The 230,686-nt window shown below is 39.3% G+C and carries 211 protein-coding genes, 2 tRNA genes, 1 other RNA gene and 1 riboswitch (2 of these 215 only partly in view); of the genes, 86 read left to right on the forward strand and 128 right to left on the reverse strand.

What is annotated here, in order from left to right; genetic code table 11:
• The 13 genes from eno to BMY21_RS08680 all read right to left on the reverse strand — a co-directional run.
• Nucleotides 1–62 carry the 5' end (the start) of a phosphopyruvate hydratase gene (gene eno, locus BMY21_RS08620; protein ID WP_074642914.1) on the reverse strand. Its footprint begins 1,258 nt before the window's first position, so the window shows 62 of its 1,320 coding nt (coding positions 1–62); its start codon is at nt 60–62; its stop codon lies beyond the left edge, outside the window.
• A gap of 54 nt (nt 63–116) precedes the next feature.
• The gene (gpmA, locus tag BMY21_RS08625; RefSeq protein WP_074643541.1) at nt 117–860 is read right to left on the reverse strand and encodes a 2,3-diphosphoglycerate-dependent phosphoglycerate mutase; all 744 of its coding nucleotides are present in this window, start codon (nt 858–860) and stop codon (nt 117–119) included.
• Nucleotides 861–873: 13 nt separating this feature from the next.
• Nucleotides 874–1,164, reverse strand: coding sequence for an Lrp/AsnC family transcriptional regulator (locus BMY21_RS08630; protein WP_074642916.1), 291 nt, complete (start codon nt 1,162–1,164; stop codon nt 874–876).
• Between the two features lie 7 nt (nt 1,165–1,171).
• Complete coding sequence (feoB, locus tag BMY21_RS08635; protein ID WP_074642919.1) at nt 1,172–3,217, reverse strand: ferrous iron transport protein B; 2,046 nt, start codon at nt 3,215–3,217, stop codon at nt 1,172–1,174.
• Nucleotides 3,214–3,438 (reverse strand): FeoA family protein, encoded by a 225-nt coding sequence (locus BMY21_RS08640; protein ID WP_074642922.1) that lies wholly within the window; start codon nt 3,436–3,438, stop codon nt 3,214–3,216. Before BMY21_RS08640 ends, feoB begins: the two co-directional genes overlap by 4 nt.
• Nucleotides 3,438–3,833, reverse strand: coding sequence for a heavy-metal-associated domain-containing protein (locus BMY21_RS08645; RefSeq protein ID WP_074642924.1), 396 nt, complete (start codon nt 3,831–3,833; stop codon nt 3,438–3,440). The genes BMY21_RS08640 and BMY21_RS08645 overlap by 1 nt, the downstream gene beginning before the upstream one ends.
• The gene (locus BMY21_RS08650) at nt 3,815–5,299 is read right to left on the reverse strand and encodes an ABC transporter ATP-binding protein (RefSeq protein WP_074642926.1); all 1,485 of its coding nucleotides are present in this window, start codon (nt 5,297–5,299) and stop codon (nt 3,815–3,817) included. The genes BMY21_RS08645 and BMY21_RS08650 overlap by 19 nt, the downstream gene beginning before the upstream one ends.
• Entirely contained in the window at nt 5,300–6,025 is a 726-nt protein-coding gene (locus tag BMY21_RS08655; protein WP_074642929.1) for an energy-coupling factor transporter transmembrane component T, read from the reverse strand.
• Nucleotides 6,025–6,609, reverse strand: coding sequence for an MptD family putative ECF transporter S component (locus tag BMY21_RS08660; RefSeq protein WP_074642931.1), 585 nt, complete (start codon nt 6,607–6,609; stop codon nt 6,025–6,027). Before BMY21_RS08660 ends, BMY21_RS08655 begins: the two co-directional genes overlap by 1 nt.
• Before the next feature lie 271 nt (nt 6,610–6,880).
• Nucleotides 6,881–6,953 (reverse strand) — tRNA-Lys (locus tag BMY21_RS08665).
• Between the two features lie 72 nt (nt 6,954–7,025).
• A complete protein-coding gene (locus BMY21_RS08670) occupies nt 7,026–7,865 on the reverse strand; it encodes a phosphatase PAP2 family protein (protein WP_074642934.1) in 840 nt (279 codons plus the stop codon).
• Nucleotide 7,866: 1 nt separating this feature from the next.
• Nucleotides 7,867–8,238, reverse strand: coding sequence for a metal-dependent transcriptional regulator (locus tag BMY21_RS08675; protein WP_074642937.1), 372 nt, complete (start codon nt 8,236–8,238; stop codon nt 7,867–7,869).
• Nucleotides 8,228–10,192: an EAL domain-containing protein gene (locus BMY21_RS08680; RefSeq protein WP_074642939.1), complete on the reverse strand. Its 1,965-nt coding sequence runs from the start codon at nt 10,190–10,192 to the stop codon at nt 8,228–8,230. The genes BMY21_RS08675 and BMY21_RS08680 overlap by 11 nt, the downstream gene beginning before the upstream one ends.
• Nucleotides 10,193–10,288: 96 nt before the next feature.
• Between BMY21_RS08680 and argC the strand changes: the two genes are divergently transcribed.
• The 5 genes from argC (at nt 10,289) to BMY21_RS08705 (ending at nt 14,936) form a co-directional block, all read left to right on the forward strand.
• Nucleotides 10,289–11,233 (forward strand): N-acetyl-gamma-glutamyl-phosphate reductase, encoded by a 945-nt coding sequence (argC, locus tag BMY21_RS08685; protein WP_074642942.1) that lies wholly within the window; start codon nt 10,289–10,291, stop codon nt 11,231–11,233.
• Between the two features lie 19 nt (nt 11,234–11,252).
• Complete coding sequence (locus BMY21_RS08690; RefSeq protein ID WP_074642945.1) at nt 11,253–11,879, forward strand: polysaccharide deacetylase family protein; 627 nt, start codon at nt 11,253–11,255, stop codon at nt 11,877–11,879.
• A gap of 97 nt (nt 11,880–11,976) precedes the next feature.
• On the forward strand, nt 11,977–13,257 hold the full coding sequence (gene argJ / locus BMY21_RS08695) for a bifunctional glutamate N-acetyltransferase/amino-acid acetyltransferase ArgJ (RefSeq protein ID WP_074642947.1): 1,281 nt from the start codon (nt 11,977–11,979) through the stop codon (nt 13,255–13,257).
• A 9-nt stretch (nt 13,258–13,266) separates the two neighbouring features.
• Entirely contained in the window at nt 13,267–14,139 is an 873-nt protein-coding gene (argB, locus tag BMY21_RS08700; protein WP_074642950.1) for an acetylglutamate kinase, read from the forward strand.
• A gap of 29 nt (nt 14,140–14,168) precedes the next feature.
• Nucleotides 14,169–14,936, forward strand: a complete 768-nt coding sequence (locus tag BMY21_RS08705; RefSeq protein ID WP_074642951.1) for a GNAT family N-acetyltransferase — start codon at nt 14,169–14,171, stop codon at nt 14,934–14,936.
• A gap of 22 nt (nt 14,937–14,958) precedes the next feature.
• On the opposite strand, the gene BMY21_RS08710 is transcribed toward BMY21_RS08705, so the two are convergent.
• The 4 genes from BMY21_RS08710 to thrH form a co-directional block, all read right to left on the reverse strand.
• On the reverse strand, nt 14,959–15,597 hold the full coding sequence (locus BMY21_RS08710) for an ABC transporter ATP-binding protein (protein ID WP_074642954.1): 639 nt from the start codon (nt 15,595–15,597) through the stop codon (nt 14,959–14,961).
• Nucleotides 15,594–16,979 carry an ABC transporter permease gene (locus BMY21_RS08715; RefSeq protein ID WP_074642957.1) on the reverse strand — a complete coding sequence of 462 codons (1,386 nt, stop codon included), beginning with the start codon at nt 16,977–16,979 and terminating at the stop codon, nt 15,594–15,596. Before BMY21_RS08715 ends, BMY21_RS08710 begins: the two co-directional genes overlap by 4 nt.
• Nucleotides 16,979–17,956, reverse strand: coding sequence for a thiamine ABC transporter substrate-binding protein (locus tag BMY21_RS08720; RefSeq protein ID WP_083379802.1), 978 nt, complete (start codon nt 17,954–17,956; stop codon nt 16,979–16,981). Before BMY21_RS08720 ends, BMY21_RS08715 begins: the two co-directional genes overlap by 1 nt.
• Nucleotides 17,943–18,057: riboswitch (TPP riboswitch) on the reverse strand. (Overlaps the previous gene by 14 nt.)
• Nucleotides 18,058–18,124: 67 nt before the next feature.
• Entirely contained in the window at nt 18,125–18,724 is a 600-nt protein-coding gene (thrH, locus tag BMY21_RS08725) for a bifunctional phosphoserine phosphatase/homoserine phosphotransferase ThrH (RefSeq protein ID WP_074642962.1), read from the reverse strand.
• Between the two features lie 135 nt (nt 18,725–18,859).
• Between thrH and BMY21_RS08730 the strand changes: the two genes are divergently transcribed.
• The 8 genes from BMY21_RS08730 (at nt 18,860) to BMY21_RS08765 (ending at nt 26,995) form a co-directional block, all read left to right on the forward strand.
• The gene (locus BMY21_RS08730) at nt 18,860–20,122 is read left to right on the forward strand and encodes a divergent polysaccharide deacetylase family protein (protein WP_074642965.1); all 1,263 of its coding nucleotides are present in this window, start codon (nt 18,860–18,862) and stop codon (nt 20,120–20,122) included.
• A 9-nt stretch (nt 20,123–20,131) separates the two neighbouring features.
• Nucleotides 20,132–21,163 (forward strand): tRNA (adenosine(37)-N6)-threonylcarbamoyltransferase complex transferase subunit TsaD, encoded by a 1,032-nt coding sequence (gene tsaD, locus BMY21_RS08735; RefSeq protein WP_074642968.1) that lies wholly within the window; start codon nt 20,132–20,134, stop codon nt 21,161–21,163.
• A 6-nt stretch (nt 21,164–21,169) separates the two neighbouring features.
• The gene (locus BMY21_RS08740) at nt 21,170–22,054 is read left to right on the forward strand and encodes an FRG domain-containing protein (protein WP_074642970.1); all 885 of its coding nucleotides are present in this window, start codon (nt 21,170–21,172) and stop codon (nt 22,052–22,054) included.
• A gap of 145 nt (nt 22,055–22,199) precedes the next feature.
• Complete coding sequence (gene aroF, locus BMY21_RS08745) at nt 22,200–23,210, forward strand: 3-deoxy-7-phosphoheptulonate synthase (protein ID WP_074642973.1); 1,011 nt, start codon at nt 22,200–22,202, stop codon at nt 23,208–23,210.
• On the forward strand, nt 23,207–24,064 hold the full coding sequence (locus tag BMY21_RS08750) for a prephenate dehydrogenase (RefSeq protein WP_074642975.1): 858 nt from the start codon (nt 23,207–23,209) through the stop codon (nt 24,062–24,064). Before aroF ends, BMY21_RS08750 begins: the two co-directional genes overlap by 4 nt.
• 33 nt (nt 24,065–24,097) lie before the next feature.
• Nucleotides 24,098–24,676, forward strand: a complete 579-nt coding sequence (locus BMY21_RS08755; protein ID WP_074642978.1) for an O-methyltransferase — start codon at nt 24,098–24,100, stop codon at nt 24,674–24,676.
• A gap of 84 nt (nt 24,677–24,760) precedes the next feature.
• Nucleotides 24,761–25,102 carry a hypothetical protein gene (locus BMY21_RS08760; protein ID WP_074642980.1) on the forward strand — a complete coding sequence of 114 codons (342 nt, stop codon included), beginning with the start codon at nt 24,761–24,763 and terminating at the stop codon, nt 25,100–25,102.
• A gap of 264 nt (nt 25,103–25,366) precedes the next feature.
• Nucleotides 25,367–26,995, forward strand: a complete 1,629-nt coding sequence (locus BMY21_RS08765) for a methyl-accepting chemotaxis protein (protein WP_256210345.1) — start codon at nt 25,367–25,369, stop codon at nt 26,993–26,995.
• Here BMY21_RS08765 and BMY21_RS08770 read toward each other — a convergent pair.
• The 3 genes from BMY21_RS08770 to BMY21_RS08780 are packed head-to-tail and all read right to left on the reverse strand — an operon-like array spanning nt 26,964 to nt 29,073.
• The gene (locus BMY21_RS08770) at nt 26,964–27,755 is read right to left on the reverse strand and encodes a TPM domain-containing protein (RefSeq protein WP_074642985.1); all 792 of its coding nucleotides are present in this window, start codon (nt 27,753–27,755) and stop codon (nt 26,964–26,966) included. The two genes, BMY21_RS08765 and BMY21_RS08770, sit on opposite strands and share 32 nt — an antisense overlap.
• Nucleotides 27,749–28,453, reverse strand: coding sequence for a TPM domain-containing protein (locus BMY21_RS08775; protein WP_074642988.1), 705 nt, complete (start codon nt 28,451–28,453; stop codon nt 27,749–27,751). Before BMY21_RS08775 ends, BMY21_RS08770 begins: the two co-directional genes overlap by 7 nt.
• A 14-nt stretch (nt 28,454–28,467) precedes the next feature.
• Nucleotides 28,468–29,073 carry a LemA family protein gene (locus BMY21_RS08780; protein WP_074642990.1) on the reverse strand — a complete coding sequence of 202 codons (606 nt, stop codon included), beginning with the start codon at nt 29,071–29,073 and terminating at the stop codon, nt 28,468–28,470.
• Between the two features lie 254 nt (nt 29,074–29,327).
• Here BMY21_RS08780 and BMY21_RS08785 point away from each other — a divergent pair, with 254 nt between their 5' ends.
• Nucleotides 29,328–29,954: an adenylate kinase gene (locus tag BMY21_RS08785; RefSeq protein ID WP_074642993.1), complete on the forward strand. Its 627-nt coding sequence runs from the start codon at nt 29,328–29,330 to the stop codon at nt 29,952–29,954.
• Nucleotides 29,955–30,072: 118 nt separating this feature from the next.
• On the opposite strand, the gene BMY21_RS08790 is transcribed toward BMY21_RS08785, so the two are convergent.
• Nucleotides 30,073–31,971 (reverse strand): methyl-accepting chemotaxis protein, encoded by a 1,899-nt coding sequence (locus BMY21_RS08790; protein ID WP_083379803.1) that lies wholly within the window; start codon nt 31,969–31,971, stop codon nt 30,073–30,075.
• Between the two features lie 125 nt (nt 31,972–32,096).
• On the opposite strand from BMY21_RS08790, the gene BMY21_RS08795 reads away from it, so the two are divergent.
• The 3 genes from BMY21_RS08795 to BMY21_RS08805 all read left to right on the forward strand — a co-directional run bounded on the left by BMY21_RS08795 (nt 32,097) and on the right by BMY21_RS08805 (nt 34,203).
• On the forward strand, nt 32,097–32,783 hold the full coding sequence (locus BMY21_RS08795; RefSeq protein WP_074642998.1) for a metal ABC transporter ATP-binding protein: 687 nt from the start codon (nt 32,097–32,099) through the stop codon (nt 32,781–32,783).
• Nucleotides 32,755–33,600 carry a metal ABC transporter permease gene (locus BMY21_RS08800; RefSeq protein ID WP_074643000.1) on the forward strand — a complete coding sequence of 282 codons (846 nt, stop codon included), beginning with the start codon at nt 32,755–32,757 and terminating at the stop codon, nt 33,598–33,600. Before BMY21_RS08795 ends, BMY21_RS08800 begins: the two co-directional genes overlap by 29 nt.
• Before the next feature lie 204 nt (nt 33,601–33,804).
• The gene (locus BMY21_RS08805; protein ID WP_143064199.1) at nt 33,805–34,203 is read left to right on the forward strand and encodes a hypothetical protein; all 399 of its coding nucleotides are present in this window, start codon (nt 33,805–33,807) and stop codon (nt 34,201–34,203) included.
• Nucleotides 34,204–34,300: 97 nt separating this feature from the next.
• On the opposite strand, the gene BMY21_RS08810 is transcribed toward BMY21_RS08805, so the two are convergent.
• Together BMY21_RS08810 and BMY21_RS08815 are read right to left on the reverse strand one after the other, a co-directional pair.
• Nucleotides 34,301–36,610, reverse strand: a complete 2,310-nt coding sequence (locus BMY21_RS08810) for a putative glycoside hydrolase (protein ID WP_074643005.1) — start codon at nt 36,608–36,610, stop codon at nt 34,301–34,303.
• Nucleotides 36,611–36,665: 55 nt separating this feature from the next.
• Nucleotides 36,666–38,261, reverse strand: a complete 1,596-nt coding sequence (locus BMY21_RS08815) for a DUF4832 domain-containing protein (RefSeq protein WP_083379804.1) — start codon at nt 38,259–38,261, stop codon at nt 36,666–36,668.
• Between the two features lie 194 nt (nt 38,262–38,455).
• Here BMY21_RS08815 and leuS point away from each other — a divergent pair, with 194 nt between their 5' ends.
• Complete coding sequence (gene leuS, locus BMY21_RS08820) at nt 38,456–41,008, forward strand: leucine--tRNA ligase (RefSeq protein ID WP_074643010.1); 2,553 nt, start codon at nt 38,456–38,458, stop codon at nt 41,006–41,008.
• A 204-nt stretch (nt 41,009–41,212) separates the two neighbouring features.
• Here the strand turns inward: leuS and BMY21_RS08825 are convergent, their stop codons facing one another.
• From BMY21_RS08825 to BMY21_RS08880, 12 genes are all read right to left on the reverse strand, one after another.
• A complete protein-coding gene (locus BMY21_RS08825) occupies nt 41,213–41,539 on the reverse strand; it encodes an STAS domain-containing protein (RefSeq protein WP_074643013.1) in 327 nt (108 codons plus the stop codon).
• Nucleotide 41,540: 1 nt separating this feature from the next.
• Entirely contained in the window at nt 41,541–44,045 is a 2,505-nt protein-coding gene (locus BMY21_RS08830; protein ID WP_074643016.1) for a PP2C family protein-serine/threonine phosphatase, read from the reverse strand.
• Nucleotide 44,046: 1 nt separating this feature from the next.
• Nucleotides 44,047–45,396 (reverse strand): PP2C family protein-serine/threonine phosphatase, encoded by a 1,350-nt coding sequence (locus tag BMY21_RS08835; RefSeq protein WP_256210348.1) that lies wholly within the window; start codon nt 45,394–45,396, stop codon nt 44,047–44,049.
• Between the two features lie 140 nt (nt 45,397–45,536).
• Nucleotides 45,537–46,688, reverse strand: coding sequence for a molecular chaperone DnaJ (dnaJ, locus tag BMY21_RS08840; protein ID WP_074643020.1), 1,152 nt, complete (start codon nt 46,686–46,688; stop codon nt 45,537–45,539).
• Between the two features lie 125 nt (nt 46,689–46,813).
• Complete coding sequence (gene dnaK, locus BMY21_RS08845) at nt 46,814–48,778, reverse strand: molecular chaperone DnaK (protein WP_074643022.1); 1,965 nt, start codon at nt 48,776–48,778, stop codon at nt 46,814–46,816.
• Nucleotides 48,779–48,892: 114 nt separating this feature from the next.
• A complete protein-coding gene (locus tag BMY21_RS08850; protein WP_074643025.1) occupies nt 48,893–49,492 on the reverse strand; it encodes a nucleotide exchange factor GrpE in 600 nt (199 codons plus the stop codon).
• An 84-nt stretch (nt 49,493–49,576) separates the two neighbouring features.
• Complete coding sequence (locus BMY21_RS08855) at nt 49,577–50,506, reverse strand: RluA family pseudouridine synthase (protein WP_074643028.1); 930 nt, start codon at nt 50,504–50,506, stop codon at nt 49,577–49,579.
• Nucleotides 50,487–52,421, reverse strand: coding sequence for a diguanylate cyclase (locus BMY21_RS08860; protein ID WP_074643030.1), 1,935 nt, complete (start codon nt 52,419–52,421; stop codon nt 50,487–50,489). The genes BMY21_RS08855 and BMY21_RS08860 overlap by 20 nt, the downstream gene beginning before the upstream one ends.
• A gap of 17 nt (nt 52,422–52,438) precedes the next feature.
• Nucleotides 52,439–53,419, reverse strand: a complete 981-nt coding sequence (locus tag BMY21_RS08865) for a hypothetical protein (protein WP_074643033.1) — start codon at nt 53,417–53,419, stop codon at nt 52,439–52,441.
• Between the two features lie 8 nt (nt 53,420–53,427).
• Nucleotides 53,428–54,459: an aspartate--ammonia ligase gene (asnA, locus tag BMY21_RS08870; protein ID WP_074643036.1), complete on the reverse strand. Its 1,032-nt coding sequence runs from the start codon at nt 54,457–54,459 to the stop codon at nt 53,428–53,430.
• A 24-nt stretch (nt 54,460–54,483) separates the two neighbouring features.
• A complete protein-coding gene (locus BMY21_RS08875; RefSeq protein WP_022931078.1) occupies nt 54,484–55,014 on the reverse strand; it encodes an adenine phosphoribosyltransferase in 531 nt (176 codons plus the stop codon).
• Nucleotides 55,015–55,083: 69 nt separating this feature from the next.
• Nucleotides 55,084–57,468 carry an SNF7 family protein gene (locus tag BMY21_RS08880; protein ID WP_143064200.1) on the reverse strand — a complete coding sequence of 795 codons (2,385 nt, stop codon included), beginning with the start codon at nt 57,466–57,468 and terminating at the stop codon, nt 55,084–55,086.
• 97 nt (nt 57,469–57,565) lie between these two features.
• Between BMY21_RS08880 and hflX the strand changes: the two genes are divergently transcribed.
• The 7 genes from hflX (at nt 57,566) to BMY21_RS08915 (ending at nt 66,844) form a co-directional block, all read left to right on the forward strand.
• Nucleotides 57,566–58,807, forward strand: coding sequence for a GTPase HflX (hflX, locus tag BMY21_RS08885; RefSeq protein ID WP_074643041.1), 1,242 nt, complete (start codon nt 57,566–57,568; stop codon nt 58,805–58,807).
• Nucleotides 58,808–58,831: 24 nt separating this feature from the next.
• Nucleotides 58,832–59,326, forward strand: coding sequence for a flagellar basal body-associated FliL family protein (locus BMY21_RS08890; RefSeq protein ID WP_074643043.1), 495 nt, complete (start codon nt 58,832–58,834; stop codon nt 59,324–59,326).
• 72 nt (nt 59,327–59,398) lie between these two features.
• Complete coding sequence (pepF, locus tag BMY21_RS08895; RefSeq protein WP_074643045.1) at nt 59,399–61,213, forward strand: oligoendopeptidase F; 1,815 nt, start codon at nt 59,399–59,401, stop codon at nt 61,211–61,213.
• 8 nt (nt 61,214–61,221) lie between these two features.
• Nucleotides 61,222–63,198, forward strand: coding sequence for a substrate-binding and GGDEF domain-containing protein (locus tag BMY21_RS08900; RefSeq protein ID WP_143064201.1), 1,977 nt, complete (start codon nt 61,222–61,224; stop codon nt 63,196–63,198).
• A gap of 112 nt (nt 63,199–63,310) precedes the next feature.
• Nucleotides 63,311–64,327 carry an adenosine deaminase gene (gene add / locus BMY21_RS08905; RefSeq protein ID WP_074643051.1) on the forward strand — a complete coding sequence of 339 codons (1,017 nt, stop codon included), beginning with the start codon at nt 63,311–63,313 and terminating at the stop codon, nt 64,325–64,327.
• Nucleotides 64,315–65,097 carry a class I SAM-dependent methyltransferase gene (locus BMY21_RS08910; RefSeq protein ID WP_074643053.1) on the forward strand — a complete coding sequence of 261 codons (783 nt, stop codon included), beginning with the start codon at nt 64,315–64,317 and terminating at the stop codon, nt 65,095–65,097. The genes add and BMY21_RS08910 overlap by 13 nt, the downstream gene beginning before the upstream one ends.
• 31 nt (nt 65,098–65,128) lie before the next feature.
• Entirely contained in the window at nt 65,129–66,844 is a 1,716-nt protein-coding gene (locus BMY21_RS08915; RefSeq protein ID WP_074643054.1) for an HD domain-containing phosphohydrolase, read from the forward strand.
• Nucleotides 66,845–66,848: 4 nt separating this feature from the next.
• Here the strand turns inward: BMY21_RS08915 and BMY21_RS08920 are convergent, their stop codons facing one another.
• Nucleotides 66,849–68,912, reverse strand: a complete 2,064-nt coding sequence (locus BMY21_RS08920; protein ID WP_074643057.1) for a tRNA uridine-5-carboxymethylaminomethyl modification enzyme MnmG/GidA — start codon at nt 68,910–68,912, stop codon at nt 66,849–66,851.
• Between the two features lie 95 nt (nt 68,913–69,007).
• Between BMY21_RS08920 and BMY21_RS08925 the strand changes: the two genes are divergently transcribed.
• Complete coding sequence (locus BMY21_RS08925) at nt 69,008–69,697, forward strand: HAD family hydrolase (protein ID WP_074643059.1); 690 nt, start codon at nt 69,008–69,010, stop codon at nt 69,695–69,697.
• A gap of 27 nt (nt 69,698–69,724) precedes the next feature.
• On the forward strand, nt 69,725–74,503 hold the full coding sequence (locus BMY21_RS08930) for a SpiroCoCo family coiled-coil protein (protein WP_074643061.1): 4,779 nt from the start codon (nt 69,725–69,727) through the stop codon (nt 74,501–74,503).
• A gap of 104 nt (nt 74,504–74,607) precedes the next feature.
• Here the strand turns inward: BMY21_RS08930 and ispF are convergent, their stop codons facing one another.
• Genes ispF through BMY21_RS08945 form a run of 3 tightly spaced genes read right to left on the reverse strand, consistent with a single transcriptional unit; the run spans nt 74,608 to nt 76,457 of the window.
• Entirely contained in the window at nt 74,608–75,081 is a 474-nt protein-coding gene (gene ispF, locus BMY21_RS08935; protein ID WP_074643064.1) for a 2-C-methyl-D-erythritol 2,4-cyclodiphosphate synthase, read from the reverse strand.
• Nucleotides 75,056–75,814, reverse strand: coding sequence for a 2-C-methyl-D-erythritol 4-phosphate cytidylyltransferase (ispD, locus tag BMY21_RS08940; protein ID WP_074643066.1), 759 nt, complete (start codon nt 75,812–75,814; stop codon nt 75,056–75,058). Before ispD ends, ispF begins: the two co-directional genes overlap by 26 nt.
• Complete coding sequence (locus BMY21_RS08945; protein WP_074643068.1) at nt 75,789–76,457, reverse strand: CarD family transcriptional regulator; 669 nt, start codon at nt 76,455–76,457, stop codon at nt 75,789–75,791. The genes ispD and BMY21_RS08945 overlap by 26 nt, the downstream gene beginning before the upstream one ends.
• 374 nt (nt 76,458–76,831) lie before the next feature.
• Between BMY21_RS08945 and BMY21_RS08950 the strand changes: the two genes are divergently transcribed.
• On the forward strand, nt 76,832–78,844 hold the full coding sequence (locus BMY21_RS08950; RefSeq protein ID WP_083379806.1) for a DEAD/DEAH box helicase: 2,013 nt from the start codon (nt 76,832–76,834) through the stop codon (nt 78,842–78,844).
• Between the two features lie 45 nt (nt 78,845–78,889).
• On the forward strand, nt 78,890–80,995 hold the full coding sequence (locus BMY21_RS08955; protein WP_074643074.1) for a SpoIIE family protein phosphatase: 2,106 nt from the start codon (nt 78,890–78,892) through the stop codon (nt 80,993–80,995).
• 5 nt (nt 80,996–81,000) lie between these two features.
• Here BMY21_RS08955 and BMY21_RS08960 read toward each other — a convergent pair whose 3' ends face one another.
• A complete protein-coding gene (locus BMY21_RS08960; protein WP_074643077.1) occupies nt 81,001–82,833 on the reverse strand; it encodes a hypothetical protein in 1,833 nt (610 codons plus the stop codon).
• A gap of 63 nt (nt 82,834–82,896) precedes the next feature.
• Here BMY21_RS08960 and BMY21_RS08965 point away from each other — a divergent pair, with 63 nt between their 5' ends.
• The 6 genes from BMY21_RS08965 (at nt 82,897) to BMY21_RS08990 (ending at nt 90,006) form a co-directional block, all read left to right on the forward strand.
• Complete coding sequence (locus BMY21_RS08965; protein ID WP_074643090.1) at nt 82,897–84,342, forward strand: tetratricopeptide repeat protein; 1,446 nt, start codon at nt 82,897–82,899, stop codon at nt 84,340–84,342.
• The gene (locus BMY21_RS08970) at nt 84,339–85,523 is read left to right on the forward strand and encodes a TraB/GumN family protein (RefSeq protein ID WP_074643548.1); all 1,185 of its coding nucleotides are present in this window, start codon (nt 84,339–84,341) and stop codon (nt 85,521–85,523) included. Before BMY21_RS08965 ends, BMY21_RS08970 begins: the two co-directional genes overlap by 4 nt.
• A 99-nt stretch (nt 85,524–85,622) precedes the next feature.
• Complete coding sequence (locus BMY21_RS08975) at nt 85,623–87,068, forward strand: hypothetical protein (protein WP_074643091.1); 1,446 nt, start codon at nt 85,623–85,625, stop codon at nt 87,066–87,068.
• The gene (locus BMY21_RS08980) at nt 87,065–88,123 is read left to right on the forward strand and encodes an efflux RND transporter periplasmic adaptor subunit (protein WP_074643092.1); all 1,059 of its coding nucleotides are present in this window, start codon (nt 87,065–87,067) and stop codon (nt 88,121–88,123) included. The genes BMY21_RS08975 and BMY21_RS08980 overlap by 4 nt, the downstream gene beginning before the upstream one ends.
• 14 nt (nt 88,124–88,137) lie before the next feature.
• Nucleotides 88,138–88,815: an ABC transporter ATP-binding protein gene (locus BMY21_RS08985; protein WP_177177732.1), complete on the forward strand. Its 678-nt coding sequence runs from the start codon at nt 88,138–88,140 to the stop codon at nt 88,813–88,815.
• 3 nt (nt 88,816–88,818) lie between these two features.
• The gene (locus BMY21_RS08990; RefSeq protein WP_074643100.1) at nt 88,819–90,006 is read left to right on the forward strand and encodes an ABC transporter permease; all 1,188 of its coding nucleotides are present in this window, start codon (nt 88,819–88,821) and stop codon (nt 90,004–90,006) included.
• A gap of 7 nt (nt 90,007–90,013) precedes the next feature.
• Here BMY21_RS08990 and BMY21_RS08995 read toward each other — a convergent pair whose 3' ends face one another.
• Nucleotides 90,014–91,723 carry a DUF8510 domain-containing protein gene (locus tag BMY21_RS08995; protein WP_074643101.1) on the reverse strand — a complete coding sequence of 570 codons (1,710 nt, stop codon included), beginning with the start codon at nt 91,721–91,723 and terminating at the stop codon, nt 90,014–90,016.
• Nucleotides 91,724–91,845: 122 nt separating this feature from the next.
• Between BMY21_RS08995 and BMY21_RS09000 the strand changes: the two genes are divergently transcribed.
• The 15 genes from BMY21_RS09000 to BMY21_RS09065 all read left to right on the forward strand — a co-directional run bounded on the left by BMY21_RS09000 (nt 91,846) and on the right by BMY21_RS09065 (nt 105,870).
• Nucleotides 91,846–91,919: transfer RNA gene (locus BMY21_RS09000), tRNA-Ala, on the forward strand.
• Nucleotides 91,920–92,039: 120 nt separating this feature from the next.
• On the forward strand, nt 92,040–93,695 hold the full coding sequence (gene gpmI, locus BMY21_RS09005; protein ID WP_074643102.1) for a 2,3-bisphosphoglycerate-independent phosphoglycerate mutase: 1,656 nt from the start codon (nt 92,040–92,042) through the stop codon (nt 93,693–93,695).
• Between the two features lie 253 nt (nt 93,696–93,948).
• Nucleotides 93,949–96,057, forward strand: a complete 2,109-nt coding sequence (locus BMY21_RS09010; protein WP_074643103.1) for a TIM-barrel domain-containing protein — start codon at nt 93,949–93,951, stop codon at nt 96,055–96,057.
• Between the two features lie 166 nt (nt 96,058–96,223).
• Complete coding sequence (locus tag BMY21_RS09015; protein WP_074643104.1) at nt 96,224–97,336, forward strand: radical SAM/SPASM domain-containing protein; 1,113 nt, start codon at nt 96,224–96,226, stop codon at nt 97,334–97,336.
• 2 nt (nt 97,337–97,338) lie between these two features.
• On the forward strand, nt 97,339–98,232 hold the full coding sequence (locus tag BMY21_RS09020) for a radical SAM protein (protein WP_074643105.1): 894 nt from the start codon (nt 97,339–97,341) through the stop codon (nt 98,230–98,232).
• A gap of 40 nt (nt 98,233–98,272) precedes the next feature.
• Nucleotides 98,273–99,283 (forward strand): radical SAM/SPASM domain-containing protein, encoded by a 1,011-nt coding sequence (locus BMY21_RS09025; protein WP_074643106.1) that lies wholly within the window; start codon nt 98,273–98,275, stop codon nt 99,281–99,283.
• Entirely contained in the window at nt 99,284–100,345 is a 1,062-nt protein-coding gene (locus BMY21_RS09030) for a nucleoside-diphosphate kinase (protein ID WP_074643108.1), read from the forward strand.
• Nucleotides 100,346–100,353: 8 nt separating this feature from the next.
• A complete protein-coding gene (locus BMY21_RS09035; RefSeq protein WP_074643109.1) occupies nt 100,354–101,499 on the forward strand; it encodes an MFS transporter in 1,146 nt (381 codons plus the stop codon).
• Nucleotides 101,496–103,301: an alpha-amylase family glycosyl hydrolase gene (locus BMY21_RS09040; RefSeq protein WP_074643111.1), complete on the forward strand. Its 1,806-nt coding sequence runs from the start codon at nt 101,496–101,498 to the stop codon at nt 103,299–103,301. The genes BMY21_RS09035 and BMY21_RS09040 overlap by 4 nt, the downstream gene beginning before the upstream one ends.
• Nucleotides 103,279–104,361, forward strand: a complete 1,083-nt coding sequence (locus BMY21_RS09045) for a glycosyltransferase family 2 protein (RefSeq protein WP_177177733.1) — start codon at nt 103,279–103,281, stop codon at nt 104,359–104,361. The genes BMY21_RS09040 and BMY21_RS09045 overlap by 23 nt, the downstream gene beginning before the upstream one ends.
• A gap of 183 nt (nt 104,362–104,544) precedes the next feature.
• Nucleotides 104,545–104,685: a hypothetical protein gene (locus BMY21_RS15830; RefSeq protein WP_177177734.1), complete on the forward strand. Its 141-nt coding sequence runs from the start codon at nt 104,545–104,547 to the stop codon at nt 104,683–104,685.
• A gap of 12 nt (nt 104,686–104,697) precedes the next feature.
• Entirely contained in the window at nt 104,698–104,889 is a 192-nt protein-coding gene (locus BMY21_RS16130) for a NusG domain II-containing protein (protein ID WP_083379820.1), read from the forward strand.
• On the forward strand, nt 104,870–105,295 hold the full coding sequence (locus tag BMY21_RS09055) for a Gx transporter family protein (RefSeq protein ID WP_074643116.1): 426 nt from the start codon (nt 104,870–104,872) through the stop codon (nt 105,293–105,295). Before BMY21_RS16130 ends, BMY21_RS09055 begins: the two co-directional genes overlap by 20 nt.
• Nucleotides 105,296–105,395: 100 nt before the next feature.
• On the forward strand, nt 105,396–105,623 hold the full coding sequence (locus tag BMY21_RS09060) for a hypothetical protein (RefSeq protein ID WP_074643118.1): 228 nt from the start codon (nt 105,396–105,398) through the stop codon (nt 105,621–105,623).
• Nucleotides 105,624–105,672: 49 nt separating this feature from the next.
• Nucleotides 105,673–105,870 (forward strand): hypothetical protein, encoded by a 198-nt coding sequence (locus tag BMY21_RS09065; RefSeq protein ID WP_074643120.1) that lies wholly within the window; start codon nt 105,673–105,675, stop codon nt 105,868–105,870.
• Here BMY21_RS09065 and BMY21_RS09070 read toward each other — a convergent pair.
• Nucleotides 105,820–106,845, reverse strand: coding sequence for an FAD:protein FMN transferase (locus BMY21_RS09070; protein ID WP_074643121.1), 1,026 nt, complete (start codon nt 106,843–106,845; stop codon nt 105,820–105,822). The genes BMY21_RS09065 and BMY21_RS09070 overlap by 51 nt on opposite strands.
• Before the next feature lie 159 nt (nt 106,846–107,004).
• Between BMY21_RS09070 and BMY21_RS09075 the strand changes: the two genes are divergently transcribed.
• Nucleotides 107,005–108,042 (forward strand): hypothetical protein, encoded by a 1,038-nt coding sequence (locus BMY21_RS09075; protein WP_074643125.1) that lies wholly within the window; start codon nt 107,005–107,007, stop codon nt 108,040–108,042.
• 56 nt (nt 108,043–108,098) lie between these two features.
• On the opposite strand, the gene BMY21_RS09080 is transcribed toward BMY21_RS09075, so the two are convergent.
• Nucleotides 108,099–109,520, reverse strand: a complete 1,422-nt coding sequence (locus tag BMY21_RS09080; RefSeq protein WP_074643127.1) for a lyase family protein — start codon at nt 109,518–109,520, stop codon at nt 108,099–108,101.
• Between the two features lie 128 nt (nt 109,521–109,648).
• Between BMY21_RS09080 and BMY21_RS09085 the strand changes: the two genes are divergently transcribed.
• On the forward strand, nt 109,649–110,209 hold the full coding sequence (locus BMY21_RS09085; protein WP_074643131.1) for a GNAT family N-acetyltransferase: 561 nt from the start codon (nt 109,649–109,651) through the stop codon (nt 110,207–110,209).
• Here the strand turns inward: BMY21_RS09085 and BMY21_RS09090 are convergent.
• The 6 genes from BMY21_RS09090 to BMY21_RS09115 all read right to left on the reverse strand — a co-directional run bounded on the left by BMY21_RS09090 (nt 110,206) and on the right by BMY21_RS09115 (nt 117,407).
• On the reverse strand, nt 110,206–111,378 hold the full coding sequence (locus tag BMY21_RS09090) for a peptidoglycan DD-metalloendopeptidase family protein (RefSeq protein WP_256210350.1): 1,173 nt from the start codon (nt 111,376–111,378) through the stop codon (nt 110,206–110,208). The genes BMY21_RS09085 and BMY21_RS09090 overlap by 4 nt on opposite strands.
• A complete protein-coding gene (locus tag BMY21_RS09095; protein WP_074643132.1) occupies nt 111,375–111,971 on the reverse strand; it encodes an SAM-dependent methyltransferase in 597 nt (198 codons plus the stop codon). The genes BMY21_RS09090 and BMY21_RS09095 overlap by 4 nt, the downstream gene beginning before the upstream one ends.
• A 99-nt stretch (nt 111,972–112,070) precedes the next feature.
• Nucleotides 112,071–112,730, reverse strand: coding sequence for an MBL fold metallo-hydrolase (locus tag BMY21_RS09100; RefSeq protein ID WP_074643134.1), 660 nt, complete (start codon nt 112,728–112,730; stop codon nt 112,071–112,073).
• Nucleotides 112,731–112,735: 5 nt separating this feature from the next.
• Complete coding sequence (locus BMY21_RS09105; RefSeq protein WP_074643138.1) at nt 112,736–113,830, reverse strand: 30S ribosomal protein S1; 1,095 nt, start codon at nt 113,828–113,830, stop codon at nt 112,736–112,738.
• A 65-nt stretch (nt 113,831–113,895) separates the two neighbouring features.
• Nucleotides 113,896–115,494, reverse strand: coding sequence for a putative outer membrane beta-barrel protein (locus tag BMY21_RS09110; protein ID WP_074643141.1), 1,599 nt, complete (start codon nt 115,492–115,494; stop codon nt 113,896–113,898).
• Nucleotides 115,495–115,517: 23 nt separating this feature from the next.
• Nucleotides 115,518–117,407: a tetratricopeptide repeat protein gene (locus BMY21_RS09115; protein WP_074643143.1), complete on the reverse strand. Its 1,890-nt coding sequence runs from the start codon at nt 117,405–117,407 to the stop codon at nt 115,518–115,520.
• Between the two features lie 225 nt (nt 117,408–117,632).
• Here BMY21_RS09115 and BMY21_RS09120 point away from each other — a divergent pair, with 225 nt between their 5' ends.
• Nucleotides 117,633–119,939, forward strand: a complete 2,307-nt coding sequence (locus tag BMY21_RS09120; protein WP_074643144.1) for an adenylate/guanylate cyclase domain-containing protein — start codon at nt 117,633–117,635, stop codon at nt 119,937–119,939.
• A gap of 74 nt (nt 119,940–120,013) precedes the next feature.
• Here the strand turns inward: BMY21_RS09120 and gatA are convergent, their stop codons facing one another.
• A complete protein-coding gene (gatA, locus tag BMY21_RS09125; RefSeq protein WP_074643145.1) occupies nt 120,014–121,516 on the reverse strand; it encodes an Asp-tRNA(Asn)/Glu-tRNA(Gln) amidotransferase subunit GatA in 1,503 nt (500 codons plus the stop codon).
• 2 nt (nt 121,517–121,518) lie between these two features.
• Nucleotides 121,519–121,830 (reverse strand): Asp-tRNA(Asn)/Glu-tRNA(Gln) amidotransferase subunit GatC, encoded by a 312-nt coding sequence (gatC, locus tag BMY21_RS09130; RefSeq protein WP_074643146.1) that lies wholly within the window; start codon nt 121,828–121,830, stop codon nt 121,519–121,521.
• 57 nt (nt 121,831–121,887) lie between these two features.
• Between gatC and BMY21_RS09135 the strand changes: the two genes are divergently transcribed.
• Nucleotides 121,888–122,499: a YgjV family protein gene (locus BMY21_RS09135; RefSeq protein WP_074643147.1), complete on the forward strand. Its 612-nt coding sequence runs from the start codon at nt 121,888–121,890 to the stop codon at nt 122,497–122,499.
• Here the strand turns inward: BMY21_RS09135 and BMY21_RS09140 are convergent.
• Complete coding sequence (locus BMY21_RS09140) at nt 122,496–124,568, reverse strand: methyl-accepting chemotaxis protein (RefSeq protein WP_074643150.1); 2,073 nt, start codon at nt 124,566–124,568, stop codon at nt 122,496–122,498. The two genes, BMY21_RS09135 and BMY21_RS09140, sit on opposite strands and share 4 nt — an antisense overlap.
• Nucleotides 124,569–124,743: 175 nt before the next feature.
• Here BMY21_RS09140 and BMY21_RS09145 point away from each other — a divergent pair, with 175 nt between their 5' ends.
• A complete protein-coding gene (locus tag BMY21_RS09145) occupies nt 124,744–126,435 on the forward strand; it encodes a sialate O-acetylesterase (protein WP_074643153.1) in 1,692 nt (563 codons plus the stop codon).
• Complete coding sequence (locus tag BMY21_RS09150) at nt 126,432–127,046, forward strand: hypothetical protein (protein WP_074643154.1); 615 nt, start codon at nt 126,432–126,434, stop codon at nt 127,044–127,046. The genes BMY21_RS09145 and BMY21_RS09150 overlap by 4 nt, the downstream gene beginning before the upstream one ends.
• On the opposite strand, the gene BMY21_RS09155 is transcribed toward BMY21_RS09150, so the two are convergent.
• The 5 genes from BMY21_RS09155 to BMY21_RS09175 form a co-directional block, all read right to left on the reverse strand.
• On the reverse strand, nt 127,047–127,277 hold the full coding sequence (locus tag BMY21_RS09155; RefSeq protein ID WP_074643156.1) for a tautomerase family protein: 231 nt from the start codon (nt 127,275–127,277) through the stop codon (nt 127,047–127,049).
• Between the two features lie 20 nt (nt 127,278–127,297).
• Nucleotides 127,298–127,693, reverse strand: a complete 396-nt coding sequence (locus tag BMY21_RS09160) for a GNAT family N-acetyltransferase (RefSeq protein ID WP_074643159.1) — start codon at nt 127,691–127,693, stop codon at nt 127,298–127,300.
• A 25-nt stretch (nt 127,694–127,718) separates the two neighbouring features.
• The gene (locus BMY21_RS09165; protein WP_074643554.1) at nt 127,719–128,216 is read right to left on the reverse strand and encodes a GNAT family N-acetyltransferase; all 498 of its coding nucleotides are present in this window, start codon (nt 128,214–128,216) and stop codon (nt 127,719–127,721) included.
• 231 nt (nt 128,217–128,447) lie between these two features.
• Nucleotides 128,448–130,211 carry an ABC transporter ATP-binding protein gene (locus BMY21_RS09170; RefSeq protein WP_143064202.1) on the reverse strand — a complete coding sequence of 588 codons (1,764 nt, stop codon included), beginning with the start codon at nt 130,209–130,211 and terminating at the stop codon, nt 128,448–128,450.
• Nucleotides 130,212–130,373: 162 nt separating this feature from the next.
• On the reverse strand, nt 130,374–132,149 hold the full coding sequence (locus BMY21_RS09175) for an ABC transporter ATP-binding protein (RefSeq protein ID WP_074643165.1): 1,776 nt from the start codon (nt 132,147–132,149) through the stop codon (nt 130,374–130,376).
• A gap of 488 nt (nt 132,150–132,637) precedes the next feature.
• On the opposite strand from BMY21_RS09175, the gene BMY21_RS09180 reads away from it, so the two are divergent.
• The gene (locus BMY21_RS09180) at nt 132,638–133,072 is read left to right on the forward strand and encodes a hypothetical protein (RefSeq protein ID WP_074643167.1); all 435 of its coding nucleotides are present in this window, start codon (nt 132,638–132,640) and stop codon (nt 133,070–133,072) included.
• Nucleotides 133,073–133,133: 61 nt separating this feature from the next.
• Here BMY21_RS09180 and BMY21_RS09185 read toward each other — a convergent pair whose 3' ends face one another.
• Nucleotides 133,134–133,547, reverse strand: a complete 414-nt coding sequence (locus tag BMY21_RS09185) for a hypothetical protein (protein WP_074643169.1) — start codon at nt 133,545–133,547, stop codon at nt 133,134–133,136.
• Nucleotides 133,548–133,606: 59 nt separating this feature from the next.
• On the opposite strand from BMY21_RS09185, the gene cdd reads away from it, so the two are divergent.
• Complete coding sequence (gene cdd / locus BMY21_RS09190) at nt 133,607–134,017, forward strand: cytidine deaminase (protein ID WP_074643170.1); 411 nt, start codon at nt 133,607–133,609, stop codon at nt 134,015–134,017.
• Here cdd and BMY21_RS09195 read toward each other — a convergent pair.
• A complete protein-coding gene (locus BMY21_RS09195) occupies nt 134,007–134,603 on the reverse strand; it encodes an NUDIX hydrolase (protein WP_074643173.1) in 597 nt (198 codons plus the stop codon). The genes cdd and BMY21_RS09195 overlap by 11 nt on opposite strands.
• Before the next feature lie 73 nt (nt 134,604–134,676).
• Here BMY21_RS09195 and BMY21_RS09200 point away from each other — a divergent pair, with 73 nt between their 5' ends.
• Nucleotides 134,677–135,597, forward strand: coding sequence for an alpha/beta hydrolase (locus tag BMY21_RS09200; protein WP_074643176.1), 921 nt, complete (start codon nt 134,677–134,679; stop codon nt 135,595–135,597).
• Here the strand turns inward: BMY21_RS09200 and BMY21_RS09205 are convergent.
• The 5 genes from BMY21_RS09205 to BMY21_RS09225 form a co-directional block, all read right to left on the reverse strand.
• Nucleotides 135,591–135,956, reverse strand: coding sequence for a GntR family transcriptional regulator (locus tag BMY21_RS09205; protein ID WP_074643179.1), 366 nt, complete (start codon nt 135,954–135,956; stop codon nt 135,591–135,593). The two genes, BMY21_RS09200 and BMY21_RS09205, sit on opposite strands and share 7 nt — an antisense overlap.
• Nucleotide 135,957: 1 nt before the next feature.
• On the reverse strand, nt 135,958–136,644 hold the full coding sequence (locus BMY21_RS09210) for an ABC-2 transporter permease (RefSeq protein WP_074643182.1): 687 nt from the start codon (nt 136,642–136,644) through the stop codon (nt 135,958–135,960).
• Nucleotides 136,645–136,653: 9 nt separating this feature from the next.
• Nucleotides 136,654–137,502: an ABC transporter ATP-binding protein gene (locus BMY21_RS09215; RefSeq protein WP_074643187.1), complete on the reverse strand. Its 849-nt coding sequence runs from the start codon at nt 137,500–137,502 to the stop codon at nt 136,654–136,656.
• Between the two features lie 119 nt (nt 137,503–137,621).
• Nucleotides 137,622–138,551 (reverse strand): DMT family transporter, encoded by a 930-nt coding sequence (locus tag BMY21_RS09220; protein ID WP_074643189.1) that lies wholly within the window; start codon nt 138,549–138,551, stop codon nt 137,622–137,624.
• An 11-nt stretch (nt 138,552–138,562) separates the two neighbouring features.
• Nucleotides 138,563–139,747, reverse strand: a complete 1,185-nt coding sequence (locus tag BMY21_RS09225) for an iron-containing alcohol dehydrogenase (protein ID WP_074643192.1) — start codon at nt 139,745–139,747, stop codon at nt 138,563–138,565.
• Nucleotides 139,748–139,845: 98 nt separating this feature from the next.
• Between BMY21_RS09225 and BMY21_RS09230 the strand changes: the two genes are divergently transcribed.
• Nucleotides 139,846–140,748 carry a helix-turn-helix domain-containing protein gene (locus BMY21_RS09230; protein WP_218141045.1) on the forward strand — a complete coding sequence of 301 codons (903 nt, stop codon included), beginning with the start codon at nt 139,846–139,848 and terminating at the stop codon, nt 140,746–140,748.
• A 9-nt stretch (nt 140,749–140,757) separates the two neighbouring features.
• Here the strand turns inward: BMY21_RS09230 and BMY21_RS09235 are convergent, their stop codons facing one another.
• On the reverse strand, nt 140,758–141,351 hold the full coding sequence (locus BMY21_RS09235) for a helix-turn-helix domain-containing protein (RefSeq protein ID WP_074643199.1): 594 nt from the start codon (nt 141,349–141,351) through the stop codon (nt 140,758–140,760).
• 141 nt (nt 141,352–141,492) lie between these two features.
• Between BMY21_RS09235 and BMY21_RS09240 the strand changes: the two genes are divergently transcribed.
• A complete protein-coding gene (locus tag BMY21_RS09240; protein WP_074643203.1) occupies nt 141,493–142,281 on the forward strand; it encodes a transglutaminase-like domain-containing protein in 789 nt (262 codons plus the stop codon).
• Complete coding sequence (locus tag BMY21_RS09245; protein WP_074643208.1) at nt 142,278–142,766, forward strand: GNAT family N-acetyltransferase; 489 nt, start codon at nt 142,278–142,280, stop codon at nt 142,764–142,766. Before BMY21_RS09240 ends, BMY21_RS09245 begins: the two co-directional genes overlap by 4 nt.
• Here the strand turns inward: BMY21_RS09245 and BMY21_RS09250 are convergent.
• The 7 genes from BMY21_RS09250 to BMY21_RS09280 all read right to left on the reverse strand — a co-directional run bounded on the left by BMY21_RS09250 (nt 142,763) and on the right by BMY21_RS09280 (nt 150,998).
• On the reverse strand, nt 142,763–143,719 hold the full coding sequence (locus BMY21_RS09250) for a glycosyl hydrolase (protein WP_177177735.1): 957 nt from the start codon (nt 143,717–143,719) through the stop codon (nt 142,763–142,765). The two genes, BMY21_RS09245 and BMY21_RS09250, sit on opposite strands and share 4 nt — an antisense overlap.
• 207 nt (nt 143,720–143,926) lie before the next feature.
• Complete coding sequence (locus BMY21_RS09255) at nt 143,927–145,564, reverse strand: sigma factor-like helix-turn-helix DNA-binding protein (RefSeq protein ID WP_074643212.1); 1,638 nt, start codon at nt 145,562–145,564, stop codon at nt 143,927–143,929.
• A gap of 90 nt (nt 145,565–145,654) precedes the next feature.
• Nucleotides 145,655–146,836 (reverse strand): alkaline phosphatase family protein, encoded by a 1,182-nt coding sequence (locus BMY21_RS09260; protein ID WP_074643216.1) that lies wholly within the window; start codon nt 146,834–146,836, stop codon nt 145,655–145,657.
• Nucleotides 146,837–146,854: 18 nt separating this feature from the next.
• Nucleotides 146,855–147,535 carry an HAD family hydrolase gene (locus BMY21_RS09265; protein ID WP_074643220.1) on the reverse strand — a complete coding sequence of 227 codons (681 nt, stop codon included), beginning with the start codon at nt 147,533–147,535 and terminating at the stop codon, nt 146,855–146,857.
• A gap of 152 nt (nt 147,536–147,687) precedes the next feature.
• On the reverse strand, nt 147,688–149,013 hold the full coding sequence (locus BMY21_RS09270) for an MATE family efflux transporter (protein ID WP_074643223.1): 1,326 nt from the start codon (nt 149,011–149,013) through the stop codon (nt 147,688–147,690).
• Nucleotides 149,014–149,026: 13 nt separating this feature from the next.
• A complete protein-coding gene (locus tag BMY21_RS09275; RefSeq protein ID WP_074643226.1) occupies nt 149,027–150,034 on the reverse strand; it encodes a glycoside hydrolase family 43 protein in 1,008 nt (335 codons plus the stop codon).
• Nucleotides 150,035–150,038: 4 nt separating this feature from the next.
• Nucleotides 150,039–150,998, reverse strand: coding sequence for a D-2-hydroxyacid dehydrogenase (locus BMY21_RS09280; protein WP_074643229.1), 960 nt, complete (start codon nt 150,996–150,998; stop codon nt 150,039–150,041).
• 101 nt (nt 150,999–151,099) lie between these two features.
• Here BMY21_RS09280 and galT point away from each other — a divergent pair, with 101 nt between their 5' ends.
• Nucleotides 151,100–152,620: a UDP-glucose--hexose-1-phosphate uridylyltransferase gene (gene galT / locus BMY21_RS09285; protein WP_074643232.1), complete on the forward strand. Its 1,521-nt coding sequence runs from the start codon at nt 151,100–151,102 to the stop codon at nt 152,618–152,620.
• Between the two features lie 36 nt (nt 152,621–152,656).
• Here galT and BMY21_RS09290 read toward each other — a convergent pair whose 3' ends face one another.
• The 18 genes from BMY21_RS09290 to BMY21_RS09370 form a co-directional block, all read right to left on the reverse strand.
• Nucleotides 152,657–153,142, reverse strand: coding sequence for a dihydrofolate reductase (locus BMY21_RS09290; RefSeq protein WP_074643235.1), 486 nt, complete (start codon nt 153,140–153,142; stop codon nt 152,657–152,659).
• Nucleotides 153,139–153,696, reverse strand: a complete 558-nt coding sequence (locus BMY21_RS09295) for a glycosyl-4,4'-diaponeurosporenoate acyltransferase CrtO family protein (RefSeq protein WP_074643237.1) — start codon at nt 153,694–153,696, stop codon at nt 153,139–153,141. The genes BMY21_RS09290 and BMY21_RS09295 overlap by 4 nt, the downstream gene beginning before the upstream one ends.
• An 8-nt stretch (nt 153,697–153,704) precedes the next feature.
• Nucleotides 153,705–154,205: a DUF2147 domain-containing protein gene (locus BMY21_RS09300; protein ID WP_074643240.1), complete on the reverse strand. Its 501-nt coding sequence runs from the start codon at nt 154,203–154,205 to the stop codon at nt 153,705–153,707.
• An 81-nt stretch (nt 154,206–154,286) separates the two neighbouring features.
• Nucleotides 154,287–154,928, reverse strand: coding sequence for a phosphoribosylglycinamide formyltransferase (gene purN, locus BMY21_RS09305; RefSeq protein ID WP_074643243.1), 642 nt, complete (start codon nt 154,926–154,928; stop codon nt 154,287–154,289).
• A 111-nt stretch (nt 154,929–155,039) separates the two neighbouring features.
• Nucleotides 155,040–156,134 carry a phosphoribosylformylglycinamidine cyclo-ligase gene (gene purM / locus BMY21_RS09310; RefSeq protein ID WP_074643247.1) on the reverse strand — a complete coding sequence of 365 codons (1,095 nt, stop codon included), beginning with the start codon at nt 156,132–156,134 and terminating at the stop codon, nt 155,040–155,042.
• A gap of 46 nt (nt 156,135–156,180) precedes the next feature.
• Nucleotides 156,181–156,426 carry a four helix bundle protein gene (locus tag BMY21_RS09315; RefSeq protein WP_218141046.1) on the reverse strand — a complete coding sequence of 82 codons (246 nt, stop codon included), beginning with the start codon at nt 156,424–156,426 and terminating at the stop codon, nt 156,181–156,183.
• Nucleotides 156,427–156,546, reverse strand: coding sequence for a four helix bundle protein (locus BMY21_RS16155; protein ID WP_218141047.1), 120 nt, complete (start codon nt 156,544–156,546; stop codon nt 156,427–156,429).
• Nucleotides 156,547–156,576: 30 nt separating this feature from the next.
• Nucleotides 156,577–157,071 carry a 5-(carboxyamino)imidazole ribonucleotide mutase gene (purE, locus tag BMY21_RS09320; RefSeq protein ID WP_074643249.1) on the reverse strand — a complete coding sequence of 165 codons (495 nt, stop codon included), beginning with the start codon at nt 157,069–157,071 and terminating at the stop codon, nt 156,577–156,579.
• A 45-nt stretch (nt 157,072–157,116) separates the two neighbouring features.
• Nucleotides 157,117–157,884: a helix-turn-helix transcriptional regulator gene (locus BMY21_RS09325; RefSeq protein WP_074643251.1), complete on the reverse strand. Its 768-nt coding sequence runs from the start codon at nt 157,882–157,884 to the stop codon at nt 157,117–157,119.
• A 66-nt stretch (nt 157,885–157,950) separates the two neighbouring features.
• Nucleotides 157,951–159,591: an NAD(P)/FAD-dependent oxidoreductase gene (locus BMY21_RS09330; RefSeq protein ID WP_074643254.1), complete on the reverse strand. Its 1,641-nt coding sequence runs from the start codon at nt 159,589–159,591 to the stop codon at nt 157,951–157,953.
• Nucleotides 159,592–159,966: 375 nt separating this feature from the next.
• The gene (locus BMY21_RS09335; RefSeq protein ID WP_074643256.1) at nt 159,967–160,689 is read right to left on the reverse strand and encodes an amino acid ABC transporter ATP-binding protein; all 723 of its coding nucleotides are present in this window, start codon (nt 160,687–160,689) and stop codon (nt 159,967–159,969) included.
• Nucleotides 160,676–161,299, reverse strand: coding sequence for an amino acid ABC transporter permease (locus BMY21_RS09340; protein ID WP_256210357.1), 624 nt, complete (start codon nt 161,297–161,299; stop codon nt 160,676–160,678). Before BMY21_RS09340 ends, BMY21_RS09335 begins: the two co-directional genes overlap by 14 nt.
• Nucleotides 161,300–161,520: 221 nt before the next feature.
• Nucleotides 161,521–162,300: a transporter substrate-binding domain-containing protein gene (locus tag BMY21_RS09345; RefSeq protein WP_074643259.1), complete on the reverse strand. Its 780-nt coding sequence runs from the start codon at nt 162,298–162,300 to the stop codon at nt 161,521–161,523.
• Between the two features lie 51 nt (nt 162,301–162,351).
• The gene (locus tag BMY21_RS09350; RefSeq protein WP_074643261.1) at nt 162,352–163,149 is read right to left on the reverse strand and encodes a competence protein CoiA; all 798 of its coding nucleotides are present in this window, start codon (nt 163,147–163,149) and stop codon (nt 162,352–162,354) included.
• A 31-nt stretch (nt 163,150–163,180) separates the two neighbouring features.
• Nucleotides 163,181–164,089: a DMT family transporter gene (locus BMY21_RS09355; RefSeq protein ID WP_074643263.1), complete on the reverse strand. Its 909-nt coding sequence runs from the start codon at nt 164,087–164,089 to the stop codon at nt 163,181–163,183.
• Nucleotides 164,090–164,217: 128 nt separating this feature from the next.
• Nucleotides 164,218–166,665 (reverse strand): glycogen/starch/alpha-glucan phosphorylase, encoded by a 2,448-nt coding sequence (locus BMY21_RS09360; RefSeq protein ID WP_074643265.1) that lies wholly within the window; start codon nt 166,663–166,665, stop codon nt 164,218–164,220.
• Nucleotides 166,666–166,686: 21 nt separating this feature from the next.
• Nucleotides 166,687–168,822 carry a glycogen debranching protein GlgX gene (glgX, locus tag BMY21_RS09365; protein WP_074643267.1) on the reverse strand — a complete coding sequence of 712 codons (2,136 nt, stop codon included), beginning with the start codon at nt 168,820–168,822 and terminating at the stop codon, nt 166,687–166,689.
• 48 nt (nt 168,823–168,870) lie between these two features.
• Nucleotides 168,871–169,929, reverse strand: a complete 1,059-nt coding sequence (locus BMY21_RS09370; protein WP_074643271.1) for an alpha/beta hydrolase — start codon at nt 169,927–169,929, stop codon at nt 168,871–168,873.
• A 217-nt stretch (nt 169,930–170,146) separates the two neighbouring features.
• On the opposite strand from BMY21_RS09370, the gene era reads away from it, so the two are divergent.
• From era to BMY21_RS09405, 7 genes are all read left to right on the forward strand, one after another.
• Entirely contained in the window at nt 170,147–171,031 is an 885-nt protein-coding gene (era, locus tag BMY21_RS09375) for a GTPase Era (protein WP_074643560.1), read from the forward strand.
• A 38-nt stretch (nt 171,032–171,069) separates the two neighbouring features.
• Nucleotides 171,070–172,467 carry an HD-GYP domain-containing protein gene (locus tag BMY21_RS09380; protein WP_074643274.1) on the forward strand — a complete coding sequence of 466 codons (1,398 nt, stop codon included), beginning with the start codon at nt 171,070–171,072 and terminating at the stop codon, nt 172,465–172,467.
• Nucleotides 172,468–172,555: 88 nt separating this feature from the next.
• Entirely contained in the window at nt 172,556–172,798 is a 243-nt protein-coding gene (locus BMY21_RS09385) for a TIGR03905 family TSCPD domain-containing protein (protein WP_074643277.1), read from the forward strand.
• A gap of 27 nt (nt 172,799–172,825) precedes the next feature.
• On the forward strand, nt 172,826–173,956 hold the full coding sequence (gene ychF, locus BMY21_RS09390; RefSeq protein WP_074643280.1) for a redox-regulated ATPase YchF: 1,131 nt from the start codon (nt 172,826–172,828) through the stop codon (nt 173,954–173,956).
• Nucleotides 173,957–174,050: 94 nt separating this feature from the next.
• Complete coding sequence (locus tag BMY21_RS09395) at nt 174,051–175,385, forward strand: ArsB/NhaD family transporter (protein WP_074643282.1); 1,335 nt, start codon at nt 174,051–174,053, stop codon at nt 175,383–175,385.
• Nucleotides 175,386–175,446: 61 nt separating this feature from the next.
• Entirely contained in the window at nt 175,447–175,824 is a 378-nt protein-coding gene (locus BMY21_RS09400; RefSeq protein WP_074643285.1) for a hypothetical protein, read from the forward strand.
• A gap of 69 nt (nt 175,825–175,893) precedes the next feature.
• Nucleotides 175,894–177,309 carry an amidophosphoribosyltransferase gene (locus tag BMY21_RS09405; RefSeq protein WP_074643288.1) on the forward strand — a complete coding sequence of 472 codons (1,416 nt, stop codon included), beginning with the start codon at nt 175,894–175,896 and terminating at the stop codon, nt 177,307–177,309.
• Between the two features lie 119 nt (nt 177,310–177,428).
• Here BMY21_RS09405 and BMY21_RS09410 read toward each other — a convergent pair whose 3' ends face one another.
• Together BMY21_RS09410 and BMY21_RS09415 are read right to left on the reverse strand one after the other, a co-directional pair.
• Nucleotides 177,429–179,516: a sialate O-acetylesterase gene (locus tag BMY21_RS09410; RefSeq protein ID WP_074643290.1), complete on the reverse strand. Its 2,088-nt coding sequence runs from the start codon at nt 179,514–179,516 to the stop codon at nt 177,429–177,431.
• A 24-nt stretch (nt 179,517–179,540) separates the two neighbouring features.
• On the reverse strand, nt 179,541–181,151 hold the full coding sequence (locus BMY21_RS09415) for a glycoside hydrolase family 43 protein (protein WP_074643293.1): 1,611 nt from the start codon (nt 181,149–181,151) through the stop codon (nt 179,541–179,543).
• A gap of 457 nt (nt 181,152–181,608) precedes the next feature.
• Here BMY21_RS09415 and BMY21_RS09425 point away from each other — a divergent pair, with 457 nt between their 5' ends.
• The 4 genes from BMY21_RS09425 to BMY21_RS15835 all read left to right on the forward strand — a co-directional run bounded on the left by BMY21_RS09425 (nt 181,609) and on the right by BMY21_RS15835 (nt 194,443).
• On the forward strand, nt 181,609–192,765 hold the full coding sequence (locus BMY21_RS09425; protein WP_074643297.1) for a FlgD immunoglobulin-like domain containing protein: 11,157 nt from the start codon (nt 181,609–181,611) through the stop codon (nt 192,763–192,765).
• Nucleotides 192,766–192,833: 68 nt separating this feature from the next.
• Nucleotides 192,834–193,190, forward strand: a complete 357-nt coding sequence (locus tag BMY21_RS09430) for a hypothetical protein (RefSeq protein ID WP_074643299.1) — start codon at nt 192,834–192,836, stop codon at nt 193,188–193,190.
• Between the two features lie 2 nt (nt 193,191–193,192).
• Complete coding sequence (locus BMY21_RS09435) at nt 193,193–194,155, forward strand: SAM-dependent methyltransferase (protein ID WP_074643302.1); 963 nt, start codon at nt 193,193–193,195, stop codon at nt 194,153–194,155.
• A 120-nt stretch (nt 194,156–194,275) separates the two neighbouring features.
• A complete protein-coding gene (locus BMY21_RS15835) occupies nt 194,276–194,443 on the forward strand; it encodes a hypothetical protein (RefSeq protein ID WP_177177736.1) in 168 nt (55 codons plus the stop codon).
• Between the two features lie 64 nt (nt 194,444–194,507).
• Here BMY21_RS15835 and BMY21_RS09440 read toward each other — a convergent pair whose 3' ends face one another.
• The 4 genes from BMY21_RS09440 to BMY21_RS09455 all read right to left on the reverse strand — a co-directional run bounded on the left by BMY21_RS09440 (nt 194,508) and on the right by BMY21_RS09455 (nt 199,926).
• Entirely contained in the window at nt 194,508–195,989 is a 1,482-nt protein-coding gene (locus tag BMY21_RS09440) for an SLBB domain-containing protein (RefSeq protein WP_074643305.1), read from the reverse strand.
• Between the two features lie 14 nt (nt 195,990–196,003).
• Complete coding sequence (locus BMY21_RS09445; RefSeq protein ID WP_074643307.1) at nt 196,004–197,035, reverse strand: GumC domain-containing protein; 1,032 nt, start codon at nt 197,033–197,035, stop codon at nt 196,004–196,006.
• Between the two features lie 63 nt (nt 197,036–197,098).
• Nucleotides 197,099–198,010: a phosphodiester glycosidase family protein gene (locus BMY21_RS09450; protein ID WP_074643309.1), complete on the reverse strand. Its 912-nt coding sequence runs from the start codon at nt 198,008–198,010 to the stop codon at nt 197,099–197,101.
• 65 nt (nt 198,011–198,075) lie between these two features.
• Complete coding sequence (locus tag BMY21_RS09455; RefSeq protein WP_074643312.1) at nt 198,076–199,926, reverse strand: phosphoenolpyruvate carboxykinase (GTP); 1,851 nt, start codon at nt 199,924–199,926, stop codon at nt 198,076–198,078.
• A gap of 742 nt (nt 199,927–200,668) precedes the next feature.
• Between BMY21_RS09455 and BMY21_RS09460 the strand changes: the two genes are divergently transcribed.
• Nucleotides 200,669–201,487, forward strand: a complete 819-nt coding sequence (locus BMY21_RS09460; protein ID WP_074643314.1) for a PDDEXK family nuclease — start codon at nt 200,669–200,671, stop codon at nt 201,485–201,487.
• A 5-nt stretch (nt 201,488–201,492) separates the two neighbouring features.
• Here BMY21_RS09460 and ffs read toward each other — a convergent pair.
• An RNA gene (gene ffs / locus BMY21_RS09465) (signal recognition particle sRNA small type) lies at nt 201,493–201,590 on the reverse strand.
• Nucleotides 201,591–201,741: 151 nt separating this feature from the next.
• On the opposite strand from ffs, the gene BMY21_RS09470 reads away from it, so the two are divergent.
• A complete protein-coding gene (locus tag BMY21_RS09470; RefSeq protein ID WP_074643317.1) occupies nt 201,742–202,032 on the forward strand; it encodes a type II toxin-antitoxin system Phd/YefM family antitoxin in 291 nt (96 codons plus the stop codon).
• Nucleotides 202,032–202,457: a type II toxin-antitoxin system VapC family toxin gene (locus tag BMY21_RS09475; protein ID WP_074643321.1), complete on the forward strand. Its 426-nt coding sequence runs from the start codon at nt 202,032–202,034 to the stop codon at nt 202,455–202,457. The genes BMY21_RS09470 and BMY21_RS09475 overlap by 1 nt, the downstream gene beginning before the upstream one ends.
• Before the next feature lie 15 nt (nt 202,458–202,472).
• Here the strand turns inward: BMY21_RS09475 and BMY21_RS09480 are convergent, their stop codons facing one another.
• From BMY21_RS09480 to BMY21_RS09620, 31 genes are all read right to left on the reverse strand, one after another.
• Nucleotides 202,473–203,180, reverse strand: coding sequence for an SAM-dependent methyltransferase (locus BMY21_RS09480; protein WP_074643324.1), 708 nt, complete (start codon nt 203,178–203,180; stop codon nt 202,473–202,475).
• A gap of 12 nt (nt 203,181–203,192) precedes the next feature.
• Nucleotides 203,193–205,205 carry an ABC-F family ATP-binding cassette domain-containing protein gene (locus tag BMY21_RS09485; RefSeq protein ID WP_074643327.1) on the reverse strand — a complete coding sequence of 671 codons (2,013 nt, stop codon included), beginning with the start codon at nt 205,203–205,205 and terminating at the stop codon, nt 203,193–203,195.
• Between the two features lies 1 nt (nt 205,206).
• Nucleotides 205,207–206,505 (reverse strand): SH3 domain-containing protein, encoded by a 1,299-nt coding sequence (locus BMY21_RS09490; protein WP_083379812.1) that lies wholly within the window; start codon nt 206,503–206,505, stop codon nt 205,207–205,209.
• A gap of 52 nt (nt 206,506–206,557) precedes the next feature.
• Nucleotides 206,558–207,394: an FAD-dependent thymidylate synthase gene (gene thyX / locus BMY21_RS09495; RefSeq protein ID WP_074643332.1), complete on the reverse strand. Its 837-nt coding sequence runs from the start codon at nt 207,392–207,394 to the stop codon at nt 206,558–206,560.
• Nucleotides 207,395–207,659: 265 nt separating this feature from the next.
• On the reverse strand, nt 207,660–208,280 hold the full coding sequence (locus BMY21_RS09500; protein WP_074643335.1) for a DUF308 domain-containing protein: 621 nt from the start codon (nt 208,278–208,280) through the stop codon (nt 207,660–207,662).
• Between the two features lie 103 nt (nt 208,281–208,383).
• On the reverse strand, nt 208,384–209,742 hold the full coding sequence (locus tag BMY21_RS09505) for a hypothetical protein (RefSeq protein WP_074643337.1): 1,359 nt from the start codon (nt 209,740–209,742) through the stop codon (nt 208,384–208,386).
• A 237-nt stretch (nt 209,743–209,979) separates the two neighbouring features.
• Entirely contained in the window at nt 209,980–211,137 is a 1,158-nt protein-coding gene (locus tag BMY21_RS09510) for a hypothetical protein (protein WP_177177737.1), read from the reverse strand.
• Nucleotides 211,100–211,642 (reverse strand): TIR domain-containing protein, encoded by a 543-nt coding sequence (locus BMY21_RS09515; protein WP_074643342.1) that lies wholly within the window; start codon nt 211,640–211,642, stop codon nt 211,100–211,102. Before BMY21_RS09515 ends, BMY21_RS09510 begins: the two co-directional genes overlap by 38 nt.
• 96 nt (nt 211,643–211,738) lie before the next feature.
• Entirely contained in the window at nt 211,739–212,569 is an 831-nt protein-coding gene (locus tag BMY21_RS09520; RefSeq protein WP_074643344.1) for a hypothetical protein, read from the reverse strand.
• Nucleotides 212,570–212,916: 347 nt separating this feature from the next.
• Nucleotides 212,917–213,162 (reverse strand): hypothetical protein, encoded by a 246-nt coding sequence (locus BMY21_RS09525; protein WP_218141048.1) that lies wholly within the window; start codon nt 213,160–213,162, stop codon nt 212,917–212,919.
• 372 nt (nt 213,163–213,534) lie between these two features.
• The gene (locus tag BMY21_RS09530; protein ID WP_074643349.1) at nt 213,535–214,608 is read right to left on the reverse strand and encodes an acyltransferase; all 1,074 of its coding nucleotides are present in this window, start codon (nt 214,606–214,608) and stop codon (nt 213,535–213,537) included.
• Between the two features lie 65 nt (nt 214,609–214,673).
• Nucleotides 214,674–215,411, reverse strand: coding sequence for a WecB/TagA/CpsF family glycosyltransferase (locus BMY21_RS09535; protein ID WP_074643350.1), 738 nt, complete (start codon nt 215,409–215,411; stop codon nt 214,674–214,676).
• A 21-nt stretch (nt 215,412–215,432) separates the two neighbouring features.
• A complete protein-coding gene (locus BMY21_RS09540) occupies nt 215,433–215,969 on the reverse strand; it encodes an acyltransferase (RefSeq protein WP_074643353.1) in 537 nt (178 codons plus the stop codon).
• Nucleotides 215,970–216,011: 42 nt separating this feature from the next.
• The gene (locus tag BMY21_RS09545; protein ID WP_074643355.1) at nt 216,012–216,410 is read right to left on the reverse strand and encodes a hypothetical protein; all 399 of its coding nucleotides are present in this window, start codon (nt 216,408–216,410) and stop codon (nt 216,012–216,014) included.
• Between the two features lie 145 nt (nt 216,411–216,555).
• Entirely contained in the window at nt 216,556–216,819 is a 264-nt protein-coding gene (locus tag BMY21_RS09550) for a helix-turn-helix domain-containing protein (protein WP_074643357.1), read from the reverse strand.
• 31 nt (nt 216,820–216,850) lie between these two features.
• A complete protein-coding gene (locus BMY21_RS09555; RefSeq protein ID WP_074643360.1) occupies nt 216,851–217,033 on the reverse strand; it encodes a hypothetical protein in 183 nt (60 codons plus the stop codon).
• Nucleotides 217,030–217,203 (reverse strand): hypothetical protein, encoded by a 174-nt coding sequence (locus BMY21_RS15840; protein ID WP_177177738.1) that lies wholly within the window; start codon nt 217,201–217,203, stop codon nt 217,030–217,032. Before BMY21_RS15840 ends, BMY21_RS09555 begins: the two co-directional genes overlap by 4 nt.
• The gene (locus tag BMY21_RS09560; protein ID WP_074643362.1) at nt 217,200–217,409 is read right to left on the reverse strand and encodes a hypothetical protein; all 210 of its coding nucleotides are present in this window, start codon (nt 217,407–217,409) and stop codon (nt 217,200–217,202) included. Before BMY21_RS09560 ends, BMY21_RS15840 begins: the two co-directional genes overlap by 4 nt.
• Nucleotides 217,410–217,697 (reverse strand): hypothetical protein, encoded by a 288-nt coding sequence (locus BMY21_RS09565; RefSeq protein WP_074643364.1) that lies wholly within the window; start codon nt 217,695–217,697, stop codon nt 217,410–217,412.
• Nucleotides 217,697–217,846 carry a hypothetical protein gene (locus BMY21_RS15845; RefSeq protein WP_177177739.1) on the reverse strand — a complete coding sequence of 50 codons (150 nt, stop codon included), beginning with the start codon at nt 217,844–217,846 and terminating at the stop codon, nt 217,697–217,699. The genes BMY21_RS09565 and BMY21_RS15845 overlap by 1 nt, the downstream gene beginning before the upstream one ends.
• Nucleotides 217,843–218,448 carry an HNH endonuclease signature motif containing protein gene (locus BMY21_RS09570; protein WP_074643367.1) on the reverse strand — a complete coding sequence of 202 codons (606 nt, stop codon included), beginning with the start codon at nt 218,446–218,448 and terminating at the stop codon, nt 217,843–217,845. Before BMY21_RS09570 ends, BMY21_RS15845 begins: the two co-directional genes overlap by 4 nt.
• Nucleotides 218,445–218,735, reverse strand: coding sequence for a hypothetical protein (locus BMY21_RS09575; RefSeq protein WP_074643370.1), 291 nt, complete (start codon nt 218,733–218,735; stop codon nt 218,445–218,447). The genes BMY21_RS09570 and BMY21_RS09575 overlap by 4 nt, the downstream gene beginning before the upstream one ends.
• A 16-nt stretch (nt 218,736–218,751) precedes the next feature.
• On the reverse strand, nt 218,752–219,222 hold the full coding sequence (locus BMY21_RS09580) for a hypothetical protein (protein WP_074643373.1): 471 nt from the start codon (nt 219,220–219,222) through the stop codon (nt 218,752–218,754).
• The gene (locus BMY21_RS09585) at nt 219,219–219,635 is read right to left on the reverse strand and encodes a phage protein GemA/Gp16 family protein (RefSeq protein WP_074643375.1); all 417 of its coding nucleotides are present in this window, start codon (nt 219,633–219,635) and stop codon (nt 219,219–219,221) included. The genes BMY21_RS09580 and BMY21_RS09585 overlap by 4 nt, the downstream gene beginning before the upstream one ends.
• 9 nt (nt 219,636–219,644) lie before the next feature.
• Entirely contained in the window at nt 219,645–220,532 is an 888-nt protein-coding gene (locus BMY21_RS09590) for an AAA family ATPase (protein ID WP_177177740.1), read from the reverse strand.
• Nucleotides 220,533–220,543: 11 nt separating this feature from the next.
• Nucleotides 220,544–222,616: a Mu transposase C-terminal domain-containing protein gene (locus tag BMY21_RS09595; protein ID WP_074643378.1), complete on the reverse strand. Its 2,073-nt coding sequence runs from the start codon at nt 222,614–222,616 to the stop codon at nt 220,544–220,546.
• On the reverse strand, nt 222,613–223,407 hold the full coding sequence (locus BMY21_RS09600) for a hypothetical protein (RefSeq protein WP_074643380.1): 795 nt from the start codon (nt 223,405–223,407) through the stop codon (nt 222,613–222,615). Before BMY21_RS09600 ends, BMY21_RS09595 begins: the two co-directional genes overlap by 4 nt.
• 55 nt (nt 223,408–223,462) lie before the next feature.
• Nucleotides 223,463–223,945 (reverse strand): host-nuclease inhibitor Gam family protein, encoded by a 483-nt coding sequence (locus tag BMY21_RS09605; RefSeq protein WP_074643383.1) that lies wholly within the window; start codon nt 223,943–223,945, stop codon nt 223,463–223,465.
• A 57-nt stretch (nt 223,946–224,002) separates the two neighbouring features.
• Complete coding sequence (locus BMY21_RS09610; protein WP_074643386.1) at nt 224,003–224,236, reverse strand: hypothetical protein; 234 nt, start codon at nt 224,234–224,236, stop codon at nt 224,003–224,005.
• 152 nt (nt 224,237–224,388) lie between these two features.
• Nucleotides 224,389–224,859 (reverse strand): hypothetical protein, encoded by a 471-nt coding sequence (locus tag BMY21_RS09615; protein WP_074643388.1) that lies wholly within the window; start codon nt 224,857–224,859, stop codon nt 224,389–224,391.
• On the reverse strand, nt 224,856–225,176 hold the full coding sequence (locus BMY21_RS09620) for a hypothetical protein (RefSeq protein WP_074643391.1): 321 nt from the start codon (nt 225,174–225,176) through the stop codon (nt 224,856–224,858). The genes BMY21_RS09615 and BMY21_RS09620 overlap by 4 nt, the downstream gene beginning before the upstream one ends.
• A gap of 186 nt (nt 225,177–225,362) precedes the next feature.
• On the opposite strand from BMY21_RS09620, the gene BMY21_RS09625 reads away from it, so the two are divergent.
• From BMY21_RS09625 to BMY21_RS09665, 9 genes are all read left to right on the forward strand, one after another.
• A complete protein-coding gene (locus BMY21_RS09625; RefSeq protein WP_074643394.1) occupies nt 225,363–226,037 on the forward strand; it encodes a S24 family peptidase in 675 nt (224 codons plus the stop codon).
• 36 nt (nt 226,038–226,073) lie between these two features.
• Nucleotides 226,074–226,346, forward strand: coding sequence for a hypothetical protein (locus BMY21_RS09630; RefSeq protein WP_074643396.1), 273 nt, complete (start codon nt 226,074–226,076; stop codon nt 226,344–226,346).
• 174 nt (nt 226,347–226,520) lie between these two features.
• Nucleotides 226,521–227,504, forward strand: coding sequence for a DUF2953 domain-containing protein (locus BMY21_RS09635; protein WP_074643399.1), 984 nt, complete (start codon nt 226,521–226,523; stop codon nt 227,502–227,504).
• A gap of 65 nt (nt 227,505–227,569) precedes the next feature.
• Nucleotides 227,570–228,217, forward strand: coding sequence for a C39 family peptidase (locus BMY21_RS09640; protein ID WP_074643403.1), 648 nt, complete (start codon nt 227,570–227,572; stop codon nt 228,215–228,217).
• On the forward strand, nt 228,214–228,471 hold the full coding sequence (locus BMY21_RS09645) for a hypothetical protein (RefSeq protein WP_074643405.1): 258 nt from the start codon (nt 228,214–228,216) through the stop codon (nt 228,469–228,471). Before BMY21_RS09640 ends, BMY21_RS09645 begins: the two co-directional genes overlap by 4 nt.
• Nucleotides 228,468–228,899: a hypothetical protein gene (locus BMY21_RS09650; RefSeq protein ID WP_074643408.1), complete on the forward strand. Its 432-nt coding sequence runs from the start codon at nt 228,468–228,470 to the stop codon at nt 228,897–228,899. Before BMY21_RS09645 ends, BMY21_RS09650 begins: the two co-directional genes overlap by 4 nt.
• Nucleotides 228,900–228,938: 39 nt before the next feature.
• The gene (locus BMY21_RS09655) at nt 228,939–229,241 is read left to right on the forward strand and encodes a hypothetical protein (protein WP_074643411.1); all 303 of its coding nucleotides are present in this window, start codon (nt 228,939–228,941) and stop codon (nt 229,239–229,241) included.
• The gene (locus tag BMY21_RS09660; RefSeq protein ID WP_074643413.1) at nt 229,234–229,785 is read left to right on the forward strand and encodes a phage protein Gp27 family protein; all 552 of its coding nucleotides are present in this window, start codon (nt 229,234–229,236) and stop codon (nt 229,783–229,785) included. The genes BMY21_RS09655 and BMY21_RS09660 overlap by 8 nt, the downstream gene beginning before the upstream one ends.
• Nucleotides 229,760–230,686: the 5' portion of a hypothetical protein gene (locus BMY21_RS09665; protein WP_074643416.1), read on the forward strand. It continues 570 nt past the right edge of the window; only the first 927 of its 1,497 coding nucleotides appear in the window; the start codon lies at nt 229,760–229,762; the stop codon falls past the right edge of the window. Before BMY21_RS09660 ends, BMY21_RS09665 begins: the two co-directional genes overlap by 26 nt.

Genomic DNA, 230,686 nt, shown 5'->3' on the forward strand with positions numbered 1-230,686 from the left:
TTACCACGTGAATCAATTATTTCACGTCCGATTACATTGCTGATTGCAACTTTGTTTAACATATTTTTCTCCTTGTCATGCTGATTCTGAAACAAGTTCAGAATAACATTTTTGTTTTATTTTTTCTTTCCCTGATTTGCTACGGCTTCCATTTTTGCTTTGAGTGCTTCCTGGTCGCCAAGATAATAATGTTTGATTACCTTAAAATTATCGTCGAACTCATAAACGAGTGGAGTACCTGTCGGAATATTTACTTCGAGGATTTCTTCCGGTGTAAGGTTGTCCAGATATTTTACGAGAGCGCGAAGGCTGTTTCCGTGAGCCGCAATTATTACGCGTTTACCAGCCTTCATCTGAGATTTAATCTCTTCGAGGAAGTATGGAATAACACGGGCAATTGTTGTCTCAAGGCTTTCATTCTGAGGAAGAAAGCTTGAATCAACATCACGATACATAGGCTGATTTTTAGCTGAACGCTCGTCGTTGTCTGCAAGAGCAGGAGGTTTTACATCAAAAGAACGGCGCCAGATTTTAACCTGATCTTCTCCAAACTTCTCTGCAGCCTCTGCTTTATTCTTTCCCTGCAAGTCGCCATAATGACGCTCATTGAGCTTCCAGGTTTTGATTACAGGAAGCCACTCGCGATCCATTTCGCAGAGAATTCCATTTAATGTATGGATTGCACGCTTAAGATAAGATGTAAAGCAGATATCAAAATCATAACCTTCATCCTTCAAAAGCTTACCGGCAAGTTTAGCTTCTTCGCGGCCCTTGTCACTAAGTTCAACATCCGTCCAGCCGGTAAAAAGATTCAGCTTATTCCATTCACTTTCGCCGTGACGAACTAAAACTAACTTTATCATAATAAACTCCTTATACTACTTCCCACATTTCGCCCATATTTTTGAAGCCACCTTCGGGCAGGCAGCCTTTACAAGGGGAACTGTCAGACTTTCCGGCATGCGCCTTACAGCCCGGACAGTGGCCACCATTGCAGCCATGTGAGCAGTCATTTTTGATATTCAGTACTCGACGAATTATACCGGCACGCTCGAGAAACTCGATGCGACGATTGATATCATCGGTACTTGTATTTAGCTCTTCGGCAAGCATTTCGATTGATCGTGAATGCCCGTCGCGGAGCAGATTTAAAAGTTCTTCCATGTTCCTTTTACCAGATAAGCAATCCGATATGATAAGCAACACACGCAATCAAAAGCGCTCCCACTGTATAGTAAAGAGCAATAATTGCAGTCCACTTAGCCGAATGAGTTTCCTGGTAAGTTGCAGCAAGTGCAACAATACAAGGCATATTGAAGGTAATCGCAAATATGAATGCAAGAGCTTCAGGTTTTGCAACGTTAGCAACAAGCAGTTCATTGATATTAGCCGCTGCACCCCCGGCTACAGTTGAACCTACAGTAATCATATTGTGGTCTGTGAAGATTGAACTTAGAACACCAATTGCCCCTTCCTTACCAAGAGAAGAAACAATAAAGGCCATAAAGTTTTTCCACCCAAGTCCAAAAATCTTTGTAACAGGCTCTATAAACTGACCAACCTTGTACAAAATTGAGTTATCCATAGAACCGGATTTTGTAAATGTCAGCAGCCAGAATATAAAAGATACAAGAAGAATGATTTTAAGAACGCGGAAGAAGGTATCCTTTGTGCGTCCAAGAACATAACGGAAAAGTGCACCCCACTTTGGTTTATGATAAGGAGGAAGTTCCATAATCATTCCGCAGCGGTCTTCTTTTTTTACAAGCTTGCGTCCAAATACTTTTGATGTAACCCACATATGAAGAATCATCACAGCGAGAATTGCAACAATGATAAGAGGAGCAGCCCCTCCGAACCATACTGTTGAAAGCATTGGAACAACTGCCCAGGCAGCACCACAAGGAACGGCCCATGCGAGTGCGATTGTGAGAACCTTCTGTCCCCAGTTATCGATAACGCGCGCACCTGCAGCGCCACCCATTGTACATCCAAAGCTTACAAGGAAAGGCATAACTGATTTTCCCTGAAGACCGAGTTTTGCCATTGTGTTGTCGAATACATATGAGATACGTGCCATAACGCCGACTTCTTCAAGAAGACCAAATACTAAAGTTACACCAAATACGAAGCCAAGCATTTTGAAAATAAAGCTGAGAGAGTTAATTACAACATCACAGATGATAGCTATGATAAAGGCTGGACAACCGATTGCAGTAAGCCCATTTGTTACAGGATTAATCAGAGCCCCGATTGCACTACCTACTCCCATAAAAGGAAGGGCTGGTATAAATGAAGCAATAAGACCGAATAGGACTGTAAGAATTACCACAGGCTTTCCCCAAACACGGTGAGTAATCATACGGTCAAACTTTCCAAGCTTACGTGTCTGTGTTTTTGATGCAACAGAACCTTCGAGAAGCTCATCTATCCAGGCAAACTTTGCTTCTCCCGTCAGGAGCACACCTTTATTTGTTTCTTTTGAATTCAAGAGATTTTTTGCAACCTCTTCATCAAATTGCTTTTTCTTTTCTCCCTCCAATGCAGCTTTGATTTTTGCTGTAACCGGCAAGTCTCCTTCTACAACCTTGGCAGCAAGCCAGACTGAAGAATAGCCGAGAATCACATTTTCAGGCACAAGAGGTTTAATTTCTTTATAAGCTTCAATTGAATTATATTTTGTCTCAAGAGCTGTAGAATCAAGAATTGTCTTTTTTCTGATTGCAGTTTCAAGAGCTGCATAAAATCCATCATAATTCTTTTTATCCTGAGCAGAAAAAAGAACAACTGGAATTCCCAGTTTTTTAGAAATTGCAGCAAAATCAATCTGCTTACCCTGCTCAGCAGCAACATCACTCATGTTCAAAATCAGAAAAGCTGGAACTTTAATTCCTGCATAATCAGCAAGCATATAAAGGCTTCTCTGAAGCTGAGAACTGTCTGCAAGAATACAGACAACATCTGCTTTACCACCTGCAATATAATCTCTGGTAATTATTTCTTCATCTGAATTTGCAGAAAGACTGTAAGTTCCAGGAAGGTCTGCTACAAGATATTTTGTTCCCTTGTATTCAAAATTTCCTTCTTTTTTCTCTACAGTTTTTCCAGGCCAGTTTCCGACATGCTGTTTAAGACCTGTAAGCGCATTGAAAAGTGTGGATTTTCCAGAGTTAGGCTGACCGAGCAATGCAATTACTGTTTCATTCTTGTCTGTCATGCAACGACCTCCACTGTGATGTTCTCACATTCATTACGGTTCAAAGCAATCATAGTGTCGCGCGAATAAACTAAAAGCGGACGATGCTTTTCGTTTTTTACGATTGTAATCTTGCATCCCGGTGTAAGTCCGATAGATGTAATCCTGCTTACAAAACGTGCATCGCCGTTTACCGAGGCGATTACTGCGCTTTGATCTTTTTTCAATTCAGAAATTGCCATTATATATCTCCTTGTGTAATAATCTGATTTTTTGTAACAGAAAGAACCGTGTAGCCTGCATCCCGTACTTCACATTCCAAATCAGCAGCCTCAAGCTCCATTTTCGAAAGTACTGTTACGGACTTCTTTTCAAGACTCGCAGTAGCCCATATTCCGTCAATCGAGTTCAAAGCATTTTCCACATGGCGTGTACAATTTGAACAATGCATGCCGTCAACCGAAAGAACATATTTAAAAGGATAGTGTGATTTATTTTTATCCTGAACTTTTACTTTTTTCTCCGGTGCATCTCGTTCACCACAGCAGGCCGAACCGTGCTGTATCCTATTGAGAGTACTTTTTACAGCAAAAAGAATAATTATTAAAAGAATCAAAATTAAGATGACTGTTCCCATAAGTTAAACTCCTTTAATGGTATTTCAAAATCGCAGCATTCTTTGATAAGTTCACGATCGTGCGTTACTACGATTACAGTTTTTCCAAGGTTTTTAAGATTACGCAGGATTTGTCCGATTTGAAGCATATGTGTGTAGTCGAGACCGCTTGTTGGTTCATCAAAAAGAAGAATCTCTCGCCCACTTGCAATTGCACAGGCTACGGCAAGTCGCTGCTTCTGGCCGCCAGAAAGCGACTGCGGATGACGGTTTGCAAAATCATCTAGGTCCAGGCTTTTCAATATGAGATGTGCATCATCTTCATTCTCTTCTTTTTGACTGATAATAACTTCATCCAGAACGCTTTCTGTAAACAGCTGATGATTTACATCCTGCATTACAAGAAAGATTTTCTTTTGACGGGCATGCCGTTTATAAGTTTTCCCATTAAACTCTATAATTCCTTTTGAATGTTTTCCTAATCCGCAAAGACAATTAAGGAAGGTTGTTTTACCTTCGCCGTTATTACCGGTAATTGCAGTGATTTTTCCAACCGGGATTTCCATATGTGGAATATTTAGGGCAACAAGACCATTGCGGTATTTGTAGCGGAAGTTATGAATTATGATATTTTCAATACCATCTTGAAGTGACACGTCATGCTGAACTTGTTTCAGCATCTTTTGACTATGCGATTCCGAAACAAGTTCAGCATGACAGTTTGAACGTAGACCCAGCTTATGCAATTCTTCTTCCGAAATCCTATCCATTTCTTCTCGAGACATTTCGCGGATAATTTTTCCATCTTTTAAAACTACCGTTCGGTCGGCAAGTTCCCAAAGATAAGATATACGGTGTTCTGCAACTACAATAGTTTTCCCTTCACTCTTCCATTTCTTAAGCAGCTCACGAAGTCCTTCGATTGTTTTCAAATCAAGATTCGCACTTGGTTCATCCAGAAGAATGATCTTATTTCCTGTAACCGCAACTGACGCACAGGCAATTTTCTGCTTTTGTCCGCCAGAGAGCTGAAAAAGACTCCTTCCCATAAGAGGTTCAAGCTGAAGATCCTTTACTGTTTTGTCGATTCTCCGTAAAATCTCATTTTCTTCCATTCCCTGATTTTCACATGCAAAAGCAAGCTCACTAGTTGTATCAACATTAAAAAACTGAGAACGCGGATTTTGAAATACAGTGCTTACAATTTTTGCAGTATCATATAATTCTACCTGTGAAACATCATTGCCATTAACAAAAACATGTCCTTGTAACTCACCTTCAAAAAAGTTTGGAATAAGTCCATTAATAAGACGAAGAATAGTAGTCTTACCGCAGCCGGATCCTCCGGTTAGTAAAACAAATTCGCCTTCTTCTATTTTTAGATTAATGTTACAGAGACTGCCATTTGAAGATCTTTCTCCAGCAGCTCCACGTTCAATCCCCTCTCCACTGCTATATGTAAAACTGACATTATTAAGTTCAATCATCTAAATCACCTTGAAGCCACGTAGAATGGTTATAGCAAGCCCTGCTCCTAAAGCAATAAAAGTAAAATAATCCCAGAATCCAAAACCTATCTTGCAAATATTTGTTCGTTTTCCTGGTCCGCCAAGACCGCGTGTAAGTGAAGCTGCCGACAATTCCTGCCCGATTTTTACGGAACAGGTCATCATCGGAATAAGGCGATATTCAATCATCTGAAAAGCTTTTGTTCCACCACATCTGATATCCCTCATAGCCATAGCCTTGTTTATGCTTGAAGCTTCTTCCATAACTGTAGGAAAAAATCTGAACATAACGGAAAGTGGAATAGTGATTTGACTTGGCATATGAATTCTTTCCATGGCACTCATGAACTCGCTGACAGTTGTTGTAGAAACGAGATACATCCCGGTAAAAACACCCGGCATAAATCTCAAGACAATTCCACACATTGCAAGAATCAGAAAATTCAGAAAACCAGTACAATGTGGCATAACAAGCATTGCAAAGACATACGCAAAGGTATAAAAAAAGACACCAAATAAAAATGGCTTAAAACGTCGGGCACTTAGCAGTAGAAAAAGCGGCAGATAATTCAGTGCAACACGAAACTCAGCCGCCCAGTCTCCGCCTGCATTTCCCAGCACAAACACTGAAACAAATACAAGCAGAATTAGTTTAGTGCGCGGATCCAAAACTGATTTTTTTGAAGTAGCGCTTAAGATTTCCATTATGCAATTCCAGCCTTGGCAAAGTGCTTTTTAAGAATCTTACGGCCAAGAAGTCCGCCAAGGATACCAAAGCAAAAGCATAAAGCGATATGAACCGGGAACATCCATTTAGGAAATAACTTTGTAAGTGCATCAATGTATTCCTGACCAAAATTCTGTCTTGTAGACCAGTATTTATCAGCAAAGAAGAATAATGGAATGTAATTACTTACGATCCAGAAACAGAAAATTGCATGAACAATAACCGCTCTTTTTGCACTTTTGTATTCGCCGCCTTTAAGAACAAACTCTGCAATCAACCCTGTAATACTACCAATAACCAGAGCATAATAAGACATACCTGTGAGCCACATAAGCAGTCCCATAAGAATGCTCATAATCCAGACCATTCCAAACTTGCGGACTTTAGTCAGAAAAAGCATAAAGGGAATACCGCCAAATAAAGGCATAAGCACAGAATAAGTTGGCATAAAAATCGGAATAAAGCCGAGCATTGCAAGAGCCATAATCACTACAAAATAAATTGCAGTAAAAATTCCGATGTTGATTAAATCTTTACCATTGAGTTTGTTTGAACTTTTCATAAAAACCTCGTTTTTTCATCGTTAGTACTAGCTAACATATAATTTTAGTATATATATCAGAATAGTTAGTGTCAACTAACCCTTAATGTCTAATGGATTAAAAAGATTACAAAAGCCCCAATGATAAACGCTTAACTTCATAAGAAAAGATATAATTCCAGTAGTGTATTTTTATAGACAAATAATTCAGGAATATAAGAAAAAAAGACTAATACAGCGTAATTCTGTTTAGAATAAAAAAAAAGGACTTCTGAAACCAGAAGTCCTTTACTGAGCTACACTGGATTCGAACCAGTGACCCACGCCTTAAAAGGGCGTTGCTCTACCTACTGAGCTAGTAGCCCATCCATCCTTGCGAATGTTTTAATAATATAGAGATTTTTCTAAAGTTTGTCAATAGACAAAACCTAAATTTATTAGAAATTATAAGAAAAAGTTAAGCCTGCAGGAGTTAAATTAGCATTTGCTCTGCCGCTTTTCTTTTCAAATTTTCCGTAAAAGTTTTTTGTATGCATGTATGGAACTATAAAACCACAGGCAGTTCCTATAACGGCACCTACAAGGACATCTGTAAAGAAATGTTTTCCACATGCCATTCTGAAAATACCTGTCGTAGCTGCAAGACCAAAGGCTCCTCCCGCAACAGCATATTTCCATTTTGAATCAGGGAAGCACTGACAGAATACCATAGTTGAGAATGCAGCCGCAGCAAATGCAAGTGTTGTATGTCCAGAAGGGAATGAACAGTTCCAGTCTCCATCTTCTACCATATCCTGCGGGTAATCATCAAAATACATATAAGGTCGGGTTCGATAAACCAGAAGCTTCATCCATTCCTTAATTCCATTAGCGAGCAGCATAGTTTCCAGATACATTGTTCCGATTGTAAGCCACTCTTTAGCTGGTAACACAGCAAAAACAGCTGGAGTTGCCAGAGCGAGTGCCATAGTACCAGTTCCAACAATATGAAGAGGCTTGCTGTATGGTTTCATTAATATCTGTTCAAGTGTAGAAATTTCTGACAGGTTTAAATCTTCTGCATTAAAATCATTATTTTTGATATGAAGAATTTTATCGCAGACAAGTGCAGAACCGGAAAGCAGCCCACCCACCCCAAGCTGAATACTTTCATTTACAGGATTAAGTGAGAAAGGCTGTTCATAATCAAAAGTAGCGGCAGAAAGCCCTGCTCCACTGAATATTAAAAGAAAGAACAAGGCTGTAAGTCTTGTTCTGATTTTCCTAAGATTAGTCATGTTATTTTTTGCCCATTTTTTTGATTGCTTTTTTAACGCACTCAAAAGTTTCTACGCTGAGATCATGTTCGATTTTACAGGCATCTTCTGCAGCTGTTTTTTCAGAAACTCCGATTGCAATAAGAAGATCTGTAAGAACTGTATGACGTTCATAAATACGTTCTGCAATTTCACGACCAGCAGGCTCAAGAGAAATTGTTCCGTTTTCATTTATCTTTATATAATGTTCTTTTTCAAGATTATGTACTGTAACACTTACAGAAGGACGTGAAAAATCCATAGCACGTGCAATATCAATAGAACGCACGTCACCCTTTTTTGAAAGCACAAGTATTGTTTCAAGATACATCTCTGCTGATTCTCTAATCTGCATTTGCATCCCCCTTTTTATTATCTAACATTATACTTAAAAACTCTTTTTTTGGAATAGGCCGGGAATAATAAAAGCCCTGCAGATAATCACAGCCGGAAGTTGTAAGCCATTCAGCCTGCTCCGGAGTTTCAACACCTTCTGCCAGAACAGTCATTCCAATTTCCTTAATCATTTTGATAGTAGCAGCAAGTGCCTTTTCTGCCCTCTTATCTGTAAAGGCAGCCCAGACAATATACTTATCAATCTTAATCATTTTGAATGGAAGGTTCAGCATATAACTCATATTCGAGTATCCAGAACCATAATCATCAAGAGAAAGCTCAAAACCGGCATCTGCAAGATCCTGCATGTTTTTCAAGAGGATTTCCGGTGTATGGGCAGCCGCCGTTTCTGTAATTTCAAGATTAATAATTGAAGGCGGAATTTTATAGATACTGTTGATTTTCAAAATCTGCTCGGCAAGGATTTCCTGCATACACTGAGCAACCGAAAGATTTATATCAATTTTTTTGATACCGTATGCTTCCACATCAATCTGAGAAAGAGCCAGACAAACAGACTCAAACACATATTCTCCAATACGAAGAATTGCACCAGTTTTTTCTGCAATCGGAATAAAATCCTCCGGCGAAATAAAATGTCCAGTTTCATCCTTCAGACGAATCAAAGCCTCAGCTCCAATCAGTTTTTTCTCTGCTGTAGACCAGATAGGCTGATAGAAAACATCAAAACGATTTTCTGTAAGACCATTTCGTAAACAATGTTCTATATATATAGTACGACGGCGGTATTTCAAATCAATTTCACTGGCAAAAACAACGCTCTGACGATATCGCTCATCCGAAGAAATCATATTTATGATATCCATAATTTCTTCCGGACTTTCAGCATCCTTTGGACAGTCAATAATACACAGGCGGATGTAAAGCTTTAATTCTACATTTTCACGAACCCAGGCCTTCTGAAAACGATTGTTAAGCAGAGTTATAACTCTATTCAGAGCTTCTTCATCACTTTCCCGCAAAAGAATACAGAAACAGCCCTGCTGACGGCTAAAAACATTTGCATAAGAAAAATTCTGCTTCAAAAAGTTACCGGCATCAGTAAGGAAAGCATTCAGTTTTGGAATACCAAAGGTATTGGCAATAAACATTGTGTCATCAATAAAAACTGCAACACAATAAAACCTTCGTCCAACTGCCAGATTATATCTGAGCATGCGCTGTAACGCAGACTGATTCAAAGTATCGGTTGAAGAATCTACCATCTCTTCCGGTTTTTGAATAAAGAAAAAGTAGACCAGTGTAACAAGCGACATTCCAAAAGACTCAATCAAAAGACCATAATTAAAAAGCTGCATAAGTGAAGTAACAGACATAGTCACAATGAAAAAGTACATAATCTGCATCTTCGATCTGGCAATATATCGATTGAAACAAAGAATGATAGCAAAAGAAAAAATTATAAAGAAAGCTTTTGTTGAACAAAGACCATAAAACCAGAAATTTCTTCCGCGCTGATATCCGTTGACATAATCAAAAGTAAAAACAAGATTGATATAATTATGTAGAAGCGGAGTAAGCCATACGGAAATCAAAAAAAAACAATACGGAAAAAGAATAACCGACTGAACAATCCTTATTGATTTTTTGTTAAGCCTGCCGTAAATATCAAAGGCAGAAAGGTTATATATAGTAAAAAGAACACCAAATGTCAGGTTAAATGTAAAATAGAGACATTCTATAATATAAGCTGTCCCTATAGAAAATGAAGACAGATGCTCTTCCATATAGCCGGCACCGAGCTCTGCAACTGTATTAAGAGTAACAACAGAGAGAATTACGAAAAAGACTATATTCTGGAAGGTTGGCAGACTTCTTTTCTGAAAGTAGAAAAAGATGATTACTGCATCAATAAAGAGAGCCGCAACTGCATACTGATAAATCTGTGCCAAATGTAAGATTTCCTTAACAAAATATTATAATCTACAAAATCACTACGGTCAAACTTTTATATTGTGAAAACAATTGCATTCTTCTATAATAACCGCATGGCTTACAAAGTATTTATTGATGGAAAAGAAGGCACTACCGGCCTTAAGATTTTTGAGCGTTTTGAAAAGCGCAATGATATTGAAATCATTACTATTGATGATGATAAGAGAAAAGATCCTGCTGAAAAGGCAAAAATGATCAATGCATCGGATTTTACATTCCTGTGTCTGCCAGATGCCGCCGCAATTGAATCTGCTGCTCTGTGCACAAATCCTAAAACACGCATTATCGATGCTTCTACAGCTCACCGTACAAATCCAGACTGGGCATACGGATTTCCAGAGCTTGGAGCTGATTTCAGAAAGAAAATTGAGACTTCAAACCGTGTAGCCGTACCTGGTTGTTACGCATCAGGCTCAATTGCCATCTGCTACCCTCTTGTTAAGTCAGGAATTATGCCAGCTGATTATCCTGTTGTGATTCACGCAGTCAGCGGATATTCCGGAGCAGGAAAAAAAGCCATTGCACAGTATGAAGCAGAAGGCCGTGATCCAGGACTTGATTCTCCACGTCTTTATGCTTTGACACAGCAGCACAAACATTTACCGGAAATCAAAAAAATATCAGGCCTCGACTTTGAACCTGTTTTCAATCCTTACGTTTGTGATTACTTCCAGGGAATGACTGTTACAGTTGGTCTTCACAGTCGCCTTCTTTCAAAAAAGGTAACTGCAAAAGATGTACAGGAAATGTTTGCTGCTCATTATGAAGGCAGCCGTTTTGTTCAGGTTGCTCCGCTTATGGGTGAAGGTGTTTTACCAGAGCAGTTCATTCCAGCAAATACCCTTGCCGGAACAAACAATATGCAGGTATTTGTATACGGAAATGATGATAGAATTATGATTACAACACGTTTCGACAACCTTGGAAAAGGTGCCAGCGGAGCTGCTGTTCAGTGTATGAATATTATGATGGGAATTGATGAGGCTACCTGTCTCTAAGCCCATTTGGAGAAAAAAAATGAAAAAAAAGTACTGTAGTTTAACATTTGATGACGGTCCAAATTTTGAGGGCAACGACACAATGGATAAAATGCTCGATGTTCTCGAAAAGCACGGTGTTGTAGCTTCTTTCTTTCTGATTGGTAATAAAATCACACCTGAAAACATAAAGGTAATAGAGCGTGCCGTAAAAATGGGCTGCGACATTGAAAACCATACCTGGACACATCCTGATATGACAAAACTCACAAAAGAGCAGATGATTGAAGAATACGACAAATGTGATGAAGCAATCATCAAAATTACAGGCAAAAAACCGGTACTTTTCCGCCCTCCTTACATCTGCGTAAACGACCTTATGCATGAAGTAATTCACGTTCCATTCATCTGTGGCCATGGCTGCGATGACTGGATTCCAGACTGTCCTGCCGATGTACGCTATCAGAAGATGATGGAAAACACACAGGACGGCGTTATGTACCTCCTGCACGTAAATGAAGGTAACGACGCAACCCGTGAGGTTGTCGACCGTGCAATTCCAGCCCTTAAAGAGATGGGCTTTGAGTTCGTGACAGCCCCAGAGTTGTACAGACTTAAAAATGTTCCGATGGTAGACAACGGCGACAACTGGTCTGTAGTACAATAAACCTGAAACGGTCCCTGAACAAAGTTGAAGGGACCGTTTTTTTTAGTTGAACAATCTTTTCAAAAACAGTATAAATATACAAAAGGAATGAATATTTATGCAGAATGATATTAAATTTATAGAAGGCGGTGTATGTGCTCCCCAGGGCTTCACCGCAAACGGTATGCTCTGCCACATTAAGGCAAGCAGAACAAAGAATGATACAGCCCTCATTTATTCTGAGGTACCATGTAATGCAGCCGGTGTTTTTACACAGAACCGCGTAAAGGCAGAAAGCGTAAAGCTTACTCAGAAGCACCTCGCAGACGGTAAGGCACAGGCTCTCATCGCAATTTCTGGAAACGCTAACTGCTGTACAGGCGCTCAGGGTGCAGAAAACGCACTCCGTATGGCAAAAGCTGCAGCAAATCAGCTCAACATCAAACCGGAAGATGTAATTGTTTACTCAACCGGCGTTATCGGCGCTCAACTGGACGTAACAAAAGTTGAAAACAATGCAGAAACTCTCGCAAAGGGACTTTCACGCGAAGGAAATAAAGAAGCCCGCATCGCAATCATGACAACTGATACCCAGTTCAAGGAATGCGCTGTTGAGTTCACTGTTGGTGGAAAACTCTGCCGCATGGGAACAATGTGTAAGGGCTCTGGCATGATTCACATCAACATGGGAACAATGCTCAGTGTTATTACAACAGACTGTGCAATCAGCTCAGAAATGCTCAGCAAGGCACTCCACGAATCAATTCTTGGAACTTATAACTGTGTATCTGTAGACGGAGACACTTCTACTAACGACTCACTCACAATCCTTGCAAACGGAAAAGCAGGCAATGCAGAAATTACTGCTGCCGGCGCAGATTACGATGCATTCCTTGCAGCACTCAATAAAATGAATACAGTAATGGCAAAGAAGATTGCTGCCGACGGTGAAGGAGCTTCCCGCCTCGTTGAATGTAATGTAAAGGGTGCCGCTACAATTGAAGCTGCACGCGGACTTGCAAAGGAAATCATCTGCTCAAGCCTCGTAAAAGCTGCTATGTTCGGAAGCGATGCAAACTTTGGACGATTCCTCTGTGCAATGGGCTACAGTGGAATTCCTTTTGATCCAGACAAAACAAGTATCTGGTTCACAAGCCGTCCAGACGCTAAACGATATTTTGAAAATTATGATGATTTTGAAGTTCATGGAGAAGAATCTGTTCAGGTTTATAAGGACGGAGTTCCTACAAACTTCGACGAAGATCTTGCTAAGAAAATCATGAGCCGTGAAGCCGTAGAAATTCTTGTTCAGTGCCATGACGGAGACGCAGAAGGTACTGCATGGGGCTGCGACCTTACTTATGATTATGTAAAAATCAACGGCGACTACCGCACCTAGGAGATAACGATGGCTAACGAAACAAACAATATTGCAACAGAACAGTGGTCAGAAGTACTTGTTCAGGCACTTCCATATTTTAAGCAGTGGTGCGGCAAGGTTGTCGTAGTAAAATACGGCGGAAATGCCATGCTCAACGAAGAACTCAAGCAGGCTGTAATGGAAGACATCGTTCTTCTTAATACAATCGGAATTAAGGTTGTACTCGTTCACGGCGGCGGACCAGAAATCAACCACATGCTCGAACGCGTTGGTAAGGAAAGCAAATTCGTTGACGGACTCCGCTACACAGACGAAGAGACAATGGAAATTGTTCAGATGGTTCTTACAGGAAAACTGAACAAAGACATCGTTGGTATTCTTTTGCAGAAAGGCGGTAAAGCTGTTGGACTTTCTGGTGTTGATTCAGGTCTTCTTCGCGCTGTAAAAACAGAAAAAGATCTCGGTTTTGTAGGTGAAGTTACAGAAGTAAATCCAGAAATCATCTCTTCACTTCTCGATAAAGGATTTATTCCTGTAGTATCTACAGTTGCTCTTGGAGAAGACGGGGACACAGCACGTTACAACATCAATGCTGATACAGCCGCTGCTAAAATTGCAGTTGCTCTTCACGCTGAAAAGTTCGTACAGCTCACAAACGTTCCTGGTATCCTCCGCAACATTGACGATCCTACAACACTCATAAAGAGAATTGAACGCACTGCAATCGGTTCTCTCAAAGCCACTGGAGTTATTGCCGGTGGTATGATTCCAAAAATCGACTGCTGTGAAACTGCCCTTAAAGGCGGAGTTCCACGCACACATATTATCGACGGTCGCGTTCCACACTCACTTTTGATCGAGATGTTCTCTGACCGTGGTATTGGAACAATGATTTATTAGTCGCAAGTCAATTCTAAAGGAGAGCTTCTATGGGGGATACATACATGAATGAACAGATACAAAAATTCGAAGAAATGTGTCTGAACGGCCATGTTGCCTTAAACACTCTTCTTTACGATGGCTGGATTCTTAAATTTTCTGAAGGATACACTGGCCGTGCAAATTCGATCACTGTACTCTACCCTTCTTCTAAATCTTTTGAAGAAAAAGTTCCTTTCTGTGAACAAGCTTACAAAAAGCAGGGACTTCCCTGTCTGTTTAAAATCACTGAAATAGATTCAGAATTAAATGATTTTCTTGCAAAGCGTGGATACGAACCTGTAACTCCAACAGATCTGATGATTTGTGATCTGACAACAAGTCCTGTTACATCTGAAAAAGACTCATCAATTGAATACATTTTTTCATCTGTGCCGGATGAATGGCTGCCCGTCTTTCTTAAAGTTCATGAAATAAATGATTTACATGATCAGGATGTTTTCCGCAGAATGATTTCGAAAGTTCTGGTTGATACAATATATTGCACTCTTATATATGAAGGAAAACCTGCTGCATGCGCTTCTGCTGCAATTGAAAATGGATATATGCTGCTTCAGAATGTTGTTGTTTCACCAGAACTTCGCGGCCATGGACTTGGTAAAAAAGTATGTTCTGCACTTCTTGAAAAATCACAAAAAGAAAGTGCTCATCATTCTTTCCTGCAAGTAGTTCAAACTAATGATATTGCAGTAAACCTTTATAAAAAACTTGGTTTTGAAAAACTTTATTCATACTGGTATATGAAAAAGAATCAATAACATATTCTTTTATCAGCCAGTATTATTTGGAAAATCTTACAATCTTATCTGCAATAGCTTCAGCTTCATTAACATCATGAGTTACCATGATTGCTGTAAAGCCGATTTTTTTCTGCCATTCACGGATTTGTGCTGCAAGACGGCGACGAAGATCAGCATCAAGAGCAGACAAAGGCTCATCAAGTAGAACAAGTTTTGGCTCTGTAATCAAAGTACGAGCAAGTGCCACACGCTGGCGCTCTCCGCCACTTAAAGTCTGAGGCATACGCTTATCAAAATCAGTAAGTCCAAATTCCGGTAAATATGCAGAAGCCTTTATCAGAGCTTCCTTTTTTCTCATTCCCTGGGAAATCAATCCGTAAGCGACATTATTTACTACATTCATGTGATTAAAAAGAGCACCGCTCTGAAATACCATTCCAACCCCACGCTGACGAGGAGGAAGTTTTTCAATACGCTGACCGTCGAGCTCTATTTCAAGTTTTGTTTCGTATTCCGGGTCGTTTTTTTCAAGCCCACTGATTATATTCAGCACAGTTGATTTTCCACAGCCACTTGGACCGAGCAGACAAGTCATACTACCCTTTTCACATTCAAGAGAAAAATCAACTGTAACTGTTTCCCATGTTTTATGAATATTTTTTACGCTAAAGTAACTCATTTTTTTCCAAGCGAGAAAATCAACATACTAAGGGCGGCAACAATACCACCACAGGCACAAGCCTGGCTGAAACGATATGCACCGGCAAGTTTATAAGTGTACAGTGCAAGAGTATCAAAATTACGGATTGAGAGTACCAGAGGCATAGTAGCATCTCCTAGGCTTATTGCAAAGCAGTAAGCAAAGGCTGATAACAGAACCGGTCGGCATGCTGGCAGATATACTCGCACCACGCTGTCAAACCATCCGCGGGATAAAAGCCTTGCCGCAGCATCCGTCTCATAAGATATCCGGTTAATTCCGTTCTGAATCTGCCGGTAAGCGATTGGCCAGTACAGCGCCGTCTGCAGCGCCACAAGCAAAGCCGGAGTTCCGCGATGAAAAATCATCGTGGCGCTCCACGAAATCACGACCGATGAAATCGCCATAGGAAGCACCGGCACCGTCTGCAAAATCACGCTGGCCTGCCGCCTCTTCAATTTCACCGCCACCGAATAAGCAAAGCCCAGCAAAGTACACGCCGCGCCGGTCGCCACCCCGCACTTCACCGAGTTCGCACAAGCTTTCCAGAAGCCCCGGCTCCTAAGTACTTTACCGAGTTCCCCCGCTCCGTTCACAAAAACAGCTCCCAGCGGAAAAATCAAAAAAATCAAAATCAGAAAAACAAGCGGAACAAATATAACCGCTGATCCGCGGATCCGTCTTCTCACAACCGGCACATAATCCACGCCGCTCGAGGTTGTCTGACTGCGGCGTGCCACGTAACTGTAAGCCAGCACAATTCCAAAAGCCGTTACAGTTTCCAGAAGCGCAAGTTTAGCACCGGCACTTACATCAAGAGTTGTCCTGATTGAATGATAAATTTCAACTTCAAGAGTAGAACGTCCAACCGGAGAAAAAAGCAGGACAATCATAAAACTAAAATAACAGAAAAGAAAAACCGGAATACAGGCTGCACCGATTGCTCCCGAAAGCTGACGGAGAGTTACGGTACGAAGAATGCGGGTTTCACCGGCGCCTAATAAGCGTGCGGCGTTTTCCTGTTCTCGTGGCAGACGTTCCCAGGCCTCACTTACAATCCCCGTTATAAACGGAACATTGTAAAAGCCCTGAGCAATTACAATTCCTGCTGTACTATATAGAAAGGAAAAATGTGTTCCGAAAAAACGGTTTACAGTGCCGTTCATTCCCCAGAAGCTAACATAGCCTAGTGCAACAATAAGGGAAGGAACGCACAGTGAAACCGCAGAAAACGATAGAAGTATCCTGCGTCCGGGAAAACGCCGGCGCGCAGTGAAGTATGCAGCAGGAATACCAGCCGCTGCTGCAATTAAAGTTGAGAGAAGCGCAATTTCTAAAGTGTAGAAATAAATCTTAAACACTATTTCAAAATCTTTGGCATCTCAATTGTATCGTAGCTTGCTGGAAGCACTACGTTTTTATTAGAAGGGAACATCCACTGAGTTCCTGGAATTACATTCTGAGCACTTTCGCTGATAAGGAACTCAATAAACTTCTTAGCTCCACCAGGATTCTTTGCACCCTTTACAAGACCAGCACCTTCAACCTGCATAACATGACCATCAGAGAATGTAAGGGCTTTATACTGATCCCCTTCACCATACTCAATATGATAAGCGGGACTAGTTGTATAACTGATTACAAGAGGTGCCTCGCCATCAGTAAACATTCCATAACCTACACTCCATCCAGGAGCCATAGTCAGAATAGAAGATTCAAGTCTCTTCATATAATCAGCTGCTTTATCACCGTAAACTTTATTTACCCAGGTTTCAAAACCAAGGCCAGGAGTACTTGTGCGGGCATCCATCAAAATCAGCTTTTTCTTATAAATATCTTTTGTAAGGTCTTCAAGACAAGCAGGAGCTGGAATTCCAGAAAGTGAATTCCAGATGATTGCAAACGGACTGTAATCATAAGGAGTCATAATCCAGTTTCCACCGAGTTCTTCTTCAAGACCATCTGCAAGAACTGATGCATTTGAAGGCTTAAATTTTTCAAATACTCCGCTTTCACCAGCTTTTTCTGTAAGATTATTATCTAGACCAAGAAGAACGTCTGCATAAGGATCATTTTTTTCAATGAGAGCCTTTGAAAGAATCTGAACCCCATCACCACAGTCAATGAAAGTTACTTTGATACCAGTTTTTGCTTCGAAAAGACGTGCAATTTCAGGACCACTTCCCCATTCGCCACAGAAAGAATCGTAAGTGTAAACGATAACCTCGTTGAGTCGAGCAGCGTCAACTTTAGATGATTTTTTGCAGCCCATAAGCATGGGGCAAACCAATGTAAAAATGAAGATTGATAAAACGATGAGAGTATGACTTTTTTTCATACCTACCTCCGCCGGTATTATCCGGATCAGGTTCGAAGGGTATAATCTCAGGCGGAAATGAAACGACGTCTCATTATGCTCCGCCACCCCCGGTTATAAACTAAATAAATATTTTAAGTGTGCTTGTCAAGTCGGCAAGCACAGCTTGCCTCTGAGCCGTTTTTTCGATTATAGGCTTTTCTTAATCGCGTCAAGCAGTTCCGAGTATTCTGTAAATGCAGGATACTGTGGATAATCCTTGATGATTTTTTCTGTAGAACGGAAAAGGAAACCTGCCTTTGAAGCTTCAATCATTCCAAGATCGTTGAAGCTGTCGCCCGAAGCGATTGTTTCAAATCCGATTGACTGAAGAGCCTTTACAGTTGTGAGCTTACTCTTGTCGCAGCGCATCTTGTAGCCTGTAATTTCTCCTGAATCAGAAACAATCAGTTCATTACAGAAAATTGTAGGCTGTCCGAGCTTTTCCATGAGAGGAGCTGCAAACTGGCTGAAAGTATCACTCAAGATGATTGTCTGGCAGCATGAGCGGAGTTCGTCGAGGAACTTCTTAGCTCCAGGAAGAGGATCAATCTTTTTGATTGTTTCCTGAATCTCCTTAAGACCAAGTCCATGCTCCTTAAGGATTCCGATTCTATATTTCATCAGTTTGTCATAATCCGGCTCATCGCGGGTAGTTCTTCTAAGCTCTGGAATTCCAACAGTATCAGCAAAAGCAATCCAGATTTCCGGTACAAGTACGCCTTCAAGATCAAGACAAGTGATAATCATTTTTTTACCTCAATAAAACATCTGTCATTGTCGGGTTTGACCCGACAATCTTACTAAGAAAATACAGTATTTATTAAAATATATCAAGGAATCCCCCTAACTGACAAAATCTTTCCAAAGTGATACTATCATCTTATGCCTCAGAAAAAGACAGCGCGAAAAACTTCCAGCAAAACAACAAGAAAAACCGGATCAAAACGAACTACCCGCACAACCCGCCGCTCATCAAAAAAGCCTAAGGTATATATTCCGGCTTATAAGGCAATTATTTTCTGCTGTGCTATTATCACAATCTGTATGGGCTTACTGCTCGTTACAACACTTCATGAACCGAACAAAAAGCTTCCAGACAGTATAATAGAAAGATATAAAGAAGAAATTATTGATTCAAAGAATAATAAAGAAACTGAAGCCGAGTCTGCTAAAAAGAAAAAGGATGAAAACAAGCCTAAAACTGAAAACAAAACAAAGGCAGATACTAAGCCAAAAACAGAAAGTCAGCCAAAAACAGAAACAAAAAAGCCAGAGACTCCTAAAAAGCCGCAGTCTTCAAATAAAACAGAGCCTGCAAAAACAGATAAATCAGTAAAAATCGAAACACCTCAGGCAAAAGATAAAACTCCTGAAAAGGATTCACAGAATACTCAGAAAACTCAGGACACAACTACAGTCCCTGCGCCTGTAACACCATCATCAAAATACAACTTTCCAAAAGCAAAAAATAATGCCCAGCTGATTTTTGTTTTTGATGACGGCGGACAAAATCTTTCGCACCTTACACCATTCTTAAAGCTGCCCTTCCCTATAACAGTTGCGGTTCTTCCTCAATTGGCACATTCAAAAGAGACTGCAGCACAGGTTCGTAAGGCTGGCTTTGAAGTTATGCTTCATCAGCCGATGCAGGCTGTAAATGCATCTGTAAATCCGGGACCAGGTGCCATTAAACCTGAAATGAGTGAAAGTGAAATAAAGTCTGTGCTTTTTCAGAACATCACAGAAATCGGCCCGATTTCCGGAATGAATAATCATGAAGGATCTGCCATTACAGCCGATGCAGAAAAAATGGCCACGGTGATGCAGTTCTGCTCTCAGGAAGGTATTTACTTCCTCGATAGCCGCACTAACGTAGAAACCAAGGTGCCGTATGTTGCGGGCGAACTCGGTTATTCATACTACGAACGAAACATCTTCCTTGATAACGAGAAAACAAACGAAAACGCTCTTAAAGAACTTAAAAAAGGCCTTGACCTTGCAAATAAAAATGGAAGCGTTATAATGATAGGCCATATCTGGAGTGCAGATTTTCTGCCGGCCTTTTTACAGGATGCGTACCCTGAACTTAAGGCACAAGGATACACTTTCAGTACAGTAAGCAAGAGCCGCGCCAGAAAGAACTAGAGGAACCAAATGAAAGTATTAGGTATAGAAAGCAGCTGCGATGAAACAGCCTGCGCAATCGTAGAAGACGGAAAAACAATTCTCAGCAACGTAGTTGCAACACAGATCCCTTTCCACAAAATCTATAAGGGTGTTGTACCAGAAATTGCAAGCCGTAAACATGCAGAATGGATTCTTCCTGTAGTTCGCCAGGCACTCAAAGAAGCAAACATGACCTTAGATGAGGTTGATGCCATTGCCTCAACAAACCGCCCTGGTCTTATGGGTTCACTTCTTGTTGGCTTTACTTTTGGAAAAACTCTTGCATGGGCTACAAACAAACCTTTTATCGCAATTAACCATATGCTAGGTCACCTTTATGCAGCACAACTCCAGTCAGATGTTGAATATCCGTTTTTGGGACTTCTCGTAAGTGGCGGCCACTCAATTATCTGTAAAGTAAACGGATTTGATGATCTTGAGATTTTAGGAACTACGGTTGATGACTCTGTAGGAGAAGCTTTTGATAAAGTTGCTAAGTTCTATGGCCTCGGCTACCCTGGAGGAGTTATCATCGATAACCTTGCTAAAAAAGGCGATCCGAAAGCTGCCCGCTTCCCGGTTCCAAAACTTGATGAAAAAGACCACCGCTACGACGTTTCCTTCAGCGGTTTGAAAACTGCTGTAATTCACCAGTGTGATATGTTCTGGCAGCCAGGCTACGAGCACAGCACAGAAAATATGTGCGCCGCCTTCCAGGAAACCGCAATCAAAACTCTGGTTGGAAAACTCCTGAAAGCCGCCGACGATACCGGCCTCAAAACAGTAGTCTGCGGCGGCGGTGTTGCAGCCAATTCCCGCCTCCGCGCCATGCTCGCAGAACGTACAGACATCAACTGCATCTTCCCGCCTCTCAAGCTCTGTGGAGATAACGGAGCCATGATAGCCGGAGTTGCCTATCACTTCCTCCAGCGCGGCGACCGCAGCGATATGAATACAGTGACATGTGCACGTATTCCGCAGTTTAAGCGTGGATTGGATCAGGTAAGACATAACAAGTAAAGAAATATGGAAATAACAGTTACTTCAATTGAAGAATATCTGCAGGCAATTAAAAAGATAAAGATTTCAGAAAATGTACCTTTGCTGTGGTTCAGAGGACAAAATCGATCAGAATACAGACTGCTAACTCCCGAAGCTCGACTGTCATTTAAAACAACTGAATCATTGCTTATAATTCCAGGATTTCTGAAACATTTGAATGATTTTAAAGACTTTTGTAAGAAGCAATGTCGAAAGCAATTAAAAGTCCTTGGAAATCCAAAAGATGATTTAGAATGGTCATTTTTAGCACAACACTGTGGTGCGCCAACACTTTTGCTAGACTGGACAGAAGATCCAATGATAGCGCTTTTTTTTGCTATAAATAAACTGGATCCATCAGATACAGGAGTAAATGTATTTGTCTGCTCACCAGAGAATCTGAATCATTCCGTAAGCGATAATACACCAGTCCAAAATTATCACGGTCCCGTTCCTGTTACAGAAGAAACCCGTGACTATTTACTGAGATATATTCATTTTGAGAATAACCCTTCTCTGCCCCTATGCATAAAACCATCAATCCAGAATTACAGACTGACAAGACAATCTGGAAATTTTATCATTCAGGGAAAAGATTTTACACCATTTGATTTACAAGACTGTGGAAAGTTTTTCCATAAAATCATTATTCCACGAGAAAGATTTTCCTATTTCAAAGAGCTGCTGGATCTCCTTCAGTTAAATGAACAAACAATCTATGGTCCACAAACTCCAGCAGATGAATATGCCAGAGAGCTTCGAAAATTAGTAGAAGAAAAATTCATAGACACAAAAAGATATTTTGTAAACTCGCAGAAGAATCTCCCCCTTGACAAAGTTTCTACGCAACAGTACAGTAAGAACAAATGAAAAACATCACTTACGCATACTATTATTACTGGTATTCTCACAACGCTTGCAGAGTTCTGGCAAAGTAGATGCTGATGTATATAAATCGGTAATTTCAAGGAACTCTGAAAAAGAGTTCCTTTTTTTTTGCCAAGAGAGGATTTTTATGATTATTACACTTAAACACGGAACATCTGATCAGCAGATGAATGAGTTCATTGACTCATGGAAGCAGAAGGGCTTTGGAGTTCATGTATCAAAAGGTGAAAACCTTACAATTCTCGGACTCCTCGGCGACACAAGTTCGCTCGACACAGAAATGGTCAGCGCCAATCCTTTTGTTGATACAGTACAGCGCGTTTCTGCTCCTTACAAAATGGCAAGCCGCACTTTCCATCCAGAAAACTCTGTAATCAAAGTTGGAAACACAAGCTTTGGTAACGGTGAGATTCCTGTAATCGCAGGACCTTGTTCAGTAGAAACAGAAGAACAGGTTATTTCAATTGCAAAAGACGTAAAGGCTGCCGGTGCAAAACTTCTTCGTGGCGGTGCTTTCAAACCTCGTACTTCTCCTTACAGCTTCCAGGGACTTGGTGAAAAAGGACTTCAGTTCCTCGTATCTGCTAAAAAAGAAACAGGACTTCCAATCGTAACAGAGCTTATGGATATCCGCCAGCTCAAATACTTTGACGATGTAGATGTAATTCAGATTGGTGCACGCAACATGCAGAACTTTGACCTTCTTAAAGAGATGGGAAAAACAGGAAAGCCAATCCTTTTGAAGCGCGGTATGGCAGCAACTGTAAAAGAACTCCTTATGTCTGCTGAATACATTATGGCAAGCGGAAATGAAAACGTAATTTTGTGTGAACGCGGTGTTCGCACTTTCGATAACTACACACGTAACTGTCTGGATGTAAGCATTGTTCCTTACCTCCACAAGGTAAGCCACCTTCCAATCATCATCGATCCAAGCCATGCCTGTGGTCAGCGCTGGATGGTACCGGAACTCGCAAAAGCAGCAGTTGCATGTAACACAGATGGACTTATCATCGAAGTCCACAACAATCCTGAAAAGGCTCTCTGTGATGGTGAGCAGTCTCTCCACCCAACAGAGTTTGCACAGCTTATGAAAGTTCTTCCACAGATTGCAGCTATTAACGGACGTAACGTATGATTTTTGCAATTGTAGGACTTGGAATTATGGGCGGATCAATTGCAAAGGCAATCCGCTCTTCTGCTGACGCGAACGATAAAATCTACGCGCTTGATAAAAACAATGAGTCGCTTTACGCAGCGCTCACCTCTGGTATTATTGATAAAGCGTTTACTCCTTCGGAAACAGACAAAATGCTTTCTGAAGCCGACATGCTTTTTGTCTGTCTCTACCCTGCTGCAACTCTTGAGTTCTTAAAGCAGCATAAGAATGATTATAAAGACGGCGCAATCATCACTGATATCAGCGGTGTAAAACACGAGCTTTCAGTCAGCATGGAAGAAATCCGTCCTGCAAATGCACATCTTATTTTAGGTCATCCTATGGCCGGTGGTGAAAAGGAAGGCTTTGCAGCCTCTAAAGGCGAATACTTTTTGAATCACAACTACATCCTCATAAAACCAAAAGAAGGTTATGAAGATGAAGCCGCAGTCAAAAAGCTCCGCACCATCATCAAAAAAATGGGCTTTACCCGCATTACCGAAGTTGATGCCGACACTCACGACAACAAGATCGGCTTTACCTCTCAGCTGTGTCACGTTGTTGCGAGTGCCATGGTAGAAAGTGCCGGCGACCCGGAAATCACAAGCTTCGGTGGCGGTTCGTTCGAGGACCTCACCCGCATTGCGATGATTAACGCACCGCTTTGGACAGAGCTCTTCCTCGCTAACCGCGAAAAGCTCGTTGCTCACATAGAAAATTTTGAAGCCCAGCTTAATAATCTTAAAAACCTGATTGAAACCCAGGACGCAAATGGTTTACAATCACTTCTTGCAGATGTACGCTCTAAGCGCATTCAGATGCAGAAGAACTAGATCCTGAATCGAGTTCAGGATGACAGAGGATTTATGGACGATTTACTTTCTATAAAAGCATACGCAAGCCGAGAGGCAGTTCCTATCATGCAGGATGAAGGTTGTGATTTTATCTGTGAATATATAAAGGAACACAACTGTAAAAACATTCTGGAAATCGGTACTGCCATCGGCTATTCTTCAATCCGCTTTGCAAAACTTTCGGATGATATTCATGTTACTACTATAGAACTCGACATAGACCGCCATATCAAAGCCGTAGAAAACTTTAAAGCCTGCGGCCTTGAAAACCGCATCACAGCCATTCACGACGATGCACTCACCTGCCCGCTTGAAGGCAAATTCGACCTCATTTTCATCGATGCTGCAAAAGCCCAGTACATTAAGTTTTTTGAAAAGTACAAGGCAAACCTTGCTCCAGACGGAGTTATGATAAGCGATAACCTTTCATTCCACGGCATGGTAGATGACCTCTCCCTCACACATAACTACAGCACAAAAAAACTCGTAAAAAAGATTCAGAAGTATGCAGAATTCCTTCGCACAAATGAAGAATTCGAAACTACTTTTTACGAAATCGGTGACAGAATCACAGTAAGCAAAAGAAAATAGCAGCTTTTTCTTTCCTTAAAATTTTTCTATGTTATCTCACTTTCCATGTTATAATAGTTATACATTTTAACTGGGGGAGACAAGATGAGAAATTTTACAAGAGCTTTATTTTCACTTTTTATTATTTTAATCATTTTTACATCCTGCTCATTTAAAAACAAACATAGCGAACCAATATATGATAACTGGAAAATCAAATTCAGTGATAATCAGAGTTTTGCAGCTCCATCTTTTAACGACAATTCCTGGGACACCATAAACACAGGTAAAATTATTTCCGTTCAGAATAACAATCATTATTTCTGGCTTCGAAAATCAGTAAATGTTCCAGGCAGTCTTAAAGATACTAATATATGGCTTGGCTTCCAGAAGACAAACTGTGCCATTCAGGTATATGCAGATGGAGTTTATGTCGGTTCACGATGAAATTTCCCTCCAAATCTTAGTATTAAAATCGAACAAAATACAGATATTTTAATTCCTTCAAATTGTATTAAAAACGGAACTATAGATATTGCCTTAAGGGTCTATGCTCCTGGCTCAACTGCAAAAGACATCTGTCCTTCTCTCGATAATGATACACAAGGCTATTTCATGAATAAAATCAAAAATATTTTTAATCAGAAAATATTTTTATGTATTGGCGTTTTGTGTGCATTCATTCTGTTCTATGCCTTACTGCAATACTGTATGGATAGAACAAATACAGCCTTCTTATATTTTGTCGGCTGCTTATTCTTTATCATCCTTTATTTTTATGATATGGGATCTGAGAACACTCTCATCAATTACAACATACAGCGTTCATTTACAAGAGCCTGTTTACCTGCAAGTATGATGTTTTTGATGCTTTTCTTACATAAATTTTATAACAGAAAAAGATCAAAACTCGCCTTTGCCATAGCGATTTCTGTTACCGTAATTTTCTTTGCAGCCTTTTTAATAAGTACAGGAAATGATGTTGCAGTTGATAATTTATTCTTGATTGCAATGCTTCCAACAGTCGGTGTAATTGTCTATGGTTTCATAGTTACAGTTCAGGGAATTAAAGGTAAACAGTATGATTCTATTCCGGTCTTTATTGGATTCTTTGCAGGTTCCTGCTGTGCAATTCATGATATTGTCTGTCAGGTAACAGGCGTAGTACCTTTTATGTGGACACAGGGCTTTGCATTCTTCTGCGTTGACCTTTCTGTCTTCATCACACTTGCCATAAGAGAATCAAACATAAAGAAAGAAGTTCAGAGACTTGCCAAAGAAACACAAAGTCAGAAAGACAAACTTTCCAGCGTTATTGAAAAAGCACAGATAATGGCAGAAGATTCAAATGTAGTTGCACAAAGACTTAACGAATCTGTAGACGCTATGATTAACTCTTCTTCTCAAACTCAAAACAAAGTTACTGATATCAATAATGCAATTAACGAACAGAACCGCATCCGCGAAGAAACGGCCGTAGCCATTGATAATCTTACTAACTTCTTAAAGGACATTTCTGTTGAATTTGAAAACGAAACAATTATGATTCAGCATACAACAAAGGGTACTCAGGATATTATCAACGGTATCACAACTGTTGGTGAAGGTATTTCAACTGCAGCTCAATTTACATCATCACTTTCCCAGCTTACACAAACTGGAAGTGAAGATATGAAAAAACTTATGGCCGTAATGAAAGAAATCCAGAGTTCTTCAACTGAAATTCTGGGTGTTGCAAGTACGCTTAGTACCTTTGCTCATAAGATTGACTTACTTTCTATGAATGCAAGTATCGAAGCCGCTCACTCCGGAGAAGCAGGAAAAGGATTTGCTGTAATTGCTCATGAAATTAAAGAGCTTGCAGCTCAGACTTCTCAGTGGTCAAATAAAATTGCCGAAATCATTACTTCTATAATCAGCTCTATTGATAGTAGTGCGGAACTTACTTCTAAGGTAAATCAGGCTCTTACAGAAATTGATGATGGTTCTGTAAAGAGTGCTGAACGTGTAAATGCTGCCTGGGAAGGAATGAAATCTCAGCAGAGTGCCGGAAATGAAATAGCAAAAGATGCTTCGAGTCTTGCAACGAGCGCTGCCCACATGAAAACAGAAATTGCAAGTCAGGATAAGTTTGCTACAAGTGTAATGAATAACATGCAGGATTTGTGTCAGGCATCACAGGCTGTAAATGATGCCAGTAGTGAAATTTCTGCCTTTACAGAAACCTTAAGTAAGGAAGCTCAGAACCTTGCTGCGCTTGCAGAAAACACAGCAAAGGTTGCTCATGAGCTTATGGAAATAATGAAAACTACCAGTGAGCCGATGCACCACCGCCACTAAAGTGACCGCCGCCTCCAGAGAAGCCTCCAAAGCCACCGGATGAATGAGAATGTCCGCTGCCAGAGCCTCTCATCATACTGCGGAGAGCTGCATCTGCTGCAATCCAGGCAATTGTATTTCCATTATGATAGTAGCGTCCGCGTCTTCTTCCTCTTCTTGTACCCGCAGAAATTGCACTCATGAAAAGGAATAACCAGATTACACAGATAAATGCAGGTATTAAATCTGATGAAGAGCCTGAACTTTCGCCTTCACGTACAGAACGGCTTACGGCGCTTTCATCACCACTTACAATTCCACCCATATTCATAACACCTTTTTTGATACCGGCAGAATAGTTTCCGTTCTTAAACTCAGGTACAATTACATTGCGAAGAATCAGACCGCATTTTGCATCAGTCAAAGAACCTTCAAGTCCATCACCTACTTCAATGCGCAAATCATGTTCAGCATAAGCAACAAGCAGGAGAGCCCCGTTGTCTTTTTCTTTATCGCCAAGCTGCCATTTATCGGCAACCTTAATTCCAAACGAAGCAATATCCTCACCGTCAAGAGAAGGCATTGTCAGAACTGCAATCTGAATGCCAGTACTCTGTTCAAGACCGGCAAGGTATTCTTCAATCTCACGCTCATCACTATCACGGATAATTTTTGCATAATCGTTTACACGGCCCTTAAGAGCTGGAACAGAAACTGCAAAAAGCGGAGTAAAAATCAAAATGGCTGTAAGGACAAGGCTCATCAAAAATCTCTTTACCATTCTGCGTCCTCCAGAATTACAAGTCCATCAGGAAGTTCATTTGGATTTTTCTCATGAGGCGGGAAGTTCTCGGCAAGAAGCTGACCACATTTTTCAATTGCAGTAACAAAAGCCTTTGATGCTTCACCTTTTCGAAGATTTTCAGCCAGTTCATCAGCAATCAGATTCCATAAATCCTGCGAAATATGTTTAGAAATTCCCGAATCTGCAACAATACGAACCTGACGTTCCATATAAGAAACGAAAATCAGAATACCAGAATGCTCTGCTGTATCATAAACTCCAGACTCTGTAAAATAACGGAAGGCTCGGTTTGTAACACAGGTCTTTCGTACAGAGCGTGGAATTATAAGTCGGTCAATTACCGGAATATTTGCAATATAAAAAGCAATCAGAACTGCAGCAAGACAGCTTACGATAAAGAATACCGGAAGAATCCAGCTTGGTTCATTCTGCCAGTAAAGTCTGCGGTAAAGCTCAAGAATCTTCTGTGAAAAAGGAATCATACACAGAAGAACCAGCATGCCGACACAGTCTGCCGCAAGCAGTTCCCAGAAACAGTAACGTGCGCTTTCAGGAGTTACTGCAACAGCAATTTCGCCGGTAGTCTTGGTTTCAGCATCGGCTACTGCTTTTTTTATTGCAGCAAAATCTTCATCCTTAAGCTTAAGTTTTTTTATAAGTGTTTTATATTTCATAAGACGTCCAATTATTAGAATTCGACCTTAGGAGCACTCTGTGCTTCTGCACTTGCTGTGAAATAAGGGCGTTTTTCAAAACCGCTCATATTTGCAATTATATTTGCAGGGAACTGACGAACCTTTTTATTGTAGACCTTTGCTGTATCATTAAAGCGGTTACGAGCCACTGTAATACGGTTTTCTGTTCCTTCAAGTTGATCCTGCAAAGCAAGGAAGTTCTGATCTGCCTTAAGAGCAGGATACTGTTCTGTTACCATCAAAAGTCTCTGCAGGCTTGCACCAAGATTATCCTGAATCTGCTGATAGCGAGCAAAAGCTTCCGGATCATTAAGGATTTCATCACTTATATTGATCTGACCACCGGCCTTAGAACGTGCCTCAGAAACCTGAGTAAATACATCACTTTCATGTTTAGCATAGCCCTTCACTGTAGAAACAAGGTTTGGAATCAGATCCAGACGGCGCTGATACTGGTTCTGAACTTCAGCCCAGCTTGCCGAAACCTCTTCATCCATTGAAACAAGTGAATTGTAAGTATTCTTATAGAAAGAAAAAACTCCAAGTACACAAACAAGCACAATAATCAAAGCAATAAGCCCTTTCGAAATCTTTTTCATTAAAATCCTCCAATGTATGTCATCCTGAACTTATTTCAGGATTGGTGTCTTAGTTTAAATTTATAAACGAATGGTGATATAGTCAACAAAATTTTATCCCTCACAGAGCACACGAAGGACACAGTGCTTATAATATATAAATTTCTTCCGTGGCCTCTGTGTTCTCTGTGAGAAATTCTTTTTTTTCCCTTGCCCGAATTCGACTTTCATAATAAAATATAAAAATCAGATTTTTTAATACAAAGAGGTTAATAATGAACAATTTCGTATTTTTGGGACCACCGGGAGCTGGAAAAGGATCTCTCGCAGTTAAGGTAGCAGAAGACTACAAAATCCCACACATTTCTACAGGTGATATTTTCCGTGCCAATATTAAGGCTCAGACTCCTCTTGGAGTAAAAGTAAAGGCAATTATTGATTCAGGTTCTCTCGTAAGCGATGAACTCACATTTGAACTTGTAAAAGACCGCCTTGCACAGGATGACTGCAAGAACGGATACATTCTTGACGGATTCCCTCGTACAATTCCTCAGGCAGAAATGCTTGATGGTCTTGTTGCTGACCTCAAAGTAGTAAACTTCCAGATTTCAGATGATATCGTAATCGGCCGTCTTTCTACTCGCCGTGTTTGTAAGGCTTGTGGAGCTAACTACAATATCAAAACTCTTCCACCAAAAGTAGAAGGCGTTTGCGACAAGTGTGGTGGCGAACTCTATCAGCGCGATGACGACAAGCAGGAATCTATCCTTCACCGTATGGATGTTTACCGCGAACAGACAGAACCACTCATCAACTACTACAAGAACAAGGGCAAGATTACTGATCTTGATGCATCAATTGAGACAGACATTTTGCTTGGTGAGTTTAAAAGGCTATTCTAGCAGAACCGTTAAAAAACGAGCTGCGACAGCGGGTCGTTTTAGGTTCTACCACTAAATGCCTCAGAGGCGAGACTATGCGAGCCGACTCATTAGTATGAGCCGGCTCTTTTTTTTAGGCTTAAACTATAAACTGTTCCACATGATTATGAATCTTTTCAACAGATTCTTTATTGCCGGTTGCTGAAGTATCAACCTTTTCAACCGTATCCTTCATATTTGCTGTAGCTTCAAGACTTTCCTGAACGGCAGCCATAGTAGACTTAGAGGCCGCAACAACCGCATCCATAGATTCACGGAGCTTAAGGGCACCTTCAGTTTCTTCCTCAGCCAAATCACGAATAGCATGAATAGCCTCTACAAGATCATCCGCAGCCTTCTTTGTTTCTGCAGCTCCTTCATTCTGAGCAAGCATTGCATCATAAATATTTTTAACAAGAGTTGCATTTTCAACTACATTGTCACGAATTCCCTGGAATGCAACACCGGCAGAAGTAATTGCTTCTACACCGGCAGTTGTCTTTTCCATCATCTCTTTAATCTTGCTCTGAATATCACGGGCACTAGAAGATGAAGAAGAAGCCAGAGAGCGAACTTCGTCAGCAACGACCGCAAATCCGGCACCAAACTCACCTGCATGAGCCGCCTCAATTGCAGCATTCATAGAAAGAAGGTTTGTCTGAGCGGCAATACCCTGAATAACCTTCAAAAGTTTACGAACCTCTTCAGATACAGTCTGAATCTCTTTCATAGTAGTTACCGCATGTTCAACAGCAGTATTTCCTACATCACTACGTTCAGAAAGTCCCTGAGATACTTCCTGTGCCTGCTTTGCAGTATCAGCTACACTTGAGATACTATCCGTCATTCTTGAAATGGCCGAAGAAATACTCTGAACAGCTTCAGTCTGCTGAGTTACATGCAGCTTAACTGTTTCAATACTGTCTGCAAGCATAACAATATTATCACCGGTAATTTCAACAAGTTCATCCTGCTTCTTACTGTTTTCATCAATATGCTGAAGCGAATGATTCATAACACCAATAGCACCAGTTGCATATCTTGCAGATTTTGAAATGATTCCTGCAGATTCTGTAACAGCATTTGTTTCGGCCTTAAAGTCTTTAATCATAGAAGAAAGTTTTGCCATCAATGTATTTACAGAAGAGATAAGAAGACCAAAGTCATCCATCATATTAATATTGATTCGGCAGGTTAAATCACCGTTATTTGTAATTTCATCCAGAAGATGAGATGTAAGTTTAATTCGCTTAGAAAGACCTCGCAAAACAGTAAGGAAAGGAACAGCCGCAAGTACAGCAGAAAGTGAAATACAGATTGCACCCTTTTTAAAGAAAGCAGTAAGCAGATCTCCTTGGAAAGTTCCGTTATGAGAAGCAAGAAGAATTCCATATGGAACTGTTAGCATGTTTATTCCAAGAAAGTACAGGGAAATAAAGAATACAAGACCAATGGATATAGAGATTTTTGAAGAACGGCTTTTAAAATCTACAATAGAACCAATTTCAAGCATTTCCCGCTTTTTAATAAGAAGATAATCTACCAGTTTAATTGAAGTAATGGCAGATATACCACCAAAAGCCATAGCCTGTGCAATTACAAGGAACACGCGGGAAAAGTAGTAAACATTACTTCCGTTTGCAATTCCAATGTAAACAATAATAATCTGACCAATAAAGAATCCAATTACATTAGCAATGATAATAAGAAGAATTATACCTCTGTAGCTTTTGAGACAAAGTCCGATTTCTTCCTGTGTTGCCTTACGGCCTTCTTCCTTGATTTTTTTGATTATCTGATCAAAAGGTTTTGCTATAAAATATCCGATTGCTACGGCTACAAAAAGCAGAAGAGATGCAACCATAATGTTAGGCAGAGTACCACTCCACATAACTTCAATTTCATCGTAAATAAACTCTAGAGCAAACCATCTCAACATCAGTACACTTGCATAAGTGACTGCAAATAAAACTATTACAAATGTCGCAAATACTGTCATAACTTATAATTATATAATATAAATGGCAAATTGTAACCAAAAAAAATACACCATTGTATAAATGTAAAAAATATGTCATAGTCATCATACTTTCAATTTAAGAATGATTATCAAATTGGAGTACCATGGCACAACTAATTTGCAAAGACCTTACCCTCGGGTATGGCAACAAAACAGTTATTGAAAACCTCTCTTTTGAAGTAAACAAAGGTGATTACCTTTGCATTGTAGGAGATAATGGTTCTGGAAAAACCACACTGATGAAAACCATTCTCCACCTGCTTAAACCTCAGTCCGGTTCAATCACAACAGGAGACGGTCTGCTTGCAGATGAAATCAGTTACCTTCCGCAGCAGACAGAAGTCCAGAGAGACTTTCCTGCCAGTGTCCGCGAAATCGTACTTTCCGGCTGTCAGTCACGCTGCGGTAAACGCCCTTTCTATAATAAAGCAGAAAAACAGCTTGCCGTTGCAGCAATGGAAAAACTTGGTATAACTCATCTTGCTAAAAAATGCTACCGGGAACTTTCTGGTGGACAGCAGCAGAGAACCCTTCTCGCCCGTGCTCTTTGTGCCGCACAGAAAATGCTTCTTCTCGACGAACCTGTAACAGGCCTTGATCCTGCAGCTACAGAAGAAATGTATACCTTAATAGAACAACTCAATAAAACCGGAATCACAATCATAATGATTTCTCATGATATTGAAGCAGCCCTAAAACACGCAACACACGTACTGCACATAGGAAGTGGTGGCGCAACATTCTTTGGAGACGTAAAAGAATATGATAGACACATTAATTCAATACTTTAGTTTTGCATTTGTCCGCTATGCTTTTATTGTTGGCGTGTTGATTTCACTCTGTTCTTCACTGCTTGGAGTTACCCTTGTTCTCAAACGCTTTTCATTTATTGGAGACGGACTTTCACATGTAGCCTTTGGCGGAATCTGTATTGCAACAGTTCTTGGAACCTTCATCAGCATTCCTAATGACATGTACATAGTTCTGCCGGTAACCATCATAAGTGCAATTTTATTACTTCGTTCAGGCCAGAACAAAAAGATTCAGGGAGATGCAGCAGTTGCAATGATTTCTGTAGCGTCCCTTGCAATCGGTTATCTTTTAATGAATATTTTTTCTACTTCATCAAATCTTACTGGAGATGTCTGCAGTACCCTCTTTGGCTCGACTTCAATCCTTACCCTCACCTCCGGCGAAGTATGGCTTTGTGCAGGTCTTTCAATTGCAGTAATCATAGCTTACATAATCTTCTATAATAAGATCTTCTGCGTAACCTTTGATGAAAACTTTGCAACCGCAGTTGGTACACATGCACAGGCTTATAATCTTGTAATTGCAATCATCATAGCAGTAATCATCGTACTTGCAATGAACCTCGTAGGCTCGCTTTTAATTTCTGCCCTCGTAATCTTCCCAGCCCTTTCTGCAATGCGTGTATTCAAAAGTTTCCGTTCTGTAACTATTTGCTCAGCCATTGTTTCTGTAGTATGTTCTGTGGCAGGTCTTTTGATTTCAATACTCGCCGGCACTCCAGTAGGAAGCACTATCGTAGCAGCAGACCTTACCGCATTTCTCATATTTACAATTGCAGGAGTTTTTATAAAATAGAAAGTGATGATTAAGAATATTTTCAGGGCGTTCCCCCGGCTGCGCCAGGGTCGGGCTTTAGCTCGACAGTCCTCGGCCCTTCTGGCCTGCGGTCTGCTCGCGACAATCCCTAACGCTTTCCTATCATGTAAAGGAAAAGACACAACAAATAACTCAGGTCTTCAGGCCGCTTCCGCCGCAAAGAACACAGAAGCTGTCGCAGACATGAATACCAGCTCACAGCCGTTAGTTTCGCCAGGCTCAAATACCGGCAATTCAAAAGTCGACCTCGATCTTACAAAAATGTCCGCAACAATGATATACACTACAATCTTTGATATGCTTGTAATGCCGGAAGACTATGTAGAAAAAAACATCAAAGTAAAAGGCTGGTTCGAAACCTACACTGATCCGTACACAGGCGAAATATACTACGCTGTAGTTGTCCCTGATGCAACAGCCTGCTGTCAGCAGGGCCTCGAGTTCATATGGCCCGGCAACCACACCTATCCGGATGATTTCCCTAAACCAGGAGAAGACATCACAATCACAGGACTCTACAAAATCACAGAAATCGATGGCGTAACCTACAACTACCTCGAAGCCACCAGTGTTGATTTTTAATTCACAGGACTTTTAAACACACAAAAAAAATCCCCCTTCTGGCGTGACAATGCGGAAGAGGGATTTTTGCTACTTATTATAATTTCATTCTGAAAAATTACTTATTAAAGAAGTTTGCAAGCAGTTCAACTTCAGTATTAAGGTAACTTGGTAATCCTCCCCAAACATTTGATTCACCATAGATACCGTAATCTCTGTCAGTTACATAAACATGAGTATATCCATATTTTTCAGCATTCATAAGTGCATCTACAAGCTGGGCATTATAAGCCTCATCAGAAATACCTAATGACTTATATTCGTTTATAACTTCATTTCGGAAATCTTCATAATTAAAAGCCTGATAGTATGCTGTACTTGCTGCCTGACGGAAATCTTCACCTGCTACAACTGATTTATCAAGAATAGAACTCTCAGTGATATCAGATTCATTATAAATTTTATTATTTTTTGAATCTTGAATTCTGAGCAGCTGCCAGCGGATAGCTTCATATCTGGTATTATTCTTAAGTACTTTCTGGCGGAAATCAGGAGAATCAATTACATCAAAATCATAAGCACCATGAATCAATGCAAGTTTATGAGCTACTTCTGAATTAACAGTACAAGAATCTGCAAGTCTCTTCCATTCAGGAGCAGATGCATCATAACTACTGTCTCGAGGATCTCCATATTTTGCGATAGAATATTTTTGCTCAAAACATACAAGAATATCTACAAGCTTTCCATATGCCATCTGATTACTCCAGAACATACCGCCTGCATTTCCAATTTTTATAAATTCAGGATGGACTTTCATTATTTCAGTAAAAAGCTGCCAGTAATATCCACCTTCTGGATTTATATTCAAATTATTTATCTCGTCAGCAAGATTTGTTCCCTTCGGATATTTAAGAAGTTCAGTCGGTGCAAATTCTTTTCCATTAGGAAATGTAAGAGTTGAATCATAATTTCCTGCAATCTCATATCTTGGATAGAATTCATCAATCCAGATACCATCAAGATTACAACCGTAAATATTACAATTAGCAATCCAGTTTTCAATATCACCGATTACAGAATCTTCTATTCCATTTATAGAACGATATTTGAAGCTGCCGTTTTCATTGGCAAATTCGGCAGTACATGTATGTACATAACCAATGAGTTTACAGTTCTGCTTAATTGTTCCAAGATAATCTTTAGCTGTTTCCCAGTCAAAACCACTAGGTCCATTCACTCCATTCAATACTACAAAAATATCCTTATCCGGATTATTTGCTTTAAATGATGCTACAGTTTTTTCAATCTGTTCCCAATTAGAAGCGCCTGTGATATATGCAGGAATTATTATACCATTGTTATACTCTATCTTGTTGCCTTCAGAATCTTTTGCTGCAAAATCTACAACTGTAATATTAGCTCCATTATTTGAAACAAAGCTTTTATTCTTTTCAGGTAATACAGTAGCTGATTGCCAGCCATCACCTTCTGAAGAAAATGATACATAACCAAATGCAAAGCTGTTGATTTTTTCTGCTACAAATGCTGAGTTTTCATCAAAAGGAATTTTTACAAATACCTCATGATTTTCTACAGTACAATCTAAAGTACATATAGCAGTTCCCCAGTTACTACCATTATATTTATACAACGATGTAACAAAAGTACCATCCGATTGCTTTGTTCTCTCAACTAAGAAATCTGCGCCACTTTCTGTCCAAAGCCATGATTTGAAACCAGTATCTGCATTTTCATCAGTATTTATATATAAATCAAAATTTGCGATACTTTCTGGTTCTTTAATTGAGGCATAAAGATAATTATTATCATAGATAAAATTAAAATCTTCGATCTCAAGATTCAGTTTCTTAGTTCCATAAGCAAAATTGTTATTCTGGGCAGGTAATATAGTTGCTATCTCCCAGCCATCACCTTCTGCAGAATATGAAACATAACCAAATGTGTATTTAGCAAAGTTGTCATAAATAAGATTTGATTCTGGATCAAAAGGGATTTTCAAAGTCACTTTATTGTTTTCAACAGAAGCTTCAACTTCAAATTTTGCATCTCCCCAAACAGAACCATCAAATGCATTATAGAAAGAAGTTTTAAAACTACCATCTGTCTGCTTTACTCTCTGAACTAAGATATCAGCACCACTTTCTTTCCAAAGCCATGATTTAAAACCAGACTCAGAATTTCCATCAACATTAATATAGAAACTAAGATTTGCTATATTAGCCGGTTCATCAATTGTTGCAAAGATATACTTGTCATTATAAGTAATATCCATTGTGCTATCCTGAGAAGTCGGATTAGAAGCTCTGGATGTTACACCGTCTCTATTCTTATAATTTGTTAGTCCCATTTGACAGCTTACAAAAGATAAGCCCAAAAGAACCGCAGGTAAAATTTTCTTAATCATAAAAATTCTCCATTTTAGTAAAAAGTTTTTTTGTCACGCTTACTTTTTTAATTTTTTATTTTGAAATTTCTCCAATTTTTGTTGCTTTCAGATCGGAATTCCAAAGATCTTTATTTGCAAGTTGAATTGGATAGTTTCCGTCAAAATCAGAAATTTTGAGGTATATTGTATAACTACCTTCCGGTAGTTTTGATGTATTCAAAACAAAACTTTTATCTTTTCCATCAAACACAAGGTTTGGATCTTTCTTTTCAAGAACAATGTTGCCATCTTTTTCAAAAAGCACAGTCATCACCTTCTTTCTGTGATAAGGAAGATTTGCAAAACCATTATTTATAAATGTCAGATTTATATCCATTTCAGAAAGATTTTCAGGATATTCTAAAAGCACGTCTGTTAAGACATAGCGATAGCCCATATGCTTAATCAGATATTTAAAGGCCGGTTCATTTTTATAATTAAACTTATTTAATTCACGGAAAACAGATTCTTTATAACCTATATTCAAAATTGAAAGATGATTTGTAAACATTTCAACCATTGAATTACAATTACCAGATTTCAAGTTATAGTTTCCGATCAATTCACCGCCATAAGGAGTATGATTTGTAAAGGCCTCCATAAAAGCAGTTTCCTGAGCACGATTTATGGTAAAAGTTCCAGAATCAGACTCTGAGCCAAGATAACCGTCATTATAAAGTCCCAGTCTGTAAAATTCTTTTTCAGAAGAAACAGGGGTAAATGATTCAGGAACATTTTCACAATCAAAATCAAAATCTGAATTTCTTCGTTTGATATAATCATAAATAAATCGTGGCTGACGAACTAACAATGGAACATCACAATTATTTGCTTCAAGTTCTTTTGTAAACTTTCGCATAACCAGAACAAGATATCCATTTTCAATATATTCATCATTTTTATCAGGTGTTGAATCAAGCTCTAATTCGAAATCATAATCATACTTTTCAAAATCAGCTTTTTTCATTTTTTTAGAATAAGTAGTAAAGTTCATTTCACCCCAAGGGCCAATCATTCCACACTGAATACCTGTCAACACTGATGCATAATCCTTAACTGCTTCGCAGATATCTTCAACATGAGTGAGAATTAAACCAAAATCTTCAGGCTCAACATCACGAGTTTTTCCATCACCTTCAAAATTTGGATCGTATGCAAAACGAATTAAAGCTGTTTTTCCTGCAGCTTTTACACGATTTAAAACATCTTTAATTTCATCTACCGGCAGATGAACCTTTTCTCCATTAAGACTTTCAGTTCCATCATTTCTTGTTGAAAAAGAACTTATATCAAACTCTATAAGCAGCTGATCAAATCTTGCAGTATTCAGAACTTCATTATCTTCAGGGTAAACTCCATCAGTACAAATCGGATTATGATTCTCAAGTCGATTTTTATAACTACTTTTTATTGTAATATTATCTTTTGTAACAATTGCCTTTACGACACTATAGAATCCCATATCAGGATTAAAAATAATCTTTTCGGAATCCTTAAACTCTAAATCAGGGTGAACACTTCTAATTTGTTCTTCCCCTCTTTCAGGATCCCTTTCCTTTTGTAGTGAAGCACTACAGCCAAATAGCACTGATGAGCACAATAATAAGACAGAAATAGTTCTTTTAAGCATATATAACCTCGCTATTGTTTTTATAACTGCTGTAATTCTGCAGTTATATTAAATAATAGGTAAAATCCCCTAAGGTTACAAAATTTATTATTTTTTATTTTATATTTTCACGAATTCATTTTTTTTATATAATAGATGCATTATTCCAAATGGGAGCCTGGATTTGAGACTCCCCCAAAAAATGTGAGGCGTGTATGAGTAAGTATCCATTTGAGTCCATCGAGCCTAAATGGCAGAAGTATTGGGACGAACACAAAACTTTTAAGGCAACTGAGGATGAAAAATTTCCACCAGAGAAACGCATGTATGTACTGGACATGTTCCCGTATCCAAGTGCTGCTGGTCTACATGTTGGACATCCTGAAGGTTATACCGCAACTGATATTTACTGCCGCTACCTACGTATGAACGGTTACAACGTTCTTCACCCTATGGGATATGACGCTTTCGGTCTTCCTGCAGAAAACTATGCTATTAAGACTGGAACACATCCAAAGACAACAACTAACGCAAATATTGAACACTTTACACAGCAGATTAAGTCGCTTGGTTTCTCTTATGACTGGGACCGCTGTGTTTCTACCTGTGAGCCAGATTACTACAAATGGACACAGTGGATTTTCCTCCAGCTCTACAAAAAAGGATTGGCATACGAAGCACAGACTCCAATCAACTGGTGTCCTTCTTGTATGACAGGTCTCGCTAACGAGGAAGTAAAAGATGGAAAGTGTGACCGCTGTGGTGCAGAAGTAACTCACAAAACAATCCGTCAGTGGATTTTGAAGATTACTGATTATGCAGACCGCCTTGATGCAGATCTCGAAGGTCTCGACTGGCCGGAAAGCGTAAAGGCAATGCAGCACAACTGGATTGGTAAATCAACAGGTGCTGAAGTTACTTTCACTGTAGCTGACAAAGACGGAAAACCAACTGATAATAAACTTACAGTTTATACAACTCGCTGCGATACATTGTTCGGAGCTACTTATATGGTAGTAAGTCCTGAGCACAAAATTATTCCTGAAATCACAACTGCTGAACAGGCTGATGCAGTTAAGGCTTATCAGGAAGCAGCTGCAAAGAAGTCAGATCTCGAACGTACAGACCTTGCAAAAGACAAGACCGGTGTATTCTCAGGAAGCTATGCAATTAACCCAGTAAACGGAAAACTCATTCCAATCTGGATTGCAGACTACGTATTGATTTCTTACGGTACTGGTGCAATTATGGCCGTACCTGCTCACGATGACCGCGACTGGGAATTCGCAAAGAAGTTCAATCTTCCTATCATCGAAGTTTTGAAGAGCGAAGTTGATGTACAGACTCAGGCTTGGACACAGGACGGAATCCACGTAAACTCTGAGTTCCTCGACGGTCTTAACAAGGCAGACGCTATTGCCAAGATGCTGGAATTCCTCGAAGAAAAGAAAATCGGCCGCAAGGCTATCAACTATAAACTCCGCGACTGGGTTTACAGCCGCCAGCGCTACTGGGGTGAACCAATTCCTCTGGTACACTGTCCAGACTGTGGAACAGTGCCGGTTCCGGAAGAAGAGCTCCCATTAAAGCTTCCTGAGGTAAAATCATATCAGCCAACAGGAACAGGAGAATCTCCACTTGCTGCAATTGATGAATGGGTAAACTGCAAGTGTCCAAAGTGCGGTAAACCTGCTAAGCGTGAAACAAACACAATGCCTCAGTGGGGTGGAAGCTGCTGGTACTACCTCCGCTACCTTGACCCACACAATGACAAGCAGTTCTGTGCAGCAGACAAAGAAAAATACTGGATGCCGGTAGACCTCTATATTGGTGGTGCTGAGCATGCCGTTCTCCACCTTCTCTATGCCCGCTTCTGGCACAAGGTACTTTATGATATCGGAGTTGTTTCTACAAAAGAACCATTCCAGCGCCTCGTAAACCAGGGTATGATCACTTCATTTGCTTTCCAGAGAAAGAACAAGACTCTGGTTCCTGTTGATGAAGTTGAACAGCGCGAAGACGGAAAATACTACGAGAAAGCAACAAACGAAGAACTCGAGCAGATTGTTGCAAAGATGTCTAAGTCTTTAAAGAACGTAGTAAATCCTGATGATGAAATTAAAGCATACGGTGCTGACTCAGTACGTATGTACGAAATGTTCATGGGACCTCTTACAATGTCTAAGCCATGGGCAACACAGGGTATTGTTGGTATTCACCGCTTCCTCGAAAAGGTATGGTCAGTATCTGAAAAGCCAATGGCTGATATCGATATCACTGGCAAGCTCGAAGACAAGGCACTCATCAGCGCCCGAAAGACTTTTGCTCAGACAATCAAAAAAGTAACTGATGATACAGCTACTTTAAACTTCAACACAGCAATCAGCCAGATGATGATTTTCATCAACGAACTCTCAAAGCTTCCAGAAGTTCCAAAGGCAATGTGGAGCGACTTCGTAAAGGTACTTTCACCTTACGCTCCACACCTCGGTGAAGAACTCTGGGAAAAACTTGGAAACAAGGAATCTATTGCATACGTTGCATGGCCAACAGTAAACGCAGACTTTGCTAAAGATGATACAAAGCAGATTGTTGTTATGGTAAACGGCAAAAAACGCGACACCTTCGAAGCAGCCCCAGGAACCGCAGATGACGTTCTCAAAGAAACAGCATTTGCCCGTGACGGTGTAAAGAAGTTTACAGACGGACATGAAGTTGTAAAAGTAATTATCGTTAAGGATAAGCTTGTTAATATTGTAGTTAAATAATTATTCCCCGGCAAAACCGGGGAATTGATAAGATTTCTGGATTTATAAAAAAATCCGCCTGTGGGACGTAGGAAAAAGAAAGCAAGGGGGAACCATCAGCGGCCACGCGAGCGAAGCAAGCGTGGGTAAGCGAATGATGGGGGATACCTTGCTTTTTTTTCCGTCGCTGGGACCCGCAGACGGATTTCTTTTTATATGAGCCGACTAATTAACCTCAGTCACCGAATTTATAAGGTTGAATAAGTATTTAAACCCCGTCGCAGAAATCGCCTTCTCTGCCTCATTCGACATCGACATAAAATACAGTTTATGACCAACATCTTCACTATCGTTGAAAGCAGCCATAAGGAAGCCTATTCCTGCAGGATCAAGTTCAACAAGTTTTGACATATCAAGAACGATATTATTTTTGTGAACAGCGTCATAAAGCATGTTCTGGAATTCACCGATAGTATAGGCATTCAAAGCGCCTTCGAGTTCGTATAAGTGGTAGTTAGCACCGTCTTTTTCTACAATTGATAACTGTTCCATATTATAAACCAGCCTCCTTCATCATTGCATCAAGATCGCTTAAATCCGGCATTTCAAAGCCTTCCGGCATTGTCATATCATCAACTGGGATTGCAGGCTTTTTCTCTGCAGGCTCTTCAACAGCAGCTGCTTCTGCCACAGCGGCCATTTCTGCAGCTACAGATTCTGGAGTTACAGTTTCATCTGCGACTGCATCCATCTGTGTATCTACTGGCTCTTCAGCCGGGGTTTCTTCTGCAGGAGCCTCGACAGTCTCTGTAGTTTCAGCAGCAGCCTCAGTTGCTTCAACAGCCTCACCTTCTGCCGGTGCTTCAACAGTTTCCTTCTTCTCTTCTGGAAGTCCCTCATATTTAATTACGAGGATAGATACGTCATCTTCCATTTCCTTAGACATAAACTTAAGAAGACCTTCAAAAGTAAACTGAGCCATACGCTGTGCAGGATAAGTTGAATTATCAAGTACAGCCTGCTGAACACGCTCTTTACCAAACTGTTCACCACGAAGTGAGTGTGACTGAATCAAACCATCAGTACAAGCCATGATGATATCACCATGATTAAGCTTTGTAGTTTTTACAGAAACATAAGGGGTAAGATCCTTTACGAATCCAAGAACGTGTCCACTACCCTGAATTTCAATTACGTTATTATAAACCTGAGTATACATCATCAATGCAGGAATACCACAGTTGATGTAATACATCGTATCAGTTTCAAAATCAATAAGTGCAAACAAACCAGCGAAGATAGTTCCCTTTGGAAGCGAATCTCTTACGAAGGTATTGAGCTTAACAACAAGCTGCTTAAAGTCATGAACTTCGGCTAGATAAGAACGGATGATGGACTTTAAGATGACCATGTTCATGGAAGCTGCAATACCCTTTCCAGAAAGGTCACCTACTACAAAGAGGTGTCGCTTTTCTGTGAGACGGATCATATCAATGAACTCACCACCAATGTTGTGAGCAGGAACCATCATGTATCCTATATCAACCTTTGGAGTCTTTACATGATCAATGTTTTCCTGGATGGAAGTAATGATCTGTGAAGACATCTTAATTTCACGGTTTACGACACCTAATACATCTTTATTTGAAATGTTACGCATGTAGTAACCGAATACGAAGAAGTATGAGTAAAGCTTTACAAATACGTTGTAGTCATATTCCTTATAGTGGTCACCACTGGCCTTCTTACCAAGAGTGATGATACCAAAGATGTTATGACCTTCGTTCAAAATAAACAGAGCATCTGATTTTGTATGAGCAAAGAAAGCTTCAAGTTCTTTCTGAGCAACGGCAAGATCATGCTGCTTTTCAATCTGACTCTTTACAACAATACTTTTGTTGATATTAAGAAGTGCATCAAACATAGGATTGTTTAACGGAATCTTAATATTCATATTATTTGAAGAATAAGCAACATCAAGTTCGTTCTGGCCAGAAAGAATGTATACGGTCATCGATGAAGATTCAACGTTTCTTCGCATGATTTCAAACATCTTTGCTGTAATCTGGTCCATTTCACTCTCTTTATAGTCAATCTTAGCAAGTTCCTTTTCAAGAGAAGCTTCGTAATCTGCTGTATAAAGTCTTGACGATGAAGAAAGTACAGAACTAATCCACAGAGAGAACAAAACAGCAACTGTAGAATAAGCAATAAACTGTGCAATAAAGACTTTTGTATATTCGCCGGTTGCAGGCTGTAAAAACATAGAAAGAACACCTACAGCAACTGCAGGAAGAATATATGAAACCAAAGATTTGAACAATGTAACAAACATTGCCTTTCCAGAAGGAACCGAAATCTTTGTAAGAGCCATATAGAATACAACATACATGAACAGGTATGAGTACATATACAGCAATGAGAAGGCTGGAGCTGATGTAGATACAAACTTAATTGCAAGGTTAATTGCCCACATCAAAAGAATACCTTCTGCCATTACTGAGGTCTGATATTTTTCAAGCTGAGTAGCATTCTTATCTTCCTGAAGAATTACAAGGAAGAGCATTCCTGTGATAGGAATTACATAACGATATAAATTAGTAAACAAAGATGTCCAGGTCAGAGGGAAAAACTCTCTGGCAGGAGCAGGAATCAGATACTCTGATGCAATAACAATTCCATGTTCAAAGGAAACATCAATTGTTGTAAATTGAAAGAATGAAATAATTACTGCAAATAAAACAAGAGCATATTTTATCAATGATATAATCAGATATTTTCTTGGTCTTCCAATTTCAAAAATACCAAAACTGACAATTACAAAGGCAATTCCATCCAATGCCAGACAAATACGCATAACAGGAACTATAAGAGCTTCAAAGTTCGTATAGCGCATTATAAGTACGAGAACAAACAGAATTGATTCTATTGCAGTAACAAGCATGGCAACAGAAAAAGAAGAAACTCCAAGGTTATCTGACTTTGTCTTAGTATCTATAAGATGTGTAAAGAAAATTATGAAAAGTGCACAAACAATATTAAGAATAATATAAATCATATTAGTAACCTACCTTGGCAATCATCATTGTAACGTCATCATGAAGTTTTTTATCGCCATTGTATTTCATGATAAGGTCTACAATATCATCAACCATCTGCTGAGGCTCTTTTGCAGCACCAGCCATAAGGGTCTTTTTATAGATATCTGTATCACCGAGCTCTACACCACTTTCATCCATTACTTCCGATACACCGTCGGTTGCCATCAGAATGGTATCTCCACGGAAAAGACGTTTTTCTGCAACATTAACATCACCAACATCAAGAATACCGATGAGCGAAGCATTTGAAGTAAGAGGCTTGATTCGGTAACCATCTGGCGAAGGTGAAAGAATAATAGGATCAGACATGGAAGCGTTGATATAACGGATACGCATCTTTTCAGTATCAATAATACTAAGGAACAATACAGTATATTTATCCTGAAGGTGCATTCCCTTAATCGCTTTATCGATTGCATGAAGCACACCAACAAGATCTTCCTTGTCTTCGATAATCTTTACAGTGTTCATCACCAAACCCATGATGAGGGCAGCAGGAAGTCCCTTACCAGATACGTCTCCAAGCATGAGAAGTGTCTTTGAAGCATCAATTGGAAGAATTGAGAAGTAGTCTCCCGATACGTTTACGAGAGGACGGTAGTAAGTTGCAATTTTGAGCTTTGGAATGTTTGGAATCTTCTGAGGAAGGAATGACTGCTGTGTTTCAGCCAGCTGTTCCCATTCCTTTGTTGTTGCAGAAATTTCAGAAAGTGTTGTAATTGTACGGGAACGGCTTACAAAACGCTTGTACTCTTCCAGAAGTCTCTTATATACATCGAGGTCAAAAAGTCTTGTATAACGGCAGAAAACATAAAGGTGATATCCGTCGCAGCACATAAAGAAACCGCGTGCCTTGCGGTAATTTGTAGTTACACCAATATGGCGGTCGAAAAAGTAGAAACCATCCGGCCACTGTTCAGTAAAGTGCTGATCAAGCTTATTTCTTACAGTATCAGAAGTTGAAGTTCTGTTTGGACTGTTGTAAAGAATGTAGTTTTTAGTACGATCAATAAGAAGTACAGAACAGTCACCCTGCTTTTCAAGAACATCACCAATTACAACGTAAAAGTCATCAAGGGAATAACAGAAACGCAGACGGTTAATGAAATCGTTAAGAATAACAGTTTCACCTGTTTCAAGAGTATCTTTCCTAACCTTTGCGAGAAGGAATGAACGGAATCTATTGCCCCAGAACACCGTAGCAAAGAAAACAATAAACGCAACCAAAAGCGTTATCCAAGAAAAACCTTCTGTTGTTTTTTGCGGCAAAAGCATAAGACATGACGCAACAAAACATATTATAGTCAAAACATTTATAGAGATAAGGACAGCTCTTTTCCTGGTTTTATACATGATTACCCCTGATTTTCTAACTGTATATTTTAAATAGAATGATACTATTCTATCATATTATCGGAGGAATTTGGAAAAAAGTTCAATAAATACGGTTAATCACCGAGTTTTGAAAGATTAAGGAGATTTGGTTCCTTAGGAGGATTTTCCAGATCCATATACTGCTTCAACAGATCCTTCTGTTTAGAAGAAAGATGAGTTGGAACCTGAACCATAATCTTAACGTACAAATCACCCTTACGAGAAGAGCCGCTCATTGGAACACCTTCACCCTTAATGCGGAGAAGTTTGCCGTTTGCAGTGCCATCTGGGATTTTAATTGCTAATTTCTTGCCATCAAGGGCTGTAATAGTGATTTCACAGCCAAGAGCAGCCTGAGCAATGCTGATTGGTACAGCACAGTAGAGGTCTGCACCGTCTCTTTCAAAGAATGGATGCTGTTCTACGTGTAATACAACTACGAGGTCTCCTGCTGGTCCACCGTTTTCTCCGGCATCCCCCATTCCGCGGATTACGATACGTTTTCCGTTATCAACTCCGGCTGGAATCTTAAGAGACATCTGCTTAGATTTTTCCTGAATACCTTTTCCACGGCAGCTTGGACAAGGTTTGTCAATTATAGTACCTTTACCGCCACACTTAGGACATGTCTGCTGAATAGTAAAGAAACCATTGCCCTGGCGTACCTGACCCATACCATTACAGGTAGGACAAGTCTTTTTAGAAGCACCGGCAGCAGCACCACTACCCTTACAAGCCTCACAAGGCTCATTGTGCTTAAAATGAATATCAGCTGTTGTACCGTATACGGCATCCTTAAACTGAATATGAAGATCATAGCGGAGACTTGCACCGGCTGCTGGACCACTGCTTCTTGAACTGCGTGAACCACCGCCAAAGCCACCGCCGAAAATACTGTCAAAAATATCAGAGAAGCCGCCACCAGCTCCTCCAAAGAGGTCTGAGAAGTCGTGGAAGGCATGTGAATACTGTGCTCCACCACCGCCACCAGCTCCCATTCCGTCAAGACCGGCAAAACCGTACTGATCGTAAATAGGTCTTTTTTCTGCATCAGAAAGAACTTCGTATGCTTCTGTTGCTTCGCGGAATTTTTCCTCGGCAGATTTATCTCCTGGATTTCGGTCCGGATGATATTTTACAGCAAGCTTGCGGTATGCCTTTTTAATTGCATCCTGATCAGCTGATTTATCAACACCTAATACTTCGTAATAATCGCGTTTTGCCATGATAATTTATCCAATAATAAAAAAATTGCGGCTCGCATAGTCTCGCCGCTTGAGCCATTCTTTCGATAATCCTAAACCGGCCCGCTGTCGCAGCCCGGTTTTTAACGGATTTTCGATTTTAGGCTTTATTTTTCATCCTTTACTTCGTACTCAACGTCGTCTGCTGAGCCTTTGTTGAAGCCAGATGATTTGTTTTCTGCGCCTGCATCTGAAGCACCAGCTCCAGCGTCTGCACCAGCGGCACCGTCAGCACCTGGCTGAGCTCCGCCTGCTGCTGCCTGCTGCTTGTAGAGTTCTTCAGCGATCTTGTAAGAAGCCTGCTTCAAAGCTTCTGTCTTAGACTTAATATCTTCTACATTGTCGCCCTGTATAGCCTGCTTAAGAGCTGCAACTGCATCTTCAATCTTCTGCTTTTCGCCACCATCAACCTTGTCTCCAAGATCCTTAAGTGTCTTTTCTGTAGCATAGATCAAGCTGTCTGCTTCGTTGCGGGCATCAACGCCTTCGCGCTTAGCCTTATCTGCAGCTGCGTTTGCTTCTGCATCTTTAACCATCTTCTCGATTTCTTCATCAGAAAGTCCAGAAGAAGAAGTAATCTGAATGTGCTGTTCCTTACCAGTGCCCAAATCCTTAGCAGATACGTGAACAATACCGTTAGCATCGATATCGAAGGTAACTTCAATCTGTGGAACACCACGAGGAGCTGCTGGAATACCTACGAGGTCAAAACGTCCGAGTGTACGGTTCTGGTCAGCCATTTCACGTTCACCCTGGAGTACGTGAATTGATACTGCAGTCTGTCCATCAGCAGCTGTAGAGAAAATCTGGCTCTTCTTTGTAGGAATTGTTGTATTTCTTGGGATAAGCTTTGTGAATACGCCACCCATTGTTTCAATACCAAGTGAAAGTGGAGTTACATCAAGAAGAAGAACGTCCTTTACATCACCCTGGAGTACACCACCCTGAATTGCTGCACCAACTGCAACTGCTTCATCTGGGTTTACAGCACGGCTACCCTCTTTTCCAAATATTGCCTTAACAACTTCCTGTACCTTTGGCATACGAGAAGAACCACCAACAAGGAGAACCTCGTCAATCTTGTCTGCTGTAATACCAGCATCCTGGAGAGCCTTGCGGCAAGGTTCCTTTGTTCTTTCGTAAAGGTCATCTGTCATCTGTTCAAACTGAGCACGAGTCAAAGACTTCTGAAGGTGCTTTGGACCTGTTGCATCAGCAGTAATAAATGGAAGGTTGATATCTGTAGAAGTCTGAGAAGAAAGCTGAATCTTTGCATTTTCAGCTGCTTCACGGAGACGCTGCATAGCCATTGGATCTTTAGAAAGGTCAATGCCTGTGTCAGCCTTAAAGCCGTCGATCAGCCAGTTTACGATAACACGGTCCCAGTCATCACCACCAAGGTGTGTATCACCGTTTGTAGATTTTACTTCGAATACGCCGTCTGCAAGTTCGAGAATAGAAATATCGAATGTACCACCACCAAGGTCGTATACAGCAATTGTCTTTTCCTTGTCCTGATCCTGTTTGAAACCGAATGCAAGAGAAGCAGCTGTAGGTTCGTTGATAATACGCTGAACATTGAGACCAGCGATCTTACCAGCGTCCTTAGTAGCCTGGCGCTGAGAGTCGTTGAAGTAAGCAGGAACTGTAATTACTGCGTCTGTTACTTCTGTTCCGAGGTAGTCCTCAGCGGTTTTCTTCATCTTCTGAAGAATGAAAGCAGAAATTTCCTGTGGAGAATACTTTTTCTTCTGTCCACCCTCTTCTACTTCTACACGGCAGTCTGAACCGTTATCAATAATTGTATATGGAAGCTTTGTTGCTTCACCCTGAAGTTCACTGAAGCGATGTCCGATAAGACGCTTTACAGAGTAAACTGTGTTTTTAGGATTTGTTACCATCTGGTTTTTAGCAGGTGCACCAACAATGCGGTCTCCCTTAGCTGTGAAACCTACGATAGAAGGAGTTGTACGTCCACCTTCTGAGTTCTGAATTACTACTGGTTCACCGTTTTCCATTACGGCAACACAAGAGTTTGTTGTTCCTAAGTCAATACCAATGATTTTTCCCATTTTTATTTACCTCGCTTTGTAATTTACAATTCTTTTGTCATTGCGAGGAGCGTAGCGACGTGGCAATCTATAAATGGATTGCTTCACCTTCGGCTCGCAATGACGAGCTTTATTTTACGCCTTTGGTACTTTAACCATTACCTTAGCGTGACGAATTACTTTATCCTTGAGCTTGTAGCCCTTGAGATAAACCTGAGCCAATGTTTCCTTCTTGGCTTTTTCATCTTCCATACGGCCAATTGCTTCGTGCTCGTCAGGATTGAATTCATCTCCTTCCTTGCCGTAACCAACAAGACCATATTTGTCTTCAAGCATTTTAACAAGAGCCTTGTTAATCATTTTGATTCCGTCTGCGATTGATTTTGCATCTTTTGCGTCCTTTGCAGCATCAATTGTACGATCAAAATTATCAAGACTGTCAAGCAGGTCGCCCAAAAGTCCGGCGTTTGCGTAGTCGTAAGTGTCCTGCTTTTCTTTCATCATGCGCTTGCGGTAGTTATCAAAGTCTGCAGCGCGGCGCAAGAGCTGATCCTTAAGATCAGCATTTTCTTTTTCAAGGGCAGCAATGCGCTCTTCTGGAGTCTGTTCTTTCTTTTCTTCTGCTTTATCCGACTCTGGAGCAGCATCCGCAGTCTGTGAATCAGCAGCAGCTTCCTGAGAAGTTGCTTTTTCTTCAGTCTGATTTTCAGCTTGTTCTGTTTTCTCTTCAGCCATTAGTTTTCCACCGTGAAAAATGATTTCTATATTATAAATTACTAATTTTATGTTTAAAACGTCAATAAATTTTTAAGATTTTTTTTATATTTTTATAGAGGATTCTACATAATATTGCTTATTATTCAATGAAAACGTAAGCTTTTCAGAGTGTAAATACAGTCTTTTTGCAGGTGTACCACCATATAATGTATCGCCGAGGATGGGAAGACCGCGGCTTGCGAGATGAACGCGAATCTGGTGAGTATGGCCAGTGTGGAGACTGCATTCTATAAGAAGGCACGGGCGGCCTTCTACGGTAATTTTGCGAAGGTTTCGGAAGTCTGTTTTTGAATACTGACCTCCGCGGCTTTCAGGCACTTCACCCCATTTGCCCTGCCGGGATTTTCCGGTGATTCGGCCCATATACATTTCTACAGTGAAAGATTTTTCTACATTCTTTTTATCTTCTACTATGGCGAGGTACTGCTTTGTCAGGTCATGACTTTGGAAAAGTTCTGAAACTGCACCGTTTACAGCTCTTGTTTTAGTAAACAGAATAACTCCGCTGGTTGTGCGGTCCAGACGGTGCATGATTCCCACATACGGCGGATTACGCAGAGAAGGATTTCTCTTCCATAAATAATCTACAACTGCATCATGAAGATTTGCACGGTTTCCGGTAATTGTCTGTTCAACAGGATAATTATAAGGTTTATCAACAAAAATCAGATTTTCATCTTCGTGTAATATAGAAGAATCTGTCATTTCAAAAGCAACATCATCAGGCTGCTTTTCGTAAAAAAAACGTTCAGCATCAAAGCGGACTTCAATACTGGATTTACCCCTTAACTCAAAGGCCGGACGGTTCACTACCTTGCCATTAACCTGAATTGTGCCCGCCATTATAAGCCGGCGGATTTTTGAATTGGAAAAATCTCCTTCAATCTTCGCTGCGAGCGGTAACTCACGACGAAGAAAAGTATCAAGCCGTTCTCCACCGTTTGATTCTAATTTAATTCTTGATTCTTGCATGGTGTATTTTCTTCTGTTCGTACAGATCCTGATCTGCCATCATCAGAAGCTCATTTAAATCTTTATATTCTGGACTAAAACGTGCTGCTCCGATACTCATAGAAAGCTTAAAGATTAAATTATTTCTTTCACTGATTTCTACGCAGATATTATCGATTTTTTCACGGAGTTTATCAAGAAAGGCAATGTCCATTCCAGAAGCAATAACACCAAATTCATCACCACCTAAGCGGCCTATTATATCAATCTTTCTGAAGGTTTTTCTTAATACTTCCGCAGCAGCAATAATTGCTTTATCTCCATTTTCATGACCATATTTGTCGTTTATAGTTTTCAAGCAGTCTAAATCTGCAAAGAACACAATACCATTCGTATCAACATCATCAGAAAAGAAAATCAGTTTCTGACCATATTCCATAAAACCACGGCGATTTAACAGATGTGTTAACTCATCTGTTTTTGAACTGATGCTAAGGTCATAATTACGTTCCTTAAGTTCCTTATTCATTGTTTCCAGAAGACGCTTTTGATTCACTGTCATTGTATAATCGTAAGCCTGAACAATAACACTGGTAATTACCTTAAGGAGAATACTGTTCATTCCAAAATCAGTTCTCTCTGCCTTACAGAAAAGATAACCATACTGAACTGTTCCCATAATTACCGGCTGAAAAATATAGCATCCTGGATTTGACTGCATTCTCTCACGATTAAAAAGAGATTCTTTTATATTGATATATTCGCTTTCTTCAAAATAATCAGCATCTCCATTTTTAGTATCTACCCGCAAAAGGAGTCTTGCTTCATCCGGCATATTAAAAGTACCTTCGCGCATTACTGTTACCGGTTCACGTAATACAAATACAACCAGTTTAGAAAAACCTGAAGTATCTACAATAGATTTAAAAGATTCTGCAAAATCACTCAAACTTGAAGTACCTTTTATTACATCAAAAAGATTTCCAACACGGCGAACTTCCTCATAATGACTAACAGCCGCATTAAAGACATCTCTTTTCTTCTGCTCCAGAAAATCTTCACAACCACAGGAACGGCGGTAAACAGACTTTAGTTCTGTGTTAACAAATTTTGGAAAATCAGTACCTTCTTCTTTTAGCAACCGCATTCCGAATTCTGCAGCAGCATAACCCTGTTCTTCAATTGACTGATCAACTGTGGCTAGTGTTGGTACACAGAGAATTGAATGGGAAGTATTATCAAAACCAAATACCTTCATTTCAGAAGGAATCTTTATTCCCAGTTCTGAAAAATAATCCAGAACGGCCATTCCCATAAGATCATTTGCACAGATTATTGCTTCATATTCGATATCTTCTTTTTTGTGATATTTTGATTCAAGTTCTGCTCTGGCAGAGGATCTTGTAAAGGCACCGTTGAGCACCCACTCTTCATGGAATTCCAGATTATGTTTTTTCAGGGCATTTTTAAAAGCCTTAAATCTTTCTTCGGCTTCCTGCGACTGTATTTTATTTGCTGAAAAGAAAGCTATTTTTGTACAGCCATGTTCATTTTTCAAATGTCCGACAATTTCGTCGTAAACAGAATCACAATAAGCAGTTGTATAATAAACGCCAGGCTCATCAAAATCCATTCCAATCGAAATAACCTTTTTGGAAAAGAATGGTCTAAAGAGCTCTTTCAGTTCATCACGGCTTCTGTAAAGACAATATGTATTAGAAACAATTATTACTTCATCAATAACTTTTGATGTAAGATATTCAACAGATGCCCAGCACTGGTAATCGTAAAGGCCATCAATAATATGAGGAGTTCTAGTCTGCGCAAAGAAAACGCGGACATCTTTTTTATCAGAGAAATAACGGTATATTCCATGCAGGATTTGATCTGCATATTCAACCGCAAAATTATGAACCAGAACTGCTACGTTATACAAAACCCTCTCCTTAGGTTCTATTTTATCTCATAATCCGGATATTCGCCATTAGAAAATATTTTTACCCTGCATTGTTCCATACAGACATCTTCTGCAAAGGCGGTAAGGTCACAAGCCTCTGGCCCAAGAAGATCATCAGGATGATAGGAAGTTTCTATCTCTGATTCTTCTCCTTCTCCGGCAAGACGGGACATCGCACCGTTAATCACAACAATATCATGCATTAAGGTTATAAGATTATGGCAGTGCTTTTCTTCATATTTTTCATCAAGAAAAAGCAGCTGCATTTTTTCTATGGATTTATGATTTTCTGCTTCAGGAACAAAACCACTCTTATAACTGCAATTGTTTACACGCTGCCATTCTGCAAAATCTGAAAAGAAGCGTGACGGGTATATACGAAGTGGCTTTAATATAGAAAGAAACCACGGAACTGCACGGCCCGCAGTATAGAATGTTCTGCATGCAAATGCAGTGTCGCGGCAGTAACGGATATCGGCAGCCGAAAAAGTTCCGCTCACCTTAGCTTCTACTTCTTCATTTTCTGTCTGCGGAAAATCTATATGGTTCGGATACTGTTGAACTGCAAAATCAAGACGTTCCATAAACAGTTTCTGCGAATCACCAGGAACTGTCGCATAAGTAAGATGGAAACCAAATACAAGGCCAGCTTCATTAAGAAGTCTAGCTTTATTTGCGTAGAATTTTTTATCAAAAAGAAGATGTCCGCCTTTTTCCGTGCAGACAAGAGGTATATCAAAAGAACAGAAAATATTAGAGGCCGCTGCAATAACCTCGCGGTCAATTACAGAAGCCTCAGTTAAAAAAGAAACAAAAACCTGTGGCGCATGCTGTGCCACAAGTTTCATAAGGCGGAGGAGTTTATTTTTATCACGGGAAACCTTTTCATCGGTTACGGAAAGCTCAGTAATGCCCTTTTCTGTAAGGTGCGAAATCTGAGCTTCCAGTTCCTCTGCCTTAAATTTATATTCTTTCATTTCTTCAACTAGAGCAGTTCTATTCCGTGTTTTTTACAGTCAGCTTTGATTTCGTCTGTCCAAACGCTTACCTGAGTTTCACCAATGTGAGCCTTGCGGAGCAGGAACATACAAAGACGAGACTGGCCGATACCGCCACCGAGAGTCTGTGTAAGTTCTCCGTTGAGAAGACGTGAATGGAATTCAAACTTAGCACGTTCAGGACATCCGCGTTCTTCAAGCTGAGCCTTAAGACTTTCTGGACTTACACGAATACCCATTGAAGAAAGCTCGAATGCTCTTTCAAGAACAGGGTTCCATACAAGGATATCTCCATTAAGTCCGCGGTGTCCGTCTCCACATTCAGTAATCCAGTCATCATAGTCTGGAGCACGTCCATCGTGAATAGTTCCATCATCAAGTTTACCGCCTATACCTGTAATAAATACAGCACCGTACTCTTTTGCAACCTTATCCTCGCGCTCTTTTGGAGTCAGCTTTGGATAGAGTCTCTGCAAATCATCTGCATAAAGAATCTTGATATCCTTTGGAAGTATTGGCTTGAGCTGTGGATAGCGGTCATAAAGGAAGAATTCTGTACGCTGAATACAGCGGTAAACCTTCTTTACAATTTCATGAAGATAGAAAACGGTACGGTCTTTTGGATCGATTGCCATTTCCCAGTCCCACTGGTCTACATATATAGAATGAATTGCATCAAGTTCTTCATCAGGGCGGAGGGCATTCATATCAGTATAGATACCAAAGCCTGGTTCAAGTCCGAGTGAAGTTATCTTCAGTCTCTTCCATTTTGCAAGTGACTGAACGATTTCCATTTTTGCATCGCCGAGATCTTTTACAGGGAAGCTTACCGGGCGCTCAACACCGTTGAGGTCATCGTTAATTCCTTTTCCAGCATCTACAAAAAGAGGTGCAGTAACACGTGTAAGGTTGAGTTCTGTACTCAAAGCCAGCTGGAAGAAATCTTTTATTGCAACAATTGCATGCTCGGTTTCACGAGTTCCGAGAATTGCTTTATATTTACTTGGTAATTTAATCATAAGTCAGTTCCTGAAAAATTAAGTTTACTCACCATCATAGTTAATGAGTGTTGTTACATTACAAGGTGCAAGAACAGACTTATAATTTAATGCGGGAAGACCGATAACGCCAAAGAAATCAGTTACTTCCCCGCCTCCCTGCTCAATCAGGTTCTTGGCAGCTGCGAGCGTGCCGCCAGTAGCAATTAAATCATCTACAACAAGATAGCGTCCGCCTTTTTTAATGTCGGCTTTGTGAACTTCTATTGTTGCAGTACCATATTCAAGAGAATAGCTGCACTGGTATGTTTCTCCAGGGAGCTTTCCTTTTTTGCGAATCAATACGAGAGGAATTCCGAGCTTTTCTGCAAATGGAGCTGCGAAAATAAAACCACGGCTTTCTACACCTGCAACTGCATCGAATTTAACATCCTTATATTTTTCAATCATCTGCTCAATACAAAATTTAAGAGCATCAGGATTTACAAGAACTCCTGTAATATCATAGAAAAGAATTCCTGGTTTTGGGAAATCAGGTACACGGCGCACAGCCTTATCAAGCATCTCCAATGTCATAAGAAACCTTCCGTTAAAAAAAATAACGAAATTATTATAATTCTATGCGGGATTTAGTACAAGTAGGTATTATAGAATAGAATCTACCAGTTTTTTAAAATCAGCATCCTGAACAACATCTGAATACTCAAGTCCTTCTGAAATGCTGAATACTCCATCATTTTCAACAATTACTTCTTTAGTTTTATTTAATTCTGTAGAAGCGTCTTCGAGTTCTGGAATTTCCTGATCAATATTTTCACCAAAAGATATCATTGAGAAATCTGGTTCCGGAAGATAATCTGGAATTTCTTCGGTAAGTTCTTCTACCGGAGTTTCCTGGTTTTCCTGTGGGGATGTCTCCGGCTGTGCAGTTTCTGCCACTTCCGGCTGATTATATTCAGGAATTGGATAGAGTTTTATATCAATAGTATCTGAGCCAGATACAAAATATGGGCTGAAATCGCCAAGTTTGAGCTCTTCTGCATAGAGATTTTCTACTGTTGGGAATTTTTCTGATGCGAAGAATGTTTCATTTGATGTTCTATATTTTCTTTCTGGAGCAACGAGAGATTTTAAGTATGCTTCAAGTTTAATTCTTTCTGATTTTTCTTCCTGCTCTTCTTCATCAAGAGCCTCGAGTTCCTCATCAACTTCGTCGAGTTCATCGAGTTCTTCTACCTCGTCCAGTTCTTCTACTTCGTCTGCATCTTCGAGTTCTTCTTCGACCTCTTCAGAAACATCTTCGACTTCCTCAGTTACATCGCTGTCTTCTGCGAGCTCTTCGACATCGTCAGTTACCTCGGCTTCTTCTGAAAGCTCCTCGACGTCTTCGGCAAGCTCTTCGACCTCATCAATCTCATCAACGTCTTCTGCAAGATCTTCTACTTCATCAATCTCATCGACATCTTCTGCGAGGTCTTCTACATCGTCAGTAAGTTCCTCAACTTCATCAAGTTCTTCAGCGTCATCTAGCTCATCAACATCATCTAATTCTTCAACTTCATCTGCCTGTACTGGAGTTTTAACAGCTTTTACCGCACTCACTGCAGCCCCTGCAACGACACCTGCTCCGGCTGCAGCAACAGGCATAACAATATTTCTGTTCTGAAGAACTTCTTCAAGCATACGGCGGATTTCTGCAATTGATACACCAGTTAATTCAGCTGTTCCAGAAGCATTTGCAGCTGCCGGTGTACCAGCAGCTCCAGTACTTTCCCCTGCTTTACTCTCAAAAATTGCAAAAATATCTTCCCAATTCTTATCAAGATAATCAGAAAGCTCTTTTCGGCGTTTCTTTGAATGAACAGGGAGACTCTTTATAATTTCATCACTTAAATCATTTCTGCGCTGACGGAGATGACGTGCTATATCATTCCACTCGCGTTTTTCTTTTCCATCAATATAGTTTTCAACAATTTCCAGCTGGATTTTTTTAATCCGATTCTGAAGGGTAACCATAGGATCACGAATAAAACTGAAAAGCAAGAATACTACAAGCAGAATCGAAATAAAAATACAGATATAAATGAGGATTCTGATTTCTGCAGAGAGCTCAAAAATATCACTTGTATATACAGAACTTATGCGAATTTTTCCAATTCTGTTACTTGAAAGGCTCACATAATAACGGCCGTCCGGCATTGCAAGAAGCTTCTGCGGCTGCTGAACTGCATCTCCGCCACGTAAAACTTCACTTCTGGCCTTCCAGTAGCTGATAAACGGAGAACGTAACTCATTTTTAGTTCCACGAGGAATATCAAGGACAAATCCGCCGTTATAATCATCATCAGAATAAAGAGTGAGTCCCCTACCCATCGAAACTACATCCCGACGGATAAGTTCATTTTCAACTTCATTCAGATTCAGATAGAAAAGAGCAATTCCAGAATAAATACCGTCTACCCAGCAGAATGGAACGCTGATAATAAGACGTGAACGGCTTTCATCACAAAGGAGAACAGTTTTTGTTTCACTTGTGATTTTCTGAAGCTGCTCAAACGGTATTTCACCTGCGTCTTTGATAATGTCGTTGTAATTCTTGTAGATTTTGGATATTCCGCTTTGTTTCAGTAAATCCGTATCATCATAAGAACTGTAATGAACGTTTCGCCCGTTCTTATCAACAATTCTGATACCACTGAGGGCTGGAATATCTGAAAAAAGTGTTTCCGTAAGCTTTCGGCGTGTATTTACGTCACTTTCCGAAGGATTCTGGACATAATATGAGCGCACCGAGGCATTTTTTGTCCAGGCATTGTCACCTTTTTCAACTAAAGAGAGAATTTCCGAAATGTATGAATCACAGCTCTCCGAAATCTTATCTAGCTGACCCGTGTTTTCTTCGATTTTTGACTGAGCATAAAATCTGGTTTCCAGCGTTTTAAACAATCTGGAATTTAAACTCAAGACAAAAACCGCAAACAGCGCGAGCGCCGCTAGCAGACTGAAAGCAATCTTCTGGCCAGAAGTCATTTCTACTTATACATTATCGGCATAAAAGGCCGATTTCTGCATGTCAAAAACTCGAAAATATTTGCGGAATAATCATAAATGAGGTAAACTTAACGCGATGATTGATGTAGAGAAAGAACAGCAGGCTGTTCCACGTGCATTACTGGTGGGAGAGCCCGGAAACAATTTACAGGAACTCAAGGGTCTGGTGCTCACTCTGGGCATGGATGTAATTCAACGTCTCACTCTTAACCGAATGGAAGTTCATCCGGCTTATGGCATTGGCAAAGGTAAGGCTCAGGAAATTGCAGAACTTGCAAAACAGATTGAGGCAGACTGTATTATTTTTGACTTTAATCTTGAACCACGAAAGCAGAGAAACTGGGAAGAACTTTCCGGTATTTCATGCTTTGACCGGCAGGAAGTTATCATACGTATTTTTGGGCAGCGTGCTCAGACAAAAGAAGCCGTTCTTCAGGTAGAACTTGCACGGCTTTCCTACTCGCTTCCACGACTTGCCCATATGAACAAGGACTTTTCACGACAGCGCGGTGGAGCATTTGGTGCAAAAGGTTCGGGAGAAACTCAGCTTGAGCTGGATCAGCGCCAGGTTCGCGACAAAATAAGCGCAATCAAAAAAGAACTGGCAGAAATTGAATTAAACCGCAAAACACAGCGTAAACAGAGAGATAAAATGCCTTCCTGTGCGCTTGTTGGTTATACAAATGCCGGAAAATCTTCCCTTTTGAATGCACTTACAGGTGCCGACGCATACGTAGAAAACAAACTTTTTGCAACCCTGGATCCGCTGACCCGAAAACTTCCGCTTAATGAAAGTGCCGGAGTTCTTATAACAGATACAGTTGGATTCATAAGCAATCTTCCACATCACCTTATAGACGCATTTAAGTCTACGCTGGAAGAAGCAGTTTATGCAGATTTACTCCTTCTCGTTCTTGATTCTTCAGATCCGGATGCAGAATTCCAGTATGATACAGTATGTAATGTTCTTGAAGATATTGGGGCAGATAAAAATCCGCGCCTTATACTTTTGAACAAGATTGATAAGGGTGATGATGAAAATCATACTCTTCAGAAACTCCGCCTAAAATTCCCTGATGCAATTCTGATTAGTGCAAAAGAAGAAATCGGCTTCCTTGATTTGAAATCAAAGATATACGAGTTGCTTTATGGAGATGTTGCAAATTATATTCTTCCGCCAACACAGACAGTTCTCATAAACGAACTGAAAAAAGCCGGCTGTATTGAAAAAGAAGAATGGCTTGATGATGGAGTTCATCTGACAGCCCGTGCAACTGGAAGACTGGCAGCACTTCTTTCGCCATACATCACAGAATAAAATCTATTTTATAGAAGGAAATCTATGTCACGAATAAATGACGAACTTCTCAATAAAATTCTTCTCACAATAATTGCTTTTATTCTGTTCATAATTCTTGTGGGAACCATTTACGCCCTGGCTGTAAGGAAAAAAAATACACCTCAAAATCTTATAGCCCAGGGAAAAGCAGTAAGTCTTATGAGCCCTTCAGACACTGATGAAGTTTCTTATTATGAACTTGGAACAATCCGTGTTTCAACAGCAAAGGCAGATTCAGAAGAAGGCGGCTCTATAATGATTCTTTCGCCATGGTTAGCCTACCCTGCAGGCGATACGGTTTTCTTTGAAGAGATTTCCCGAAAAAGCGGAACTATAAAAGGAATATTTCAGGCTTATTTTTCTGCAAGAACAAAAAATCAGCTTCTTACCGAAACCGAAGAAAAAATCGTAAATGTTATAATGGATGAAATAAATGCCGACATGGCACTTGGAAAAATCAGCAGCATTTATTTTACCGATTATCTGTTCCTCGAATGACACTCTTCTTAAAAAGTTATATACTCACTGTTGTTATACAACACAAACAAATAATTAACAAAAGGAATAATTATGTGCGCTAAAACTATACCAGCCAGAAAAGATGTACCTTCTAAGGATAAATGGGATTTATCTTCTATATATAAATCAGATGATGAATGGGAAGCTGCCCTTAAATCGCTTCCAGAACTTACTAAAAAAGCAGCAGCTTTTAAAGGTCGCCTCGGCGAATCAGCTGAAACTCTGCTTTCTGCACTCAAGGAACTTGAAAAAGTAAATCTTGTAATGGAAACTGTTTATCACTATGCATCACTTCAGCATGAAGCAGATGAAGATGATACTCAGGCTACAGACCGTGACGGTCGTGCAATGATGGCTTATACCCAGATGCAGGCAGAATTAAGCTTTGTTGATCCTGAAATTCAGGAAATTGAAGAAGAAAAGCTCCGTACATGGATTAGCCAGCCGGATTTTGCAGATTATCGTATTTTTATAGAAAAACTTTTACATTTTAAGCAATATATTTTGAGTGAAAAAGAAGAAAGAATTCTTTCTCTTGCCATGCAACCTGGTCAGACAGCAGAAACAGCATTCAGCGTACTTACAAATGTTGATATGAATAAGACTTTCGGTACAGTCACCGAAAACGGCGAAGAAAAACAGCTTACAGAAACTACCTGGAGTCTTTTCATGCATTCTCAGAACCGCGCCGTTCGTGAAGAAGCTTATAAAAAATTCTATGCAAAGTTTGAAGAACATCAGAATACTATTGCAGCACTTTATGCAGGTTCTGTAAATCAGGATGTTTTCAGCATGCGTGCCCGCGGATATAAGAGTTCTCTTGAACAGGCACTTTACGGAAACAAGGTTCCAACTTCTGTATATCATAACTTAATTGACTGTGTTCACAAGAATCTTCCATCCCTCCACGACTATTACAAGCTTCGCCGCGAAATGCTCGGCCTTGCAGAGGGAGAACTCCGCCATTACGACGTATACGTTCCTCTTGTAAAATCAGTTGAAACAAAGACAACTTACGAAGAAGCAGTAGAAATCTGCCGCAACGCCCTTGCCCCACTTGGAAAAGAATACACAGACCGTCTTTGTAACGGCTTACTCAATGGCTGGGCAGACCGTTATGAAAACATCGGTAAAAGAAGCGGTGCTTTCAGTTCAGGATGTTATATTGGAGATCCATATATTCTTCTCAACTATAATGAAGAAAATATACGTGATGTATTCACAATGGCACACGAAGGTGGACACAGTATGCACAGCTGGTATGCCGTACACAATAATCCGTTTATGTGCTATGACTACACTATTTTTGAAGCAGAAGTTGCCTCAACTTTCAATGAAGAACTCGTATTTGAATATCTCTATAAGAATGCTAAAGACGAAGATATGAAAAAATATCTTCTTGCAATGCGTGCAGATGATATTCTTGCAACCCTCTACCGACAGACAATGTTTGCAGAGTTTGAACTTAAGGCTCACGAACTGGTCGAAAAAGGAACTCCTCTTACTCCAGAACTGCTCCGCAAGATTTACCGTGAACTTCTTGAATTGTACTTTGGTCCAGAAATGCATTTTGAATCTAACAGCGATATGGAAGGACTCCGTATACCTCATTTCTACAGCGCATTCTACGTTTACAAGTATGCTACAGGTGTTTCTGCAGCTCTTGCTCTTTCAAAACGCGTTACAAACGGTGGAGAAGCTGAACGAGAAGACTATTTTAAGTTCCTTAAGAGCGGTGGTTCACGTTATCCTATTGAAGCACTTAAAGTTGCTGGCGTAGATATGTCTCAGACAGGTCCAGTTCAGGATGCATGTGACGAATTCAAAAAAATAATTGCGGAATTGCGAAATCTGATACATAATTGATTATTGCAATGAAAAAGGTAGCATTATTTGTTCATAATCTGACAGTAGAATATGCCCTTACCGTAGCTCAGGGAGCAGCCGCTTATTATACAAAAGATAAGGATGTGCAGTTGATTCTTGCTCAGACAAATCAGCCGCACTACCCTTATGGACTTTATGAATATCAGTACTGGGCTTCTGCCGAAATTCTGAATTCTGATGATATTGACCTGATCATGCTGGTCTCAAGCACCTACGAGACCTATATCAAAGAAGAAGAACTGCGCAAATTTATAGAGCCTTTTACAAAGAAACCGATTGTTTCAATTGCCGTAGATTTACCGTTCAAAGATGTTCATTATACCAGCTGCGACTGCGACAAAGCCTTTGATCAGATTGTAAGCCATCTTAAAAATGTTCACGGCTGTACAAAAATCGGTTTTGTTTCAGCAAATGCTACAAATTCCAGTGAAGCTCTGGTACGTTTTGATGCCTTCAAAAAAGCCCTGAAGAAAAATGGTTTGAAATACAACCCGGACTGGACAATAGAAGGCTATTTTATAAGAGAAGCTGCAAAAAACATCACCTTAGACAGATTTAAATCAAAAAATGAAATAGAATTTGATGCTCTTGTTGCTGCAAATGACCTCATGGCAGAAGGCTGCATGGAAGCCCTTGAAGAACTTAGAGTAAAAGTTCCAAAGCAGGTAAAAGTCATTGGTTTTGATGATTCTACCAGAGCTTCCTTTACAACTCCTTCACTTTCTACTATAAATCAGAATATTTTTGAGCAGGGATACAAGGCATCAGAACTTGCACATAAACTGCTTACCGGCGCAACAATTCCACGAGAGACAAAAACTTCCGCCTCTCCTATTTACAGACAATCCTGCAGCTGTATTACACAGAGTAATACAACCTTTGCAAGTAAAAATCAGGAAGGAAAAAACATTCAGAATCAGCACTTAAATTCAGAAACTCTGGAAAAATATACACAACACTTTTCTGATACAGTAGCAATCTACACACTGATTGATACCTTCCATACCACTCATACCTTAAAAGAACTTTTCGGAACCCTTTCTCAAATTACAGTACAGCTTAATTTCAGCTCAATGGCAGTTGTTCTTTATGAAAAACCAGTAAGCTTTAAGAAAGAAGAGACCATTGTTATTCCAGATAAGGCATATTTGCGCAGTTATATTGATAATAACAAGCAGATTATTCCTTATGATGATAAAGGAATTGAAATCAATCCTCATAAAAAGCTTTTGCCGGATACTTATTTTGCACAGATGTCAGGAGTTTATATTCTTCATGCTATTTTTGCAGGTGAAAAGCAGTATGGATATCTGATAATTCAGGTTCCAAACACAAAATTTGAAATGCATCATATATATCTGAAGCTGATTATAAACGCCATTGCACATGCCTATGAATTTAATCAGACTCTGGATATAAACGAAGTGCTTTCTAACCGTAACGAACGGCTTTTAAAGAATAATCACGAACTAAATATCCAGTCTATCGAAGATGAACTGACAAAGGTTCTTAATCGCCGTGGCTTTATTGACCATGCAGAAAAAGAACTCAAACGTGCCGCCAAAAACGGAAAAAGCGGTATTGTTTTCTTTGCAGATATGGATGGCCTCAAAAAAATCAACGATACCTGGGGTCATAAAGTAGGCGACATAGCAATTCAGACAGAAGCAAAGATTCTTGTAGAAGCATTCCGTGAATCAGATATAGTCGGACGTCTCAGCGGCGATGAATTTGCAATTGTATCAACCGGACTTACAAAAGGCTATATATCTGCAATAAGACAACGTTTGGATCAGCTGAACAGGCTTTATTCTGAAAAAGCAGAACTTCCGCTTACCCTTTCCATCAGTCTTGGCTATGTTGAGTTTACTCCTGAAAACTGTGAACTTGATGAACTGCTTTCAAAAGCAGACCAGGTACTCTATAAAGAAAAAGAGATAAAACACGCATCCAGAAATTCCTAAAGATTCGTAACTTTTCGTCCGATAATTGTTAAGTATAACTATACAGCATTTGCAATATACACAGAACCGTGATAAAATTGTCTTTGTTGTTAAAAGTTAGGAGACGATTAAATTGGACAAGTCAGAGTTTAAAACATTTTTATCAGCCATTCCAAAAGCAGAACTTCATATTCATCTTGAAGCAGTAATTTCATTAAACGGAATTAAAAAGCTCTACAAGAATAACTTCGGCAAAGAAATGACAAAAGAAGAGCAGAAAGAGCTCTTTTCATATAATGATTTGAACGGCTTCATTCAGTCGTTCCTTAAAATTCAGGGAATGTATTCTTCTGTTGAAGACTTCCGTATAGTTTTTGATGAACTTAAAGACTATCTTGTTAAAAACGGCATTACTTATACAGAAGTTTTCTTTGCGCCTACAGCATTCCTTAAACTTGGATTTAAATACGAAGACATGGTTCGTGTTTTCCACGAAAAAATCACAGAAATCAAAAAAGAAACCGGTATTACAATTAAGCTTTTGATGGATGTAAGCCGTACTTTTGGTTGTGATAACGCAATGCATAACTATGAGCTCTTAAAGCAGTATCCATGTGAAGACATAATTGGAATTGGTCTTGGTGGAGCAGAAGCAAAAGGCCCTGCAAAAGACTTTGCTCCAGTTTACGAACGTGCTATTAAGGAAGGCTGGCATGCAGTAGTACATGCCGGTGAAGATGTAGGTCCTGAAAGCATCTGGGATTCCATCAATTATCTTCATACAGAACGTGTTGGTCACGGAATTACTGCCATTCAGGATGAAAAACTGATGGAAGAACTCAAAAAATCACAACTTCCAATCGAAATCTGTATTACATCAAATACATTTACAAAGAAGATTGTTCAGAAAGCTAAGGATCATCCGATTCGTGCCTTCTACGACAAGGGAATTGCCGTAAACATAAACACTGATGACCCTGTATTCTTTAAGACTACCCTTCTCGATGAGTTCTGGATCTGTCACAATGATTTGAACTTTACGATGGATGAAATTAAGGAACTCGTTAAAAACAGTTTCCGTCAGTCATTTATGAGCGACAACGAGAAGAAAGAAGCAGTAAAATCTGTCGACGCAGCATGGCAGATTTAGAAAAATACTATAACAAATTCCACGAAGAACACCGTCTCACAACCCGCCATGGGCAGGTAGAATTCCGTACCACCATGCATTTCATTGAAGAAGCACTTCAGAACTTCGACGCTGATACTGCAAAAATCGCCGACCTCGGAGCAGGCACAGGACGTTATTCAGTTGAACTCTGCCACCGTGGATATGATGTAACTGCCGTAGAACTTGTAAAGCATAATCTGGAAGTGCTCCGCGCCAAGCATGAAAACATCAAAACCTGGCAGGGAGATGCCCGTAACCTTCACTTTCTGGATGACGAAACCTTTGACGTTACCCTACTCTTCGGACCACTTTATCATCTTCATGGCGACAAGGAAAAACTCAAGGCACTTAATGAAGCAAAGAGAATCACAAAAAAAGGCGGAATAATTCTTGTTGCCTATGTAATGAATGAATACAGTGTGATTTCCTACTGTTTTAAGGAACATAAATGGAATGAAGTCGCAGCTAAGGGCGGACTCAGTCCAGATTTCCACACCATCTGTGATGAAAGCGAACTATATGACTACGTTCGTCTTGAAGATATCAACAGACTAAACGCCGCGGCCGGAGGTCTTAAACGAATCAAAATTATTTCTGCAGATGGACCTGCAGATTATATGCGCCGCGAACTCAACGAAATGAGTCCGGAAGAATTTGAAGCCTTCTGTCAATTCCAGCTTTCAATCTGTGAACAGCCGGAACTGACAGGAGCAGGAAGCCATTGTGTAGACATACTCCAAAAAAACTAGTGAAAACAAAGAAGAGGGTTTATAATAAATTATGATGGATTTACGAATCATTTATTTAATAGCGTTATTCATCTCACTTGTTGCACTTTACATCTACTACGAATTCAATTCAAATAATCTTAACAAAAACTACCTTACACTATTTCTGACAACCTTTGTATCAAATTTCGGATATGCAATGTCTGTACATGCAGACACTCTGGAAGGAGCTCTTTCGGGAAATCTTCTTTCGTATATCGGAAGTATTTTTACAATTCTATTTGGACTTGTTGTTGTCATAGACATGTGTCATAAACGTTTTTATTTTATTCTTCGCTTTGGACTTGTAATCACAGCAACTGTAATCAGCATTCTTTTAGCTACAACAAAAGAAACAGGCTTTTTCTTTAGTGACCCATATATTATAAAACAGTATGGCTTAACACTCATAAAATTTAAAATGGGTCCTGCAATGATTTTATACATAGGGTTTCTTGCACTAATAAACCTTAGCGCAATACTCACCGTTATTCATTCAATTTTTACAAAGAAGAATGTTTCCAAAAAATCCCTGCAGATTCTTTTATGCATGCTGATATTCGGCACAATGGCTTATATTATTCCGATTTCACTTGGCACCAGAATAAACTTAATGCCATATACCTATATTATTATGGAAGCTTTCTTCCTGTATTTTTCGGCAAAAACAAATACTTATGATCTTCAATTGAATCTGCTTAATGTATATAAAAACCGTACAGGCTATGGTTATATTGCTTTTGATAATAAAAAACGTTTTTTAGGCTGTGATACTTTTGCTCTCACCTTTTTTCCGAAATTAGGAGACCTCTCTCTCGATTCTTATATTCCAAAATCCTATTCAAACATTATTGAAAATCTTCATTACAAAGATCCAAAATGGGAGTGGAATGAACATTGTAACGAAGATTTCAGAATTCAATATGGAAATAAAGCCGGTATCTGCACAATTCACAGAATTTCTACAAGCAGAATGAAGATGGGATATTTTCTGGAACTTAGAGATGATACAGAACAGCAGAATTATATAAAAGGACTCAATTCCTTCAACAAAGAGCTTTCTCATCTTGTTAAAGAAAAAACCGAACAGGTTACTGACATGCAGGATTCCATCATCAGGGGAATTGCGACTATGGTTGAGAGCCGCGATAACTCTACGGGTGGACATATTCTGCGTACCAGCGACTGTATTCAGATTTTTGCAGAAGAACTTTTAAAACATAAAGAGATTACAATAATCTCTCCAGAGTTCTGTAAGCTGCTGGTAAAAGCAGCTCCTATGCATGATCTTGGAAAAATTGCCGTAGATGATTCCATTCTCCGAAAACCTGGAAAGTTTACTCCAGAAGAATATGAAAAGATGAAGGAACATCCTGCAAAAGGTGCAGTAATCGTAGAAAAGGTTCTTACAGGAATTGATAACGAAGATTTCCGGAAGATTGCTGTAAACGTTGCTCATTATCATCATGAAAAATGGGATGGAACTGGGTATCCGGAAAAGCTTAGCGGAGAAGCAATTCCTCTTGAAGCACGTATAATGGCGCTTGCAGATGTTTTTGATGCACTTGTAAGTAAACGCTGCTACAAGGAAGCTAAGTCTTTTGATGAAGCTTTTGAAATTATCAGAAATGATTTAGGAAAACACTTTGACCCAGTTATGGGCGCAATCTTTATAGACTGCCGCCCACAACTGGAAACCTACTACAGTTCAACAATCAACGAGATATAACACCCTAGCGTTTCAGGTAAACCATTAACAGCATAATGTCACTGTTTCTGATTCCGCTGATACGGTTTGCCTGTCCAAGAGTTACCGGACGGATTGCTTCGAGTTTATTGCGGCTTTCTGCCGAAAGCGACGGAATACTGCCGTAATCAAAGTCTGCAGGAATGCGGGCATTCTCCATTTTGTGAAGTTTTTCCACGCGCTTATCCTGCTTTTCTATATAATACTTATATTTTGCGTCAATTTTTGCCATTTCCCAGTCTGCTTCAGGGTAGCCGGGGTTTTCCATATCAGGCTTTTTAAGAAGCAGTGCTTCAATTTCTGAAAGACGGGCATATTTTTCGTTTACAGCATCAAACTGAGCCTGAGTTTTAAGGCCGCAGCGAAAAGCGTATTTTGCAAGGCGGCGGTCTGCTGTATCGTGACGGAGCTTTAAGCGGTATTCTGCGCGGGCAGTAAACATACGGTAAGGCTCTTTTGTTCCGAGAGTTACAAGGTCATCAATAAGTACGCCGATGTAAGCCTCGTCGCGACCAAGAATTACCGGCTCAAAATCTGGAATCTTGTAAAAGGCATCAAAACCTGCATTCTTCTGAACGCCACGCTCGTAGTCATTGAGCTCGTGAGTTTCGCGTTCTGAGATTTCGGCAAACTTTGCTTTTTCTTCGTTTGTCATATCTGCCTTAGGGCGGAAAGCACCTGGCTCTGTACTTGAAGCAACACCATTGAGTGTATGAGGGATTTCTGCAAGAGGTCCGCAAAGCTTAATGTGCTCACGCGCATAAAGACCGGCATTCATTCCGGCAATAAGTCCCTGACCGGCTGCTTCCTCATAACCAGAGGTTCCGTTAATCTGTCCAGCATTAAAAAGACCTGCAACACGTTTTGTTTCAAGTGAAGGATAGAGCTGTGTCGGTTCAACAAAATCATATTCTACGGCATACCCCGGACGGCTCTGTACGGCATTTTCAAAACCGTGCATTGTACGCATAAAGGCATCCTGTACACATTCAGGAAGGCTCGAAGAAAGTCCATTCAAATAAATCTCATCTGTTTCAAGACCTTCCGGCTCTACGAAAATCTGATGGCGGTCGCGGTCTGCAAAGCGCATAACCTTATCTTCAATAGAAGGACAGTAGCGAGGACCAATACCACTGATTTTACCAGAATAAAGCGGCGAGCGGCCAATGTTGTCGCGGATGATTTTATGAGTTTCTTCGTTTGTATATACGATATGACAGTTTACAAGAGGGCGTTCTACACGCTCTGTCTCAAAACTGAAAGGAATTACTTCTGTGTCACCCGGCTGTTCGTCGAGTTTAGAAAAATCTACAGTTTTGCGAAGGATGCGCGGTGGAGTTCCTGTCTTAAGACGACCGGTTGTAAAACCAAGACGATGCAAGCTTTCTGTAAGTCCGTATGCAGCAGGCTCACCTACACGTCCGCAAGGAGCATCATATTCACCAATAAAAATACGGCCACCAAGGAAGGTACCTGTTGTAAGAACAACAGAGCGAACAGGAATAATACGGCCGCGTTCAGTAACAACGCCGGTTACCTTCTGACGCATTCCGCTCTTTGCAGCTTCTGTGCGTCCGTCTCCACGGAACTCGCCAGGGATAGTTCCCTTTTCTGCAGCACTGTCACTGTTCGGAGGAAGAGGTGTTGTAGATGCTGTAGTCAGGATATCAATTACCGTATCCATCAATGTATAAAGATTTTCAGTTGTTTCACAGGTTTTACGTGCAAGCTGAGAATAAGTAATCTTATCAGCCTGAGAGCGAGGTGCCTGAACAGCAGGTCCGCGGCTCTTATTGAGCATGCGGAACTGAATCATAGATTTATCAATCAGCTTAGCCATCTGGCCGCCGAGTGCGTCAATTTCACGAACAATATTTCCCTTTGCGATTCCACCAATAGAAGGGTTACAACTCATTCTGGCAATTGCATCTGGAGTCTGGGTAATAAGTACAGTTTTCAATCCCATTCGTGCGCAGGCAAGTCCTGCTTCAATTCCCGCGTGACCGGCTCCTACAACAGCCACATCATAATAATCATAAAAACCAGGCATTTCTTCTTCCCTATATATAGAAGTCGATTATACTTAAAATATCTCCCTTGCACAATTATATATACGTTTTTTCTATATTATGTTATAATGGAAAGGTGAATAATGTTGATTTAAAACAGATTAAGGCTGTTGCATTTGACATCGATGGTACTCTCTACAGGGCATGGAAGTTCAATCTTCGTATTGCTCCTTATTTTCTGTTTCATTCTTTCTTCTTCTTGAAATATGGTCTCGTTCGCAACATTATGCATAGAACTGAGCCAACTCCAGAATTTGTAAAACTCCAGGCTTCGCACATGGCAAAAAAGCTCAAGTGTTCGCCGGAAGAAGCAGAACAAAGACTTGAAAAGATTATTTACAAAGGACTGGAAAAATACTTTGTAAACCTGAAGCCTTGCAAAGGGGCTTTGGAATTCATTCATAAACTCAAAGATAATGGATATAAACTTGGACTTCTCTCTGATTTCCCTCCTGAACAGAAGGGTGATATCTGGGGAGTCCGTGATTTATGTGATGTAGTTCTTGGTTCAGAAGAGGCGGGAGCTCTTAAACCGGATCCTACTCCATTTCTCCGACTGGCAAAGGAATTCAACCTGCCGCCGGAACAAATTCTTTATGTGGGAAATCATCACAAATACGACATTCTTGGAGCGCACAACGCGGGCATGAAAACAGCCTGGCTGATTCTTCCGCATTGCGGATGGATTGGTAAAAAATCAAAAATAGCTGATTTAACTTTCTGGCATTATAACCAGTTATCAGACTGGTTCTTTGGTTCAGAATAACAATAAAAAATTGGGTGGGGATAAAAAATGGAAATCTTAATCGCAATTCTCTTTTCTACAGTCATTTCAATGGGAGTGTCTTTGTACTTCCGTATGCTAAGTAAGAAAGACGACCCTCTGGAACGAATCAATAAATTTGCAAACAAGAAAACTAATGAACTCAACGAAGCTTTTGGAAAAATTCAGACCAGATTCAATACGATTATTTCAGACTTCAACGCACAGCAGACACAGGCAAATGCCGCAGTAAAACTTTTAAAGCAGCAGAATGAAGATTTTAACGCTAAGATGCAGACCTTTGATCAGAGCATCAATGCAGTAAAAAACATTAAATCTCAGATTGATGCATATTCAAAAATTCTCAACGAGCTCAATGATATGACAGCTCAGGTTGAAGAGAATCTTGAACGTCTTCATAAGGAAAGCGGTGTAATTACTTCTCTTGATGGAAAGCTCTCAAAACAGCAGCAGCAGATTGTCGCAATCGAAAAGAAAATTCCAGAAATCTCAAAGGAATTCTCAGCAAAGAATGCAGAGCAGCTTAAGGCAGTTGGCACTACACTCATTGAGAACTATGAAACCCGTGCTGCAAAACTTACAGCAGATATTAAAGCATCACAGGGAGATGCAGAAAAAGCTCTCAGTGAAATCAGACAGAGTATTCAGGAAGCTTATAATGATGCTGCAGCCAGTGCAGAAAAACTTGAAAACACAGCCTTTGTTCACCTCAGCGAGCAGGCTCAGCAGAGAACAGATAAATATCTTAAAGAACTCGGTGATCAGACAGCAGCCCTTCAGAGTGAACTCGAGAAGCAGACTCTCGCAATCAGAAATGACATTACAAACAGAACAGGAATCATTCATTCTGAACTTGAAGCAAAAGAAAAAGAACTTATCAAAATGTTTGAAGATAAGACAGCCGCTGCAACTGCTTCTTACAAAGAATCTGAAAACAAGCTCCTTACAGATGCAAAAACAAATCTCATAAAGATTAACGAAAAGTTCAACGAAAAACTCGGACAGCTTTCAGAAGCCTTTGCCGGTAAAGTGGATGCACTTCAGACAAAATACAATCAGCAGCTTGAATCTATCGGCGGACGTAACGACGGAATTATTGCAAAAACTCTTGCCCGCTTTAATGAAGACAGCAATAAACTTGAAGCAGAATACACAAAGCAGATGGAAAGCATTCAGAAGAAAAATGAAGGTAACTACTCTGCCCTTTCTGAAAAGTTCAACAGTGACTTCCAGAAATTCCAGGAAGCCTATACTTCTGCTTTTGAGAATGCAACCGCTACAAATAATAAGAAGGTAAATGACTTCAACCAGCTCTTTGTAGAAGAACACAAAAAGTTTGCAGAAGAACACGAACGCCTTATTCAGGATTTTGCTGCAGCAATAAATGAATCACAGAGCGCAAACGACAGAAAGCTTGCAGAACTCAAGGATTCTCAGGATGAACAGATTCAGAGCCTGAACGAAATCTACAATTCAGAATATACAAAAATCAAGGAAGAATACCTCGGCCGCTTTGAGTCACTTCAGGATGAATATTCACAGCAGATTGACGGCCTTCAGAATGTATTTGGAAACCGTATCGAAGAGCTTTCTAATACAGAAGATGATTACAAGGCAAGAATTGAGAATCTCCGCAGTCAGCTCGAAATCAGTCTGCGTCAGTGCAACGAACGTTCAGCTTCTCTCCAGACAGAAATTTCTGACATGCAGGAAAAACTTACTGAAACCCTCAAACAGGTTGCTTCAGAAGCTACAACTTCCGTTCAGAATGCAGAATCTTCTGTACAGGCAATCAAGACTCAGTGTGATGAAGCAGAACGTAAAGCTGCCGCTCTTAAACCAGAACTCGAAGAAAAGATTGCTCAGATGAATATGAGTCTCGACAACGTTCAGAACGAAACTCTTCAGAAACTCGAAAGACTTCAGTCTGCAACAGAAGCTCAGATTAACGCAATTCAACAAGAAACAACTTCAAAGATTGAACAGCTTCAGGATGCATCTGATTCTCAGATTACAGCCATTCAGAGAGAAACTTCTGACAAACTTGAACAGTTCCAGAACACATCTGAAAATCATATTGAAGAAATTCAGAAAGAAACTGAAGAAAAGATTGATCGTATTCAGACCTCGGCAGATAATCAGATTACTGCAATTCTTTCTGAGACAGGAACAAAAATCAAAGAGTTCCAGGCTAAAACAGAGCAGGCACTTAAAGCACTTCAGAGTGATTCTGCACAGAAGTATGAAACTATCAAGGCAGAAAGCAATTCTAAGTTTGATAATTTCAGAAAAGAAACAAATACAAAGATTGAAGTTTTCCAGAACGAAGCTGATAACCAGATTGAAGACTTTAAGAAAGATGCTGCTTCAAAAATCGGAAGTTTCCAGAATGAAGCAGAAACTCAGATTGCAGAATTCAAAAAGGATACAACTGCAAAACTTGAAAACTTCCAGAACGAAGCAGACCGCCAGATTGAAGGCTTTAAGGGAGATACTACAACCCGTCTCGACAACTTCCAGAACGAAACAAATGCTCGTCTCGAAAGCCTTACAAAAATCATTACAGATTCTGTTCGCAAGGCAGTTTCAGAAAGCGAAGTTAAACACCTCAATATTCTTGAAAATGTCGACAGCCAGCTCAATGCCTACAAGAAAGATATTGAATACAAACTGTCACAGATTCAGGTTTCAGAAAGCGATATCGATACACTCGAAAAGAGCCTTAAGGCTGCAATGGCCGAAGTTCAGAACAGAATTCTCAGAGACTTCGATACCTTTACTACAAGCCAGAAGCAGAAGCATGAAGAATTCAGTAATACAATCAAAGAAGATTCTGCCGAAATTGAATCTAAGATTACAGAAATCAACCGCTCACTCGACAGCCTCAAAGAAACTGCAACCGGCAGCATGAGTGCTAAGATTCAGGAATTTGAATCAGAGTTTAATCAGATTCTTTCAACAAAGAGCAATCAGATTGATTCTGATCTTTCTGAATGGAAGAGTGACCTTGATACAAAACTCACAAAAATCTCTAACACATACGAAGACAACCGTAAAAAGCTTGAGACTAAATATCTTGATGAGTTCAAGACAGGAATTGAAGGACTTCAGACAAGAGCTTCTGATCAATACACAAAAGTTGCCGCATCCATTGAACGCACAAAGCAGGAAATGGAAGATTCAATTAAAGACATTCAGGACTTTGTTAACCGCTATAAAAGTGATACAGATAATTCGCTCAACACTCTTACAAAAACATCTGAAGAAGTTCTTAAGAAAGAAATTGAAAACAATAAAGAACTTGTACAGACTACCCTTTCAAAGCTTCAGGAAGAATTGCTTGGAGACCTTAAACTGTTTGAAGAATCTCTTAAGACAAGACAGGAAACAGGTTCATCTTCAATCGATGCAGCTCTTGCAGAATTCAATACCTGGAAGCAGCAGCTTAAAACTCAGTTCGAGGATTCAGCCGCAATCTTCAATACTGACCTTGAAAAGTTCAAGGCACAGTCTGATGATAAGATTAACGAAGAAGCACAGAAGCTTCTCCAGAATATGAATGATTACGCAGTTGCAGTTCAGAATCAGCATAATGAACTCAACGACAAGATTGCAGATCTCGAAAACAAGACCGGTACTTCTATTAAAGAATACGAAGAAAAGTCAAAATCAATTTTGAATCAGATGGGCAGTATGTACAAGAAAATGCTTGAAGATACTAAGGCTCGTCTCGAAGAACAGGATACAGCAGCAAAAGAAAGAACAGAAGCATTCAAGAAAGACATCAAGGAAGCAGAAGACAGAAATGCTGCAAATCAGTCTGCCTTCACTCTTAAGATGCAGGACAACGCAAACCTTATTCAGACCCGACTCGGAGACATTGAAAAGGAATTGCAGGACGTTAAATCTAACATTCAGAACTATGAAACTGCAGACAAGATGCGCCGTCAGCTCGAAGCAAATGTTGCAGAGCTTAACAATTCATTCACAAAACTTAAGGGCTATGCAGATTCAGCTGATAAGATGAACGTTCAGTATACTTCTATCCTTAAGATTAACGAAGAAATTAACCGCCAGCTTGCAGGAATGGAAGCACAGAAGAACCGCGTTATTGGTCTTGAGCAGCAGTTCAATAAGATGCTCGCTCTTTCAAACACAATTGATGATCGAATTCAGTCTTTGAACACAACTTCTGATGACCTGCAATCTATGGAAGTTACAGTACGTAATTACAACGACCGTCTCCAGTATGTATCTGAACAGTATGAACGTCTGGACAAAAAGGATGAAGTTGTAACACGCATTATGACTGATGTTGATAATCAGTTTGAAAAACTTAAGGAACTCGAACAGAGACTTACAAACTGTAACCGTCAGGCTGTTTCATTGCCACAGGAAATCAAAGAGGTTCAGGCAAACGTTGATAAGATTCTCCAGAGTGGACCAAAACTTACTACAGCAATAGGAAAACTTGAAGATCTTGATGGAATTATTTCTGATACAGAAAAGAGAATCGAAGCACTTAATTCTGTACAGAAAGGTATTCAGAAAACACAGCTCGACCTTGAAGGCATCAACCGCGATGTTGATAACAAGTTCAACATCTTACAGAAGATGACTCAGCAGGAACTTGCTAAGAAGCCAAGAGCAAAGGGAAATACAATAAATCCTCAGATTAACGAGACTGTAAGAACCCTTAAGCGTAAGGGCTGGACAATTGCAGAAATTGCAGAAAATGTAAAACTTACAGAAAACGAAGTAGATTTAATTCTTCAGTTACCGGAGTAGGCTATAATAGAAGAGCCGTTAAAAAACGAGCTGCGACAGCGGGTCGTTTTAGGCTCAACCAGAAAACGCCTCAAGCGGCGAGACTATGCGAGCCGCCCATACGCCTATCGTTCAAGCAAGCAAACTGCCTGTGCCTCTATGGCATCTGATGTACCAACCGGCGGGAGTTTCTCGCCGGTTTTTGCTTTAACAAAGACCTGCGAAGCTTCAACTTCAAGGATGGCAGCAATACTTTCTATTACTTCCTGACGATGAGGCAGGAACTTTGGTTTTTCAAGTTTTATAACGCAATCAAGGTTTCCAAGTTTCCAGCCCGCATTACGGACATCTTTCCACACTGCTCTCAGCAGTTCTGCAGAATCTGCATCCTTCCACTTAGCATCCTCAGGTGGAAAATACGAACCGATATCTCCAAGACCGGCAGCACCAAGAAGTGCATCAGTTATTGCATGAAGAAGAACGTCGCCGTCAGAATGGCCGTCCTCCCCTTTTTCAAAATCAAAAACAACACCGCCAAGAATCAGACGTCTGCCCTCAACGAGGCGATGTAAATCATAACCAAGCCCAACTCGAATCATCCGGCACCTCCTGGTCATTTTGTAAGTCGCTGTCATCCTGAACTCGATTCAGGATCTCCAAATCTGACGGATATGTGATTTTTATATTATTTACGTCGCCTGGAGTTACACGGACACGGCCGCAATATACACCCCAGATTTCTGTGTCGTCGGTGTATTCTTTACCATCTGCTGCTGCGCGGCCGTGAGCCTCGAGAAGTTTATTAAACTCAAAGCATTGAGGCGTCTGCACTGCAGTAAGGTTGCTGCGCACCAGATGACGGGTTATAAAACCTTCACTGTCTATTTCTTTCTGTGTATCTGTAGGAGTAATGCCTGGAACAGAGGCTCCATATTTTACAGCAGCTTCCAGTGCTTCCATAATAACTTCCCGGCTCACAAAAGGCCTTGCTCCGTCATGAATCAAAACAATATCAGGCTGGCCTGTTACAGCGAGTAATCCGTGGTAAACAGATTTCTGCCGGGTTTCAGCACCTTCAGTAATTCTGACTTCAGGAGCAATTTTACCGAGGGCTTCTATACATTTATCAATTCCGCCAGCAGGACAGGTTACTATAAAGTCTGTAATTTCAAGCCCTTCACAGGCATTTAAAAAAGTTTCAGCACAGACCGAGAGGACTGTGCCGTTTTTATAAGGAAGATATTCTTTTTTTATACCGCCGCCAATTCTTGTAGAAGAACCGGCCGCAGTAATGATAATTGCAATTTTAGAATGAATCGTCTTCGTCGTCAAAATCGTCATCCGCACCCATATCGTCAGCTGAATCATCTTCATCATCAGAATCATCTGAGCTGCGTCTGTTATTTCCTTCCGAAATATCATCCATCAAATCATCATCTTCATCATCTTCAAGAATGATAGAGTGTTTAATTTTTGGAGTTGCTCCAGGTGGCTCGAGCTTTGTATGAATCTCGGCTTCAATATCCTTTGAAGATTTTCCAAGTGCATAAGCAATTTCATCTTCAAGAAGTTTCTTTGCTGAATCATAAAGTTTGCGCTCAAGGATTGGAAGTTCCTTTACCTTACTTCTGTTGTAAAGGCAGCGAACAATTGTAGCGATATCTTTTACAGTACCCTTCTTAAGAAGGTCAAGGTTCATCTGATAGCGGAGTTTCCAGTCTGAAGTGATTGGTTCAAAATCATCTGAAAGCAGATTCAAAGCTTCCTGCGCTTCTTTGGCAGAAACTATCTGTCTAATACCAAGATTCTCTGCATTCTCAACAGGAACCATAACAACCATATCAGAGGCTTCAATATAAATCTTATAGTAAAGGACAGTATTATCTTTAAAAGTCTTCTCAAAAACTTCCTTTACAATTCCAACACCCTGACTTGGGTAAACCACTTTCTGGTTAATTTTAAATTTTTGTGCCATATTCTCTATATTATACATCAAAAAAATGAAAAATTCAATCAATATGAAATTTACAGAGAGATCAATAAATCACAGAAATCTTGAATAAACAAAAATGCTCCGACATTTTAAAGAATTAAATAAAATTTGGCGCGAGGAAGCGGATTTGCAGGGCAAAAAGACTTTGTTTGTGGCTGCCGCGAGAGCGGCAGTATAATAGTTTCTATACCACAAACAACGTCTAGCGCAATATTGCGCGTTTTTGTCTTGCAAATACGCGACCGGAAGCCAATTTTGACGATGATTATTTTAGAATGAAGAAGCTCTTATGACTATTGCAAACTTTGACATTTGTTGCTTAACTTTGCAATTTCTTGTATATTATCTGAACTTATATGACAGATTTTATTGAAAACACTGCAGATCAGACTGCAGACTCGACATTCACTGACGAAAAAATCGAAAACGAAACTCCAGACACTGTAACTTTTGAAGATTTAGGACTTGATGAATACACATTGAAAGCCGTTGAGAAAAAAGGCTTTGTTACTCCTTCTCCAATTCAGGTGCTTGCTATTCCGCGCCTTCTAACTGGGGATACTAACCTCATTGCGCGTGCCCGCACTGGTACTGGAAAAACTGCCGCTTTTGGATTACCTATTATTCAGAACGTACGCGGTAAATCAGATCATGTTGAAGCTTTGATTCTTGAACCAACCCGTGAACTTGCAATGCAGACCTGCACTGAGATGCAGTCTTTTTCTACTTCAGACTATCCACGAACTACTGTGCTTTATGGTGGCGCTTCTTACGCTGCTCAGATTAAAGACCTCAAGCGTGGCTGCGAAGTTGTAGTTGGAACACCGGGACGTATCAAAGATCACATCGACCGCAAAACTCTCGACCTCAGCAAAATCAAATACTTCATTCTTGATGAAGGTGATGAAATGCTGGATATGGGCTTTATTGACGACATCGAAGAAATTTTCCGTCACGCTAATCCAGACTGCCGTATCCTTCTTTTCAGTGCAACTATGCCTGCCCCAATCCTCAAGATTGCCGGCGATTTTATGGGCGAGTATGACATTATCGAAGAGGAAAATGTAATTGACGAAGCACTCCTCATCGACCAGAAATACTGGGTTGTAAAGGAAAGCGAAAAGATTGAAGCTCTTGTTCGCCTAATCGACATTTCACCGGATTTCTATGGTCTTGTATTTACAATGACAAAATCAGATGCAGACCGTGTTACACGCGAACTCGACCTCCGCGGTTACGAAGCGGCTGCCCTTCACGGCGATATCATGCAGAACCAGCGTGAAAAAGTTCTTGAACGATTCCGCATGAAAAAGACACGCATCCTCGTTGCAACAGACGTAGCTGCCCGCGGTATCGATATTAAGGGAGTTTCTCACGTTGTAAACTACTCTCTTCCTTTTGATACAGCAACTTACGTTCACCGCATTGGTCGTACAGGCCGCGCCGGAACAGAAGGTATTGCAGTTACATTCGTTCGTCCGGAAGAACGTCGTAAGCTCGGCTTCCTTTCAAAGAATATTAAGAAGGCCACAAAGAGCGAGTTTATCGAAGGAAAAATTCCAAGTGTAAACGAAGTTTTGAACGTAAAGAACGAACGCGTTATCAAAGAGTTGAAGGAAAAAGTATTCAATACGATTGTTGAGAGCTCGCAAAGCGAGTGTATCGAAACATCCGAAGAACTCAACAACGATGCGACATCTGCGGTAGTTTCGACAAGCACAACCACCGTATCCACCGTAAAATCTGAACTCCTCACTCCACTTTTCACAGACCTCGCTGCAGCTCTTTGCGAAGGACAGGATGCACAGCAGGTACTTGCCGGAGTTCTCTCAACTGTATACGGCGATCAGCTTTCTCCAAAGCACTACGGAAAAATCAATACTGTTTCTTCTGCACCACGCGGTGATCAGAAACGTATTTTCATTTCTCTCGGTAAAAAAGACGGATACCGTGCTAAGGAAATTGCAGACTACTTCAGCGAACTGCTTCATATTCCAGGCCGCCTCGTAGATGACATCGATGTTGCACAGCAGTTCTCCCTTGTAAGTCTTCCTGTTGCTTCTGCACGTAAAGCTATTGAGATGTCAAAATCTAACCGAAAGCTTCCGCATATGCACTTTGATGAAAAAGACGGCGGAAGAGGACCTCGCAGACCTCATAATGACAAAGCAGATTTTGCTCCGTCTCGCAGTGAACGCCCTTCTCGTGGTAAACGAGACTCTGCAAAATCAGATAAGGCACCTCGTGGCCGTCTTAATGCAAAGGGAAATAAGCCAAACGTTCATGCACAGACAGAACGTTCTTCATCACGCAAAAATGGTGGAGCTGCACTCTACAAGAAGAACGGTAAAAAAGCAGAGCGCTTCTAATTAAATTCGCTTTTTTTGCTATTATGTTTTATACTGTTATTTTAGATGAAACGGTCTGTTTTAGCAGTTTTTATCATTCTGATAACAGTATTCACCTTCTCTGCCTGCAGCAGTAATAACAAAACTGCACGATACGACGTTTCCAATTTTGTATCATATCTTGAAACACCTCCAGAATATGAACTTGGAGATGTATTACCACTCACCTTTGATTTTAAACCTCTCAGCAAAAAAAATATGAGCAACCTTATCAAGGTTCTTGAAAATAAAGATAATTATATCTGGCTGAAAATACAATTTGTTCTTCCGGAAGACCTCAGATACCGTGATCTTGGACTTTACATCGGCTATATTCGTGGTGCAGATCTTCTTTTCTTAAATAATATAAGCATAAGACAATACGGAGAATTTCCTCCGGCTGCAAACAGTGCAGGCTTTACCGGCCAGTACTTTATGTTCTCTAAATCAAATCTTGATCAGGTTGGAATAAATACAGTTCTCATAAAAGTATGGCCAGATGCCTTCGGAAGTGTTGCAACAAAAATGTATCTCGGTGAACGGCCAGACATTTATACTGCAAGCGAAAGAATCAATTTCTTTAATGCAAAGATTATCCTTTCTTTTGCCGCTATTATGCTCGTAATCTTCTTTATCTATATTTTCCTTTATGTAGTAATGAAAAATTATGAAAATCGTAATGTATATCTGTTCTTCGCACTATTAAATCTAAATACCATTCTATTCCTCCTTCCTTTCTTCCTTTCAGAGATTTTATGGGCAAAACCGACATGGCTTTCTTATACATGGGTAATTCGCCTTTTCCTTTATGGAGGTTCTGCTACAACAATATATTTTGCAAATTCATTTATCATTGCATACTTAAAGGAAAAAAATCCTCCTGCTATTATCATTGCAAGACTTATTATATATATTATTCCCTTAATCTGGGGTTTTACCCGTACTTCAACAAAAAGTCTTAATAATTTTATGCCTATCTTATATTTTTTTGCATCAATACAATTTGCCTTCAGTATCCCACGGCTTATCAAAGCCCTTATTGATAAAGAAAACAGAAAAGATGCCATTTTCTTATTTATAGGCTTTTCTCCTGTTATTGCAGGCGTAATCATTGATTCAGTATTAAAATTTGGAAATCTTAGTCCTAACCTGCCATTCTTTACGATTTATGGCTGGCAGATTACTCTTTTCATCTTCCTTGGTTCGCTTCTGCTTCGTTTTGGCGCTATGTATATGCATAACACCGAACTGAATATTAAACTCGCAGACTTTACAAATCATCTTGAAGATGTTGTAGCTATACGAACAAAAGAACTTTCAGAAGCAAACTATGTACTTTCAAAGGGGCTTGAAACAGTTGCCCATGTTCAGAAAAACTTCCTGCCTTCTAAAAACAGAGCATTCCGCGGCTGGGATTTAGCGATTTCCTATAATGCTGTTGATAATAATGTTTCCGGCGACCTTTATGATTATTACTTCTCAGACGGCATTCTTGACGGAATGGGAATTTTTGATGTATCCGGTCATGGTATTCCAGCTGGCCTCATGACAATTCTTGCTAAAAGCATTATAAGCCAGCATTTTATTACTGGAAAAAATCAGGAAGAATCAATTTCAAACGTTCTTAAGGATATCAATAAATCATATATAAAAGAAAAAGTTGATGTTGAAAACTATATAACAGGTCTTCTTTTCCGCTTCAGTGAATTTAATAAAAAAGATGTCTGTAGTGTAGAATTTGCAAACGCTGGACATCCATATCCACTCTTGTACAGCGCTGTAGAAAATAAAGTTATTGAATTAAAACCGGAAAACGAAAAGCAATACGGTATTCTTGGTGTTGAAGGTCTGGATGTTTCCTTTCCTCCTATAAGTTTCCGTGCATCACCAGATGATATCATTATCTGCTATACAGATGGACTTACAGACTGCACTAACAGCAGCGGAAAGGACTTCACTAAAGAAAGAATCATCAAAACTCTTCAGGATTATCACCATGAAAGTGCTATTATGATTATGAACCGCATAATGGACAAATTCTTTGATTTTATAGGACATGAAAAATATAAAGACGATATAACCCTTATAGTTCTTAAGCGTTCGAACTCTAAGGATTATATTGAAGAAATCTAATATTCTTATTCGTTGCTTTCTTCTTCAGTTTCAGCAGGTGCTTCTGCTGTATTTTCAGTTTCTTCTGTATTTTCTACTACAGCAGGTTTAGTTTCAACTACAACTGCAGGAGCAGGTTTTGGAGCACGATATCCAAGACGAACCTTTTCAAATTCTGTTTTATGACGTGATTTCAAGAGCAGAGTCTCAGAAGGCTTCTTATATACATATCCGGAAGAATTATAAGTTTCGAATCTAGGGTCAGTTCTGAATGCCATATCATAAATATAAATACTGTAGAACTGAGGAATACCCTTCATGATAATGTAGTGAGTATCACCCTCTGGGAAGTCTATAGTAAGAATATCCTGATCTACACCATGTTCCAGTCTGATTGTCTTAGCACAAGTCCATGCCCAGATAATCTTTCCATTTGTATCATAAATCTTCTCAAAATGAGGATAGAAGGTATTATTATATGCAACAATCGGATAAAGATTACTGAGAGTACGCAAATCGAATGAAGAACTTTCTGAAAGATAAGAATTAACAATTGCATAACCAGCCTTTTCAAGAGTTTCAGACTCAGTGAGTCTACCATAGCGCAAAAGTGCAATACCGGTTTCAACAGCCTGATTTACAGAAAGGAAGGTATCATTTTCAGAAATAGTCAATATATTACCTTCAAACTTACATGCCTCTGTAATTTTTTTAATTGAAGGATCAAGAATAGGCTCAAGAATTGAAGCATAATCCGGTGAAAGACTCATAAGATCTACATAAACCTGAATAATTCCAGAAATCTGAGCAATTGAAAGGTTATATGGATCAGCACCAGCTGCATTTGTAAGAAGTTTCTTTACATCAGTCTGATTTGGATTCAGATAAATGAAATCAGAAATCTTATGAACAGTAAATAAGTCAAAAGTTCCTCTGTCGGCACTTTCAGCAATTCGACGTTCATATTCTTTCATAACCTTTTCAAGGTTATTATTCATATCTTCAAGAGTATTGAAATATGGTGCAGAAAGATAAGTTCTCTGCTTACTCTTCTTTATACTTTCCGGAACATTTTCAATAGCATTTGTGTATTTTCTTGATTCAGCCTGTGCTGCAACATAAGAAACTGCTACCTGCTCAGTAATATTTGATTCAACGTTATTTGTTTCAAAGGCATTGATAAGATCCCGCTTAAACTGCGAAACTGTCTTTGCATATTCAGAAAGACTTGCAATAGGATTATCAATAATATCATCAAAGGTAAATTTCTGATTAGCATCATAAATAGAATAAGTTGCAACAGAATTACGAGAGGTAAAATCAAAGTGTCCGGTATTTACAGCATGACCTGCAAGTTCCCACGCATTACGCTTTCCGCTAAGAACAAGGCTGTCTTTTTCTGCCTTTACTATGCTCATATTCGATGAATAATTGTAAGGCATAGAAAAATCAGAAACTGAATCCGGCAAATCAGTAATAATAGCAAGAGAAGATGCTGGATCCTCAGAAGCCAGTTCAAACGTAACTTTTACGCCTTCTGTGAAGTTTAAAGTAATAGAGAGTGGTTCTTCCTGTTGAACATCTCGCAATTGAACGGCAGATTCAACGCCTTTCTTTGTGATAACAGCAGGATTCTGGTCATCAAAAAAGAAATTGATACCGTTATAGGAAAGTCTGGCCTTATTTTTATAGGCTATTACACCTGACTGCTCATCAATAGCTTCAAGGGTAATCTGCAGGTTTCCGATTTTTTTAATAATATTGGAATCTGTTCTAAATTGCAGGACAAAAATGCCGATGATAATAACGATATCGACAATAAGCAGTCCTAATGCTTTTTTTAATATCCGAATGCTCATTGTATTAATAGTTTAGCCAATGATTCGGTTAATTTCAACTATATACAAAGGAAAGTAAAAAGAATGATCAAGAAAAATAATTCTAAGATTGTACTGATTCTTGCTGCAGGAGCCCTTTTAAGCTCTACTATCTTCATCACAGGTTGTGCTTCAAAACCAGCAGATGACACCACTCCAAAAACAGAAGTTTCTACTCCAGAACCTAAAAAAGAAACTAAAAAGAAGGAACCGGAAGATCCTCCAAACGTAAAGTTCGTAAAGCAGCTTAAAGCACTGCTTGCAAAAGGAGATACTAAAGGCGCAATAGCTCATTTTGATGAAATTCCTTCTTCTTTGAAGAACGATCTTGAACTAAAAAATCTTCTTGGTGCTCTTTATTTTTCAGACAGCCAGTATGAAAACGCAATTGCAATAGCAGAAGAAATTCTTGCAGTTGAACCTGAAAACATGGATGCACTTGAACTGATTGCTATGTGTAACAGGGCAAAAGGTGATAAAAAGGCATATAAAGAATCAACAGACCGTATTCTTGCAGCAGATCCATATAATCCTTCTGTAAATATTCAGAAAGCAGAGGAATATGCTGTAAACAAAAAGTATAAAATGGCACGTGATTCATATAAAAAAGCACTTCGTGGAGATCCTGAGAATACAGACGCACTTTTCGGCTACGCTCAGATGTCTTACTACACAGATGATTTGAAATCAGCTAATGACAACTTCCAGAAAATCCTGGACAAGGATCCTGAAAATGCAGCTGCCCTCGCCTACATGGGCAAACTTGCTTATGATAATGAAAACTATCTTCGTGCCACAAAGTTCGTACAGCAGGCCCTTAAATATGATCCTAACAACTACGATTACTGGATGGACTACGGTACATATCTCCGTTATCAGGGAAAATTCAAAGATGCGGCAAATGCATGGAAAAAGGCCGTTGAACTTGATCCATCATACTTCCTTGCTTATGCATATCTTGCCGGAAATTATGATGATTTAGGCCAGTTTGACGAGGCTCTCGAGAACTATCATAAGGTAATCGAAACAAATCCAAAGTATTTCTATGCATATGAATCTACAGCTATTCTCGAATTCCATGCTAAGAATTACGAAAATGCAATTAAATACTTTACTAAAACTTATGAATACAGCCCAAGTTATGCCTATAGCCTTATGATTGCTGCCTGCTGGTACAAACTCAATAAGCCTCTCGAAGCAAAAAAGGTTCTTACTGCACAGCTTAAAAAACTGGACAACAAGACAACTGAATATGATCTCGTACGCTTCTATAACGATGCTTATAATAGAAATGCAGAATCAAATCTGATTCAAAAAATCACAAAAGAAACTAATAGCAATAACCGCGGTAAAATGCTATTCTACATGGGACTTTATTATGAATTGAACAAGGCGGAAGATCTCTCCAGAGAATATTACGCTAAAGTTACAAGTATGAAGGCTCCTATGTTCTTTGAATACAGGATTGCCGAATGGGGATTGATGCAATGAGCCAGACTCAGATTCAACTGGACTTTAATGGCCGCAAGATAACACTTGTAGGTACAGCACACGTTTCTAAAGAAAGTGTTGAAGAAGTAACTGAAACTATTAAAAATATACAGCCAGACTGCGTAGCCGTAGAGCTTGATGAAAAACGTGCAGATTCTATTAAAAATCCGTCACGTTACAGTCAGCTGGACCTGGTAAAGGTTCTTAAAAAGAAGCAGGGATTCCTTCTGCTTGCAAATATCATGCTTTCTTCATATCAGCGCAGAATGGGTCTTAATGCCGGTGTAAAGCCAGGTGATGAGATGATTGCGGCAATGAATGCAGCAGAAGAAAACAATATCCGCTGTACTCTTGTAGACCGCCCTATTCAGATTACCCTTAAACGAGCCTGGGGCAAAAACAGTTTCTGGGGAAAATGCAAGCTTCTTGCAACTCTTATTTCAAGCGCATTCAGCAAAGAAGAAGTTGATCCAGAAGAAATTGAAAAGCTTAAGCAGCGTAATGAAATGGACTCTATGATGGATGAACTTTCTGATTACATGCCTGTTATCAAGAAAGTTTTAATAGATGAAAGAGACCAGTATCTTGCTTCAAAAATCTGGGAATCAGAAGGTAATAATATTGTTGCCGTTCTTGGAGCAGGTCACTTACCTGGAGTACAGGCATATCTTGAAAAACTCGGAGCCGGACAGGCTTCTTCAAATGTAGCTGAACTTGAAGTTCTTCCAAAGCCTGGTATTTTTGGTAAAATTCTTGCAGTGTTAATTCCAGCTTGTATTATCGGTTTGATTATTGCAGGCTTTGTATATGGTGGAGTTCATGCAGGAACACAGATTCTTTCTACCTGGTTCCTCTGGAATGCCATTCCGGCTGCAATTCTTACAGCAGTAGCCTTTGGACATCCGCTGGCAATTCTCGTTGGATTTGTTGGAGCTCCATTTACTTCCCTCTGTCCTTTTATAGGAATTGGTTTCTGTACAGCTATTGTTCAGGCAATTGTATGTAAACCAAAGGTTAGTGATATGGAAAACCTTCAGGAAGATGTATCTTCTCTTAAAGGCTTCTATAGGAACCGTATTTTAAGAACTCTTCTGGTGTTTATTCTTTCTTCTCTTGGAAGTACACTCGGAACATTCATCGGTGGAGCAGACATAATCGGAATTCTCCAGAATCTTAAGTAAAAATAAGAATCATTAAGAGTCTTCTTAGATTCACCAGAAACCTGTTTCCTTTTTTTCAAATTTCCATTTTTATATATGTAGATACAACAGGAGATATTAATGATTAAAAGGAAACTGCTGATTATTACAGTACTGTGCACTCTGGGCTTTAACATCGCTGCTGAAACAACATCAACAGCTTTGCCGGATACAACACAACTTTTACTTTCATATATTGAAAACGATTACGAACTAAAAAATCTTACTATTGCTGCGAAAAAGACACAGCTTTCTTATGATGCTACAAAAATCGACAAAGGTTTTGATTTTAGTCTTGCAAGTGGAAACATAACTGTAAAACTTTCAGAAGACGGAACTACAATATCTGCAAAACCTTCTGTAAAAGCAGAACTTCCACAGGCATCAAATCTTTCTGCATCAGTTCAGACAAATTTAAGCTATGCAACTGATGACACTTCAATTTCTGATACTTCAGTTTCACTTGGAGTAGACATTATTTCTTCTTCAACTCTTACAAATAAGATTTCCCTTTTAAAAGCAGAACGCTCAGTTGTTGAAGCAGAACGCAAACTTGGCAAGCGGGTTCTTTCAGCTGAAAAAGAATTCTATACTGAACTCAAAACCCTTCTCTCTTCTATTAACTCTATTATGAGTGCAAAAGAAGACCTTTACAGTGATACTCTCGAATTTGAAAAAATAAAGATTCAGGGGTATTCAAAAGCATCTTCTACTTACAGAAAGGCAGAACTTAAAGTAATTACAGACGAGCACAATATTGAAAGCAGCCTGCATTCTTTTATCCATGACTTTATTGTCTTCTATAAAAAGTGTGGTTATGACATTCAGATAGATGATAACACAGACCTTATGACTCTGGTTCCATCTGATATTGAAGTAAGCACACCACTGAACATTCTTGATTTTGATAAGGAAAACTACACTTCTATTGAAAGTGCAAAATGGACTTATAAGATTAACAGCATGGAGCGAAGCACAAATAAGAACTATTCGCTTTCTGCTACAGCCGGTTATACCTTTGATAATTCAACAACTGATTCAGATTCAATTGATGCAGGACTTACAGGAAGCATCGGAGGACTTTCTCTTGGAGCCGGTGTAAGTATGCCTGTAGGTGGAACTTCAAACTACCCTGCCCTCAATTTTAGTATCAGTCTTAATCCTAATACATTCCGTAAAAATACAATTTCTAAAAAACAGGATTCCCTTACAGAGGAACAGGAACTGCTTGCAATAGAAACTGCAGAAATTGATTACGAAACCTTAATCGTAGAAACTCAGCAGAAGCTCGATTCACTTCTCTGGGAACAGAAAACTGTACAAGAAAATCTTTTGATGTATGAAGATTTGGAAAGAGATCTTGCTGCAATGTATAAGCAGGGCTTTACAACCGAAAGCGATTACCTTTCAGCAAAAACAAATCTTAATTCTTATATCGTAAAAAAAGTAATGAATCAGATTGATTTGATTATGTATAACGATGATGTTGTTATGAACTTTATTCCTGATAACGAGGTAACAAAATGAAAAAGAAAATTAAAATCATAATAATCTGCGCTGCCGTTCTGGTAGTAATTGGTATTGGGCTTGTTTTACTAAAAACTCTTTTAAGTTCTTCTGGAACTGAAAAGGTTTTCTATACAGCAAATGTTGAGACTTATGAAAATATAATCGAAATCTCAGGTACTGTTGCTGCAGCTCAGGAACAGACTCTTCAGGCTCGCAGTGCGGGTACTGTTACTGCGGTTTATGTAAAGGCCGGTGATAAAGTAAAGAAAGGCGATATCATCATTCAGCTGGATGATTCGGAGCAGCTTTACAACCTCGAAAAGCAGGAATACAACATGGCAACTAAGAAGTTGACCGCCTCGGCGCGTGAGTTGAGGCTACTGGAAACGGAGCGGAATTCGCTGCTGCAGAAAGTTGAAGACCGCAAGGTTACTGCAACCTTTGATGGAATTATTGCAGATCTCGATGTTGCAGTTGGAGATTCTCTCGAAGCTAAGGATGAAGTTGGAACTCTGGTAAACATCGACTATCTGACTGCTGAAGTTGAAGTAACTGAAACAGATGTTTCTAAGCTTGAAATCGGTCAGACTGTAAACTTTACTTTCCCAGCATACAGCAACGAAACTGTAAAAGGTTATGTAACAGGCTGGCCTGCAATTGGTACTGTGACATCTCGTGGCGCAACTGTTGTAAAAGTAAAACTTCGTATAGATGATTATCCTGATGAAATTCTTCCAAACTTTTCTTTCACTGGAAAAATTGAAATCAGTCCAACAGAGCAATATGTTGTTGTTTCCCGCTATGCAATAGGTTATGAAAACAAACAGCCATTTGTTGTACTTGCTAAAGGTGAACAGAAAAAATCTGTAAAAGTTCAGCCTTATGGTTCTGAATACGTAAAGGTTCTTGAAGGCCTTGAAGGTGGAGAAGTTTTGATTCAGCAGTCAAAACCACGTGCTTCCGGCATGAATAGAAACAGACCAGGGTCTTCAAGTGGTAACAGTAAGAATAAAAACAGTGGCGGCGGAATGCCTGGTGGCTTCCCAGGTGGTGGACCTGGCGGTCCGATGTAATCTGGAGGCTTATCATGGAAACTGTAGTCAGCTTACAGGACGTAGTTAAAACTTACGTCATGGGAGAAAACGAAGTTCATGCGCTCCGGGGAATCAGTTTTGATATTCATCAGGGAGAATTTGTTTCTATCATGGGACCTTCCGGTTCAGGAAAATCAACCTGCATGAATATGATTGGCTGTCTGGACCGCCCCACTTCGGGAATTGTAAAGATAAATGGCCGCGAGACTGCCCTTATGACAGAAAAGGAACTTGCAGTTCTGCGTAATAAAACGGTCGGATTTGTTTTCCAGCAGTATCATCTGATTTCTGCAATGAATATTCTTGAAAACGTTATGCTTCCTCTGAAATATCAGAAAGTTGACCGCGCCGTTCGTATTGAAAAAGCGAAGGCAGCTCTTGAGGCTGTCGGTCTTGGAGAACGCATTCATCATAAACCTCATGAGCTTTCGGGTGGTCAGAAGCAGCGTGTTGCTATTGCCCGCGCCATGGTAACAGAGCCTAAGATTCTTCTGGCAGACGAACCGACTGGAGCTCTGGACACAGAAACTGGAAAACAGGTTATGGAAATGTTCCGCAAAATCAATAATGAGCAGAACACAACCATAATTATCGTAACCCACGACCCGAGAATCGGTGAATCTACAGAACGCTGTATAAAAATTCTCGACGGTCAGATTGTAACGGAGTAACACATGTTAGAAGACTTCATAAATGCTTTCAAAAACTTCAAAAGCAATAAAACACGAACATTCCTTTCTTTACTGGGTGTAATAATTGGTGTTGCTTCAGTTATCGTAATCACAAGTATGGGAAGCAGTTCTACAAAGCAGATTCAGGACACTTTTGGAAGTGCCGGCCTTGATGTTGTAAGTATCAGTGCAGGTTTTATGAGCCGCCGCGGAAATTCCTCTTCTGTTACTTTTGATGAAGCGGCCCGCACAGACCTTTTTGATAATATCAAAAACATCAAAAAAATCTGGTACAAAAATACGCTTAATGCAACAATGACTTACGGAGAAACTTCATCATCTGTAAACTGCAGTGCTATTGAAACAGGCTATCTGGAAATGTACAACCTTGAACTTGAGAAAGGCAGTTTCTTTACTGTAACTGATAATGAAGAAGGAACTCAGAAAATCATTTTGAATCATGATACTGCAGAAAACTATTTTCCTGCTGGAGATGCTGTCGGCAAACAGGTAATTCTTGTTGCAAGCAACACTACTTTTAATTTTGAAGTTGTGGGTGTACTTAAAGAACAGACTACTGGTATGGAAAATGGTTCTGCATTTATTCCCCGCGGCTTTTACGCAAAGAAGATTAAACCGAATCCGGCTGCAGCAACTGTAATGGTTCAGACAACTTCTTCAGATAAAGCTGTTGCACTGGCAACTGAAATCAAAAGCTATTACACAGAAAAGACAGGTTCAGAATATTCTGTAAATGTAATGAGTATGCAGTCTATGCTGGAACAGATGAGCGAAATCACAAGTACAATGAGTATTATGCTCAGTGCTATTGCAGCAATTTCCCTTCTGGTTGGCGGTATTGGAATTATGAATATCATGATTGTAACGGTTACTGAACGAAAACAGGAAATTGGTATTCGAAAAGCCCTTGGTGCAAGCCCTGCAGATATAAGACAACAGTTTTTGATTGAATCAGCAAGCATTACCCTTCTCGGTGGAATAATTGGAATAATTGTCGGAATTATCGTAAGTCTTGCAGTGGAATATGTTCAGTCGAACGCACTGATTATCAGCACGAACGCCTGCATAATTTCTTTTGTGTTCTCGGTATTTGTGGGAATATTCTTTGGACTGAATCCAGCAAGCCGTGCGGCAAAACTGGATCCTGTAATTGCATTAAGCGGCGAGTAACGGAAAATCAATAACCATCCGACATTTCGCGGTTGGCATCTTTCTTACAAAGCTCATCATAAACAAGAGAGCGTTTGCGGAGTTCTTCCTTAAGAGGCTTAGGGAACGGCATATTACGCCAGAAGATTCCGCGAACATCCTTGTCCAGACGCTGAACACCTGTAGATTCCTTTGTCATCCAGAGAATGTAATCTTCAATAAAGAATTCCTTTACATCACCCTTCAGTTTCATCTGGTCAAAATGCTGATAGTACTGACCGGTAAGACCTTCTTCCATCCAGTAATACGAAGCCTTTTCCTTAGCAACCTGCCAGCGTAAATCAGCTACAGCTGTAAGAACGGCAATCTTTAAATCCTTAGGATACATTGGAACAACAATACGTCCACGGCTTGTTACACGATTATAGCGGTCAAAAGGTTCCCAGCAGAAACCACGGTCTCCATAAGTTGGAACAAGCAGAACATAAGGTACAATGCGGTTTGGAACATTCTTATGTATTCTGTGAAATACTCCCGGATCGAGCGATTCAATCCATGTAAGAACATCGATTACGTTTTCACGGGTACCTGTACCACGCTCAGTACAATGGTAGAATTCACGTGTAAAAATAGGGAACTGATTACCACGACGACCAACTGTCATTTTTGCCATCTGGCGAACAGTTTCAAACTCTATCTTAACGGCTTCTGTATCATTTGTTGTTACAGCTGCTCCACCACCTGCATTGATTTTATCCTGAACGTTATCGTAAGTTGCCTTTGCCTCTTTGAATTCTTCCAGAACCTTAGAAAGCTCTTTATCATTCTTTGAAAGACGATGCAGAATATCTGTAATTTCCGGCAGAAGCTTACGCTGCATTTCTGTATATCCAGCAGAATGATTTTCAAGTCCAAGCACCTGATTATGCTCACACAAATCTTCTATATCACGCTTAAGCTCACCTTCGAGCATACGGCGTTCATTTTCTTTGATGTTCAGGATATTTTCAGTACTCTGCATTTTTCCAGAGTTCTTTGACTGAAGCTGCATTAGACGAGACTGTTCTGCAGAAGCAGCCTGATCAGGTGTCATATTGGCTGTTTTCACCTGCTTCTTTTCATCGGTTGCAGAATTGTTCATGCGGCCCGATGCAATCTCTTTGAACCATTCATCAACATACATGATTGGTTCACCTTCGCGGTTTTCAACAAAAATCTTCGAAAAGAAATCCTTTGTTTCCTGTTTGAAAAGAGAAGGAAGAACAACGCCAAAGCGAACCAGCATTTTCTTTGGCATCGGGGTATCAGTATATCCCATCTTACCTACCATTCCACGAAGAAGTTCCCAATAAGATGTTACTATCTGCTGACGGTAAACTGCGCGGTCTTTAGGATCCTGACAGGTAAGATATTTTGAAAGAATCTGATGTACACGCTGAGCTGACTGATTTTCACCAGTAAGTGCTGTCTTATAATATTTTGTATCGTTAAATATTTCTGAAGGAGTATCGTTTGTAAACTTTTCGATAGGTGCAAATTCAGTACGGCTTAAATCAACTTCATGAATAGATCTTACAGAAGCAGAACCTGCTGAACTTGAAGAAGTTTCTTTACTTCCAGAAGAAGGAGATTTGAACATTCCAGAATCTGAAATATCTGTTACTGCATTATCTGCCGAGTCTCCAGTTTCTGATTGTGATAAAAGCGCTGCAATTTCTGGATCCAATCCATCACTCATAAAAAGTCTCCTATAATATCCTCAATTATAAGCCATAACCCCTATATTCGCAAGAATGAAAATGATTTTTGAAAAATCTATTGAACAAATCTCATAAATTGTATATTATTCATTCATCTTCTGGGGAATTAGCTCAGCTGGCTAGAGCATCGGCTTTGCAAGCCGAGGGTCAGGGGTTCGAACCCCCTATTCTCCATCAAGACCTGAAATCGCAAGATTTCGGGTCTTTTTTTTTTGCCTCGTTGTAAAACATCTATTTTTTCATTATTATAGTAAATATTGTTTAATTTGATATATTTTTATAGGAGCAATACAAATGGCAGACACAATGCATGCATTGGAAAAGAACCCTAACTGGAAGGGTCGTCGTGGTCCTGTTGTCCTTGTAATTATGGACGGCGTTGGATATGGAAAGTATGAAGAGGGAGATGCAGTTAAGGCTTCTAAAATGAAGTATCTCGACTGGTTTACAAAGAACTGCCCTCACACTCAGCTTAAGGCACACGGAACTGCTGTTGGTCTTCCTACTGATGATGATATGGGTAACTCTGAGGTTGGTCACAACGCTATGGGTTGTGGACGCGTTTTTGCTCAGGGTGCTAAGCTTGTTGGTGAATCTATTTCTTCTGGCAGCATGTTTGAAGGTGCTGTATGGAAGAAGCTTGTAAAGAATGTTCAGGACAAGGGAACTACTTTCCACCTTATGGGTCTTGTTTCTGATGGTAACGTTCACTCTCACATTGACCACCTTAAGGCTATGATCACTCAGGCTCACAAGGAAGGTGTAAAGACTCTCCGCGTTCACGCTCTTCTGGACGGACGTGACGTTCCTCCGACAAGCGCTCTTGAATATTTTGAACCTCTTGAAAAATTCCTTGCTGAGTTCAGCGATGTTGATTATCAGATTGCTTCTGGTGGTGGACGTATGTACATCACTATGGACCGCTATGGTGCTGACTGGAGCATGGTAGAGCGCGGATGGCACGCTCACGTTTTGGCTGATGGTCGTCAGTTTTCGTCTGCTACTGAAGCTATCAATACTTACCGCAGTGAAAATGCTGGCCTCCTCGACCAGGATATGCACGAGTTCGTAATCGCTAAAGACGGAAAGCCTGTAGGACCAATCGTTGACGGCGACAGCGTAATCTTCTTTAACTTCCGCGGTGACCGCTCTCTTGAAATTACTGCTGCCTTCGAAGAGGATAACTTCCCTCACTTTGACCGCGTACGTCGCCCTGCTGTTGAATATGCTGGTATGATGGAATACGATGGTGATAACCACAAGCCGGCTCAGTTCCTTGTAAACCCACCAAGCATTGACCGCACAATGGGTGAATATCTTACAAAGACTGGTGTTCATCTTATGGCAATTTCTGAAACTCAGAAATATGGTCACGTTACTTACTTCTTCAACGGTAACCGCCCTGGTGAATTCGACAAGAATCTTGAAACATATATTGAAGTTCCATCTGATGTTGTTCCATTCGAACAGCGCCCATGGATGAAGTGTGCTGAAATTACTGACAAGGTAATCGAAGCTATCGAAAGCGGAAAATACGACCACATCCGTCTTAACTACCCTAACGGTGATATGGTTGGACACACTGGTGTATTCAACGCTGTTGTATGTTCTATGGAAGGTATGGACCTTCAGCTTGGTCGTCTTAAGGCAGCTATCGAAAAGGCAGGTGGTATCCTCTGTCTTACAGCTGACCACGGAAACTCAGACGATATGTACGAGCACAAGAAGGACGGTTCTGTAGCTATGGGTGCTGATGGTGAACCAAAGCCAAAGACATCTCACTCATTGAACCCGGTTCCAGGTATCATCTACGACCCAGAGTACAAGGGTGAGTATGAGCTGGAGCTCAACAGCGGTCTTGGAATCTCTTCTTGGCCTAGCACATTGATGGAACTCATGGGCTACTTGCCACCAAGTGATTATGATAAGAGTATGATTAATCTGAAATAGATTATTGAATCGTCTGCCACAGTTTTAGGGCAGACGATTTTTTTTAATTATATCAACTGCTTCTTACTTTCTAATATTTTATGCTGTCATAAAATTTGTAGCCTTTTTCGTATTCATCATGTTATACTAAATAAAAAAAATACTTTTTGTACCCTGAAACAATTATAGGTATATCTGGTAAAACATTAATAATCTTTAAATATATGAATAAGATAATCTATATAAATTGATTAATAAAATGTAGAGGCTAAAAATGATTAAAATATCTTGTAAAGAAATCAGTAATGGTGTAATTGAGCTTTCAGCAATTTCCACAAACGAAAATTCTAAAAATATACAGAATTATATTTTTGGCGAAACAAAAATTGTCATTAAAGCACAACCAGAAACTTATGATATTTACTACAAAGACAAATTAATTTTTAAAGGTGAAAATTTCTATATAAATAATCAGCGGCTTTGTGAAACACGAGAACTAAAGCATTTATGTTATGGTTTAGGTGAAAAAATTTCAGAACGATTAGATAGAAATAACAGTTTGTTTGAAGCTAATAACAAAGAAAAATCAAGTTACCATAATCCTATGTACAGCAATTTTTATACAAGTTTCCCATGTATATTATTAAAATGTCAAAATAACGATTTCTGGCTAGGCTATTACTTAAATGATAGTGGTAAAACAAATATGGATATAGGTTTTACCACTATCAATAAAATTTCTATAGCTGCATCAGGAATGCAATTTTCAGCAGTTTTATTTACAGGTTCTACAATACAAAGTGTACAACAAAAAATGGTAGCTTACATGGGACTTCCTTTTCTACCAGCAATGTGGATGCTTGGCTATCACCATTCTCGTTATGGTTATAAAAATGCTTGTGAAATAGAAAATGCAGTACAGAACTGCAGAAAACTAAAAATACCGGTTGAATCAATTTGGTATGATATAGAGTTATTTGATGAATATAAGCCATTTACACTCAATCCAGATGCTTTTAAAAACTTAAAATTACACACCGAATATCTTGAGAAAGAAAAAGTTAAAAAAATTTTTTTTATTAATCCTACTGTAAGTGCTAATAGCAATTATGAACTATATAGAAAAGGAATCGAAACAAATATTTTTTTGCTTGATGAGAACAAAAAAACATATATTGGAGAACTTTGGAGTGGAAAAGTAGCATTTTGTGATTACACAGCACAAAATATTGAACAATGGATTACTGAAGCATTGAGTTTTTATCAAAAAATAGGTTTTGATGGTTTATGCCTCGATATGAATGAACCAACAGATTTTTCTTCAAAATCAAAAGTTATCCCAGATACAATAACAACATCAGATAAAAAAAGATATGCTAAAGCTTTTCATAATATATATGCAAATACTCAAGCAGCAGCGTTTTTTAAAAAGTTAAATTCTGAAGACACTCAAAAACTATTGCTTTCACGAGCAGGTTTTGCGGGTATTCAAAAATATGCAGCAATATGGACAGGAGATAATTATTCTACCTGGAATAATTTACAAAATTCAATTATTCAAATAATAAATGCTGGATTATCAGGGGCAGTTTTTACAGGTGCAGACATAGGTGGGTTCTGGGGTAATTGCGATGAAGAATTACTGGTTAGATGGTATCAGTTAGGAGCATTTTATCCATTTTTTAGAGCACATAGCGAAAAAAGTACACGAGAAAATGCACCATGGGTTATTTCTGATAAAAACTGTAAACTTTGTGTGAATGCAATACGTCAAAGATATAAGTTTTTACTCTATCTGTACAAGCAATTTTTAAAAGCAAGTCAAACTGGCATCCCCATTTTTAAGCCATTATTTTATGATTATGCAAAAGACAAAAATACTTATAATATCACAGATGAATTTTTATGGGGAGAAGATTTTCTAGTAGCCCCAATTTTAGAAAGTTCAATAAAAAAAAGATTAGTCTACTTTCCTGAAGGAAATTGGATTGATATAACTTCAGATAAAGTTTATATAGGAAAAAATTATTATCTTATAGATGTTGTAATTGATTACATACCTGTTTTTGTCAAAGAAAATTCAATTATTCAAATTTGTGATGTTGGCAAAAATGCTGCAGATATCAATACTAATTTATTGCAACTTTTAGTATTTGGATTTGTCCCTAAAAAAACGATAGAACTTATAGACCCTTCTTGTAATACAAAACGAATTAAACTTCATTCTTCTTGTAAAAGTTTAACTTTAATTTTTGAACATAATTCGAATGTAAAACAAATATTTATTTGTATTAAAAATGGAAAAAATAAAGAAACTTATTCTATCAAACGAAAGAAAAATGAAAAAGAAATAGTAATACCAATCGAAATAAAACAAATGTGACGTAAATGTGACATAATATGACACAAATATGACATAATGTGACACATTATTACTAAAAAAAAATTGACAGATTTTAAAATTCGCCCTTATACTTAACTTAATAAATACAAAACTTAAGTTTGTGTTTAATTATAAAAATCTTAAATGTAATAATGTAGGGTGTCTTATGATTGTTCGAGAAGCTGATATTAATATTACTAATGCATGTAATTTAAACTGTATTCACTGTGCATTTTCTTCTGGTGCTAAAAGCAAAGAATCTTTGAGTTTAGATGTTTTCAAAAAACTTGTAGACGGTCTTATTCCCCTTGGGCTTGAGGATATGCATTTAACAGGAGGGGAACCAACAATTCATCCTCACCTTGAAGAAATGATTACTTATGCAGTTGGGAAAAATGTAAATGTCCGTTTAATTTCTAATGGCTATGTTCTTTCAGAAGAAAAGCTTATCCGTTTTAAGAACGCCGGATTAAAAAGTATAATGATCAGTCTGGATGGTCTTGAAAAAACACATAATATGATTCGTGGTAAAGCTGATGCATTTGAACGAACTGTTAATACAATAAAAGTTGCAAAAAAATTAGGATACAATGTTCGCGTAAATGCAGTTATTTCAAAAAATAATTGTAAAGAACTTAAAGATTTAATTTTATTTGTAGCAAGTCTTAATGTCGATGTTTTTTCATTTTTTCTGTATTCACCTACTGGACGTAATGCAAAAGATCAGCTTGATGTTGTCGTAGGAGCTTTAGAATGGAAAGCGTTAATTAAAGAACTTAGAACACAGATAAAGCAATCAGATATTGGAAACATGCAAATTGCTTTTGAAAAAGGCTATTATTTTATTGATGACGATAATATGGATTTTGCTTCTTATAAAGGAAGAGGTGGCGGATGTTATTATCTTCATTCGATTTGTGATTATGTAATTATTTTAGCCAATGGCGATGTTTATCCATGTGCCCTGCTTACAGACAAAAGTATTCCTTACGGAAATATTAATGAAAAATCTATTAAAGATATTCTTAAAAATCGTTTGAATATCGGTACTTATAAAGGTTTTGAAAACAAATCAAGTGAATGTAATACTTGCAATTATTGGGAAAAATGTAAAGGTGGATGTAAGGCTTTTGTTTATGCTCACAATGAAGATTGGAATAAGAATGACCCTCGTTGTGTTTTAGGCGATGATAAAAAGTTTATTCCACTTTGTCCTTTACACAAAGAAAACTTTTTTACAGGAAAAGAAAGTGGTTACTCAGAATTGGTGGTTGAATAATTATGAGTCACAATATTTCTGAAAGAAAATCTGTAAATGATGATTGCTGCTATCGAAGATTAGAAAACAATAAACGACGTGTTATTTGGGAAATAACGTCTAAATGTAATCTAGCCTGCAAACACTGTTTTGTTAACACAAATACAGGAAAAGATGTAGACACTGATTCTTGTATACGTGTAATCAATCTATTCAGTGAAATGAATGATATAGGCAAAATTATGATTACAGGTGGCGAACCTTTTTTGCGTGAAGATATCTTTACAATATTAGAGCATATACGTAAGAAAATGCCAGATGCAGTTATTGATTTAACTACAAACATGACAATGCTTGATAGCGATAAAATTAAAAAATTACGTAAGTTACAAATTGATGAACTTACAGTTTCGCTTGATGGCATTGGAAATATACATGATGAAATTCGAGGTAAAAAAGGTTGCTTTGATAAAACTGTAGAGAATATAAAAAGTGCATTAAATGAAGGTTTGTATATTGATATTGTTTCTGTAATTTCAGCATATAACGTGAACTCAATGGATGTTATCGCTGATTTTGTTTCTAAGCTCAAATGTTCTTCACTTACCTTTAGCAAAATAATTGAGCGTTCTGAAAAAAAAATCGAAGATAAAGTATTGATTCAGTATAACAAAGAATTTGAATTAAAAGTTGCAGAACTAAGAAAAAAATACAATGGAATTTTGCCAATACGTATTGTAGGAGAAAAACATACTGGTCAAAAAATCTGCTGCAAAAAAGATATTATAAGTATTAGTGCTGAAGGATGGATAGAAAGATGTTTACTTTCTAATGATAGACTTTTAAAAAACAATATTAAAGATGAAAATTTAACTTCTGAAATGTTTAATTTTACAAACGAAATTAGATGTTTTTAATAATTAAAAACAGAAAAAATAAAAAGTTAGGGGATTTTTTATGAAGTACAGCGTAGGAATTGGAACAACTAACCGTTGTAATTTTAATTGTCGTCATTGTTATTCACGTGAAGAGAAATTTTATGATTTGACACTGGATGACATAAAGAAATTAGTTGAAAATATTGACATCTCATCAATAAATTTTGGTACTGGTGAAAATATTTTAAATCCGCATTTTTTGGATATTATTTCGTATGTTCACGAAAAAAATATCAAAATGAGCTTAACATCCAACGGTTTTTCGATTTCAAAAATGACTGATGAACAACTTTCGTATTTTCATGATATTGACATTTCATTGGATTTTGCGAATGAAGAAGAAAACGACAAAATGCGAGGAAAAGGTAGCTACAATTTTGCAATGACTGCTATTAAACGTTTACAACAATTAGGCATTGAATGCTCAATCGTTAGTTGTTTAACAAATGAAAATTCACGTCAAATTGAATCTTTATATGATTTAGCACAATCTTTAAACTTAAATTTCAGACTAAACATTTACAAAGCTGTTCACAATAAAACTCTAGCTCCAAATTACGAACAGTTCTGGAGTTTCTTTGAATGGCTTGTCGAAAAGAAATGCATAGTTACATGTTCTGAACCTATTGTTTTAGCTGCTATTGATGGGGAACCATATTTTAAGGGATGTAACTGTGGACGCAATTCATTTAGAGTAACACCATCAAGAAAAATAATTCCATGTGTTTACTGGAAAGATAGTGATATTACAATTGATGATATCGTACGTGATGGCGAAAATGCTATAAAACAGAGCAAAGAATTTGCAAAGATTCGTCAAATACCAGAATATTGTAAATCATGTGATAAGCTTGAATTATGTGAAGGCGGTTGTGCTTCACGTAGATTATACTCAAATTTTGAAGAACCTGATCCTTATTGTTTTAAATATCTTGGAAAAGAAAAACCATTTATAGACACTTCGTATTTTAGCAAAAGTGAACTTGTTCATGCAGGTTATCTTTGTACAACAATTTTAGGGAGAAAATAAATGGACAAAAAGGTGCTTGCAGAATATGGTTTTTTAATGGTACGACCCGATGCTTTTAAAAATAACCTAAGCAATAGTATTTATCAAAATATTATTGAACGAGGCTTTTTTCTGACTGCAGCAAAGGTTTTGAAACTTACTCCACGTCAATTTGAAATGATTTACGAGCAAAAAGCTCATTTATTTGTGCCAAATCTTTGGCTGTTTGGAGATATATACCGCAACACTCCATGTGTGGCCATGGTATTTAAACGTAGTACAAACACCGATTCCCGTCCTGTTCCTGAAATTTTTGACACAATCAAAGGAAATTCTTCACCAATTGAGGGTGAACGAAAAGGTATTCGAGAAGAATATGGCAGAATTAGTTCTTTTCATGGAATTGTTCATTGCTCGGATTCGATTGAGGCATGCCTAAACGATCTGCAAGTTGTTTTTAGTGATTATGAACTTGATACTATCCTTAAAAATGAATATTGTTTACAAAATAAACTCAAATCTGAAATTATTCATTTTTATTTAGAAAATGATGAAAACAAGATTAATAGTTTTGATATAGTGCAATTCAATTTGTACTTAATCAAAAAGATTATATCAACTTTATGTGTGCGTTGCCTGACACAATTAGATGATGCTGATCTTTCTAAATTTGAAAATATTTTTGATAAATATGAACAGATATCCTTAGAAGTTAATAAAATTTCAGATTTTTCTAAAAGAAAAAAAATATTTTCAGAATTTCAAAGAGACAATAAAGAACTTATTGATAGTCTTATAAAGTGTCCTCTATATTTTAATACAGACAATTATAAAAGTGGAATTAATACATTTGAAACAAATGCATTAAAAAGTGATTTTACTCTATTAAAACTTTCAATTGCTATCCTAGGTGCATATGAAGGTTATAATAAACTTGATTGTTTTAAATTTTTATCAGTATTAGAACGAGGTGGTGTTTATTTAACTGAATGGCAACAAAACATCTTACTAGCTGCACTTACAACTGATTTAAATGCTGATAGATATTGGGGTGGAAAACCATGTTATGAAATGGCAAAATAGAGGATTAAATGAGAGACGTTGCTTTAAATATAAAAAAACTTGCTTTATTTAATTTTTTTACAGAAATAAAATTTTATTCCCCTATTATTGTTATTGTTTTAAATTCTTTTTTAGGAAATTATACAACATCAATGTCCATTCTTTCAGTGATGTCTCTAGCTGTAATTTTGATGGAATTTCCTACTGGTGTTCTGGGAGATTTAGCTGGAAAAAAAACTGCTACTATTTTAGGAGTAATATGCAACCTTATTGGTATCAGTTTATGGGCCTTATTTCCAGTTTACTGGAGTTTTATTACAGGTGCATTTCTTCTGGGAATAGCTACTGCTTTTTTTTCAGGAAATAATGAAGCTCTTTTATATGATTCCTTAAAAGAAAAAAATCTACAAGAAGAATTTCATGCATATTTAGGAAAAACAAATTATACAATGCAATTTGCTCTGGTTTTTGCAGCAATTCTATCAACAATTCTTGCAAAATACTCAATGAGACTCGTATTAATCCTTTCGATTTTTCCACAAATTATAAGCCTGATTATTGCATTTACTTTTGTTGATACAAAATGTAAGACGCAGGTAAAAAATCCATTTAAACATGTAGCTGCGGCATTAAAAAAAATGGCAAAAAATCGAAAATTAATTGGAATAATATTAGCAAAATCTTTACAGGAAGGCCTTTCCTCTTCTTCTTATCAGTTGCAATCAGTATTTTTTAACAGTTTATGTCCACTCTGGTTTATTGGAGTTTTACGCGGTTTATCTAATGTACTTGGTGCATTAAGTTTCTATTTTTCAGATAAAGTCTTCAAGAAATTCTCAAAACGTATTTGTTTAATTGTCTGTAATCTATACGGACGTTTATCTAGTTTGCTTGCAATATTTATAAATACTATTATTTCACCATTTTTATTTATTTCTTCTTCATTATTTTATGGAATTTCAACTGTAGCTAACAGTTCACTAATGCAAGCAGAATTTTCTGATGAAGAACGTGCAACAATGGGATCAATAACATCATTTATTGGTTCTATATTTATTGCAATACTTTCTATTTTGGTAGGTTATATCGCAGATAGATTTTCTGTTCGACATAGTCTTTATATTATTCAATTGTTTATGTTTTTACCATTATTTATTTATTGGAGGATTTTATGAAAGAAAACATCGAATTGCTTAATGAAATTAGCAAAAATAACGTAAAAGGGTTTATAAAAAAATTTATAGACACTAATTTTTATACAGAACGGTATTTAGATGAATGTGTTGATATTATCGGAAATAACGATTTAAAAAAACTCGATAATATGAATATTTATGGAAAAGAATTAGCCTCAATAAGAGAGAAAAATAAACGAGAAGAACGTAAACAAGAAAAGTTTGCAGTTATTTACGAAATCTTTATCCGGCATTATGGAGCAACAGGTACAGATTTACAGTCGATAGGCAAATTAAAACATATAACTAAAGAAAAACTCATTGGGTTAAAAGAAATGGGAATTACTCATATTTGGCTCATGGGCTTACTTGATACAAATGTTTATCCATATATAAAGCAAGGATTAAAACCTCAGTGGATAAAGGGCGATATAGGTTCCCCATATTCGGTATTTAATTACAAAAAAATAGATCCGCTATATTTAGACGAAACAGATACCGGTTTTGATGAGTTTGACAGACTTATAAAAGATGCAAACGAAGTTGGTATTAATATAATGATTGACCTTGTACCAGCTCATACTTCCTGGTCGGTTGAAAATGACCGATGGATACCAAATCCAAATTTTGAATTTATTCCTTTTAGAACTGAAGGAAAAAATCATTACGTGGGACAATATTTGTTACCAAATCATGGTGGTATTGGCAAATTTAGATGGCGTGATACAGCAGAAATTGATTTTACTTATAATGATATCAACGATGCTAATTCCGTATATCGTTTGTTCGATGATATTGTTGCTTTTTGGCAAAGCAAAGGTATTAAAGGGTTTAGAACTGATGTTTCAGATGGATGCCCTGTAAGTTTTTGGGAATATATTATTTCAAACGCAAAAAAAAGAGACAACGATGTGTTCTTTCTTTGTGAAGCACTTTCAAGCTATGGAGATGGCTTGTCTTTCTTAGGTGAACTTAATTGTTTCGATTCTGTCTATAATTATCCATTTTACAACATTGTTCGCAATACAACTAAAGGAAACTGGGCTCAAGATTTATACCAATATCCGTTTGACTATAATTTACAAGATTATTTTCCTAATACATTTCTTACATATTTTCAGTCACACCATGATACTAACCGAATTATGTCTGACAAATATTCTTACTCAAATATTCAATCAGATGCTGAAAAAGTTGAAATTGGATTATCTCATTTTGAATATTCAGTTCTTCGTTCTAACGGTCAGATTATGGTTTATAACGGCGACGAAATTGGAGATTGTGGAAATATTGATGGAATAAGTCCGTTAAAAACTTATTATAGTTATAAAGAAGGGTTTGATAAATTATCACAAAAAAATGAGCGTGAACAAAAAATATTTAATCGCTATTCATATATTTTAAATTTTGCACACAAAGATATTATTAAATATGGTAGTTATATTAATCTATACGATAAGAATCATACCCAAAATGATAATTCAGAACGATTCTTCTACAATAAATACATTGATGCATTCATTCGATATTATCAAAATACAGTTTTACTTGTCATTTCAAATTTCAGCAGAGAAAGTAAAACAATATCTTTTGATATATCTCAACTTGCAAATATTGTAAAAGCAGAAAAATATATATTAACTGATATATCACCTGACAAATCATGTAGAAAAGATATAGAGCTTTCGGAATGTATTGTTAACAAAACAATTAATCGCGAATCTTTAATTAGTGCTGATGCATTTACACTTGATTGTGCACCACACAAGGTTTATGTTTATGAAGTCAAAACTCTCAAATAAAAATGTTTCCTTTAGCTTCGTAATACCCTGTTATGAGAGACATGAACTTTTAACAAACACCCTTAACTCTATTGCTAAACAAAAAGATGTAGATTTTGCAGATATTGAAGTTATTTTAATTGACGATGGTAGTTCCGTGTTTTATGATGTTCGTCTTCTGGAAATACCATTTGAAATTAAATATGTGTATTTAAAACGCACTAAATCATCATGCAGGTCTAAAGCTCGTAATCAAGGTATAAAGTTAGCAAAAAATGATGTAATTGTATTTATAGATAGTGATGTAATTATACCAGAAATGTATTTATTCAATTTAAAAAAATACTTTTTAGCGTGTAAAAACAGTGTAGTCATAGGAACACGGCTTTTACTTAATGATACTATTAGTATAAAAGAACTTGATATAGATACAATAAAATCAAATTCTGATTTTTTTGAATTCCGGCACAAAGTTTTAGCTCGATATTCGTTCAACTCTAATTGTATAAGATTTCCCTGGCTTTTAAGTTTTACTTGTAATTTAGCAGTAAGCAGAAATGCACTTATCAAAACTGGAGGCTTTGATGAAGGTTTTAAAAATTGGGGTATTGAAGATACTGAAATATCATATAGGCTTTATAAAAATGGTGTAAAGTTTTATATAGCCCATGATACAGAAGTAATTCATCAATATCATAAATCAGATTCAATAAATTCTGATGAATATATAAAAGCTAACTTTACGTATTTTTGCAAATTGCACCCAGAAGTAATAAAAAAAATCAACCGTGATGATTTATTAGGCATGTTTTTAGCAAAAGTATCGGTACATAAAGCTTTAAATAATTTAAAAAACAAAAAGGAAAGAAACTTAGAATTAAATGAAAACACAAAAAAAATAAAGATTTTCCTATATGTTATACTTTGTATCTTACAGAATAAAAAATTAAATGTATATGATAAAACAGTGAACGGAGATTTTTCTATATTTGTTCAAAACTTTCCTTTGTTTAATATCTATTATTATCCAGTTGAAGTACGTCCGTATTTACAAATGTATAAGTTTGAATATCACTGTTAAAAGTTCAATAAATAAACTATTGTAAAAAAAATGAAAAAGGCCCCGAGTTTGATATGTACCCCCTTTTCTGGACAAACAGAAAGGGGGTATTTTTAAGAGATATTTTTTAGTTCTTATTTTTTACAAAAATAAGAAAGTTTATTTGTTTCAATAAAAAAATTAATTTTATGATATACTCAATTTATGAGAAAATTGCACCCGCTAGACATTATTTTTGTAGTATCAGTTCTCGGGCTTGGTATATTCCTTACAGTCAAAAGTGTTTCTCACAAAGGAAGTGTTTTTTCTATAAAAGCAGACGGCAACCGATACGAATATTCTTGAAAGAAGGACGGAATCTATAAAGTAAGAGGCGCAACGGGTATTACAACCTTTGAGATAAAAGATGGACGCGTTCGTATTATTGATTCTCCGTGTCCTAATAAAACATGTGTTAATCAGGGCTGGCACTCGCCTCTTGTCTGTCTTCCAAACAATGTAATAATCACTCTCGAAGAAGAAGGAGAATTTGATACAATCTCGGAATAAATCTCTAGCATACTTAAACGCAATTACCCTTCTTTTATCTTATGTAGAAATGATTCTACCGAGATTCGTTCCTTTTTTCAGACTAGGACTGACAAACTCTGTAATTCTTTTGGCTCTGGATTTAGATTTCGGACCTTTTCTAATTCTTGCAGTACTAAAGGCAGCTGCTGCTTCTCTTATGGGAGGCACTTTATTTTCTCCATTCTTTTTGATTTCTCTGTTTCAGTCAGTTGTAAGTGCTCTTGTAATGAGACTGTTATATAAACTGATTTCAAAGAAAGCCGTCAGCATTTTCGGAATTTCTATCGCCGGCTCTGCTATCAGTGCTGTCATTCAGATTGGGCTGGCCTCACTTTACATTGGAAACAGAACCTTTAGCCTTCTGGGGCCCATGCTGATTTTTTAATACGGCAAGCGGAATTATTACGGCCCTGTTCAGTGAAAAATTCGGAATAAAAGAGAGTATAAGAGATATTGATGAAAACAAACTTGTAGAAGATGTGGTTGTGCCGGAAATCTCAGAAAATACTGAGGGACACCCCGCCACCAGTCTGCTTTTTGCAGTGGTTCTTCTGGTACTTTCTGCATCTCTGTTCTTTATAAAAGATCTCAGAGTTCTCGGCGGGGCTTTCCTCGCAGCCCTTCTTGCCCAGGCGACTCATATTCAAAAGAAAAATCTTTTTATTACCCCACCTTTCGTTATGGCTGTTTATCTTTATATCAGCAGGCTTTGAGGTACTGCTCAAAGTATGGAATATCTCTATAACGCAGGGAGCACTTTTTATGGCCGCACAGAAAGCCCTCACCCTCTCAACAGTAAGTGCACTGAGTCAGTGCGCCGTAAGTCTAAAGCCTTCTCCAAATACTCTGCTTGGCCAGACTCTTGCGTACTACAGGCAGATGAGCGACCGCTACCGTAAATCAGAAGGATCATTTTTCAAAAGAATCAGCTGTGCACTCAACACGGGAAAAATCAGTTAGAGGTTCAATAAAACCACGGAGTCCCGCACTGTAAATAAGTTCCCGTTCTTTTGTAACAAGCACAAAATCAAAATCAGTATTAGCCTTGTAAAAATCTATCGCGTCATCTTTTCCCATAACAAAAAGAGCAGTACTTAAAGCATCTGCATATTTTCCGCTTTCACAGACAATTGTTACACTTTCAAGATTGCTGTTGCTCGGACAGCCAGTTTTCGGATCAAAGATATGAATATAACGCACACCGTCTTTTTCAAAATATCGCTCATAGCCACCGCTTGTAACAACTGCCTTTGACTCAACACTAAGGGCTGCAGCAGCACCGCCTTCCCACGGATTTTTAATTCCAACACGCCATAAACTTCCATCCGGCTTTTTTCCAACCGCCTGAATATTTCCGCCAAAATCAAGCAGTGCAGATTTTATTCCGTTTGATTTTAATATTTCCACAGCCTTATCTGCTGCATAACCTTTTCCAACAGCTCCAAAATCAAGCTCCATTCTATCAGAAAGCAAAAGGCCTGCAGTATTGCATTCTACCTTCGAAAAATCCGTATTCAAAAGAAGTTCCTGAACACGTTCTGGCGAAGGAACCTTGTACTCTTCTGTAGTAAAGCCCCACTCCCGGATAACAGGATAAAGCGCAGGATTGAAAGCACCACCGGTGCGTAAATACATCTGTTTTGAAAAATCCAGAAGTTCTGAAAGTTCCGGATTTACAGGCGCATCAAGTATTTTATTATGATTTAACTGATACACATCACTATCAGTAAGCGTAGTAGACAAAATACCTTCCAGCTCACACACCTTTTCCTGAATTTCACGGCATACATTCTTCCCCTTCTTTGAAGAACTCGAATAAATACTGACAGTCATATACGTATTCATGGCTGTAAAACTTTCTGAAGTTTTAACCTGACCGCAGGAAATAAAAAGAAAAGAAATATAAAGGAAAATTACAAATGTATTTTTGTTCACAAAAAAAATCTAACAAATCCACAGAATGTAATCAATAAGTTTTCAGTAAAAAAAACAAATTTGTTAGTTAAAACTTACTTGTTTAACATAAAACATTAGGATATATTAGTTTTAGTTAGTATCACCTAACTTTATTTCATAACAATTCGAGGTAATAAAATGAAAAGATGTTTACTCAACTACGGCCTGTTAGCCGTAATGTTTGCTTTAACTTTAAGTGGCTGTAATCACGGAAATCAGGATAATCCTCCTGCCGATGATTCAGTATATGCACTTGTTAATATTCCGTATGAAGAATTCTTCAAGTCAGAAACTACAGACGGAAATTTTGACGCTTATACATCAGCAACACAAAAGGTTGCTAACGGTTCAATGAGCTATGGTACATACCACATTGAAACAACACCAGCACAAGCTGTTGCAAGAGGAATTACCTGCCCTGTAAAGATTTCAAAAGAACTGCTGAAGAGTCTGGGCGGAACAGAAATTACAGATGATTCAGCATCCTTCGATCTAACAATTTCGGGCCGTGCTGCTTCTACAATCCGTTATAGTGGAAAGCAGAATCTTTTCCAGTCTCCGGATTACAGCTACTATATTCTGAGCGAAACTCCAGAATATTATAAGGAAGCAGCTAAATCTGCTGATAAAGTTTCATTCAGCAAAATCAAGGCAAGTCCAAAAGATATGGGAACTCTTTATGTTACTCTTGCAACCGGAGAAGTCCATCATGATTTTTCTCCAACAATCGCTTTGTATAAATCCGAAGAAGAACTTTCTGAAACTAAAACCAGCATCAAAGTTGTAAAACTCGAAGAATTTTCCGGTGCAGAAATTGCAAAAACTGTTACTAAAGATGAAAATGATGAAGAAGTGCTTACAGACAAGCCGCTCAGCACATTAAAGACAATTATTGCGACTGATTCAGATGGCAAAGAGTATGGGCTTACTACACTCAGTAATTTCTTCTGGGGCAAAAAGCAGATTGGCTTTAAGGCTCCTGCAGCCAATGATTATTACCCTCAGCATGAACTTGTAGGAAAAACAATCACAAAGCTTACTTTTATTACAGAATCAGATGTTTATACAACATCAAAAATCATAAAAGGAACAATTGCAGATCCAAAAGCTGCAGATCTGATTTTCACTCCTTCTGATGATCCATCTTTTACTGTTGAAAACATTCAGGGTAAATAAACTGTAAACTACCATAAAAAAAAGGGCAATCAGAATAACTGATTGCCCTTTCTGTTTTATTTCATCAATTCTTTATACTTCTGAGCAAGTCTCTTAGACTTCACTGCAGCAAGTCCGCAATAATTGCTTGGATGCTCAAAGAAGTTTGCAGGATTCTCAACCCCAAGCTTTTCAAGCTGAGCTGTGATGTCTGCATATTCTTTCTCGTGAGTTTTGAGAACTTCGAAGAAAGTCTTTCCGCTCTGCTCTGCTTCGAGAGTAATCTTACGGATAACTTCGTGGCCGTCGTTGTAGCCTGCTTCGCCAAGCAAGATATAAGCTGGTTCTGCAAGAACGCCGCCCTTTACCTTACCACCGGCATTTTCGAGGTTACGTGCCATGCCTTCCTTATCAGCCTGAAGTCCCTTAACAACAGAGTTCATACGTGCAACTGCCATTGTAAATCCGCTTACATAATCAGCAATAAAGCGCTGGCTTGCAGAGTTTGTAAGGTCACGCTGATGTTCAGAAATCTGATCCATATAGAAAGTGATTACGCGTGGACACATAGCCTTCCACAAAGACTTAACGTGCTCACTGTTCCATGGATTTCTCTTCTGAGGCATTGTTGATGAACCAACCTGAGTTGCAGCAAAGTACTCGAATACTTCACCGATTTCTGAACGCTGAAGGTTACGGAGGTCATCTGCAAGGTTAGCTATAATTCCGAATGCAACGTTCATCTCAAGCAAGAGGCGGAGAACGTATTCAGGTTCAACAAGCTGATTTGAATATTCAGATGGTGTAAGACCAAGGAATTCTGTATAAGTGCGTTCGAGTTCTTCAGGATCTTTTACGATCATTGAAGGTCCGTTGTAAGAACCAACAGGACCAGCCAATTTACCAACAAGCTGGTTAGAAAGTTCTTCGATGCGGAGGATTGATTTTCCAAGGCGGCTTACGAACTCAGCAATGCTCCATCCGAAAGTGATAGGTACAGCATGCTGTCCGTGTGTACGGCCAACCTGTGGAGTTGCGCATTCGCGTTCTGCAATGTCGCAGAGATAATTTTCAAGTTTCTTAAGTTCTGGAAGTACGACGTTCTGTGTTACATCGCGCATACGGCAGCTGAGGGCTGTATCAAGAATATCAACTGAAGTAGCACCAAGATGGATAAGTGGTCCGATTTCTGAATCAACCTTAGTTTTCATTACGTTTACAAGAGCACGGATATTGTGCTTTGTTTTTTCTTCTTCTGTGTAAACTTCCTGAGGATCAATGTTTGCAGCAACATCATCAAGAGTTTTTGCAATTTCATCAGTCAATTTTCCACGAAGTTTGAGGTGAGCTTTTACGAGAGCAGCTTCACATTTTGCACAAGAGCGGATAGAAGCTTCTTCGGAAATATACTTAGAAAGGCCGGCAAATGCATCGGCTTCCGACAAAGAGTATCTGTGATCGATACAAGAAAGGTTTTCAAAAATGTTTCGTGTTTCCATAGCGAGATTATAACGAATTTTACAGATATGTGGAAGTTGCACAAATCTTTAAATATATTTAAGATGTCAAAATATAATAACGCCGGTCGTATGATCTGGCAGAAATTTTTATTATGTGAGGTACAACTATGACTATTAAACCTTTTGACTTTAAACTGAAAGACGGCCGCACTGCTACCATTCTTTCCCCACGTGAAGAAGATATCAATGGAGTAATTGAATATCTTAAAATTTCTGCCGGCGAAACCGAGTTTATTTTGCGTTATCCTGAAGAATGCGATAAGTATACTTATGAAGCAGAAAAAGCCCTTTTTGAGCGTAAGAATGCATCTGAAGATGAAGCTATGCTGATCTGCATTGTTGACGGAAAAGTTGCAGGAAACTGTGGTATTCAGTTCAGTTCTCAATTAAAACTCAGGCACCGTGCAGGCGTTGCAATTGCACTGTGCAAGGAATACTGGAACCTCGGAATTGGAACCCGCATGTTCGAAGAAATGGAAAAACTTGCGTTGAATAAGCCATATGTTCAGATTCTTGAGCTTGATTTTGTTGAAGGCAATACAAGAGCCAGAGCTCTTTACGAAAAGATGGGATTCAAAATCACCGGTCGCCGTCCTTCAGCAATCTGCCTGAAAGACGGAACTCTGCTCGATGAATATATGATGCAGAAGAAGCTGGTAAGAAACTAATTAAGAACCGTCATCGGATTTATTGTCTTACCGTTCTTATAAACTGTAAAGTGGAGGTGTGGACCGGTACTCATACCAGTTGATCCTACATAACCAATTACAGTGTTTGTATAAACGAAATTACCTTTACGGCACGCAGTAGACTTCATGTGGCCGTAAAGGGTTTTATATCCTGAATGGTGAGTAATAATTACATAGTTACCATAAGTTGCATTATAGCCGACTGCAGAAACAGTTCCGTCCAAAGCTGCATAAATTGGAGTTCCACTACTTACAGCCATATCAATACCACCGTGGAAAGTACGAGCACCTGCATTAAATGGTGAATTACGCCAGCCATAATTAGAAGAAAGCCAGTAACGTGCATGAAGAGGTTTTTTGAAGAGATCTCCATTGATTTCCTGGCGTGTTGCCCAGTCCAGCTCAGCATCTGGAATAAAAAGTGATGTTCCTGCCTTAAGCTCAGTATCAAGACTTACATAATTTGCATTTGCACATTTTTCAGCATTAACCTTGTATTTATCTGCAATTGTCTGTGGAGTCTCACCGTTTTTCTTTACCGTATAAATGATTCCAGGCATTGAAGGAATCTTAAGATACTGACCAGGCTGAATAAGACGACTCTGCTTAATATTATTTACACTGATAATTGTATCCTGAGTTACATCAAAAGCATCTGCAATAAAACCAATCATATCACCTGATTTTACGCGATAAGTCTGATATGTAATAATAGAAGAATCAGAATCAAAGGATTTTTCTGCCAGACCTTCCTCTGCAAGAAGCTCTTCAGCAGCAATATTTGAATCAGCATCAATAATATCTGCTGATTTTACATCTTTTTCTACAGATGCAAGAAGTGAAGAAAGGTTTTCCTCATATTCCGGTTCGGCAGTAGTTTCAAGACCTCCGACACCATGGCGTGAATCAGGACGGCGTGCTGTAATCAAAACACAAGTTAAAAACACCCCAGCACAAAAACCGAGAACAGAGAGACAAACGACTTGTATAGAATTAGATTTAAAACTCATAACTATACTTTTTACCAATTTCTTAATTATACAATGCCTTTTTTCAGAAATAAAGCATTTTTTTTCAGATATTCGTTCGGCCTCAATTGTCGCTTCACACTTTTTAAGGAACGACTTTTCTCCAATCTTTTCACTCATTTCTTGCAAATCCCCACCAGATAAGTTTCAAACGATTCTGCACGACAGGCTTCAGGTTTAAAACCTTTGGCAGAAGTAAAAGTTTCTCGCATAAGCTTTAAAAGCCTCTGCTGATCTCCATTCTGAAAAATCTTTACACAAAAATTAGCTCCAGGTTTAAGCATAGTCTGAGCATACCAGATAGCCATTTCAACGAGCTGTTCGCTACGGGCAGTATCTACAGTTCTATTCCCGGTAGTTTTTGGAGCTGCATCACAGACAACGAGGTCATAAGGACCTTCACTCTTTATCTGATTACGGATTTCCGGAGCATTAAGATCGCCCTGAATAAAAACAAGATTATCGCCTTTTACAGTTTTTGCCAGAGGATTCAAATCACATGATACAACCTTACCAGAACCATCCAGCTGACGAAGTAAGAAAGTAGTCCAGCTTCCCGGTGCAGATCCCAAATCAAGAACAGTATAATTTTTCTTAATCATTCCGAATTTCTCGTCAATTTCCTTAAGTTTATAAACTGAACGAGCAGGATATCCTTCTGAGAAAGCTTTCTGAGACCAGTAATCTGGTTTTTCGTATGAATTTTTTGCCATAGTTATTTATCGGTATAAAAAAATGGATATTTAGATAAAAAAAACAGGAGGAGCCTTCCCCTCCTGTCTTTTTTTCGTGTTTAGATTTTGATTTTTGCGTTATTTCTGAAAGAATTGTCCCTTTTTTTTACGCTGCCATTGTCGTTGTAAAAGGTCGTTTACATTGATTACAGGATTTCCGCTGGTACGCCGAGCAAGAATATTTTTGTAAATATTCAGAACATTTTCTTTTGGCTGAATGAAAGATTTATCATGACTCAGACAGAAGTACGGAACATCTATCTGCTCCATCCTTTTAATCATCTGCTCAAGCAGTTGAACGTTATATTGATGGGCTTTAAGGCGATACTTACAATAGGTTGCGTCACCAAGAAAAACATAATCCTTGTATTCCAGTGCAAGACACCCCTTTGCATGACTGGATGGAAACTGATAGATTTTGATGCCGTCTGGAAAAGTAAGGTCTGAATCAACAACAGTCCCTGCCCTCGTATATTTTTTTGTGTATTTTGTAACATAAAGAGTATCATATTTGACTTTCAAAAGATTCAGAATGTGATCCGGATGAAAGTGCGAAATAACTATATTCTTTTTGCCTTCTACAGAGTTTATAAGGCCTGCTGCCTCTGAATTTGCTCCTGTGTCAAAAATCCAGGTAACCTCAGAGCCTGCAGGTTTTATAAAAACTACATCGCTCGAGATAGGATTTTCGACAGAGGGAAGATAGGATATTTCGGGAGTAATATACACGAGTGGCATAACGATTATTTCTTTAACAAAGCTGCAAATGGATTATATGTCTCGCCGTCATCATCCTGTGAACTCATATACTGTGCTGCAGTATCATCCTGCTCTTTTGAAGTAGCTGTAGTCAAAGAAATACGCTTATTAGCAGCATCTACCTTTGTTACAACAACACTCATTTCCTGGCCAGGCTTATAAACCTTTTTCAGATTTGTATTTGCGCTAAGTCCTTCAAGTTCGCTTACATGAACAAGACCGTCTATTCCCTTATCAAGATTTACAAAGAGACCGAAATCCATAATCTTGCTGATTTTTCCATCTACCTTTGTTCCAACAGGGAACTTGCTTGCAGCCTCCTCCCAAGGATCAGACATCAAAGCCTTAAGACTTACGCTTACACGCTCATTTTTCCAGTCTGTTTTAATAACCTTTACTTTAAGTTCCTGACCAACTTCAACAACTTCACCAGCATCAGATACACGGTCAAAAGAAAGCTCACTGATTGGAAGAAGTGCACGGAAGCCCTGAATATTTACAAATGCTCCAAACTTTTCAATACTTTCTACAGTTGCTTCTACAACAGCGCCTTCTGTAATCTGAGTTGCAAGCTTACCAAGCTTATTTGCATATTCGCTTTCACCGATTTTGCGGTTAGAAACCAGAATATCTTTTCCATCATTCTTATATTCAGTAATAATGAAGCTCAGAGTTTTTCCAACATAGAAAGCAGGCTCTTTTTTATCCTTAAATCCCATCTGAGAATATGGACAGAAAGCACGTTTTCCACCGATTTTTACATCAAAACCGCCTTTAATTTCTGCATCAACATGACCTTCTACTGGAATACCGCCCTTAAAAGCATTTTCAATCATTGTATCGTCAGCAGAACTTCCTCCGATTTTAGTTGTAAAACGCATTTCACCACGAACTTCACCGGTAAAGAAAACCTTTATTTTATCGCCTTCTTTTACGCTTACGTTGCCTTCCTCATCCTTAAACTCAGCAACATCAATAACGCCTTCAGACTTTGCACTCAAATCAACAAAAACTGTGGAATCAGTAACAGCTACTACTGTAGTTTCAAAGCTGTCACCAATATTAAATCTATTCATCATATTAAAACCTCCAAAAGATGCGGTTTTAATATTACATTAAAAGAGGATTTTATGAAATAGAGGAACTAATAATATCTGGCTTCAGTAAAGTGTTTAATCAGAATGTCCTGGGACGGCATATCAATATTAACATCAGAATCAGGAACACTGATTGGCAGATAAAGCGACCAGGCATTCTTTAACGGAATGAGAGCAGCATTTTCACCGGCTTTTCTCCATTCACGGGCCCCATATGACCAGGCAAGACTGAAAGTATCCTGTGAAAGTGTAATTTCTACAGGAACCCAGAGTTTTCCTTCTGCGACTATATAATATCCTTTTCGAACAGAACCAATTTTATCTGCAGAAAGCCCTGAATCAAATGCCATATAGATATGGCCCGGAACTGTTATAAATGCAGTTTCAATACCAAGAGCTTCGAGTAACGAACAGTTAAGAATTGTAAGATCGTCACAGTCACCACCATGGTATAAAAGTGTCTGATATGGGAACTGAAGGAAGTCTACAGCAGCAGTACCAACATTATCTGTAAACGCACTCGAAGGATCTACTACATAGTTAATACCAAAGGCCTTAAGAGCACCAAAAATTGCAGCAGCGTACTGAACATTCTCCGGAATATCCTTACGGAGATTGTTTCTTACAGCAGTTTTTACAAGACGTGCAAATCTCTGTGCTGTGGCGTCTCGTCCAGAAACAAAGGCTGCTGCACGGCGATCATCTTCCCAGGTCATTGAATTACGGCTTAAAGCAGTAACTGGAATGTTATAGGTAGATGTCTGTTTTTTTCCGATTGAATAATAAGTTACAGTAACTTCCAGATCAGAAGACTTTGGCTGTATAAGTTCGAGAATATTTTCATTAAAAAGCGCACAGGCAGAAACTTCAAAAGAGTCTCCGCGCCCTACCTGTGGAGCCTGATAAATTATATATGGAGTAATCATAAAGGAATCAACGAGAATTGAAACTTCTACATCATAAATATCATTTTCTTCATTATTAACAAAAGTAAAATGACCAAAAGGATTATCAGAATAATGCGAAAAGAATACAGGGAACAGCGGCTCAACCTCATTTTCTTCCATTGAAATCTTATTAGAACTGAAAAGTCCACGTGAAAGACTATATCTGATTCCAATACCAAGCTCGAAATTATTCATAAAAGGACTTGGTCTGGTATAGTAAGTCTTAAAGCCACCAAAGGCAGAAAGTGAAAAAGCAGGTCCAAGATAAAACTCACCGCCTACTCTACCGCCGAAAACCAGTCCGCTGGCAGATTGTATATTTGCAGCATCAGATGTATTAAAACTCCATAGTCCGGCATAAACTTCCGGAAAAACGGCAAATCTGTCATTTATTCGGAAGTTATATCCAAGACCAAGAGCACCATCAAAAAGCGACTGAATTCCTAAACCTTCTACAGGATATACTGAATAAGTAAACTCACCAGATATAAAGATTTTATCGCGGCCCCTCAAACTGACCGGAGCAATATCAATTCCGACATTTCCTCCAAAGCCACCTGCCTTATTCATAAAATTATTCAGAGGAGCTTCATAGACCGGATATAAATGCAAAGACAGGTCTAATGCCGAAGCCCCAGCTGTAAGTAAGGTAATAATGGAAAGTATAATTGCTGTCTTTTTTATTCTTAACTGTTTCAACTCTTCTCTTCCTTTCCTATTACTTACTCAACTTTTGAATTTGCATTTTCAAGACCTTTCTGGGCAACTTTATTTGAAGGGTCTTTTTCAAGAACTCGTCTATATTGAGCTGCAGCAGCGGTATAATTCTTTTCTATCATGAGGATGTTTGCAGTATTGTTCATTGCAGAAACTGTTGAAAGCTTCTGGAATTCACGTTTTGCCTCTGAATATCGGCCGGCACGAACAAGTGCAACGCCAAGTTTGTTTGTATTACCAGCTGCACGTTCACGTTTGATTACTGCTTCAATATCAGAATCAATATAACTCTGAATTGCAGCCTTTATATTCTTTACCAGTGCATCCTGTTTTGGAAGTGTAACATTTGAGTTATTGCTGTAAGCAACCGGCTTATAAAGTGTCCAGGCATCAGTTGTATCAATAAACTCATAGAAAACATCTTCGCTTGTAAGACATTTTGCAACAGCTTCTGAACCAGCCTTGAAACTTGCAGTAAAACCTTTGCTCAAAGCAGCCATTGAAAGAGCAAGATAAACGGATTCAGATTCTTCATCTATCAAAAGTCCATCTGTTGTGGCGAAATTACTTAAAACCTGAGCCGGAGAAATTCCAAGTCGAACGAGAACAAGGAAATCATCATCTAAAGGCATAAAGCCAGTCGGAACATTTACAGTCTGCAGGCAGGAACAAAGAAGAATTCCAAGCTCATCATAATCACCAGAAAGATACTGCATTGTCTGCAGCGGATACTGAATTGAATCAAGTTTATCCGAAAGATGATATTCGTTATATGGAGATGTTGTATCTGCAGAATAATTCATTCCGATAAGACGAAGCCCTTCTACCATTCCTACTGCATACTGAAGATTTGCATTCATACCCGTGTAAAGATTGTTACGGGTAATTCCTGCGACATCTTTTGCAAAGGTTGCAATTTCCTGGGAATCTGGAGAAATAAAGGCAGCAAGTCCTGCATAATCACTCCAGTTAAAGGCATTTCTGTTATTTACCGAAATAACAACTGACTCAACGGCAGTCATTCTTTTTCCAAGGAACTCATATTCTATTACAACTTCACCACTGATTTTTCCGTTTTCTGTGTATTTCAGGATTTCATCAGAAAAATCTGCACAAAGCGGGAAAGTCATAGTTGAATGGCGGTTGATTCTGGAAGCAGAACCACAAAGTTTAGTTCCAGCTGTATATCTGTTTATACGAAAATAAACATTTACATTTCTGAGTTCTGCACCATCATCATTGCGTAGATATATAGTACCAAAAGGCTCTGTTCCATAAACAGCAGAATAAACAGGATAAACGACACTATCCTGAACAACCCGAACAGACAAAGCAGAACTGCGTGTATTATTACCTACACTTCCACTGAATCTAAGAGAGAGTCCGCCATACAGTCCAGAAAGAAAACTTTCTTTTCCGGCATCAGCACAAAAACTTGCATAACCACCAAAGGCACTTACGGTAAATTTAGGATTCACACGAAAACCAAGTTCACCAAAGGCACGCCAGTAAATATCAGAGAAAGAAGTTTTCGAATTAGAATCACCATCTTTCTTCAGCTGAGAAATATAAGTAGTTGCACCAAATGCACCACCAGCACCGATATAAAGACGTGAAATAGGATAGTAGTAAAGTCCGAGATTTGCACCACCAAAAGCAACATTTATTGCCTGGTTATCTCCAGAAGGCTTTTCATAAAGGTAACCGCCTTCTCCTCCAATTGTCAAAAGATTAAACAAATCTATTCCACCAGAAACAACAGCTCCTGGAGCAAAAGACATATACTCTTCTCTCGGAAAAATAACGACAGGTTCAAGTTTGAATACAAAATCAAGTGCGGTAAGTGAGCAGATATTTATTGCTGCCAGTAATGCCAAAGACAGTATTTTTTTCATTGGAACTCAACCCCTATATTATAATAGTTAATTATATCCTACAAATTTTTATATGTCACTTAAAAATAAATAAACAGGGCTGAACAAGTACAGTTATTTCCTTTGCATTGTTATAGCCAATTGTGTTTACTATTTCATCATGTCACTTAAAAATAACTATGGAAAAATCCCTGTTTCTACCATATAATATCATTATACGTAAAAACACCCCCAGGAAAGTAAAAAATGAAAAACAAATCTCCAAAGACGAAAAAGCATAATTCGTCAAAAAATAAAATCAAAATCAATACTAAAAAAATATTTTTCTTTGTATGCAGAATTATTCCGGCAATCTTTCTTACTATTCTTTTTCTATTGCCAATGGGAATGCAGGGCATGAATCTTGGTGAAGCAGAAAATACTGCAAACCTGATTTATCCATACATGCTGCCATTTATCCATTCTTCAACTATTCAGGAAAGTATTCTTCATATTGTTTACTTTATGATTTACTTTCTCCCCTTCACAGCTCTTTTTCTTTTGATTTCAATTTTAATAAAAGGAAAGGTTAATACAATTCTTTATATTCTCACTTATATCAGCCTTACCTTCTATCTTTTCTGTTCAATAACATGCATTATAATTTTTGCAAACTGCTGGCGATGGTTTCTTACATTACCAGTTTCAGTCTATGTTGCATTAGGATTAAGTTTTATTTCTCATGCCCTGATGTCTATTTTTGGGATTTTTTTCCTTCGTGAAATGAATCCTGAATTTGCAGAGTATAAGAAGTTTCAGGCAGAATCAAAACAGAAAACAAAAATCTCAATTAAAACAAAGTTCACTGTAACAATTATCACTGCAATTGCAGTTGTCATGGTAATCTTTACACTTCTGATTCTACACAGCTATAAAAAAATGTTTACAGAAGCTGTAAGTGATGTTGGGCGTTCTCAGGCAGAACAAACTTCTACTGTTTATGATTCTGCAGATGGAAAATATGAAAAAATCGCTCCATATTTTACTCAGCAGAAAGAATCAAACAGCTATGCCGATTGTCCTTTTGAACGAATTGATATCATCACAACAAGTACACCGGGAAATATTATTTTCCAGAAAACAGGCGAACACATTACCTTTGTTCCGGCAGAAGATGGAACAGAAATTAAACTGGAAGATATTGAATGGCCTGAATATGATGTATTTTCTTATACTACAGCGACTGGCCATGTAAAGGATATTCCAGAAGAAGAAAAACGTATCTCTCCGGAAAAAGCTCGAGAATACTTTATAAACTTTCAGAGCGGAAACTATAAAAAACAGCCTGTGCTTGACGGCGACTACTGTAAATATATTTATCCGGTTTCATTTACAAGAAAAAACGGTTTTAAGCTTGTAGGATTTTCAATTGTTACTTACAAATCTGAAATCCTCATGCGTTCTTATTTCCACGTACAGATTTATGTTTTCACCATGGTTGTGATGTTCCTATACATTTCGATTATTCTTGCACTTTTTATTGCAGATTTCATCACAAATCCATTGCTCTTTCTTAAAACAAATGTCCGTAAAACTGCAAATACGCTTGAAGAAATTCTGGACGGTAATTCTAAAATAACAGCAGAACAGCTTACCTTTATTGATTCCATTAAGACTCATGATGAGACAAAGGATCTTTCCAAGGAAATCAAAAACATGGTTGGAATTATCCGCGGAATTATTCCTTACATTTCGTTCTCTACGCTGCAGGCTGCCGACAAGGATACTAAAAAAGCAAGTTCTTCCCGTGAACTTTGCTTCCTGTTTACAGATATCCGTGGCTTTACAACTTTATGCGAAGGTAAAAAACCTCAGGATGTTGTAGAAATTTTGAATCACTATCTGGATATTGAAACTGAAATCATTTTGAATAATGGCGGAGATGTAGATAAGTTTGTTGGTGATGAGATGATGGCTTTCTTCTCCGGCCCTAAAAAGGAATATAATGCCTGCAAGGCTGCTATGGAAATCCGTGCAGCAATGAGAGCTCAACAGCAGCAGGCTCTTGCTGATGGTTCTGATTATATTTCAATGGGAATTGGTATCAACACCGGCCGTGTAATTTTTGGTTCTGTCGGTGCACGAAGCCGTATGGACTTTACTTCGATTGGTGATACTGTAAATCTTGCAGCCCGTCTTGAAGGAGCAAATAAAGCTTACGGCTCTAAAGCAATTATTACGGAAGCTGTTTTTGACAAGTTGAAAGATACCTTTGTCTGCCGTGAACTGGACTTTATCAAAGTAAAGGGCAAAAATGAACCTGTACGTATTTATGAGATTCTTCAGACTAAAGCAGCTGCAACTGACAAGCTTTTTGAAATAAAAGATCTGTTTGAAAAAGGTCTTGCGGCATACCGCAAACAGGCATGGGATAATGCGGAAGAAATGTTCCAGTTGTGTAACGAAAAATATCAGGATATGCCGTCCGTAGTATTCATCGACCGTATTGCCCACTTTAAAACAAACCCACCTCCGAAGAAATGGGATGGTGTTTTTGAGCTGAAAGTCAAATGATTCACAGTCATTGCGAGGAGTGAAACGACGAAGCAATCTATTTAATGGATTGCTTCGCTACGCTCGCAATGACGTTATTCTTTTACTGCGATTCCGCAGCCTGCGTGGTCATTCTCCCAATTCTGAGCCAGACGAAGAATCTTCTTCTCACTGAACATAGCTCCGGCAAACTGCATACCAATTGGCATTCCGTCTGTGCTTGTACGTCCGGCAGGAACGTTGATTGAAGGAATACGTGCAAGGTTTACGAAAGTTGTGTAAAGGTCTGAAAGGTACATCTCGAGCGGACTGTCTACCTTTGCACCAAGTTTGAATGCAGCAGTTGGACAAGTTGGACAGAGGATGATGTCGTACTTTTCGAATACAGCAGCAACTTCACGCTGAATACGTGCACGAACTGTCATACCCTTTTTATATGTATCTCCAGAGAACTGCTCTGAAAGAACGTAGTTACCAATTACAATACGGCGCTTTACTTCCGGTCCAAAACCTTCTGAACGAGTCTTTACATAAAGTTCATCATAGCCCTGACCATCATCAACACGGCGGCCATAGCGGATACCATCAAAACGGCTGAGGTTAGAAGCAGCTTCTGAAAGAGCAATTACATAGTAAGCAGCAATTGAAGCATCAAGAATAGGAAGGTCAACTTCTTCTACAGCTGCTCCCTTATCTGTAAACCACTTGCGGGTTTCTTCAAAGCTTTTTACAACATCAGGATCAGCACCTTCTGTCTTAAGGAACTGCTTTGGAATTGCAATCTTAAGAGACTTGAACTCTGCATCAGAAAGAGCCTCAAGGCTGTTCAAAGATTTTCCTTCCGGCAAATCAGCTGATGTATCATCATACATATCTACACCGCACATAAGACTGAGAGGTTCAGCAATATCAGCTGGTGTATGACCGAGAATACCAACCTGATCCAGAGAAGAACCGTATGCTACAACACCCCAGCGGCTGAGTACACCGTAAGTTGGCTTAAGACCATAAATACCACAGTATGAAGCTGGCAAACGAACAGAACCACCAGTTTCTGTACCAAGACCAAAGAGAGCCTGGTTAGCAGCAACAGCGGCAGCCGAACCACCCGAAGAACCACCAGAGACGAACTCACGGTTGATAGGGTTACGTGTAGGACCGTAGCTTGAGTATTCTGTAGAAGAACCCATAGCAAACTCATCCTGATTACAGCGGCCAAGTGCAATTGCACCGGCTTTTTCAAGACGGTCAATTACAGTTGCGTTATATGGAGCTACATAGCCTTCGAGAATCTTAGAAGCACAGGTAAGACGATGGCCCTTTGAGTTGATATTATCTTTATTTGCAAATGGAATTCCAAGCAATGGCTTTTCTTCAAAAAGCTTATCGATTGTGCCGGCAGCGCGGGCAGCTTCAATTTCTTTATCAGCAGACTGTGCCTTTTCTACAGCGTCTTCATAAAGTTCGATAAATGCGTTCAATGGAATTGGTGCAGACTTATCTTTTTCAAAAGTTTCTACTGCACTGCGAACAAGCTTTTCGCTGGTTGTCTCGCCGCTCTTGAGAGCAGCGCGTGTTTCTTTAATTGTATAGTACATAATTAAGCGCCCTCCCCGAGAACCTTTGGTACCTGGAAATAGCCGTCCATGAAGTTTTCGGAAACTTTCTTAACGTCGCTGATTTCAAGGCCTTCTACAACTGTATCTCCACGAAGCTTGTCTGCTTCTGTTCTTGGATATGCGTCATATGGATTTTCGCTATCATCATATTTAGAGAGAATATCAAAATAACCTACAATGTCGTCTACCTGTTTTTTCAAAGTCTCCATATTAGTACTTTCAGGAGACAAACGACTTAAATAAAGCAGATTCTCAAGAGTCTGCGCGTCAATTTCTTTATGCTGTGTTGCCATAAAAGATATTATAGTAAAAATTGTGTTTTTAGTGAATATACTATAAAATCTTAAGTTATGGATATGAGATTTATTTTAGAACTTATTGGCTATACAGGCTCCCTGCTTGTAATTGTTTCTATGCTGATGACTTCAGTTGTTAAGCTTAGAATTATCAACACAATTGGCAGTGTAATTTTCTGCGGATATGCAATTGCAATTCATTCTTACCCTACTGCAGCAATGCAGATTTGTCTGATAATCATAAACATGATAAATCTGTATAAGCTGAATAATACAAAAAAAGAATATTCTGCAATTTCAACAACTGCGGGCGATGGATTTCTGGCACATTTTCTTTTTGCAAATGGAACTGATATAAAAATCTTCTTTCCTAATTTTTCTGCACCTCAGGCAGAAGATAAAATCTTTATCATTACCTGTGGCGAAGTTCCTGCGGGAATCTTTATAGCAAAGGATGAAGGTAACGGCGTTCTTATGGCAAAGCTGGATTATACAACTCCGGCTTACCGAGACTGTTCAGCAGGAAAGTTTCTTTACACACATCTGACACGTCTGGGAATTAAGAAAATATATGCAGAAACAAAAATCCCCACCCACGAAAAATACCTTCAAAAAATGGGCTTTTCGCAAGATGGGGATTCAAGTAAGTTCGTAAAAGAACTCTAAACAGTGAACTGATCTATCTGACCTCCAATGTCAGCAATAGAATCTTTCATTTCATCTGCAATCTGAGAAAGTTCCGAACCACTTTCATTAATCTTATTTGCACCTGCAGACATTTCATCCATACTGTTTTTCATTACAGAAGATGATTCCTGCAGGGCTGCAATATTTCTGAAAATAAGCTTATTACCTTCAATCATTTCCTGAGCAGAATTACTTACTTCAGAAGTACTCATGTTCATAACGCGGAGAGTTTCAATAACCTGCTTTGAACCTTCATTCTGTTCAGCCATTGCAGTTTTAATTTCATTAACAAGCTGATTTGTATTATCAATTTCATTTGATACACCAGAGAAGGCACGGCTTGATTCCTGAGAACCTTCAACAACTTCAATAATAGAAGCCTGAATACTGTTCAACTGATCACCAATTGTCTTTGACTGCTCTGTTGAAGTTTCAGAAAGCTTACGGATTTCATCTGCAACGACAGCAAATCCCTTACCGGCCTCACCTGCATGAGCAGCCTCAATTGCCGCATTCATAGCAAGAAGATTTGTCTGTTCTGCAATATTTGCAATTGCCTGGTTTGCTTCCTGAAGCATCTTAGATTTATCTTCAATCTGGAAAATCTTTTCATTTACAGCAGCCTGCTTTGCCTGTCCTGCCTGAGCCTGTTTTTCAAGCTGAGCAAAAGAATCAGCCATCTTATCTACCGAAGTATTTACAGACTGAATATTTCCAATCATCTGTTCAACAGCAGAAGAAGCTTCTGATACTCCATCAGCCTGCTGGCGAATCATCTTTTCAAGGGAATCAATATTTGCAGCAATCTCATTTACAGCCCCTGCAGTTTCCTGAATATTCTCTGTCTGCTGATTGATATGCTCGTGAACAGAATCAATATGCGAAATAATCTGTGTGATAGCACTTGCGGTATTCTGAGTACTTGAAGTCATATTTACACCAACATTACTCAGGTTCTGTTCAGAACTCTTTAGGTTATTGATAATTTCCTGCAGTTTTTCAATAAAGCGGTTTTCATTTTCAACAAGGGCCCCAAAAACCCTGAACATTGATTTACCACGCAAGTTAACACGTTTTGTAAGATCCGCATTTCCTGAACTCAAATCATAGACCGCATCATTAAGAATATTAAGATGATTAACCATCGCAAGAATCTGAGTTGCAAGAATAATAATGATGATAACTGTAACAATTCCGGCAATCAGAGCTGTACGGCCGTTTTTTACAAAATCATGCATTGTATAAACTCTTTCCATTGCAAGATGCCAGCTTACAAGAGGAATCGCAGCAAGAACAAAATCTCTTACACCAGTTGTTTCAAAAGAAATATCTTTAGGCATGTAATCAAAGCCTGAAAGTTCAGGCATTCTATCAAGAATCGGAATCTTCTTTTCAAGGATAGAATCATCTAGCGCACCTGTAATTTCTTCTCCATCATTAAAAAGATACATTGTGATAGAAGAATCCAGGCCATCATACATTTCGTTAATCATGCTTGTAAGAGGAATACCAGTTCCAAGCATACCGATTGATTTTCCATTTTCTTTTACAACAGCATTTACCCAAAGGTTAGTCTGTTTCAACTGTGGGTTATAGTTGATGTTGAAGTTATAAACATCAGTTTCATACATAGTCATGTTATACCAGTAATCATTTGGATCACTAGGATTTACAACATAACTTTCCTTCATATCACTCCAGAATACCTTATCTACATCTGAAACCCAGAAAATTGATTTTGATTTAAATGAATCCTTAAATACTCCCAGATCTTTAAAGGCAACTTCCTTGATTTCTTCATCATTTGGATTTTTCAGATATTCTTTTACGGCAGGCATTCTTAACAACTGAAGAACAAGCGTGAGCTGCTCATTCATCGAAGTTTCAAACTTTGCTCTTTTTACACGAGCTTCCATTTCCATATCTGCAAACGCCTGTGTTCGAGCATGGTTACGGGCAACATTCCTAATTAAAGTAAAAAGACCAACTGATCCTAAAAAACACACAATAGCAACAATTACAGTAGCTTTCTTTAACTTTGCGTTCATATAAAACTCCCCAAAATCTATTAACTCATTATTATTTTATTACTGCTTAGGAAAATAAGCAAATTCTTATTTATATATATAACAATTCTTTAATAAAAGGTTATATAGGAAAGCTCCTCTATTTGCATTAGAATACTATTTGTTTATATTATAATAGAAGAAATAAGAGGAAAATATGGCCGATTTAAAAACAATATTCTCAGTTGCTGCAGTTTTCTCAGACCACATGGTTTTGCAGAGAAATAAATATACATCAATTTTTGGAGAATCTGAAAACGGAACTCTGATTAAAGCAGCTCTTTTTGATGAAAAAAATGAAGCACTTTGTATAAACAGTACAGTTGCAGAAAACGGACACTGGCTGCTTCAACTTGAACCTCAGTGTGCACAAACTGGCTGTAGCCTTATAATTACAGCCGGCGAAAATAAAATCAAATTTAAAGATATTGCGATAGGTGAAGTCTGGCTGGCAGGCGGTCAAAGTAATATGGAGTTTGAACTTCAGAACTGTACAGAAGGACCGGCAGAACTTGAAAGTGCTTCAGCAGGAAAGAATGTTCGCTTCTATTATACTAATAAGATTGCATGGATGGATGAGAAGTTTTACGAAGCTGAACGCAATACAGCATGGCAGACCTGGGATAGTCCTGCAAAAGGTGCATGGTCTGCAGTCGGATACTTTTTTGCAAAAAAACTTGCTGAAGATTTAGGTTGTGTTGTCGGAGTGATTGGCTGTAACTGGGGAGGAACCTCGGCAAGTGCATGGATGCGCCGAGAATACCTTGAAGCTGACAGAGACCTGAATACTTACCTCACCGACTATGAAAATGCAGTAAGTGGAAAATCCATAGAACAGCAGTGCAAAGAATATGATGACTATGAAATAGAAAATGCAAAATGGCAGGAAGGCTTTTCAAAGCTCTGGGAAAAAGACCATGAAATTACCTGGGAAGCAGCAGAAAAAATTCTTGGCAAAAATCCATGGCCGGGTCCTGCATCATGCAAAAATCCTTACCGCCCTACCGGGCTTTATGATTGCATGCTTGCACGTATTATGCCTTATACACTGAAAGGGGTTATCTGGTATCAGGGTGAAAGTGATGACCACAAACCTCGTTCATATGCAAAACTTTTTACCTCTATGATTGAAAACTGGCGTTGTGATTTTAAGGATGCTGATTTACCGTTTGTTTTTGTACAACTGCCGGTTCACCGCTATCAGGCCGATCCAGATTTTAAGCACTGGTGTATTATCCGCGAACAGCAGGCTAAAGTTCATGCAAACATAAAAAATACCTGGATGACAGGTTGTTTTGATTTGGGCCAGTTCAGTGATATTCACCCTCGCGCAAAAAAAGTTCTTGCAGAACGAATGGAAAAGAATGCTCTGGCAAATGTTTATAATCTGATTCCATCACTTGATGCTGGAGCACCACAATTAGAAAGCTGTCATGCAATGTATGATGGAGCCGCCGGCCAGGGACGTCTTGTTCTGACTTTTGCAAATGCTCCGTTTGGTTTTGAAGTTCGGGAAGATACAGTTCGCCTTGAAGAATACAAAAAGATGGAAGCAAATCAGGGTGTGACTGTTACAGAAGAATTTACAGGCTTTGAAATTGCGGGAAGCGATGGAGTATGGTATCCGGCAAAGTTTGCCTTTGGCGGAACTGATGGTAAACAAAATACAATTATTACTTGCAGCGAAAAAGTAACTCGACCTGTTGCTGCGCGTTACGGCTGGTTTAATTACGGGCCAGTTACAATTTATGGGAAGAACGGACTTCCACTCTGTCCTTTCCAGGCAGGAGAAATAAAAGCTGAAGGAGGCGACAGTCACGCAAAAATTCAGCAGATAATGACGGTATGAGAAAAGCAAAAAACAACGTCATGCAGCACTTGTTTCAGCATCTATCAAACAGATCCCGAAATAAATTCGGGATGACAGTATTTGTTTTATTTTTTATTTTCTCTTCGCTTTTTCCACAGCCCGTGCCCGGCTCATACTACGACTTTGTCGACGCCACAAAAGACATGCCGGCTGGCCACGACAAAACCTCTCTCATAATTTACCGTCCAGACAATGTTGGAGTTCTAAACGACATCCGCTGTTTTCTGCGACTTCAGGATGAAGAGGGGAACGACGTAACCTACACCGCATGCACCGCCACTTACGAATGGATGAGCACACCCGACATCATCAGAAACTACAAAAAAACTTACTTCCTTAGTGGCGGTATGGCAATGCACCTCAAACTAAAAAAGGGCCGTTACAAAATCTCCCTCTACACACCTAAAGACCAGCAGAATAATTTTACCTACGCCGAAGCAGGCGCAAAACCATTCCAGTGGGAATCCAATATTTTTGAATATGACACAGAAAATCCAACCAAGGTGATTTTTGTCACCCCTACCCGTAACGACAATGGCTTTTATAATGGCGGCTGGATTATAGATTACAAAGACGGCAGAAAGCCGTGATTATTCACAGGTATATCCCGGCTCTTTGAACAAATATTTTTTGTCGTTTTTGATTTCTTTATCCCAGACTTCTTCTTTCCAGGAATCTTCGGGGATATCTTTAATTGCAACAGAAACACTTGTAAGCTTACAGCCTAAAGTTTCTGCAATTATTTCTGAGATTTTTTCAGCACAAAGTTTTTTTTGCTCTTCTGTTCTTCCGGGGAAACATTTTATTGTTACATGTGGCATTATCTATCTCCAATATTTTTCTATACCCTTCTTGTCATAGCGCGTTCAGTGTCTCTTTTGAAACCGAAATGTTCGTATAAGCCGTGGGCATCTTTCGTAACCAGAATTCCTAACAATGATGAAAAACGATTATCTGAAACAATAGTTGAAATCAGTTTTTTTCCAATTCCATTGCCACGGTATTTTTCATCTATAATGACATCTGCTAAATAAAAAGTTGTAGCAAAGTCTGTGATAACTCGTGCCATTCCAATCAGAGAATCTTCGCTATATACTCCAAAGACAATTGAATTCTCAATTGATTTTCGAATAACTTCAGGGTCTCGTTTTTCTGCCCAATAGGTTGTATGTAAAAGCTCAATGGCTTTTTCAACAGGGAATTTTGTTTTGTCATCACTTATAATTATACCGCTCATTTTCAATCCTTCTTATTCTGTATGATTATAACCTCATTTCCATTTCGGTACATGGCCAATCGGTGTTTAGAATATTTATTGTTTTTTTGCTTATTGGAATAAAACCGATAGATTCATAACAGTGCCGGGCGTTGGGATTGTTTTCAAAAACTCCTAGAGTTATTTTTGTTGCATTCAATTCTTTTTTAGCATAACCAATTGCGAGTTCGAGCATTGCTTTACCATAGCCTTTTCCGCGTATTTCAGGCGAAACGATTACGAAACCAAAGCGAACAACGGATTTATTATTTATATCAGGTATCCGGATAAACAGATGGCCTATAGTATTTCCATTTTCTTCAATAGCTGTGAGAGGAAAAAACTCTAACCCAATTTTACGTGTGGCATAACTTTCGTTCAGTTCGTTTCCGGACAGAGGAAATTTTCCGATTCTGTCGGCCGACCACTGAAACAAAGTTTTTTCATCTTTTATCCAACTGCAGATGATTTGGGAATCCTCAGTTTTGTAATTGCGTAATTTCATTTTTCTTTTTTTAATTTGAAACATAACAATCGGCTGAACCGATCTTTATCCATTTTTTACTCCAGATCCCGAATGTACACGATGATTATTCTTAAAACATCGTGTACATAATTAGTCGAGTATGGATATTATAACACTGAATAATTGATTTTTGAAGATTTTCGATTTGTAAGCCTGCAAAAATCGTATTTTTGGATTTTTGCAGGCCAATTCGTCATTTTTTATAAAAAACTACGCAAACTGTGCCTGACGGAGGGCGTAATAAGCACCACGCTTTTCCATAAGCTCGGCCGGGCTGCCGCTCTCGACAATGCCGCCTTTATCAATTACAAAAATGCGGTCGGCATTCTGAATTGTTGAAAGACGGTGTGCGATTACGAAGCTTGTTCGTCCCTTAAGCATGCTCGCAATTCCTTTCTGAACAAGAAGCTCTGTCTTAGTATCAATACTAGAGGTTGCCTCATCCAGAATCAGGATTCTCGGGTTGCTGAGCATTGTGCGGGCAAACGCAACAAGCTGACGCTGGCCGTTTGAAAGTTCACCGCCGCGTGCTGTCAGTTTTGTATCATAGCCGTCCGGCAGAGTTTTGATAAAGTCATCTGCATGAACGGCACGGCTTGCTTCGAGCATTTCTTCTTCCGTTGCATCCAGCTTTCCATACATTATGTTTTCACGGATTGTACCGCTGAAAATATAATTGTCCTGCGTCATAATTCCCATCTGAGTACGCAGACTCGAAAGCTCTACATCACGAATATCATTTCCGTCTATCAGGATCTTGCCGTCTTTAATATCATAAAAACGACTAACCAGATTAACAACCGTAGATTTACCGGCACCCGTAGGTCCTACAAGAGCAATTGTTTCGCCCTGAGTCACAGAGAAGTCTACATTCTTAAGAACATCTACATCATCAGTATAACCGAAGGTAACGTTCTTAAACTCAACGCTTCCCTTGATTGCAGGCATTGCTCCGGCCCCAGCCTTACTGGTAACTACCGGCTGTTTGTCAATAATTTCAAAGATACGCTCGGCACCACTGGCCGCATTTACAAACTGGTTGTAAAAATTACTGAGGTTCAGAATCGGCTGCCAGAACATTCCGACATAACTTCCAAAGGCAATGTAAGTTCCGATGGAAACACCTTCGATTCCGAGCAGTTTAATACCAACCATATAAAGTGCCATGGTTCCGACACTCCAGCACAAATCAATCCATGAACCAAAACCGTCGCACCAGCGGACGGCTCGCAGAAACTCTTTGCGGTCATCCCAAACTAACGACTGGAAGGTTTTATCAGTCTCCTGCTCTGCACGGAAGCTCTGAATAATTTTGATTCCAGAAAGGTCTTCGTTGATAAACGCATTCATGTTCGAAGACTTCTGACGCTTTGCCTTCCAGTGCTTTTCTGCCATTATCGAAATCAGGAAAACTCCACCGATAAGAAAAGGCAGACTGCAAAGGGCTGCAAGCGCAAGCTTCCAGTTTTTTACAAACATAATCACCATAACCGCAATGACCGTAACAAGGTTCGGAATCAAAGTGGTAACGGCATTTTCGATAATGTCCTTGAGCGAGTTCGAGTCACCGATAATTCTCGCAAGAATTTTTCCGGACGGACGCGAATCAAAAAACGCAAGGTCCAGTCCCTGAATGTGGTCGTACAATTCCTGACGCAGTTCCTGAATAACCTTGTTACTTGTCTTTGCCATCAAAAGCATACGAAGCTTGATTGCAAGAACGGCAAGGATGTTGATTGTTGCACCCAGCAGTACGATGCGGATAAGACCTGGAACATCGCCCGGAAGAATATAGCGGTCGATGGCGCGTTCGTTCAAAAGCGGATTCACGAGGTCTACCGCAGTACCGAATGCCATCAGTGCAAATACGCCCGCAATTCGTTTCTTATATTTAAGCAGGTAACGGAAAAGTCGTGGCATCGTTTCGAAGTTCGATTTCTGCACCTGCTGTTCATCTATTTTATAACTGTTCATAAAAATCTCCGTTTCTTTGAGGTGCTAGGTTTTAGGTGTCAGGTTCTAGGGAAGCCGGGCGTTACGGGGCGGCGTTTGAGCCCCGTAGAGGGGGTAGCGTAAGACCGCAACGCGGGCTGGAGCGAGGGGGAGACTTCCCCCTACTCCCCTAAAACCTATAACCTAATATTGAGAGTCATATGTTTCCTTATATAACCCACCAAGTTTTAAAAGTTCTTCGTGAGTACCAGACTCCACAACCTTACCCTTATCAAGCACAATAATCTTATCAGCCTTACGAACCGCACTGATTCTGTGCGCGATAATGATTTTTGTCATACCGGAAAGTTCGGCAAGAACCTGCTGAATCTCCTGTTCAGTCTCTGTATCGAGTGCCGAAGTTGAATCGTCCAGTACGAGTACCGGTGTCTTACGGGCAAGGGCACGTGCAATTGTGATTCGCTGCTTCTGTCCACCACTGAGGCCGACACCACGTTCACCAATTACTGTGTTTTCTTTTTCTTCCATGCGGTCTACAAACTCTGCAGAATGCGACTTCTCCAGAGCAGAACGAACTTCCGGAACAGTGATTGTCTCACGCGCTCCAAGGCGGATGTTTCCGTCGATTGTGTCTGAGAACAGGAATATATCCTGCATTACACAAGAGATTGCTCGGCGCAGCGTTGGCAGCGGTAGCTCCCGGATATCAATTCCATCAAGCTTAATGCTTCCGTCAGTTACGTCATACATACGCTTCAAAAGGTTGATGAGCGTTGTTTTACCCGAACCTGTTGCACCCATAATGCCGAGAGTTTGACCCGCTTTGATGCTGAATGAAACGTCGTCGAGAATTTTCTTTTCCCCACTCGCATAGGTTACATGATCAAAACTGATATCACCGCTGATGTCAAACTGCGAGAACATTGCGTTTGCAAGGTCGGCATCGGCGCCCTCGGTGTTCTTTGCAAGTTCGCTGTTTTCCGTAATGTCCGGCATTTCTGCGTAAATCTTGTTCAGACGCTTAACACTTGCCTTTGCACTTGAAAAACCGTTTGTGAGCCATCCGAGCATTTCCATTGGCCAGATCATTCCGCCTACATACTGAAGGAATGCCATCAGCTCACCAACAGACATCTTCTGGCCGCCCTGCAGCGGATTACCCTTCATAACGATAAGTCCGCCAAGGAAGAGTGACACAACAGTTAGCACTCTGGTAATAGTCTGAATCATCGGATTGTACTTTACGAAAACCCGGCTCAAATCAATATTCAATTCATAAAACTTCTGATTGTGCTTGTGGAACTTTGCAATCTCAAAGCCCTCACGCGCAAAAGCTTTTACAGTTCGCACACCGGCAAGATTTTCTGCCGCAGTATTGTTCATCTCTGAACCTTCCTGCATAACCGCGCCGTAAAGTTCATCCAGCTGCTTCTCCATCAGAATTGCAATCACAGCAGAACCAATCATTCCGATAATCGGAATCAAAGCGAGCTGCCAGTTAATGCGAATCATAAAGAACAGAGTTAATACCGTGCGGATAAAAACCTCTGCCATCAGAATTCCCATAAAGGCTGCAATATCCCAGATGCGGTCAACGTCGTCCTTTACGCGGCTCATCAGTTCACCACTGTTTATGCCGTCGAAAAAGTTTGCTGACAAGCTCTGGATTTTGCGGAACAGATTTATACGAACTTCACAGGCAATCTTACTACCGGCATAGTCACACAAAAATTCCTTGGTATACTGAAAAATACAGCGCCCTACACCAATTCCAAGAATCCCTAAAAGAAGGAAGTTCAATACTTCCATCTTCTTTGCAATCAGAACATCATCAACAATATGCTGGACAATAAGAGGGGCAGCCTGATCCAGCAGCGTACTTGCACACATAGCAATGAGCGCAATCAGATATAAAAAACTATAACGTTTAAAATAGTGAAATAAGTTCAACTTGTTCATAAGTAACAAAATTTTAGCAGAAACGATTCGGCAACGTACCGAAGACAATAATACACACGTCGAGGACCGTGCGGTCGATTTAGCGAGGATTTGATTTATAAGTGGAAACTAATTCTTCTTTGCTGGCGGGAGAATCAGTCCACACTTAAAATCAAAACTTACAACACTGTTATTCATGGGAGTGACCTCCTTAAAAAAGAATTTCAAAAGCGTACGAGGATATAAACGCTTATTGATATTTTCAATCTAGTGAGAATAAAAATTTTTGTCAAGGGAAGTAATAGATTTTTTGAAATACTACATCAAAAAAATTGAATAACAAAATTTTAAAAGTATACTACACTTTAAAAATATTCGTTTTTCATATAATATACATTTATATTGATTGAAAAAATGTTAGGTTGACGGCTCATTATGCCTCTTACTATCAGTTTGAAAAATCTTCCAGCATTTTTTCAGAAATAAAAAATCATTGGAGGATTAAAAAAATGATTGTAAAAGGTGTTTTAAATGGAATGTCAGATGGACATGGTTTACCAGGATATACTGAAAGAGCGTATATTAAAGTAAATGAAAAGCGATATAAGCGAATTGCAGCTAATAGCGTAGTTGATAATATTTTAATTGAAAATATAGGAAATGAAGTTGAAGTTTCATTATCACATTCTTTATTAGGTGGAAATTTAGTATGTGCCATAAAAGAAGCAAATGGAGAAGTTTCTAAAGCAAGTATTGTACTTATGGTTTTATTAAACCTCATACGCTTTACGTTATATTTTTTATTAAAGGTGTTTTTAGAATTTTGTACAATGTTATTTTCTTCATATTCAGATATTAATTTCGATATAGTCCTATTAATTATTTATATTTTCCCATTAATATCCTTGATTAAAGAAATTAAAGCTCGACATGCGCTAAAATAAGAAACCTTACAAAGGCGGGGTAAAGCCCGCCTTTTTTATTGATAAATTGATTCTCTGGAGTTTATCTTACTGACGACAATCTGCTGCGCAGTTCGTAGCATCTGTTCTTGAGATTGCGGACTTCGTTGAGGCTGCTCATGATTTTGGCGGTCATGTAGACATCAACGATGCCGCTGTCGAAGAAGAAGTCGGCGAAGGTGGCGATGCCGCCTACGTTCATGCTGTAGTCACCTGGCATGCTGATTCCACCGAGTACGCGCTTAAGTTCCTGCAGAAGGTAATTTACTCTGTCCATAGAGACCTTGGCATTACTGAGTTTTGAGTGCTTGATGAGGTCAACGATGAAACCGCCGCCGAGGACATCAAGGAAGCCCCAGTTTCTGGCGGATGAAAGCTGTCGCTCTGCCTGATCGAGTTCTGCAATAAGCTGATCTGTGAGTGTAATTGCCTGATTGATTTGAAGTTCGTTATTCATATTTTAAAAGATAACACTTTTTCTTATGAAATAAAACAAAAATATGATAAAATAAAAATATGAATTATGATGAACTTGTAAAAACTGCAATTGAAATGACAAATATGTCTTATGCACCCTACTCTCATTTTCACGTAGGTGCTGCTCTGCTTGATAAAAACGGAAAGGTATGGACCGGCTGTAATATTGAAAATGCGGCTTATGGACCTAGCAACTGTGCTGAACGTACAGCTGTTTTCAAGGCTGTAAGCGAAGGCGCACGCGAGTTTGAAGCGATTGCTATTGTGGGCGGTCCTGAAAATGCTGACGGAAAAGCTGTAATTGAAGATTTCTGTCCACCATGCGGAGTTTGCCGTCAGGTACTCAGTGAGTTCTGCAAACGAGATTTCAAAATCATTCTTGCAAACGGCAAAGGTGAACAGAAAGTGTTTACTCTTGCAGAGTTACTGCCGGAGAGTTTTAGTCTTTAGCCCAGTGATTGTAAGGCTTACCGCCGAGATATGTTTCTATGAGACGGCTGTTTTTATATACCGCTTTCAAAGAGAAGAACGGTCGGTTCTGAGCAATAAAATCAAGGTAGATTTCATCGGCCTGCCAGTGCGGCAGGTCGTTTATTTTTTCTATCGGGACCCATTCAAGTTCGCCTTCGTTACAGTCGGTTAAAAAAGTGCCGGAAAACTTTCGGACACGGAAAACGTGCATGAACTCGGTGTAGTACGGGGGCGATGCGGGGGTGTCCCCTGCAGAGGGGGTAGTGGAAGACTGCGAAGCAGGCTGGAGCGAGGGGGAGGCTTCCCCCACTTTATCCTCTTCACTCTTATCGACAAACGTAACAATTCCACAGTATTCGAGGTCTTCGGGATTTACAATAAGACCGGTTTCTTCGTGGATTTCGCGGCGGACGCAGTCTTCGGGGCTTTCGCCGTTTTCGAACTTACCGCCGATTCCTATCCATTTATCGTGATTATAGTCGTTCTGCTTTTTTGTGCGGTGAAGCATTAAATAGCAGCCGTCTTTTTCTATATAGCAAAGTGTTGTGTTTACAAGTGTTTTCATTTTTTTGATTTTATCTTTTTTTTTGAGTTCCTACAATTCTGTGATATAATATATAATAATTGAGAGGGAATATATGACTACGCTGAAACAGTTTATTGCATCTCGACAAATAAGGCATCTTTTTGGCAGTTCTGATCGTAAACGCGATAAAGGGCAGACAACTCCTGCTGATATTACCCGTTACGATGATATTCTTTACGGTGATGACGTAAAGCTCAAAAAATGGCAGTATCTGGACGTTTACAGACCGAAGGCTGCTGTTGAGGCTGACGGCTCTTTAAAGACTCTTCCTGTTATTATTAGTGTTCACGGTGGCGGCTGGGTTTATGGTGATAAAGAAGCGTACCAGTGGTACTGTATGCGGCTTTCTCAACGTGGGTTTGCTGTTGTAAATTTCTCTTATCGACTGGCTCCCGAAGCAAAATTTCCAGCTTCAATGCAGGATACTGAAAAGGTTTTCCAGTTTGTAGCAGATAATGCCGCTCAATATGGTTTTGACACAAATAATGTTTTTGCAGTTGGCGATTCTGCAGGTGGTCACCTTCTTTCCCTTTATGCTGCAGCCCTTACAAATGCTGACTTAAGAAAGAATTTTGAATTTATAAAGGATAAAAAACTGACTCTCCGCGGATTGGGATTGAACTGTGGAAAATATACTCTTGATGATACTGATTCAAAGTTCCGGCTTTTAAGAAGCGGTTTTTTACCTAAGGGCGGAACCCCGGACGAAGTAGAACTTGTTAATTCTGCAAATCATGTTACAAAGGATTTTCCACCTTCTTTTGTAATGACCTGCGAAGGTGATTTCTTAAAAGCACAGGCCCCTTTGATGAAAGCGAAACTGGATGCAGTCGGAGTTCGAAATGAACTGCACTGTTATGGAACTCCAGAACAACCGCTCTGGCATGTTTTCCATTGTGATCCGAAATTGCCGATTGCCGTTCAATGTAACGACGACGAATGTAACTTTTTCCGCTCGATAATGAATCAATAGTTTTTACGGACTATTTCAATAATCTCATCCAGGTCGAGGCCCATTTCGCGGCAGGCTTTTACGTCGCGGCTGAGTAATTCTTCGGCGGCAGAGTTTCGTTTATCTGATATTTCATGATGTTCAAGTTCGCATACAAAAGTACCGCGGCCTACAGCTGTGGAAATAAAACCTTCTCTTTCGAGCTGCTCCCAGGCCTGTTTTACGGGAATTACACTTACACGCAGATTTACGGCAACGGTGCGGATTGGCGGAAGCTTTTCACCGGCAGCAACTTCGCCGTTCATTATCTGATTTGCTATCTGCTCATAAATCTGAGTATAAATTGGTTTGTCACTTTTCTGAGATAACACTATATCCATATTACAAATCGTACTTTTCAAACTGGCGGGCTGCACGGCGGAAAGTAAGACACCAGCTTACCGCATAAATCACAATGCCAGCTGCCAGAATAATCAGTTGTGGAATAATAAACTGTGTATCGCGGCTTGTATAGAGCTCTCCAACTTTTGCAAGAGAATTTTCTGCTTTTGCATAATATGCCCATACCGGAAGCTCGCAGGCTGCGTAACAGATAAAATATGCAACAGCTGCTGCAATATAGCGAAGTCCTGGCTTAAGCGGATCCTTATAAACATTGCCCAGAAAAATCAGATTGAAGATTGCAAATATAATCATCTGAAATCCAAAATAAGCAAGGGTCAATTCAATGCCGGCAGTGTTTGCAGGAAAGCCTGCTGCAGTACGGATACACCATCCAAGCAATGCACAGATAAAAGCAAAGAGTTCCATCATTCCGCAGTACATAAAGCGTGCCTTTACAACATCAATCTTCTTTACCGGAAGCAACACTGTATACAGAATATCATGTGATGACTGATTTAAGGCAAAGGTCATCATAATGCACAGTGTCATATAAAAAGGTCCAACGTACATCGGGTAACTTGGAATAAAGTACATTCCAAAACAACAGATTGTCCAGATTACAGACTGCGATGCATTACCAAGGCAAAGTTCTTTTTTCAAAAGTTTTAATGTATTTGATTTCATGTTTCTCTCCTATCTGCGCTCAATATGAATCATAATGTCTTCCAGAGTTGGCGATGCAATTTCAAAACCACACTTCTCTGCCAGCGCCTTATCTTCAGTTTTCATAAGACCTTCAAAACCAAGCTGATGTGTGTGAAGTCCGATAATCTTTGATTCAGTTTCCGGGGACAACTGATCTTTCTTTCCTGCTACGCTTATATAACTTTCGCGGAAAGAATCGCGATCTGTGCTTGCAAGAATCTGGCCCTGTTTGATATAGGTGATATAGTCAGCACATTTTTCAAGGTCGCTTGTGATATGGGTTGAGAAAAGAATTGAGTGTGCACCGTCTTCAACAAATTCCTGGAAAAGAAGTACAAGGTCATCACGAGCTGCAGGATCAAGACCGCTTGTCGGTTCATCAAGAATCAAAAGTTTTGGATTATGGCTCATTGCAACCGCCAGAGAATATTTTACCTTCATTCCAGCAGAAAGCTGTTTGAACTTTTTATTCTGATCAATTTCAAAACGCTCACAAAGTACTTTATAACGCGCATCATCCCATTCGTGATAAAAGTTTTTTGTTACGTTTGTGATTCGAGAGATTTTTGCTTCAGGATAAAAATCAACTCCACCAAAAACATAGCCGACTTGATTTTTAATTTCGAGTTCGTCTTTTGGCATTGAAAGGCCGCAGAGCTTTACTTCACCACCGTCATTTTTCATCAGATTCAGCATGGTCTTGAGTGTGGTAGATTTACCCGCACCGTTACGACCAATAAAGCCCATGATATAACCTTCTTCCAGAGAAAAACTTACATTCTTAAGCTGGAAGGATTCAAAGTTCTTACACAGTCCATTGATTTCAATAAGATTCATTTGACATCTCCCTGAGCGGAACGATCGAAGCGCGTTCCGTGACTCTTATATTGTGCATATTGTATATACACAATATAACACCTACAGGAGACTGTCAAGTTTTTTTTGAATATCGATTTTTACTTTTTCTCGCTGATGAAAAGTCCTGTAATTGTAACCAGAGCTCCAATTCCACCGAGCAGTGTAATTTTTTCTCCAAGTACAAAGAAAGCAAAAATAATCGTAACTACAGGAATAAGGTAAATCGCACAGTTTACTTTAACAGTGCCAAGAATCTGGCAGGATTTATTCCAGATTGTAAAGCAGATGCCGTTAGCAACTACTCCCAGGAACAAAAGATTTATCCAGTTCACAGGATTTGAAAAACGAGTTGCGTTCAGAGTCTTATCAAAAGAAAAGAAGAACGAAGTTGTTTCCGGATTTACCAGGGTATAACGCCAGCTTACAAGAGAAAGAGGAATCATAATTAAAACAGAAAAAAAGAAAATGCGGCGTGAAACTGCTACGGTTGCATACTTTCTTCTGTTCAAAATTGAAACTATCATTGAATAAAAGCCCCAGCAGATTCCTGAAAGCAGAGCCAGAACATCACCCTTTGGATTAAACTCCAGAGCGGTATTTCCGTTGAAACAGACAAGAGCAACTCCTGTAATGGAAATCACAAAACCAATCATAAACCATACCGAAAGATGTTTTTCTTTCAGAAAAATCTGACTGATTATTGCTGTAAAAAGAGGACAGATACTTACGATTACGCTTACATTTGAAGCGTTTGTATAATTGATAGCGATGTTTTCTGTAAGCTGATAAAGGACAACTCCAGTTAATGCTGCAAGCGCGAACAGGATATTGTCGCGCATTGCAATTTTCTCAAACTTTGGATGAATAATCCAAAGCCCAAGATAAGCAGAAATAAATCTGTAAAAAAGAATTTCAAGTGAAGAAAACTCTCTGAGGAGATACTTTGTACAGACAAAAGTAATTCCCCAGAAAAAGATAGATACGGCGGCAAGGATTATCCCCAACACCTTCTGGCTGTTTTTATTCATAATGAAAGACTTTAATCTTTTCTGCTCATTTTGTAAATTGCCAGCATATCTTCTTCATGTAAAAGTTTTGCTGAACCTTTTGCGCCGTTTACACCGACTGCACATTTGTGAGCCATAAGAGCAAGGTCTTCATCAGTTGCATTTACACCAAGTTCTTTAAGATTGGTAGGCATGTTGATTTCGCGGTAGAAATCTTCCATTGCTTCAATTCCCTTAAGGGCAATTTCTTCATCTGAACCAGTTGCAGGAACGCCCATAACATTGATTGCATAACGCTTAAAACGTGGAAGACAATCCTTGTAAACATAGCGTGCCCAGCTTCCCCAGATTGCCGCAAGACCTGCTCCGTGAGCAACGTCGTAAAGTCCGCCAAGTTCATGCTCAAGCTTGTGAGTCATCCAGTCACCGCCGTCGTTTCCACAGCCTGTAAGTCCGTTGTGAGAAAGGCTTCCGGCCCACATTACTTCGGCACGTGCTTCATAATTGTTAGGATCTTTTACAAGAATCTTTGCCTGCTCTTTTACAGTGCGGAGAAGAGCCTCTGCCATAGAGTCTGTAAGCTCCATATTTCCACCGTTTGTAAAATAGCGTTCCATTGTGTGCATCATGATATCTGTACAACCGCAGGCTGTCTGATAATCAGGGAGTGTCATTGTAAGATCAGGATTGAGGATGGCAAACTTTGGACGACCATAGTCGCTAGAATAACCGCGCTTTACAAGGCCTTCTTCTTTTGTGATTACTGATGAATCACTCATTTCACTACCAGTTGCAGCGAGAGTAAGAATTACACCGAGAGGCATGCTTGCCTTGGCCTGCTTTTTATAATCATATAAATCCCAGACATCACCGTCGTTCATAACTCCATAGCCGATTGCCTTTGCAGAGTCAATTGCACTACCCCCGCCTACAGCAAGAAGAAAATCTATTCCTTCTTTTTTGCAAAGTTCGATTCCTTCATAAACAAGGCTCAAACGTGGATTTGGAACTGCGCCACCAAGCTTTACATATGGAATGCCGGCTTTATCGAGCTGGTCAGTTACCTTCTGCATAAGTCCGGAACGGATAACGCTTCCTCCACCATAATGAATCAAAACCTTTTTACCGCCGAACTCCTGAATGAGCTGGGCAACCTTGTCTTCTGCGTTCTTACCGAACATCACCTTTGTTGGTGTATAATATTTGAAATCGAACATATTTCCTCCATTTGTCTAATTGTTTTAGAATAGCACAGAACATAAAAAAGTCCCATAAAAATCTTGTAATACTTTTTTTTACTCAAAAAATCAAATCAATGATAGACTTATATTGTATTCTCATAATTACAGAGAGTGTAGCGCGCACACTTTCTGGAGCTGTCCCCGGAGACACAGGAGTAAGTTTGGCAAATCTTGATTTATTGATGCGGTCACTTGTTTTCATAGAGGATCATCTTGAAGACACTGTTCCAGTTCAAACAGAAGATATTGCAGATGCATGTTATGCATCCAAATCGGCATTGGAGAAAGTATTCAAATATATGACTCATTTTTCGATACACGATTATATTGTTCGTCGGAAGATGACTCGAGCTGCCCGAATGATGATAGACAAGCCAAACTTAAACATTCTTGATATTGCCATTCAATTCGGCTATTCAAGTCATGAAGCCTTTACGAGAAGTTTTTCACAGGTATGGAATTGCAATCCGTCAGAGTTTCGAAAACGCTGCGAAAATCGTCCCCATACTGTAGAACTGTTTCCTCGCATTACAGGCTTTATGCAACTGGAAGGAGAAAAACTTATGAGAAGAACAGTTGATATTTCTGAGCTGTATGATTTTTTTAAGTCGCGCAAAGACTGCTGGTTTGTATGCGGTGACATTGTGAGCCTTATTCCTATCAACAATATTTCACGTAAGGCTGGTGACATTGCAATTTCCGAAGCACTTCGCAGAATGGAAAGTGTATGTGGCCCTGAAGACATAGTTTTCAGAATTGGCGGTGATGAATTCGCATTGCTTACAAATTCTTCTGAAGAGGCGTATGCAGAAGAACTTAAAGATAAAATTCTTGCAATGAACGGAGCCATCATACCTTACGATGAGGAAGAAATTCCAATGAGCCTTTATGCAAAGATCATCAAACTTGAAAACGATGCTCTCAGGTATTCAGAGATATTTCCAAAGTTGATGATCAGAGCAGAGGAAAAAGCATAATTAAAAAAGTTATAAGCGGACTACGTCGGTCCTAAAAAGTCCGTGGTGATTACAAAAAGTTAGAAAAAACTTTGCCCTGCTGATTTTGAAGCGGGCTTCTGCTGAACTCTCAGGGTAAAGTTTTACCATCTGAACTCCGTTGTCGTACACTGCCGCAATAAATGAAATATAGTGTTCCTTTGTCATCGGATGTTCAATATGAACATAATATTCATCTTCAACAGTTTCAATTTTCAGAGTATGAGCAGAATCAGGCTCTTCTACTTCCAGTGGTGGTAATGTAATTCCACAACAACTGATAACAGCTTCACCAGTCGCCTGAATCACATTTCCACAGACAGGACAGATGTAAAACTGAACCTTTTTCATATTGAAGTTTCTGTTTTTATTCTGAACCTCATTTCCAGAAAACAGTTCAATTACAGAAATCCCAAGCGCTTTAGCCAGAGGTTCCATCAATGAAATATCTGGCAGCCCGTGACCATTTTCCCATTTACTGACAGTTTTATTGCTCACAAAAATTTTCTGTGCAAGTTCATCCTGTGTCATACCTTTATTTTCCCGAAGACGCTTAATTGCAGCGCCGGTTATATAATTGTCCATGATAATCTCCTGAGTAAGACCGTATCGGTCAGTTTCTAAAAACTCCGCGTCGTTTCCTGAATCTTAGATTATCACCTGTCGCCCCACCCTTCAACCTACGCTTCGTAGACGTATGCTTTTTCTTCTGCTATGATGAATAATATGAAAAAAGTTATAATAGCAATAATCTGTACATCATCAATTATTCTATGTACGCTCTTATGTCTAGCAGCATACAAGAAAAATACAGAATCCTATATTGAGTTCAGTTTTGTAACAAATCAATATGATGAAAAAGTCCTTTCAAGTGCTCCTCAAAAACTTATTTCCTTAAAGAAAATTGGAGCACAGTCAGAAATCACAGTACGAGGCAAAGATTCTTTTCATAATTTTTCTAAAACAAAGTTTTCAAAGAACAAGAACGATTTAGATAAATATCTCCAGAAAACAGATTTTATAGATTTTGATAATGAAGAAGTCATCCAGCTGTCTGAAAGCCTGAATCTTTCAGAACTTGAGCCACTTGACTGTGCAAAAACAATTCTTAAATCTATAAATCAAAATACAGGCTTTATAAAATATGACAATGCGCTTGCTGCTGATATTTCCCTGGGTTATACGTTTGGACGGTCAGCTAGTGAGACCTTAAAAACTTCAATGGGGACTTGCGGAGAATTTGCAAATGTTTTTACAGCTTTGATGAGGCTGAACAATATTCCTTGTAAATATATCTGTGGCTGCTGTTTAGATCCATCTTATTCCACACTTCATGCATGGGCAGAATTTTACGATGAAAAACTTGGCTGGATTCCTGTTGATCCACAGGCTGGAATTCTCGGAGTTCTCCCGAACTATATTAAGAGGCTTGAAGGAATCGACTTCCCGGATACAGGTTCAGATTTCTCAAAAATTAAGTTTGGAAACGTAAGAATAGTAGAAGTAAAAGAATGATAATCAGAAAGGCTGTTTCAGCAGACTCAAAAATAATTGGTCACGTTCACTCTATCGCCTGGAAACAGACATATCAAAACCTTTTTCCAAAGGCGTACCTAGAAGAAGATTCTCCGGAAAAACGTGAAGAAGAATTTCTGGAAACTCTAAATAACAAGTCCATCTCTTATCTCATTCTGGAAGATAATTCTGAAGCAGCCGGAATTGTAAAACTGATTTTCAAACAACAGACAATTGAAATATCCAGTTTTTATATTCTGGAAGAATACAGAGGAAAAGGATTCGGCACAAAAGCCTTTGATTTTATAAAAAAACTAACAGCAGATAAAACTGTCATTTTATGGGTACTTGAAAACAACAGCGCAGCAAGAAACTTTTACGAAAAAATGGGAATGATTTTTTCTGGAGAAACTCGAACAATAAACCGTGGAAAAGACTTCATACAATACTGTTACACTTCAGCATGTATGAAATCCCGTTCCTAAAACTTAGGAACTTCATCTAGAGTTATCACCCTCTCACTATTAAATACATTCTTCAGATTTTCAGTCTTATTATCAGTGAGCCATGTAGTATGCCAGATCATAAACCATGACCAGAATGTTCCGTCTTTCTCAAAACGTTCTACAGACGGCACCATTCCACACTCGTGAAAAGCCATTGGCTTTGATGTAATTTCTGTCAGTTTATTCCATGCACCTTTATTTGTTGATTTATCGTAATTATCAGAGCCAATGATATCAACATACTCATCACCAGGATACCAGCCCTTGCTCACCCACTCAGTGTATCCAAGAACCCAGATTAAATTATCAAGTTTATATTCATTCGTAAACTTTTCATACATCAGGCACCAGAGCTTCTTAAAGTTTTCAGCGCCACCCTTTCCCCACCAGAACCAGCGGCCATCAAACTCATGGAAAGGTCTCCAGAGTACCGGAACATTTTCATCTCGCAGATATTGAAGTGTTTTGGCAGCCTTATCCCAGCCGTTCATCAAAGTGTTATATTCATCAGTTCCTGGAGTCAAAAGCTTTTTAAAGTCCGGATGATCCTTTTTCGATTCTCTGTATCCGCTGATATCAATACCAGTATGCCAGCATATAGTAACAAGCCCGCCCTTTCTGTCCCATTCAATTGCGCGTTCAGCAACTCCATCAAAATCATTGTTCATAAAATCAAGACCACGCATCGCAGGAAGTTTTCCAGTTACTTTCAAAAGGTAGTCCATCTCATAATCCACAGATCCCATCCAGGTAGATTCCTGCTGAGCCGAAATAATCTTAGTTCCAAAATTGTCGCGGATAAAATTAAACACTGCTGTAGTCTTTTCATTTCTTCCCTGCAATTCAAGACCACTAACAACAGGCGCAGGTTTCATAACCTTAGTGCTTCTGCAGGAAGAAAACATCAAAAAAGCAGGTATCATAATTGCCATAAATCTTTTTCCCATTTCAATACCAAAACCAAGTCTACGACTTATAAAAAATAACAGATTACAGATTCCCCTTTCCGATTGTCACAGCCTGATAATCACACAGACAAAATTCCTTTTATCTTAACAGGCAAGAGGAAGAACAGTCTCCATAACATAGCAGCTGTTATTTTTACCATTCTAAAACCTCTTACCTGATATTATATCATACTATTCTGGAAGATGGTCACAGAACATTAAAAGATTTGCAGTAATTCTTTCCTGAGCAGTAAGCGGACGGAAAACCTTATTATCGTAAAGTTCATCCAGAACCATCATAGCAACTCTTGAACCCACAGCAAAATTCATAACATTAACAATCACTCTATCCTGAATCTGTGGTGGATACATTTTTGACTGAACCATTGCCTGTTCCAGTGCAAATTTTGCAAACTCCTTCAAAAGGTCTTCATCTGGCTTAGGAATCAAACCGGCAAAATCGTTGAAACTGCTTCTTACAACCATAGTGTTAATTGTTCCATTCTTTGAAAGGAAACCACGTTCACGAAGTCTCTTAAACTTTTCTGAAGTTGCTTTTGATTCTGTAATTTCTCCAGTGATAATTTCGTAAAGGCTCTCATAATCTGAATTGAGATTATTCTTCCAGGCACCCTTTCTGCAGTCAAATCTTGAATCCACCGACCACGAATATACACAAGGATATTTCTGCGAATCTCTTGTCATTTCTCCACAGCTCCAGAATTTCTTTTCGAGCTCAGAAAAATTAAATTCACACTTGTAATCAGGATCCATAACTTCAGATTTTGTTTCTACAGAAACTAAATAATCTGCTCCATCCAGTGTCTTGATTCTGTGTTTAGACAAATCCTTTTCGATAGAGAGTCTACACTTTGTAACAATTGCATAGAAAATTGCAGCAGCTTCAAAAAGTTCGCGATTTCCACCTGGAATATAAACATCCCTATTTACAAGATTTGCTACAGCAGCACGCACCTGAGGAACATATTTTTCTGTCAGGATTTTTGCAACCTTCTGCTGCATTCTTACGAGATTTGCTTCAGCTTCAAGTGAATACTGTTTTGGACTAAACTGTACATAAGTTGTATAGCGATTTCCTTTTGTTTCAACCAGAAAACCATTTGTCACAAGAAGTTCAATCTTATCTTCAAGATAAACAGGTGTCATACCCAGATCTTCCGCAATCTCTTCCACAGTCTTTGGTGTTTCATAAACACTATAAACTATGTTCAGATTGATTTTATCGTCAAGATAAACTTCAGGTCCACCCTTGCTTCCAGGGCAACCGCTATGACTGAATTCCAATGCCTTTACAGGTGATAATCCTAATTTTCCAATTTTTCTTTCCATAGTAAAACCTTCCTTTAAGTCATTACGAGCTTTGTTCAAGTGCCACTTCACTGTACCAGCGGGAAGTCCATGCTCTCTGGCAATTTGAGCAATAGACTTTCCCTCGTAATAAAAGGAATAAACTATTTCACGACGGCTTGAAGATAAAAAGCAAATCTCCTTTCGAAGTTTTCTGATTTCCTCTTCTGTTTCTCCTAAGTCGTACTCATCAAAGTAAGGCAGATTAAGACCATCCACAGAAATACCTTTTTGATGTTTTACCTGATTCACATATTTTGCATAAACATGTTCACAGATTCTCCAGACATAACCTTCAACATTTACAATGTCGTCTGTCTGAAGCATCGAAAGATAAACTTCCTTAAGCATCTCTGCAGAAAGTTCTTCTGCCTCATCATACGAGTATGATTTCTTTACGGCAAATCCATACACCTTTGATGAGAACTTTAAGATTAACTTGTCAGCCTTTTGTTTTTCCATCTTATTACATCGTACCAAATAATTATTTGATTGTTACAGCGTTGTATGCTTATATAGTGTGTAACAATGGAAAAAGGTTGGAAAAAAAAATCATTTTTTTACTACAATCAGCGGAATTTTTATTTCTTCCTGTGTAAGACCGGCATGCATACCAGGCATTTTCTGAGCTTCAAAATGAGTATTTGTAACAGATGTATCAGAAACCGCAAGCGCAACAAAATCACCAATCATCTGATCCAGTTCAGGTCTGTTTTGACCAATTCCAAAAAGCTGACAGTCAAGAACTTCTTTTCTGGTTAAAAGCAAAAATTTATCACCAAAAGTTTTCCTGAACAATTCATGGAAACTTTCCTTAAATTCATCTTTTACAAAAAGATTCATTGTACGAGGTTCAAGAGAGAAACTTCTTACAAGACAGTTCATAATCTCAGGATAATCAAGGATACAAAGATTGCGGCTGTCGATATGCCCGTGGTCTGCAGTAACAATAAGCAGTGTATCTGAAAGCTCCGATGCAAACTGTTCAATCCGTTTCTCAAGAGCAGTAACCATTTCATGTGTTTCATTACTTACAGTTCCAGTAGCATGCATTGTTGCATCCGGTTCATTCCAATAAGCGTAAATATATTTCTGGCCGTCTTCATCACAAAGATTTTTGATACGGTTTAAGATTGCTTCTAAATCCTGTGGATAAGGCGGTAAAAACGGCATAGAGGAATAAGCTTTTCCTCCTGCCTCATTGATTTTATCCACCACAGATTTATACGGTGTAAAAGTGTTTCCTACATGAAAATCAGCAGCTGGAACAATTTCATTCCATGAATCCTCAGTCCAGATTGGTTTTCCTGAAGCATCATAAGATTCCGGCTGAGCCACAGCCTTTTCTGATTTCTGTTCTGTATTTCTGAAAACAGTAACGTTTTTGTCTAACTGAGGATAATAAACATCCCAGCCAAGCCAGCCATGTTCATTAGGATATAAACCGCTCATTATAGAAGTTGTAGCAGCAACTGTTGTCGGAGGATAAACAGAATTAAAAGCCCCTGCTAAGTGAGAGCGGAAAAATCCTTCAGGTTTAAGATGCTTTTCCAGAATAGAAATTCCAAGTGCATCAAGAAGAAGTACAACAACATTTTTATAATTTCCGGCAAGAATTTTATCTGCCAGAGGCAAGGTAGCTGCAGTAGTTTCTGCACCAAACTTTTTTAAGACTGAGTTAGCAAGATTTACAAGACAATTGTTGTAATCTGGAAGTAATTCTTTTTTAATCATTCTACTTTTTTAGCTTTTTTATTTCAAAAAATCAAGAACATCCATTTGATGTACTACATGCTCAAACTCATCTAAAGGAGGACAAGGAATATGAGGCTCATAAGCACGTTCTGCAAACCAGGTGCACTGAACAGCCTTCATTCCTGCATCCCGGGCTCCGTAAAGTTCTCGAGAACCACCGTCTCCAACATAGAGACATTCTTCAGGGGCAACTCTTAAACGCTCTATCATCCGTTGATACATCTCGGGAGCAGGCTTACAGATTCCCTGCTCATAGGAAATTAATGCCACATCAAAATATGGAAACAGAGCACTCGACTTTATCAAATCCCTTTCATCAGAAAATGTATTTGTAATTAGGCCTGTTTTAATTCCACGATCTTTCAGAGCCTTCAGCAGTTGAATTGATTCTTCAGGAATATCATCAAAAGTATCTTTAAGTGCAGTAAGTCTGTTATTCACAATTGTGCGAACCTTTTCGTCTGAATAAATACCGATTTTTTTGAATACCAGAGAAAGACCTTCTTCTATCGTGTATTTTCCAGTACTTCTGTCATGCTCAATCAGATGCCATTCTTTTCTGAAACTTTCTATATCAGCTAAACCGACATCTTTTGCAATATCTTCACTAAAATATGTACGGCCGGTAAACAAAGTTACCAGCGTTTCAAACATATCAAAAACTACAGCTTTTATCATTTTTTAATTTCCTTATCAATTACCAGTATCTGATAAAGTAATTGATAACATAACAGTTCCTCCATCTGTGAATTATTATAACACAGAATTTCGCTGAAGAATCCATCATGAGTCACGAAATGTCAAAAAATGAACACGAAGTGTTATTTCAACTAAAACTTTATTCTTCGGTATCTGATGTAGTTAATTACAGCACGTAATCCTTCATCGCACAAAACTGCAACAAAGACACCGAGCATTCCCAGCTTGAATACAAATACACAAAGTGCAGCAAGGCTTACAACTCCGATAGTTCCCACTATCTGAGTGAAAAGCATCCACTTTGTGTCTCCATAACCGCGGATTCCGTTTCCGACAATTATGTTGCCTGATTTTCCAAAGAGGTTTGCTGCAACCATTATGATGTAGATAACCGACATCTCAATTACGTCTTTGTCCGTAGTAAACAAGCTCAGTGTGAGCCGTGGGAAAATTGAAACAAAAATCAACGCAAATGCAGCAACGAGGAATGCCCATTTTACCGAGGTCTTAACAACAGCCTTGTAAAGTTTAAGGTCCTTTGCTCCAGTAGCTTCACCTGACAATGTTAAAGTTCCGCTTCCAATAGCTCCAATTACCACAACAAAAAGAATCTCTACAGTAAATACCATAGAATAAATTCCCGCAGCCTTTTCGTTAATTGTATTAAGAATGCGGATTATACAAAGATTTCCGACATTCCAGAGCAGATCTTCACAGGCAGTAGGAATACCAAGTTTAATGGATTCAAAATAAGGTCTTATTTTTGCACCAAGAATTCTTTTAAGCCCGGGACTCGTAAAGAATTTATCCTTTTTAGAAATTGTTATGTACAAAAGATAAATTGCACCAACATATTCCGCAATTGTAGTTCCAAGAGCCGCACCGGCAATTTCCATTCTAGGGAAGCCGAACTTTCCGAAAATCAAAAGATAATCCAGAATAATATTCAGAACAGAGCGTATTATACCATAAGCGACCAGCGGCTTTGTATAATTTGAAGTCTGGAACACAACACTATAAGAAGCCCAGAGCCCGATAATCAGATATACAGGCGCATAAATTCTTGTATAAGTAACGCAGGGTTTCATTACATTTTCTGAAACACCCATCAACCTAAAAACAAGAGGACTGCAGAATGTCCAGAACAAAAACAACAGCACTGGAATTACATTATGAAGCTTAATCATTGAAGCAGCATAGTCTTTTGCTTTTTCAATATCTTTTTCACCAACAGACTGGCTTATAAGAATTGAGGCACCCATAGCCATAGAGAAAACGAAAGACATCGTAGTCCACATAGGAGCAGTTGCATTACCAACTGCACTCATATACAGAATATCCATTCGTCCCAAAAAGATTCTGTCTATGAACATCTGAACCTGTGCGATCAGATTGCTCAACATGATTGGAACGAAAATCTTTATAAGTTTATTTTTATACTCAGCTTTAAAAAGCATTAATTACTCCAGTTTATTTTATCGCGCTTACTCCATCACACATATTGATTGTTGTGATCGAACCATCATCGTTGTATTTAAATTCCGCAACACAGACACTGCGATGGAACAAACTACCGCCCGGTAGTTCATCTGTATGATAGAACAGATAAGAGTGTCCCTTAAAATCTGCAATACCAGGATGATTTGTAAAACAAGGGCCTTCTTCCATCAGAACTCCACCGTACTCCCAAGGACCACGGGCAGTCTTAGCAGTTGAATAAGCCAGATGCTCATTACGTTTTTCGCCTTCTGCAAAAGCAGCATAAACCATATAGTAAAGGCCATTTCGTTTATAGAACCATGGACCTTCGCCATAAGTTGTACCTGTATTATGGCTTCCCTTTGCAAAAGATTTTTCTGTCATCGGAATTTTCATTACACCAATTTTTTTATTATAAGAAATCATATCTTCATTCAAAAGAACATAACGAAGTTCAGGATTTCCAAAATACAGATATGCCTGACCGTCATCATCAATGAATACAGTCGGATCAATATCGTTCCAGTCTCCCTCATCTACAAGAGGCTGTCCAATATCTTTGAAAGGACCAACAGGACTGTCTGAAACTCCTACTGCAATTGCCATACCGCCATTCTTCTTATGAACCGGACAGTAAAGATAGAACTTTCCGTTTCTTTCAATTGCCTGAGGTGCCCATGCTCTGTCATCTGCCCATTCAATATCGTCAAGAGAAAAAATCTTTCCGTGGTCAGTCCAGTTCACCATGTCTTTTGTTGAAAAACAGCGCCAGTCATACATTGTGTAAAAATCGTTTACAAGTTTATCTTCATCATGTGTTGTATAAAGATAAAGTGTATCTCCATAAACCATAGGGGCTGGATCCGCTGTATAAATATCTTTGATAATCGGATTTTTGTGAAAGTTTTTTTCTTCGCTCATTTTTTTTACACCTGATTTTTGAGCTGCTGCCAGTGTCGTCAAACACAGCATCGCAGCAAAAATTATAGTTTTCTTCATTTAATTAATATCCAAGTTTTCTGTCCACGAGATAATGCAGAGGCTCCCCTTTTGTAAAGTTCTTGAGATCTTCACAGAACATCTGAACATTCTTATCTCTCGTATATGGAAGTGTCATATTTCCAGCCACATGTGGAGTAATCAAAAGATTTTTGATTTTCCACAAACGGTTGTCTTTTGGAAGCGGCTCTGTCTGGAATACATCAAGGGCAGCTCCGGCAAGATGACCAGATTCAAATGCATCTGCAAGAGCATCTTCATCTATTGCTGAACCTCGTCCAACATTTACAACATAAGCTCCCTCTGGAAGCATGGCGATTCTCTCTCGGGAAAGAATACCACGGGTTTCTGCAGTTGCCGGAAGACTCATTGCAAGAAGATCTGTCTCTGACAAAACTGAATCAAGTTCACTAACAGGAAAGACTTTATCGTAAACAGTTTCGCTGCTTTTTCCGCTGCGGCATACACCAATAATTGAAGCAGGCTCAAAAGCTCGCACTCGTTTTGCAAAGGTTGTTCCGATATCACCTGTTCCAAGAACTGTAATTCTGCAGTCTTTCAGAGACCTCTGCTCACGCGGAGACTTCCATTCCCCTGCCCGTGTTTCTTCCATAAATTCATTCAGACGTCTCATCATAACAAGAGAAACGGCAATCATGTGTTCTGCAATCGAAACACCATATGCACCCGCCGCATTTGTAAGAAGACAGTCCTCATTTGCAAAATAGCCGGGTGCCATAAGGGAATCTACACCAGCCCAAGGCACACAAAGCCATTTCAGATTTTTGCTTGTCTTTACAATTGAAGGTGCAAAACCATAGATAATATCAGCATCAAAATTACTTTGAGGAATTTCTGCTTCAGCAGTATAAAAGAAAACTTCGTGACCAAGAGTCACAGCTGTATTTTTTATAAGGTCCAGATGCTTTTGTTCAAGCATATTATTGATTACAAGAATTTTCATTTGAAACATATTATAATAATTTTATAAAAACTCCTAGCAGTTTGAATTTACAATAATAAAATTTGCATTTAGTCATATCTTGTGATAGTATTACTATCACTATGAGTGTTATAAATAATATCAACAGACTTGCCGCATACGGACTTAAAAGCGGTCTTATAGAAAAAGAAGATGTGATTTTTGTAAAAAACCAGCTCCTTGCTGCCCTCAACATCGACGGTTTTGAAACTCCCGAACAGGCAGCCGAAATCCCTGAAGTAGAGATTTCAGACCTGGAAGATATCCTAAAAAATCTTCTTGATTATGCAGTTGAACATACCCTCACTCAGGGAGATGGCATTGCAGCCCGCGACCTTTTTGACACAAAGCTCATGTCTATAATGACAGACAGACCATCAAACATCAGAGCAAAATTCAACGAACTTTATAAAAAATCTCCAAAGGAAGCAACAGACTGGTTCTATAAATTCAGCCAGGACACAGATTACATCCGCCGCTACAGAATCTGCCGCGACGTAAAATGGATCAGCAAAACTGAATATGGCGATATGGATATCACCATAAATCTTTCAAAACCAGAAAAAGATCCAAAGGCAATTGCAGCTGCAAAGAATGCAAAAACAGTCGGCTATCCAAGCTGTCTTCTCTGTAAGGAAAATGAAGGCTATGCAGGCCGCTTAAATCATCCGGCGCGCAACAATCACAGAATCATTCCGCTCGAACTTGCTGGAGAAGCATGGGGCTTCCAGTATTCTCCATACGTATATTACAACGAGCACTGTATTGTTTTTAATCAGGAACACTCTCCAATGTGTATTTCAAGAAAGACTTTTGAACGCCTTCTTGATTTTACAACACAATTCCCTCACTACACCCTCGGAAGCAACGCAGACCTTCCAATTGTAGGCGGTTCAATTCTTACACACGATCATTTCCAGGGAGGTGCTTATAACTTCCCGATGGCAAAAGCTCCAATTCTCAAGCAGATTACAATTAAAGGTTTTGAAGATGTAGAAGCTGGAATAGTAAAATGGCCGATGTCTGTTCTCCGCATTAAGAGCGCAGATAAAAACCGCCTTGTTGAACTTGCAGACCATGTACTCAAGACATGGCGAAATTATACAGACGAAGCAGCTTTTATTTTCGCAGAAACAGACGGCGAAAAGCACAATACACTCAATCCTATTGTACGCCGCCGCGGTGACCTGTACGAAATGGACTTAGTACTCCGCAACAATATCACAACAGAAGAACATCCGCTTGGTGTATATCATCCTCATGCAGAACTTCATCACATCAAAAAAGAAAACATTGGTCTGATTGAAGTAATGGGACTCGCAATTCTTCCGGGCCGCCTTAAGACAGAATTCAAAGACCTTGCACAGGCTATGATTCAGAACAAGGATATCAGTAAAGATGAAGTTCTTGGAAAGCATGCCGACTGGACAAATGAACTAAAAGAAAAGTACGGTTCGTTCACAGGAAAATCAGAAGAAGAAACAATCGATATTCTGAAAAAAGAAACCGGAATTGTTTTCAGTAAGGTACTGGAACACGCCGGTGTTTACAAATGTAATGAAGAAGGCCTCAAAGCCTTTGAAAGATTTATCGCAATTTTGTAATTAAAATGGCAAAGGCAACGGCCGATAACTAAACGGCTAAGCCTTTGCCTGTTTTTTTCTGGTATATATAACTCTGGTGTATTTTATTTTATCACCAGAAGTTTCACCAACTGTTTTTTCAAAATCATCAGCATTAAAATCAGGAAAGAAAACATCTCCATCTTCAACCACCAGCTGAACTTCAGTTATGTACATAACATCAACAAAAGGCAAAGCTTCTTTATACACACCATAACCACCGGCAATAAAAACTTTCTGACCTGCAGCAAGTTCAAGCGCTTCTTTTAACGAACTAACGGTAGTTAGTCCATCTCCTTCAAAGATCTTTGTTTTTGATACAACAATTGTTTTTCGATTTGGCAGAGGATGTCCGATTTCTTCGTAGGTTTTGCGCCCCATTACAACAACATTACCAGTGGTAAGTTCTTTAAACTGTTTTTTCTCCCCTTCTATTTGCCAGGGAATCATACCATTTTTTCCAATTACATTATTGATAGAGCGCGCAACAATTAAACCTGTCATTTTCTTATTGATCTTTTTCGAATAAGTTCTTTAACTCTTGGCCGATTATATCTTTGAGCCATAATAAATCTGCACTCAAAAATAATAGAAATAGTTCCTGTAAGAACAAAAATCCATAGTTTACCGAAAATAAATCCAAAAAGAATATATATTAGCGAACCACAAATCAAAGAAAAATGAATTGTTTCAGCAATACACATTGATTGAAGGATTCTCTCTGGAGAACTTGTTCTTAAAGAAAAAGATTCCGGCTCATAAGTAATTAAACTGTCCTTCCATTTTTTTACCTGGAAAAACTTATAAATTGCTTTTTCAAAGGATTTTGTACGGAACCAGAGATTATCAGGATTAAATGGTCCTCTATGCACAATACTCAAAACTCTTGGAACAGAAGCCCGCATGAGAATGTGATAAAGCACCATCAGAAATGTAACAAACAGGAAGTAAAAACGGCGGTATCCCAAAGCAAAGCAAAAGATACCGCATACAATTACAATCAAAATAAGTGATGAAATAATTATTGTCTCTACTTTTTTTACTGGATTTTCAGGCATACTAATTCCTATCTTAGTCCGCCAGCTTCAGCTTCACTGGCTTTTTTCCAGAACTGACTACGCCCAAAAGGTCCAACCTCACCGCGCATTTCCAAAGTATCTACCTTGTATTTCTTTCCATCTGCACCGTGATAAGTAATTCGACACTTATATCGTTTTCCATCACCCGGATCAATAATATATCCGCCAGACCACTTACCGGCAGCATCCTTTGACAAATCCCAAATCCAGGTAGTTCCAACAGTACGCAAAGTTCCAACATCAACATTATTCATAAAGTTGTCGTAATGTTTACCCTTTCCACCATCGGCAATTACATCTTGTGGCAAATCAGCAACAGAAAGAATCTTTCCATTGAGTTTTCCACCCTGCTCCCAGATCTGCCAGCCTGCAGTTGCCTGATTAGTCTTTTCATCATAACTAACCCAGAAACCTTCAGCAGGATCTGCTGCAAAACACATAGTTCCCAAAAGAAGAACAGCTGTAAATAAAGCAATGATTTTTTTCATCTCATCGTCTCCTATAAAATGAGTATATAGATAATAGTAGATTTTAACATAGGTTTTTCTTACGGGCAACTGATTCCAGGCCTATTTCTGCAAAGTCATTTCGGCAAGCATACAAAGTCCTTCAACAATTGCCTCGTGCTCTTTAGGAGCAATACGAGCATAAAGTGTATCAGGAGTATCGTCAGGCATAACTGGAACTTTTTTCTGAATAAGTATTTTTCCGGTATCACATCCACCATCAGCAATATGAATAGTACAGCCGCTTTCTTTTTCACCGGCAGCAATAACAGCCTCATGAACGTGATGACCAAACATTCCGACTCCACCAAATTTTGGCAGCAGAGCCGGATGAAGATTTATAATTCTGTTTTCGTATTTTTTAAGAATGTCACCGGCAAGAACAGTAAGACAGCCTGCTTCAACAATAGCCTCAGCTCCGTATTTTTCACAAGCCTCCAGCATAGCGTTTGAAACAGCAAGACGCTTAGTATCGCGGTCACTAGCCTTAGCAACCTCTTCGCCCATTACAGCGTAAGGAGAACAGATTGCAGAAGGAATTCCAGCCTTGGCAGCACGCTCCAGAGCAAAAGCCTTTTTAGAATCAGAAATTACACAGACAATCTCATAAGGACAAGAGTCGCCCTGCGCAATCTGATAATCAATCAAAGCCTGAAGGTTTGTACCGCCACCACTAACTAAAACAGCTGTCTTTAATACTTTCATATACACATTCCAAAATGGTGCTCGCAAGTCTCGCACCTGAGGCATTTTTCTCGATGAACCTAAAACGACCCGCTGTCGCAGCTCGTTTTTTAACGGTTCTTCGATTGTAGCCTAATCTTCGAACAAAACAGCATCTTTCTGGCTGTTTACTTCGCCCTTAGCATATTCTACACGGCCAATCTTGTAAGCCTTCATATCAGGACAGTAATCCTTGTGATATTTGTGAGCATTAGCATTGAACATTTCAAGAACAGCATCAGCCTCTTTTGCAGAAACAGCAAGAACAAAACCAATACCCATATTGAAAGTATTGTAAACGTTATCAAAATCAGCACCACGGCGAATCAATTCACCAAATACAGGAGGAATATCCCATGAAGCACGCTTAATAACAGAAATCAACTGCTTCTTTCCTTCCTTAGCCTTTGGATACATACGTGGAATATTTTCAAAGAATCCGCCGCCAGTTACGTGAACCATACCATGGATAGCCTTGCGGTATTTTCCGAGAACTTCCATAACAGGCTTAACATAAATACGTGTAGGTGTAAGAAGAACTTCACCAATAGTCTTACCAGTATCAGTTCCATTTACAACAAATGGATCATTTACATTTGGAACAAGTTTGCGAACAAGGCTGAAACCGTTAGAATGAACACCTGTAGAAGAAAGACCAATAAGAACATCACCTTCGCGGATATCCTCACCAGTAATCATATCTTTTTTCTCACCAACGCCAACACCAAAGCCGGCAAGGTCATATTTACCAACATCATAGAAGCCAGGCATTTCAGCAGTCTCACCACCAAGAAGAGCACAACCAGTATCAACACAACCGTCTGCAACACCCTTTACAAGTTCAGCAGCAACATCAGCATCAAGCTTTCCGCAGGCAACATAATCAAGGAAGAAAAGAGTCTGAACACCAGAACACAAAATATCGTTTACGCTCATGGCAACACAGTCAATACCAACAGTGTCATACTTCTTCATCTGGAAAGCAACATCAAGCTTAGTTCCAACACCATCAGTTCCGCTTACCATAACAGGATTCTTAATTCCCTTAGGCACTTCGAACATACCGTTAAAACTTCCAAGCCCTGTCAAAAGCCCTGGAACAACAGTTCTCTTTACCTGTTCCTTGTACTTATCTACCGCTCGGTAACCTTCTTCTACGTCAACACCAGACTCTTTGTAGTTTGCCATGTTTTGCTCCTATGCTCCTTTCAGTCGCTTTTATAGGTTATAGGTTTTAGGTTCTAGGTGCCAGGGCATTATTTAATTTAGCCAGCATCTTAGAAACTTCATCTAAAAGTCCCATAACTTCACTTAATTCTTCTTTTTCCAAATAGCCGATTCTTTCACAGATTAATAATTGAGTTTCTAACTCTGCTGCAGAACCTTTTGCTATACCAACAAACTGTTTATATTCTTTTATTGAATTTCTAGATTTTCCTTCTGCAATATTACTAGGGATTGATACAGCAGAACGTCGCATTTAATCACACAAGGAATAACGTTCGTCACCAGGGAGTTTCTTGATAAGTCTATAAATCATCTCTACTAAATCCATAGACTTTTGCCAGACTACTAAATCTTTATGACTCTCGATTCCCATTGATAATCCCTAGAACCTAGCACCTAAAACCTAGAACCTGACATCCAGCCCTGTTGAGGCAGCGTCATCAGCCAGTTTCTTTCTGAATGAAACTAACTTTTCTTTAAGTTCAGGATACTTGATAGACAAAATCTGAACAGCAAGATATCCCGCATTCTTTGCGTTGTTAATACCAACAGTTGCAACCGGAATCTGAGGAGGCATCTGTACGATAGACAAGAGTGCATCCATACCGCCAAGACCATTTGATTTGTCAGAAACACACTCAAGCGGAACACCGATAACAGGCAAAGTAGTTTCACCTGCAATAACTCCAGGAAGAGCTGCAGCAAGACCTGCACCGGCAATGATTACCTCAAAGCCTTCTTTTTCAACCTGTTCAACTGTCTGCTTAAGTAAAGCCCCGGCACGATGGGCAGAAATGATAAATGCCTTGTATTCCACGCCGAACTCAGAAAGAATATCGGCAGCCTTTTTCATGGTGTCCTTGTCGGACTTAGAACCGAAAAAAATCGCAACTTTCATATCAGAGTTATATCATAAAAAGAGATTCGTCACAAGCACGACGAACTATTCTTCGACCTGGTACTGAAGGAGAAGCAGGCGCAATTCTTCAATGTTCGACACATTAAAGATTTTGAAAATATCTGCAAAAATCTTTTTTACAGTTGAAAGACTTACAAAATATTTTTCGCCTATTTCTTTATAGCTTAGCTTGTTGTGAATATGTTCCATCAGATAAGTTCGCTGACGTTCATTAAGATTATAATCAGAAAGCTTTATAACCGAACCAGCTGGCTTACCAATGATAGTATTATTCTCACGGACATTCTTTGGAATCAGACAAGAAAACTTTGCTTTCAGAATAGAATAAATCCATAGATAAAAAGAATAACAGAAAACTGAGTATCCAATATCTATAAGCATAGCTTTAATACCATGAGTATAAGTAAGACACAGAGTAATGAAATGAATTACAAAAAGTATCCAGATAGGTTTCTTTGATTTCTCAGCCAGAAAATCTGTACATAACATAAAGATAATAGCTGCATAGAAAAAGAAAATTCCCAACTCTTCATAATGAGTTAAAATTGTAAGCTCGCTTTCAATCAGGAGAATAGCAAGCATGAGATACGAATTAGGACGGATAATATGTATGATTGTGAGACCTACACAAAGAAAATGTACAACTGGAATCACAATATTAGTATCAGCGACCTTCTCAATAATTGATTTTGGGTCACCGTTAAAAAAAAGACTTGTAATAGCTGCAATAAGTAGGAAAAATAAACCGACAACAGCAACAACCCTCTCCGAGCTGATTCTGTTACTATTCATGTTTTTAATTATAACATAAAAAAATAAATTTACCAATAACTAAATGTTATTAAAAAATAACCTTGGTTATTTTACCCTAGACGCAATATGACTACAGGCATTTTCGCCATCCATAGCGCTGGAAACAATACCACCCGAGTAGCCGGAGCCCTCACCTGCAGGATAAAGGCCGGAAATTTCAGTACATTCATAGCTTTCTTTTTCCCTGAGGATTCTCACAGGCGTACTTGTACGGGTTTCAGCAGCAAGCATCAAAGCATCCTTACATATAAAGCCATGCATATTCTGATCTATCTGTACAAAGCCCTTTTTTAAGCGTTCGCTTATGTGAGCAGGCAGCCAGCAGCCAAGCTCAGAAGAAACAATACCCGGAGTATAGCTTGAAACAGGTAAATCTGAAGATTTTCGGCCGGCAAGAAAATCAGTGAGGCGCTGAGCAGGAGCAGCCTGGCCGTTTCCATTTTTAAACGCAAGCTGTTCAATTTCACGGCGGAAGAATAATCCGGCCAGTTGAGGACAGCCGGCATTTTCTGCAGCCTGCATAAATTCTGCAGGAATATCCTCCGGACGAATCTCAACAACAATAGCTGCATTTGACCACTTGGAATTACGGGCTGCAGCCGACATGCCGTTTACAACAATTTCATCAGGGCCAGAACTTGAAGGAACAACAAATCCGCCCGGACACATACAGAAGGAATATACTCCGCGTCCATCAACCTGAGTAGTAACTCTGTATTCAGCAGCGCCAAGGCCTGCATCCGCCCCCCGCCCGTGATACTGAATTGAATCAATCAGAGTTCTAGGATGCTCTACACGAACACCAGCAGCAAAAGTCTTTGATTCCAGAGAAGCAGGGGCAACACGGGCAAGCATTTCATAAATATCAGAAGCGGAATGTCCCGTTGCAAGAAGTACCGCAGTCCCATGAAAATCACTCTTTTCTCCAGTAATTACATTTTGGGTTTCAACGCCGCATACGCGCAGTTTTCTTTCTACCTCACCGCGGGCTTCTTTATCATTTTCAGTAATCAGATCTGTTACACGCTCATTAAAGTGAAACTCACCGCCCAGCTCAATAATCTTATCGCGCATAGCATTTATTACCTGTGGGAGCCGGTCAGTTCCTATATGCGGGTGAGCGTCGGTCAGAATCTTTTCGTCCGCGCCAAAATAATGAAAGATTTTCAATATAGAACTGATGTCTCCGCGCTTATTACTGCGCGTATATAATTTTCCGTCTGAGAAAGTACCCGCCCCGCCCTCGCCAAAGCAGTAATTTGAATCCGCATTTACAACATCTCGAGTACTTATTAAAGCAATATCCTTTTTTCGCTGGCGGGTCTCACAGCCGCGCTCAATTATAACTGGTTTTATGCCGCTTTCCAGAAGCTTAAGTGCACCAAAAAGTCCTGCCGGGCCTGCTCCTACTATAATTACCGTATGCTTTTCATCTGCTCCACTGCAAGATTTCCAGGCTGGTTTCCATTCACCTGCAGATTCCGGCTTTTCACCAATATAAATCTTATAACGCAAATGCAGCTTCAACTGCCCATGTCGTGCATCAATAGATTTCTTTACAAAAACCTTTTCAAACTGAGCTTCTTTTATATTATTTTTCTTGAGTTCCCTGCGGATAAGACTGTCATGAAGCGAAAGATTCTTTTCTTCCTTGGCTTCAACTGTAATTGAGATTTCTTTAACCATTATTGGGAATTATAAAGTATTTTTAGACAAAAAAAAAGTTCTTAGACTGTAGACTCTCCAAACTTACAGTCCAAGAACTCTCTCACCGATGATAAACCGGTTCTCCGAATAAACTCTCTTCTTAGCAACGCTTCTGTATAAGGATAATGCTAATTGTCTTTTCATTTGTAACTTTCTTAATCTCATACTTTTTAACTTTAATGTAACTTTAATTTATGTTTATAACATACAGCGAAAATAACCAGTCGTCAATAACTTTTTTTGATATTTAACCATGGTTATACAAAAAATAACCACAGTTACCTGTAATATTACTGTGGTCATTCAATTTGTGCTGTTTGTGTGCTGATTTTTTGTATAAAAAAAGATTATTTTTTACAGGATAGATTTAAAAAACTGCTGTAAACGTTCACTTTTCGGGTGCTGAAAAAGGTCATCCGGACTGCCTTCTTCTTCAATATAACCTTCGTTCATAAACAGAACGCGATCTGCAACCTCTCGTGCAAAGCCCATTTCATGAGTTACAACAACCATTGTCATTCCATCTCGTGCAAGATCCTTCATAACTTCAAGTACTTCACCTACCATTTCAGGATCGAGAGCTGAAGTTGGCTCATCAAAGAGCATTACATCAGGATGCATTGCAAGGGAACGAACAATAGCAATTCGCTGCTTCTGCCCACCACTCAAAGTAGAAGGATATACATTAGCTTTATCTGGCAAACCGATTCTTTCAAGCAGTTCCATAGCCTCTTTTTCAGCTTCTTCTGGAGTTTTAAGCTTAAGAGTTACTGGTGCAAGAGTGATATTCTGCAAAACAGTAAGATGAGGAAAAAGATTAAAATGCTGGAAAACCATCCCCATTTTCTGGCGGCAAAGATCAAGATTTGTCTTTGGATCTGTTAAATCATTGCCCTCAAACAGAATCTGGCCTCCATCAGGAGTCTCAAGTCTGTTTAAGCAGCGGAGAAATGTACTCTTTCCAGAACCAGAAGGTCCGATAATTACTATTTTTTCGCCTTTTTCAATTTTAATTGATACATCTTTTAATACATTCAGCTTTCCAAAGCTGATTTTAAGGTTTTTAACTTCTATCACTTTTTGCCATCCTTTTTTCGAGCATGCCGAAAAGCTTTGTAAGTCCTACAGTAAGGACAAGATAAATTGCCGCACAGGTTAAAAGCGGAATCCAGGCATTGTAAGTAGCATTTCGAATCATATCTCCGGCTTTTGTCATATCCATTACAGCAATAAAGCTTGCAACAGAAGTCTCTTTTATTAAAACAATAAACTCACTCGTATAAGTTGGAAGCACAGCCTTTACAGCCTGAGGAAGAACAATCTTAAAGACTGTCTGCCACTTGCTCAAACCAAGTGAACGGCCGGCTTCTGTCTGGCCCGGGTCAATTCCCTGAATTCCTGCACGGAAGATTTCTGTACAATACGCACCGGAGTTAAAACCATAAGCAAGAATTGCAACAAGAAGTCTGTTTAATCCCAATGGAGCAAAAATTACAAAATAAAAGATCATAAGCTGTGTCGCAAGAGGAATTCCACGAAGAACAGTAGTATACACCTCTGCAACAGCCTTAAGAATCTTATTTCCAGAAACCTTCATCAGAGCAAGGAGGAAGCCAATTACAGTTCCAATTATGATTGCACAAAAGGCTATGAGAAGTGTAATTCCCAAACCTTCCACAATCAGCATGTACCTCTGCCCCGAAATCATTGTGTCAATAAAAGATTGAATCATATAATTCCTTTAAAAAATAAATATTCCCGCAATTTACTGCGGGAATGTAAAAGTCGGCAGGCACAGCCTGCCTCTGATTTCAGGTTGAAAATTTATTTCAACCTGGAAAACGATGATGTCAAGGCTTTAAGCAAAGCGTGTCTTGACATCATCGTAGCCTACGTATCATTTTAGGCTTATTTTCTTACGATAATTACCTGCTCAGACTCAAAATAAGTCTCAGAGAAATCAACGTTCTTTTTGCGCTCTTCATTTACAGACATACCAGCAGCAATGAAGTCAATTGTTCCAGACTGAAGAGCTGGAATAAGACTGTCGAATGCCATATCTACAACTTCAAGCTTCATTCCGGCATTCTTTGCAATTTTCTGTCCCATTGTGATATCAAAACCAACAATATTCTTTCCTTCAACATATTCAAATGGAGGGAAAGCTGCATTTGTTCCGAGTTTTACAATAGAATTTCCAGAAGAACCTTCATTTGCAGGAATCACAATATTTCCATCAACAGGCATAAATGCATTTACGAGTTTCTCGTACTCACCATTTGCCTTCATATCAGAAATTGTCTTATTGATGACAGTAAGAAGATCTACATTGTCCTTTTTTACAGCAATAGCATAAGCTTCCTTATTATCAGCAAATACCTTATCACGAATAATCTTAAGATCTGGATTGCGGTCAACAATTGCCTTTGCTGGAAGTTCATCAAGAACTACTGCATCAATTGCACGATTCTTAAGATCAAGAGCTGCATCCATTCCTGTTTTGAAAGATGCAATGTTTGCACCAGCAACATTATCCTGTACCCAGGCTTCACCTGTTGTACCAGCCTGAACACCAATTTTTCTTCCTGCAAGATCTGCAACAGAATTTATTTCTACCTTTGATTTAGAGCATCCTGCAAATGCAAGAGCTGCAGCGAGAGCTGCACATACAATAGTAATTTTCTTCATATAAACACCTCGATTTATAAATATACAATTTTATGCATATATATTCAATATTTATGCATCATTATCATCCAGCCACCATTCCGGTGTAGTATCAATAAAGATACGGCACTGTGGAATTTTCTCATATCCGGTAGAAACCTTTACACTACCCGCTCTGCATTGTGAATAAGTAAAATTATCTTCAACACACAGCTGTTTCTCCAGATAATCAGGTACCATTCTTTTCTTTGCATGATACCAGTATGAATCACCGTATTCATCACCATCATGAAACAGACGTGCAGGCTCAAAATGAACAGCATCAACGTTAGTTCCACCATTCCAGTAATAAAGCCGCTCATTATACATTACATGAAGAAATTTTTCCCAATCTTTCAGATTATGATACTTTTTGATTTCTCCCCAGGAATTCGCTTTCTCATGTATTAATAATTCAGGCAAAACCCATAATACATAAATTCCAAGATGACTATACCTTTGCATTCTCTGGCGTATTAAATCACAACTAATGTCTGACTTTTGAATTTCAATAGCAACCGGAGTATCATCAATATACAAGGAAATATCAGGGCGTACATCACCCAGATTTCGTTCCAGCTCACACTTTCTGCAATTTCTAAGTTTGTTAAAATGCTCATACATTTCTTTTTTAATTCTTAAATGAATTTCTGATTCTTTAGGAATCGGACAGTCTGGATTGTCGCTGATGTGGTAAAAATGATGAACCTTTTTGTACCCCTTTCTTAAGCCAACTTCTTTTTTACAGCAAGGACAGAAAAACGGACCTTCGTTTTTAGAAGTTTCAAAAGAAACCTTTCTTTCGTTAACCGACGTTAAAGCAACTAACATAAGAGCATTCCTCCTAATATTTTTTCTTTAATTATCGGTTAAAAAGTTTATTTCCGTTCTCCGCAAGAATTACTGCAATAAAAATCAAGAAGCATCCAGCAAACATCCTGGGTGTAAATGCTTCATGAAGAAACAATGTACTGAAAAAGATTCCAAATACTGATTCAAAACCTAAAAATAAAGATGCCAGTGATGACTGAACATATTTTAATCCAATATTCTGCAGGCTGAAACAAAGCATTGAACTTAAAAGACCGAGGTACAGCATTGAAACTATAACTTTAGAATTATTCAATACTACCAGAGGAAAAGGTCCGTCTGCTATCGGTGCAGAAATCCACCCGAAAACAGCAGCAAAGAAAAACTGCAGCATTGTTATGATGATTACATCACAACCTTCCCTGTTACATTTTTCTGTCCACAGAATATGCAGCGCATAAAAAAGCCCGCAGATAAGAGTAAGCACATCACCGCGGTTAAAACCACTCCCCGCGCCTCCTCCTGCAAAATCATTTCCACCAAGAGCAAGAAGTCCAATTCCCGTCATAGACATGGCAGCCGCAATAAAAACAAAAATTGCCGGACGTTTTTTATAAAGCGGCCAGCTGATAATTGGAATCAAAATTACATAAACAGTTGTCAGAAATGCATTCTTACCGGCAGTTGTATAAAAGCAGCCGATAGTCTGCACAAGATAGCCCATAAAAAGAAAGAATCCTGTGACGGCTCCTTTCAAAAGATGTTTTTTATCTATCAGTTTAAGTTTCTTAAAGAAAATGAGTCCCATTCCCACAGCCGCAATCGAAAATCGAATTGCCACCATATAAAACGAACCAATATAATCAAGACTATCCTTTACAACGACAAATGCGAATCCCCAGATAGCGGCGGTAAGCAGAAGGCCGGCACTGGCAAGCAGAGATACAAGTTTTTTATTCATGTGTGAAATGTACTAATTAAAGAAGGTTGGAGTCAAGACAACTATATAAAATTTCGGTTCAAAAAAACGCACAGACTGCGGGTCCCACAGTCTGTGTGTTTTTAAGACTTAGAATTTCTGAAAAAAGCTTACTTTACTTCAACCTTCTTCAAGTGCCAGATATCGCGAACGTAATCTTCAATTGTACGGTCGCTTGAGAACTTACCGGCGTTGGCTATGTTCTTCAATGCCATCTTAGCCCACTGCTTCTTATCGCCATATGCTGCGGCAATTTTTTCCTTTGCCTTGCAGTATGAATCGAAGTCTGCGAGAACATAGTAAACATCTGGGCGCTGACCTTCTACACCGTATACGAGAGAGTCGTGAAGTTCCTTGAAAAGCTGATGTGTCGGATCATAAGTTCCGTCAACAAGCTGTTCAACAACTTTAGCAAGAGCAGGATTGCAGTCGAGATATTCCTGTGGATTGTATGAGTGCTCTGCTTCCATCTTCTTAATTTCTTCTGTCAAAAGACCGAATACAAAGCCGTTTTCTTTTCCAGCTTCTTCGAAAATCTCGATGTTTGCACCATCCATAGTTCCCAAAGTTAGGGCACCGTTGAGCATGAACTTCATGTTTGAAGTTCCTGAAGCTTCGAGTCCGGCAGTAGAAATCTGCTCTGAAACATCTGCAGCAGGGAAGATTTTTTCTGCAACAGAAACGCGGTAGTTTTCTACGAATACAACACGGATCTTTCCGCGGACACGGCGGTCGTTGTTGATTCGCTCTGCAACTGTGTTAATCAGTTTGATGATAGACTTTGCACGGCGGTAACCGGAAGCAGCCTTTGCACCAAAGATAAATGTACGTGCAGGAGGGTTATAATCTGGATCTTCAACAAGGCGGTTGTAGATGTACATTACATGAAGAATGTTCAAAAGCTGACGCTTGTATTCATGGAGACGCTTAACCTGAACATCAAAAATACTTTCAGGGTCAAGGAACTCATTCTGAGCGTGCTTGAGGTAATCTGCAAGAGCCTGCTTGTTTTCTGTCTTGATTTTGATGAGTTCGTTGATTGAAGCATCATCATCAATATATTTTTCAAGATCCTTAAGCTTAGACAATTCTTTTTCCCAGCCGTGACCGATTCTTTCTGTAATGAAAGCTGCAAGCTTAGGGTTAGCATTCAAGAGCCAGCGACGCTGTGTAATACCGTTTGTCTTGTTATTGAACTTCTCTGGATAAAGTGTATACCAGTCTTTAAGCTCAGCAGTCTTCAAAAGCTCTGTATGGAGTTCTGCAACACCGTTTACGCTGAAGCAGGCGTGAATTGCCATCCATGCCATATAAACCATGTTGTTATGGATGATTGCCATGTGCTCGTGCTTGTAGTAATCATTAGGGAACTTCTGGCGCAGTTCAATTACGAGACGGCGGTTGATTTCCTCAACAATCTGATATACACGTGGAAGAAGTCCCTGGAAGATTTCGATTGGCCACTTCTCAAGAGCTTCTGCAAGAATTGTGTGGTTTGTATAAGCGAATGTATGTGTTACTACATCCCATGCTTCATCCCAGCTTACATTGTATTCATCAATCAAAATACGCATAAGTTCAGGAATTGCAACTACAGGGTGTGTATCGTTGAGCTGAATTACGTGGAGCTCAGCAAACTTAGAGAAGTCTGTTCCGTGGTCACCAACATAATGGCGAACAAGGTCCTGAAGTGAAGCAGAAGAGAAGAAGTACTGCTGCTTAAGGCGGAGAGCCTTTCCGCTTGGGCCGTTATCGTTTGGATACAAAACGCGGCTAATATTCTCTGCGCTGTTCTGGCGCTCTACGGCACGGTTGTAATCCATGTTGTTGAAAAGCTGAAGATCAAATCCGTTAGGGCTTGATGCCTGCCAGAGGCGGAGGGTGTTTACAGTCTTTGTATCATAACCAATGATTGGCATATCATAAGGAGTAGCTGTTACTTCCTCTGCGTTTTCAATAAAGAAGCGTGGCTGTCCGTCCGGAGTTTTTCCGTAAGCAATGTTTCCGCCGAACTTTACAGTTACTGCAAGGTCAGAACGTTTGATTTCCCAAGGGTCGCGGTGCTGCAGCCAGTTATCAGGATATTCAACCTGATAGCCGTCTTCAATGCGCTGCTCGAACATACCGTATTCATAGCGGATTCCGTATCCGTGTCCAGGGTAGTCCAGGGTTGCAAGAGAATCGAGGAAGCAGGCTGCAAGGCGGCCAAGACCACCGTTTCCAAGACCTGCATCAGGTTCTTCATCTTCAATCATGTTGAAGTCTATATTCATTTCTTTAAGAACTTCGTTTACAGATTCTTTGATACCGCAGTTAATGAGGTTATTACTGAGAGCACGTCCCATTAAAAACTCAGCTGAAAGATAATAAAGCTGTTTTGTAGGCTTTTTATCATACTCGTTGCGGGTTGCCATCCAGTTAGGCATAATCAATTCGAGCGCAGAAGCAGAAACCGCATCAAAAAGGTCGTGCTTATTTGCCTGTGAAATATCCTTTCCGTACTGACGGCGAAGTCTTGCTGAAAGATTCGCCTTAAACTCTTCTTTGTTGAATTCCATAATAAATAAACCTCCGGAAATCTATTTACTCATTAAAACTACAGTAGCTCCTGATATCAAAACATACCTTCTCTGCTCAGTCAAAAGCTCCTCGTTTCCTCTTTCTAATATATCATCAGGACTTTCAAATGCGGTGTCCGCAACGCGGTGCCATTTTTTGTTTCCTGGTAATGTCGGTAATGTAATTGTAAGGTCATACTGATCAAGATTAGTTGCAACGTAAAAATCATTGTCAACTTCAAGACCATCCAGCTTAAACGCAAGGAACCGGTTCATTTTTGCCCAGTCTGGTACCTTTGCATTTATATCATACCATGATATTTCTGGAATTGCACCCGTCTCATAAGTATCTCTGAAGAATTTTACACGGCTGAAAATATTATGAGCACGGCGCATTTCTATAAGTCTGGAAGTAAACCGCAAAAGACCTTTATTTTTATCTGCAAGATTCCAGTTAAACCAGCTGAGTTCATTATCCTGACAGTATGCATTGTTATTTCCCTGCTGGGTACGGCGGATTTCATCACCACCGAGCAGCATTGGAACTCCCTGCGAAACCATCAGGTAAATCAAAAAGTTTTTGATGGTTCTAAGGCGGGACTGTTCAATTTTTGGATTGGTACACTCCCCTTCAAAACCATTGTTATAGCTGAAATTATCATCAGAACCGTCACGGTTGCATTCACCGTTTTCTTCATTATGTTTTCCGTTATAACTTACAAGGTCATTGAGCGTAAAACCATCATGTGCAGTAATAAAATTAATGGAAGAAAGCGGTGAGCGGCCATCATGATTATAACAGTCTGAACTTCCGCTTATACGGGTAGCTGCGGCAGTAGAAAGATGCTCATCACCACGAAGGAACCGTCTCATATCATCACGGAACCGGCCATTCCATTCACTCCAGCGGTTATTCCGTCCACCGGGGAATCCGCCAAGCTGATACAAGCCTGCACAATCCCAAGGTTCAGCAATTATTTTGGTTTTAGCCAGAACAGGATCATCATTTATAGCAGCTGTAAGCAGGGGCAGCTCATTGGAAATAGGAGCTCCGTTCTGCGCACGGGTTAATATAGAAGCAAGATCAAAACGGAAACCGTCTACATGCATTTCCAGAACCCAGTAACGCAGGCTGTCTAAAATAAACTGTGCTGTAACAGGATTATTACAGTTCATACTGTTTCCGCAGCCACTGAAATTCATGTAATAATTCTGATCTGTTGCAGGAAGCGAATAATAAACATCGTTTTGAAGTCCGCGGAACTCAAAGGTATAACCGCGCTCGTTTCCCTCTGCTGTATGGTTGTAAACTACATCAAGAATTACTTCAATTCCGGCTTTATGCAGAGTTTTCACCATCTGCTTGAACTCACGTACAGGTCCACCTGGACTTCGGTCTGCAGAATAGCTTGTTTTTGGGGCAAAGAATCCGATTGTACTGTAGCCCCAGTAATTTACAAGCAACTCCCCGGTTCGTGGATTTGTATTAGCGTTTTCATTTTCATCAAATTCAAAAACAGGAAGAAACTCTACGGCGGTAATTCCAAGAGACTTCAGATACTCAACTTTTTCCTCAAATCCGCGGTATGTACCCGCAATTTCCCGAGGAACTCCAGAAGTTTCTGAAGCAGTAAATCCCTTTACGTGGGTTTCATAAATTACAGTATGCTCAAGAGGTCTGTTTAACGGGCGGTCACCTTCCCAGTCAAAAGCATCATCTTTTACTACAACACATTTCGGAAAATCAGAAAGATCCTGAAGTTCTCCGCCGATATTTCCTTCAAAGCCCTGTTTCCATTGTTTGTTATACGAACGGAATACTGAACCTGAAGTAAAGGCTTTTGCATAAGGATCGAAAAGATATTTATTGGAATTAAAACGAAGTCCTTTTGGAGGAATATAAGGTCCATCAACTTTATAAAGATAAAGCGTTCCTGCCCCAAGTCCTTCTATATATATGTGCCATACATCGCCGGTACGATTATCATGCGGATCAAAATCCACAGTTTTCGACGGCTTCTGGTCGTATTCATTTTCAAAAAGCACAAGGCTCACCTTGGTTGCATCGCGGCTATAAATAGAAAAATTAACACCGCCCTCCGTAAGCACCGCGCCAAAGCCCATAGGCTTTCCGTTATGAACCTTTATATCAGTCATAGTTCTAATATTTTAACACAGTTATATTAGAAATTCTAGTTTGATTTATTATCTGGCAATTTCATGAATAATATCGGAAAATTCTTTTGAATGAGCTTCCAGAAGTCCGTGAGTTTCTCCTTTCATTATAAATATTCTTTTTGCAGGAGCCTTCAGCTTATCAAAATATTCCTGTGCCTGAATATAATTAGCCTGATAATCTCTGTCTCCATTTATATTGTAGTAAGGAATTTCATATTCCAGCTTATCTTTTAATGAGAACTTATTGATTTCAGCAGAACTCCAGAAACGTTCATAAACGGCAAAGCCTGTTCCATAATACTGCACGGCTCCAATAATATCTGAAATCGAATAATACGGATTAAAAATTATTGCAGCGACCATATTGTAATCTCTTCCCTTGGCAAACATATCATAACCGTACTTTTTCATAAGCGCCTGACGGGCAAGAAGATATTCACGAGAATCTGTACCACTACTGAGCATTTCAAGATATTTACTGCTGGAACTATCACCATAAGCCCATTTATAAGCAGCCTCAACAAAGGCTTTTTCATTTTCATCCAAATCAACCACCTGGCCTGTTCCTATATAGCAATCATAATATTCAGGATATGCAAGAGCCAGATTTGCACCAAAGAGTGTTCCCCAGGAATGTCCCAGCAGAGTAAGTTTTTCTTTTCCAAGATAATCCAGAATGAACTGTGTCATCTCAAGCCCATCCTGCATAAAAATATCATGAGTAAGCTCAAGACTATTCTGATCTGAAGTAAAACTTTTTCCACAGTTTCGCTGATCCCAGGTTACGACTGTATAAATATCAGACCATTTTCTTGTAAAGGCATAATCATAAGGACTAGTAGCAGAGCCTGGTCCACCATGCAGATAAAGAAGTACAGGGTTAGCCTTATTCTGACCATAAATACTTATCCACTGTTTACTGCCGTTTATATCAACATAAAGCTCCTGATTAATTCCTCCCTTAGGAATTTTCGCATTGATTTTTCGACCTACAAAACGTACAACTGAAAAACTGACGATAAGAGTGCAAAGAATAATTAAAAACCATTTTAAAATGTTTAAGATTTTTTTAGATGCTTTTTTCATAATAACCTCACTTAGCAAGCAAAAAAATTAAATGTTTTTTTATAATATTATTCAAACTCTTTAACAAGCAAAATCTGTCACTAAAATTAAAAAAAATATAAAAAAAAATACAATAAGAAAAGTACAGTTGCCCTCTGACAATTCAACTGTTATAATCTATTACTATATGAATACTGAGAATCACGAAGAAATCAAATCAAACGAAAATAACGCACCTCTGCGCACTGCTGTTGTGGCAATCATAGGACGCCCTAGTGCCGGAAAATCTACCTTTCTCAACACTGCCTGCCAGGAACCTGTAAGTATTGTTTCTCCTATTCCGCAGACAACCCGAAACGCAATTAAAGGTATTGTAAATACTTCTTTCGGCCAGCTGATTTTTATTGATACACCTGGCTATCATGATTCAGAAAAGAAACTAAACCTTCGTCTTAGAAACGTTACAGAAAGCCAGCTCGAAGGAATTGACTGTGTACTTTATGTAATTGACTCTACCCGCGCCCCTGGTGAAGAAGAGGCGAAAACTGCTGCCCTTCTCAAAGCCTTGCAGTCGAAGGTTGTTGTTGCAATCAACAAGTGTGATTTACCAGCCAGCCGCCCACTTCCAGTACGTCAGTTTGTAAGTGAACAGCTGCCAAATATTCCAGGCAACCGTATTTTTGAAATGTCGGCCGAAAAAGATACTGGTATAAATGAAGTCCTGAAAGCACTTTATGATATTTCTCCGGAAGGAGAGCCAGTTTATGATGAAGAGCTTTACACCGACCAGGATCTTACTTTCCGTGTCTGTGAAATAATCCGTGGAGAGGCAATCAACCGTCTTCAGGATGAAATTCCTCATGCAGTTTATGTTGAAGTTGCAGATATTGAGCACCGCAACGAAGGAAAGAAATTATGGATCCGCGCCTTCCTCTGTGTTGAACGCGAAAGCCAGAAGGGAATCGTAATCGGAAAAGGCGCTTCAAAAATCAAAGAAATCAGAACTGCTGCTGTGCGAAAACTCAGCGAAATTTATATTCAGAAAATTGACCTTGATTTACAGGTCAAAGTAGATAAAAACTGGAGGCAACGAGACTACACACTTAACCGCTTGATTCCGTAATTCACTTTTATGTAGCCATTTGCCGATAATGGAGTAGGATGAGTCATATTCAAGAGAGTTTAGATTCTTTAACACAGATTCTAACACCAGCTCAGATAATTCATATATCTCTAAAGATGTTGGGAAGTATAAACAAGAATATTACTTTCCACAGTCTCAGAACAGCTTATCTGGCCTGGAAACTCACTGAAACTATTAACGATAATCGTCTTAATACCAGAAATATAGTTGTACTTGCCTTATATCACACTCTCGGATATTTCAGAGAAGACACTATTTTCGGCTACAATCCTCACGACACTAATATTGATTTTTTCTCAGAAGAAAAACAAATCACAAGTAAATACGTTTTTTCATGTTACTATCTAAAATACATGACTCCGCTTGGCGACGATGCTCTTGCCCTTGAAAATTTTACACAGCCATTTAACGAGGACATGAAGCATTTCCTTTATCAGGAAAAATATAAAGCTATCATTTATCTGTGCGCAAGAATAAGTGCCTATCTTTATCATCATGGAGATGAATACTTACCGGAAAATATTAACGAGATTGCCCCAGGCTATTTTGATACTGAATATGTGAGAGCCTTTAATATTGCAAATAGAGATAATGTTCTTGTTGAAGCAGTAAAAGATGATAACTTTGTTGATGAATTATCAGATTATCTGAACACAATTACATTTGAAAAAAAAGATTCAGAAATGCTCGAAAAACTTTTGATTTATTTTCTGGATTTTAAAAGCACATATACAGTAAGTCATGCAATAAACACTTCGTGCTATGCCCTCTCTCTGGGAAAGAGAATGAAACTTAATCCGGAAGAACTTTCGGAACTTTACTGCAGTGCAATTCTTCATGACATTGGAAAAATTGCAACACCTCAGCGTATTCTGGAATTCCCAGGAAAGCTTTCCCCGGAAGATATGGACATTATGAAGCATCATGTAAATCATTCAAAAAGGATTCTTTCCGGACATGCGCCAGAACAGATTATTGAAAACGTTTACCGCCATCACGAAAAGCTGAACGGAACAGGATACCCGCAGCATCTTACCGGTGATAAACTGAATCTTATCCAAAGAATACTTACAGTTGCAGACATTACAAGTGCACTTAATGACAGCCGCAGTTATAAAGCCGAGTTCTCCACAGATAAAACAAAATCGATAATCACAAAAATGACAGAAGCTGGTGAGCTGGATCCTGCTATTTCAAAATTTGTTCTGGAAGATTTTGATACCATTGTAAGCGAGCAGCAATATCTTTATAAGGTTCTCTGTGTAGACTTCAGTCATGTACTTGCGCGTCATAGTGATTATATTTTTGATAACACGGAATTTATGGCAGATTCACTTATAGATGAAGCGGCTCAAGACAAAGATTCAGACGATTTAGACAATATGGCAGAACTCGACGAACTGGAAGAAATATAAACCTTCAATTCCGCTCAAAAATCGAAAAGATACGTTCAGAGACCGTTCTTGTTAAATCCTCCCCTTTTCATTATATTATCTATATTATATGGAAACAACTTATAAGACTCAGGGCGTTTGTGCACGCTCTATTACTTTTACAAAGAACGATGACGGCACAATCACAAACATCAGTTTCGAAGGCGGCTGTAACGGCAACCTTAAGGCAATTTCCAAGCTCTGCGACGGCATGACAGCCGAAGAGATTGTTGCAAAACTTAAGGGCAACACCTGCGGTTTTAAGAGCACAAGCTGCGCTGATCAGCTGGCAAAAGCTGTTGAACAGGCATAATCTGATAATAATTTTGAGGTAAAATATATGGCACTTGAATGTGGTATCGTTGGACTTCCAAACGTTGGAAAGTCTACTATTTTTTCGGCTTTGACTGCGGCTCCTGCTGCGGCAGAGAATTTTCCTTTCTGTACAATTGATCCTAACATTGGTATTGTTGATTTGCCTGATGAGCGTCTCGACTTCCTTGCTAGCATTCATAATCCTAAAAAGAAGACACCTGCAAGCGTAAAGTTTGTTGATATTGCAGGTTTGATTAAGGGTGCAAGTAACGGTGAAGGTCTTGGAAACAAGTTCCTTGCAAACATCCGCGAGTGTTCTGTAATTGCTCATGTTGTTCGCTGTTTTGATAACCCTGATATTATGCACGTTCGCGACAATGCAAACGAAGCAGCTCCAATTGATCCTGAAACTGATATTCTTACAATCAACTGGGAGCTCTGTCAGGCAGACTTGAATACAATTGAAGCACGCCAGGACAAGGTAACACGCGCTATCCGCTCTCTCGGAAAAGAAGAAGAAAAGAAATACGCACCATGGATTTCTGCTGTTGCAAAAATTAAGCCACTCCTCCAGGACGGAAAATGTGCCCGCACAGCAAATCTTACAGACGACGAAAAGAATGCACTTTACGATATGTTCCTTCTTACAATGAAGCCTACAATTTATGTAGCTAACGTTGATGAAGCTTCTATTGAAGCTCAAACAAACAAATATGTTGAAATCGTAAAGAAATATGCTGCAGAAGAAAACTCAGAGGTAGTTGTAATCTGCGGTAAGTTCGAAGCTGATTTGGCAGAAATTACAGATGAAGCAGACCGCAAAGACTTTATGGAAAGTGTTGGTCTTACAGAAAGTGGTCTCGCAGTTCTTGCACGCAAGACATATCACCTGATGGGACTCCGTACCTTCTTTACAGGCGGACCAGATGAATGCCGTGCCTGGACAATTCACGCAGGTGACAAAGCTCCACGTGCTGCCGGTGTAATCCACACAGACTTTGAAAAAGGCTTTATCAAGGCCGAAGCATACACAATCGACGACCTCCGCCAGTACAAAGACGAAGCTGCAATCAAGGCAGCCGGCAAGTACCGTCAGGAAGGTAAGGAATACGTTGTTCAGGACGGAGATGTTCTGTTCTTTAAGTTCAATGTATAGTCAGGTTATAGGTTCCAGGTTTTAGGTTCTAGGTTGTAACTTCCCTAGCACCTAGTACCTATAACCTAAAACCTAAAATCGGAGTTTATTCAACATGGACATAAAATTTATTATATTAGCCCTGGCCCTCGTAATGTATCTTCTTGTAATCATCTTTCAGGAAAAGAAAGTGTGGATGACTTCGGTTGCAGCCCTTGCTGTAGTTGTTCTCGGCTTTTTGTGTCAGGGCGGCGCAATCGGCGGAAACGTGTTCAGTCAGCTGGCTGGTCCTGCAGAACTTTTTCAGCATATTTTTTTTGAACTGATTAACTGGAATATCCTTATGATTTATGTAGGCAGTATGATTATTGCCGCGCTTTTTATCTACTCGCGTGTCCCTGCACGTATCGCGGACGCGCTGGTTACCATCTCTCCAAGCACCGGAATTGCCGTAGTTTTAATTCTCGCAATGACCGGTATAATTTCAATCTTTGTTGAAAATGTAGCGACCGTTCTCGTAATGGCACCAATTGCCCTTGCACTTTCAAGAAAACTCAAACTGAATCCAGTTCCATTTATGATTGGACTGGCACTTATGTCAAATCTCGAAGGAACAGCCACACTCGTTGGTGATCCTCCAAGCATGATTTTTGCAAGCTACGCACACTACACTTTCAATGACTTCTTTGTATCTCAGGGAAAGATTTCGATTTTCTTCTTTATTCAGGCAGGACTTCTTGTCGGCTGTATTTTCTTTTACTGCTTTTTCAGTAAGGCAAAGGAAAAGGCCACAGTTGATAAAGAAGAAGTAATTTCTTACGTTCCGCTCTGGCTTCTTTTGATTATGATTGCAGGACTTGCAGTAATTTCATTCCTGAGCAGCGAGCTCGGTTACAGTTCAGGCTGTCTCGTACTTGGTCTTGGAATGATTGGTCTTGTATGGTATCACCTGAATCAGAAGAAAACTTACGGCGAAGTATGGCAGCTTGTAAAAGAACTGGACTGGGAAACTATTGCGTTCCTTATCGGCATTTTCGTAGTTGTCGGTGCCATCAGCGAAACAGGACTTCTCGGTGACTTTGCACTCTGGCTCGCACACGTTACAGGCGGCAGCAAGTTCCTCGGCTTCCTTTTGATTCTTCTGTTCAGTATCTTGATTTCCGGCTTCGTTGATAACGTTCCTTATATCATTGTTATGCTTCCGGTTGCTGGAAACCTTGCACAGGCAATGAGCATTCAGAAAGAACTCTTTATGTTCGCACTTTTGATTGGTTCATGCCTCGGAGGAAACCTCACACCATTCGGAGCATCGGCAAACGTTGTTGCAATGGGAATCCTCAAAAAAGAAGGACATCCAATTACATTCCCTGGTTTCTTAAAAATCAGTGCTCCATTTACAGTACTCACAACAGCTGCAGCTGCGGCTCTGCTCTGGGCTATCTGGGCATAAAAAATCTAATCTTTTTTACTCCAGTTCCGACAATTGTATAGAGAGGGGCAGGAGTAAAAAAATGACAAGTGCAATCGGAAATTTCAGTAACGCGTACTCTTACAGCGGCGCCATTGGTGGTGCAGCCGGTAAGCTTTATGTTCCAGTAAGCCGTTCGGCACTTCTCTACTCTCACTTCGATCATGTTTCTGGTGTTGCAGCAGGTAACGGACAGCAGGGTGTTTCAATCAGCAAAATCAGAATCTTAAACTCTCTTATAGACCGCATTTCAGCAATCAAAAATCAGCCTAAGGAATCTATTACAGACATCAGTGACGACCAGGCTCAGGTGCTTATTGAACAGTACCAGAAGCAGCTTCAACAGACAGTTGCACAGCAGTCTTTTGCTCTCGCAGGTGCTAAACCTATGGCCGGTGCTCTTTTCCAGATAGACGCTTAATACCAGGCGTTTGCAAAAATCTATCAAAATCAATATAATGTCCGCATATTTATTTATAGGAAGTTTGAAATGGGCGGATTTTTTGGCGTTGCTTCAAAAGAAGACTGTTCGTTGGATTTGTTTTTCGGAGTAGACTATCACTCCCACCTTGGCACACGACGCGGAGGTATTGCGGTTGTAAATCCCGACGGCCACTTTTCGCGCTCAATTCATAATATTCAGAATTCGCCGTTCCGTACTAAGTTTGAAAACGACATTGATGACCTTCACGGAAAAATTGGAATCGGCTGTATTTCGGACTTTGAACCTCAGCCACTTCTTGTTCACTCACACCTTGGAAACTTTGCAATCACAACAGTTGGGATCGTAACAAACAAAGACGAACTTGTTGCAGAAGTACTCAACTCAGGTTACACACACTTCCTCGAAATGAGCGGTGGTGAAATCAATCAGACAGAGCTCATCGTTGCTCTCTTAAATCACAAAGATACAATTGTTGAAGGAATTAAATTCGTTCAGGAAAAGATAAAGGGTTCTATCTCTATGCTGATTTTGACACAGGATGGAATCTACGCTGCACGCGACAAGCTTGGCCGCACTCCAATTGAAATTGGCCACAAAGACGGAGCTTACTGTGCAAGTTTTGAAAACTACGCTTACATGAACCTTGGTTACAAGGATTATCATGAGCTCGGTCCTGCAGAAATCGTATTCTTTACAGCAGATAAAATGGAGATTCTCCAGCAGCCTGGTAAGGAAATGAAAATCTGTACCTTCCTTTGGATTTACTACGGATACCCTACTGCCTGCTATGAAGGTGTAAACGTTGAAGCAATGCGTTACAACTGTGGACGCTACCTTGCACGCCGCGACAAGGATAATGTTCACCCGGATGCAGTTGCCGGAGTTCCTGACAGTGGAACTGCACACGCTGTTGGTTATGCTAACGAAAGCGGCATTCCATTCACACGTCCGTTTATTAAGTACACTCCAACCTGGTCACGTTCTTTCATGCCTACAAATCAGGAAATCAGAAATCAGGTTGCTCACATGAAGCTTATTCCTATTCAGCAGCTGATTGAAGGTAAAAAGATTCTTTTGATTGATGATTCGATTGTTCGTGGAACTCAGCTTCGCGAAACAACAGACTACCTTTACAAGAGCGGTGCAAAAGAAGTACATATCCGCCCTGCATGTCCACCACTTGTTTACGGCTGTAAATATTTGAACTTCAGCCGTTCAAAGAGCGAGATGGATTTGATTACACGCCGTGTTATCAAACAGTTCGAAGGCGACAACGTAAGCGAAGAAACTTTGCAGAAATATTGCGATCCTGATACTCCAGAATACGCAAAGATGGTAGAAGAAATCAGAAAGCAGTTACACTTTACTACTTTGAGATTCCACCGTCTGGACGACATGCTGGATAGCACCGGCCTTCCTCATGAGAAGTTGTGTACTTACTGCTGGAATGGAAGAGAATAAGGCTAAAATCGAAGAACCGTTAAAAAACGAGCTGCGACAGCGGGTCGTTTTAGGTTCATCGAAAGAACGCCTTAGAGGCGAGCCGGCGAGCCGACTCACTTGTGTGAGCCGGCTTTTTATTAATTCTGCTTAATCTTAAACGGCGCTGCAGGCAACTGATTTCGTGAATACAGATTCACCGGTGCCGGGCTATCTGCCCAGAGGTAACGAAGTTCAAGAACATCACCTACACCGCGAGGAACCTCAACTGCAACAGTTTTATCATCAATAAGTTCAGCATCAGTTTCAATCACAGATTCAACACCTTTTTTACTGCACAAAAGACTGAAACCATAAACCTTCTTATCTTTATTTTCACTGTTCAAATCAGCAGCTTTTCCATCTGTCTTACAGGCAACCAGAGAAGAGTTTCCACAGTCGAAACGGACTACATAACGGCCCTTCTTAAACTCACAGAACTCTGCCTTTGGAGAAGGTGAAATAAAGTTCTTTCCGTAAGCAACACGCAAAGCTTCCTTTGCTGCACGGTAACCGGTAGTCTTTTTCTTTTCCGGATGAAGATCGTTCCATTCACCTGCATCTATTGTTACAGCAAGACCTGCATGTCCTGCAATTTCTGCTACATCAGACTGTACCTGACGGATATTTGCCCAGCCGCCATCTTTACTTGCAATGTCCTCATTCCATCCGTCACTCCAGTTTGGTAGCTGAACAATAACAAACGGCAAATCTTTAGAGCCATATACAAATTTATGACGCCACAAGTCAATCAGCTTGATAAGCATGTTCTTGTACTCTGCCGGATGCGTAGCATCAGATTCACCCTGATACCACAATGCACCTGCAATTGCATGCTTAAAACATGGAGCAAGCATAGAATTATAAAGAGCAGTCGGAAGCCATTCAAAGAACATCTGACCAGGCATATCGCGAACCTGAACATCAGTTTTCATCTTCCAGTCGCCTGTCAAATCAATACGCTCTCCATCAAGAGGATAAAGCGATTCATAGCGTGCTTCAAAATTACGGCATACACAAGGAGCTACAAAAGTATTCTCTGTAAAAAGATAATAAGGCTTTTCTTCAAAGAATCTTAATGGACCATTTGCACTGTTTTTCTGAACACGAATTGCAATCAGATTTTTACCTTCATGCAAAGTTCCAGCTGGAACTGCATAACGTCTCGGTGGATAACAATAAGGAGTAGATCCAACCTCCACTCCGTTCACCCAGGCAGTATCAGCATCAACAATTGTTCCCATCCAGAGCCAGGTTTTATATGTATTAAAATGCTCAACCTGCTCTGCAGTGAGTTCTACAATCTTCTTAAACCAGTAGAAGCCGGCTTTTTCTACAGTAAAGTTTCCAGGAAGTTTAACATCACTCCAGCCTTCATCTGAAGAAATCCAGCTTCCATCACTAAAATCAGGTTTAGCAGCAGAACCATAAAGTTCCTTACCCCACTCTTCCTGATTTTCTGCCAGTTCCTTTTGTTTTGCTGCAGCACGGCCATCGGCAAGATATTCAACAACCTGCTTCAGATAATCTTTCTTATCACCCATCTCTTCAAGGGCCTGCATACTAAGCCATGAAGCAATAGGTGAACCGCCCTGACTCGCATTGATAATTCCAACAGGAACATCGAGTTCTTTTGAAAGTCTCTTTGCAAAAAAGTAACCGGTACCTGACATGTCGCCGAGAGTTTCTGGAGAAGCACATACCCAGTGTACACCACCGGAAATATTTTCAGCTTTAGTTCCTTCATCAGCATTAGACTGCCAGCCGACATCAACTATTTCATCCTTCTCGCCATCGAGAGACCAGTTGATAGGAATAGTAATCATGCGGATACGATCATTTTTAGGAAGTGCAAAATCTTCAGGGTATGAAAAGCGCATTCGTTCCATAGGGAGCTGTGCATTAGACTGACCAGAGCTTACCCAAACTTCACCAACATAAATGTCAGTAAACTCAACACGATGCTCATCACATTTAATGTTCATTGTGAATGGTCCACCAGCCTCACCAGGACTGAATTCAATTTTCCAGTTTCCGTCCTCATCTGACTGTGTAATTGAAGTTGTTCCACGGAATTCCATGATAACATCTGAATAAACTTCAGCGGTTCCATAAATACAGTTAATCTTATTTCGCTGAAGAACCATTCCTGAACCGACGATTCCTTTTATTTTAAAAATGCCTTTCATAACTACCCCTTACACTTATTTTACTCAACAAATCCATTCTCTGCCACTATTTTCGTAGCGGAACCAGTCAAAATCTGTAAAAAACTTTTTCTGAGTCCAGTCACCACCCGCAACAGCAAACATACCAACAACAGTACCAACAAAGCCACCGGCTACATCAGTACTTAAAATACTTGCATCGATATTTTCTGCAAGAATCATCATATTCCGTTCATCAGGTCCATATTCAAAGCTAAGCTTCTGATGTTCTGCAACAACGCGGAGAACTATCTGAACATTTTTTCGACCGCCGGTCATAACCTCTTCTGCAAGAATCTCGTCATCACCACCGGCAGCTCGAACCAGCTGAAGAATAATTATCTTTCCCTTAAGAGTAAGCTGCAGCCGGTAATTATATTTTTCATTCTGAAAACAGATAATTCCTGCAGTATCCTCATTTTCATCAAAATGAAAATCTGCCTTACAGCTCGCTTCAAAACTAAAACCAGTCTGACGACGAACTACCATTGAAACATTTCCATCACTACTAACAGGTTCAGCGCCATACAGTCTGAGAACGCCGGAATTTTCCTTGCAATTTATGTAAGCTGGATCCCGTTTTCTCAGACTCAGCCAGTAAGAAGCTAAGTCATCTGTATTAAAATCATCTACAGCTGGAAACGCTGTTGCATTCGAATCTTCAATATCACGCTTAACCGCATGTCCACTCAGACTGTAAGCTTCTTCAATTTTACCAGTCTCCCAGCTTACAACAGGCCACCCCTCTTCCCAGATAACGGGCACAAGGAAGGTTTCACGGCCCATATTACATACACGGTTTCCATTCTCACCATAAGGTCGGCTTGCAAGACAACACATCCACCATCGGCCGTCGCACCAGACAAGATCGGCATGACCTACATTGCGGATGCCGGCTCTGCTTCCAAGATGGCGGTGTGTCAAAATCGGATTAGAAGGCTTTCCCTTCCACTCGCCGTCGATTGTCTCACAGCGGGCAACACAAACTGCATGGTCCGGGCCAGTTCCGCCTTCTGCATGAATCAGATAGTACATTCCGTTAATTTTGTAGATATGCGGACCTTCCGGCCATACACAGTCACGCAATGCACCGCGCCAGATTCCTTTTGATTCTCCAAGCAGTTTACCAGTCTCAAGATCAATTTTCTGAATCCAGATTTCCCAGTTTCCGTTATACTTTGGACCTTCTGGAGCCGGACGAGTTCCGATATACCAGGTGGTGCCGTCATCATCAAAAAACAGCGACGGATCAATTCCTTCAGCCCCTTCAATAGGAATTGGATTAGACCATGGGCCTTCAGGCTTATCTGCTATAACAAAAAAGTTTCCTAGCTTATCTACCTGAGTACAAATACAGTAAAATTTTCCTTCATGAAAGCGGATTGTAGGCGCAAATAGTCCGCGCGATACACCAGCTCCAGTAAAATCAAGTTGTTCAGGACGATCTATTACATTACCTATCTGCTCCCAGGCTACAAGATTTTTACTCTTAAACACAGGAAGCCCTGGTACATATGAAAAAGAAGAACAAACCAGATAAAAATATCCGTCTGCTTCACACATTGAAGGATCCGGATAAAATCCCGGTAAAATTGGATTTATTATACGTGTTGCCATAATACTAGCATACCACCTTCTTCCTGATTTTTATAGAAGGAAACTCCCTTATTCGTTGAATAATTCTGTAATGTATAAAAGCTGAAGTCAAAATTGATGTGTTTTTCCCATAAGATTCGATTTTTCTTTAGATTTATGGGAAAAATCAGAAGACAAGCACTCATCTTCCCTCTGGATTTCCCATATAACGTTTTCTTTCTTACATTCCTATGGGAAAAATCAAAACTTATTATCTCCATTGTCACAGATTTTCCAATTTTTTTCCCATAGGATTTCCCCATTTTGGACTCTTATGGGAAAGTTTTTGTATTTTTACATCCTCACCACAAAATATATCCCATAAACTCACTGTTTTCTGCAATCCTATGGGAAACTGTAGCCTCCTCTACACTCAAATTATTAGTAGAAAAATCCTCTATCCATGTTACAATAAATAGCCGATAATAATATAGAAGATATGTATAACTGTCTGCAAAAAATAAAAGCCCATTTCTCACAAAAACTTCTTGTTGTGCTCACCATTTTTATGATGATTTGTGCGGGTGTAAGTGCGCAGGCAGTGGAATATACATGGACAGGCATCAGTGAAACAGACAATAACTGGACTACACCCGGTAACTGGAGTCCTGACACTGCATATCCACAAGCTGCTGACAAAGCAATCATCTCATCAGATGCAGCCATAACTATTGATGACGATATTACTGTATCCGATATAGAAATTACAGGCGCAACTGTATCTTTTTCAACTACAGATACCCCCAAGTCATTAACAATTACAAACAGTCTTAGTAATGACACAAACAGCAAAACATATTTTCTTTGTTCCGTAGATTTATCTTCAGTCGCATCTGCCGATTTTACAAACAGCGGAACAGTATATTTCTATAACAATTCTGATAACCTATATACCTTCAAAACTCCAGAAAATTGTAATTTAGGTAATTTTTATTTTCTTGGAAAGCTAGAAATAATTATTGATGGAAATTACTGTAGAGCCACAAACTTCAACATGGAGATTGACAGCGACACATCTTCATATTTTGCAACAGATGATTTTAAAGTTATTCTCAGCGGAACAGGAACCCTGAAAGCAACTAATGTAAATCTTACAAGAGCAAGTAAAACGGCAGGAAAAACAGGAACCTTTGAAATTGGAAAAAACTCATTAAATACAAAATTTGAAATAAGCGACTCAATTGAAACTCATTCCGGTGTAATACTGCAGATAAATGAAGGCGCAACACTGGAAACAGAGAAATATGCACATAACGCGGGTAATGCAGATGTAATTGCAAAAACAATTATAAATGGAACCTTTATAGCAAATACATCTTTTGATACGGCTATATCAATCTCTGCAAATGCAGGTTCCACTGAAGTTACAATTGGAACTGATGGCGTACTCACATCTCCAAATATACAGCCGACAACTACTACATATCGAAATACCGCAGCATCAACAATTCCATTTACAAATAATGGAACAATCAACACAAAGACATTCAACATTCCTTATAACGTTGTTAATAATGGAATTATTAACACTAATGCAACTCCTGCAACAATTACAGCACTGTCGTTTTCGGGTACAGACGGAACAATAAATCTTAAATCAGCAGAAACAACATTAACTACGACAAGTACCACTGTAAACTCCAATCAAAAAGAAATAAAACTCACAAATACAGAAGCGACAATAAAAGGAAATTATTCTCTTACTAATTTTACCGCAACTGCAGCAACAAGTATGTCTGGCAAATCCATTACTCTTGCGAATGCTGCGATAACTGCTAATTCTATTTCACTTTCAGGCTCAGCAGGATCCCTCCTCACTCTCGAAGGAAGTGGTTCGGCACATTCTTTTAAGACTTCGTCGCTCACTGCAGAGTATCTCTCAATTGATGAAAATATAATTCTCTTAAATTATTCAACAGCAATTGCACACTGTGAACCTTCTGCCGGAGACACTACTGCAAACTGGCTTAAAGTTATTCAAAATGGATGGGCAATTAAAGCCTTAAAAACTTTTACTTTCACCTGGACTGGAGATACAGATTCTATCTGGAACAAAGATTCAAACTGGGATACAGGGCTTATTCCGGAAGAAGATTGTAAAATCATAATTCCAGCAGGCTGCGATAATTACCCGGTATTAGGCAGTGATACTTATAACGGCGGTACACTTACTCTTTCAGACACAACTTCAAAAATTACATTAGGCACTGCAGACCTCTCACTTTCTGGCAAAGAAAATGAAGCGACAGCTTCTACTACACTTTCCAGCGCAGGAACTATCGTTTTCACAGGCAATGGCCGTATTACAGATGGCACAGATGCAATAAATGATGTATCACACGGAACTGTTGAATATGCAGGCACAGGCGGAAGTGTAAATGATTTTGGCACAACCGATTACAATAACTTAATAATTTCCGGAACAAACTGGCAGATTGACGGAGATTGTACAGTACAGAATAGTTTCTCTATTGCGGATGGAGGAACATGTAAAATAAGCACCGCCACTTCAATAACAGCAGAAAGTATAACAATTGCTGATGGCGGTTCATGTTCTGTAAGTGCAGAAACAAATCTAAAAGCAAAGACTTTTGCATTCTATGGTAGCGGTACAAACAAAAATCTTACTTCGTCTGCAAATGTAAACATGATTTTCATTCCTGCAACAGCAAATGCAGATGTAAACATTCCTTCAGGTATTGATTCAAGTTTTTCTTTTGAATCAACAGGAACTCTTCATTTAGAAAATGAATCTACAGGAAAACTTGTTTTTTCTGATTCTGATACATTCAATGTTTTTGAATACAAACTCAATTTCCATAGTCCTGTTATATTAAAGCAGGATATAAAAGTTCAGAATTCAGTTACAGCCGCAGAAAGCATTACTGCAGGAGACACAAGCGGCATAAGTGCACTCATTTTCCAGGGGTCTGGTGAAATTGAATTTACCCCGACTACCGACAAAACCTATCAGAATATAACCATCAACGACACAGGTTGTTCACTTACTGTAAACAACAATGGTTATACAATCACAAACTGTACAATCACAAAAGCAACTTCCACAACCTTCGATGGCACCCCTGCAATCACAAATCTATCTGATGACACAACAGCCGGCAATATAACTTTCAACAATGGTGCAACTATTACAAATGCAGTTTCTTTGGAAACAACGGGCAAAACAACTGTAAAAAGAAATATATCTGCAGCCAGCTTCTCTGCAAAAAATCTTGTAGCAGGTGCAGATGCTGCCGTAAACACAACAGGAGCACAGACATACGGAACAATTAACGGCACCACAGCAGAAACACAAGATTTAACACTCACAGCTTCGGCAGTCACCATAAACGATAATGTTGGAACCACAAGAAGACTTGATATACTTACAATAAATGCACCTCTTACAATTGGAACAACAGGCAAACAGATTTCGGCAAAAGAAATTGATTTCGCGGGAGATATTTCGGGATCTGATAAGAATCTTACTATTACAACTGCAAAGCTCAAGAGTACAATTGCTGCAGACGGAACGTCAGCAATCACATTAAATCAACTTACATTAAGTCAGGCAACAACTATAGGGACAGAAAACGCCTCTACTCTGTCACTAAATATTTCAAAGATATCTGGAACGTCAACACTTACATTTGATGAAAATGCAACTCAAATCAACTTGAAAGATGGTATTGAAATAAATCCTAACATCATAAATAAACGAAATGTAATCTGTAATGGAGCGGCAACCTTTAATGGTACTTTTACAAATACAAGCGGTTCTCTTACAGGTGACCAGACATCTGGAAAGACACTTACCTTCAAGAAGAAATACGCTGGAACAGACGCCACTCTTATTGCAGCGAAAGCAACAAATACTACAAACGGTATTACCATCTTCCAGACTGATGTTGATTTATCTGATACGACATTTAATGCATCGGGGGGAACTGTAATACTAAGTGGAGCAACCGCACCTGCATCACAACTTCTCACTACAAAAAATGATGGAACTACAGCATTTAATAAGCTCACCATAAATGGAAATGTAACTTTTGCTACCAGCAACACAATCGATACTTTAACTGCAAATAATCTGGGAGACAAAACCCTTTCTTTTTATGACAATACGACTCAAACAGTTACAACCCTGTCTCTTACTGGAACCAACAAGGATCATAAATTAACTCTGACATCCACAGGACACTGGAATATCAGTTGTACGAATGAACCTGAATTAAAGTTTTTAATTGTAGACAATTCCACAAACAGCACTCCAGGTACACCTGCGCCAGGAACCAAATTTGTCGCATTCGATAGTATCGATGGCGGAAGCAATGTTTACTGGAACTTCCCGGATATGGAATATAAATGGACAGGCACAACTTCTTCAGACTGGAGAACTGCATCAAACTGGTATCCTGCATCAATTCCTGGCATCGGTTCAAAAATTATTATCCAACCAGCTGATAATTATCCAATACTTGATTTTGAACTTATACTTTCCGGTAATAATTCTACTGCACTAATAACAGTTGAAGAAAATGCTATATTTGATATTGCAGATAACTCCCTGACATTAGGTCTATCCGATGGAGTAACTATAACACCAGGTACGATTACAAACAAAGGAACTGTAATTATCACAGGTGTTAATAGTCAATCAATAAATTATACGACAATGGAAAACAGTGGAGATGATTCAACCGTTATCTATTCTGGAACCTCTCCTACAGTAAACTTCATATGGGATGGAGATAACTCAACAAGTAAAAAAGATTATAAAAATCTCCAGATATCTAATATCGTAAATGCCACTGCAGATTTGAATATTTCCAGAAATCTTACAATAAATAAAAATATTTCGCTTCTAACTGGTTCAATTTCTGTTAGCGGAGAAACAACAGTTCAAACAGACTGTACGACTGTAAATACATCTGGAAACCAGACATATAACGATTCAGTTACAATCACAACAGCGGGTTCTGGAGTATCAATAAACTCTTCTGATGGAAATCTTCTTTTTTCTGATACTGTAACCGGAACAAAACTTACAGTATCAGGTAATACAATACAATTCTCTGGAGTTGTTGGCACTACAACAACTCCACTTGGTCAACTTTCTATCGGCACTGCAACAACCACTACTTTTGATGAGCCTGTATACATTTCAACATTCACAGATTCTGATACTGGAAACAGCGGAGCCATCTTATTCTCTAAAGGTGGAATTATTTCAAATGATGTTAGTTTGAACACTACAGGTAATGTATCTATTACAACTGAAATGAGCTTCAATGGAGATTTTTCTCACACTACCGGAACTACTTCAATTACAGGTACTGTCACTTCTGCCGGAACAGTATCTCTTGGTGCAGCAGACAAACTGACAACATTATCAAGTGCTGAAATAAATGCAGCATCCTTAAATTGCGATATACTTAAAATTTCCGGGGATGTAACAATTAAAACCTCAGGTACTCAAACTTACAATGGAACAATAAATGCTTCTACAGCAGATTCTGATACATTAACTCTCAAATCAACTGGTCTGATTACTTTTAATGGAAACATTGGTTCTACAACGCCTTTACTAAAATCTATTACGACTACTGCAGGTAGTGCGGTTCAAATTGATTGTGAATCAATAAAAACCTCTGGAAACCAGACATATAGCGATTCAGTTACAATCACAACAGCGGGTTCTGGAGTATCAATAAACTCTTCTGATGGAAATCTTCTTTTTGCAGATACTGTAACCGGAACAAAACTTACAGTATCAGGTAATACAATACAATTCTCTGGAGTTGTTGGCACTACAACAACCCCACTTGATCAACTTTCTATCGGAACTGCAACAACCACTACTTTTGAAGATTCTGTATACATTTCAACATTCACAGATTCTGATACTGGAAACAGCGGAGCCATCTTATTCTCTAAAGGTGGAATTATTTCAAATGATGTTAGTTTGAACACTACAGGTAATGTATCTATAGATGGTTCTACAACTGAAATGAACTTCAATAGAGATTTTTCTCACACTACCGGAACTACTTCAATTACAGGTACTGTCACTTCTGCCGGGACATTATCTCTTGGTGCTGCAGACAAACTGACAACATTATCAAGTGCTGAAATAAATGCCGTTTCCTTAAACTGCAATATACTTAAAATTTCCGGGGATGTAACAATTGAAACCTCAGGTACTCAAACTTACAACGGAACAATAAATGCATCTACAGCAGATTCTGATACATTAACTCTCACATCAACAGATCTGATTACTTTCAATGGAAACATTGGTTTTGTAACACCTTTGTTAAAAGCTCTCACAACAACTCCAGATACTCCAGTTTTAATAAACTGTGCATCAATAAAAAGTTCGATATCACAAGAGTATAATGGAGCTGTTACATTAGGAACTACACTTTCCTCTCATGCAATAACTTCTTCAATAATTACTTTCGGCACAGATGCAACTATTAACGGTAATGCGTCTTTAGTTCTTGAAGGCACAACATCCTCTACTTTCAATGCAAGAATTGGTGACACAACTCCTTTGACTTCAATTGAAATAAAAGGACCTGCAATAATCAATTGTAGTGATATAACAACATCAGACACTCAAGTCTTTAACGACATAGTAACGCTCAAGCACTCTGTCATTCTTTCATCAGATAGTACTGTAATTTTCAAAGACAATGTTTCAAATTCAGACGAAGCATCTACAGCAACTCTTACAGTAAATGCAAATACAGAAATAGACGCATCCTCTGTAACAATAAAAACATCCGAATTTGATTTCTCAGGTAATATTACCGGTTCGGAAACTGACACAGTTCTTACATTGCTTACACCAACCTTAATCAGCATAGCAAATTCTTCATCCGATATCAAACTGTCAAAACTTATTATCAACCAGGATACAATTCTAAAAACTTCAAATACATCTGCACTTTATGTGTATGTCTCTGAAATAAATAATTCTGGAAAAATATTGATTATTGATACTTCAGTAAGTAATTTTGAATTCAAACAGGCTTGTATCATAAATACTGATATTCAAACCTATGATGGTTCAAAACTTACAGCATGGACAGGAATTACAACCTTTACAGGAAACCTGACTATTTCCGGTGATTTTGCACATAATAATGGAACTATAAAATTTGCAGGCACAACTCAAACACTCACCACAAAAGACGACGACTCAACAAATTTCTACAACATACTCATTTCATCACCAGCAAAAGTAACTACAGCTTCTTCATTCATCGTAAGTGGAACAAGCTGGGACAATACCACTGAAGAAAATGGATTTACAGGCACAGTAGGAACTATCACTTTTAATAATTCAACAGTACCAGCCACTTCGCCTCTTACAATCGTAAGCGGTAAAAACATTTTCTATGATGTAGCCTGTAAAACTACAGATCAGAATATTACATTTAAAGAAGAAAATATTTTCTCTCATGAAGTTACAATCGGTGAAAGTGCAAATATTCCGAATAATGTAATTATCAGCAGTGCATCAGCAATTACTTTTGCACCAGAATTGTACTGCCAAAATATAACAATCAATGCCGGTGAAAATGCGGTTACTTTTACAGATGATTCATATTTTAATACCAGCTTTACAAATAACGGCACAGGCCTGGTAACTTTTGATGGCAGCGCAACCTACGGCACATCTTTTATAAACGAAAGTCCTGCACTCACTACCTTCAAATCAAGTTTTACTGGAACTGGAAATGCCGAATTCGCTGGAGATATAAACCTCACTGATGATGCAGACAGATTTTTCTCTGCCGGTGCAGGACACAGTATTACAACTACAAACAATCTGATTGTAAACACTAACTCAGTGAACACAATTCAGATGAACTCTACACCAACCTCAAAAGTAATAGCAAAAAACTTTGTTCTATATTCTGGAAAACTGAAACTCAACGGAACTCTGGAATCCACAGGAGATATCATTCTTCTTGGCCCTGATTATACAACTCTTGATCCTCAAACAGGAATCGATGGAATCTATCTTTATAATCAGACAAGACCTTCGCCAGTAAATTACACGACTGCTTTCATAGCCGCCCCATTTAACGGTGAAGTCACAGCTCTCGAAAACACAGTTATAAAGGCAGATAAAAACTTCTATTCAAATGGAATTATACTTGCAGGACCTGCATCTGGTTCATTTGAAATTCAACTCCCTAAAACCTCTGATTCACACAAAGGCTTTGCAGAAGCAGTAAAGACCACTGTAAACAACTGCAATGTCCGCTGCTGGGAACTTCCTTCTAACACAGCTACTGATGATACCGTTCCTGCAAAAATCGCAGCCTATGAGTGTACGGATAATTCAAATAACACTAACTGGAACTTTGAAGATTTTGAAATCCTCAATGCCTGGACAGAACGCGATGACGCCATTTTTGTTGAGTTTAATTCTCCAGTCAGAAATCTTTATAATGAAATTACAAACTCACTCTCTTACCTCACCTATCAGGGAACAACAGATACACGAACTGCCTTTGCAGGAATCTATACAAAACCAGATTGTCAGAATGCAGATTTAATTGAAAATATAGATATTGAACTAACTAACGGTCGTTATTCTATCATCCTCAAAGCTCCAGATTCATGGAACACTGATGCAACAGGAACTTCTGTAGGCTCGTCAGCCCTCAGCTCAGACCGTAACGGAAATCACAAAACTTCTGTTCCATATCTTGATATCCCTCGTTCACTTACTGGTGTAAACTACATCATAACAAATAAATGGGGAAAGCGACTGAACAACTACAGTACACGCACACCTACCCCAGGCAAGTCTTACGGAACAAATGAAACATCCGGCAGTGAAACCTACGTCCTCGATAAAACAGGTCCTGTACTCTGGAGTGTTCGTACCGGCCAGGAACTTCACACAGCCTATAACAGCGCAATCGGAGAATCATGCCAGCACTCTTATGATTCACACAACTTCCTCGAGTTCCGTTATTCTGAACCGGTTGAATTTAATTCAAACTCTATTCCAGCTGATTCAGAAAATATCCAGATAACCGATACCTTTGGTGCTATCTCAGGAAACGCAGGCTTTACCACTGCCACAAACACACTTACCTTTGCAGGAATTGCCCGCCTCACCGCCCCTTCAACAAATCAGCTTTTGCTTAATACAGGCTCGCAGGGATCTGCAAACAAATATATAAATGCTCTCTACCGCACAGACGAATATTCTCTCCGCCTTTCTATAGCGGGCTGGACAGATGGAACAGTTTCTGACTATAGCGGAAATGAATATAAAAACTGGAAGGGATATATTGATGAAGCAAAACCTTTTACAGGAGCACAAGTTTTCCCTATTGATACTACTAACAATCTTGTAACAGACCTTCAGGGCAATCTTCAGATTGAATATGAAGCAAATAAAGTAGAGCCGCTTATTATATCTAACTCGATAGATGAAAATCCTTCACATCTGTTACCAGTTTCGCCTGACGTATACAGCGCCTGGGATATTTCAGAACCGGTATTTGCACCATTACGTCTTAACTCAGAAACAACCTGGACAGAAACAAAAAATGCAGATACCTCAGAAGCGATTGGAAATACAAATGGTTCCGGTTCTACACTTGACCGAATTGACTTCCATTTCTTTGATAATACACCAGCTTATTCGTCTTCTGATACAGCTGAATGGTTTACAGAAAGCGGATGGTGTACTCCGTCAACTGCAGGTGGTAAAGAAAATCTTTATGACAATACTTATACATACGCTGCAGATATCATTGGTGGTGCCCGTCAATTTGATTCTGTACAGGCAAGAAGAACTTCAGGCGGTATAAGACTTTCAACAAAGCTAAATGCTGCCGCTGGTTTTAAATATTCCACTGATATAGATGAGATAAATCCTTCAACCGCTTTTGCCACAGGACTTTCAAATATTCATACAACAGTAATTTCGCAGCTTTTCACAGGTGCTTCAGAACCACAGCATTCTGCAAATGATCCGGACGGACTTTATCTTGGAATTGGAATTACCGATACAGATCTTCCTGTAGAAACCAGTTTTGCTTTCTCATACAATTATTCAAATGCCTTTTTGACAGACCTGGCTGGAAACAGACTACGTAATAAAACCATATCAAAAACAATTGACCGTACACCACCTTCGTTCGATATAATTTTGAGTCCTGTAAATCAAAAGCAGATTTATATCGTATTCGTAAAAAAGATTCTTACAGATTCTTCTAAAATTTCTTTCAGATATCCTGATGGAAGTAACTACGATATTACAGGAAATTTCATGAATATACTGCCATCATGTTTCCAGATTATTACAATCAATTCAGATGGAAGTTATGCCCCAAGTACAGATATTGAAATTGATACCTCTATACCTGCAAAAATTGTTGAGCAGTATTCTGATAGTCACTTTACATGTATTTCTATGACACTCACAAAAGAAATCTGCTTTGAAGATATCAAAAATCTACATATTCAGCTTAAGAACCATCCGGATTTCCCTGAGACTTCACCAGATATCTACACAAACAATAACAACGCAAAGGTCACATTCATTCAGGATGAATTAGGAAATTACATGCAGATGTATTCTGCACATGCACTGTCAGATTTTGCAATCGGTCTTGTAAATCCACTTTATGCTTATTCATCTGATATCAATGAAAATGACAAACCTGTTATGAACGGACTTTATGAACAGGGAAGCTGGGCAGTTCATGATTGGGATGCAGATCAGAAAAACTACGGAACTCTTCCTAACACACATGCTGTAACAATAATTGCAAGTGAAGAGGATGGTACAGAAGACAACTCACAAATTCCTGAGAATGTACGACTATATCTTTCTGATTCTCCAGATGCAGGTTCTGTTTCAACTCAGTTTAATAAAGACTTTAAAACATCACTAAGAGTATGGCTTCCTGATTTGACAGATGGAATTTTCCGTGCGCTTTCAGCAAAAAATAACAGCAACTTTACTTATGTAGACAGCTCACTTCTGAATGAAGAAGAACCAGCAGAAGGACTGATTTTCGATATTCCAGTTGAAATGATAAACAGATGGAAGAACGGAGATCAGATCAGTTTTATTTTCGGAATTACAGAATCCGATGGCTCACCTGTTTCTATTTTCAACAGCCCATATTATGATAATGAACAGAGACGATATAACTATGCATTGAGTTCAAAAGTACCTCTGTATAGTTTACGAATGCATGATATAACAGATATCGGAACTCTTGATTTGTGGTCATTCAGGCTTAAGAGTGAAACTGCCCAGCGCGGTGGCGTAACCATCCTCAACAATGTTATTGATGCCGGCAAGGGAGAAAAGACCGTTGTAAAAATCAGTTTACCGGACGAAGGTCGTCTTAACGTAATTGTGATGACCCTGGACGGAAACATCATAACCTATCTGAACCGCGGAAATACAAAGGCCGGAGAACATTACTTTACCTGGGACGGAAAAAACAGAAATGGAAAGCCGGTTGCCCGTGGAATGTACTTTGTGCGTGTCATTGGAAGCGGCATAGACGAGACCCGTAAGGTAATGGTCGTTAAGTAGAAAATCCCTGACGACCGGATTTTCTGCCTACGCTTGCCGACATACGAAAAATCCTCTATACTTACCGAATGGAACAAGAAAACCGACTGCATACAAGGTATGAAGAAATCGGCCGCATCACCGCACCCGAAATTTGTGCACTCCCTGGAATACTTGACGATATCAGCTTGAACGGCTGCAAGGTGCATTATTCATTTCCTGTCGTTGTTGATCTGGAAAATGAATATGATGTAAAGATATCACCTCTGCACGGCTCAAACAGTTCTCCTTTGAATCTTATCTGCAGCCCGCAGTGGGTAAATGAACTCGGCGGAAGTACTTTTATAGGCTTTAAGATTCACTATTCTCCAGATGCACATAAGCTCGAAAGCTTTATAAAGCATCTTGAAAAAATCACTAAAGACGATTTACCAGATATAGTTTAATTATGGAAAGAAATCTTGCATTCCTGGCCTTTCCCGAGATGTCAGAACTTTTAATTTCTGAACTTGCAGGCCGATTTGGAATTACACAAAAGCCGGATGCATGCTACGGCGACCTTCTCTACTATGAAAAACTCGATTTGCCAGAGTTAAAAGATGGTATAACAGCCCTCCCCTACTGGGCTCGTACCGTTATGCTCGAACCTTTTTTTTTGAAGTTTGATTCAATTGGAGAAGCCGCAGGAGAATTAAAAAAACTTCAGAGAAACTGGGCACCGTATCAGTACACCTGCTTTCGCCGTGCTCAGCTGATTCAGGAAAAACTTCCATACATCAACTTAAAAGACAGAAACTTCCCGGTAAAAATTCCAGACTCACCAATGGGACTTTATACACTTATTGACGAACACACAATGATAGCAAGTGCAGCCACAAACAGCACACTTCCGGCAGGAACCCTTCATTTTATTGAAGACCACGAGAATCCGCCGAGCCGTGCATATCTGAAAATTCAGGAATCCCTTACAATGGCAAACCTTCTGAACGGCACAGATCTTCCACATGAAGGACAGCGCTGTTTTGAAGCAGGAGCATGTCCTGGAGGCTGGACATGGGTACTCGTAGGACTTGGAGCTGAAGTTTATGCAGTAGACCGAGCCCCACTCGCAGATTCACTTATGAGTAATCCTCTGGTAACATTTCAGGCACACGATGCTTTTACACTTAAACCGGAAGAACTCGGGCAAGTAGACTGGGTGTTTTCTGATGTAATCTGCTATCCGGAACGCCTTTTTGAATGGATCAATAAGTGGCTGGAATATAAACCAGACTTAAATATGATCTGTACAATCAAAATGCAGGGTGAAATTAACTGGCCGCTGATTCAGCAGTTTGCAGATATCCCAGGAAGCCGTATTGTACATTTAAACTACAATAAACACGAACTTACCTGGATTCATACCCGATAAAAAGCCATTTTACGCACAAATTCCTGTGAAAATTTCATAAAAATAAAGTTAATTAACTTTAACTATTGTCTTTTCGAATTTTTTCCGATAATATATTAGTTATTGAAGGAGAGTAAAATCATGCCAACTTTAAGTGCAAAGAAGGAAGCTTATTATCTGGCTGTAGACAACACAGACTATCCACAGAACATGAAGAAATACATCAAGAAGTTGATTTCTAACTGTGCTACTCCTGAAGAGATTTTTCAATTAACCCTTTTCTATCTCTACAATTGTCAGACTGCTTAGCTTCCAGCTCAGTAAAAAATCGTGTAATTAGAACGGATGCCTGAATAAACAGCATCCGTTTTTTTTATTTCAGAACACCAGTTGCAGCCATGATAGAAAGAGAAGTTGCAATTACAGAAACAATTGTAGTAATTACAGGAGCATACTGATTAAAATAAAACAGGAATGAGTTGGTATCTGCAGTAATTGTTGTTTCAGGAGTAATTTCGCTCTTTTTATTGAGCTTTCTTCCATCAGAATCAATAATATCTACAGACTTTCCGGCATTCATAGTTTTATTAAAACCACCGGCAAGACCAATATAGTAATCATAAGTTTTATTTGGAATATAAGGATAGCGGCCAGGCTTCTGAACAGCACCAGAAACAGATACGAAGAACTGCTTCATAGGTACACGCAATAAATCACCAGGCTGAACAACTAATTCAGTAGTAAAATTAGAATCATAAAGAACTCTTGAAATATCAATTGGAATCAGCTCTTCACCACGAACAATAAATGCATTCTGAATATCAGCAATTGCAGATTCAAAATAACTTCTTTTTGCTCTAAGGAAGAAAACATAATTCTCATCATAATCAAAAGGAACAGTTATACGGGTTGCAGTCTCAATAGAAGTAGCATTATTTTCAACATCACTATTCTGCTTTAAAACTGCACCTTCCATATACATAACAGGACGGCTTGCAACAAGAGAATCAATAAAAACAGAATCAAATGAATTAAGCACAAAATTAGAAACCTGTTTCGGATAATCCAGATAGATAACAGAACCCGGTTTTTCTGAACCGTCAATAATTCGTGTTACAGTAATTCTTTTTACATCAGCACGTTCACTAAAGCCATCAGCATAAACATCAATAAGATCTTTAAGATTTTCATCTTCAAGAAGCTCATAAGTTCCAGGACGGCGCACAGCACCAGAAATGCCTACCTGTTTATGAAATTTCTTCAAGGTAATTACATCACCCGGACGCAGATACGGATCCTGAGACAAATCACCTTCACGGCTGGCCTTAAACAAATCATAATGCTTTGTAACACCATTAGTAGAAGTAACTGTAATATCTCTGATTGAAGCATAGCCTGTTTTAACCGGATTCACTACAGAAGAAAGACGGGAAAGTGCCCATGCAGAACGTTCAGAAGTAGAAGTTACTTCACCTTTTATAATTACATTAAAAGAAGCAGGGCTTACAAGTGAGAACTGAACGCCACTCATCGGATAGTTCTTTGAAACAATATCTTCAACCTGTCTTTTCAAAGTCATATAAGATTTTCCAGCAGCATCAATAACCGCAAGGTTTGCTACCCTAACCTTATAAGTTGAATCAACCATAATATGATATTCCATAGTATTAGAGCCGGCAATAAATCCAAGTGTATAAATATCACCAGCGGTTACCATATAATCTGCATTCGACATTGCAATCTGTACACGTGAATCAACTTCCTGATTTACAGTTTCTACAGATAATTCTCCAGCGGCATAAATAGAAATGGCACTGAAAAGTATTACAATTGAAAATAGTATTTTCTTTTTCATTCTACACCTTAGCTTTATTTAATTTTTTTTGATGAGCTGAGCTTTGACATAGCTTCCGGATCTTTTTTAATATTCTCTACCGCATTAAGAGCAAAGGCAAGGAATACAGAAAGGAAGAATGCCGCAAAAGTGATAATAATGCAAAGTTTACCACGGCTTGGTTCTGATTTTCTGTCTGGAACTTCAGCATATTCGAGAATCTGGAATACAGGCTGTTCACTCGCCATAGTAACCTTAAGAGACTCATACTGAACCTTAAGCTGAGAATAAATCTGCTGCTGAGCAGAAAGTTCAAGCTTTAATAAAGAAGAATCAAGCATAATTGAAGGAGCTGAACTTGGATTATAAATATTTGAAACCGACTGCTCCAGAGTCTGAATGCGCTTCTGGAGAGAAAGAATTTCATCATAAGAATGCTGAATATTTTCTTTGAGATTTGCTTCCTGAAGCTTATTCTGGTCTATTCCAAGTTCATTAAAACGAGCTTCAATAAGATCTACAACATAATTAACAACTTCACGTGCAAACTCTGGATCAGTATCTGTAAAGCTGATGCTGAAAACTCCAGTGTCAGTATCAAAATTGGAAGTCAAAACCTTTTTAAGAGCCTCACGGCTTGCAGCTCTCGGTGATTTTTTGATTTTATAACGTTCAATAAGATTGAACTTATCAACAACAGCATCCTGAATTGTATTACTGTTTACAAGATAACCTGCAAGAGCACTGTTAGAAGAACCACCGGAAACACTAACACCAGCAAGCCCTGCAAGACTGCCAAGCCCGCTTGAGCTGAGCATAGATGAAAGACCGCCCTTAGCAGAAGAATCATCATTGATAAGCATCTGAGCTTTTGGTGTATATTTATTTGGAAGGAAAGATTTTTCAGGAGAAAGCTTTAATGAAATAATGGAAATGACTACGGCAAAAATCATAGCCGCGCCAGTAAGTCCAATAATCAGAAATTTATGCTTCAATAAAACAGCAAATAAATCTATAAGACTAATTTCATCTTCTTTTGCATTCTGGATAGTAGGATTCTCGTCCATACAAAAACTCCATTCACTATTAGTATATAATATAAACATAGGTATTATATACTATATTACAGATTAGTTTAAGTCCCCTGGAGTTTTTACAGAAAAACCAAGACTATTTGCCTGAGTCCGGAGATTTTTATAAGAAAGAATACTTTTTCCGTTTATACAGAGTTCAGAAGACCCACCTCCATCCATTTCCAGAGCATCAGTACAGCCCAGAGCCTTAAAAATTGCTGCACACTGAGGATACGAAAGCCCTTCACTTTTTAAGGTGTTTTCGCCTTCTGCAACCATAATATATAAAGTTTTACCAGCATCAGAAATTCCAAAGCCTGTTCTTGTATCATGATTTCGACGGAAAGAATCTATTACCTCACCGTTTTCGAGAACTACATAAAAACCGCCGAAAGCATAATCACTTTCTGACGCAGCTTTTTCAGACTGATTTTTTTCTATTGAGGCCAGCCAGTAATTCTGACCAACATCATCAACCTCACTCTTGAAATAAATACCTGCATAACGTTCCACAGGAGCAGAAAGCAACAGGCCGTCTGCAACATGAACTCCGACAATCTGTCGGGAAGTACCAAGTTTTGCTGCTAAATCCCAGGCACCGTTCTTTCCTGCAAATGGAGAAAGGTTTACAGCCACAGTGCAATCATATTTTTTCGCAAAGTTTTTAGTTTTAAGGCCGCGGAAAATAAACGGCTGAGCACCACCTTTGTCCGGGAAACAAGAGAGAGAAAGCCCGGCGAGAGTCAGATCAATTTTTACAACGTGGTAAATTATGGGGAACCCGGAGTTTTTGTAATCAAAACGGGAGATGCCGGGGCAAACCTCCTGCCATTCAAAAGAATCCGGAACATAAGATGAAACTGGATATAAAAGAGCCTCGTCTTCAACAGAAAACTGCGGACGGCTCACACAAGAGGTAAAAACAAGAAGTAAAAAGGCCGCAATGGCCGGTAAATATTTTCGAATCATATTACATCAAAAAAAATCCCGCCCACGGTAAATCATGAGCGGGATCTGTTATTTATTATATAACACTATGCTTTGTTCAAGCGGCTTTCGAGGTCATCCAAAATAGTGTTGAGCTCTTTTGGAAGGTGAGCACCGAATTTTGGATAGTGGTTCTCACGAATATCTTTAACCTCTTTCTTCCATCCTTCAACATCAACCTTGAGGATTTCTGGAAGAGTCTTCTTGTAGCAGTCAGCAAGACCGTCAGTATTGATAGCACCATCTTTTGGCATAAGTCCGATTGGTGTATCAACTGCATTGTCAACGCCGTCACAGCGGTCGAAAATCCACTGGAGAACGCGGCTGTTGTCACCGTATCCTGGCCACATGAATCCACCTGGAAGGTCTGGATTGTTTTCGTCCTTGCGGAACCAGTTAACGTAGAAGATCTTAGGAAGCTTGTCCTGATCAGCCTTAGCACCAACGTCAATCCAGTGCTGGAAGTAGTCACCCATGTTATATCCACAGAATGGGAGAATAGCAAATGGGTCACGGCGGATCTTACCAACTTCAGCAGCATTGATTGTAGAAGCAGCAGTGATTTCTGAACCTACGATAGATCCAAGGAATACACCGTGGTTCCAGCTGCGTGCCTGGTGTACGAGAGGTACAGTTGAAGGGCGGCGACCACCAAAGAGGATAGCAGAAATAGGTACACCTTCTGGAGATTCCCAGTCAGATGCGATACATGGACACTGCTTAGCAGGAGCTGTAAAGCGTGCATTTGGATGAGCAAATTCTTCACCCTTAGGAGACTTGTCCTTAGGAAGAGCATCACGAGTATTTCCCTTCCAGTCAACAAGCTTACCCTTTGCAGGATATCCGATTCCTTCCCACCATACATCACCGTCTTCAGTAAGAGCACAGTTAGTATAGATAGTATTCTTTTCAGCAGAAATAAGAGCGTTCTTGTTAGATTCAGCAGAAGTTCCTGGAGCAACTCCGAAGAAACCAGCTTCTGGGTTGATAGCGTAGAGACGTCCGTCTTTTCCGAACTTCATCCATGCAATATCATCACCTACAGTTTCAACCTTCCATCCTGGGATAGTAGGAATCAACATAGCGAGGTTTGTTTTACCACAAGCACTTGGGAAAGCACCAGTTACATATTTAACTTCACCCTTAGGGTTTGTGAGCTTAAGAATAAGCATATGTTCAGCAAGCCAGCCCTCTTCACGAGCAATAACAGTTGCAATACGAAGAGCGAAACACTTCTTACCAAGAAGAGCGTTTCCACCGTATCCAGAACCGTAAGACCAGATGAGGTGCTCTTCTGGGAACTGTGAAATGTATTTGTGTTCAACATCAGCACAAGGCCAAATGCCGTTGTCTTTTTCACCATTGTTGAGTGGCTTACCTACAGAGTGGAGACATGGAACCCAGTCACCGTCAGTACCAACGTACTGCCATACCTTTTCACCGGCACGAGTCATGATGTCCATGTTCAATACAACGTATTCAGAGTCTGTAAGCTCAATACCGTATTTAGCGATTGGAGATCCGAGTGGACCCATGCAGAATGGAATTACATACATTGTACGACCGTGCATACAACCTGTATACAATCCCTTCATTGTAGCCTTGAGTTCAACTGGGTCAATCCAGTGGTTTGTAGGACCAGCATCTTCTTCCTTTTTAGAAGAGATGAAAGTTCTTGATTCAACACGAGCAACGTCGCTTGGAAGAGAACGGAACAAGAAACAGTTCTCTTTTGCCTTCAAAGGTGTAGCCAAACCAGCGTCTACACACTTTTTCATAAGGCGGTCATATTCAGCTGTAGAACCGTCAACAACAACAACTTCGTCTGGTTCACACATCTTAACACATTCTTCGATCCATGCCTTAATACCAGCATGTTTAATGTCAGATACAGTCATTAAAAACTCCTATCAGGCCCTGCACCCACACAGGCACCGGACCAATTTCTGTATATACAACAGCCTCTCCAAGAGACCCTCGTATACCAATGTATAATTTAATGATTTTTTATGTGGAATTCAATAGCCAAAAATCACAATCCAACACGCCTTCCGCAGCTCGCTAGACGCTCGGCCGCTTCCCTCGCTCCGCTCAGTCCAGTGGCTGCCTTCGGCACTGCTCCACGCTCGCGGCGCATCCCCGCCCCCCAAAGAAATCGTGATCGCACAAACAAGTTCTAAAAAAATCCTGATTTTACGTCAAAAACATTCAATCTTGGCAATTATATATATGAAGAAATTGTGCGGCCCCGCAGTCCAAGCCTGCAAAAATTGAAATAACATAATTTTGCAGGCTGGAAAAACAGTCCTCCGCGCCATAATTCGAGCTTTCAGCCTGCAAATCTCCGGAAAATCAATTTTTGCAGGCAAGAAATTCTCCGTGGGAGGCGGCCTGCAGCTCGCGAACCGCACAAAAAGAAGCCGAGGCCACGGTTTCCAGCCTGCAGTTTTCAATTTTCCCGATTTCTACAGGCCGCCAGTTCACCGCCAGCAACTAAAACGCCGGCCCTGTGGCCTGCAGAAATTAAAAATTCGCAATTTTACAGGCTCACCGCGCCGCTCCCCTCCCGCCCCCTGCCTGCAAAATCCCCCGATTCTCAATTTCTGCAGGCCACATCCCCGGAAAATAAGGAGAAAACAAATGAATTACGAACTCTTATCACCAGACACCCTCACAGAACATCTTAAAGACCGCCGGCTCGAACTTTTAAACCTGTTAAATCTCAAGTTAAAAGCACAGAAAAATCTACCGCAGGGACATCTTAGAATAGAACAGAAAAAAGGCGCTCGAGCCCCTCAGTTCTACCACTTCACAAATCCCTCTGATACACACGGAAAATACATACCAGCCTCACAACAAACTCTGGCACGCCGTCTGGCCCAAAAAGATTACGACCACAAACTCATAAAAATCCTCAGACAGCAATTATCCGTTATAGAAAAACTGCTGCAAATCACAGAAAACAGAATCACGAGCTTATATACAAAATCATGTCCCGCACGGCAAAAGCTCATAACACCCGTTACACTTAGCGACCTTCAATATATAGAAGAATGGCAGAACATCACCTGGCAACCCCGACCTTTTGCCGACAATGCCCCGGAGTTTTTTACAGCCCGCGGTGAGCAGGTCCGCTCAAAATCAGAAGTTATAATAGCAGACACTCTCACACGCCATAATATCCCCTACCGCTACGAATACCCATTAGAACTCAAAAATGGAGACATCTATCATCCGGATTTTCTCTGCCTTAACGTCCGTACCCGCAAGGAATTTCTTTGGGAACATTTTGGAATGATGGATAGCCTCGAATATACATCTAAAACAGTCTCAAAACTTAAGTCTTTTAATGAGAACAACATACATCCCGGTAAAAATCTGATTATTACAATGGAAACAGCAGAAATACAGCTGAGTTCACGGCAGGTTGAAAATCTTATTAAAGAATATCTGATATAAAAAAAAAGGACCAGATAATCCCAAGCACAGCTCTAGTCGCATACCGCTGCTGGATTCCTCCTCTGACGGGGTTTTGCGACAGACACTTGAAGGGCATCTGGTCCAACAAGAATATAACAAAAAACAGGGGACGTAGTCAATTACCTGTAATTATGTAACAGCTTTATTGGCTAGTAAACTTAACTTCTAGCCATATCACTATTACACTACATATAAAATCCGACCTTATATATACAACTGCAAAGGAGGTTACTATGTGTAAATCTACAATTTATGACGCAAGAAATAATTTTTCCGCTCTCGTAAAGATTGCCGAAAGCGGAGAACCCGTTGAACTCACCCGCCACGATAAACCTGTCGCTGTGATCATCAGCTGGGAAGATTATAAAAAGAATTCTTCTAAAGGAGATTTCTGCCAATGGCTTTCAGATTTCAAAAAAGAAAATGCAGAAATTCTTAAAGACTTTGACGGGCTTCCTCTTCCACCAAGAGAATATCCGGATAAGGCGTATGAAAACAAAATTAAAAATATTTGGAGTGAATAATGAAAGCTGTTTATTTATTAGATACAAATACAATTTCAGAAATATTAAAACAAAATCAAAATCATGGAGTAATAGAAAATCTTATAAAACGTTCCGAACTATGTGCCATCTGTTCAACAGTCTGGCAGGAAGCAGTATATGGTTGTGAACTTCTTCCTGAAGGAAAGAAAAAGGAAAAGATTAAAAGCTATTTAACAAAGCTGAAAGAAACTTTTGAGATTCTTCCATACACAAGATATGCTTCTGAAATCTGTGGAGAAATCAAGGCGCGCTGTAAAGAAAACGGAAAGACTGCTGCCTTTAGTGACAGCCAAATCGCCGCCACCGCAATCGCAAACGGCATGATACTGGTCACTCACAACACTGCCGCCTACACACCAATTGCCGAAGTGAGCAATTTGAAGTATGAGGACTGGTGGGCATAAAACGCCGCACCAGTTTTATTTTCCAATCACGAAAATTGCCGGGATTTTTCCGAGTTCCGGCAATTTTTCTTTTTTCCATTCTGCCACCGTACGGGTCTTAATGTATTCTTCGGCGCAGGTGATGCCTGCCGCAATACACAGCTTTGTTTTTGGATTCAGGGCGCCAAGAATTGTTTCAATCATCTTGGCATTGCGATATGGTGTTTCAATAAAAAGCTGAGTCTGATTTTCGTTCTGAACTTTCTGCTCCAGTTTTTTGAGAGCTTTAATTCGCAGAGGAACTTCCACTGGAAGGTAGCCGTTGAAGGCAAAACTCTGTCCATTAAAGCCGCTTCCCATAACAGACATAATAATAGAAGAAGGACCAACAAGAGGAACAACTTTGTAGCCGCGGCTCTGAGCTATGGCAACCACGTCGGCTCCCGGGTCGGCAATGGCAGGGCAGCCCGCCTCGGAGATGATTCCAACCGGCAGCCCCTTTTTCAGCGGCTCCAGAAACTCGCCGATAAACTTGCGGTCTGTATGACGGTTGAGCTCGTAAAAAGTAAGCTCATCTATATCAATCGACTTTTCAGTCTTTTTCAAAAAGCGGCGAGCCGAGCGGATATTTTCAACGATAAAATGCTTAATGCCCACAATGATGTCATGATTATAAGGTGGCAGAACCTGAGAGATTTCAGTCTCGCCCAAGGTTACGGGAATTAAATAAAGTGCTGCTTCCATTTTACTATCTCCTTATCCCAGTTTTTCGGCAGCGGCTTCCCAGGCGGCGGTGGTCTCGTCGATTTGGGTGGTCACGGCTTCGATGTCGCGCTGGACTGCCTTTGCTTTTTCACCATTTGAATATACCGCAGGGTCGGACATTTTGTTTTCGAGCTCGGATTTTTTTGCTTCCAGTTCGGAGATTTTGGCTTCGAGGCGGGCTACTTCTTTTTCAATCTTGCGGCGCTCGGATTCGAGGCGTTTCTGTTCTTCCCAGGAAAGCTGAGCAGGCTTCGCCGAGTTCTCCAACGAAGGACAATCAGGCATAGCCTGATTGTGCGCATTTTGGAGGTCAAGCCTAAAACAACCCGCTGCCGCAGCTTGTTTTTTAGCGGCTTCCCCATTAGAGCGGGGTAAAACTTCCCCTCCTTCTGTATTTTCCTGCTTTTCCATCTGCTCCATGTAGAACTCATAACCGCCGACAAAATATTTGTACTGGCCGTGCTCGAGGTGCAGAACCTTTGTGGCCAGCTGCTCGATAAATCCGCGGTCGTGGCTTACGAAAATTACAGTGCCTCCGAAGCCGCGGAGAGCCTGAAGCAGAACGTCCTTAGAATGGATGTCGAGGTGGTTTGTAGGTTCATCAAGAACAAGAAGATTTACAGGGCTAAGCAGCAGCTGCAGCAAAGCAATACGGCTCTTTTCTCCACCGCTCAAAACGTCCAGAGATTTATATACATCGTCACCGCGGAACAGGAAAGCACCGAGCATATCACGGAGCTTTGGAATCAGCTCAAGAGGAGCCCTTGCTTCGAGGTAATCTAAAATTGTTTCTTTTCCTTTAATAGTCTCGGCGTTATCCTGCGAGAAGTAACCGACCTTTACGCCGGCACCCGGAACAACCTCACCGGTAAATGCGCTGTCTTCACCTGCAATAATTCGCAGCAAGGTAGACTTACCCGCGCCGTTGCGTCCGGCAACAACAAGCCGCTCGCCGTTTTCAAGGGTAAGTTCAAGTTTGTCGAGAACATTCGTTTTGCCGTCGTAAGACTTCGTAATATCATGAAGCCTCATTACAAGTCTGCCACTATGCGGAGCCGGCGGAAAACTGAAATGGATTTTTTTCAGAGATTCAGGAATCTCAATGCGTTCCATCTTCTCAAGCTTTTTCATGTATTCCTGAGCCTGGGCAGCCTTAGTAGCCTTATAGCCGAAGCGGCGGATAAAATCTTCAAGTTTGTTGATTTCTTCCTGCTGCTGCTCGTAAGCGGCGATTAGAGTTTTAAGTTCAACCTCGCGCACTTTTTCATAGTGTGAGAAGTTTCCAGGGTAGCGCTTAAGATCGCCGTTAAAAAGCTCATAAACTTCGTTTATAGTAACATCAAGAAAGTAGCGGTCATGGCTGACAAGTAAAAAGCCGCCGCGGAAATTCTGCAGGAACTGCTCAAGCCAGCTTCTTGCTTCAATATCAAGATAGTTTGTAGGTTCATCGAGAAGCAGGATGTCCGGTCCCTGCATAAGAGCCTTCGCCAGAGCAATACGCATCTGCCATCCGCCGGAGAACTCGGCAGTGTCGCGGTCAAAATCAGAGCGGCTAAAACCAAGACCAAGCAGAACGCTCTCCGCCATAGCATCTCGCCGGTGCCAGCCGCTGTCATCAAGAGCCTGAATCAACTCCGACTGCTGAATAACAAGCGCATCAGTATTACCCTGCCCCGCCTCCAGTTGAGATCCGATTTCGTCTATTTTTCTCTGCATCTCATAGCCGAATTCAAAAGCCTTATCAGCTTCTTCGCGTAAGGTACAACCGTGGTGAGTAAGCCCGCTCTGAGGAAGATATGCAATGCGGCAGTCCTTCTGAACAGCGCGGCTTCCACTATCCGGCGGAACAAGACCAGCCAGAACCTTTATGAGAGTAGATTTGCCGGCTCCGTTTGCACCAGTGAGCGCAACCTTAGAGCCAGTCTGTAAATTGATAGTTACATTTTTTAAGATATCCCGGTCACCGAATGCCAGTGAGACCTGGGAAAATTGTACAAATGCCATATTATTTCTTCATGTAAACAATAACCGGGCTCACACCGCGGCTCTTCAACTGACTTCCGCTTAAAGTTGCACCCGTAGTATCTTCGAGACGCAAAGCTCCATTTTCCAGTTTGTAAAGGAAGTTTACTTCGCGACTCATTCCATCAAATTTCATAGTGAGAACACCATCGTAAGAAGCAGCCAGATCTTTAGAAAGCGAATACTTAACCAAAGCAGAACCAGTACTCTTTGTTCCAGCATCAATTACAGAAGGAACAAGCAGTTTAAAGCCATTCCAGCGGAAAGTACCGTCTTCATTGAAAGAAATCTTACCATAGCTAGAACTTGAGAAAATCGGACCGTGAGACCAGATCTGCATATAAGCCTGAGAACGACGTTCCTTTTCTGCATTAACAATATCAGCAACACTTTCAGACAAAGTAACAAAGTTAAGGTCCTGAGGTTTACCGCTTGCATCAGTGTAGCGAAGAACAATGTAGTTTGCACGGCGGTAGATAATCTTCATAGAGATGCCGTTCAACGAATATTCATTGTCATCTGTCTTAGTAAAGCCATCATAATCCCAGCTCTCATGAATCTCATTAGTATTCAGAGAAACCTTCTTGCCTTCTAAATCAATAGTAAATTTATAAAGCGGATGAATAAGCCCAAGGTCAATATTATGGCTGTCAATCATAGTGCGGAAATAATCCGGATACCAGGTATTAGCCACAATAGTATCCCAGTGAGCATCTTCTTCCTGAGCTTCAACAATTTCACCACCGCCAACACGCTGACCGGTTGCATCCGTTTCATAAAGATTCAGATTGTAAGAAAAGCACCAGCCCATAGTACCGTCGCCAGTGAGAATGCGGTACCAGTCACCCTCAAGAGCAGTTTTGCCAGCCATAGGAGCCTGACCATTACCCTTGTAGAGAATCTTAATAACCTCACCCTTTCGGAGACGATAAACCTGCTTAGCAGTATTTACAGGTTCAGCACGGCAAGGAAGCCCGTCCAGTTTTACAGAAGCATAAGTAGCCGCATTTTCAGCATACTTAGCAGCAACAGCCTTAACCTTACTTTTTCTCACAGGTTCAGTAAGCTGCCACAAAGCCACCTCAAGCTTTTCGCCGTTTTTATTTCCAATTACATATACATGCGAAATATTAGATTTGATGTAAACAGGAACAGTGTCACCACTTTTAATCTGCTGGTCCGGAATAGTCCAGAGCACAACAGAGTAGCCCATCACCTTGTCGCTGCAGGCAGTGAAGAAGAGGGTAAAAAGAATGATTAAAGGTAAAAATAGTTTCTTCATAGTATTTATATTTCGTCATTGCGAGCGGAGCGAAGCAATGACGTGGAGTTTTCTACAACTGAACCCCAGTCTTAATTTTTTCGTTAAAGCGGTCAAGTTTCTTGCCTTCGAGAGGGTTCGGCTCACCGGCAAGTACCTTACGCAGAGCATCCATTTCTTCACCACTGAAGTTTACACCCTCATTCATATGATTGATGAAGCTTTCAGTTGCCATAGGAGCAACCTTGCGGCACATCTCAAGGATTACTTCAGCATATACGCGGATTTCATACTGAGCATGAGAATCCAGACGGAGCTTAAGGAAGTGGAACAGATTGTGAAGATCCATCTCCCAGTAAAATTCAGTGTATAAAGAAAGAGGAAGATTTATACGTGCAATTTCGCGGGCAAGACCACTGTCTAAAAGCTCGCTGTAGTTTTCATAAGATTCCTTCTGACCAGCCTCAAGCTGAGCAATAATCTTATCAGCAGTTTCCTTATCAAAAGCTTCGTTGCAGCGGCCCTGCTTATTGTCCTTACTCTGAGGAGCAACCTTGTCTTCAGCAGGAACATAGAATTCTTCTTTCATAATAGAGTAACGGCCAGACACCTCATTCATGCGGCCAGTACGATGGCGAACCCACTGACGGGCAACAAAAATAGGCATCTTAACATGGAAAGTCATTACAACCTGCTCAAACGGAGAAGTATGCTGATGACGCAAAAGATAATCAATGAGGGCGCCGTCCTGGCTCACAGATTTAGTTCCTTCACCATATGAAACACGGGCAGACTGAACAATACGCTGGTCTCCACCAAAATAATCTACAAGACGAACAAAACCTTTGTCGAGAACAGGATACTCCTTGTCCAAAATTTCTTCAGCAGCAGGAACTACGCAATGTGCCATATAAATCCTCAATATAAAAAAATGAAACAGATTCTAATAATCTGTTTCATTAATAATATAGAAAAATGATTGTATTATCAATAATCTATGAAATCTAAAAACTCTATAAAACCACAAAGTACTTCCGCTGCGAGAGCCCCAATCTGCGGTTGAGCGTAAGTGGAATCCGACTCGCTAGCGCTCGCGACGCTCAAATGCAGATTGGGGCTCTCTCCGCTCGCGTACTTTGTGATTTTATAGACCGTGAGCTAATAAATATCTATTATTATTCGCCGTTTTCAGAATCTGTTTCGTTTTTTTCTACAGAGTCTTCCTTAGCGGAAACGGAATCATCCTTCACCTCGACCACTTCGCCTTCAACAACGTTGCGGTTTGAAAAAACGTCAAAAAGAATCAGACACAGGCCGCCAACCAGAACAATAATACCAATCAGGCGGATAATTGCGTTGCCCAGAGAACGTGGGGATATCAGAATCAGAACGACAGCAACAGCCAGAAGCAGAAGATTTTCGATGATATAGCGCTTACGTTCAACCCCGGAATCCTTCAGCAGAGCCGCAGCATAAAAGCCCGCAGCACCAGAAAGCAGCAGGTAAAAAATCAGCACCCAGATCATAGCAGACCAGGCCGCGCCGCCAATCGCAAGCGGAAACAGCACAGCCATCGCACCGGCAACAATACTTACAATACTCTTAATCAGAATAGTTTTACGGTAGCCCGCATCATCAGAAATAACCTTGGTAAACTTCAGACTGTAAATTCCATACCCAATCGCCGCAAGCCCAATAATCACAACAACGAGCTTAATCCAGAAAGCAGGAAAAATAATCACCAGAAGCCCCAGCAGCGCCGCCAGAATCCCAGAAAAAAGATACCATCGTTTCATATAAACACTTCCTTTCTTCTATAGTTTTCTTTAATTATAAATCACTTCACCGGAATTGTCATCAAATATCAGAAAGGCGGGGGAAGTCTCCCCCAAACAGTTTTTATTCTTCAGAGTTAAAAAGACCAGATTCAATAGCAAATGTAAAACATACAGATGTAGAAGGAACCATTTTAAATTTACGGATTTTTGTTTTTCTTATCTTTGATTTACAGATAATTTTATTATTATAGACTAAAAATCCCTTGTCACCACAAATATCTTCAGCTTTTAGCCATCCAATTCTTTTGCCATCAACAAAAAGATTCTTTGTATTTTTACGAGCATTTTCCTTAAAAAAGACTTCCAGCTCATTCTTTGTAAGACTTGTTTTATAATAAGTAAAAAACTGAGGTTTTCCACCTTCAACTATATTTCTATAGGCCGTACAAATTCCGTGAACTGGATTTTGATTAACAGGGTTATGTTTAGGTTCTAAAGTAACACCTTTTTCTATAAGACTCTCTATAAACTTTTTAATTTTTTTTGATTTTTCCTTTTTCAGAATTTCTTTTAAATCGTCATTATTCTTTGGAATTCCCAATTCTTTATGATATTCAGCTCTAATACCTTTTATCAGTGCAGATACAGTCAATTTTTCTGTTTCAGAACTTACCAGTTCACAAACCTTAATTGAACCTTCAACACTCAACCCCCATACCCGCTTACCAATAGACAAATCTTTATTTCGTTTAATTATTGGAATATAATTATCACTTGTTTCAAGGAATCCGTTAAATCCAATATGATTAGAGAGATTTGACTCCCCAAGAGCAGGCAAAAATGGACCATAACATAATTTGTCTCTAATAGATAATCCCGATTCCAAATGGTAATCCATCGCACGGTTTGTTACCAAAGAATCATAATAAGTAGTTCTTTCAGTCTCTATATTAAAAACACCATCATTCAAATACCAATTTTTAATCCTAATATTAAGCTGATTATATACAGAAGATGATGAATGTGCTTTTATCAATTCATCATAATGTTCCTGTGCAAACTCCGGAAGCTTATACATATTTTCAGGCTTATCATCAATATGTATATTTAAATCCAGCAACTTTCCTTCATTCAGAATTGGAAAAATAACCTTATTTCCCGATTCATCTTTTTTTTTGTCTTTTTTATTATCTTTAGGATTAGTATATTCCTGTTTCTTATTTTTATAGGACTTACAAAGTTTATCATAATCATTTGTTAATTTTATCCCATCTTCAATCCAGTTATTTACAACTACAGAAATAAAGTGTCCAACAGTAGTTATAATCAAAACTATCGCAAGTGAATAAAGTACCGAATAATCAACCTCTTTTTGTTTTCTACAGAATAAAATACAAACAATAATGACAGCAGAAATTATCCCATTTAAGACATCTGTTTTTACAAGAATATGAATAATTTGATTCCATTTTTTCTTCATACTATATCCCTATTTTTTTATTTATATGAAGAGGGGGAAGTCTCCCCCTGCGCTCCAGACTCCTCGGCTTCGCCTGCGGTGTCTTCCGCTACCCTCTCTATGGGACAAAACAAGGAGTTCGTTGTCCCATAACGCCAAAAAAATAACTTCCTTTTTCAACAATAACAGACTTAATCAAATTCGTTTGATATTGAATTAAAAATAATAAGCATCTCTTTTATTTAATTTAGGTAAGCTTTAATTTATTAATTTCAATTCTGGTAAAATCTGATTTCGTAATAATTCTGAATATGTTTTAAACAAAGGTGGTTCTTGTTCAGTATTCCATTCTACTTCAATATATGGATCTTCTTTCTGATATAAGCCAGGTAAATATTGGCTGAAATGAATAAAACCTCCTCTTTTCTGATAATCAACAAAAGAAGCACCAAATAATGGCATTTTTTCATATTCGAATAGTTTTAGCTCTACTGATGGATAATCTTTTTTAATTGAATTATACCAATTTTTTATTTCTTCAATAGATTTAGCTTTATCATTAAAATCATTTTTATAAGTACTATGCATAAAAGTATTTATTGAAGTTTCAAGATTATCTGCAGCATAAATTACGGAAATTCTAATTGATTTATTTTTTTCTAGATTTATTTGTTTTATAGAATCTAATGTTCCTTTATTAACAATGGCATAAAAAACAACTTCTTCAGCATTTTTTAATTTGCTATAGAAATAGTTTTTTCTTTCTTCTTTTGGATATTCTGACGAATACACATGATTTTTGTAATTAATTCTTAAAACTGTATCGGAACCATACTCTTTTTTATTTCTTATAAATATAACTGAGTTAAAAATATGTGGAAAATTGTGTTTGTCATATACACAAGACTGGCAAATATTTTTAAAAGGTATACCGAAACAATCATTTGAATTTTCAAATTTTTCCTTAAATAAGGTATGTCCGATTACAATTGACTTTTTATCGCCAGCACCACTAATTCTACTTAAATCATTTATTGCACTACCAACAATATTTTTATTATTATTAATATCAGTTTCTATAGAAACATTTCCTACATCAATAGCAGTACGAAATAAATACCCTTTGCTCTCCCCCCATTGATACAAATCCAGTGTAAATTCAATTAATGATTTTAAATTTGAATCATTATTTTCTACACCAAGGTACATTCCATCTCCAGTACAAATTTTTACAGTAGAATTATTTTCCAGGTTGCGATTTATCAAAGTATTCCTAACAAAGTTCTGAACTTCAATAAAATAAGTTTCTTGTTGCGTATTGTTATGCTTTGAATATTCAACAAGATCAAAAACAAGAAGAAGATAAGATACAGCCATTTTAATCACTCCATTCCATTCCAGTTCTATTCTTTCCAAACATAGTCCTTGAATTATCAGGAAGACAATAAGGATTATTACGATTCTTAAAAACATCATCAATCCATTTCATTAATTCAACAGGATTTTCTGTCCAATTATATATTTTTGCAAATTTGCAATCGATATTATCTGCTAATCTTGGTGGAATTGTATGCTTGTTGTAATGTTGAATATCTTTTCTTGGATATGTAGGCAAAATAATACCAATTAATCCTGATCTTGGATTTTTTTCTGTATCACGAATACTTGAACTAATTTCCCAATCAACGTATTTTCTTTTCCAAGTTTCTGCACCAATTAATACTATTGTTACAGTTGTATCACTTAAATATTCGTCTCGTATTTTTTGTCGTATAGTATCTGTTTTGAGATTATCATCAATATCCCCATCTTTTACCGATCTATTTACAAAAAAATCACCGCCGAACAAAGCATCCAACTTGTTATAGTAATACTGATCATTATCATGATGATAACTAATAAAAACTTTATGTTTATCCATAATTTTTTTTTAACTCCTATTTTAAATATAGTAATTTTTGTTAATAAATGTCAATTTTTTTTATTAAAAGAGAAAGTGTTTATTCCTCTTAGTAAATCAAATTAGAATCTTGTATAATTCATTAATGACTGATTGATTATTTTCAATCAAAGAATCTAATTCTGCAAAAGGATTTTTTATATTTTTTTCACTTTGCAAATCTTTTAGATTTTTATAATTTATCTGCTTAAGACAATTCCCAAGCATTGGATATGTAACAGAAATATTTGATTTATCATTTTCTGTAGATTGCTCTTCTAGTTTTTTTAATTTTTGACTATTAATCAAATCTACAATTGCAAGTTCATGAAAAATCCATGGTGATGTTAGTTTTTCAATTGATTCTTCAAAACTTATTGATGAATTTGATTTTATAAATATAAAAACTGGAGTTTTATTTATCATTTTTGTAAGTGCATAAGTTACTAATGCATGCACATGAGCTGTTGATTCATTACGTTTGTTATAATCATAATAAGTTTTTTTATAAGATATTCCATATGGATCATATTCTGTTTTTACAAATTTTGTTTTTTCATCAAACTCTCTCTGCAAATTATCGATTCTAAGCCAGAATTGAGAATCTACAAATGATTTCAATTTAAAATTTTTATATAACCAATTAGCAAACTGTATAGCTAATTTTCCATCTTTACTTGAATGAGATATAAAAACATCTGCATTTATTGAACTAAACCAATCATCCCAAATCGATTCAGCATCAACACGTGCATTTCCATCTTCTAAACTGGTTTTATTTATCTGATTTTTAAGATTCTTAATTGCATTTTCTAAAGAAAGTTTTTCTGCATACGTAATTTTATCGTCTTTTTCACTTTCCACAATTAATTCTAAGTCAGTTGAATCAATATAATAAGCTTTATTCATTTTTTACCTCAATAAATATTTTATATACAAACTAGAGAATTAACAATAATTAATTTCAGTTTGGTTGATATTTTACTTGTCTCTTTCCTTCTTGCTGAACTATAAAGAATTTCTTTATAGTTGCCTCTTTTGGCAATTCGTTATCCTTGAATATATTATCCAAATGCTGTCCAATATTCTGACGTGTTGTATTGTAAATCTCAGCAAGCTGAACAGCTGTTACCCAAACATCTTCATCAGCAAAACGAACAGATATATTAGTTTTTCCATTTTCATTTTGTTAAATTATTTACTGTTCGCAGACATAAAAAAAAGCCAGCACCTCACATAAGTACCGGCTCTCAGAATTACAACTCTATCCCATTCCCCTTCAACAACTCCCGCGCCGAGTCCACGCTGTCCACACCGTGTAAATTCTTAATCGGTGCAAACTCTTTCTCTCGAACAACTTCATAGGCGAGATTGTTGTCCATCATGTGGATCATATCAAGAACAAGAAGCTCGAACTTGTAGCCGTTTGGTTGGGTTGGACTCACATATTCGACGATTGAAGGCTTGCCATCTTCCAGACAGAGCAGGCCCATTTTTTCCATAGGCTCAACCTTACGAACCACCTTCGAAGCACTCTGATAATTTCCAAGAATAGACGCCCCAATAAAAGCCGGATCCGCAATCCGCTGCAAAACAGTTCTAAAGGAGTCTCTCCCCCCCCTCGCACCAAACGCCTGCGGTGTTTGGTGCTACCCCCTTCTACGGGCAAATCCGTAACGCCCAAAAAAGAGTACAACATTTTTAATAAAACATATTTCCAATAAATCTTTAATTAGATGAAAAAGAATTTCATCATAATTACATACTCTTAAAAATATACAGATTAAATAATTTCGAAAATATGGTATCAGTAATGTTTTAAAATATTGTGTATTATGAACAATGGTTTTATAAATACGCAATATTTTAAAAGCTTAGAGATATTTTTTAACAATAGGTATTTTTCTTAACAAAACAGTCACAGTAATACTAAAATAAAATGAAAATAGATAACATATTAATAATAAAATATATAAATTTATTTTTTCTGGAGAAAATTTTAAGACTTTAAAACAAATATTTAATGGAATTGTATGTAATAAATATATACCAAAAGAATTCTCTGAAATAAATTTTATAACAACAGAACATTGATTTCTATAAAAATTCCTAATTAATGAAAAGATTCCTATTGAGAGAGAAATAGCAGCTATACTACTAGCATTAGTATTTTTTAATACCGCATCCTCAATTATGATAGTATTTGGAATGAATAATTCAATTAAAATAAATAAAGAAGGCAATAATATTAATGTTACACATGTTTTTAAGGAATCAAAGAGATTTCTATGTGAAATAGCACTTCCAAGTAAAAAATATAAAAAATATATAGATGTTATTGGAATTGTAATTCCAGTTTTTATATTAAATTTTTTTTCAAGAGTTGGTATAAAAGAAAGGAAAATAAAAAGTATTAATAAAGTAAAATTAAATTCTTTATCTGTAGCATTTTTTACGAAAGGTCTTAATAGAGGTACAGAAAAATAAAGTCCTGGTAACATATATAAAAACCACATATGAGCCCAAGATTTTCCTTCGATTAAATTTCTTAATACTATTTTTATTACAGAGATGGAAATGATTCTCTCATTAAAATACGATTCCAAGAGACAAAAAATAAAAGAAAATATTATCAAAACTGTAAGAATTCTTACAACATTCTTTTTAAGAAATTTTGACAAATCAAAATCCTTTTCAGGATTTAAAAATAATGCTCCTGAAATCATGATAAAAAGAGGAACAGCAAACATCCTCAATAAATTAGTTATAAATACCGAAAGTCTTAAATCTATTGTAGAGTAGATTGTTCCATATAAAGTTACTGGCGTACATACTACATGTATTCCAATAACCGCAAAAGTACCAATAACTCTTAGTAAAGTTATGTATTCAAATCTTATTTTATCACTTTGATTTGCCACATTATTATTTACTTCCATATTTAACATTTGAACTTTTTTCTCCGGATATTAAATGATACTATATTTATCTAAGTCATACTTTAAAGTATTTATTACAGTTTTTCCCATTTTGGAGGATGATTTATATAGCGATAAAATTTCATTGAATATAAAATTCTTTTTATTCGAGATAAATTAAACTCTTGAAATAATCTGTAAATCCCTTCCAAGCCTATTTTAGAAATCCATTTAGGAGCACGTTTTATTTTTCCACTAACAAATTCAAATGTTCCACCACTACCAATTAAATATTTTACACCTAACTTATTAAAAAAGTCTTTGTTTTCTTCAATAAACCATTCTTGTTTTGGAGCTCCAAACCCTACAAAAATAATATCTGGCTTAAAAGATTCTATGCGAGAAAGACACTTATTTCTAAAATTTTCAGAAAACGGGTATGGTTCGTATTTTGGAGAAAAACCTTCAATTTCTATACCATATTTTTCTCTCATTACCCTAACAGCTTCTGCATTAGAATCCTCGTACCCACCTAGATAAAATGTTTTTAAATTATTCTCTTTTGCATATTGTGCAAAATCATAAACAATTTCACTTCCAGGAAGTTTTACTGTATCTTTAAAATCTTTTGAATATGCATTAGCCTTTTTTAACGGGACTTCTCCGTCAAAAGTAGAATAATTATTGTTAATATATTCCATGTATCTTTTATTTGTATTTGCCAAAACAATAAATTGAGCATTTACAGTAGCGATACATTTTGTTTCATTTTCAGCTCGTAAAAACAACTGATCCTTAGTTAAAATATTGAAATTAATATTACAGAATATCATAGTTTTCTGCCCTTTTTTATATTATAATCTAGATTTAATTTTTTTTGCAGGATTACCAGCAAAAACAGAATATTCATCTACATCGTGTGTAACAACACTACCAGCTCCTATAATAGAACCTTTTGATATTTTTTTACAACCAGGAAGAATTATACAATGAGCACCAATCCAAACATCATCTTCAATTAACAATTCAGTATCAGGCACTTTTCCTTGCAACCTCATAGGAATATCAGTTCTATTAGAAATATGTCCTCCACCAAGAATAGATAGATACTCTCCAACCATAACATCATTTCCTACTTTTAGCTTTGTATTTTGCACTTTTGAATAAGCACCCAAACTGGAATGACAACCGATTTCGATTTTACTCCCATTCCCTAAATAGACTCTTTTTTGTATTTGAGCACTTTTATCAATTTTTTTACAAAAGGATCGAGCACATCTTGTTCTAATAAATTTCGAAATTTTTCCAATACCTGGAAAATAGTTATCTGGCAAAAATTGGGCAATTGAATAATAGAATAATATATTAATTATTCTGAAAATTTTTTTCATCTAAATAGCACCTCGTATATAACACTGGCTAATTAACAGATTTCACCAATACATTGCATCATAAAAATCACTATATTTATAACTTCTAAGTTTTAATTCATCCATTTTATCAAACATATATTGCAGTCTGTCTTTTGAAATTGAATAATTATTTGTTGAAGTTTCAATATCTTCTACAATTTCATGAGAAGTACATGGATAAATAGAATTTGTTATTTTTGCTAAACAAAATCTATAAAATATTTGTTGTTTAAAATTTTCATCAGAAGAAAATTTATTTTTATCAATAGATTGAGAAATAATAACTCTATTGTCACAAATCTCTTCAAATGAATATAGATTAATTTTATTATTAAATAATCTAAGTATTCTAAAATATTTCAATAACTCAGTAATTTGATATGGGACATACAATCCATTTGGAAAAGCAAAAGAATACATGTAAACATATTTTTTATGAAAATCATATAAAGGTATTATGACTTGTTCATCTAGAATTGTCTCTGAATCTTTATTGTCACTTTCAAAAAATTTTGATGTAAAATTATAATAAAAACTGATATTTTTTGTGGGTCTATCTGGGGCATTATGGGGTGTTTTGGGGCAGGTTTAATGGTCGATTTGCCAGGTAATTGTGGTCTAAATAGGCTAAAATTGCGGACTTTTTTAACTGAATTTGGCCGTCTTCGAGCATTCTGGAGATTGTTGGTTCTGAGACTGATAAGATTTCTGCAGCTGCTATTATGGTGAGATTTTCGGGGATTCCTGGCAGCAATTCAAGGTCATTTTCGGCTGTGACGTAGGCTTTTGCGGCTGTTTCGTCGATGTTGTTTTCTGTGATTATCTGCATTTCTTTTCCCCTCTTCTTTGTGCTTTTTTTATTAAAATAATGTGCCTTGTTGTACTGTGTTTTCGCTTCGTTTTTTGCGTGTTTCTAAGATAGAATCCACTTCTTTTTCCAGCTGTTTTGAGCGTTGCAAAGCTTCATTTGTTCTGTATTTGAAGTATTCTTGCTGGGCTTCGCGCATTGCAGATACTTTATCTGCGAATTCTCCTGTTGTCATTCTTTCTCCCTGCTTGTGATTAAAGCAATTTCATCTCCAATCATTTCAACGTCTGTTACAGCTTTTACTTCGTAGCCGGTGACGTGTCTTACTTGTGCCAGGGCGTGGCCTTCGTGGCATAGCACGGTCAATTTATCGCATAGTTCCTGGACGGTCATTGTTTGTTTCATGCTTGTGTCTCCTCTGGTGGCTGCCAATCAGGAATGTCGTTTACTCGGTGTTGTGTGTGCTTGCTGTTCTTGATTTCTTTCTTTGCGCAGTGGGAACAGATTGTGTGTTCTGAATCTTCCCACCAGCAGAAGCCGTATTTCGGGTGGTAGCATGGATTGTTGTTTGTGCATCCGCATTTTCTGCAGACTTCTTTTGTTATAGGCATTTAGTCACACTCCTTTATCTCAGAAAGATGAAACGCATATACTTGACTATCAATATGAAGGTCTGTCTCTTTACCGTTTACTATGTCTATTTCTGAAATTTTGGCCGTCATATATTGCTTTGTGTATCCTAATCGCAGTATACAAATCGGTTTTTCATTTGGAGCTAAAGAAATAAGCGCATTATATACTCTTGTCTTCCAGTACTCGGTAAACTCTCTGTATTCCACTGTCTTTTCACCAGATTTAATCTTCTCATACCATTTCTTTTTAAGAATAAAAGTAAGCATTATGCATTCTCCTCTTTGTCCGGGATTATCTGATATTTCCAGTTGTCGTCGCATAAGATCCGACATAACAGAACCATTATTTCGCCGTAGCATAAGTCTTTGCATTCTACAGATTCTTTGTCATCGCTGCTTATGAATTTCAATGTCATATAGTCTGTTCTCCTTTTGCTTTTTTCTGCTGGATTTTGTGTTTTAGTTTTGCCAGGATAACGGCGGTTTCTGTTTGTTCTGCAGATTCGGATCTGAGTTTCTGATGATTCAGAATTGCATTTTCATTCCTGGTAATGCACATCAGATTTTCAATGCTGCAGTTGTAATGATTGCCGTCCTTAAAGCTTATCATGCAGCCTTCTGGAACTTTGCCGTTATGTTTTTCCCACACCATAATGTGTTTAAAACGCCACTGTTTAGGTTCTGCAACTTTAATTTTAAGATAGCCATCTGTGGTCATCACTTCGGTTCCAACTGGTACGTGATTGTGCGGCATCTGACCTTTCTTGAACCATCCTTTTTCAGATCCAGGAGCGCAATATCCTTTCTTGCCTTTGTTGGCTGGAACATGACCTTTTTCAAAGTGTCCTGTAAGTCCTGAGACTAGATGCATTCTGGCTCGCAGTCCTTTTATTCCTTCTGGTGTGTAATCTGTGCCAAAGGCTGAGTTCAAAAGCTCTGTGATTTCCCTGGCTGATTTGCCCTTGTTATTTTCAATCAGGAATTCGCGGATATGCTGTGGATAGCGTTCTTCTTTCATTTCACACCTCCAAGAAGCTTCTGGCGTGATGCTGATTCTGTTGAACTGTCTTTAATTGCCAGGAGAGCAGGCATATCTTTATTTAAAAGATTGCAATTTTCCATTGTCTTTATTGCCTGGATCTGTACATTTGCAACTTTGAGAATCTGAGAAGAAACGGAGCTTATGGCCCTTGCTTTTTTAAGTGTATTTTCAAGCTTCTGTGTGTCCTGGTCGAGTTCGTCATCTTCCAATTCTTCTAACATTGCAAAAAGATGATTATTCAAATCTGCAAGATTGTTTTTCATTTGTTTTCCTTCTGCGCTATGCAGTTTTCTTTTCTTCCGGTTCTTTGTGCGGAAGTGTTTTTAAGTATGCGTAAAAGGCTGCTTCGACATCCTCGGCGGGGTCTATGAGGTACTCTGCAAGGCTCCACCAGGGAATGCGGATTATGGTGTCTCGAATAACTACGCAGTCGAGTTTGTAGTAGTTAAGAAGTGTCTGGATTTCGTCGTATGTTATGCGGAGCATTGAGCAGACTTCTTTGGCGCGGTACATGTAGCGGGCACCGAGTCTTGCGTTTGTAATCAGACGACGAATCAGATTATCTTTTTCTTCTGCAGTGAGCGGAGGCTGCACCAGTTCTTCTTTTGTGAAAAGACTTTCCTGCTTTCGTTTTGGGCGTGGGCCCTTTCGTTCAGGAACGGCGGTGCAAAACTCCGGCTCTTTTACTTCTGCCTGGATTGCGTGAGGATCGTTGATTTCATCTTCCGGAAACAGCCAGCCTTGTGTCATTTTGCTACACGCTCCTTGCGGTCAATTTTAGAAAGAAATGCCATTACGCTTTTGAGTTCGTTGTTGTCACACTTTGTATAAGAATCTTTCTTGAATCTTGATTTTGCAAAGAGGTCGAGGCGTTTCTTCCAGTCTTTGCCGAGAAGTTTCTTTGCACGTGCGGTTACTGCATCGCACATTGAAGGATTTTCCCAGCGTGGATAAAAGCTGTAGCATTCCTTGCCCTGTTTTGAGAGTACGCTATTGAGGTCTGAAAAGATTTCTTTCAGTTCTTTCATTGAGCACTCTGAGCAGCTGTGTTTTCCTGTTGCTCCGGAAACGATGAGACGATAGGTTTCTTCGTCTAAGCCGGCGGAATTCTTTTGTGCATGTATCAAGCTGATTAAGCGGCTTCGGTTTGAACGTTTATCCATCTTGTCCTCCTACGCAGCACAAAGCTTGTCGAGCATGTTATCTGTGATGGAAACAAGGCCGCTGGCTTTTGCCATCTTGCTGATTGCGATTGAATCGTTGACGATTGAGCGGAACCCTCCCTGGGCATGGCGTACAAGTCTGTCTGCAGTATCCGGTGTAATGTCGATTCCTGCAGCTTCGTGGTAGTAGGCTGCAACATCTACAGCGTGTGCACGTTCAAACAGAACAATAGGATTTCTGATTCTGCTTCTAAGACGTGGGATTCTGTCTGTTTTTGTTTTAAGTCCTTCCTCTCCTACGAGAAGGAACGGAAGCTGACAGCGTTCATTTACGGCGCGGATAATTTCGAGATAGCGGACAGGAAGCTTGTCTGCTTCATCAATGATTACAAGTCTTCTTGTGTACTTGCAGTATTCTTCCAGGATAGTCAGACACTCGCCAAAGCTGTGTGGTCTTGTGTGTGCCACTGATTCGCAGATGTCGCGCATAAGCTGTGTCTTTGTTGAACCGTCTACAAAAAGAACGTAAGCTGCATTCTGATTTTCCTGGACGTACCATTTTGCTGAGTGTGTTTTTCCGCGTTCAGCAGTACCAATTGCCATTCCGATTGAAGAAGACATTGTTCCGCTTGGATCAGACAAATCATCTGCAAGTGCTTTGAAGCGTGAAACGCTTGGAGTAAGCACCAGCACGTCTGTATCAATTGCAATACCTTGTGGTATACTGTTTGTGTAGCCCGCATTCTTGAGGCGTTCGATGTATTCATTTTCCTTGTCCTGCCAGTTGGGGTATGTATGCTGGCAGATTTTGACAATCTGTGATTTATCAACACCGATGATGCGGGCTGCTTCCTGCATGGAAAGTCTGTTGTTTTCAATCCAAGTTCTTAATTCCATAATTCTTTCTCCTATCTGTTAAACTTGTCTCTGACATAAGACGAAAAATAGTTTTCTTCGCTTGCTGTCATTTTGCTTTCGTATTCAAACTTAAAATCCATTTCTTCATGGCTCAAATGTTCGCCTGAATAGAACTGGTTTAAGATATATTCATAACGCTCGCGGTCGGTGTAGAATACCGGCTTACCGTGGGCACGGAGTACGTTTTCGTTTCCGATTCGTGCAGCAAGAGTTTCCAGGAAATCTTCCTGGGAAAGACTCTCTTCGCGGCGGTTGTAAGATTCTGGCATTGTTCCAAAATCTTCTTTCCGTCTGCTTACTGCGAGTGGAATGTTGCGTACTTCTTCTTTTTCTACATCAGCTTTTTTTATAACAGGTGTCGGAATAACTGTTTCCGGCTTTGTGTATTCAAGCTGATTCTGCATTGCTTTTTCTGCAAGTTCTTCTGCAGTGTGAAGCTCTGTAAACTTCTGAGGCTCAGAAAGAACTCGCACGTTCTTGTTCTGTGTAGCAGTTTTGAACGCTTCCTGAACGGTGCGCATATTGCGTTTTTTCCATTCGAGCTGTTCAATCATTTCCTGGTCATCAAGCATGTCAATCTTCTTTACAGGACGGAGCGCAATTGCGTGATTTGTTCCAGGCTCAATTGCAAATACACCAAGGTCAAGATTTTCCGGATCGTAGCGGATTTCTATCTTCTGGCGGTTGTATGCAACAAGGGTTCCGCGGTTCTGCAGGATCATTTCCTGTGTCAAATCTGGGCCGATGTACTCTGTTCCGTTCAGTTCGATTCTGTCGCCTTTTACCTGGCGCAATGTGCTTTCCATGAAGAGATAAGCTTCATCACGAGGATCTATGAAAGTAGGCATCCAGCCGTCACGCTTATACTGTTCGAGCTTTTCTTTTGGAGAGCAGCCGAGCGTTGAATGAACGCGGTTTTCGTAGATGTCGATTGCCTTAACAACCTGATGGATGAACTCATCGTAAGTGAGGATGTAACCGTTCTGTTTCTGCCAGTCCAGACGTTTTGTTGCCTGTTCTTCTTCAGGAGCAGAAATAGCCATTCCCTTTACGAGACCCGGCAAGCACTGATCGCGCAGAATTTGTTCAAGTGTGTTGAAGAATCGCTCGATTGGTTTTGTCTTTGCGTTCTTCACGCGGGCAAAGATTCTGCGGTGCTGCTTTTCCCATTCAGCTTTTGTAGGTACCACATCTACAACAAGACCTTCTGTATCTTCTACGATGTAACGTCCGTTGTCGGCATGGTACAAATCAGCTTCATCCAGGAAACGTACTCCGTAGTTCTGCAGGCGTTCTACAATCTGGTCTGCAAGCTTTGATTTTTCGCTTGAACCGTTATCGTTGTAGGTGCTTTCAAACTTACCGAATCTTTTGATTCCCATTCGCAAGGCACGTGTTACGGTGTAAGTGTTGTATGCAATATCAAAGCTGATTCCGTAAACAAGACGTGTTGCCATATCAAGCCAGAGATAGCATTCTGCCCTGATGTACATATCCTTTTTGCCTGTAGCATTTGGATTAAGACACCAGAAGTCAAAGATATGCTGGTCTCCAACTATCAGCTGGAAAGGTAACAGTTTTGAAAGGTCACGGCTGATGTAGAACATATTATCCAGGGCACGCTGACCGCCTTTTGCAAGAAGCTTCATTGCGGGGCTGATGTTTCGGGCGTGAACGTATGCACTTGCTTCGCTTCCAATCTGCCAGCCCTGGCGTTGAGCTTCTGCCTTTGTGTTGTTGTAAGCATTGCGCACAGTACATCCGCCTACCTGCTGAATAGCGGCAAGCATAAAGTTTGTAAAGAAACTCAGTGCTTCGTCATCCCAGGCATAAACGTGGCGGCCCTGTCTTCCTTCTGGAAGGGCAAACATAGAACCGTTTTCCATTTTGCGGATATAACGCTGAACAGTAGGAACAGAAATGTTGAACTGCGTTGCAATCTGCTCATAGGCTCTTGCCTTTGAGATAAGCGGACTTCGTTTGCGGAATGCATCATACACAGCGGCGCGCAGAGGATACTTTTTATCTGTCACAGGTGCAAAGGTTCTGACAGTTCCGCTCATTCATCAACTCCCGTAAAAGCATTAAGCTCTCTGTCTGTTTCTGCAATCTCGTTTACAAGCTCGCGCACTCGTAAGCCGATGTTGCATACAGCTGCAAGACGTGTTGCCGGATTTTCTATACTTGTAAGAAAATCTGATAAAGCACCAAAGATGTTCAACTGAGCTTCGTACTGGTCGCGGTTTTCAAGATTGATTTTTGTGTACTGTCTGCCGTTGTGAAGAAGAGTTTTTGCAAAGTAATCATCATCTCCCCAGTTGAGCTTGATTTTCTTTTTTCCCCAGGTACGGGCAAGTTCTGCAGCGCGTTCATTTGCCTTGCGGATTTTGTAAACACGTTCGTGCTCATTGGTCCAGCCGGCAAGACGTTCTCCAGTTGCCATTGCGTGTGCAATAAGATGTTCAAACTCTGAGTCTATCTGTGGCAGTTCGGGATTCGCACTCTTTGCATTTTCAAGCGCATATTCTTCCGGTGTAAGAACTCTGTCGTTTGCTGCATCATAAAGCTTGAGCCAGAGGTAAGCTGTCTTTTTTGAAAGACCAACAAGTTCAAGAAAATCGCAGAAGCCGAAGGTCTGAGCATCTTCGCTGCGGCGGTCTCCTCCTCTCTGGGCAAGAGCTTCATGTGCAATCCAAAGATCGCGGGCAACATCCAGGCTTACACTCTTGAGCTGTTCAACTTTTGGTCTGAGTTCCTGTACTGCACTGTTCATGTCCCACGAATCAATTTCACGGCGGAACGGAAAAGCCTGGTCTGGTGTAAGTGCGCTATTTTTTTGTACTAGACTGTTCATTCAAAAACTCCTTTGTCAGCTGGAGCTGACATCCAGATAGCTCCAGCCGATTAATTTATGCTGCAGCTTCAGGAATAGTTTTTTCGGCAGCTTTGCAGTAGAATGATTCTTCGCCGGGAACAAGGTTGATGTGGAATTTCTTCTGCTGGGCGGCGTCGAAATTCTTGAGAGCAGCCTTGACCGGCTCTTTTTTTACCTTTACGCAGTTTGAGAAACCAGCCTTGATAAGAAGGTCTGCTGTATCTGCAGAAACTTCCACTTTGTCTGGATTCTGACGGTACCCGATTGTTCCGTTGATGAACTCGCGGCTTTTCTTTCCCTCTTCGTACAGAGTTGAACGGTTTTCGTCTGAATAGGTTTTGAGATTTTCGAGAAGCTTCTCTCTCTGCTCTGCAAGACCTGCAGAAGCCTGCGCAGCTTCTTCTCTTGCCTTGTTGATGGCGATTGTAGCGTTGTTGTCGATTGCGCTGATTTCCGCATCAATCTGGGCGATGCACTTGATTGTTTCTTCAACATCTTTCAAGTTTTTGATTTTCATTTGTTTCTCCTTACACAGTTTGCTTTTCTGTGTTATAATTTGTTTGTTGTTTACGAATCACGCGGCGGGCTTACCGTCATCGTGATTCCCATTGTCAGCCGGATTGCGTGTTGCCTCATGCTTTCCGGCTTTTTTAATTTTGTCGCGGTAACTGAAATATGCGTTCTGCCAGAAACGGCGGAGCGGTGTGTTCCAGAACCTCTGACTCAGTTCATTCAGCTTGCGAAGTTTTTCCTCACGTGTGAGATAAGGAAGTTTCTTCACCATCTGACCTTCTACATAGATTTCCATTTTCCCCTCCAAGGTTTTCTATGTCCTGGCATATTTCAGCCGGGCTTTTGAACTTTGCAAGTGTAAGAAGTCCGTAGACTGCTGCATATTGCAAACCAACGTAAGACATGTTCTTGACTGCGTAGAGAACCTTCTCTGCATTCAGGTCAAGTTCAGTGCTGTCCATGAACGGCGGCTTTCTGCCGTTTTTCCAGAGCGTTATGATTTTTTGCCTCCTTTAGCTTTTCTACCTCCTTTGCTTTTTCCATAGCTACTAAAAAAGCGTTACTGATTTCTGCAAGAGCTTTTTCTGCGCTTGCATTTGGTGCAACAAGCCTGTGACCTATAAGCTTTCCATCGCGGTAGATTTCTACACTCTGAAAGCCTCTTGCCAGGTCAGGTTCTTCTCTTCCAAAAACCGACTCGTTGAACCGAAGTTCCCACCCTTTAAAATTGCCCGATATAAGTTCTGCCATTTGAAGGCAGACGGTAACTTTCTTTTCTTCTTCCTTGCGCAAAAGCTGCATTCCTCGGTTAAGCACGCTTTTGTACTTTCTAGCCGCTTTTATAAGCTGGCTGATATTGGGTTCTTCTGAATCCTGCTGAAGGTGCTTTTCTGCAAGGTATGCACATTCTTTTGTCATGCGGCTTTCTCCCTCAGTTCGGTTACCATGTCGTTCCAGCTTTTGTAGCCGAGACGGGATGCAACCGCACGTTCTATGCGCTGGCTGTGTGATTTGCCGGAAAGAACGTTGCAAACATTCTGTTTTGAACAGCCGACTTCAAAAGCTATATCAGCGCTAGACGTTCCCATGCACTTCAATCTGTACTTGATGTACAAGCCCTGTTCAGGTGTGATTTTCTTAGATGCACGAGCAAGAGCTTTGGCTTTATTCTCTGCCATTTTTTGAGCGATGAATTCTCTGAGTTCTTCATCTGTCATAGGCTTAAGGTTTTTCACTCTTCTTTTCCTCCTTTTTTGTCGATATTCTGATTAGTTGATAAATAAATCTGCATTGTTTCCGTGGAGAATTAGCAAGTTGATTTGTCAACTTTTCATCACAATTACGATTATATCTTAAATATGATGATTGTCAAGTAATATTTACGAAAATAATCGTATTATTTACGACTTTTTGAGGAAATTATGACAAGACTTGAATCTCTTTATGAGGAAATGGCAAAAAGAAAAATGGTTGCAAGCAAAAAAGAGTTTGCAGAGAAACTTGGATTTGCTTATGCAAATTTAGCAAGATATTTGAGTGGTCAGTTAAAGACTACGATTGATGCAGAAAACTATCGTAAATTTGCAGAATCAGGAATCAACATTGACTGGCTTCTAACTGGTGAGGGCGAAATGTTCATCACGGACGTTGCAGAATCAGCTCCTCTGCAAATCATCCCTGCAGAAGGAGAAGAAACAGCTTGCATTCCCTTCTACGACATAGACGTTATGGCGCACATTGCGGAATCGCTGGACCTCAAGGAAGAAACGCCTGCGGGAGTGCTTTCCATTCCGGGCTTCAAAGACTGCATTGCGTGTTTCCCTGTGTACGGTTCGAGCATGGAGCCCAAAATCTCCAACGGCGACGTTATTGCCGTGAGCCAGGCCGTAACCTGCGACCAGATTCTCTGGGGCGAAATCTACCTGGTAATTACAGACGCATGGCGCGTTGTAAAAACTGTACATCCTGGCAAGACGGAAGAATACATTATTCTGCGGTCTATTAACCCAGCTTACGCTGGCGACACGAATCTGAAGAAAAAGGATTTGAGGGCGTTGTATCTGGTGCGAGGGGTTGTTTCGCGGCTGGGGATGTAGTAATAATTCTAGATATATAAATTTTAGGAGGTTTATATGCCATTATTTCTTGCTACTAGAGCTTCTGCTTCATCAGGATTTGCTTCAATCGGAGTTGTTTTTATTCTTCTTGTTGTCATTTTTGTTTTTCTTTTCATCGTTGCACTCATTGGTTGTCTCTTCAGAACTGCAAAAGCAACGGAAAAAACACACGAAACTTTGGAACGCATTCTGAAGATTGTGGATGCGGTTGCCAGAAAAGAACATCCGGAATTGTACGGCAAATCTGAAAGTTCAGACTCAGCATCAGATTCAACACAACCGCAATAAACATAAAAAACATCGTTGCTTCCCCAGCACTCGCTGGGGATTTTTTTTTTGTCTGCTACTCTGAATCACGGACTTCTGCACCGTTGTGCAGGATAGTAGACGGATTATAAAAAAAAATGATGCAGACAACTGATTTTTTCTCCCTGTTTTCATGTTTTCATGCTATAATTAACTATGGCAAATGAAATAAACATATCAAATGAAGAAGAGTTTATTAACTTCTTAAGTAAAATCGATAATGAAGAATATTTAAAATCAACTGTTTTGAAAGCAGACAAACTTTCAGTTTCGATGAAGATAGAAGGCGATAAATTTAATTCTTCGCTTACAGGCAGTCTTATAAAAGCCTTAGCTGATTATCAGGATAAGGTCTATCACATTTATCGGACTCAGAAATACGGTCCGTCATCCAATAAGCAGTTGACAGAAGAAGAACTTAGGGCTCTGGAAATTAAGGTTGAAATTAGACCTGGATGTACAGAAGCTGTTCTTAGTTTTGTAAAAGATATAATACCAGAGGTGGTAAAAAATATGACAGGACAAGAAATTTCAAATACAGCTATAGCTATTACAGGTATTGTAGTTGGTGCATGGGCTTTAAAAGGAATTGTTGTTCCTACAATTACAAACGCATTTAAAACAAAAAGAAAAGAAATTGATGCAAAAATAGAAATAGCTAAAACAGAAAAGGAACGTGAGTATTTGACTTCTATCCAATCCATAACCCATGATGCTATTGAAGGAATGAGAAGTGTTGCAAATGGCCTTGCAGTAACAGCTCCAGAAAGAATAGCTATAGATGACAAACCTATAACGACAAATGAAGCTGAAAAAATAGCTGATGAAATGAAAAAGCCTAGAAGACCGCCTAAATCAGATGGCTTGCCAGACTTTTACACCGTACAAGGTGAATTCAGAGTGCTTAATATAAATTACGAAAAATCTGTCACATTGATGAAGGCAGAGCATATTGAATCAAAAGTTGTTTATGATAATATTTCTTTAATGGACGGATGGATGACAGAAGAAAACCTTAAAATCCTAAAAGATGCACAAGAAAGAGATCCAATCTGGTTTAGAATTATTCTTTCAAGAGACGGACGAAGTAAAAACTTTCTTAAGAACATTGATGTAAACAGTATCGGAAAAAAAGACTGATATTTCCCCCAGCACTCGCTGGGGATTTTTTTTGTCTGCTATCCTAAACCTCGGAGGATGGCAGAATGAAAAGAAACAATTCTGAAAATAAACCTTATTACACTCAGCGAAATAATAAACTCAAACCAAACGGCGCTTGTAACGTCACTTCTATGATTGCAGCCCTTTCTGCAGCTGGATGGGATGTAGACAAGCTTGCAACAAAGGAATATCCGCAGCCGGAAGATGCGCTTATGCATTTCATCCTGGCAGACAAGGCTATTGATGCTTACTGGGGAAAAGTTGACCCTACAAAATATTATCCGCCTAATGAATGGCATTGCGTTCTTGCTTACGGAACAAACCGCTATTTAAGGCATTGCGGGCTTCTTTCTACAGGTGAGTATGCTGTTGAATGGGGCGAACGTCGCTCTGTTTCTGATATCCAGAAAACCTTGGATGAAGGTGGTGCAGCTGTTCTTTCTGGAGTTTTTACTGCAGAAGGAAAAAAGACGATTGGACATGTTGTCGCTTGTGTTGGATACAAGGCTGATGCTTCTGGAAAAATCTCTCATTTTGTAATTGACGATTCCTGGGGTGATTACCATACAGAGTATTCTGTTCAGAACGGCAACGACATTGAAATGTCTTACGAAGATTTCATGGCAAAAATCAGAAGCTGCGGGATTGATGCTAAGATGGCACATTTGATCCGCAAGGCAGGTGCAAAATGAAAGCCAAGGATGTGAGCTTAAAAGCTATTGTGCTTGCCATTGTGTGGGTTATGGTTTTGTTCCTGGTAAAAGGATTTGTTCCTGTTATCTGGGCGGGAAAGAGTTTTGGTCTTGATGCAAGAGAAATCATCATAAGCGGTGTGTTCTTTGTTGTTGCATGTTCTCCGCTCTACCGTTCTATCTGGCTTGATAAGAAGCTTGGAATCTCGGCTGATAAAACTGAGACTGAAGAAACTGCAGAAGGTGTGAAATGAAAGATGAAACAAAAGAAACTATTCGTATTGTCCTTATTATGCTTTTTGCTTTTGCCTTGCTTGTTCTCGGAAACCTCGGGAATAACGCTTTCCGAGAATCAGATGTTGCAGATCAGGAACGAGTTGAACGTTATGAGGACAGAAGTGAATCTGCTCAGAACGCAGTCTCAGAACTGGAAAGCGGACTCTCTGACGTGGCAGAACAAATGCACGGAGTTGGAAAAGAAATTGATGAAGGCATTACAGATGTCGGAGAGCTCCGAGAAGTCGGTGTTAGAATTGCAGGAGCAAGTTCAGATATTGAGGACTCTGCTTGCCGAATTGAAGAAGGAATTCAGCGAATTGAACGAATCTTATATGAGGCAGAAAAGAAAGATTGTGTTCTGGAGGACTGCGGCGGGGGTGCTGGGAGCAGTAACTCTGACTGAGGGAGTGGTTATCTGGCTGCAGAACAAGTGAGGTGGAAGATGGAAAAGTGGGGTTCTGTAATTTCTGTTGTTAAAGACGTTGTTACAATAGCCGGTTTTATTGGAATCTTTATAAAACTTGGTTATGACAAAGGCGTTAACGAAAAAGAGCAGAAAGAGATGCGTAAGGACATAGATAAAAATGCAACGGATATAAACAATCTTGGTACAAAAGTAAGTCAGATGCAGATAGAAAATACCCGTCTCATAACCACTCTTTCCAGTGATCTTGGATGGATAAAAGCAAGTCTTGCAGATATCAAAAATGATATCAAGCAAAAAAGGGAGAAGAACAATGCCTAAGAGAAACAAGATAGAAATGCAGGGCTTGGTTGAGCGCATCTGCAAGATGTACTTCAACGACAAAATGAGCCACAAACAGATAGCAGAAGTTCTCAAGGAAGAAGGCTTCGACATCAGCAAAAGCGGTGTCGGTCGCACTCTTGTTAGCCAGGCTGCGCAGATGAAAGCTTACAAGGACTCTGCAAAGAAGGCAGTTGCCATTGTTTCTGAGCTTGAAAAAACTCCGGGTTTGAATATCTCTGAGGCAAGTGTTCAGCTGGTTCAGGCAAAGCTTCTTGAAGAACTCAACAAGTTTGAAAACTTTGCAACCATTTCTCCAGAAGAGCTTTTGAAAGCAATTGCAAGAAATACTGATGCACAGGTAAAGATTGCACGTGTAAAACTCGAATATGAACGCGGTTACAAGAAAGGCTTGTTTGAAGCTGCAAAGACTGTCGAGGCAGAAGGAAAGAAAGCCGGCTGGAGCGACGAGCGCGTTGAATTTGTTAAGTCTAAGATTATGGGCTTGAAGGTGACATATGACGAAAAGCCGGAAAAAGACTAACACATACGACATCTTTCTTCCCTATCAGAAAGAATGGCTGGAAGACAGAAGTGACCTCAAAATCATCGAAAAGAACAGACGGTGCGGAATCTCCTGGACGGACTCTGCCGACTCTGTTCTTGATGCTGCTCCTGCCAATGGCTGGACAAACACTTATTACATGAGCTTCAACAAAGACAACTGTCGCCAGTACATCGAGGATGCCGGCGAATGGGCAAAGAAGCTTGGTTATGCAGTAAGTGAAATTATCGAAGAAGAAGAACCTCTTCTTGATGATGAGGAAAAATCAATCACTACATACAGAATCACTTTTTCCAGCGGTGCGGAAATTATGGGGCTTCCTGGTGTTTCGCGTTCACTCCGTTCTAAGCAGGGAAACGTTGTCATTGATGAGGCTGCATTCTTTGATGATCTTGACAGCGTTCTGCAGGCAGCAAAAGCTCTTGTTATGTGGGGCGGTAGAATCCGTGTTATTTCGACACATAATGGAGATGACAATCCGTTTAATATCCTGATTAAAAATATCCGTTCTGGCAAAGAAAAAGAATGGAGCCTGCACAGAATCACTTTCCGCGAGGCAATGGCCCAAGGGCTCTACAAAAGAATCTGCCTTAAACAGGGGCGCAAGTGGACTCCTGAAGCTGACAAGGAATTCATGGACAAGATGTACCGCATCTACGGTGACAATCCTGATGAAGAGCTTGATGTTATTCCACGTGCCAGCGGTGATAGATACTTTGGGCGCGGTTTGCTGGATCATGCTACAGCTGATGCAGACAGTTACGACATCCGCCGGCTTGAATGTTCAGACAGCTTTCTTCACAAAAACGAGAGCTTTAAGAACCGCGAGGTTGAAAAGTTCTTCAATCAGGAAGTGCGTCCGCTGCTTGGTGCGCTTGAA

It is taken from the genome of Treponema bryantii, assembly GCF_900111035.1.
GTDB lineage: Bacteria > Spirochaetota > Spirochaetia > Treponematales > Treponemataceae > Treponema_D > Treponema_D bryantii_C.

Excerpts from the sequence above, each read along its gene's own strand:
- BMY21_RS08915 (WP_074643054.1), top strand. The coding sequence starts at position 65,129 with ATGATGGATTTACGAATCATTTATTTAATAGCGTTATTCATCTCACTT.
- BMY21_RS08720 (WP_083379802.1), bottom strand. The coding sequence starts at position 17,956 with ATGAAAAAAAGTCATACTCTCATCGTTTTATCAATCTTCATTTTTACA.
- BMY21_RS09105 (WP_074643138.1), bottom strand. The coding sequence starts at position 113,830 with ATGATGAATAGATTTAATATTGGTGACAGCTTTGAAACTACAGTAGTA.
- BMY21_RS09405 (WP_074643288.1), top strand. The coding sequence starts at position 175,894 with ATGGGCGGATTTTTTGGCGTTGCTTCAAAAGAAGACTGTTCGTTGGAT.
- BMY21_RS09150 (WP_074643154.1), top strand. The coding sequence starts at position 126,432 with ATGAGAAAAGCAAAAAACAACGTCATGCAGCACTTGTTTCAGCATCTA.
- BMY21_RS09435 (WP_074643302.1), top strand. The coding sequence starts at position 193,193 with ATGGAAAGAAATCTTGCATTCCTGGCCTTTCCCGAGATGTCAGAACTT.
- BMY21_RS09180 (WP_074643167.1), top strand. The coding sequence starts at position 132,638 with ATGATTGTAAAAGGTGTTTTAAATGGAATGTCAGATGGACATGGTTTA.
- BMY21_RS15840 (WP_177177738.1), bottom strand. The coding sequence starts at position 217,203 with ATGAAACAAACAATGACCGTCCAGGAACTATGCGATAAATTGACCGTG.
- BMY21_RS09290 (WP_074643235.1), bottom strand. The coding sequence starts at position 153,142 with ATGACAGGTTTAATTGTTGCGCGCTCTATCAATAATGTAATTGGAAAA.
- BMY21_RS09020 (WP_074643105.1), top strand. The coding sequence starts at position 97,339 with ATGAGTCACAATATTTCTGAAAGAAAATCTGTAAATGATGATTGCTGC.
- BMY21_RS08865 (WP_074643033.1), bottom strand. The coding sequence starts at position 53,419 with ATGAAAGAATATAAATTTAAGGCAGAGGAACTGGAAGCTCAGATTTCG.
- BMY21_RS08630 (WP_074642916.1), bottom strand. The coding sequence starts at position 1,164 with ATGGAAGAACTTTTAAATCTGCTCCGCGACGGGCATTCACGATCAATC.
- galT (WP_074643232.1), top strand. The coding sequence starts at position 151,100 with ATGAGTGTTATAAATAATATCAACAGACTTGCCGCATACGGACTTAAA.
- BMY21_RS09085 (WP_074643131.1), top strand. The coding sequence starts at position 109,649 with ATGACTATTAAACCTTTTGACTTTAAACTGAAAGACGGCCGCACTGCT.
- BMY21_RS09315 (WP_218141046.1), bottom strand. The coding sequence starts at position 156,426 with ATGCGACGTTCTGCTGTATCAATCCCTAGTAATATTGCAGAAGGAAAA.
- pepF (WP_074643045.1), top strand. The coding sequence starts at position 59,399 with ATGTGCGCTAAAACTATACCAGCCAGAAAAGATGTACCTTCTAAGGAT.
- BMY21_RS08815 (WP_083379804.1), bottom strand. The coding sequence starts at position 38,261 with ATGCTTAAAAGAACTATTTCTGTCTTATTATTGTGCTCATCAGTGCTA.
- BMY21_RS09640 (WP_074643403.1), top strand. The coding sequence starts at position 227,570 with ATGAAAAGAAACAATTCTGAAAATAAACCTTATTACACTCAGCGAAAT.
- BMY21_RS09165 (WP_074643554.1), bottom strand. The coding sequence starts at position 128,216 with ATGAAATTACGCAATTACAAAACTGAGGATTCCCAAATCATCTGCAGT.
- BMY21_RS09140 (WP_074643150.1), bottom strand. The coding sequence starts at position 124,568 with ATGAACGCAAAGTTAAAGAAAGCTACTGTAATTGTTGCTATTGTGTGT.
- BMY21_RS09595 (WP_074643378.1), bottom strand. The coding sequence starts at position 222,616 with ATGAGCGGAACTGTCAGAACCTTTGCACCTGTGACAGATAAAAAGTAT.
- BMY21_RS08970 (WP_074643548.1), top strand. The coding sequence starts at position 84,339 with ATGAGCCAGACTCAGATTCAACTGGACTTTAATGGCCGCAAGATAACA.
- BMY21_RS08850 (WP_074643025.1), bottom strand. The coding sequence starts at position 49,492 with ATGGCTGAAGAGAAAACAGAACAAGCTGAAAATCAGACTGAAGAAAAA.
- BMY21_RS09230 (WP_218141045.1), top strand. The coding sequence starts at position 139,846 with ATGATAGACTTATATTGTATTCTCATAATTACAGAGAGTGTAGCGCGC.
- BMY21_RS09475 (WP_074643321.1), top strand. The coding sequence starts at position 202,032 with ATGAAAGCTGTTTATTTATTAGATACAAATACAATTTCAGAAATATTA.
- BMY21_RS09225 (WP_074643192.1), bottom strand. The coding sequence starts at position 139,747 with ATGTTCGATTTCAAATATTATACACCAACAAAGGTGATGTTCGGTAAG.
- BMY21_RS09120 (WP_074643144.1), top strand. The coding sequence starts at position 117,633 with ATGAAAAACAAATCTCCAAAGACGAAAAAGCATAATTCGTCAAAAAAT.
- BMY21_RS08750 (WP_074642975.1), top strand. The coding sequence starts at position 23,207 with ATGATTTTTGCAATTGTAGGACTTGGAATTATGGGCGGATCAATTGCA.
- BMY21_RS08960 (WP_074643077.1), bottom strand. The coding sequence starts at position 82,833 with ATGAGCATTCGGATATTAAAAAAAGCATTAGGACTGCTTATTGTCGAT.
- aroF (WP_074642973.1), top strand. The coding sequence starts at position 22,200 with ATGATTATTACACTTAAACACGGAACATCTGATCAGCAGATGAATGAG.
- BMY21_RS08825 (WP_074643013.1), bottom strand. The coding sequence starts at position 41,539 with ATGGAACAGTTATCAATTGTAGAAAAAGACGGTGCTAACTACCACTTA.
- BMY21_RS08990 (WP_074643100.1), top strand. The coding sequence starts at position 88,819 with ATGTTAGAAGACTTCATAAATGCTTTCAAAAACTTCAAAAGCAATAAA.
- thrH (WP_074642962.1), bottom strand. The coding sequence starts at position 18,724 with ATGATTATCACTTGTCTTGATCTTGAAGGCGTACTTGTACCGGAAATC.
- BMY21_RS08795 (WP_074642998.1), top strand. The coding sequence starts at position 32,097 with ATGGCACAACTAATTTGCAAAGACCTTACCCTCGGGTATGGCAACAAA.
- BMY21_RS09245 (WP_074643208.1), top strand. The coding sequence starts at position 142,278 with ATGATAATCAGAAAGGCTGTTTCAGCAGACTCAAAAATAATTGGTCAC.
- BMY21_RS09460 (WP_074643314.1), top strand. The coding sequence starts at position 200,669 with ATGAATTACGAACTCTTATCACCAGACACCCTCACAGAACATCTTAAA.
- BMY21_RS08975 (WP_074643091.1), top strand. The coding sequence starts at position 85,623 with ATGATTAAAAGGAAACTGCTGATTATTACAGTACTGTGCACTCTGGGC.
- thyX (WP_074643332.1), bottom strand. The coding sequence starts at position 207,394 with ATGGCACATTGCGTAGTTCCTGCTGCTGAAGAAATTTTGGACAAGGAG.
- purE (WP_074643249.1), bottom strand. The coding sequence starts at position 157,071 with ATGAAAGTTGCGATTTTTTTCGGTTCTAAGTCCGACAAGGACACCATG.
- BMY21_RS09215 (WP_074643187.1), bottom strand. The coding sequence starts at position 137,502 with ATGAATCTTATTGAAATCAATGGACTGTGTAAGAACTTTGAATCCTTC.
- BMY21_RS09600 (WP_074643380.1), bottom strand. The coding sequence starts at position 223,407 with ATGAACAGTCTAGTACAAAAAAATAGCGCACTTACACCAGACCAGGCT.
- BMY21_RS09065 (WP_074643120.1), top strand. The coding sequence starts at position 105,673 with ATGGCCGCACAGAAAGCCCTCACCCTCTCAACAGTAAGTGCACTGAGT.
- BMY21_RS08965 (WP_074643090.1), top strand. The coding sequence starts at position 82,897 with ATGATCAAGAAAAATAATTCTAAGATTGTACTGATTCTTGCTGCAGGA.
- glgX (WP_074643267.1), bottom strand. The coding sequence starts at position 168,822 with ATGACTGATATAAAGGTTCATAACGGAAAGCCTATGGGCTTTGGCGCG.
- BMY21_RS09100 (WP_074643134.1), bottom strand. The coding sequence starts at position 112,730 with ATGCCACTCGTGTATATTACTCCCGAAATATCCTATCTTCCCTCTGTC.
- BMY21_RS09295 (WP_074643237.1), bottom strand. The coding sequence starts at position 153,696 with ATGCCTGAAAATCCAGTAAAAAAAGTAGAGACAATAATTATTTCATCA.
- BMY21_RS09255 (WP_074643212.1), bottom strand. The coding sequence starts at position 145,564 with ATGGAAAAACAAAAGGCTGACAAGTTAATCTTAAAGTTCTCATCAAAG.
- BMY21_RS09260 (WP_074643216.1), bottom strand. The coding sequence starts at position 146,836 with ATGATTAAAAAAGAATTACTTCCAGATTACAACAATTGTCTTGTAAAT.
- BMY21_RS09625 (WP_074643394.1), top strand. The coding sequence starts at position 225,363 with ATGACAAGACTTGAATCTCTTTATGAGGAAATGGCAAAAAGAAAAATG.
- BMY21_RS08875 (WP_022931078.1), bottom strand. The coding sequence starts at position 55,014 with ATGACATTGGAGATGCTTGATAAGGCTGTGCGCCGTGTACCTGATTTC.
- argB (WP_074642950.1), top strand. The coding sequence starts at position 13,267 with ATGGCTAACGAAACAAACAATATTGCAACAGAACAGTGGTCAGAAGTA.
- BMY21_RS09645 (WP_074643405.1), top strand. The coding sequence starts at position 228,214 with ATGAAAGCCAAGGATGTGAGCTTAAAAGCTATTGTGCTTGCCATTGTG.
- purN (WP_074643243.1), bottom strand. The coding sequence starts at position 154,928 with ATGAAAGTATTAAAGACAGCTGTTTTAGTTAGTGGTGGCGGTACAAAC.
- BMY21_RS09660 (WP_074643413.1), top strand. The coding sequence starts at position 229,234 with ATGCCTAAGAGAAACAAGATAGAAATGCAGGGCTTGGTTGAGCGCATC.
- BMY21_RS09185 (WP_074643169.1), bottom strand. The coding sequence starts at position 133,547 with ATGAATAACGAACTTCAAATCAATCAGGCAATTACACTCACAGATCAG.
- BMY21_RS09440 (WP_074643305.1), bottom strand. The coding sequence starts at position 195,989 with ATGAAAAAGAAAATACTATTTTCAATTGTAATACTTTTCAGTGCCATT.
- BMY21_RS09170 (WP_143064202.1), bottom strand. The coding sequence starts at position 130,211 with ATGAACAGTTATAAAATAGATGAACAGCAGGTGCAGAAATCGAACTTC.
- BMY21_RS09535 (WP_074643350.1), bottom strand. The coding sequence starts at position 215,411 with ATGATATTCTGTAATATTAATTTCAATATTTTAACTAAGGATCAGTTG.
- dnaK (WP_074643022.1), bottom strand. The coding sequence starts at position 48,778 with ATGGGAAAAATCATTGGTATTGACTTAGGAACAACAAACTCTTGTGTT.
- BMY21_RS08705 (WP_074642951.1), top strand. The coding sequence starts at position 14,169 with ATGGGGGATACATACATGAATGAACAGATACAAAAATTCGAAGAAATG.
- BMY21_RS08985 (WP_177177732.1), top strand. The coding sequence starts at position 88,138 with ATGGAAACTGTAGTCAGCTTACAGGACGTAGTTAAAACTTACGTCATG.
- BMY21_RS09520 (WP_074643344.1), bottom strand. The coding sequence starts at position 212,569 with ATGAATAAAGCTTATTATATTGATTCAACTGACTTAGAATTAATTGTG.
- BMY21_RS09540 (WP_074643353.1), bottom strand. The coding sequence starts at position 215,969 with ATGAAAAAAATTTTCAGAATAATTAATATATTATTCTATTATTCAATT.
- BMY21_RS08670 (WP_074642934.1), bottom strand. The coding sequence starts at position 7,865 with ATGACTAATCTTAGGAAAATCAGAACAAGACTTACAGCCTTGTTCTTT.
- BMY21_RS08805 (WP_143064199.1), top strand. The coding sequence starts at position 33,805 with ATGAATACCAGCTCACAGCCGTTAGTTTCGCCAGGCTCAAATACCGGC.
- BMY21_RS16155 (WP_218141047.1), bottom strand. The coding sequence starts at position 156,546 with ATGGGAATCGAGAGTCATAAAGATTTAGTAGTCTGGCAAAAGTCTATG.
- BMY21_RS09415 (WP_074643293.1), bottom strand. The coding sequence starts at position 181,151 with ATGGCAACACGTATAATAAATCCAATTTTACCGGGATTTTATCCGGAT.
- BMY21_RS08765 (WP_256210345.1), top strand. The coding sequence starts at position 25,367 with ATGGATAGAACAAATACAGCCTTCTTATATTTTGTCGGCTGCTTATTC.
- feoB (WP_074642919.1), bottom strand. The coding sequence starts at position 3,217 with ATGACAGACAAGAATGAAACAGTAATTGCATTGCTCGGTCAGCCTAAC.
- BMY21_RS08780 (WP_074642990.1), bottom strand. The coding sequence starts at position 29,073 with ATGAAAAAGATTTCGAAAGGGCTTATTGCTTTGATTATTGTGCTTGTT.
- BMY21_RS08800 (WP_074643000.1), top strand. The coding sequence starts at position 32,755 with ATGATAGACACATTAATTCAATACTTTAGTTTTGCATTTGTCCGCTAT.
- BMY21_RS09275 (WP_074643226.1), bottom strand. The coding sequence starts at position 150,034 with ATGAAGAAAACTATAATTTTTGCTGCGATGCTGTGTTTGACGACACTG.
- BMY21_RS08760 (WP_074642980.1), top strand. The coding sequence starts at position 24,761 with ATGAGAAATTTTACAAGAGCTTTATTTTCACTTTTTATTATTTTAATC.
- BMY21_RS09395 (WP_074643282.1), top strand. The coding sequence starts at position 174,051 with ATGGACATAAAATTTATTATATTAGCCCTGGCCCTCGTAATGTATCTT.
- BMY21_RS08790 (WP_083379803.1), bottom strand. The coding sequence starts at position 31,971 with ATGACAGTATTTGCGACATTTGTAATAGTTTTATTTGCAGTCACTTAT.
- BMY21_RS09330 (WP_074643254.1), bottom strand. The coding sequence starts at position 159,591 with ATGGTTAAAGAAATCTCAATTACAGTTGAAGCCAAGGAAGAAAAGAAT.
- BMY21_RS09090 (WP_256210350.1), bottom strand. The coding sequence starts at position 111,378 with ATGAGTGAAAAGATTGGAGAAAAGTCGTTCCTTAAAAAGTGTGAAGCG.
- BMY21_RS09400 (WP_074643285.1), top strand. The coding sequence starts at position 175,447 with ATGACAAGTGCAATCGGAAATTTCAGTAACGCGTACTCTTACAGCGGC.
- BMY21_RS09615 (WP_074643388.1), bottom strand. The coding sequence starts at position 224,859 with ATGACAAAAGAATGTGCATACCTTGCAGAAAAGCACCTTCAGCAGGAT.
- BMY21_RS09580 (WP_074643373.1), bottom strand. The coding sequence starts at position 219,222 with ATGACACAAGGCTGGCTGTTTCCGGAAGATGAAATCAACGATCCTCAC.
- BMY21_RS09545 (WP_074643355.1), bottom strand. The coding sequence starts at position 216,410 with ATGTATTCTTTTGCTTTTCCAAATGGATTGTATGTCCCATATCAAATT.
- cdd (WP_074643170.1), top strand. The coding sequence starts at position 133,607 with ATGAATTATGATGAACTTGTAAAAACTGCAATTGAAATGACAAATATG.
- BMY21_RS09570 (WP_074643367.1), bottom strand. The coding sequence starts at position 218,448 with ATGAAAGAAGAACGCTATCCACAGCATATCCGCGAATTCCTGATTGAA.
- BMY21_RS09025 (WP_074643106.1), top strand. The coding sequence starts at position 98,273 with ATGAAGTACAGCGTAGGAATTGGAACAACTAACCGTTGTAATTTTAAT.
- BMY21_RS09410 (WP_074643290.1), bottom strand. The coding sequence starts at position 179,516 with ATGAAAGGCATTTTTAAAATAAAAGGAATCGTCGGTTCAGGAATGGTT.
- BMY21_RS09610 (WP_074643386.1), bottom strand. The coding sequence starts at position 224,236 with ATGGAAATCTATGTAGAAGGTCAGATGGTGAAGAAACTTCCTTATCTC.
- tsaD (WP_074642968.1), top strand. The coding sequence starts at position 20,132 with ATGAAAGTATTAGGTATAGAAAGCAGCTGCGATGAAACAGCCTGCGCA.
- BMY21_RS09325 (WP_074643251.1), bottom strand. The coding sequence starts at position 157,884 with ATGAATAGTAACAGAATCAGCTCGGAGAGGGTTGTTGCTGTTGTCGGT.
- BMY21_RS09575 (WP_074643370.1), bottom strand. The coding sequence starts at position 218,735 with ATGAAAAACAATCTTGCAGATTTGAATAATCATCTTTTTGCAATGTTA.
- BMY21_RS09525 (WP_218141048.1), bottom strand. The coding sequence starts at position 213,162 with ATGGAAAAAATGGGCCTGCTCTGTCTGGAAGATGGCAAGCCTTCAATC.
- BMY21_RS08740 (WP_074642970.1), top strand. The coding sequence starts at position 21,170 with ATGGAAATAACAGTTACTTCAATTGAAGAATATCTGCAGGCAATTAAA.
- BMY21_RS08995 (WP_074643101.1), bottom strand. The coding sequence starts at position 91,723 with ATGAGTGATGGATTGGATCCAGAAATTGCAGCGCTTTTATCACAATCA.
- BMY21_RS09550 (WP_074643357.1), bottom strand. The coding sequence starts at position 216,819 with ATGCAGATAATCACAGAAAACAACATCGACGAAACAGCCGCAAAAGCC.
- BMY21_RS09385 (WP_074643277.1), top strand. The coding sequence starts at position 172,556 with ATGGAAACAACTTATAAGACTCAGGGCGTTTGTGCACGCTCTATTACT.
- BMY21_RS09030 (WP_074643108.1), top strand. The coding sequence starts at position 99,284 with ATGGACAAAAAGGTGCTTGCAGAATATGGTTTTTTAATGGTACGACCC.
- BMY21_RS15845 (WP_177177739.1), bottom strand. The coding sequence starts at position 217,846 with ATGACATTGAAATTCATAAGCAGCGATGACAAAGAATCTGTAGAATGC.
- BMY21_RS09040 (WP_074643111.1), top strand. The coding sequence starts at position 101,496 with ATGAAAGAAAACATCGAATTGCTTAATGAAATTAGCAAAAATAACGTA.
- BMY21_RS09135 (WP_074643147.1), top strand. The coding sequence starts at position 121,888 with ATGGATATGAGATTTATTTTAGAACTTATTGGCTATACAGGCTCCCTG.
- BMY21_RS09450 (WP_074643309.1), bottom strand. The coding sequence starts at position 198,010 with ATGATTCGAAAATATTTACCGGCCATTGCGGCCTTTTTACTTCTTGTT.
- BMY21_RS09080 (WP_074643127.1), bottom strand. The coding sequence starts at position 109,520 with ATGGAAACACGAAACATTTTTGAAAACCTTTCTTGTATCGATCACAGA.
- BMY21_RS09590 (WP_177177740.1), bottom strand. The coding sequence starts at position 220,532 with ATGGAATTAAGAACTTGGATTGAAAACAACAGACTTTCCATGCAGGAA.
- BMY21_RS08640 (WP_074642922.1), bottom strand. The coding sequence starts at position 3,438 with ATGGCAATTTCTGAATTGAAAAAAGATCAAAGCGCAGTAATCGCCTCG.
- BMY21_RS08980 (WP_074643092.1), top strand. The coding sequence starts at position 87,065 with ATGAAAAAGAAAATTAAAATCATAATAATCTGCGCTGCCGTTCTGGTA.
- BMY21_RS09355 (WP_074643263.1), bottom strand. The coding sequence starts at position 164,089 with ATGAATAAAAAACTTGTATCTCTGCTTGCCAGTGCCGGCCTTCTGCTT.
- gpmI (WP_074643102.1), top strand. The coding sequence starts at position 92,040 with ATGGCAGACACAATGCATGCATTGGAAAAGAACCCTAACTGGAAGGGT.
- ispF (WP_074643064.1), bottom strand. The coding sequence starts at position 75,081 with ATGATTCGAGTTGGGCTTGGTTATGATTTACATCGCCTCGTTGAGGGC.
- BMY21_RS08675 (WP_074642937.1), bottom strand. The coding sequence starts at position 8,238 with ATGCAGATTAGAGAATCAGCAGAGATGTATCTTGAAACAATACTTGTG.
- BMY21_RS09340 (WP_256210357.1), bottom strand. The coding sequence starts at position 161,299 with ATGCTGATTGTGGAAGGTTTGGGAATTACACTTCTCATAGCCTTTTGT.
- BMY21_RS09360 (WP_074643265.1), bottom strand. The coding sequence starts at position 166,665 with ATGGAATTCAACAAAGAAGAGTTTAAGGCGAATCTTTCAGCAAGACTT.
- BMY21_RS08785 (WP_074642993.1), top strand. The coding sequence starts at position 29,328 with ATGAACAATTTCGTATTTTTGGGACCACCGGGAGCTGGAAAAGGATCT.
- BMY21_RS09240 (WP_074643203.1), top strand. The coding sequence starts at position 141,493 with ATGAAAAAAGTTATAATAGCAATAATCTGTACATCATCAATTATTCTA.
- BMY21_RS08950 (WP_083379806.1), top strand. The coding sequence starts at position 76,832 with ATGACAGATTTTATTGAAAACACTGCAGATCAGACTGCAGACTCGACA.
- BMY21_RS09650 (WP_074643408.1), top strand. The coding sequence starts at position 228,468 with ATGAAAGATGAAACAAAAGAAACTATTCGTATTGTCCTTATTATGCTT.
- BMY21_RS09210 (WP_074643182.1), bottom strand. The coding sequence starts at position 136,644 with ATGAAATCAAATACATTAAAACTTTTGAAAAAAGAACTTTGCCTTGGT.
- BMY21_RS09555 (WP_074643360.1), bottom strand. The coding sequence starts at position 217,033 with ATGACAACAGGAGAATTCGCAGATAAAGTATCTGCAATGCGCGAAGCC.
- BMY21_RS09630 (WP_074643396.1), top strand. The coding sequence starts at position 226,074 with ATGCCATTATTTCTTGCTACTAGAGCTTCTGCTTCATCAGGATTTGCT.
- BMY21_RS08810 (WP_074643005.1), bottom strand. The coding sequence starts at position 36,610 with ATGATTAAGAAAATTTTACCTGCGGTTCTTTTGGGCTTATCTTTTGTA.
- asnA (WP_074643036.1), bottom strand. The coding sequence starts at position 54,459 with ATGATTAAATTACCAAGTAAATATAAAGCAATTCTCGGAACTCGTGAA.
- BMY21_RS08645 (WP_074642924.1), bottom strand. The coding sequence starts at position 3,833 with ATGGGAACAGTCATCTTAATTTTGATTCTTTTAATAATTATTCTTTTT.
- BMY21_RS08855 (WP_074643028.1), bottom strand. The coding sequence starts at position 50,506 with ATGCAAGAATCAAGAATTAAATTAGAATCAAACGGTGGAGAACGGCTT.
- BMY21_RS09380 (WP_074643274.1), top strand. The coding sequence starts at position 171,070 with ATGAGTCATATTCAAGAGAGTTTAGATTCTTTAACACAGATTCTAACA.
- BMY21_RS08900 (WP_143064201.1), top strand. The coding sequence starts at position 61,222 with ATGAAAAAGGTAGCATTATTTGTTCATAATCTGACAGTAGAATATGCC.
- BMY21_RS08770 (WP_074642985.1), bottom strand. The coding sequence starts at position 27,755 with ATGGTAAAGAGATTTTTGATGAGCCTTGTCCTTACAGCCATTTTGATT.
- BMY21_RS08880 (WP_143064200.1), bottom strand. The coding sequence starts at position 57,468 with ATGACTTCTGGCCAGAAGATTGCTTTCAGTCTGCTAGCGGCGCTCGCG.
- leuS (WP_074643010.1), top strand. The coding sequence starts at position 38,456 with ATGAGTAAGTATCCATTTGAGTCCATCGAGCCTAAATGGCAGAAGTAT.
- dnaJ (WP_074643020.1), bottom strand. The coding sequence starts at position 46,688 with ATGGCAAAACGCGATTATTACGAAGTATTAGGTGTTGATAAATCAGCT.
- BMY21_RS09505 (WP_074643337.1), bottom strand. The coding sequence starts at position 209,742 with ATGAAGAAAAAATGGAATCAAATTATTCATATTCTTGTAAAAACAGAT.
- BMY21_RS09265 (WP_074643220.1), bottom strand. The coding sequence starts at position 147,535 with ATGATAAAAGCTGTAGTTTTTGATATGTTTGAAACGCTGGTAACTTTG.
- BMY21_RS08930 (WP_074643061.1), top strand. The coding sequence starts at position 69,725 with ATGGAAATCTTAATCGCAATTCTCTTTTCTACAGTCATTTCAATGGGA.
- BMY21_RS08945 (WP_074643068.1), bottom strand. The coding sequence starts at position 76,457 with ATGGCACAAAAATTTAAAATTAACCAGAAAGTGGTTTACCCAAGTCAG.
- BMY21_RS09485 (WP_074643327.1), bottom strand. The coding sequence starts at position 205,205 with ATGGCATTTGTACAATTTTCCCAGGTCTCACTGGCATTCGGTGACCGG.
- BMY21_RS08755 (WP_074642978.1), top strand. The coding sequence starts at position 24,098 with ATGGACGATTTACTTTCTATAAAAGCATACGCAAGCCGAGAGGCAGTT.
- BMY21_RS09515 (WP_074643342.1), bottom strand. The coding sequence starts at position 211,642 with ATGGATAAACATAAAGTTTTTATTAGTTATCATCATGATAATGATCAG.
- BMY21_RS09035 (WP_074643109.1), top strand. The coding sequence starts at position 100,354 with ATGAGAGACGTTGCTTTAAATATAAAAAAACTTGCTTTATTTAATTTT.
- BMY21_RS09605 (WP_074643383.1), bottom strand. The coding sequence starts at position 223,945 with ATGAAAATCAAAAACTTGAAAGATGTTGAAGAAACAATCAAGTGCATC.
- BMY21_RS09015 (WP_074643104.1), top strand. The coding sequence starts at position 96,224 with ATGATTGTTCGAGAAGCTGATATTAATATTACTAATGCATGTAATTTA.
- BMY21_RS09205 (WP_074643179.1), bottom strand. The coding sequence starts at position 135,956 with ATGGATATAGTGTTATCTCAGAAAAGTGACAAACCAATTTATACTCAG.
- BMY21_RS09160 (WP_074643159.1), bottom strand. The coding sequence starts at position 127,693 with ATGAGCGGTATAATTATAAGTGATGACAAAACAAAATTCCCTGTTGAA.
- BMY21_RS09585 (WP_074643375.1), bottom strand. The coding sequence starts at position 219,635 with ATGGATAAACGTTCAAACCGAAGCCGCTTAATCAGCTTGATACATGCA.
- BMY21_RS09490 (WP_083379812.1), bottom strand. The coding sequence starts at position 206,505 with ATGAAGAAACTATTTTTACCTTTAATCATTCTTTTTACCCTCTTCTTC.
- BMY21_RS09145 (WP_074643153.1), top strand. The coding sequence starts at position 124,744 with ATGGCCGATTTAAAAACAATATTCTCAGTTGCTGCAGTTTTCTCAGAC.
- BMY21_RS09430 (WP_074643299.1), top strand. The coding sequence starts at position 192,834 with ATGGAACAAGAAAACCGACTGCATACAAGGTATGAAGAAATCGGCCGC.
- BMY21_RS09220 (WP_074643189.1), bottom strand. The coding sequence starts at position 138,551 with ATGAATAAAAACAGCCAGAAGGTGTTGGGGATAATCCTTGCCGCCGTA.
- BMY21_RS09565 (WP_074643364.1), bottom strand. The coding sequence starts at position 217,697 with ATGCTTACTTTTATTCTTAAAAAGAAATGGTATGAGAAGATTAAATCT.
- BMY21_RS09235 (WP_074643199.1), bottom strand. The coding sequence starts at position 141,351 with ATGGACAATTATATAACCGGCGCTGCAATTAAGCGTCTTCGGGAAAAT.
- gatA (WP_074643145.1), bottom strand. The coding sequence starts at position 121,516 with ATGTACTATACAATTAAAGAAACACGCGCTGCTCTCAAGAGCGGCGAG.
- BMY21_RS08775 (WP_074642988.1), bottom strand. The coding sequence starts at position 28,453 with ATGAAATATAAAACACTTATAAAAAAACTTAAGCTTAAGGATGAAGAT.
- BMY21_RS09655 (WP_074643411.1), top strand. The coding sequence starts at position 228,939 with ATGGAAAAGTGGGGTTCTGTAATTTCTGTTGTTAAAGACGTTGTTACA.
- BMY21_RS09115 (WP_074643143.1), bottom strand. The coding sequence starts at position 117,407 with ATGAAAAAAATACTGTCTTTGGCATTACTGGCAGCAATAAATATCTGC.
- BMY21_RS08660 (WP_074642931.1), bottom strand. The coding sequence starts at position 6,609 with ATGAAAAGTTCAAACAAACTCAATGGTAAAGATTTAATCAACATCGGA.
- BMY21_RS08890 (WP_074643043.1), top strand. The coding sequence starts at position 58,832 with ATGTCACGAATAAATGACGAACTTCTCAATAAAATTCTTCTCACAATA.
- BMY21_RS09500 (WP_074643335.1), bottom strand. The coding sequence starts at position 208,280 with ATGAAACGATGGTATCTTTTTTCTGGGATTCTGGCGGCGCTGCTGGGG.
- BMY21_RS09045 (WP_177177733.1), top strand. The coding sequence starts at position 103,279 with ATGAAGTCAAAACTCTCAAATAAAAATGTTTCCTTTAGCTTCGTAATA.
- BMY21_RS09635 (WP_074643399.1), top strand. The coding sequence starts at position 226,521 with ATGGCAAATGAAATAAACATATCAAATGAAGAAGAGTTTATTAACTTC.
- BMY21_RS09300 (WP_074643240.1), bottom strand. The coding sequence starts at position 154,205 with ATGAAAAAAATCATTGCTTTATTTACAGCTGTTCTTCTTTTGGGAACT.
- gatC (WP_074643146.1), bottom strand. The coding sequence starts at position 121,830 with ATGGCAACACAGCATAAAGAAATTGACGCGCAGACTCTTGAGAATCTG.
- BMY21_RS09075 (WP_074643125.1), top strand. The coding sequence starts at position 107,005 with ATGAAAAGATGTTTACTCAACTACGGCCTGTTAGCCGTAATGTTTGCT.
- BMY21_RS09350 (WP_074643261.1), bottom strand. The coding sequence starts at position 163,149 with ATGTTAGTTGCTTTAACGTCGGTTAACGAAAGAAAGGTTTCTTTTGAA.
- BMY21_RS08955 (WP_074643074.1), top strand. The coding sequence starts at position 78,890 with ATGAAACGGTCTGTTTTAGCAGTTTTTATCATTCTGATAACAGTATTC.
- BMY21_RS08650 (WP_074642926.1), bottom strand. The coding sequence starts at position 5,299 with ATGATTGAACTTAATAATGTCAGTTTTACATATAGCAGTGGAGAGGGG.
- BMY21_RS09425 (WP_074643297.1), top strand. The coding sequence starts at position 181,609 with ATGTATAACTGTCTGCAAAAAATAAAAGCCCATTTCTCACAAAAACTT.
- purM (WP_074643247.1), bottom strand. The coding sequence starts at position 156,134 with ATGGCAAACTACAAAGAGTCTGGTGTTGACGTAGAAGAAGGTTACCGA.
- BMY21_RS09455 (WP_074643312.1), bottom strand. The coding sequence starts at position 199,926 with ATGACTGTATCTGACATTAAACATGCTGGTATTAAGGCATGGATCGAA.
- argJ (WP_074642947.1), top strand. The coding sequence starts at position 11,977 with ATGCAGAATGATATTAAATTTATAGAAGGCGGTGTATGTGCTCCCCAG.
- BMY21_RS08710 (WP_074642954.1), bottom strand. The coding sequence starts at position 15,597 with ATGAGTTACTTTAGCGTAAAAAATATTCATAAAACATGGGAAACAGTT.
- BMY21_RS08910 (WP_074643053.1), top strand. The coding sequence starts at position 64,315 with ATGGCAGATTTAGAAAAATACTATAACAAATTCCACGAAGAACACCGT.
- BMY21_RS09250 (WP_177177735.1), bottom strand. The coding sequence starts at position 143,719 with ATGGCAATTATGATACCTGCTTTTTTGATGTTTTCTTCCTGCAGAAGC.
- BMY21_RS15835 (WP_177177736.1), top strand. The coding sequence starts at position 194,276 with ATGCCAACTTTAAGTGCAAAGAAGGAAGCTTATTATCTGGCTGTAGAC.
- BMY21_RS09470 (WP_074643317.1), top strand. The coding sequence starts at position 201,742 with ATGTGTAAATCTACAATTTATGACGCAAGAAATAATTTTTCCGCTCTC.
- BMY21_RS15830 (WP_177177734.1), top strand. The coding sequence starts at position 104,545 with ATGAGAAAATTGCACCCGCTAGACATTATTTTTGTAGTATCAGTTCTC.
- BMY21_RS09530 (WP_074643349.1), bottom strand. The coding sequence starts at position 214,608 with ATGTTAAATATGGAAGTAAATAATAATGTGGCAAATCAAAGTGATAAA.
- BMY21_RS09270 (WP_074643223.1), bottom strand. The coding sequence starts at position 149,013 with ATGCTTTTTAAAGCTGAGTATAAAAATAAACTTATAAAGATTTTCGTT.
- ychF (WP_074643280.1), top strand. The coding sequence starts at position 172,826 with ATGGCACTTGAATGTGGTATCGTTGGACTTCCAAACGTTGGAAAGTCT.
- BMY21_RS09480 (WP_074643324.1), bottom strand. The coding sequence starts at position 203,180 with ATGGAAGCAGCACTTTATTTAATTCCCGTAACCTTGGGCGAGACTGAA.
- BMY21_RS09095 (WP_074643132.1), bottom strand. The coding sequence starts at position 111,971 with ATGGCAAAAAATTCATACGAAAAACCAGATTACTGGTCTCAGAAAGCT.
- BMY21_RS09345 (WP_074643259.1), bottom strand. The coding sequence starts at position 162,300 with ATGAAGAAAATTACTATTGTATGTGCAGCTCTCGCTGCAGCTCTTGCA.
- BMY21_RS09560 (WP_074643362.1), bottom strand. The coding sequence starts at position 217,409 with ATGCCTATAACAAAAGAAGTCTGCAGAAAATGCGGATGCACAAACAAC.
- BMY21_RS09155 (WP_074643156.1), bottom strand. The coding sequence starts at position 127,277 with ATGCCACATGTAACAATAAAATGTTTCCCCGGAAGAACAGAAGAGCAA.
- BMY21_RS08690 (WP_074642945.1), top strand. The coding sequence starts at position 11,253 with ATGAAAAAAAAGTACTGTAGTTTAACATTTGATGACGGTCCAAATTTT.
- BMY21_RS09200 (WP_074643176.1), top strand. The coding sequence starts at position 134,677 with ATGACTACGCTGAAACAGTTTATTGCATCTCGACAAATAAGGCATCTT.
- BMY21_RS09010 (WP_074643103.1), top strand. The coding sequence starts at position 93,949 with ATGATTAAAATATCTTGTAAAGAAATCAGTAATGGTGTAATTGAGCTT.
- BMY21_RS08655 (WP_074642929.1), bottom strand. The coding sequence starts at position 6,025 with ATGGAAATCTTAAGCGCTACTTCAAAAAAATCAGTTTTGGATCCGCGC.
- BMY21_RS09370 (WP_074643271.1), bottom strand. The coding sequence starts at position 169,929 with ATGAAAAAAGCATCTAAAAAAATCTTAAACATTTTAAAATGGTTTTTA.
- BMY21_RS09175 (WP_074643165.1), bottom strand. The coding sequence starts at position 132,149 with ATGAACAAGTTGAACTTATTTCACTATTTTAAACGTTATAGTTTTTTA.
- BMY21_RS09445 (WP_074643307.1), bottom strand. The coding sequence starts at position 197,035 with ATGGACGAGAATCCTACTATCCAGAATGCAAAAGAAGATGAAATTAGT.
- BMY21_RS08920 (WP_074643057.1), bottom strand. The coding sequence starts at position 68,912 with ATGCCTGGTTTTTATGATTATTATGATGTGGCTGTTGTAGGAGCCGGT.
- BMY21_RS09195 (WP_074643173.1), bottom strand. The coding sequence starts at position 134,603 with ATGAAAACACTTGTAAACACAACACTTTGCTATATAGAAAAAGACGGC.
- BMY21_RS08730 (WP_074642965.1), top strand. The coding sequence starts at position 18,860 with ATGCCTCAGAAAAAGACAGCGCGAAAAACTTCCAGCAAAACAACAAGA.
- BMY21_RS09280 (WP_074643229.1), bottom strand. The coding sequence starts at position 150,998 with ATGAAAATTCTTGTAATCAATAATATGCTTGAACAAAAGCATCTGGAC.
- argC (WP_074642942.1), top strand. The coding sequence starts at position 10,289 with ATGGCTTACAAAGTATTTATTGATGGAAAAGAAGGCACTACCGGCCTT.
- BMY21_RS08830 (WP_074643016.1), bottom strand. The coding sequence starts at position 44,045 with ATGATTTATATTATTCTTAATATTGTTTGTGCACTTTTCATAATTTTC.
- hflX (WP_074643041.1), top strand. The coding sequence starts at position 57,566 with ATGATTGATGTAGAGAAAGAACAGCAGGCTGTTCCACGTGCATTACTG.